The 229,986-nt window shown below is 68.5% G+C and carries 199 protein-coding genes, 4 tRNA genes and 1 pseudogene (2 of these 204 running past the window's edge); 134 read left to right on the top strand and 70 right to left on the bottom strand.

Translation table 11 applies throughout. The features are described 5' to 3' along the window. The 6 genes from ASE10_RS01385 to ASE10_RS01360 form a co-directional block, all read left to right on the top strand. Positions 1-447 carry the end of a bifunctional ADP-dependent NAD(P)H-hydrate dehydratase/NAD(P)H-hydrate epimerase gene (locus ASE10_RS01385; RefSeq protein WP_055899902.1) on the top strand. The gene continues 1,044 nt to the left of window position 1, outside the view, so only the last 447 of its 1,491 coding nucleotides appear in the window; its start codon lies off the left edge, out of view; its stop codon occupies positions 445-447. A gap of 8 nt (positions 448-455) precedes the next feature. Further along, positions 456-992, top strand: a complete 537-nt coding sequence (gene tsaE / locus ASE10_RS01380; protein WP_082559517.1) for a tRNA (adenosine(37)-N6)-threonylcarbamoyltransferase complex ATPase subunit type 1 TsaE — start codon at positions 456-458, stop codon at positions 990-992. 129 nt (positions 993-1,121) lie between these two features. Continuing rightward, entirely contained in the window at positions 1,122-2,714 is a 1,593-nt protein-coding gene (locus ASE10_RS01375; RefSeq protein ID WP_157480977.1) for an N-acetylmuramoyl-L-alanine amidase, read from the top strand. 158 nt (positions 2,715-2,872) lie between these two features. Further along, entirely contained in the window at positions 2,873-4,705 is a 1,833-nt protein-coding gene (mutL, locus tag ASE10_RS01370) for a DNA mismatch repair endonuclease MutL (RefSeq protein WP_055899896.1), read from the top strand. A gap of 2 nt (positions 4,706-4,707) precedes the next feature. Then, positions 4,708-5,721: a DUF1684 domain-containing protein gene (locus ASE10_RS01365; protein WP_235565759.1), complete on the top strand. Its 1,014-nt coding sequence runs from the start codon at positions 4,708-4,710 to the stop codon at positions 5,719-5,721. 22 nt (positions 5,722-5,743) lie between these two features. Further along, positions 5,744-6,781 carry a TraB/GumN family protein gene (locus ASE10_RS01360; protein ID WP_056305597.1) on the top strand — a complete coding sequence of 346 codons (1,038 nt, stop codon included), beginning with the start codon at positions 5,744-5,746 and terminating at the stop codon, positions 6,779-6,781. Positions 6,782-6,917: 136 nt separating this feature from the next. Here ASE10_RS01360 and rnfB read toward each other — a convergent pair whose 3' ends face one another. From rnfB to ASE10_RS01335, 5 genes are all read right to left on the bottom strand, one after another. Beyond that, positions 6,918-7,364, bottom strand: a complete 447-nt coding sequence (gene rnfB / locus ASE10_RS01355; RefSeq protein WP_082559516.1) for an Rnf electron transport complex subunit RnfB — start codon at positions 7,362-7,364, stop codon at positions 6,918-6,920. A gap of 34 nt (positions 7,365-7,398) precedes the next feature. Further along, a complete protein-coding gene (gene metG / locus ASE10_RS01350) occupies positions 7,399-9,489 on the bottom strand; it encodes a methionine--tRNA ligase (protein WP_055899890.1) in 2,091 nt (696 codons plus the stop codon). A gap of 221 nt (positions 9,490-9,710) precedes the next feature. Continuing rightward, the gene (locus ASE10_RS01345; protein WP_055899887.1) at positions 9,711-10,145 is read right to left on the bottom strand and encodes a DUF2147 domain-containing protein; all 435 of its coding nucleotides are present in this window, start codon (positions 10,143-10,145) and stop codon (positions 9,711-9,713) included. Between the two features lie 166 nt (positions 10,146-10,311). Then, on the bottom strand, positions 10,312-13,227 hold the full coding sequence (locus ASE10_RS01340; protein WP_055899884.1) for a TonB-dependent receptor: 2,916 nt from the start codon (positions 13,225-13,227) through the stop codon (positions 10,312-10,314). A 411-nt stretch (positions 13,228-13,638) separates the two neighbouring features. Next, complete coding sequence (locus tag ASE10_RS01335) at positions 13,639-16,473, bottom strand: TonB-dependent receptor (protein WP_162250170.1); 2,835 nt, start codon at positions 16,471-16,473, stop codon at positions 13,639-13,641. Between the two features lie 550 nt (positions 16,474-17,023). Between ASE10_RS01335 and apbC the strand changes: the two genes are divergently transcribed. Further along, entirely contained in the window at positions 17,024-18,091 is a 1,068-nt protein-coding gene (gene apbC / locus ASE10_RS01330) for an iron-sulfur cluster carrier protein ApbC (RefSeq protein ID WP_082575596.1), read from the top strand. Between the two features lie 99 nt (positions 18,092-18,190). Further along, positions 18,191-18,760, top strand: coding sequence for a dCTP deaminase (dcd, locus tag ASE10_RS01325; RefSeq protein WP_055899878.1), 570 nt, complete (start codon positions 18,191-18,193; stop codon positions 18,758-18,760). A 180-nt stretch (positions 18,761-18,940) separates the two neighbouring features. Here dcd and ASE10_RS01320 read toward each other — a convergent pair whose 3' ends face one another. The 11 genes from ASE10_RS01320 to ASE10_RS01270 all read right to left on the bottom strand — a co-directional run bounded on the left by ASE10_RS01320 (position 18,941) and on the right by ASE10_RS01270 (position 27,838). Then, a complete protein-coding gene (locus tag ASE10_RS01320) occupies positions 18,941-19,243 on the bottom strand; it encodes a hypothetical protein (protein ID WP_055899875.1) in 303 nt (100 codons plus the stop codon). Positions 19,244-19,411: 168 nt separating this feature from the next. Beyond that, positions 19,412-20,068: a pyroglutamyl-peptidase I gene (gene pcp, locus ASE10_RS01315; RefSeq protein ID WP_056305593.1), complete on the bottom strand. Its 657-nt coding sequence runs from the start codon at positions 20,066-20,068 to the stop codon at positions 19,412-19,414. Then, the gene (locus ASE10_RS01310) at positions 20,065-21,018 is read right to left on the bottom strand and encodes a DUF979 domain-containing protein (RefSeq protein ID WP_056305591.1); all 954 of its coding nucleotides are present in this window, start codon (positions 21,016-21,018) and stop codon (positions 20,065-20,067) included. Before ASE10_RS01310 ends, pcp begins: the two co-directional genes overlap by 4 nt. Further along, positions 21,015-21,713 carry a DUF969 domain-containing protein gene (locus ASE10_RS01305; protein ID WP_055899866.1) on the bottom strand — a complete coding sequence of 233 codons (699 nt, stop codon included), beginning with the start codon at positions 21,711-21,713 and terminating at the stop codon, positions 21,015-21,017. Before ASE10_RS01305 ends, ASE10_RS01310 begins: the two co-directional genes overlap by 4 nt. A gap of 139 nt (positions 21,714-21,852) precedes the next feature. Further along, the gene (locus ASE10_RS01300; RefSeq protein WP_055899863.1) at positions 21,853-22,620 is read right to left on the bottom strand and encodes a 5-oxoprolinase subunit PxpA; all 768 of its coding nucleotides are present in this window, start codon (positions 22,618-22,620) and stop codon (positions 21,853-21,855) included. A 37-nt stretch (positions 22,621-22,657) separates the two neighbouring features. Next, positions 22,658-22,840, bottom strand: coding sequence for a DUF5668 domain-containing protein (locus tag ASE10_RS01295; RefSeq protein WP_055899860.1), 183 nt, complete (start codon positions 22,838-22,840; stop codon positions 22,658-22,660). A gap of 104 nt (positions 22,841-22,944) precedes the next feature. Next, positions 22,945-24,789 carry a DUF885 domain-containing protein gene (locus tag ASE10_RS01290; protein ID WP_056305589.1) on the bottom strand — a complete coding sequence of 615 codons (1,845 nt, stop codon included), beginning with the start codon at positions 24,787-24,789 and terminating at the stop codon, positions 22,945-22,947. A gap of 298 nt (positions 24,790-25,087) precedes the next feature. Further along, a complete protein-coding gene (locus ASE10_RS01285) occupies positions 25,088-26,062 on the bottom strand; it encodes a biotin-dependent carboxyltransferase family protein (protein WP_055899854.1) in 975 nt (324 codons plus the stop codon). Further along, the gene (pxpB, locus tag ASE10_RS01280; RefSeq protein WP_056305588.1) at positions 26,059-26,772 is read right to left on the bottom strand and encodes a 5-oxoprolinase subunit PxpB; all 714 of its coding nucleotides are present in this window, start codon (positions 26,770-26,772) and stop codon (positions 26,059-26,061) included. Before pxpB ends, ASE10_RS01285 begins: the two co-directional genes overlap by 4 nt. After that, positions 26,769-27,179: an HIT family protein gene (locus ASE10_RS01275; protein ID WP_055899848.1), complete on the bottom strand. Its 411-nt coding sequence runs from the start codon at positions 27,177-27,179 to the stop codon at positions 26,769-26,771. The genes pxpB and ASE10_RS01275 overlap by 4 nt, the downstream gene beginning before the upstream one ends. Next, on the bottom strand, positions 27,176-27,838 hold the full coding sequence (locus ASE10_RS01270) for a dienelactone hydrolase family protein (protein WP_056305585.1): 663 nt from the start codon (positions 27,836-27,838) through the stop codon (positions 27,176-27,178). Before ASE10_RS01270 ends, ASE10_RS01275 begins: the two co-directional genes overlap by 4 nt. Positions 27,839-28,030: 192 nt before the next feature. Here ASE10_RS01270 and rimO point away from each other — a divergent pair, with 192 nt between their 5' ends. Beyond that, positions 28,031-29,404: a 30S ribosomal protein S12 methylthiotransferase RimO gene (gene rimO / locus ASE10_RS01265; protein ID WP_056305583.1), complete on the top strand. Its 1,374-nt coding sequence runs from the start codon at positions 28,031-28,033 to the stop codon at positions 29,402-29,404. A gap of 13 nt (positions 29,405-29,417) precedes the next feature. Here the strand turns inward: rimO and ASE10_RS01260 are convergent, their stop codons facing one another. Beyond that, positions 29,418-30,653 (bottom strand): DUF4010 domain-containing protein, encoded by a 1,236-nt coding sequence (locus ASE10_RS01260; protein ID WP_056305581.1) that lies wholly within the window; start codon positions 30,651-30,653, stop codon positions 29,418-29,420. Between the two features lie 163 nt (positions 30,654-30,816). Between ASE10_RS01260 and ASE10_RS01255 the strand changes: the two genes are divergently transcribed. Further along, entirely contained in the window at positions 30,817-31,485 is a 669-nt protein-coding gene (locus ASE10_RS01255) for a hypothetical protein (RefSeq protein WP_056101663.1), read from the top strand. 15 nt (positions 31,486-31,500) lie between these two features. Here ASE10_RS01255 and greB read toward each other — a convergent pair whose 3' ends face one another. From greB to ASE10_RS01240, 3 genes are all read right to left on the bottom strand, one after another. Then, a complete protein-coding gene (gene greB / locus ASE10_RS01250) occupies positions 31,501-32,004 on the bottom strand; it encodes a transcription elongation factor GreB (protein ID WP_056305579.1) in 504 nt (167 codons plus the stop codon). A gap of 10 nt (positions 32,005-32,014) precedes the next feature. Then, entirely contained in the window at positions 32,015-32,512 is a 498-nt protein-coding gene (locus ASE10_RS01245; protein ID WP_056305578.1) for a copper resistance protein NlpE, read from the bottom strand. Positions 32,513-32,646: 134 nt separating this feature from the next. Beyond that, on the bottom strand, positions 32,647-34,170 hold the full coding sequence (locus ASE10_RS01240) for a helicase HerA-like domain-containing protein (RefSeq protein WP_056305576.1): 1,524 nt from the start codon (positions 34,168-34,170) through the stop codon (positions 32,647-32,649). Between the two features lie 156 nt (positions 34,171-34,326). On the opposite strand from ASE10_RS01240, the gene ASE10_RS01235 reads away from it, so the two are divergent. The 4 genes from ASE10_RS01235 to ASE10_RS01220 all read left to right on the top strand — a co-directional run bounded on the left by ASE10_RS01235 (position 34,327) and on the right by ASE10_RS01220 (position 38,921). Beyond that, positions 34,327-35,886, top strand: a complete 1,560-nt coding sequence (locus ASE10_RS01235) for a transglycosylase SLT domain-containing protein (RefSeq protein ID WP_056305574.1) — start codon at positions 34,327-34,329, stop codon at positions 35,884-35,886. Positions 35,887-35,973: 87 nt separating this feature from the next. Then, the gene (locus ASE10_RS01230; protein ID WP_056305572.1) at positions 35,974-36,663 is read left to right on the top strand and encodes a lysoplasmalogenase; all 690 of its coding nucleotides are present in this window, start codon (positions 35,974-35,976) and stop codon (positions 36,661-36,663) included. Positions 36,664-36,813: 150 nt separating this feature from the next. Next, positions 36,814-37,488 (top strand): hypothetical protein, encoded by a 675-nt coding sequence (locus ASE10_RS01225; RefSeq protein WP_055899818.1) that lies wholly within the window; start codon positions 36,814-36,816, stop codon positions 37,486-37,488. A 236-nt stretch (positions 37,489-37,724) separates the two neighbouring features. Continuing rightward, on the top strand, positions 37,725-38,921 hold the full coding sequence (locus ASE10_RS01220; RefSeq protein ID WP_056305570.1) for a hypothetical protein: 1,197 nt from the start codon (positions 37,725-37,727) through the stop codon (positions 38,919-38,921). 142 nt (positions 38,922-39,063) lie between these two features. Here the strand turns inward: ASE10_RS01220 and asd are convergent, their stop codons facing one another. Together asd and ASE10_RS01210 are read right to left on the bottom strand one after the other, a co-directional pair. Next, positions 39,064-39,927 carry an archaetidylserine decarboxylase gene (gene asd, locus ASE10_RS01215; RefSeq protein WP_056305568.1) on the bottom strand — a complete coding sequence of 288 codons (864 nt, stop codon included), beginning with the start codon at positions 39,925-39,927 and terminating at the stop codon, positions 39,064-39,066. Beyond that, positions 39,924-40,568: an SCO family protein gene (locus ASE10_RS01210; RefSeq protein ID WP_056101648.1), complete on the bottom strand. Its 645-nt coding sequence runs from the start codon at positions 40,566-40,568 to the stop codon at positions 39,924-39,926. Before ASE10_RS01210 ends, asd begins: the two co-directional genes overlap by 4 nt. Before the next feature lie 626 nt (positions 40,569-41,194). Between ASE10_RS01210 and ASE10_RS01205 the strand changes: the two genes are divergently transcribed. The 8 genes from ASE10_RS01205 (at position 41,195) to ASE10_RS01170 (ending at position 49,774) form a co-directional block, all read left to right on the top strand. Continuing rightward, a complete protein-coding gene (locus ASE10_RS01205) occupies positions 41,195-41,743 on the top strand; it encodes a hypothetical protein (RefSeq protein WP_157480958.1) in 549 nt (182 codons plus the stop codon). 93 nt (positions 41,744-41,836) lie between these two features. Further along, positions 41,837-42,766 (top strand): 50S ribosomal protein L3 N(5)-glutamine methyltransferase, encoded by a 930-nt coding sequence (gene prmB / locus ASE10_RS01200; RefSeq protein WP_235567528.1) that lies wholly within the window; start codon positions 41,837-41,839, stop codon positions 42,764-42,766. A gap of 110 nt (positions 42,767-42,876) precedes the next feature. Continuing rightward, positions 42,877-43,983: a chorismate synthase gene (aroC, locus tag ASE10_RS01195; protein ID WP_056305562.1), complete on the top strand. Its 1,107-nt coding sequence runs from the start codon at positions 42,877-42,879 to the stop codon at positions 43,981-43,983. Next, a complete protein-coding gene (locus ASE10_RS01190) occupies positions 43,976-44,989 on the top strand; it encodes a D-glycerate dehydrogenase (protein WP_056101639.1) in 1,014 nt (337 codons plus the stop codon). The genes aroC and ASE10_RS01190 overlap by 8 nt, the downstream gene beginning before the upstream one ends. A gap of 209 nt (positions 44,990-45,198) precedes the next feature. Next, positions 45,199-46,239, top strand: coding sequence for an aspartate-semialdehyde dehydrogenase (locus tag ASE10_RS01185; protein WP_056305561.1), 1,041 nt, complete (start codon positions 45,199-45,201; stop codon positions 46,237-46,239). Positions 46,240-46,395: 156 nt separating this feature from the next. Continuing rightward, on the top strand, positions 46,396-48,228 hold the full coding sequence (locus ASE10_RS01180) for a FimV/HubP family polar landmark protein (protein WP_056305559.1): 1,833 nt from the start codon (positions 46,396-46,398) through the stop codon (positions 48,226-48,228). Positions 48,229-48,231: 3 nt separating this feature from the next. Beyond that, positions 48,232-49,089 (top strand): tRNA pseudouridine(38-40) synthase TruA, encoded by an 858-nt coding sequence (gene truA, locus ASE10_RS01175; RefSeq protein WP_082559507.1) that lies wholly within the window; start codon positions 48,232-48,234, stop codon positions 49,087-49,089. 10 nt (positions 49,090-49,099) lie between these two features. Further along, on the top strand, positions 49,100-49,774 hold the full coding sequence (locus ASE10_RS01170) for a phosphoribosylanthranilate isomerase (RefSeq protein ID WP_056101631.1): 675 nt from the start codon (positions 49,100-49,102) through the stop codon (positions 49,772-49,774). Between the two features lie 304 nt (positions 49,775-50,078). Here ASE10_RS01170 and ASE10_RS01165 read toward each other — a convergent pair whose 3' ends face one another. Beyond that, positions 50,079-50,975, bottom strand: coding sequence for a LysR family transcriptional regulator (locus ASE10_RS01165; protein ID WP_056305557.1), 897 nt, complete (start codon positions 50,973-50,975; stop codon positions 50,079-50,081). Between the two features lie 94 nt (positions 50,976-51,069). Between ASE10_RS01165 and trpB the strand changes: the two genes are divergently transcribed. From trpB to ASE10_RS01140, 5 genes are all read left to right on the top strand, one after another. Beyond that, positions 51,070-52,287 carry a tryptophan synthase subunit beta gene (trpB, locus tag ASE10_RS01160; protein ID WP_056305652.1) on the top strand — a complete coding sequence of 406 codons (1,218 nt, stop codon included), beginning with the start codon at positions 51,070-51,072 and terminating at the stop codon, positions 52,285-52,287. Positions 52,288-52,409: 122 nt separating this feature from the next. Next, positions 52,410-53,234: a tryptophan synthase subunit alpha gene (gene trpA / locus ASE10_RS01155; protein WP_056305554.1), complete on the top strand. Its 825-nt coding sequence runs from the start codon at positions 52,410-52,412 to the stop codon at positions 53,232-53,234. Between the two features lie 130 nt (positions 53,235-53,364). Then, on the top strand, positions 53,365-54,264 hold the full coding sequence (accD, locus tag ASE10_RS01150) for an acetyl-CoA carboxylase, carboxyltransferase subunit beta (RefSeq protein ID WP_055899776.1): 900 nt from the start codon (positions 53,365-53,367) through the stop codon (positions 54,262-54,264). After that, a complete protein-coding gene (glmM, locus tag ASE10_RS01145; RefSeq protein ID WP_055899773.1) occupies positions 54,261-55,604 on the top strand; it encodes a phosphoglucosamine mutase in 1,344 nt (447 codons plus the stop codon). The genes accD and glmM overlap by 4 nt, the downstream gene beginning before the upstream one ends. A gap of 100 nt (positions 55,605-55,704) precedes the next feature. Then, the gene (locus tag ASE10_RS01140) at positions 55,705-56,643 is read left to right on the top strand and encodes a 2-oxoglutarate and iron-dependent oxygenase domain-containing protein (protein WP_055899770.1); all 939 of its coding nucleotides are present in this window, start codon (positions 55,705-55,707) and stop codon (positions 56,641-56,643) included. Positions 56,644-57,040: 397 nt separating this feature from the next. Here ASE10_RS01140 and ASE10_RS01135 read toward each other — a convergent pair whose 3' ends face one another. Next, positions 57,041-57,613, bottom strand: coding sequence for a DNA-deoxyinosine glycosylase (locus tag ASE10_RS01135; RefSeq protein WP_055899767.1), 573 nt, complete (start codon positions 57,611-57,613; stop codon positions 57,041-57,043). Beyond that, positions 57,610-58,416, bottom strand: coding sequence for an SDR family oxidoreductase (locus tag ASE10_RS01130; RefSeq protein ID WP_055899764.1), 807 nt, complete (start codon positions 58,414-58,416; stop codon positions 57,610-57,612). The genes ASE10_RS01135 and ASE10_RS01130 overlap by 4 nt, the downstream gene beginning before the upstream one ends. Before the next feature lie 102 nt (positions 58,417-58,518). On the opposite strand from ASE10_RS01130, the gene tpiA reads away from it, so the two are divergent. The 28 genes from tpiA (at position 58,519) to ASE10_RS00990 (ending at position 89,611) form a co-directional block, all read left to right on the top strand. Continuing rightward, entirely contained in the window at positions 58,519-59,271 is a 753-nt protein-coding gene (gene tpiA, locus ASE10_RS01125; protein WP_055899761.1) for a triose-phosphate isomerase, read from the top strand. Between the two features lie 57 nt (positions 59,272-59,328). After that, positions 59,329-59,826 carry a preprotein translocase subunit SecG gene (gene secG / locus ASE10_RS01120; protein WP_055899758.1) on the top strand — a complete coding sequence of 166 codons (498 nt, stop codon included), beginning with the start codon at positions 59,329-59,331 and terminating at the stop codon, positions 59,824-59,826. A gap of 127 nt (positions 59,827-59,953) precedes the next feature. Then, positions 59,954-60,038: transfer RNA gene (locus tag ASE10_RS01115), tRNA-Leu, on the top strand. Between the two features lie 144 nt (positions 60,039-60,182). Beyond that, a complete protein-coding gene (locus ASE10_RS01110; RefSeq protein WP_055899755.1) occupies positions 60,183-60,539 on the top strand; it encodes an NADH-quinone oxidoreductase subunit A in 357 nt (118 codons plus the stop codon). Next, positions 60,530-61,114: an NADH-quinone oxidoreductase subunit B gene (locus ASE10_RS01105; RefSeq protein ID WP_055899751.1), complete on the top strand. Its 585-nt coding sequence runs from the start codon at positions 60,530-60,532 to the stop codon at positions 61,112-61,114. Before ASE10_RS01110 ends, ASE10_RS01105 begins: the two co-directional genes overlap by 10 nt. Position 61,115: 1 nt before the next feature. Beyond that, the gene (locus ASE10_RS01100) at positions 61,116-61,844 is read left to right on the top strand and encodes an NADH-quinone oxidoreductase subunit C (protein WP_055899748.1); all 729 of its coding nucleotides are present in this window, start codon (positions 61,116-61,118) and stop codon (positions 61,842-61,844) included. Continuing rightward, the gene (locus tag ASE10_RS01095; RefSeq protein ID WP_055899745.1) at positions 61,841-63,142 is read left to right on the top strand and encodes an NADH-quinone oxidoreductase subunit D; all 1,302 of its coding nucleotides are present in this window, start codon (positions 61,841-61,843) and stop codon (positions 63,140-63,142) included. The genes ASE10_RS01100 and ASE10_RS01095 overlap by 4 nt, the downstream gene beginning before the upstream one ends. 40 nt (positions 63,143-63,182) lie before the next feature. Beyond that, entirely contained in the window at positions 63,183-63,710 is a 528-nt protein-coding gene (gene nuoE / locus ASE10_RS01090) for an NADH-quinone oxidoreductase subunit NuoE (RefSeq protein ID WP_055899743.1), read from the top strand. An 11-nt stretch (positions 63,711-63,721) separates the two neighbouring features. Further along, a complete protein-coding gene (nuoF, locus tag ASE10_RS01085) occupies positions 63,722-65,089 on the top strand; it encodes an NADH-quinone oxidoreductase subunit NuoF (protein WP_055899742.1) in 1,368 nt (455 codons plus the stop codon). 103 nt (positions 65,090-65,192) lie between these two features. Beyond that, entirely contained in the window at positions 65,193-67,424 is a 2,232-nt protein-coding gene (nuoG, locus tag ASE10_RS01080; RefSeq protein ID WP_055899740.1) for an NADH-quinone oxidoreductase subunit NuoG, read from the top strand. A 15-nt stretch (positions 67,425-67,439) separates the two neighbouring features. Continuing rightward, positions 67,440-68,504, top strand: coding sequence for an NADH-quinone oxidoreductase subunit NuoH (gene nuoH, locus ASE10_RS01075; RefSeq protein ID WP_156087743.1), 1,065 nt, complete (start codon positions 67,440-67,442; stop codon positions 68,502-68,504). 15 nt (positions 68,505-68,519) lie between these two features. After that, positions 68,520-69,008 carry an NADH-quinone oxidoreductase subunit NuoI gene (gene nuoI / locus ASE10_RS01070; RefSeq protein ID WP_055899736.1) on the top strand — a complete coding sequence of 163 codons (489 nt, stop codon included), beginning with the start codon at positions 68,520-68,522 and terminating at the stop codon, positions 69,006-69,008. Between the two features lie 9 nt (positions 69,009-69,017). After that, complete coding sequence (locus ASE10_RS01065) at positions 69,018-69,653, top strand: NADH-quinone oxidoreductase subunit J (RefSeq protein ID WP_055899734.1); 636 nt, start codon at positions 69,018-69,020, stop codon at positions 69,651-69,653. A gap of 26 nt (positions 69,654-69,679) precedes the next feature. After that, entirely contained in the window at positions 69,680-69,976 is a 297-nt protein-coding gene (gene nuoK / locus ASE10_RS01060) for an NADH-quinone oxidoreductase subunit NuoK (protein ID WP_200944187.1), read from the top strand. 5 nt (positions 69,977-69,981) lie between these two features. Further along, positions 69,982-72,156, top strand: coding sequence for an NADH-quinone oxidoreductase subunit L (gene nuoL / locus ASE10_RS01055; RefSeq protein ID WP_056305552.1), 2,175 nt, complete (start codon positions 69,982-69,984; stop codon positions 72,154-72,156). Positions 72,157-72,222: 66 nt separating this feature from the next. Then, positions 72,223-73,746, top strand: a complete 1,524-nt coding sequence (locus ASE10_RS01050; protein ID WP_055899730.1) for an NADH-quinone oxidoreductase subunit M — start codon at positions 72,223-72,225, stop codon at positions 73,744-73,746. A 3-nt stretch (positions 73,747-73,749) separates the two neighbouring features. Beyond that, positions 73,750-75,195: an NADH-quinone oxidoreductase subunit NuoN gene (nuoN, locus tag ASE10_RS01045; RefSeq protein WP_056305550.1), complete on the top strand. Its 1,446-nt coding sequence runs from the start codon at positions 73,750-73,752 to the stop codon at positions 75,193-75,195. Between the two features lie 144 nt (positions 75,196-75,339). Then, a tRNA-Met gene (locus tag ASE10_RS01040) sits at positions 75,340-75,416 on the top strand. Positions 75,417-75,665: 249 nt separating this feature from the next. Next, positions 75,666-76,235, top strand: coding sequence for a ribosome maturation factor RimP (gene rimP, locus ASE10_RS01035; protein ID WP_055900200.1), 570 nt, complete (start codon positions 75,666-75,668; stop codon positions 76,233-76,235). Positions 76,236-76,326: 91 nt separating this feature from the next. Next, entirely contained in the window at positions 76,327-77,814 is a 1,488-nt protein-coding gene (nusA, locus tag ASE10_RS01030; RefSeq protein ID WP_055899726.1) for a transcription termination factor NusA, read from the top strand. Between the two features lie 220 nt (positions 77,815-78,034). Next, positions 78,035-80,650, top strand: a complete 2,616-nt coding sequence (gene infB / locus ASE10_RS01025; protein WP_055899724.1) for a translation initiation factor IF-2 — start codon at positions 78,035-78,037, stop codon at positions 80,648-80,650. 5 nt (positions 80,651-80,655) lie between these two features. Next, complete coding sequence (rbfA, locus tag ASE10_RS01020; RefSeq protein ID WP_055899722.1) at positions 80,656-81,027, top strand: 30S ribosome-binding factor RbfA; 372 nt, start codon at positions 80,656-80,658, stop codon at positions 81,025-81,027. A 222-nt stretch (positions 81,028-81,249) separates the two neighbouring features. Further along, positions 81,250-82,230 (top strand): tRNA pseudouridine(55) synthase TruB, encoded by a 981-nt coding sequence (truB, locus tag ASE10_RS01015; RefSeq protein WP_157480957.1) that lies wholly within the window; start codon positions 81,250-81,252, stop codon positions 82,228-82,230. A gap of 44 nt (positions 82,231-82,274) precedes the next feature. Continuing rightward, the gene (locus ASE10_RS01010; RefSeq protein WP_157480956.1) at positions 82,275-82,913 is read left to right on the top strand and encodes a hypothetical protein; all 639 of its coding nucleotides are present in this window, start codon (positions 82,275-82,277) and stop codon (positions 82,911-82,913) included. A 407-nt stretch (positions 82,914-83,320) separates the two neighbouring features. After that, positions 83,321-83,581 carry a 30S ribosomal protein S15 gene (gene rpsO, locus ASE10_RS01005; RefSeq protein ID WP_055899718.1) on the top strand — a complete coding sequence of 87 codons (261 nt, stop codon included), beginning with the start codon at positions 83,321-83,323 and terminating at the stop codon, positions 83,579-83,581. A 264-nt stretch (positions 83,582-83,845) separates the two neighbouring features. Further along, positions 83,846-85,954 (top strand): polyribonucleotide nucleotidyltransferase, encoded by a 2,109-nt coding sequence (gene pnp, locus ASE10_RS01000; protein WP_055900197.1) that lies wholly within the window; start codon positions 83,846-83,848, stop codon positions 85,952-85,954. 289 nt (positions 85,955-86,243) lie between these two features. Next, positions 86,244-87,311 (top strand): DUF5671 domain-containing protein, encoded by a 1,068-nt coding sequence (locus ASE10_RS20630; RefSeq protein ID WP_200945807.1) that lies wholly within the window; start codon positions 86,244-86,246, stop codon positions 87,309-87,311. Between the two features lie 227 nt (positions 87,312-87,538). Continuing rightward, positions 87,539-89,611 carry a TonB-dependent receptor gene (locus ASE10_RS00990; protein WP_055899716.1) on the top strand — a complete coding sequence of 691 codons (2,073 nt, stop codon included), beginning with the start codon at positions 87,539-87,541 and terminating at the stop codon, positions 89,609-89,611. A 10-nt stretch (positions 89,612-89,621) separates the two neighbouring features. Here ASE10_RS00990 and ASE10_RS00985 read toward each other — a convergent pair whose 3' ends face one another. After that, entirely contained in the window at positions 89,622-90,854 is a 1,233-nt protein-coding gene (locus ASE10_RS00985) for an alpha/beta hydrolase (RefSeq protein WP_055899714.1), read from the bottom strand. Positions 90,855-90,921: 67 nt separating this feature from the next. Further along, entirely contained in the window at positions 90,922-92,319 is a 1,398-nt protein-coding gene (locus ASE10_RS00980) for a GntP family permease (protein WP_055899712.1), read from the bottom strand. 221 nt (positions 92,320-92,540) lie between these two features. On the opposite strand from ASE10_RS00980, the gene ASE10_RS00975 reads away from it, so the two are divergent. The 3 genes from ASE10_RS00975 (at position 92,541) to ASE10_RS00965 (ending at position 99,028) form a co-directional block, all read left to right on the top strand. After that, positions 92,541-94,742 (top strand): TonB-dependent receptor, encoded by a 2,202-nt coding sequence (locus ASE10_RS00975; RefSeq protein ID WP_055899710.1) that lies wholly within the window; start codon positions 92,541-92,543, stop codon positions 94,740-94,742. A 325-nt stretch (positions 94,743-95,067) separates the two neighbouring features. Further along, the gene (locus ASE10_RS00970) at positions 95,068-98,436 is read left to right on the top strand and encodes a PAS-domain containing protein (RefSeq protein ID WP_055899708.1); all 3,369 of its coding nucleotides are present in this window, start codon (positions 95,068-95,070) and stop codon (positions 98,434-98,436) included. Positions 98,437-98,725: 289 nt separating this feature from the next. Then, entirely contained in the window at positions 98,726-99,028 is a 303-nt protein-coding gene (locus tag ASE10_RS00965; RefSeq protein ID WP_056305548.1) for a hypothetical protein, read from the top strand. 237 nt (positions 99,029-99,265) lie between these two features. Here ASE10_RS00965 and ASE10_RS00960 read toward each other — a convergent pair whose 3' ends face one another. Continuing rightward, entirely contained in the window at positions 99,266-99,931 is a 666-nt protein-coding gene (locus ASE10_RS00960; protein WP_055899702.1) for a response regulator transcription factor, read from the bottom strand. A gap of 91 nt (positions 99,932-100,022) precedes the next feature. Here ASE10_RS00960 and ASE10_RS00955 point away from each other — a divergent pair, with 91 nt between their 5' ends. From ASE10_RS00955 to ASE10_RS00920, 8 genes are all read left to right on the top strand, one after another. Continuing rightward, complete coding sequence (locus ASE10_RS00955) at positions 100,023-101,879, top strand: 3-hydroxybutyrate oligomer hydrolase family protein (protein ID WP_082559504.1); 1,857 nt, start codon at positions 100,023-100,025, stop codon at positions 101,877-101,879. 303 nt (positions 101,880-102,182) lie between these two features. Further along, positions 102,183-102,797, top strand: coding sequence for a CDP-alcohol phosphatidyltransferase family protein (locus ASE10_RS00950; RefSeq protein ID WP_055899699.1), 615 nt, complete (start codon positions 102,183-102,185; stop codon positions 102,795-102,797). A gap of 213 nt (positions 102,798-103,010) precedes the next feature. Then, positions 103,011-104,231, top strand: a complete 1,221-nt coding sequence (gene phaE, locus ASE10_RS00945) for a class III poly(R)-hydroxyalkanoic acid synthase subunit PhaE (RefSeq protein WP_055899696.1) — start codon at positions 103,011-103,013, stop codon at positions 104,229-104,231. 1 nt (position 104,232) lies between these two features. After that, positions 104,233-105,303 carry a class III poly(R)-hydroxyalkanoic acid synthase subunit PhaC gene (locus tag ASE10_RS00940; RefSeq protein ID WP_056305546.1) on the top strand — a complete coding sequence of 357 codons (1,071 nt, stop codon included), beginning with the start codon at positions 104,233-104,235 and terminating at the stop codon, positions 105,301-105,303. Positions 105,304-105,408: 105 nt separating this feature from the next. Beyond that, complete coding sequence (locus tag ASE10_RS00935) at positions 105,409-106,143, top strand: SGNH/GDSL hydrolase family protein (RefSeq protein WP_056305544.1); 735 nt, start codon at positions 105,409-105,411, stop codon at positions 106,141-106,143. 7 nt (positions 106,144-106,150) lie between these two features. Further along, the gene (locus ASE10_RS00930) at positions 106,151-106,555 is read left to right on the top strand and encodes a DUF5329 domain-containing protein (protein WP_055899687.1); all 405 of its coding nucleotides are present in this window, start codon (positions 106,151-106,153) and stop codon (positions 106,553-106,555) included. 38 nt (positions 106,556-106,593) lie between these two features. Continuing rightward, a complete protein-coding gene (locus ASE10_RS00925) occupies positions 106,594-106,800 on the top strand; it encodes a PspC domain-containing protein (protein ID WP_055899684.1) in 207 nt (68 codons plus the stop codon). 53 nt (positions 106,801-106,853) lie between these two features. Then, positions 106,854-107,240: a hypothetical protein gene (locus tag ASE10_RS00920; RefSeq protein WP_327037111.1), complete on the top strand. Its 387-nt coding sequence runs from the start codon at positions 106,854-106,856 to the stop codon at positions 107,238-107,240. Positions 107,241-107,657: 417 nt separating this feature from the next. Here the strand turns inward: ASE10_RS00920 and ASE10_RS00915 are convergent, their stop codons facing one another. The 4 genes from ASE10_RS00915 to ASE10_RS00900 form a co-directional block, all read right to left on the bottom strand. After that, positions 107,658-108,449, bottom strand: a complete 792-nt coding sequence (locus tag ASE10_RS00915; protein WP_055899681.1) for an NRDE family protein — start codon at positions 108,447-108,449, stop codon at positions 107,658-107,660. Positions 108,450-108,496: 47 nt separating this feature from the next. After that, entirely contained in the window at positions 108,497-109,966 is a 1,470-nt protein-coding gene (locus tag ASE10_RS00910; RefSeq protein ID WP_056305541.1) for a DUF1501 domain-containing protein, read from the bottom strand. A gap of 10 nt (positions 109,967-109,976) precedes the next feature. Further along, positions 109,977-111,794 carry a DUF1800 domain-containing protein gene (locus ASE10_RS00905; RefSeq protein WP_055899675.1) on the bottom strand — a complete coding sequence of 606 codons (1,818 nt, stop codon included), beginning with the start codon at positions 111,792-111,794 and terminating at the stop codon, positions 109,977-109,979. Positions 111,795-111,985: 191 nt separating this feature from the next. Continuing rightward, a complete protein-coding gene (locus ASE10_RS00900) occupies positions 111,986-112,816 on the bottom strand; it encodes a LysR family transcriptional regulator (protein WP_235565756.1) in 831 nt (276 codons plus the stop codon). Positions 112,817-112,934: 118 nt separating this feature from the next. Here ASE10_RS00900 and ASE10_RS00895 point away from each other — a divergent pair, with 118 nt between their 5' ends. Together ASE10_RS00895 and ASE10_RS00890 are read left to right on the top strand one after the other, a co-directional pair. Beyond that, positions 112,935-113,429 (top strand): lipocalin-like domain-containing protein, encoded by a 495-nt coding sequence (locus ASE10_RS00895; RefSeq protein ID WP_055899669.1) that lies wholly within the window; start codon positions 112,935-112,937, stop codon positions 113,427-113,429. Positions 113,430-113,485: 56 nt separating this feature from the next. Beyond that, complete coding sequence (locus ASE10_RS00890) at positions 113,486-113,830, top strand: 5-carboxymethyl-2-hydroxymuconate Delta-isomerase (protein WP_055899666.1); 345 nt, start codon at positions 113,486-113,488, stop codon at positions 113,828-113,830. Between the two features lie 197 nt (positions 113,831-114,027). On the opposite strand, the gene ASE10_RS00885 is transcribed toward ASE10_RS00890, so the two are convergent. The 16 genes from ASE10_RS00885 to ASE10_RS00810 form a co-directional block, all read right to left on the bottom strand. After that, positions 114,028-114,855, bottom strand: coding sequence for an SDR family oxidoreductase (locus ASE10_RS00885; RefSeq protein ID WP_055899663.1), 828 nt, complete (start codon positions 114,853-114,855; stop codon positions 114,028-114,030). A gap of 51 nt (positions 114,856-114,906) precedes the next feature. Further along, positions 114,907-115,479, bottom strand: coding sequence for a TetR/AcrR family transcriptional regulator (locus ASE10_RS00880; RefSeq protein ID WP_162250165.1), 573 nt, complete (start codon positions 115,477-115,479; stop codon positions 114,907-114,909). 287 nt (positions 115,480-115,766) lie between these two features. After that, positions 115,767-115,853, bottom strand: a tRNA-Leu gene (locus ASE10_RS00875). Between the two features lie 60 nt (positions 115,854-115,913). Then, positions 115,914-116,366: a DUF2214 family protein gene (locus ASE10_RS00870; RefSeq protein ID WP_055899657.1), complete on the bottom strand. Its 453-nt coding sequence runs from the start codon at positions 116,364-116,366 to the stop codon at positions 115,914-115,916. A 260-nt stretch (positions 116,367-116,626) separates the two neighbouring features. After that, positions 116,627-117,238, bottom strand: coding sequence for a cysteine dioxygenase family protein (locus tag ASE10_RS00865; RefSeq protein WP_055899654.1), 612 nt, complete (start codon positions 117,236-117,238; stop codon positions 116,627-116,629). A gap of 70 nt (positions 117,239-117,308) precedes the next feature. Then, positions 117,309-118,442, bottom strand: coding sequence for a homoserine O-acetyltransferase (locus ASE10_RS00860; RefSeq protein WP_055899651.1), 1,134 nt, complete (start codon positions 118,440-118,442; stop codon positions 117,309-117,311). A 358-nt stretch (positions 118,443-118,800) separates the two neighbouring features. Further along, entirely contained in the window at positions 118,801-119,802 is a 1,002-nt protein-coding gene (locus tag ASE10_RS00855) for a tetratricopeptide repeat protein (RefSeq protein ID WP_055900188.1), read from the bottom strand. Next, positions 119,802-120,251: a cytochrome c-type biogenesis protein gene (locus ASE10_RS00850; RefSeq protein WP_200944179.1), complete on the bottom strand. Its 450-nt coding sequence runs from the start codon at positions 120,249-120,251 to the stop codon at positions 119,802-119,804. The genes ASE10_RS00855 and ASE10_RS00850 overlap by 1 nt, the downstream gene beginning before the upstream one ends. A gap of 134 nt (positions 120,252-120,385) precedes the next feature. Further along, positions 120,386-120,931, bottom strand: coding sequence for a DsbE family thiol:disulfide interchange protein (locus tag ASE10_RS00845; protein ID WP_055899649.1), 546 nt, complete (start codon positions 120,929-120,931; stop codon positions 120,386-120,388). Then, positions 120,928-122,970 carry a heme lyase CcmF/NrfE family subunit gene (locus ASE10_RS00840; protein WP_082586029.1) on the bottom strand — a complete coding sequence of 681 codons (2,043 nt, stop codon included), beginning with the start codon at positions 122,968-122,970 and terminating at the stop codon, positions 120,928-120,930. The genes ASE10_RS00845 and ASE10_RS00840 overlap by 4 nt, the downstream gene beginning before the upstream one ends. Before the next feature lie 145 nt (positions 122,971-123,115). Then, entirely contained in the window at positions 123,116-123,589 is a 474-nt protein-coding gene (gene ccmE, locus ASE10_RS00835; protein ID WP_056305539.1) for a cytochrome c maturation protein CcmE, read from the bottom strand. Further along, positions 123,586-123,759, bottom strand: a complete 174-nt coding sequence (gene ccmD / locus ASE10_RS00830; RefSeq protein WP_055899643.1) for a heme exporter protein CcmD — start codon at positions 123,757-123,759, stop codon at positions 123,586-123,588. Before ccmD ends, ccmE begins: the two co-directional genes overlap by 4 nt. Next, positions 123,756-124,523 carry a heme ABC transporter permease CcmC gene (gene ccmC, locus ASE10_RS00825; protein ID WP_055899640.1) on the bottom strand — a complete coding sequence of 256 codons (768 nt, stop codon included), beginning with the start codon at positions 124,521-124,523 and terminating at the stop codon, positions 123,756-123,758. The genes ccmD and ccmC overlap by 4 nt, the downstream gene beginning before the upstream one ends. Before the next feature lie 120 nt (positions 124,524-124,643). Beyond that, positions 124,644-125,369 carry a heme exporter protein CcmB gene (ccmB, locus tag ASE10_RS00820; RefSeq protein ID WP_055899637.1) on the bottom strand — a complete coding sequence of 242 codons (726 nt, stop codon included), beginning with the start codon at positions 125,367-125,369 and terminating at the stop codon, positions 124,644-124,646. Further along, positions 125,366-126,010 (bottom strand): heme ABC exporter ATP-binding protein CcmA, encoded by a 645-nt coding sequence (gene ccmA, locus ASE10_RS00815; protein WP_056101536.1) that lies wholly within the window; start codon positions 126,008-126,010, stop codon positions 125,366-125,368. Before ccmA ends, ccmB begins: the two co-directional genes overlap by 4 nt. A gap of 232 nt (positions 126,011-126,242) precedes the next feature. Then, entirely contained in the window at positions 126,243-126,719 is a 477-nt protein-coding gene (locus ASE10_RS00810; protein ID WP_055899631.1) for a DUF3293 domain-containing protein, read from the bottom strand. Positions 126,720-126,937: 218 nt separating this feature from the next. On the opposite strand from ASE10_RS00810, the gene ASE10_RS00805 reads away from it, so the two are divergent. From ASE10_RS00805 to ASE10_RS00685, 26 genes are all read left to right on the top strand, one after another. Then, positions 126,938-128,086 carry a pyridoxal phosphate-dependent aminotransferase gene (locus ASE10_RS00805; RefSeq protein WP_056305537.1) on the top strand — a complete coding sequence of 383 codons (1,149 nt, stop codon included), beginning with the start codon at positions 126,938-126,940 and terminating at the stop codon, positions 128,084-128,086. Between the two features lie 402 nt (positions 128,087-128,488). Further along, the gene (locus ASE10_RS00800) at positions 128,489-128,962 is read left to right on the top strand and encodes a hypothetical protein (protein ID WP_082559499.1); all 474 of its coding nucleotides are present in this window, start codon (positions 128,489-128,491) and stop codon (positions 128,960-128,962) included. A 95-nt stretch (positions 128,963-129,057) separates the two neighbouring features. After that, on the top strand, positions 129,058-130,071 hold the full coding sequence (locus tag ASE10_RS20885; RefSeq protein WP_082559498.1) for a type IV secretion system protein: 1,014 nt from the start codon (positions 129,058-129,060) through the stop codon (positions 130,069-130,071). Then, entirely contained in the window at positions 130,068-130,847 is a 780-nt protein-coding gene (locus ASE10_RS00790) for a TrbG/VirB9 family P-type conjugative transfer protein (RefSeq protein WP_055899625.1), read from the top strand. The genes ASE10_RS20885 and ASE10_RS00790 overlap by 4 nt, the downstream gene beginning before the upstream one ends. Next, positions 130,844-132,097, top strand: coding sequence for a TrbI/VirB10 family protein (locus ASE10_RS00785; protein WP_055899622.1), 1,254 nt, complete (start codon positions 130,844-130,846; stop codon positions 132,095-132,097). The genes ASE10_RS00790 and ASE10_RS00785 overlap by 4 nt, the downstream gene beginning before the upstream one ends. Positions 132,098-132,123: 26 nt before the next feature. Continuing rightward, positions 132,124-133,161 (top strand): P-type DNA transfer ATPase VirB11, encoded by a 1,038-nt coding sequence (virB11, locus tag ASE10_RS00780; RefSeq protein ID WP_055899619.1) that lies wholly within the window; start codon positions 132,124-132,126, stop codon positions 133,159-133,161. Between the two features lie 175 nt (positions 133,162-133,336). Beyond that, the gene (locus ASE10_RS21350) at positions 133,337-134,167 is read left to right on the top strand and encodes a lytic transglycosylase domain-containing protein (RefSeq protein ID WP_082559497.1); all 831 of its coding nucleotides are present in this window, start codon (positions 133,337-133,339) and stop codon (positions 134,165-134,167) included. Between the two features lie 74 nt (positions 134,168-134,241). Further along, positions 134,242-134,613, top strand: coding sequence for a TrbC/VirB2 family protein (locus ASE10_RS00770; RefSeq protein WP_055899616.1), 372 nt, complete (start codon positions 134,242-134,244; stop codon positions 134,611-134,613). Further along, on the top strand, positions 134,606-134,920 hold the full coding sequence (locus tag ASE10_RS00765) for a VirB3 family type IV secretion system protein (protein WP_082559496.1): 315 nt from the start codon (positions 134,606-134,608) through the stop codon (positions 134,918-134,920). Before ASE10_RS00770 ends, ASE10_RS00765 begins: the two co-directional genes overlap by 8 nt. A gap of 127 nt (positions 134,921-135,047) precedes the next feature. Beyond that, positions 135,048-137,498, top strand: a complete 2,451-nt coding sequence (locus ASE10_RS00760) for a VirB4 family type IV secretion/conjugal transfer ATPase (RefSeq protein WP_055899609.1) — start codon at positions 135,048-135,050, stop codon at positions 137,496-137,498. 68 nt (positions 137,499-137,566) lie between these two features. Then, positions 137,567-138,364, top strand: coding sequence for a hypothetical protein (locus tag ASE10_RS00755; RefSeq protein WP_055899606.1), 798 nt, complete (start codon positions 137,567-137,569; stop codon positions 138,362-138,364). Between the two features lie 144 nt (positions 138,365-138,508). Next, the gene (locus tag ASE10_RS00750; RefSeq protein WP_056306698.1) at positions 138,509-139,669 is read left to right on the top strand and encodes a type IV secretion system protein; all 1,161 of its coding nucleotides are present in this window, start codon (positions 138,509-138,511) and stop codon (positions 139,667-139,669) included. 120 nt (positions 139,670-139,789) lie between these two features. Then, positions 139,790-140,320 carry a DUF4189 domain-containing protein gene (locus ASE10_RS00745; protein ID WP_082559495.1) on the top strand — a complete coding sequence of 177 codons (531 nt, stop codon included), beginning with the start codon at positions 139,790-139,792 and terminating at the stop codon, positions 140,318-140,320. A gap of 289 nt (positions 140,321-140,609) precedes the next feature. After that, on the top strand, positions 140,610-141,215 hold the full coding sequence (locus tag ASE10_RS00740; protein WP_056306696.1) for a hypothetical protein: 606 nt from the start codon (positions 140,610-140,612) through the stop codon (positions 141,213-141,215). Between the two features lie 49 nt (positions 141,216-141,264). After that, on the top strand, positions 141,265-142,302 hold the full coding sequence (locus ASE10_RS00735; RefSeq protein ID WP_056306694.1) for a peptidoglycan-binding domain-containing protein: 1,038 nt from the start codon (positions 141,265-141,267) through the stop codon (positions 142,300-142,302). A gap of 68 nt (positions 142,303-142,370) precedes the next feature. Then, positions 142,371-142,514, top strand: a complete 144-nt coding sequence (locus tag ASE10_RS19880) for a hypothetical protein (RefSeq protein WP_157488339.1) — start codon at positions 142,371-142,373, stop codon at positions 142,512-142,514. Between the two features lie 245 nt (positions 142,515-142,759). After that, positions 142,760-143,296, top strand: a complete 537-nt coding sequence (locus ASE10_RS00730; RefSeq protein WP_235565755.1) for a hypothetical protein — start codon at positions 142,760-142,762, stop codon at positions 143,294-143,296. An 87-nt stretch (positions 143,297-143,383) separates the two neighbouring features. Next, positions 143,384-144,619 carry an XVIPCD domain-containing protein gene (locus tag ASE10_RS00725; protein WP_082586027.1) on the top strand — a complete coding sequence of 412 codons (1,236 nt, stop codon included), beginning with the start codon at positions 143,384-143,386 and terminating at the stop codon, positions 144,617-144,619. A 159-nt stretch (positions 144,620-144,778) separates the two neighbouring features. Then, positions 144,779-145,441, top strand: a complete 663-nt coding sequence (locus ASE10_RS20490) for a hypothetical protein (protein ID WP_055899588.1) — start codon at positions 144,779-144,781, stop codon at positions 145,439-145,441. Between the two features lie 52 nt (positions 145,442-145,493). After that, complete coding sequence (locus ASE10_RS00715; RefSeq protein ID WP_055899585.1) at positions 145,494-146,834, top strand: XVIPCD domain-containing protein; 1,341 nt, start codon at positions 145,494-145,496, stop codon at positions 146,832-146,834. Between the two features lie 227 nt (positions 146,835-147,061). Further along, on the top strand, positions 147,062-147,571 hold the full coding sequence (locus ASE10_RS00710) for an XVIPCD domain-containing protein (RefSeq protein WP_055899582.1): 510 nt from the start codon (positions 147,062-147,064) through the stop codon (positions 147,569-147,571). Positions 147,572-147,626: 55 nt separating this feature from the next. Continuing rightward, the gene (locus ASE10_RS00705) at positions 147,627-147,905 is read left to right on the top strand and encodes a hypothetical protein (RefSeq protein WP_055899579.1); all 279 of its coding nucleotides are present in this window, start codon (positions 147,627-147,629) and stop codon (positions 147,903-147,905) included. A 54-nt stretch (positions 147,906-147,959) separates the two neighbouring features. Next, positions 147,960-149,624 (top strand): type IV secretory system conjugative DNA transfer family protein, encoded by a 1,665-nt coding sequence (locus ASE10_RS00700; RefSeq protein WP_156087741.1) that lies wholly within the window; start codon positions 147,960-147,962, stop codon positions 149,622-149,624. Positions 149,625-149,821: 197 nt separating this feature from the next. Beyond that, positions 149,822-150,619 (top strand): amidohydrolase, encoded by a 798-nt coding sequence (locus ASE10_RS00695; protein WP_055899576.1) that lies wholly within the window; start codon positions 149,822-149,824, stop codon positions 150,617-150,619. Between the two features lie 398 nt (positions 150,620-151,017). Next, the gene (locus ASE10_RS00690) at positions 151,018-151,482 is read left to right on the top strand and encodes a YbaK/EbsC family protein (RefSeq protein WP_055899573.1); all 465 of its coding nucleotides are present in this window, start codon (positions 151,018-151,020) and stop codon (positions 151,480-151,482) included. A gap of 236 nt (positions 151,483-151,718) precedes the next feature. Continuing rightward, positions 151,719-152,927, top strand: a complete 1,209-nt coding sequence (locus ASE10_RS00685) for a hypothetical protein (protein WP_056305534.1) — start codon at positions 151,719-151,721, stop codon at positions 152,925-152,927. A gap of 108 nt (positions 152,928-153,035) precedes the next feature. Here the strand turns inward: ASE10_RS00685 and ASE10_RS00680 are convergent, their stop codons facing one another. The 5 genes from ASE10_RS00680 to ASE10_RS00660 all read right to left on the bottom strand — a co-directional run bounded on the left by ASE10_RS00680 (position 153,036) and on the right by ASE10_RS00660 (position 160,241). Further along, complete coding sequence (locus tag ASE10_RS00680) at positions 153,036-154,196, bottom strand: NAD(P)/FAD-dependent oxidoreductase (protein WP_056305650.1); 1,161 nt, start codon at positions 154,194-154,196, stop codon at positions 153,036-153,038. A 423-nt stretch (positions 154,197-154,619) separates the two neighbouring features. After that, entirely contained in the window at positions 154,620-156,296 is a 1,677-nt protein-coding gene (locus ASE10_RS00675; protein ID WP_056305532.1) for a pseudouridine synthase, read from the bottom strand. Further along, positions 156,293-157,297, bottom strand: coding sequence for an SMC-Scp complex subunit ScpB (gene scpB, locus ASE10_RS00670; protein WP_056305530.1), 1,005 nt, complete (start codon positions 157,295-157,297; stop codon positions 156,293-156,295). Before scpB ends, ASE10_RS00675 begins: the two co-directional genes overlap by 4 nt. Before the next feature lie 85 nt (positions 157,298-157,382). After that, a complete protein-coding gene (locus ASE10_RS00665) occupies positions 157,383-158,381 on the bottom strand; it encodes a ScpA family protein (protein WP_082575575.1) in 999 nt (332 codons plus the stop codon). Between the two features lie 606 nt (positions 158,382-158,987). Next, on the bottom strand, positions 158,988-160,241 hold the full coding sequence (locus ASE10_RS00660) for a zinc-dependent metalloprotease (protein WP_056305528.1): 1,254 nt from the start codon (positions 160,239-160,241) through the stop codon (positions 158,988-158,990). 178 nt (positions 160,242-160,419) lie between these two features. Here ASE10_RS00660 and ASE10_RS00655 point away from each other — a divergent pair, with 178 nt between their 5' ends. From ASE10_RS00655 to ASE10_RS00615, 9 genes are all read left to right on the top strand, one after another. Continuing rightward, the gene (locus ASE10_RS00655; protein ID WP_055899558.1) at positions 160,420-160,719 is read left to right on the top strand and encodes a YciI family protein; all 300 of its coding nucleotides are present in this window, start codon (positions 160,420-160,422) and stop codon (positions 160,717-160,719) included. Beyond that, positions 160,716-161,009: a BolA family protein gene (locus ASE10_RS00650; protein WP_235565754.1), complete on the top strand. Its 294-nt coding sequence runs from the start codon at positions 160,716-160,718 to the stop codon at positions 161,007-161,009. Before ASE10_RS00655 ends, ASE10_RS00650 begins: the two co-directional genes overlap by 4 nt. A 162-nt stretch (positions 161,010-161,171) precedes the next feature. Then, positions 161,172-162,200, top strand: a complete 1,029-nt coding sequence (locus ASE10_RS00645) for a LacI family DNA-binding transcriptional regulator (RefSeq protein ID WP_055899555.1) — start codon at positions 161,172-161,174, stop codon at positions 162,198-162,200. Between the two features lie 72 nt (positions 162,201-162,272). Continuing rightward, the gene (locus tag ASE10_RS00640; RefSeq protein ID WP_056305526.1) at positions 162,273-165,299 is read left to right on the top strand and encodes a TonB-dependent receptor; all 3,027 of its coding nucleotides are present in this window, start codon (positions 162,273-162,275) and stop codon (positions 165,297-165,299) included. Positions 165,300-165,410: 111 nt separating this feature from the next. After that, entirely contained in the window at positions 165,411-167,057 is a 1,647-nt protein-coding gene (locus ASE10_RS00635; protein WP_055899549.1) for a glucoamylase family protein, read from the top strand. A gap of 136 nt (positions 167,058-167,193) precedes the next feature. Then, positions 167,194-168,444, top strand: coding sequence for a sugar ABC transporter substrate-binding protein (locus ASE10_RS00630; RefSeq protein ID WP_055900164.1), 1,251 nt, complete (start codon positions 167,194-167,196; stop codon positions 168,442-168,444). Next, a complete protein-coding gene (locus ASE10_RS00625) occupies positions 168,441-169,319 on the top strand; it encodes a sugar ABC transporter permease (protein ID WP_055899546.1) in 879 nt (292 codons plus the stop codon). The genes ASE10_RS00630 and ASE10_RS00625 overlap by 4 nt, the downstream gene beginning before the upstream one ends. Beyond that, entirely contained in the window at positions 169,319-170,140 is an 822-nt protein-coding gene (locus ASE10_RS00620) for a carbohydrate ABC transporter permease (RefSeq protein ID WP_055899543.1), read from the top strand. The genes ASE10_RS00625 and ASE10_RS00620 overlap by 1 nt, the downstream gene beginning before the upstream one ends. Before the next feature lie 167 nt (positions 170,141-170,307). Beyond that, complete coding sequence (locus ASE10_RS00615; protein ID WP_056305525.1) at positions 170,308-173,505, top strand: discoidin domain-containing protein; 3,198 nt, start codon at positions 170,308-170,310, stop codon at positions 173,503-173,505. A 701-nt stretch (positions 173,506-174,206) separates the two neighbouring features. On the opposite strand, the gene ASE10_RS00610 is transcribed toward ASE10_RS00615, so the two are convergent. Then, positions 174,207-174,791, bottom strand: coding sequence for an NAD(P)H-dependent oxidoreductase (locus ASE10_RS00610; RefSeq protein WP_055899537.1), 585 nt, complete (start codon positions 174,789-174,791; stop codon positions 174,207-174,209). 118 nt (positions 174,792-174,909) lie between these two features. Here ASE10_RS00610 and ASE10_RS00605 point away from each other — a divergent pair. Together ASE10_RS00605 and ASE10_RS00600 are read left to right on the top strand one after the other, a co-directional pair. Beyond that, positions 174,910-175,788 (top strand): annotated as a pseudogene (locus ASE10_RS00605) (LysR family transcriptional regulator); the annotation flags it as partial. A gap of 172 nt (positions 175,789-175,960) precedes the next feature. Beyond that, a tRNA-Ser gene (locus ASE10_RS00600) sits at positions 175,961-176,050 on the top strand. A 188-nt stretch (positions 176,051-176,238) separates the two neighbouring features. Here the strand turns inward: ASE10_RS00600 and ASE10_RS00595 are convergent. The 4 genes from ASE10_RS00595 to ASE10_RS00580 form a co-directional block, all read right to left on the bottom strand. Next, the gene (locus ASE10_RS00595) at positions 176,239-176,481 is read right to left on the bottom strand and encodes a hypothetical protein (RefSeq protein ID WP_055899531.1); all 243 of its coding nucleotides are present in this window, start codon (positions 176,479-176,481) and stop codon (positions 176,239-176,241) included. A 226-nt stretch (positions 176,482-176,707) separates the two neighbouring features. After that, positions 176,708-178,075, bottom strand: coding sequence for a phospholipase D-like domain-containing protein (locus ASE10_RS00590; protein WP_082559491.1), 1,368 nt, complete (start codon positions 178,073-178,075; stop codon positions 176,708-176,710). A 91-nt stretch (positions 178,076-178,166) separates the two neighbouring features. Beyond that, positions 178,167-178,970: an isocitrate lyase/phosphoenolpyruvate mutase family protein gene (locus ASE10_RS00585; protein WP_055899528.1), complete on the bottom strand. Its 804-nt coding sequence runs from the start codon at positions 178,968-178,970 to the stop codon at positions 178,167-178,169. A gap of 283 nt (positions 178,971-179,253) precedes the next feature. Then, on the bottom strand, positions 179,254-180,159 hold the full coding sequence (locus ASE10_RS00580; protein ID WP_055899525.1) for a M28 family peptidase: 906 nt from the start codon (positions 180,157-180,159) through the stop codon (positions 179,254-179,256). Between the two features lie 143 nt (positions 180,160-180,302). On the opposite strand from ASE10_RS00580, the gene ASE10_RS00575 reads away from it, so the two are divergent. Next, positions 180,303-180,950 (top strand): response regulator, encoded by a 648-nt coding sequence (locus ASE10_RS00575; protein WP_055899522.1) that lies wholly within the window; start codon positions 180,303-180,305, stop codon positions 180,948-180,950. Positions 180,951-181,188: 238 nt separating this feature from the next. Here ASE10_RS00575 and ASE10_RS00570 read toward each other — a convergent pair whose 3' ends face one another. Beyond that, complete coding sequence (locus tag ASE10_RS00570) at positions 181,189-184,656, bottom strand: Rne/Rng family ribonuclease (protein WP_255355448.1); 3,468 nt, start codon at positions 184,654-184,656, stop codon at positions 181,189-181,191. 526 nt (positions 184,657-185,182) lie between these two features. Here ASE10_RS00570 and ASE10_RS00565 point away from each other — a divergent pair. Continuing rightward, the gene (locus ASE10_RS00565) at positions 185,183-186,142 is read left to right on the top strand and encodes an RluA family pseudouridine synthase (RefSeq protein WP_055899516.1); all 960 of its coding nucleotides are present in this window, start codon (positions 185,183-185,185) and stop codon (positions 186,140-186,142) included. A gap of 55 nt (positions 186,143-186,197) precedes the next feature. On the opposite strand, the gene ASE10_RS00560 is transcribed toward ASE10_RS00565, so the two are convergent. From ASE10_RS00560 to ASE10_RS00545, 4 genes are all read right to left on the bottom strand, one after another. After that, on the bottom strand, positions 186,198-186,638 hold the full coding sequence (locus ASE10_RS00560; protein ID WP_055899513.1) for a hypothetical protein: 441 nt from the start codon (positions 186,636-186,638) through the stop codon (positions 186,198-186,200). Positions 186,639-186,663: 25 nt separating this feature from the next. Next, positions 186,664-187,446, bottom strand: a complete 783-nt coding sequence (locus ASE10_RS00555; protein ID WP_055899510.1) for an energy transducer TonB — start codon at positions 187,444-187,446, stop codon at positions 186,664-186,666. Positions 187,447-187,597: 151 nt separating this feature from the next. After that, positions 187,598-188,035 (bottom strand): energy transducer TonB, encoded by a 438-nt coding sequence (locus ASE10_RS00550; protein WP_055900158.1) that lies wholly within the window; start codon positions 188,033-188,035, stop codon positions 187,598-187,600. Positions 188,036-188,043: 8 nt separating this feature from the next. Further along, positions 188,044-188,385: a 4a-hydroxytetrahydrobiopterin dehydratase gene (locus tag ASE10_RS00545; RefSeq protein ID WP_055899507.1), complete on the bottom strand. Its 342-nt coding sequence runs from the start codon at positions 188,383-188,385 to the stop codon at positions 188,044-188,046. Positions 188,386-188,516: 131 nt separating this feature from the next. On the opposite strand from ASE10_RS00545, the gene ASE10_RS00540 reads away from it, so the two are divergent. Beyond that, positions 188,517-189,113: an NfuA family Fe-S biogenesis protein gene (locus ASE10_RS00540; RefSeq protein WP_055899504.1), complete on the top strand. Its 597-nt coding sequence runs from the start codon at positions 188,517-188,519 to the stop codon at positions 189,111-189,113. 19 nt (positions 189,114-189,132) lie between these two features. Further along, the gene (locus ASE10_RS00535; protein ID WP_055899501.1) at positions 189,133-190,836 is read left to right on the top strand and encodes a hypothetical protein; all 1,704 of its coding nucleotides are present in this window, start codon (positions 189,133-189,135) and stop codon (positions 190,834-190,836) included. 206 nt (positions 190,837-191,042) lie between these two features. Here ASE10_RS00535 and ASE10_RS00530 read toward each other — a convergent pair whose 3' ends face one another. Continuing rightward, on the bottom strand, positions 191,043-191,480 hold the full coding sequence (locus tag ASE10_RS00530; protein ID WP_055899498.1) for a cytochrome c: 438 nt from the start codon (positions 191,478-191,480) through the stop codon (positions 191,043-191,045). Between the two features lie 11 nt (positions 191,481-191,491). Then, positions 191,492-191,899: a cytochrome c gene (locus tag ASE10_RS00525; RefSeq protein ID WP_055900155.1), complete on the bottom strand. Its 408-nt coding sequence runs from the start codon at positions 191,897-191,899 to the stop codon at positions 191,492-191,494. 321 nt (positions 191,900-192,220) lie between these two features. Between ASE10_RS00525 and ASE10_RS00520 the strand changes: the two genes are divergently transcribed. From ASE10_RS00520 to ASE10_RS00490, 7 genes are all read left to right on the top strand, one after another. Next, a complete protein-coding gene (locus tag ASE10_RS00520; RefSeq protein WP_055899495.1) occupies positions 192,221-193,351 on the top strand; it encodes an efflux RND transporter periplasmic adaptor subunit in 1,131 nt (376 codons plus the stop codon). Between the two features lie 16 nt (positions 193,352-193,367). After that, the gene (locus ASE10_RS00515) at positions 193,368-196,871 is read left to right on the top strand and encodes an efflux RND transporter permease subunit (protein ID WP_235565752.1); all 3,504 of its coding nucleotides are present in this window, start codon (positions 193,368-193,370) and stop codon (positions 196,869-196,871) included. 10 nt (positions 196,872-196,881) lie between these two features. Continuing rightward, positions 196,882-199,992, top strand: coding sequence for an efflux RND transporter permease subunit (locus ASE10_RS00510; RefSeq protein WP_055899489.1), 3,111 nt, complete (start codon positions 196,882-196,884; stop codon positions 199,990-199,992). Between the two features lie 339 nt (positions 199,993-200,331). After that, positions 200,332-200,760, top strand: coding sequence for a 30S ribosomal protein S6 (gene rpsF / locus ASE10_RS00505; protein ID WP_055899486.1), 429 nt, complete (start codon positions 200,332-200,334; stop codon positions 200,758-200,760). A 26-nt stretch (positions 200,761-200,786) separates the two neighbouring features. Next, positions 200,787-201,017 carry a 30S ribosomal protein S18 gene (gene rpsR, locus ASE10_RS00500; RefSeq protein ID WP_055899483.1) on the top strand — a complete coding sequence of 77 codons (231 nt, stop codon included), beginning with the start codon at positions 200,787-200,789 and terminating at the stop codon, positions 201,015-201,017. A 189-nt stretch (positions 201,018-201,206) separates the two neighbouring features. Beyond that, a complete protein-coding gene (rplI, locus tag ASE10_RS00495) occupies positions 201,207-201,659 on the top strand; it encodes a 50S ribosomal protein L9 (protein ID WP_055899480.1) in 453 nt (150 codons plus the stop codon). Positions 201,660-201,961: 302 nt separating this feature from the next. Next, entirely contained in the window at positions 201,962-203,374 is a 1,413-nt protein-coding gene (locus tag ASE10_RS00490; protein ID WP_055899477.1) for a replicative DNA helicase, read from the top strand. Positions 203,375-203,416: 42 nt separating this feature from the next. Here the strand turns inward: ASE10_RS00490 and ASE10_RS00485 are convergent, their stop codons facing one another. Then, complete coding sequence (locus ASE10_RS00485; protein WP_055899475.1) at positions 203,417-204,241, bottom strand: LytTR family DNA-binding domain-containing protein; 825 nt, start codon at positions 204,239-204,241, stop codon at positions 203,417-203,419. Between the two features lie 10 nt (positions 204,242-204,251). Further along, a complete protein-coding gene (locus ASE10_RS00480) occupies positions 204,252-205,406 on the bottom strand; it encodes a histidine kinase (RefSeq protein ID WP_162250416.1) in 1,155 nt (384 codons plus the stop codon). A 246-nt stretch (positions 205,407-205,652) separates the two neighbouring features. On the opposite strand from ASE10_RS00480, the gene ASE10_RS00475 reads away from it, so the two are divergent. The 12 genes from ASE10_RS00475 (at position 205,653) to ASE10_RS00420 (ending at position 218,217) form a co-directional block, all read left to right on the top strand. After that, positions 205,653-206,525, top strand: coding sequence for an MBL fold metallo-hydrolase (locus ASE10_RS00475; protein ID WP_055899470.1), 873 nt, complete (start codon positions 205,653-205,655; stop codon positions 206,523-206,525). A gap of 152 nt (positions 206,526-206,677) precedes the next feature. Next, a complete protein-coding gene (locus tag ASE10_RS00470) occupies positions 206,678-207,271 on the top strand; it encodes a hypothetical protein (RefSeq protein WP_157480954.1) in 594 nt (197 codons plus the stop codon). Continuing rightward, positions 207,268-207,744 (top strand): GNAT family N-acetyltransferase, encoded by a 477-nt coding sequence (locus ASE10_RS00465; RefSeq protein ID WP_055899468.1) that lies wholly within the window; start codon positions 207,268-207,270, stop codon positions 207,742-207,744. Before ASE10_RS00470 ends, ASE10_RS00465 begins: the two co-directional genes overlap by 4 nt. Before the next feature lie 5 nt (positions 207,745-207,749). Next, positions 207,750-208,301, top strand: a complete 552-nt coding sequence (locus ASE10_RS00460) for a nuclear transport factor 2 family protein (RefSeq protein ID WP_082559488.1) — start codon at positions 207,750-207,752, stop codon at positions 208,299-208,301. 333 nt (positions 208,302-208,634) lie between these two features. Next, positions 208,635-208,982, top strand: a complete 348-nt coding sequence (locus ASE10_RS00455; RefSeq protein WP_056098197.1) for a glycine zipper 2TM domain-containing protein — start codon at positions 208,635-208,637, stop codon at positions 208,980-208,982. A 327-nt stretch (positions 208,983-209,309) separates the two neighbouring features. Beyond that, entirely contained in the window at positions 209,310-209,657 is a 348-nt protein-coding gene (locus ASE10_RS00450) for an NIPSNAP family protein (RefSeq protein WP_055899462.1), read from the top strand. Positions 209,658-209,696: 39 nt separating this feature from the next. After that, a complete protein-coding gene (locus tag ASE10_RS00445; protein ID WP_055899460.1) occupies positions 209,697-210,839 on the top strand; it encodes a M23 family metallopeptidase in 1,143 nt (380 codons plus the stop codon). 199 nt (positions 210,840-211,038) lie between these two features. Further along, entirely contained in the window at positions 211,039-212,115 is a 1,077-nt protein-coding gene (gene alr / locus ASE10_RS00440) for an alanine racemase (protein WP_056305521.1), read from the top strand. A 233-nt stretch (positions 212,116-212,348) separates the two neighbouring features. Continuing rightward, positions 212,349-213,986 carry a S8 family serine peptidase gene (locus ASE10_RS00435; protein WP_056305519.1) on the top strand — a complete coding sequence of 546 codons (1,638 nt, stop codon included), beginning with the start codon at positions 212,349-212,351 and terminating at the stop codon, positions 213,984-213,986. A 96-nt stretch (positions 213,987-214,082) separates the two neighbouring features. Beyond that, positions 214,083-215,513: a deoxyribodipyrimidine photo-lyase gene (locus ASE10_RS00430; protein ID WP_056098189.1), complete on the top strand. Its 1,431-nt coding sequence runs from the start codon at positions 214,083-214,085 to the stop codon at positions 215,511-215,513. 148 nt (positions 215,514-215,661) lie between these two features. Next, positions 215,662-217,119, top strand: coding sequence for a wax ester/triacylglycerol synthase family O-acyltransferase (locus ASE10_RS00425; protein WP_056305517.1), 1,458 nt, complete (start codon positions 215,662-215,664; stop codon positions 217,117-217,119). A 375-nt stretch (positions 217,120-217,494) separates the two neighbouring features. Next, entirely contained in the window at positions 217,495-218,217 is a 723-nt protein-coding gene (locus tag ASE10_RS00420; protein ID WP_082559487.1) for an OmpA family protein, read from the top strand. A gap of 78 nt (positions 218,218-218,295) precedes the next feature. Here ASE10_RS00420 and ASE10_RS00415 read toward each other — a convergent pair whose 3' ends face one another. Then, complete coding sequence (locus ASE10_RS00415) at positions 218,296-219,507, bottom strand: FAD-dependent oxidoreductase (protein ID WP_056305515.1); 1,212 nt, start codon at positions 219,505-219,507, stop codon at positions 218,296-218,298. Between the two features lie 206 nt (positions 219,508-219,713). Between ASE10_RS00415 and ASE10_RS00410 the strand changes: the two genes are divergently transcribed. Together ASE10_RS00410 and ligD are read left to right on the top strand one after the other, a co-directional pair. Continuing rightward, positions 219,714-220,622 (top strand): Ku protein, encoded by a 909-nt coding sequence (locus ASE10_RS00410; protein ID WP_056305513.1) that lies wholly within the window; start codon positions 219,714-219,716, stop codon positions 220,620-220,622. A gap of 36 nt (positions 220,623-220,658) precedes the next feature. Then, on the top strand, positions 220,659-223,109 hold the full coding sequence (gene ligD, locus ASE10_RS00405) for a DNA ligase D (protein WP_055899447.1): 2,451 nt from the start codon (positions 220,659-220,661) through the stop codon (positions 223,107-223,109). A 3-nt stretch (positions 223,110-223,112) separates the two neighbouring features. Here ligD and ASE10_RS00400 read toward each other — a convergent pair whose 3' ends face one another. After that, positions 223,113-223,589, bottom strand: a complete 477-nt coding sequence (locus ASE10_RS00400) for an MgtC/SapB family protein (RefSeq protein WP_055899445.1) — start codon at positions 223,587-223,589, stop codon at positions 223,113-223,115. 241 nt (positions 223,590-223,830) lie between these two features. On the opposite strand from ASE10_RS00400, the gene ASE10_RS00395 reads away from it, so the two are divergent. Further along, positions 223,831-224,013: a hypothetical protein gene (locus tag ASE10_RS00395; protein WP_055899442.1), complete on the top strand. Its 183-nt coding sequence runs from the start codon at positions 223,831-223,833 to the stop codon at positions 224,011-224,013. Between the two features lie 143 nt (positions 224,014-224,156). Beyond that, the gene (locus ASE10_RS00390; RefSeq protein WP_200945806.1) at positions 224,157-224,492 is read left to right on the top strand and encodes a BON domain-containing protein; all 336 of its coding nucleotides are present in this window, start codon (positions 224,157-224,159) and stop codon (positions 224,490-224,492) included. Between the two features lie 111 nt (positions 224,493-224,603). Here ASE10_RS00390 and ASE10_RS00385 read toward each other — a convergent pair whose 3' ends face one another. After that, positions 224,604-224,783, bottom strand: a complete 180-nt coding sequence (locus ASE10_RS00385; protein WP_055899439.1) for a hypothetical protein — start codon at positions 224,781-224,783, stop codon at positions 224,604-224,606. Positions 224,784-225,050: 267 nt separating this feature from the next. Here ASE10_RS00385 and ASE10_RS00380 point away from each other — a divergent pair, with 267 nt between their 5' ends. Next, on the top strand, positions 225,051-225,473 hold the full coding sequence (locus ASE10_RS00380; RefSeq protein WP_162250115.1) for a CBS domain-containing protein: 423 nt from the start codon (positions 225,051-225,053) through the stop codon (positions 225,471-225,473). Positions 225,474-225,680: 207 nt separating this feature from the next. Next, on the top strand, positions 225,681-229,986 hold the 5' portion of the coding sequence (locus ASE10_RS00375) for a DEAD/DEAH box helicase (RefSeq protein WP_055899433.1). It continues 122 nt past the right edge of the window; only the first 4,306 of its 4,428 coding nucleotides appear in the window; it begins with the start codon at positions 225,681-225,683; its stop codon lies beyond the right edge, outside the window.

Here is a 229,986-nt window from a genome sequence, read left to right as displayed (position 1 = left end):
GACGCGCTGAATCTGTTGGCGCAAAAGCCGCGACGCCTGCGCGAAGACAGTGTGCTGACGCCGCATCCTGGCGAAGCGGCGCGCCTGCTCGGTATGGACACCGCGCAGGTGCAGGCCGATCGTTTCGCCGCGGCTTGCGCGTTGCGCGATCGCTACGGCTGCGCGATCGTGTTGAAGGGGGCGGGCACCATCGTGGTCGCGCCCGATCTCGAGCCTTGCGTGATCGCCGCAGGCAATCCCGGCATGGCCGTGGGCGGCATGGGCGACGTGCTCAGCGGTACCATCGCCGCCTTGCGTGCGCAGCGATTGAATGCGTTCGATGCCGCAGTCTGCGGCGCCCTGCTGCATTCCGCCGCCGGCGATGCTGCTGCGCGCGACGGCGGCGAACGCGGTTTGTTGCCCACCGATCTGATGCCGTGGCTGCGGCGTCTGGCCAATCCGGAGTAGCGTCGCCGATGTCGTCGAATACGCCTACGACCGCCACCGCGTACGAACACGATGCGTACGAACACGATGCGTTCGCGCTGACCTTGTCCGATGCCGATGCCACCGATGCCTTGGGCGCCGCGCTCGCGCGCACGCGGCCGGCGCGCGCCGTCGTGCATCTCAGCGGCGATCTCGGCGCCGGAAAATCCACGCTCGCGCGCGCCTTGTTGCGCGCGCTGGGCGTGCAGGGCGCGATCCGCAGTCCGACCTATACCCTGGTCGAGCGTTATCCGCTCGCGGCGGGCGGCGAAGCCTGGCATTTGGACCTGTATCGCATCGGCGATGCCGGCGAACTGGAATTCCTCGGCCTGGACGGCGACGAAGCGGTGCTGTGGCTGATCGAATGGCCCGACCGCGGCCGCGGCGCGCTGCCGCCGGCCGACTTGCGGGTGGAGCTGGCGGTGGCCGGGGCAGGGCGTTCGGCCCGGCTGGTGCCGGGCTCGGCGGCGGGGCGGGACTGGGTCCGGGCCGCGGTCGCCACCCCGGAGCTTGCGGCCGACTCCTGAACGTTTCCACAGGAAGTGGCGGCAGGTGCCGGATTCGTAAGGGAAAAGTGCTTGCTTTTATCGCGCCCTGGTGCTTGACTACCGCCCATGCGCGTAAAAGGGGCCACCGTCCAGAAATTCCTGCTCGGCATGGCGCTGCTTGCGGCGCTGGCCTGGAATCTCGCGCAGGCCAGTGAAATCAAGGGCTTGGAACTCGGCACCGGGGCCACCGGCACCCGCGCCGAGATCGCCCTGGACCGCGGCACCGAATTCAAGCTGATCTCGCTCAAGGGCCCGGACCGCCTCGCGGTCGACCTGCCGGCCTCGTCGCTGGCCAAGGGCCTGCGCCTGCCGGCCGGCACCGGCATCGTCAAATCGGTACGCACCGGCCAGCCTGCGCCGGGCACCGTGCGCATCGTGTTCGATCTCGCCCAGCCGGTCGCGGCGCTCAAGCCGCGCATCGAGCCGGGCGCCAACGGCGCGCGCCTGGTGCTGGAATGGCCGGGCGACGGCGCCGAGCCGCAAGCCGTTGCCGCCGCGCCGACCGCGCCGACGACTTCCGCACCGCCAGCTACTGCGCCTTCGATTCCCGCACAGCGCGCGCCTGCGCCGCCGACGGCCACGCCGCCGACCGCCATCGCCACCGTGTCCGCAACCAGCGGTGTCGACCAGGCCGCCGCGTCCGCGGCCGCGACCACGCGCCTGATTTCCGAACTCGCTGCACGCAACGCGGCCGCTACCTCGGTGCCGGCCGCGGCGCCGCCGGCGGCTGCGCCCGCCATCGCCGCGCCGCCGCTGCAGGTGCCGACCACCGTCGCCACCGGCGTGCCCACCCGTATTGCCACGGGCGTGCCCACCCGCGTCGCGACCGGCGTGCCGACGCCGATGCCCGGCGTCGCCGCGAATAATCCGCCGCCGTCGGCCGTCGAGGCCGTCACGCCCGGCGCGGTCAAGACCATGAGGGACGTGATGCGCGGCCGCGGCATGCGCCCGCTCATCATCGCCATCGATCCCGGCCATGGCGGCCAGGATCCCGGCGCGATCGGCCAGGCCGGCAAGCGCGAAAAGGACGTGACCCTGGCGATCGCGCGCGAACTGGCGCGCCAGATCAACGCCACGCCCGGCCTCAAGGCCTACCTGACCCGCGACAGCGACGTGTTCATCCCGCTGCCGCGTCGCGCCCAGCTGGCGCGCCAGGCCAAGGCCGACATGTTCGTCTCGATCCACGCCGACGCCGCCGAAAATCGCGCCGCCAAGGGTTCCTCGGTCTACGTGCTGTCGCTGAAGGGCGCGTCCTCGCAGCGCGCGCGCTGGCTCGCGGACAAGGAAAACTCGGCCGACCTGGTCGGCGGCGTGCGCCTGCAGGAAGCCGACAACACCCTGACCTCGGTGCTGCTGGACCTGACCCAGAGCGGCCACATGAAGGCCTCGGAAGACGCGGCCGCGCATGTGCTGGACGGCCTCAAGCGCGTCGGCAGCAACCACAAGCCGCAAATCGAGCGCGCCAATTTCGCCGTGCTGCGGACTTCGGACATGCCGGCGATGCTGGTCGAGACCGCCTTCATCTCCAATCCGGACGAAGAGCGCCGCCTGACCGATCCCGCGCACCAGCGCGCGCTCGCCCGCGCCGTGCTCGACGGCGTCAACACCTATTTCACCCGCCAACCGCCGCCGGGCACGATGTACGCCGCGCGCGCCGAGGCCGAGCCGGTGGCGATGGGCGCGGGCGGCGGCAGCCCCTGATCGGCCCATGCGGGCGATACCGGTCGCGACCGGTGTCGGCTTGGCGATCGCGAGTGCGGTCCTGCGTCGCGAAAGCGTAAAACGGATCGCGGAAGCCGCGGCCTAACCGCTATCATCGGCTTCGATCCTTTCCTGGCGCCGCTGCGGCGTCCGCATTCGTGGCCATCCGTCAACTTCCCGACACCCTCATCAACCAGATCGCGGCCGGCGAGGTCGTGGAGCGCCCGGCCTCGGTGGTCAAGGAACTGGTCGAGAACGCGCTCGATGCCGGCGCCATGCGCATCGACATCGACCTGGAAGAGGGCGGCGTACGCCTGATCCGGATTCGCGACGACGGCGCCGGCATCGCCGCCGACGAACTGCCGCTGGCGATCTCGCGCCACGCGACCAGCAAGATCGCCTCCCTAGACGACCTCGAAGGCGTCGCCACCCTGGGATTCCGCGGCGAAGCCCTGCCGTCGATCGCCTCGGTCAGCCGTTTCGCCCTGGTCTCGCGCCGGATCGACACCGAACACGGCGCTAGCCTGGAAGTCGACGGCGGCCGGGTCGGCGCGGTCGCGCCCAAGCCGCATCCGCAGGGCACCACGGTCGAAGTGCGCGACCTGTTCTTCAACGTGCCGGCGCGGCGCAAGTTCCTCAAGGCCGAACGCACCGAACTCGGCCACATCGAGGAATGGCTGCGCCAGCTCGCCCTGGCGCGGCCGGACGTGGAACTGCGCGTCTCCCACAACGGCAAGCCTTCGCGGCGCTGGAAAGGCGAGGGCGACCTGCTTTCGGACGCGCGCATCAACGAAACCCTGGGCGAGGAGTTCGCGCGCAATGCGCTGCGCGTCGACCACAGCGGCGCCGGCCTACGCCTGCACGGCTGGATCGCGCAGCCCGCGTACAACCGCGCCAGCGCCGACCAGCAGTACCTCTACGTCAACGGCCGCGCGGTGCGCGACCGCAGTGTCGCGCATGCGGTCAAGCAGGCCTACGCCGACGTGCTGTTCCATGGCCGTCAGCCGGCCTATGTATTGTTCCTGGAACTCGATCCGCGCCGGGTCGACGTCAACGTGCACCCGGCCAAGCACGAGGTCCGCTTCCGCGATTCGCGCCTGATCCACGACTTCGTCTACCGCACCCTGCACGATGCCCTGGCCGAGACCCGTGCCGGCGCCGCGCCGCTGCCGGCTCACGCCGATACCGGCGCGATGGTGCAGACGACCGATGCGCAGCCCTCGTACAACTGGAGCGCGCCGACCCGGCCGCTGGGCTTCCAGGTCGAGGAAACCCGCGCCGGCTACGCCGCGCTGTACGGCGCGCCCAACGGTACCGTCGCCGCGCCGTCCTATCCCAGCTACGCACCGACGCCGGGGTTCGACAGCGCACCGCGGCCGGCGCTGCCGCACAGCGACGACGCCAGCCTGCCGCCGCTGGGCTATGCGGTCGCCCAGCTGCACGGCATCTACGTGCTGGCCGAAAGCGCCGAAGGCCTGATCGTGGTCGACATGCACGCCGCCCACGAACGCATCGGCTACGAGAAGCTCAAGGCCGCGCACGACGGCGAAGGCCTGCGCACCCAGCCGTTGCTGGTGCCGGCGACGCTGGCGGTGTCCGAACGCGAGGCCGAGGTCGCCGAGCGCGAAACCGACACCCTGGCCGCATTGGGCTTCGACGTGACCCGCAGCGGCCCGCAGTCGCTGACGCTGCGCGCGGTGCCGGCCCTGCTCGCGCACGGCGACGTCGAGGCGCTGCTGCGCGACGTGCTCGCCGACTTGCGCGAACACGGCGAATCGCGCCGGGTCGCCGCCGCGCGCGACGAGCTGCTGTCGACCATGGCCTGTCACGGCGCGGTGCGCGCCAACCGCCGTCTGACCCTGCCCGAAATGAACGCGCTGCTGCGCGAAATGGAAGCGACCGAGCGTTCCGGCCAATGCAATCACGGCCGGCCGACCTGGGCCCGTTTCAGCCTGTCCGAAATCGACCGCTGGTTCCTGCGAGGACGTTAAGAATGCGACTGCCGACTATGCCGCGACTGCTGCCGCTCCTGATGCTGCTGTCCCCGATCGTGCTCTGCCTCGGCCTGACCGCTTGCGGCGGCGGCGAGCGTTCCGAAAGCGACCTCGACGCCGCCGGCGCCGACACCCCCGCGAGCGCGCAAGCCGACGCGCCGCCGAGCAAGCCCACCAGCGCGGCCTTCGTCGGCGAGCAACAGGTCTGGCGCGACGAGCGCAAGGCCAATCTGATCAAGCCCGACGGTTGGACCAGCCTGATCGGCCTGCACTGGCTGGATCCGGGTCCGCATTATTTCGGCAGCGAGGCCGACAACGGCATCCGCGTGGCCATGGGCCCCGGCCACTTCGGCATGATCGACCTGAAGAAGGACGGCACGGTGCGCTTCGTACCCGAGCGCGGCACCACGTTCACGCTCGACGAGCAACCGCTCAAGGGCGCGACCGCGCTGCGCATCGATACCGATCCCGCCGGCCCGAGCAAGCTCGGTTTCGACGAGGGCAAGGGCATCCTGACCGTGATCAAGCGCGGCGACCGTTACGCCTTGCGGGTCAAGCACGCAGACGCGCCCACCCGGAGCGGCTTCAAGGACATTCCGTACTGGCAGGCCGACGCCGGCTGGGTGGTCGACAGCAAGTTCGTCGCGCATCCGCCGGGCAAGACCCTGGCCATCGCCAACATCGTCGGCACCACCGAGCAGGTGCCCAATCCCGGTTATGTGGAATTCGAACGCGACGGCAAGAGCTACCGCATCGAAGCCCTCGACGAAGGCGGCGACGAACTGTTCCTGGTCTTCGCCGACCGCACCAACGGCCACGGCAGCTACGGCGCCGGACGTTTCCTCGATGCGCCCAAGCCGGGCATCGGCGGCCGCGTGATGCTCGATTTCAACAAGGCCTATAACCCGCCGTGCGCGTTCACCGCGTTCGCGACTTGCCCGCTGCCGCCGCAGGAAAACCGCCTCGACCTGGCCGTCACCGCCGGCGAGAAGGCGTACGCCGGCGCGCATTGACCCATTCCAAGGACGACACCTCATGCTCCGATCGAACCCACTCAAGCGCCTGCTGCCCTGCGCCCTGATCCTCGCCGCGCTGAGCCCGGCGATCGCCTCCGCGCAGGACGCAGCGCCGGGCAAGACCGAGGCGCCTGCGACGGCCAAGGCACCGCCGGTGCCCTTGCTATGGAAGGTGTCCGACGCCGACAACGCGGTGTATCTGCTGGGTTCGTTCCACCTGCTCAAGAGCGACGACTATCCGGTGTCGCCGGACGTCGACGCCGCGTTCGCGGCCGCCGACAAGCTGGTGTTCGAAGTGCCGCCGGAGCAGATCAACGACCCCGGCGCAGCGGCCAAATTCATGGCCGCGGTCGGTTACTCCGACGGCCGCAAACTCAGCCAGGTGCTGCCTGCCGACCTGCGCGAAAAGCTCGCCCGCCTGCTGGGCAAGCAGGGCGTGCCGGTCGCCACGTTGGACGGCTACGAGCCCTGGTTCGTGAACCTGTCGCTGATGCTGGGCGTATCGCAGGCGATGGGTTTCAGCCCGAAGCTGGGCCTGGACCAGCACTTGATGGAGCGCGCGGCCGCGGCCAAGAAGCCCACCGGCGGCCTGGAATCGATGGACGAGCAGATCGCGGTGCTGGACTCGTCGCCGATGCCGGAACAGATCGAGGGCCTGCGCGACTTCGTCGACAAGCCCACCGAAATGCCGGGCATGCTCGCCGACATGCACAACGCCTGGCGCGCGGCCGACCTCGGCAAGCTCGACGAACTCACCCGCGTCGAGATGAAGCAGAAGGCGCCGGAGACGTATCGCCTGGTCAACGTCGAGCGCAACAACGCCTGGGTGCCGCAGATCCAGAAGATGCTGGACGAGTCGAAGAAGGACGACACCCTGATCGTGGTCGGCGCCTTGCACCTGCTCGGCCAGGACGGCGTGGTCGAGAAGCTGCGCGCCAAGGGCTACAAGATCGAGCGCGTGTGCTCGGCCTGCAAGGTCGGCACCGCCGATCTGGCGCCGGTCGCGCCGGCAACCGGCGCCCCTGCGCCGGCCAAGGGTCAGCCCAGCAAGCGTTGAGCCCGGCGTAGGGTGCGGTGAGCGCAAGCGAACCGCACCGTGCCGCGCAGGACCAGAGATTCGCCGGATTTGAGCGGAGCGGGCGCGCGATGCGCTTCGCTTGCGCTCCCCGCCCCCTACGAAGCGTGGGTGCGACTTAGGCGGCCGGCCGCGCCGGTTCCAGCACGATGCAGTCCACCGGGCAGGCCGGCACGCACAGCTCGCAGCCGGTGCACAGCGGTTCGATCACGGTGTGCATGTGCTTGGCCGCGCCGATGATGGCGTCGACCGGACAGGCCTGGATGCACTTGGTGCAGCCGATGCAGTCGGCTTCGACGATCACCGCCACCGGCGCCGGTTTGTGGCTGCCGCGGGTGCGGTCGTAAGGGCGCGCGGGCACGCCCAGCAACTGCGCCAATGCGCGCGCGCCGGCGTCGCCGCCGGGCGGGCAATGGTCGACGCCGGCTTGGCCCCGGGCCATCGCCTCGGCGTAGGGACGGCAACCGGCGTAGCCGCATTGGCCGCACTGGGTTTGCGGCAGCAGGCGATCGAGCCGCTCGACCAGGTCGGCGGCTTCGTTCGGAGCGGTGGGCGGCTGGGACATGGCTGCGGCCGGAGCGGGCCGTGGCTGGGCCGGCTTACTTGACCGGCATGCCCGGCTGCGCGCCGCTGTCGGCGTCGAGCAGGTGCAGACCGTCGCCGTCGAAACCGGCCGACAGGATCATGCCCTCGCTGAGGCCGAAGCGCATCTTGCGCGGCGCCAGGTTGGCGATGAACACCACGTTGCGGCCGACCAGCTTGTCCGGCTCGGCGTAGGAGCCGCGGATGCCGGAGAAGATCTGGCGCTTGCCCAGGTCGCCGGCGTCGAGTTCGAAACGCAGCAGCTTGTCGGAACCCTCGACGAACTCGCAGGCCAGCACCTTGCCCACGCGCAGGTCGAGCTTGGCGAAGTCGTCGATGCCGATGGTCGCGGCGGCGTTGCCGGCGGTGGCCGGCGCAGTCGCAGTCGCGGTGGCGGTCTTGGCGACGGGAGCGGCGACGACGCTGTCGCTGTCGGCGGGCTTCGGCGATTCGGGCTTCAAGGACTCGCGGGAGGCTTCGATCATGGTCTCGATGTGTTTGGGGTCGATACGGGTGAACAAGGGCGTGTAGCTGCGGATGCGCTGGGCGAGCAGCGGTGCGTCCAGATCGCTCCAGATCGCGACCGGCGCGGCCAGAAAGGCTTCGGCCTGGGCCGACACGCGCGGCAATACCGGCTTGAGCGCAGCGGCGAGCACGCGGAAGAGGTTCAGGCCCTGCGTGCACACCGACTGCAGTTCGGCGTCGGCGCCATCCTGCTTGGCCAGCACCCACGGCTTGCGTTCGTCGATGTACTTGTTGGCTTCGTCGGCCAGGGCCATGGTCAGGCGCAGCGCGGTCGCGGCTTCGTTGCGCGCGTAGGCCTGCGCGATCGGCTGCAACTGTTCGACGAAACGCGCGTAGGTCGCCGGTTCCGGCAACGCGGCGGCGAGCCGGCCGTCGAAACGCTTCTCGATGAAGCCGGCGCAACGGCTGGCCAGGTTGACGAACTTGCCGACCAGGTCGGCGTTCACGCGGGCGACGAAGTCGGCCAGGTTGAGGTCGACGTCGTCGACGCCGCCGCCGGTCTTGGTCGCGAAGTAATAGCGCAACGCTTCCGGCTCCAGGCCAACGTCGAGGTAGGTGCGGGCCTGGATGAAGGTGCCGCGCGACTTCGACATCTTCTCGCCGTTGACCATCAGATAGCCGTTGACGTGCAGCCGGGTCGGCGCGCGGAAACCGACGCCGTGCAGCACCGCCGGCCAGAACAGGCCGTGGAAGGTGACGATGTCCTTGCCGATGAAATGGTGCAGCTCGGCCTGGCTGTCGTGGGTGAGGTAGGAGAAGAAGTCCAGCCCTTCGCGCTCGCACAGGGCCTGGAAGCTGCTCAGGTAGCCGATCGGCGCGTCCAGCCACACGTACAGGTACTTGCCGGGATGGCCGGGAATCTCGAAGCCGAAGTAGGGCGCATCGCGCGAGATGTCCCAGGCGCGCAGGCCGCCCTCGGCATCCAGCCATTCCAGCAGCTTGGCCTTGACGCCCGGGATGGCGACGTCGCCGCTCAGCCACTCGCGCAGGAAGGCCTCGAAACCGCCGACCTCGAAGAAGAAATGCTCGGACTCGCGCAGCTCCGGCGTCGCGCCGCTGACCACCGAACGCGGCTCCTTGAGCTCGGTCGGGGCGTAGGTCGCGCCGCAGTTCTCGCAGTTGTCGCCGTACTGGTCGGGCGTGCCGCAGTTCGGGCAGATGCCCTTGACGTAGCGGTCGGGCAGGAACATGCCCTTGACCGGGTCGTACAGCTGCGCGACCGAGCGCCGCGAGATATGGCCGTTGTTGTCGAGCTTGGCGTAGAACGCCTCAGTCAGGGCGCGGTTGCCGGCCGAGTTGGTCGAGTCGTAATGGTCGAAGGCGACGCCGAAATCGGCGAAGTCGCGCTCGTGGCTGGCCTGGATGCCGGCGATGAAGGCCTCCGGGCTGACCCCGGCCTTTTCGGCCGCCAGCATGATCGGCGTGCCGTGGGTGTCGTCGGCACAGACGTACCAGGCGCGGTGGCCCGACATGCGCTGCGCGCGGCACCAGATATCGGCCTGGGTGTAGCCGACCAGGTGGCCAAGATGCAGATGCCCGTTGGCATAGGGCAGGGCGCAGGTGACGACGAACTCGCGGGACATGGGCGGCGCATTGCGGTGGGAGGCCGGGAATTATGGCATGCGACCGATGCAGGGCCGCCCCGACCCCTCCCGCTTCCTGTGGGAGCGGCGTGAGCCGCGATCGATCCCCGCAGCGGCCGCGTATCGCGCGGTTGCCGCGTTTTTTCGCCCCTTCCGGCCGCCCCAAACGAAACGACCCGGCCGAGGCCGGGTCGTCGTTATCGCAGCTGCCGCACTGGCGCTTACTGACGAACCCAGGTCTGGGTCCGGCCCAGCAGCGAGAAGCCAATGAAGCCGCGCACGTCCAGCTTCTTGCCGCCGTCGACCGGCGTGACCTTCACCGAGTAGATCTTGCCGGTGGCCGGGTCGAGGATCTTGCCGTCTTCCCAGGTATCGCCGTGCTTGCGCACGCCCCACAGGATGACCATGCCTTCGACCGGCTTGTCCTTGCGGTCGCCCGAGCACTTGTCGCAGACCGGGTGCGGGCCGCGGTCGGACTGCAGGACCTTGGTGACGCGGCCGGCGAGGCGGCCGTCCTTCGCTTCGTAGATTTCGACCACCGACTTGGGCTTCTGGGTCTTGTCGTCGATCGTGACCCAGTTGCCGACCGGCGTGGTCTGCGCGAACGCCGCCATGGGCAGCGCGAGCAGGAGCAGTGCTAACAGTTTGGTACGCATGTTCCCCTCCCAGGGATAGGCATGGTTCGAACCGCGCGGCGTTCCCGCGGCTGACCATCTTTATACCGCATCCGTCGGCGTATGGAACCCGGGATGGGGCGGTTGGGAGGGGGCAAAAAAGAAGCCCGGCTTGCGCCGGGCTTCTCGGGGACAACAATAGAATCGATCAGAACTTGTAGGTCAGGCTCAGGTAAACGCGACGGCCCAGCGGATCGGCGCCGATCGGGTAGTTGAAGAACGGATAACCGGTTTCGCTGTTGTCTTGACGGTACTGGTTATCCAGCACGTTGATCACGCTCAACTGGGCCATGACGCTCTCGCTGAACTTCTTCTGGACCTGCAGGTTGTACAGCATGTAAGGCTGCAGACGACGGCCGTATTCGCCACCGGCGGCGTTCACGCCGGAAGCTTCGGCATTGCTGAAAGCCGAACCGTAGCGGGTGCCGAACACCGTGGTGGACCAATCGCCTTTGGACCAGGTGATCGAACCGCGCACGCGGCTGCGCTCGGGGTAGAAGACCTGCGGCGGCAGATCGCGGTAGTCGATCAGCTCTTCGTCGTCGAACTGCTTGTACTTGTTGGTCAGCACCAGCGAGTAGCCCAGCGAGAGGTCGAAGTCGCCCCAACGGTCGGTGTCGAACTTGTAGCGATAGGTCGCATCGATGCCGCTGGTGTCTTGCAGGGCGGTATTGATGTAGGCGTCGTTGATGCGTTCCAGGCGGCCGTCGAGGCCGGTGCCGGGAGCGACGGTGCGCGTGACCAGGCCCATGATATTGGCGCAGAACGCCGCATTCGGGGCCGGACGACCATCGCTATAGGTGCCCAGGCGGCAAGCCGCTTCGGACTGCAGGATGTAGTCCGAACCCAACTGCGAAGCAGCATCTTCGAGTTCGATACGGTAGTAGTCGACCGAGATGTTCATGCCTTCCATGATGTCCCACACGAAACCGTAGCCGAACGACTTGCCCTTCTCTTCCTCGAGATTGGGATTGCCGGCGATGGTGGTCTGGACCTGATAGATGGTCGGGTCGGCGGTCACGTTGCACTGCGAGCGCGTACGCGGGCCCAGGCCAGCGGCAGGACCGGTACCGGAACGGCAGGAGTATTCGTCCAGTGCGCCAGCGAAGGACGCCGCGCCCTGTGCGTAGACGAGCTGCATGTCCGGTGCGCGGAAGCTGGTGGCATAGGAGCCGCGCAGCAACAGGTTCTCGAACGGACGGAACTCCAGGCCCAGGTTATAGGTAAACGCGCCGTCCACCTGAGTGATGTCGTCGTACTTGTCGTAGCGTCCGGCCAGCTGAGCGGTCAGCATGCTGAAGATCGGCACGCGGAGCTCGGCGCCGATCGCGTAGCGGTCGCGCTCGCCTTCGGTACGGCCCGAACTGACCAGGTTGTAGATCGTCTGGCTGTCGGCCGGGCGCAGCGGATCGGTGCGCGGATCGCTGCGCAGATCGACCGTCTGACGGGACGCTTCCAATGTGGCGGCAAAGCCGAGCGGGCCGGCGGGAAGGTCGAACAGATCGCCGCTCATGTTGAAGTTGAAGGACGCGGAGCTGGTGTCGCCTTCGTTGATCACGCGCGTGGCCACGGCCCGGTACTGCTCGGGCGTGAACGGCGTCGTCCAGCGGTTCAGATCCAGGCGGTAAATCGGATAGATGCCGGCGCCAGTGCCCGTGGAGTTGCTGAAGCCCAGGCGCGGGCCCAGGAAGTAGTCATGCACTGCCTTGGCCAGCAGTCGCGGGCGATCGGCCGTGTACTCGTACTTGGCGTACTGGCCGGACACTTCCCAGTCGAAGCGGTCGGCGAAGGTGCCCATCAAGCCGGCGCTGACATCGTAGGTGCTTTCGTCGAACTTCGTCGTCGCCGCTTCCGGGCCGCCGAGCTCGAACGGATTGAACACGCGCTGCAGCTGGATCAACGAGCCGAACTGCGGATCGTAGTAGAACGCGTTGGTGCCGCCGGTGCTGGTCTGGTTGAAACGATCGCCGGAGGTGCCCCAGAACTCCGTACCCGAGCTGGCCTTGGCCTGCGAATCGTAGTACGTGGCGCTGGCGAACGCCGTCAGGGTGTCGGAGATGTTGAAGGTGCCATAGCCGTAAGCCGAATAGAACTCGTTGGCGTTGGAGATCGAACGCGAAGCCGGCTGGGTGAACGAACCGCAGTAGGTGCCGCGAGTGGCCGTCGTGCGGGTGGTGTAGCCGAAGCGATCGCAGGCGGCCTGGCCCGGGTAATAGGCGTTGCGGTTGGCCGCGCCGTTGACCGTGGTGTTGCCGCGGATGGCGATCAGCGACAGCGCCGGATTGGTGAGGTTCGGACCCAAGGGGCCCTTGCGCGTGTCGGACAGGAAATCGCGCTGGCTAGCGAAGACCGGCTCCATATTGCCGTACTGGAGGGCCCACACCGCGCTCCAACGATCGCCGGTCGCGCCGCCGGTGTATTCGACGTTGATGCTGTCGCCGCCGCCGTTGCTGGTGGTACCAGCGGTCATGCGGACCTGATTGCCTTCGTAATTTTCGCGCAGAACGATGTTGACTACGCCGGCGACCGCGTCGGAACCGTAGATCGCCGATGCGCCGCCGGTCAGCACTTCCACGCGCTCGATGATCGCGGACGGAATGGCGCGGACATTGACCACGTTGTTGTCGCGGTTGTACGGCTGCGGATACTGCGCCGGACGACGGCCATTGATCAGCGTCAGCGTGTAGCCCGGGCCGAGGTTGCGCAGGTTCGCGACCTGGGCGTTCGGGGTGAATCCGCCGGTGGCCAGGTCGCCGGTGAACGAAGCCGTGGTGTTCTGCGTAAGGGTTTGCAGCATATCGCCGACGGTCTGGAAGCCCTCGCGATCGATATCGGCGCGGGTGATCACCGTGACGGGAGCCGGGCCTTCGATTTCAGTGCGCTTAATACGCGAACCGACGACGGTCACGCCGTCGATATCGGTGGCTTTTTCCTTAGCCGGTTCCTGAGCTTGCGTGGTGCTGTCCTGCGCGCTCGCCGTGCCGGCGACCGAAAGGACCAGGGCGCTGATAAGCGCCGCCGTCAGCCTGCTGCGCTGCAGGCCGTTTGCGTTGCGAACTGCCATTAGGTTGTCCCCCAAATGAACTAGATGTTTTCTTGTGTGCCGACCTTGGCGTAAAGCTGTCCCCTTACCGGCGAACTTAACATGCCGTTAACGCTGATGTCATCACACGATCACAAATTTTTGGTTGGTTCACTTGTCTATATAACTACTTGTTTTTATTAGATTTGTTTTGTTATTTGTACTTGAAGTTGGCATTTGCTGCACGTCGTAGTGTGCTTTTTGTGCCGCCCAGCGTATTGACGGCTCGGCCTGCGTTGTGGCTTCAAATCGGGGTGGGCCGGGATGCGCATAGGAATGTCGTGAGGCACGCTTTTGACTCTTCTCGCATGAGTCGGGTCTGCGGATTACGCCGCCCCAAAGAAAAAGGCCCGGCTTGCGCCGGGCCTTTCTTGTGCAGCGAAGTGCAGTGGATCAGAACTTGTACGACAGACGCAGGAAGAACGCGCGGCCGTACGGGTCGGCACCGATGAACGGGTTGAAGAACGGATACGCGGTGTTGCTCGGATCCTTGCGGTGGGTGTTGTCGAGCACGTTGTTGACGACGAACGCCGCCTCCATGTTCTCGCCGAACTTCTTCTCGATCGAGAGGTTGTAGAGCATGTACGGCTGCAGGCGCGCGCCGTAATAGACACCGGTGACGGCGTCCCGGCCAGCTGCTTCGGCCTCGTTCGGCGCCGAGCCCAGGCGCTGACCGAACACGGTCGTCGTCCAGTCGCCCTTTTCCCAGGTCACGCTGCCGCGGACGCGGCTGCGCTGGTTGTCGTTGTCCAGGCGGTCGCGGTAGTCGATCAGATCGTCTTCCTCGAACTGCTTGTACTTCTCGCCCAGGCTCAGGCTGTAGGCCAGGTTAAAATCGAAATTGCCCCAGCGGTCCGTGTCGAAGCGGTAGCGCCAGGTCGCGTCGATGCCGGTGTTCTCGGAGCGCGACGCATTGATGTAGCCCGCGCGGACATTGACGATGCGACCGTTGGGATTGCCCGGGGCAACCTGGCGGGTCACACGCGACAGGATGTCCTGACAGAACGCGGAATTCTGCCCCTGCGGGATCGGTGAGCCATCGGGCAGCGTGCCGATGCGGCAGTTGGCCTCGTTCTGCAGGATGTAGTCCAGGCTCAGTCGCGTGGCCTGATCGTCCAGCGTGATCTTGTAATAGTCGACGGACATCGACATGCCTTCGATCAGGTCGAGCACGAAGCCAGCGGTGAGTGACTTACCCTTTTCTTCCTGCAAATCGGGGTTGCCGACAGTCTGGTTCAGGGTTTGATACTGGCTCGGGTGGTTGTTGCTACGGCATTCGGTGACGGTGTCGCCGTCCGAACGGCAGCCGTAGTAGTCGACGATACCGGCGAACGAAGCCACGCCCTGGGCGAACACCAGCGGCATATCCGGCGCGCGGAAACTCGTGGAGTAGTTCGCACGCAGCAGCAAGCGCTCGATCGGACGGAATTCCAGACCCAGCCCATAGGTGAAGGCGCCGTCCACCTGCGTGATGTCGTCGTACTTGTCGTAACGGCCAGCGAGCTGGGCGCTCAAGGTGTCCAGCAGAGGCACGCGGAACTCGGCGCCGATCGCGTAGCGGTCGCGCTCGCCCTTGATGTTGCCCGAGCTCACCAAGTTGTAAGGCGTGGTCGCGTCCGGGGTACGGCCGGGATCGGTGCGCGGATCGCTCTTGAGGTCGATAGTCTGGCGACCGAATTCGACGGTACCCGCGAAACCGACCGCGCCGGCCGGCATGTCGAACAGGTCGCCGCTGACGACGAAGTTGGCCTGTGCCGAGGAGGTGTGGCCCTTGTTGATAACGCGGGTCGACATCGCACGATACTGTTCCGGGGTCAGCGGCGTGTGCCAGCGGTCCAGGTTCAGGGTGTGGTGCGCGTAGCCGTAGTCGTCGATCGTCTGTGGGCCGAGGAAGTAGTCGTGCACGCTCTGGGCGAGCAGGCGCGGCGAATCCGACTTGTAGTCGTACCGGCCATAAGAGGTCGACAGGTCCCAGTCGAAGCGATCGCCGAAGTCGCCGCGCAGGCCGGTGGCGAAGTCGTAGCTCTTCTCGTGGTACTTGGTGGTCACGGCCGTATTGCCGCCGACTTCCTTCGGCGTCAGCACGCGCTGCAGCTGGACATAGGTGCCCAGGCCTTCATCGAAGTAGAAGCTGGCGGGCAGGAACGGATCGCCGCCGGTGCCCCAGAACTCCGTGCCGCTGCTGGACGTCGAGTCGGAGTTGTTCAGCATCAAGCTGCTCCAAGCCTGCATGCCGTTACTGAAGTCGTACGTGCCGTAGGCATAGCCGGAGGTGGCTTCGCGCTTGTTCGAGAGCGATTGTGAAGCCACGGAATCGTACGACCCGCAGATCTGGCCGCGGGTGGCGGACAGGTAGGGCGTAAAGCCGAAGCGATCGCAAACTTCCTGGCCGGGGTAGTACGCGGCGCGGTTGCGGTTGAGCAGATCGATTGCGACCAGCGACAGGCTCGGGCCGACGCGATTGCCGCGCGGACCGTCGCGCAAATCGTCCATGAAGTCGCGCTGCGAGGCGAAGATCGGCTCGTTGTAGTTGTATTGCAGGGCGTAGGTCACGCTCCAGTTGTCGCCGACGCGGCCGCCCGAGTACTCCAGGTTGACGCTGTCGCCGCCGCCGGCGCCGGTGGTGCCGACGGTGCCGCGCAGCAGGTTGCCGTCGAAGTTGGTGCGGGTGACGATGTTGACCACGCCCGCGACTGCGTCCGAACCGTAAATGGCCGAAGCGCCGCCGGCCAGCACTTCCACGCGCTCGATGATCGAGGACGGGATGGCGCCGACGTTCACCGAGGAACGGTCGCTGTTGTAGGGCTGCGGGTAGTCGGCGATACGACGGCCGTTGACCAGGACCAGGGTGTAGCCCGGGCCGAGGTTGCGCAGGTTGACGACCTGGGCGTTCGGCGTGAACCCGTTGACGGCGAGGTCGCCGGTGAACGAGTTGGTGGTGTTCTGGGTCAGCGACGACAGCATGTCGGAGACCGTCTGGAAGCCCTGCTTGTCGATGTCGTCGCGGCTGATGACGGTGACCGGCGCCGGACCTTCAATCTGGGCGCGCTTGATGCGTGAGCCGACTACGGTGACGCCATCGACGTCGGTCGGCGTATCGCTAGCGGGTTGCGGCTGGGCAGGTGCGGCGTCCTGGGCGAACGCACCGCCGGCGGCGGGCGCGATCAAAGCCGCCAAAAGTGCAGCAGTCAGTCGGCTGCGATGCAGCCGCTTCTCGGTTACTTCCATGAGTTGTCCCCTAACTTTTTGGATGGGGCCTGTCCGTGGCCGTTTCTTCGTCGTCAATCCCCTCGACGCACTGGAACGTAACATGGCCTTAACGCAGTTTGCATGTGCTTATCGAACGGGCAAGTTATGCAAAGTGCTGGTTAACCGGTTCGGCGCAAAAAAGGTAGGGAGGGCTCGCCTGTTTACGTTGCGGTCGGTGCGCAGCACTAGCCGCTGCATGCGCTGGATGTGCTTAAAAGCGTGGTTTCAGGCGGTTTAGTGCCGTGCCCATAGAGCATTTCGATATTCCGGTCCCGCGATCCGCGATTCGATTCAATACCGAATGCGTCGATTCCGCATGGAGTATGTCTGCCGGTATCCGCGCCATCGATTCCATGCGATTTACCCGATGCCGCGGCGATTACGCACTCGCCGAAGTTCTCCGCACCTGGTTCTTTGCTACCGAAAGGCACCGGTTTGGCGCCTTGCGACGGGGCGGGGCTTATCATGTCGGGTCCGCGCCGTATCGGCGTTGAAGGCCTTCCGTAATGACCAAGACCCAGGTGACCCGTTGAGCGACCAGCTGCAAACCCAAATCGCGGCCCTGCCGCTACCCGACACCGCCTTCACCCTCGCCGAAGCCGGCGCCAAAGTGCGGGCGGTGGACGCGGAGGGGCGGGTGGCGGTGTCGCTGACCTGCGGGTTCCCGGTCCAGGGCGTCGAGGCGGTGCTGCGCGAGGGCATCGCCGGGCTGCTCGCGGCGGAGGGCAAGACGCTCGCGACCCTGGAGATCAGCCAGCGCATCACCTCCCACGCCGTGCAGCCGAACCTGGCGCCGCTGGAGAACGTGCGCAATCTGATCGCGATCGGGTCGGGCAAGGGCGGGGTGGGCAAGTCGACCACGGCGGTGAATCTGGCCCTGGCGCTGGCGGCCGACGGGGCGCGGGTGGGCGTGCTCGATGCCGACATCTACGGCCCCAGCGTGCCGACCATGCTCGGGCTGAGCGGCAAGCCGGACAGTCCGGACGGCAAGACCATCGAGCCGATGCAGGCGCACGGGATCGCGGCGATGTCGATCGGGCTGTTGGTCGAGCAGGACACGCCGATGATCTGGCGCGGGCCGATGGCGACCTCGGCACTGACCCAGTTGCTCAACGAAACGCGCTGGGGCGAGCTCGATTATCTGATCGTCGACCTGCCGCCGGGCACCGGCGATATCCAGCTGACTTTGGCGCAGAAGATTCCGGTCGCCGGCGCGGTGATCGTGACCACGCCGCAGGATGTGGCTACGCTGGACGCGCGCAAGGCCTTGAAGATGTTCGAGAAGGTGCAGGTGCCGGTGCTGGGCCTGATCGAGAACATGGCGGTGCATGTGTGCTCGAACTGCGGCCACGCCGAGCATGTGTTCGGCGAGGGCGGCGGGGCGCGCATGGCGGCCCAGTACGGGGTGCCGCTGCTGGGCAGCCTGCCGTTGGAGATCGCGATCCGCGAGCAGGGCGACGCCGGGGTGCCGGTGGTCGTGGCCGCGCCGGACTCGGCTGCGGCCCGGGCCTACCGCGCCGCGGCGCGCAATCTGGCGGTGCGGTTGGCGCTGCGGCCGCGGGTGGCGCCCTCGATTTCGGCCTCGCTGCTGGGCTGACCCAGGCGTAGCGGGCCGGCCCCGGGCCGGCTCGCTTACAATCGCCGGTCACGGCGCTTTCGCCCCAGTACGCCCCCCCTGAGACCCCGAGCCCCCCGCATGAGCATCAAGTCCGACCGTTGGATCCGTCGCATGTCCGAGCAGCACGGCATGATCGAGCCGTTCGAGCCCGGCCAGGTCAAGCACGCCGCCGACGGCCAGCGCATCGTCAGCTACGGCACCTCGAGCTACGGCTACGACGTGCGCTGCTCGCGCGAGTTCAAGGTCTTCACCAACATCAACTCGACCATCGTCGACCCCAAGCATTTCGACCCGGGCAGCTTCGTCGACATCGAGAACGACGTCTGCATCATCCCGCCGAACTCCTTCGCCCTGGCGCGCACGGTCGAGTACTTCCGCATTCCGCGCGACACCCTGGTGGTCTGCCTGGGCAAGAGCACCTACGCGCGCTGCGGCATCATCGTCAACGTGACCCCGCTGGAACCGGAGTGGGAAGGTCACGTGACTCTCGAATTCAGCAACACCACGCCGCTGCCGGCGCGCATCTACGCCAACGAAGGCGTGGCGCAGATGCTGTTCTTCCAGTCCGACGAAGTCTGCGAGACCTCGTACAAGGATCGCGGCGGCAAGTACCAGGGCCAGACCGGCGTGACGCTGCCGCGGACCTGAGCGGCTATCGGTCGCGGCCCGATCCAACGCGGCCCGGCCGCCGGCCGCCGGAGCGGCATGAGTCCGGCTCCGCGAATCGCGAGTGTGGTCGCGACGAGCCTGTCCCGAAGAAGCCTATGCGTTGCGCGCTCCGCGATGGGAGCGCGCACGCCGCTCCTATCCCAAAGCGTGGTGCGCGACTCAGGGCTTCTGGTAGGTCACGAAGAAGCCCTGCAGGTCGCCGTTCTCGATATAGGGCTCCACGCTGACCACGTTGTAGCCGCGCGTGGTGAAGGACTGATGGGCGCGGCTGAGGTTGTTGGCGGCGCCCTGGTTGCGGAAGCCCCAGCTGGCTTCGACCCACAGGGTCACGGCGCGCAGGTTCTTGGCCACGGCTTCCTGCGCGACCTGGTCGGGATTCTTGTCGAACAGGCCGGCGTGCGCGGTGGGCGCGGCGAAGACGGCCAGGGTGCAGAGCAGGGCGGCGGACAGGGTCTGGCGCATGGGGTTCTCCGATGAGCGGGCAAGGGCGACATGATCGCGTTGCTTGGGCGAATGGAAGCGGAACGCAGGGCGGCTGCGGTGAGCGAACGCACTGTTGTTTGCGTTGCATCACACCCGGCCTCCTCCTTTTGCGAAGGGGAAGAAGAGCCGCGATCGATCGAGCGTGGCTCAGTGCTCCGCGCCCGCCGCCAGACGTCGGTCGTCGCGCGTCGACAGCGCAACCCGCAACGCTATCCGCAAGCCTTCGGCCACCGTCTCCACCGGCAGGCTAGGCGCGCCCGCGTGCAGTGCGGCCTGGGCCGGCGAATACGGGATGTGGACGAAACCGCCACGTACGCCGGGGCTGCGGCGCAGCGCGTGCATCAGGCCATAGAAGACGTGGTTGCAGACATAGGTCCCGGCAGTCTGCGAGACCTCGGCCGGGATTCCGGCCTCGCGCAAGGCCGCGAGCATCGCCTTGATCGGCAAATCGCTGAAGTAGGCTGCCGGGCCGCCGGCGACCACCGGTTCGTCGATCGGGCGGGCGCCGTCGTTGTCGGGGATGCGGGCGTCGTCGATGTTGATCGCGATCCGCTCCAGCGACAGTTGCGCGCGGCCGCCGGCCTGGCCGACGCAGAGCACCAGCGCCGGTTCGGTGTCGCGGATCGCCTGGCGCAAGGCCTGCAACGAGCTGCCGAACGCGGTCGGCAGGCAACGCGCGACGACGCGGTGGCCGAGCACCGACTTGCCGGCCAGACGCTGCACCGCTTCCCAGCTGGGGTTGCTGGTTTCGCCGCCGAACGGAGCGAAGCCGGTCAGCAGTACGACGGGCTTGCGCGTGCTCATCGGAACGCGATCCAGTACATCAGCAGCACGTTGCAGGCCAGCAGCAGCGCGCCGGTCGGCCATTGCGCGCGGATCACGCCGTAGGGATCCTTGAGTTCCAGCAGCGCCGCTGGCACCAGGTTGAAGTTGGCGGCCATCGGCGTCATCAGGGTGCCGCAGTAGCCCGAGAGCATGCCGATCGCGGCCAGCGAGGCGGCATCGGCGCCGTGCTGATGCACCAGCAAGGGCAGGGCGATGCCGCCGGTCATGACCGGGAACGCGGCGAAGGCGTTGCCCATGATGATGGTGAACAAGGCCATGCCCAGCGCGTAGGCGACGACCACGACGAAGGCGTTGTCGACCGGGATCACCGAGCGCACCACCGCGGCCGTGGCCTGGCCGACGCCGCCGGCTTCGAACACGCTGCCCAGCGAGGCCAGCAGCAGCGGCAGCAGCGCGGCCCAGCCGATCGAGTCGACCAGGCGGCGCGATTGCTCGACGCTGCTCCACGGCGTCTGCCGGGTCAGCCGGCACGCGGCGGCCAGCGCGACCACGCAGGCGATCGCCAACGAGACCAGGGTGACGTTGGCGCTCTCGATCAAGGGCGTGCCGTTCCAGGACAGGCGCTTGAGCCCCATCGCGCCGATCAGGGTCACGATCGGGATCAGCAGCGCCGGCCAGAACAGGCGGTTGCCCAGGCGCTGGGCTTCGCTGCGTTTTTCTTCGGCGCTGCTCTGCTGGTAGCGGCCCATGCGCAATCCGCCGAAACCGGCGAGCAAGGCCAGCAGCACGACGATCGCGCCGACCAGTTTCGGCGGCAGGTGTTCGGCGGCGAACAGCAGGAACGACAGCAGGCCCCAGAACAGCGCGGTGGTGTGGCGGCGCGGATTGCCGAAGTCGCGCCAGCCGCGCCAGGCCAGGGCGGCGAGATAGGCGCCGAGCAGCCAGTAAACGTAAGTCAGGGTGATCATGGCGACGGCGCCTCGCGGTCCGCCTCGGCCATGCGCCGCGCCAGGCGGCGTTCGAAACGCAGCACGCGCCAGGCGTGGATGAGGAACGCGCAGATCGCGGTGGGAATGCCCCACAACGCGATCTGGATCGGGTCCAGACGGATGCCGTGCTCGACGTAGAAGCTCTGGATCAGCAGCACCGCACCGAAGGCGATGAAGATGTCCTCGCCGAAGAACAGGCCGACGTTGTCGGTGCCGGCGGACATCGCGCGGATGCGCTGGCGTTCGTCCTCGGGCAGATCGCCGTGGCGCGCCTGGGCCGCGCCTTCGGCCATCGGCGCCAGCAGCGGACGCACGGTCTGCGGATGGCCGCCCAGGCTGGTGAGGCCGAGCGCGGAGAAGAACTGGCGCATCAGCAGGTAGGCGATCAGCAGCCGACCCATGGTCGCGCCGCGCAGTTTCGCGATCCAGGCCTGGGCGTGTTCCTTGAGGCCGTGGCGTTCGAGCAGCCCGATCACCGGCAGGGTCAGCAGGAACAGCAGCAGGAAGCGTTTGTCGGTGAAAGCTTTGCCCAGCACTTCGAGCACGTCCAGCGGCGAGAGTTTGGCGGCCAGGCCGGTGACGAAACCGGCGGCCACCACGACCAGGGCGGGATTGAGGCGCAGGGCGAAGCCGAGCACCACGGCGGCGACGCCCAGCAAGGGCCAGTAGTTCATGCGGGAATCCTGCTTGGGGCGGTGCCGCGGATGGGCGGCCGGCTCGGGGCGGGGACGTCCGTGTCGAGTGCGGGTGGCGCGCAAGCGCCGACGAACGACGGCGGTGGAGAACGGCTGAGGATCGGGCTCTGCGCCGCGATCACGCGCGATCGACCGCGAGGATGCGGATGCCGTCGGCCTCGAGCGCGGCGCGCACCGCGCGCGCGAACGCGGGCGCGTCGGCGCGGTCGCCGTGCAGGCACAGGCTGTCGGCGCGCAGCTGCAGGACGCTGCCGTCGGCGGCGACGACTTCGCCGCGCGTGGCCAGGCCGTGCACCTGCGCGATCGCCTGCTCCAGCGTTTCCAGCACGGCGCCGGGCGTGCCGCGCGGCAGCAGGCGGCCGTCGGCGCCGTAGCCGCGTTCGGCGAACACCTCGTGCACGGCCTGCAGGCCGGCGGCTTCGGCGGCGGCGGTGAGTTCGGAACCGGACAGGCCGTACACCGCGAGGCTGGGATCGAAGGCCGCGACCGAGCCGACGATGGCTTCGGCGACGATGCGGTCGTCGGCGGCGAGGTTGTAGAGCGCGCCGTGCGGTTTGACGTGGCTCAGGCGCAGGCCCTCGTCGGCGGCGATCGCGGCCAGGCGCGCGAGCTGGCTGAGGACCAGCATGCCGATCTCGTCGCGGTCCAGCGGCAGCACGCGGCGGCCGAAATGTTCGCGGTCTTCGTAGCCGGGATGGGCGCCGACGGCGACGCCGTGCTCGCGGCACAGGCGCAGGGTCGCGCGCATGGTGGCTTCGTCGCCGGCGTGGCCGCCGCAGGCGACGTTGGCCGAGCTGACGTAGGGCAGGATCGCGGCGTCGTCGCCGCAACCCTCGCCGAGGTCGCAGTTGAAGTCGATACGGGGCGGATGGCTGGCCGGGTTCACACCGCGATTTTGCCTCAATGCGGCGCTGCAGCGGGCCTCAGGTTTCGGGGCGCTGGTGGTTGCGCCTGAACAGCAGGCTGATGCCGACCACGATCAGGATCGCCGGCCACCAGGTGCGGATCAGGTGGCCCAGGCTGATGTCGGCCAGGCCCAGATTGTCGAGCAGGAACACGCTGCCGATCACGATCAGCACTACCGCGCCGACGATATTGGATCTCATGGTTTCGCTCCCCCGAGTGAGCCGACAGTGTGCCATCAAGCGGGCCGTCGAGGCGGCCTCCTCACCGAGCATGCCCGGCCGCCGCAGCGGCCGGGCACATGGGTTCAGCCGCCCGGCGCGGATTGCGGCTTTTCGGCGTCGGCCGATGCTTGTGCCGGTGCCGGTGCCGCGGCCGGCGTGGCGGCGACGGCCGGCGCCTGCCACAGCTTGGCTTCGGCCGGGCCGCCCATCATCTGCGCGCGCACCAGCGGTATCGGCGGGCCGCCGTAGCTCAGGAACTGGTCGTGGAAGGCCTTCCAGGCGCTGCGGCCGCCGCGGCTGGCGGTCCAGTCCTCGCGCAGCTGCATGATCATCAGCTTGCCCAGGGTGTAGTTGAGGTAGCCCGGATCGTAGGTGCCGCGCGCGGCCTGCTGACGTGCATTGCCCGGGTCCTGGAACGCCTTCTCCTTGAACATCTGCTCGGACTGGGCCACGGTCATGCCGCCGGTGTGCAGGCCGATCGCGGAGATGAAGCGCACGTCGCGCAGCAGGGCGTTGCTGAGCTGGCCGATGTGGATCTCCGGCGTGGCGCCGCCGACGCCGGCGTCGTACATCATTTCCTCGGTGTAGTGCGCCCAGCCCTCGGCATAGGCGTAACCGACGAACAACTGGGCGAACTTCCACTGCGAGCGGTTGGCGTGCAGGAACTGCAGGAAGTGGCCCGGCCAGACTTCGTGCGCGGAAGTGAACAGCAGGTCGGCCTTGCCGGGCACGTAGGCGTCCTGCTCGGCCTTGGGCCACTTCGGATCGGGCGGGGCGATGTAGTAGACCGACGGCAGGTTCTTCTCGTACGGGCCCGGGATCTCGATGTAGGCGAAGTTGGTGCGGTTGAACGGCGGGGCTTCTTCGACCCGCGCTTCCTCGGTGCCCGGGATGGTGACCAGGTCCTTCTCGACCAGGAACTTGCGCAGGTCGACCAGCTGGGCGCGCGCGCCCTCGACCGCGCCGCCCTGCGGCTTGTCGGCGTTGACCTTGTCGATGCAGGCGTTGATGGTCTGGCCGGCGGCGTACTGGTCGCAGGCGGCCTTGAGCGCGGCCAGGTTGCGCGCCAGGTCGGCTTCGCCGATGGCCTTGAGCTGGTCCAGCGGGATGTCGACGCGTTCGGTGGCCTTGAGCATCTTGGCGAAGCGTTCGGCGCCGATCGCGTAGTCCTGCGTGGCCTGCGGCTTCTGCGCGCTCAGCCAGTCCGACAGGCCCTGCATGGCCTCGATGGCCTTGGCGTTGGAGGCCTTGAAGCGCGCCTGCAGCGCGGCGTCGGGGACTTCGGCGAAGGCCTTGGGGGCGTCGTTCTTGAAGAACTCGGCCAGGCCGCCGAAGACGATGTTGCCGTACTGGATGTAGCTGGCCGGCAGCGGGCCCTTGAGGTTGGCGCGGATCTGCTCGGCGGCCTTGGGCAGGGCTTCCTGGTAGGTCGCGAACGCGGCCATGCGCTGCGGCAGCGGCGCGTAGGGGCGGGTGAGGTACATGCTCGGCGACAGGTCGCCGGCGTAGAAGGCCGGGTTCTTGTGCGGGAAGCCGGAGTCTTCCAGGTAGAACAGCTGACCGTCGATCACCGACAGCGCGTACTCGCGCTGGAAGCGCTGATTGGGGTCGAGCTTGTCGTCGCCGAACGCGGCCAGTTTGGCGCGTTCCTGTTTGAGCCAGGCGCCGGTGGCGGCCAGGGCATCGGGCGACCAGTCGGGCAGCTTGCCGTCGTACTCGTGCTTGCCGGCGCCGGCGGCGGCGGTCGGGTAGCGAGTGAAATAGCCGGCGATGAAGTCGTCGATGGCGGGCTGCCAGTCGGCGTTGACCGCGACGCTGGCGGCGGGCGCGTTGGCGGCGGTATCGGGTGCGGCGGGCGTCTGCGCTTTGCACGCGACCAGCGCGAGCACGATGCAGGCGGACAGAGACAGCAGACGGACGGGACGCATGCGAACTCTCCGGAACGGGGGTCGAGCGGGCATGCTAAGCACGTCGCGCAAGCAGCGGCCAGTGCCCGAAGTCGTGCGCGATGACAACCTCGTCGCGCGACGGTCCTGTGCTGCAGAGCCGGCCGTGGCCGCAGGGGTCCTGTGGGAGCGGCGTAAGCCGCGATCGCGTCATTTCGGACGACCGCGCCAGTTGAACGCATCGCGGTTATCGAACATCGACGCAAGCGCTTTAGCGAAATCGCGGCTTACGCCGCTCCCACAGTGGCGGGCTCAGCGACGGTGTCGGCTAACGCGCGGCCTACGCCACTCCCGCGGAGGCGGCGAGGAAGCGCGCCAATGGGCGCTCCAGCGCAAGGTACAGACGCTGCAGCCGCACCCGCGTCTCGATCGCGCAGGCTTGCGCTTCTTCGACCGAGCACGCCTGGAAACGCAGGCTCGCGTGCGGCGGCAACTGCGCCAGGCGCGGCAGGTCGGCGGCGATGACATGGCCCAGGCGCGGGTAGCCGCCGACGGTCTGGGCATCGGCTAGCAATACGATCGGCTGGCCGTCGGGCGGCAGTTGCAGGGTGCCCGGTGCGACCGGTTCGGACAGGCCGCCCCTGCGTTCGCCTTTCAGCGCCACGCCGCGCAGGCGCAGTCCCTGGCGGTTGCTGGCCGCGCTGACCTGCCAGGACTGCCTCGCCAATGCGCTGGCCGCGGGATCGGCGCTGGGCAGGTAACGCACCGGTGCATCGCGGTTCTCGTCGAAGCCGGGATCGGCCCACCAGGCTGGAATGCGCGGCGCATCGATCGCAGGCGACGCCGCGGCGCCCAGCGCGAACGTATCGCCCGCACGCAGTGCGCGGCCCTCGTGGCCGCCGAAGCCGCCGCGCAGATCGGTGCTGCGGCTGCCGAGCACCTGCGGCACCGCGATCCCGCCACCGATCGCGAGCCAGGCGCGCGCGCCGTAGCGCACCGCGCCCAAGCTCAGGGTACCGGCGGGCAGCTCGATCGGGCGGCCCATCGGCAGCGCGACGCCATCGAAACGCGCGGCGACGCTGCGGCCGATCAGCGCGATCCGCACCGGCGCGTCGAAGCACAGCGTCGGTCCGTGCAAGGTCAGTTCCAGCACCGCTGCGCCGGCATCGTTGCCGACCAGGCGATTGCCCAGGCGCGCCGCGTCCGGATCGAGCGCGCCGGCGCGGGCCACGCCGAGGTGACGCCAGCCGTCGCGGCCCAGGTCCTGCACCGTGGTCAGCAGCCCGGGCGCCAACACCTGCACTTGCCGGCTCATGCGGGCGCCAGCTGTGAGAGGCGTGCGAACTGCGCGGCGTCGATGGCGACGAAACGCACGCGATCGCCCGGCAGCAGTGCGGTCGGCGGATCGCGCTGGGGGTCGAACAGCGTCAACGGCGTGCGTCCGAGGATGCGCCAACCGCCGGGGCTGGCGCGCGGGTAGATGCCGGTCTGGGCGCCGCCGATGGCGACGCTGCCGGCGGCCACCTGGGTGCGCGGGGTCGCCAGGCGCGGCAGCGCCAGGGCCGGGTCCAGGCCCGACAGATACGGAAAACCCGGAGCGAAACCGATCATCGCCACGGTGTAACGGCCGGCGGCGTGGCGTTCGGCCAGGGTTTGCGGCGTGAGGCCCAGTTCGGCCGCGGCCGAATCCAGGTCGGGGCCGTGCTCGCCGCCGTAGACCACCGGGATTTCGATTTCGCGCGCAGTTGCTACGCGTGCGTCCGTGGCTTCGTCGGCGTCCAGGCAGGCCAGCAGCCAGTCGCGCGCAGGCACGGCATCGATCGCCGCGGTGTCGAAGAACACCGCCAGGCTGGCATAGGCCGGCACCAGGTCGCGCAGCCAGGCCGGCGCGGCCGCGCGCAGGCGCGCGGCGTCGGCGTGGACGCGGGCGTTGAGGGCGTCGTCGATTTCGCTGTCGCCGTCGCCGTAGCGCAGCAGCCAGGCGTCGTCGGCCAGCGCCAGCACGTCCGGCGCGCGCCGGTTCACGTCCGCAGCGCCTCCTGCAGACGCTGGATGCGGCGCACCAGCGCCTCGGGCGAGTACGGCTGCGCGGTGGCCATGCCCCAGACCGGGCGGGGCCAGGCGATGTCCTCGCGGAAGCGCGCGATCACGTGCACGTGCAGCTGCGGCACCAGGTTGCCGAGCGCGGCGACGTTGAGCTTGTGCGGCGAGAACGCCTGCTGCAGCGCGCGGCTGGTGGTGGCGACCTCGCGGGTCAGCTCGACCTGCTGGGCTTCGTCGAGGTCGATCAGTTCGACCGCGTCCTCGACCCGCGGCACCAGGATCAGCCAAGGGTGGTTGGCGTCGTCCATCAAGCGCAATTCGCACAGTTTGAACTGCGCGACCGGGTGGGTGTCGTCCGCCAATTGCGGGTGCAGGTGCCAGGGGTTCATTTCAGCGCATCCGCAAAGAAGTCCAGGGTACGCCTCCAGGCCAGGGCGGCGCTGTCGGCGTGGTAATCCGGGCGCGGTTCGCAATTGAAGCCATGGCCGGCGTTGTAGAGGTAGATCGGCGCGGTCGGCATCGCCGCGCGGTGCCGGTCGATGGCCTCCGGCGGGATGCTGGCGTCGCGCTCGCCGAAGTGGAACTGGATCGGCGCGCGCAGCGGCTCGCCGAGGAAAGGCAGGGTGCGCGCGCCGTAGTAGCTCACCGCCGGCAGGCCGAGGCGGGTGTTGCACAGGAAGGCGAGGCTGCCGCCCCAGCAGTAGCCGACCGCGCCGGTGCGCAGGCCTTCGCTCTGCAAGCGCTGCGCGGCCGCGCCGGCGATGTCGATGGCGCGATCGAAGCCGAGCTCGTTGCGCAACTCGACCCCGCGCGCCTGGTCCTCGCTGCTGTAACCCAGCTCGATGTGCGGCCGGATCGGCGCGAACAGGTCCGGCGCCAGCGCGACGTAGCCGGCCTGGGCGAAACGCTCGGCGACGCTGCGGATGTGCTCGTTGACCCCGAATATCTCCTGCAGCACCACCACGGCCCCGCGCGAGGGGCCGCTGGGTTCGGCGCGCCAGGCCGCGATTGGCCCGTGCGGGGTGTCCAGATCGGTCCACTGGCCCATGGCGGCCTCCGTTCAGCTGCGGGAATCGAGTCCAGTTTAGCGCCGGGGCTATAATTCGCGACCCCGGCGGCATCAGGCGCCGGTTCCGCTTCCGTTGCGCCCGTCCTCGCGGGCCTCCGCACCCACTACTCAGCCCGTACGTCCGGCCTCGCGCGCATGCGCGACCGAGCGTCCCGCCAGGTCCACTCGCGCATGTCTTCAGTCAATCCCAAAGTCGGTTTCGTCAGCCTCGGCTGCCCCAAGGCCCTGGTCGATTCCGAGCGCATCCTGACCCAGCTGCGGGTGGAGGGCTACGACATCGTCCAGAGCTACGACGCCGCCGACGTGGTCGTGGTCAACACCTGCGGCTTCATCGATTCGGCGGTGACCGAGTCGCTGGACGCGATCGGCGAGGCGATCGCCGAGAACGGCAAGGTCATCGTCACCGGCTGCCTGGGCAAGCGCTCGGAGCTGATCCGCGAAACCCACCCCGGCGTGCTCTCGATCAGCGGCCCGCAGGACTACGCCAGCGTGATGACCGCGGTGCACAGCGCATTGTCGCCCAAGCACGATCCCTTCATCGATCTGGTGCCGCGACGCGTGCTGGAGCTCGACGACGGCATCGGCGTCAAGCTCACGCCCAAGCACTACGCCTATCTGAAGATTTCCGAAGGCTGCAATCACCGCTGCAGCTTCTGCATCATTCCCTCGATGCGCGGCGACCTGGTCTCGCGCCCGGTGGACCAAGTGCTGCGCGAAGCCGAGAAGCTGGCGATGGGCGGGGTGCGCGAGCTGCTGGTGATCTCGCAGGACACCTCGGCCTACGGCGTGGATATGAAGTACGCCGAGCGCGAATGGCGCGGCAAGTCCTACCAGACCCGGATGAAGGCGCTGTGCGAAGGCCTGGGCGAGCTCGGCCTGTGGACGCGCCTGCACTACGTCTACCCGTACCCGCACGTGGACGAGATCATCCCGCTGATGGCGCAGACCGGCGCCAACGGCATGCCGATCCTGCTGCCGTACCTGGATATCCCGTTCCAGCACGCCAGCCCGCGCGTGCTCAAGCTGATGAAGCGTCCGGGCGCGGTCGACAAGACCCTGGAGCGGATCCAGCGCTGGCGCGGGATCGCGCCGGACATCACCATCCGCAGCACCTTCATCGTCGGTTTCCCGGGCGAGACCGAGGCCGAGTTCGAGGAACTGCTGGACTTCCTCGACGAAGCCCAGCTCGACCGCGTCGGCGCTTTCGCCTATTCGCCGGTCGACGGCGCCCAGGCCAATGCGCTGCCCGATCCGCTGCCCGGGGAAGTGAAGCAGGAGCGCCTGGCCCGCTTCATGGAGCGTCAGGCCGAGATTTCCGCGGCCAAGCTCGAAGCCAAGGTCGGCAGCGTGCAGCGCTGCATCGTCGATGCGCTCGACGGCGAACTGGCGATCGCGCGCAGCATGGGCGATGCGCCGGATATCGACGGCCTGGTCCAGATCCAGAACGGTTTCGAAGCCGGGCTGCAGCCGGGCGAGTTCGTCGACGTGCAGATCCTGGGCAGCGACGAGCACGACCTCTACGGCGAGGTCGCGTTCGAGGACTGAGCGCGCCGCGCGCCTAGCCGCCGGCCAGGGTCGCCGCGGCGCAGGCCGCGGCCATGCCGAGCAGGCCCGCGCCGACGTGCAGGGCGTAGCGGCGATTGCCGCTGGCGAAGGCGAGCGCGGTCTTGGTCACGGCGCTGGCCGCGAGCAGGCCGACCACGCCCCAACGCGCGTGCTCCAGGCTCAGGTCGCCGGCCTGACTGAGCTGGGCGACGCTGGCCGCGGCCGCGTGCAGTTCGGCCAGCGCGACCAGCACCGCGGTGATCAGCGCCCCGGCGTCGCCGAACAGGTGGCGCATCCATGCCGACAACAACAGCACCGTCGCGATCACCGCCGACAACAGCAAGGCGTGGCTGAGGCGGAAGGCGCGCGCCGGCGGCGCTTTCGGCAGGGCATGGCCGGCGCCGGGCTTGCGCAAGCCCAATGCGGCGGCGATAGCCAGCACCGCCGCGGCCGCCGCCAGCGGCCAGGCGCTGGCGCGCAGCAGGCTCGGCGCCGCGGTGCCGATCACGCCGGCGAACAAGGCCAGCGAGGCCAGATTGGCGAGCAGGGCGGCGGCCGCGGACACGCCGGTCAGCGCGGCCTCTTCGCGGCTGCGTTCGCCGAACCCTGCCACCGCCGCGGTCGAAGAGGCGAAGCCGGAGAAAAAACCCGCCACCGGCAGCCCCCAGCGCGCGCCGACGCTGCGCAGGGCGATGTGGCCGAGCATGCCCACGGCCATTACCAGCACCACCAGCTTCCACAGCGCCGACGGCACCAGCACGTCCCAGGGATCGACCGCGGTGTCGGGCAGCAGCGGCAGCACGATCAACGCCGCCGCGGCCAGCAGCAGCGCGTCCTGCAGTTCGCGCTCGGACACGACCTGGCGGGCGAAGGCCTGCAGTGGCCGCTTGGCGAACAGCAGGCCGGCGACCAGCACGCCCAAGCCCGCGGCCAGGGCCGGCTCGCTCTGGGCATAGGCGGCGAGCAGGGCGGTCGCGCACAGCGCGACCTCGCCGGTCAGGCCGGGGTCGTCGTGGCGCGTGTGCAGGTAGGCGGCCAGGGCCAGCGCCCCGACCACCAGCAGCAGCGCCGCCAATACCGCGGTGCCGACCAGGGCCGCGACCGCGGCCGCGATCGCGACCACCGCATGGGTGCGCACGCCGGCCACCGCGGCGCGTTCGCCGGCATGCGCGCGCTCGCGCACCACGCCGATCAGCAGGCCGATCGCGAGCGCGCTGAGCAGGCCGCGCAATACGCTGTCGAGTTCCAAGCGACGTCTCCGGGCGGGGTAGCGGCGATAAGGCCCATCTTAGGCGGCCGGCGTCGCAGCGGTCATCCCGGCCCTGGCCTGGGCGATGCAGGTTTTGCGTGATCCCTGGGAACGGCGCGGGGCGTAGGATTCGCGCATTGGATCGGTACAGGGGGATTTAGGGATGAAGAGCAGGACCAAGGCCTGGCTGGGAATGGGATGCGCAGCCTTGCTGACCGGCGTGGCCGCGGCGCAGCAACCGCAGCCGGCCCCGATGACCGAACCCATGCTGCTGGACTATCTGCCCGACGATTCGCGGATCGAGGCGCGTCTGAATGGCGACTTCAATGGCGACGGCCTGGTCGATACCGCCTACGTGGGCGGCAACGACGACAAGCGCCTGTTGAAGGTGATGCTCGGCTACAAGGACGAACTCGAGTGGGGCACTACGCCCGCGGGCGAAGCCGAACTCGAGACCACGCCGCTGGGCGCGGCCGCGCTGTCGCTGAAGAAGAACGTGCTGATCGTCGAGGATCTCACCGGCGGCACCACCGCCACCGCGACGACCTACCGCTACCGCTACGACGCCCAGACCCGGCGCATGCGCCTGATCGGCCTGGATGCGGAGCGCTACAGCCGCACCAACAGTCACGACAGCCTGAAGTTCAGCTGGAACCTGCTGACCGGCGCGCGCATCGTCCAGGTCGGCCATGTCAACGACAGCGGCCAGGGCGACGAAGCCTACCGCTACGGTCCGGAACGCAAGCTCGCCGCCAAGTCGTCGCCGGTGTACATGGAAGACGCGCCGAACCCGGACGAGTTGCTGGACGCGGCGCTGGGGACGGGCGGCTGACGCGCCGCGCGAACCTCACTCCCCGTACCGCACCTCGACGATCGCGAATCGCGCGGGACCGCCCGGCAGCGTCGCTTCGAATTCGTCGTCGATGCGCTTCTTGAGCATGGCCCGGGCCAGCGGCGAATCGATGCTGATATGGCCCAGGCGCGCATCGGTTTCGTCGGGGCCGACGATGCGGTAACGCTGCAGTTCGCCGTCGGCGACGTTCTCCACTTCGACCCAGGCGCCGAAATAGACCGCGTCCGGGTCGGTGGGCGCGGTCTCGACCACGCGCAGCGCCGGCAGGCGCTTGCTGAGGTAGCGCACGCGGCGGTCGATCTCGCCCAATTGCTTCTTGCGGTAGGTGTACTCGGCGTTTTCCGAGCGGTCGCCCTCGGCCGCCGCGGCGGCCAGGGCTTTGACCACTTCAGGACGGCGCACGCGCCACAGCTCGTCCAGTTCCAGCTTGAGCCGGGCGTGGCCCTCCCGCGTGATCAGGGCGGTGCTCTGCTCCGCGGGAGGTCGCCATCGGCCCATCGCGCGGCCCTTACTGCGCGGCCGGCTGACGCTTGAGGCTGAGGTTGGCCTGGCTTTCGATCGCCTTGCCGTCCTTGTCCACGACGCGGATTTCGTCGGCCGAAACCACCTGGTACAGGCGGTCGTCCTCGGTCTTGCTGTTCGGGTCCAGGCGCAGGCGCTGGCCGGCTTCCTCGGCGGTCCAGGTGCCGTCGCCCTTGTGGTTGCCGTCCTTGCGCGACTGGTAGGTCTCGTCGATGGCGTAGCTGCCGTCGGCCTTCAGTTCGATCTTGGTGTCGATGCCGGGGCAGTCCGCGCAGGGCAGGGTGCCGCTGAAGGTGCCGGCGAACGCCTTGGCGTCCAGCGCCGGTGCGGCCGGCGGCGGCGCCGCTTCCGGCACCGCCGCGGGGGCGACGGCGGCTTCGGCCTTGGGCGCATCGGCGGCGGGTTCGGCCGGCGGCTTGGGCTTGCAGCCGACGATGGCGACGCTGAGGACGGCGCTGGCGATCACGAGCAGCTTCGGGTTCATGCGGACACGCTCCGTATGTGGGTGAAGGGGGATTCGTAACTCGGAACTCAGAACTCAGAACTCGAAAGCCTTTGGAAATGCGGCCTCGCGGTGCGAACCGCCGTTACCGGCTCCCGGCTCCCGAATTCCGGACTTTAACGCTTACCGCCGAAGATTCCGCCGAGCAGGCCGCGCAGGATCTTCTGGCCGATCTGGTTGCCGACCGTACGCGCGGTCTGCTTGGCCATGGTCTCGACCATGCCCTGGCGGCGCTTGGTGCCGAACACGGCGTCCTTGACCGCCTGGCCGAAGCCGCCTTCCTCGGCTTCGTCCTGTTCGCGGGTCTTGGCCGGCGGCGCCTCGGCCTGGGCGGCGGCGGTTTCGGCGCGCTTGGCCAGCATTTCCGAGGCCGACTCGCGGTCGATCTCGGTGTCGTACTTGTGCCCGACCGGGCTGCCGGCCCGCACCTGCGCGCGTTCGGCTTCGGTGATCGCGCCCATCCGGCTGCGTGGCGGCGCGATCAAAGTGCGCTCGACCGGCATCGGCACGCCCTTGTCCTGCAGGGTCGACACCAGCGCCTCGCCGGTGCCGAGCTTGGAAATCGCCTCGGCGACGTCGAGCGCCGGGTTCGGCACGAAGGTCTCGGCCGCGGTCCTGACCGCTTTCTGGTCGCGCGGGGTGAAGGCGCGCAGTGCGTGCTGCACGCGGTTGCCGAGCTGGCCGAGGATGTCGTCGGGCACGTCGTCGGGGAACTGCGAGCAGAAATACACGCCCACGCCCTTGGAGCGAATGATGCGCACCACCTGTTCCACGCGCTGCTGCAAGGCCGGCGGGGCATCGTCGAACAGCAGGTGGGCCTCGTCGAACACGAACACCAGCTTGGGTTTGTCGAGATCGCCGACTTCCGGCAGGTTCTCGAACAGCTCCGACAGCAGCCACAGCAGGAAGCTCGAATACAGCCGCGGCTTCATGATCAGCTGCTCGGAGGCGAGGATGTTGATCATGCCGCGGCCGTTGGGCGTGGTGCGCATCAGATCGCTCAGTTCCAGCGCCGGCTCGCCGAAGAAGGCGTCGGCGCCTTCCTGTTCCAGGCGCAGCAGCGAGCGCTGGATCGCGCCCACCGACTGAGCGCTGACCAGGCCGTAGGACGTCGAGATGTCCTTGCGCTCCTCGGCCACCAGTCCCAGCAGCGCGCGCAGGTCCTTGAGGTCGAGCAGCAGCAGGCCGCGGTCGTCGGCGAGCTTGAACACGATGTCGAGCACGCCCGACTGGGTGTCGTTGAGCTCCAGGATGCGCGCCAGCAGGGTCGGCCCCATCTCGCTGACGGTGGTGCGCACCGGATGGCCGAGCTTGCCGAACAGGTCCCAGAACACCGTCGGGTTGGCCTCGGGCGCGTAGTCGGGCACGCCCAGCTCGGCCACGCGCGCGAGCAGCTTGTCGTTCGGGGTGCCGGCCACGGCCAGACCGGCGACGTCGCCCTTCACATCGGCCAGGAACACCGGCACGCCCAGGCGCGAGAAGCCCTCCGCGATCGTCATCAGGGTCACGGTCTTGCCGGTACCGGTGGCGCCGGCGACCAGGCCATGGCGATTGCCCAGCCGGGCCTGCAGGTAGACCTGGCCGCTCTCGGGCGTGGTCACGGCTTTGCCCAGGAGGATGGCGTTCTGCGTCGAGTCCATGTCGGCGTCCGTTGGAAGATCGGACGATTCTAGCGGCAGCGTCGCGCTTGCGCGGCGGCGGCGTTCATAAACGCTGCGGCTTCCCGGTCGCGTTTCCTTGCCCCGCATGGACCGCCGACGCTACCCTGCCCGGACCCCTCGCTGCCTTTGTCGTCCATGCCCTCATTTGTCCGTATTTCCGGCGCCTTCGCCGCTGCTGCCTTTTTCGCGCTGGCCGCGCTGCCCTTCGACGCCTCGGCCCTGTCCAAGCGCGACCAGGCTGCGGTCGACGCGCTCAATCAGCGCATGCAGGCCGCCGAGGCCAAGTACCGCGCCGCGCTGGTGCAGATCCGCAACGCCGATCCCGACGGCCAGAAGCTCAGCGACGCCGCGCTGGAGGACATGGAGGACGTGATCACGGCCTGCAACAAGCAGAAGGGCTGCCAGCTGACCACGATGCTGACCAGCTACAAGCGCCTGCTCAAGGCCAATGCCGATGCCGAATCGCGTGCCGACGCCGGCGACGAAGAGGACGAAGCCCCGCTGGACGCCGACGGTTCGTTCGCCGCCGACGTGCCGCAGGCCGCGCGCGCCGCTGCGCTGCTCAACGCCGACGGCCAGCGCTTCGTCAAGATGGTGCAGTACAACCCGGCCGTGCAGGCCGGTATCCGTCGCTGGCTCACCGACATGCGCGGATCGCTGATCCAGAGCCACGAGAACTACCAATACCTGCGCCAGATGATGTGGCCGCAGTACGAGCGCGCCGGCCTGCCCGAGGCGCTGCTGTTCGGGATCATGGCCAAGGAATCCAACGGCCGCGTGCACTCGACCTCGCGCGCCGGCGCAGCCGGGCCGATGCAGTTCATGTACGCGACCGGCAGGCGCTTCGGTCTGGGCGACGACGGCACCGGTTTCGACACCCGTTACGACGCGCGCGCCTCGGCCCAGGCCAGCGCGGAATATCTCAACGAACGCATGGGTGCGCTCAACAACAGCATCGAACTGTCGCTGGCCGCCTACAACGGCGGCGAGGGCCGCGCCCAGCGCGTGTTCAACGCCAGCGGCGGCCGCAACTTCTGGGACGAGTCGGTCTACAACCAGTTCCCGGCCGAAACCCGCGACTACGTGCCGATGGTGATCGCCGCGGCCTGGCTGTTCCTGCACCCCAAGGAATACGGCCTGAGCTTTCCCAAGGTCGATCCCAAGCCGGCCACCCTGCGCCTGAGCCAGCCCAGCTCGATCTACCAACTCACCATCTGCCTGGGCAACGGCGGCAGCCGCGACGGCTATATGCGCGCGCTGCGCAACCTCAATCCGCGCTACCAGGCCGACAGCTACCTGGCCGCCGGCACCAGCCTCAACGCCACCACCCGGATCGTCGGCCTGTACAACCGCTGGTGCGTGCAGGGCGCGCGCGCCGATCTGGCGCGCACCCTGATGCTCAGCGACCCGAACAACGCGATCGTGCGCACCGGCCCGGTGACCATGGTCGATTCGCCCGATTCCAGCGACGGCACGCTGCCCGTCGCGGCCGCCGCGACGCCCGCGCCGAAGCCGGACAAGTCGAAGGCCCCGTCGGCGCCCAGCAGCTACCGCGTGCAGCGCGGCGAAACCCTGACCTCGATCGCGCAGAAGTTCCAGTGCGACACCGGCCGGCTGGCCAAGCGCAACGGCCTCAAGGCGCCGCGTTACGCGATCCGTCCTGGGCAGAAGTTGAAGCTCGACGACTGCAAATAAGGCGCGAATGGGCATGGACGCCTTCGTCGTAACACCGCGCCGCGGGCCTGTCGTCGCAGATGCGCGCCTCGTGCTCGGGGGATGGGCATGAACATCGAAACGAACCCGGCGCCGTCGCGCGCCGGGATCCCGAACCGCGACCGCAGTTGGCTGATCGCGGTGGCGACCGCCGCGGTCCTGGCGATCGTCGGCGCGACGGCGCCGCTGCCCTGGCTGCACTACCTGGGCAAACCCGCCGCGACGTTGCTGGTGTTTGCGATGGTCTGGACGATGCCGGCGACCACGGCACCCGGCTATCGGCGCGCAATTTTGGCTGGCTTGGCATTGTCGACGCTGGGCGATGTGTTTCTGATGCTGCCCGGCGACTGGTTCGTGTTCGGCCTGGGCAGCTTCCTGTGCGCGCACCTGGCCTATCTGGTCGCGTTGACGCGACGCGCGCGGCCGTTCGCGGCGGTGTGGCCGTTCCTGGCTTATGCCGCGCTCGCCGGCGCCGTGCTGTCGGTGCTGTGGCCGCATCTTCCGGGCGAGCTGCGCGTGCCGGTGGTGGTCTATGTGCTGGTGCTGGCGGCGATGGCCGCGCAGGCCGCCGCAGCGTGGTGGCGCCGGCGCACGCGCGCGACCGCCCTGGCGGCGCTGGGCGGCCTGAGTTTCGTGATCTCCGACGCGACCCTGGCGATCGACCGCTTCGCCGCGCCGTTCGCGACGGCGAGCGTGGTCGTGCTGGCGAGCTACTGGGTCGCGCAGAGCCTGATCGGCCTGTCGGTGCGCGACCGCTAAGGGCGGTCTCCCTTATCGCGAGGCATCGTCGCGTGCGCGGCGGCGACCGCCAAACCTCCGTCGGCCGCTTCAGCGACGAATGTTGTAACCGCAGGCCAGCACCGCCCATGTCAAGATGCGGCGAACCGATCACCGACCCGTTCCGGCCCCATGACCGCATTGTCCGCACTGTTCTACCTGCTCGCCCACCACCCGTTCTGGTCCTGGTTGGGCATGATCGTGCTGGCCGTTCTTGTGAGCTTCCTGATGGCGCGCTGGACCGGCAGGGGCTGGTGGCTGGCGCTGGTATTGGTGGCCTTCATCGGCGGCCAGCTCAACTTCTTCACCGGGCATATCCTCAACGCGCTGTTCCTCAACGCCTGCGGCAGCACCGGCACGGCGGTGGTCGTGCATTCCGAGGAGACCAGCTCCACCCTCAACGACCAGTCCATTTACGATTACTGGGCGGTGCTGCGTACCGCGGAGGGGCGCGAGGTCAAGGTCGAGTTCGACACCATGTCGGCGAGCATCTATCCGATCCGCAACACGATCCTGATCCCGCCGCAGGGCCAGCCTTTTGTCGCCAAGTACGTGCCGGGCTTCGAGCGCAACATCGCGATCATGAGCGACGAGTCCGACTACGGCCGCGTCTGGGTGGTCGGAGAGGCGCGCCGGCCGGTGGACAAGGCCGCCGCGCAGCTGGAGGTGAGCCCGACCAATCCCGAGTTCATCCAGGAGTACCGCGATGCGGTGCGCGAGTTTCTCGACGCTCATCGCAAGGACGCGGATCCCGCGCTGGTCGCCGAGCTGGAACGCAAAATCGGCGAGCTGGAGCGTCGCCGCTAGGCGCGAAAACCTTGAAATCGCAGGCTCCGCACACGCTGCGCGCATTGCCGACACGCGCAAACGACAACGAACGCAGGGGCGGATGAAGTCGTCCGAAAACGGCGAGTAATCCCCTATGCGCCGGCGCATAAGAACGCTGCGCCGCTAGCGCGCAACCCTCATCACCGTCGCTACATCCCACGCCGATCGCGTCCGCGCATCGCGACGACCGCGCTCGGCCTCAAGGAGCACCTGCCATGAAGCTCACGCTGCCGATTTCGCTATTGAGTCTGAGCCTGTTCGCCGCCGGCGCCGCGCAGGCCGCGCCGCCGCGTTATCGCATCGACTACCTGCCATCGCTGGGCGGTTCCAGCACCGCCACCAGCATCAACGACCTGGGCTGGGTCGCCGGCCGTTCGACCCTGACCGCACCCGTGCCTTCGCATCGTCACGCGGTGCTATGGCGCAACAACCAGATCACCGACCTGGGCACGCTGGGCAGCCCGGAGCGACAGAGCGCCGTGGTGTGGCCGGTAAAAAACATGCGCGGCATGATCACCGGCATCGCCGAAACCAACACCATCGACGTCGAGAACGAGGGCTGGAGCTGCTCGGCGTTCCTGCTCGGGCGACCGGCCGGCTCGCCGCGCTATCAGTGCCTGGGTTTCGTCTGGGAGAACGGCCGCATGCAGGCCCTGCCGACCTTCGGCGGCACCCACGGCTTCGCCGCCGGCTCCAACAATTTCGGCCAGGTCGTGGGCTGGGCCGAGACCGCGGTGCGCGACCCGGTCGGTTGCGTGCTGCCGCAGAAGTTCCAGTTCCGCGCGGCGTTGTGGGAACCGCGCCGCAACCGCATCAAGGAGCTGCCGCCGGTGATCGGCGCCGGCGATACGGTCAGCTCGGCTACCGCGATCAACGACCGCGGTCAGGTGGTCGGCATCTCGGGCATCTGCGACGACGCGGTCGGCAAGTTCAGCGCGATCCGCGCGGTGATGTGGGAAAACGGCCGGCCGACCGTGCTGGGCGATATCGGCGGCGAAGCCTGGAACACGCCGATGGCGATCAATCCGCAGGGCGACGTGGTCGGTTTCGGCAACCAGTCGGTCACCCAGGACGGTGCGCCGGATTGGGGCGCGTTCCTGTGGACGCGTCGCGACGGCATGAAGGCGCTGCCGAAACTGGCCGGCCATCTCAACGCGCAGGGCAACTCATTGAACCTGTGGCGCCATGCGGTCGGCCGTTCCTGCACGGACGCCAGCATGTCGGTCTGCGATGCGGTGCTGTGGCGCGACGGCGGCGTCCATCGGCTGCGCGATCTGGTGCCGGATTTCCCCGCCGACGGTCCGCGACCGACCACGGCTACCGATATCGACGACTTCGGCCGCATCAGCGGCCAGGCGATCGATCCGCAAACCGGGCTGGGCATCGCCTACGTGGCGACACCGGTGTACTGACGGCGCGAGCGGAAGTCCGTCGCGTCTTCAAGCCCCTCTCCCGGCGGGAGAGGGGTGAGGGTCCGGCGCATGCGGGCACTCGAACTTGAGCTCAAAACCCATGCGACCCTGCCGTTTGCGAGCAGCAGGGTCGCTTCGTCTCTTAAACCGGCGCCGCGCCTCCGTCCACCCGCGTCGCCAGGGGTTGGCCCAGCCGAACCGCGACTTCCGCGGCCAGCGCCGGCGACAGCGCGGCCACGCCCGGAGGCAGCAGCACGATCACGGTCGAGCCGTAGTTGAAGCGCGCCATTTCGTCGAAGCGTTCCAGCGCGATGCCGGCGCCGCGGTAATCCTTGACCGTGACGGTATCGGCGTAGCGCGGAATCTCGACCCCGCTCCAGACCGTTTCCACGCCCGACACCAGCAGCGCGCCGACCATCACCACCGCCATCGGCCCGAAGTCGGTGTCGAAGTGGCAGACCAGGCGCTCGTTGCGCGCGAACAGGCGCGGCACGTTGCGCACCGCGTCCGGCCCGACCGAAAACAGGCGGCCGGGCACGTGCACGGTTTCGCGCAGAGTGCCGGACCAGGGCATGTGCACGCGGTGGTAATCCTTCGGCGACAGGTAGACGGTCGCGTAGACGCCGTCCGCGAACGGCTCGGCAGCCTCTTCGTCGCCCAGCAGCTCGGCGGCGGTGAAGGACTGGCCCTTGGCCTGGAAGATGTCGCCGGCTTTGATCGGTCCGCACTGGCTGATGCGGCCGTCGGCGGGCATCAGCAGCGCGCGCGGGTCGGGATCGGCGACGCGCGCGCCGGGCTTGAGCGCGCGGGTGAAGAAGGCATTGAAGCTCGGGTAGGCGCGCGGGTCCGGCTCGGCGGCCTCGGACAGGTCGACGCCGAACTTGCGCGTCACCGTGTCGATCAGCCACTGCTTCACGCCGGGGCGGGTCGAATAGGCGAGGGAGCGTGCGATCGAGGACAGCGCACGGTGCGGCAGCAGGTAGGTGAGAGTGGTCACCAGGCTCACGGTGCGGCCCCGGTCAGCGCGGCCATGTCGGCGGCGATCGCCTTGGGGTCCAGCGGCGGCTGGATCAAGCCGGCCATGCGGCCCTGCGGGTCCAGCACCGCCATCGAGGCGCTGTGGTCGACCGAGTACTGGTCGGCCGGAATGCCCTCGGGCGGCGGCACCTTGGCGAACACCATGCTCAGCGACTTGGCGAAACGCTCCAGCGCCGGCAGGTCGGCGGTCGCGGCCAGGGTGTCCTTGTGGAAGGCGTGGGCGTATTCGCCGATGCGGTCGGGCGTGTCGCGCTCGGGGTCGACCGACACGAACAGCACCCGCGGCCGCATCGCTTCCGGGATCGACGCCCACTGCTTCTGCGCCTGCGCCATTTCCGCCAGGGTGGTCGGGCAGACGTCGGGGCAATGGGTGAAGCCCAGGAACACCAGGGTCCAGTGGCCCTTGAGTTCGCCCGGCACCAGCGCGGTGCCGTCGGACTGGCGCAGCGAGAAATCCGGCAGTTCGCGCGGCGGCGAGAACAGGCGCACGGCCTGGGTCTGCGGCCACTGCGTGGGCGCGGCGGAGCCGAAGTGGCGTTGCGCGGCCCACAGGCCGAGCGCGGCGGCGAGCGCGGCGATGAGGATGATGACGGTGGTGCGGTTGAACATGGCCGATCCAGCGGAGGTATCCCGATCATGATACCGACGAAGGCGCATGCGGCGTGCCGCGGCCTGGCGCCGCGGAGGCGTGCGGACCGATCGGGCGCTGTTCCGAACCTCGCGAGTAGCGGCGTTTGCCGCTGTGGCGCCGTCGACGTTTACGAACCGATTCGATCCTGAGCCGCGTCGGCGAGAGGTCTGTCTCGCGTCGGAGCGTGCAGCGAGAGCAAGGCCCGCGGTGGCAACGTCGATGGGGCGCTATTGCGCTGGACTTTGGGGCGAGCAATGTTGGTCTCGGGGCCTCGGCGTCGGCGCTCAGCAAGAGTGCCGCAAAGCGTGAGGCATTGGCCGATTGTCGTGCTAAGGGCGGGCAGGACTGCAGAATCAACTTGGTTTATGGCAACCAGTGCGCCGTAGTCATAGCGGCTACCGGTTACTCCCGATCCCATGGAAATGCGACCGTTGAAATTGCGGCTGAGCGCGGGATGAAGTTGTGCGAAGCCGAGGGCTTCGGCAACTGCCAGATCTACTACAAGGCTTGCAGTTTGCCGGTACAAGTAGAGTGAATCTGTTGCGCATGTACGAGAAGTCAGAATTCGATGTTCGTCTCCCAGCAAGACAGGACGGAAAGCGCAATGAATCGTGAGTCGGGCCTGCCGGATCAAGCGCACGCCCAGGTCGACCAAGACTGGCCCTCCGCAGCCCGCACCGTACAAGCCGGCGCCATGGCCGGATTCGTGGTGCTGCTGTTGGCGATCATGCTCGCCGTGCTCGGCATCCGCAGTGTCGATCTGACGCTGGTCGAGCTGTCGAAGTGGGGCGCGGTGACGGCGGGGCTGCTGCAGTTGCGGGCGGCGGTGCTGGCGACTTGCCTGGTGGCGTCGGCGCGGCGACGTCTGGCGCGGGATCGCGATCGTGAGTTGCGGGTCGTCGCGGACGCGGCGAGGCCGCTGCGGACGGCGCGCCTGCTGGCGCGGACGGCTTGGCTGCTGGCCCTGTCCACGGTCTGCTTGCCGCTGATGATGGAGTTGCCGCTGCACGTGCCGGAGGCCGGGGTGGTGTTCGGATTGCTGTTGATGGCCGCTGCCGCGCAGGTGCTGGCTGGGGCGACGAGCTATCGGTCGCTGGCGGCGGCGCTGGCCGGGCAGGGCGCCGGGGACGGGCCTTATGCCGTGAAGCTATAAGCGCCTAGGGTTCAGCGCCGATCCGGGCGGGCCGCGGATCCGGGTCGGCCCGGCCGCTATAATGCCCGGCCCTGCAACGCCCCCGGACCTATCGTGCCCCCCGTTTCCTTCGAGCCGCTGACCGTCATCGACCTGATCCGCTACGGTGCCAGCCGCTTCAATGCGGCCGGGCTGACCTTCGGCCACAGCTACGACAACGCCCTGGACGAGTCGACCCAGCTGGTTCTGCACGCGCTGCACCTGCCGCACGACCTGAGTCCGGTCTATGGCGCGGCCAAGGTCACCACGGACGAGAAAGACGCGGTGCTGGCGCTGTTCGAGCGCCGCATCGGCGAGCGCATCCCGGCGGCGTACCTGACCGGCGAGGCCTGGTTCGCCGGCCTGAGCTTCAAGAGCGACCGCCGCGCCCTGGTGCCGCGGTCGCCGATCGCCGAGCTGATCGAATCCGGCTTCGAGCCCTGGCTGGGCGGCCGTCCGATCGAGCGCGCCCTGGACCTGTGCACCGGTTCGGGCTGCATCGCCATCGCCACCGCGCACTACCACCCCGACTGGGTCGTGCACGGCGCCGACATCAACGACGAGGCGCTGGCGCTGGCCGCCGAGAACAAGACCCGCTTGCACGCCGATAACGTCGAGCTGCGCAAGTCGGACCTGTTCGCCGGGCTGCAGGGCGAGGTCTACGACCTGATCGTGACCAATCCGCCCTATGTCACCAACGACGAGACCGACGCGCTGCCGAAGGAATACTCCTACGAGCCCGAGCTCGGTCTGCGTGCCGGCGACGACGGCCTGGACCTGGCGCTGAAGATCCTGCGCGACGCGCCGGACCATCTCAGCGAGCACGGCCTGCTGATCTGCGAAGTCGGCGAAGCCGAGCGTGCCCTGGTCGAGCTGCTGCCGGAGCTGCCGCTGGCCTGGGTCGAGTTCAAGGTCGGGCAGATGGGCATCTTCGTCGCCGAGCGTCACGACCTGGTCGAGCACCACGCCCGCATCGCCGAGCTCGCGCGCCAACGCGGCGGCTGAGCGCGCCGGGAATGCACAGGAAGGCGCGCAGGCTGTCGGGCGGGTCCGAAACCGAAACGGGCGGCGAGCGTGCTGTGAATCGCGCGCGCCGCGGCTGACGAGAGAGACGCATGTCGAACAACACCTTCGGCCGCCTGTTGCGGGTGACCACCTTCGGCGAAAGCCACGGCCCGGCGATCGGTTGCGTGGTCGACGGCTGTCCGCCGGGGCTGGCGATCGCGCCGGAGGAGTTCCGCCACGACCTCGACCGCCGCGCCACCGGCAAGACCCGCCATACCTCGGCGCGGCGCGAGGCCGACGAGATCGAGATCCTCAGCGGCGTCTACCAGGGCCTGACCACCGGCACCCCGATCGCGCTGCTGATCCGCAACACCGACGCGCGCAGCAAAGACTACGGCTCGATCGCCGAGCAGTTCCGCCCCGGCCACGCCGACTACAGCTACTGGCAGAAATACGGCTTGCGCGACCCGCGCGGCGGCGGGCGCTCGTCCGCGCGCGAGACCACGATGCGGGTGGCCGCCGGGGTGATCGCCAAGAAGTGGCTGGCGCAGCGCCACGGCGTGCGCGTGCGCGGCTTCATGTCGCAGATCGGCGAGATCTTCCCCAACGGCTACGACCTGGGCGTGGTCGAGGACAACCCCTTCTTCTGGCCCGACGCGGCCCAGGTCGCCGAGTTGGAGGCGTTCATGGACGCGCTGCGCAAGTCCGGCGACTCGGTCGGCGCACGCGTGGACGTGATCGCCGACAACGTGCCGCCGGGCTGGGGCGAGCCGATTTACGGCAAGCTCGACGGCGAACTGGCCGCGGCCCTGATGAGCATCAACGCGGTCAAGGGCGTGGAGATCGGCGACGGTTTCGCCGCGGTCGCCGCGCACGGCACCGAGCACCGCGACGAGATGTCGCGCGCCGGTTTCGCCTCCAACCACGCCGGTGGCATCCTCGGCGGCATCAGCACCGGCCAGCAGCTGCATTGCTCGACCGCGTTCAAGCCGACCTCCAGCCTGCGCCTGCCCGGGCGCGGCCTGGACGTGCACGGCAACGAGGTCGAAGTGGTCACCACCGGCCGCCACGACCCCTGCGTCGGCATCCGCGCCACCCCGATCTGCGAGGCCATGGTCGCGCTGGTGCTGATGGACCAGGCCCTGCGCCACCGCGCCCAATGCGGCGACGTCGGCGAAGTGACGCCGCGCATCCCGGCCGGCGACGCGGATGGCTGAGCGTCCGCGGGTCTGGGTCTCGCAGCCGCTGTTCGCCGACATCGTCGGACGGCTGGGCGAACACTTCGAGGTGAGCGCGACCGAAACGGTCGTCCAGCACGCGCCGGACGCGGTCGCCGCGGCCCTGCGCGAGGCCGACGGCGCCCTGGTCACGCTCAACGACGCCATCGGCGCGGCGCAGGTCGCCGGCGCCGGCCGCCTGCGCGCGATCGCCAACGTCGGCGTCGGCTACAACAACCTGGACCTGCCGGCGCTGAGCGCGGCCGGGATCCTGGCCACCAACACGCCCGACGTGCTGACCGAAACCACCGCCGACTTCGGCTTCGCCCTGATGATGGCGACCGCGCGCCGGATCACCGAAGCCGAGCGCTGGCTGCGCGACGGCCATTGGCGGCAGTGGAGCTTCGAGTCGCTGCTCGGCGGCGACATTCACGGCGCGACGCTCGGCATCCTCGGCATGGGCCGGATCGGCCGCGGCATCGCCCGGCGCGCATCCGGCTTCGGCATGCGCGTGCTGTACCACAACCGCAGCCGCCTGCCCGAGGCGGTGGAGCGCGAGCACGCCGCCCAGTACGTCGGTTTCGAGGCGCTGTTCGAGCGCGCCGATCACCTGGTTCTGGTGCTGCCGTACGCGCCCGAGCACCATCATCTGGTCGACGCCGTGGCTCTGGCCCGGCTGCGTCCTCACGCGACCCTCACCAACATCGCCCGCGGCGGCCTGATCGATGAGGACGCGCTGGCCGATGCGCTCGGCGCCGGGCGCCTGGCCGCGGCCGGGCTGGACGTGTTCGAAGGCGAGCCGGCGATCAATCCGCGCCTGCTGGCGCTGCGCAACGTGGTCCTGACCCCGCACATCGCCAGCGGCAGCCTGGCCACGCGCCGGGCCATGGTCGCGCTGGCGGTCGACAATCTGATCGCCGCCCTGGGCTACGGCCCCGACGCCGGCCGCCCGCCGTCGCCGCTGAACGCCGACGCGCTGACCCACGCCCGAAAACGCGGCGCCTGAACCAGCCTCGCGTTCGCGATGCGCACGCCGATCCGCCTTTCTCGCCGCGCTTAGCCGATAATCGGCAGGCCTGGATTGGGATTCGATGCAGCGGCCAGTCGCCCGACCCGCTTCGACGAATCCCCAATCCCGAATTCCGAATCCCCGCCTTCAAGCAACACCCGCCGGAAATGGGTCCGGCGGCCCCCAAGCCAGGTAAATCGAAACTGATGAACGCCAAGACGTCCTGCAATGTCGCCGTGGTCGGTGCTACCGGAGCGGTCGGTGAAACCATGCTGAAGGTCCTTGCCGAGCGGAAATTCCCGATCGGCCGTCTGCATGTGTTGGCGAGCGAACGCTCGGCGGGCGAGAAAATCCAGTTCGAAGGCAAAACCCTGGTGGTCGAGGACCTGGCCACGTTCGACCCGACCGGCGTCGACATCGCCCTGTTCTCGGCCGGCGGTTCGGTGTCGAAGGAATACGCGCCCAAGTTCGCCGCGGCCGGCGCGGTGGTGGTCGACAACTCCTCGGCCTTCCGCTACGACGACGACGTCCCGCTGGTGATCAGCGAGGTCAATCCCGAGCAGATCGCCCACCGCCCGCGCGGCATCATCGCCAACCCGAACTGCTCGACCATGCAGATGCTGGTCGCGCTGGCGCCCATCCACCGCAAGGTCGGGATCGAGCGCATCAACGTGGCGACCTATCAGTCGGTGTCCGGCACCGGCCGGCGCGCGCTGGAGGAACTGGGCCGGCAGACCGCGGGCCTGCTGAACTTCCAGGAGACCAAGGCCGAGGTCTACCCGGTGCAGATCGCGTTCAACGTGATCCCGCACGGCGGCGACTTCACCGACAACGGCTACACCACCGAGGAGATGAAGCTGGTCTGGGAGACCCGCAAGATCCTCGGCGACGACTCGATCGGCGTGAACGCGACCGTGGTCCGGGTGCCGGTGTTCTACGCCCACTCCGAGGCGGTGCACATCGAAACCCGCGAGAAGCTCAGCGCGGCCGATGCGCGCAAGTTGCTGGAAGCCGCGCCGGGCCTGGAAGTGGTGGACGAGGCGGTCGGCGGCGGTTATCCGACCCCGGTCACCCACGCTTCCGGCCACGATCCGGTCTACGTCGGTCGCATCCGCGACGACATCTCGCATCCGCGCGGTCTGGCGATGTGGGTGGTGGCCGACAACATCCGCAAGGGCGCGGCGCTGAACGCCGTACAGCTGGCCGAGCTGGTATGGGCCGAGCAGCGCGCGCAGAACGCGGCCTGAGCGGCGCCTCGGCCGGATGAACAGGCGACGGGCGGCCCGGCTCGGGCCGCCCGAAACCGGGGCTTACGGCGCAATGTGACCGTATTACGTTCGGATTGCGTAATAACCATGGCGACGGCTAGAGTCGCCGCCAGGGGACAGGGAGTGGCATTCAGAGTGAAGCATCGTTTCACGCGCACCGCATTGGCATTGGCGCTGGCTCTGGCCAGCGGCGGCGTCTGCGCGCTCGGCCTGGGCCAGATCGAGGTCAAGTCGCGCTCCGACCAGCCGCTGCTGGCGGAAATCCCGATCGTCTCCAGCGACCCGGCCGAGCTCGAACAGCTGCAGGCGCGCCTGGCCTCGCCCGAAACCTTCACCCGCATCGGCCTGATGCCGCCGCAGGGCATCGTCTCCGACCTGCAGTTCCAGGTCGCCCTGGACGCGCGCGGCAACCCGGTGATCCGGGTGACCAGCCAGCAGCCGGTCAACCAGCCGCTGGTGACCTTCCTGGTCGAAGTCGACTGGGGCCAGGGCCGCCTGGTGCGCGAGTACTCGGCCCTGATCGACACCCCCAAGACCGTGTCGGCGCCGTTGCAGCCGCCGATCGAGGCGCCGGTGACGGCGCCGTCCAATCTGATCGAACGGCCGCTGGACCCGGCGGCGGTGATCGCCAGCGACAGCCCGGCCGATCCGGCCGCGGTGACGCCCGACGCGGTCGACCCGATCCCGGTCGTGCCCGCGCCGGCACCCGGCAACGCCTATCCCGCGCAGCCGACCGCCATCGCGATCGCACCGCCGCCGCCGTCGCCGGCAGCGCCGCTGGACGCCGCGCCGGCGCGCGAGGACGGCTCGATCGCCGTCAAGCGCGGCGATTCGCTGTCGCGCATCGCCAGCGGCCTGGAGCTGGGCGACGGCTATTCGCTGGACCAGACCATGGTCGCGCTGCTGCGCGCCAACCCCGACGCCTTCATCGGCGGCGACGTCAACCGTCTCAAACAGGGCGCGGTGCTGCGGGTGCCGCCCGGCAACGAAGTGGCCAGCATCGACGCCGGCGAAGCCAGCGCGCTGGTGCGCAGCCAGATCCAGCAATGGCGCCAGGCGCGCCGTCCGGCGCCGCAGCCGGCGGTGGAAGCGGTGCCGCTGGCGGTGGCGCCGCGTGCGGCCGGCAACAGCGCCGGCACAGCGACGGACGCGGCGGCTGCGGCCGGCGCGCGTCTGGAAATCGTTCCGCCCGGCGCCAGCCGCGCCGCGCGGGCGGGTACACAATCCGGCATCAACGCCGGCGGCGGGGGCGAGATGCTGCGACAGGAACTGCAAGAATCCAAGGAGTCGCTGGCCGCCCGCGAAGCCGAACTCCAGGACCTCAAGGGCCGGGTCGCCGAGCTGGAGCAGTTGCAGAAGCAGCAGCAACAGCTGATCCAGCTCAAGGACACCGAACTGGCCGCGGCGCAGCAGCGCCTGAGCGAGTCCAATCAGAAACAGGCCGCCGCCCAGGGCGGGGCGATGCTGCCGTGGGCGATTACCGGCACGGTGCTGCTGCTGGCGGTGCTGGGCGCGTGGTTCATGCGCCGGCGTCCGTCCAAGCCGGTGTTCCGCGCACCGCTCGCGGCCGGCGCCGCGCCTTCGATCGCCGACGCCTTCGCAGAATCGGCGGCTGCGCCCGCAGCGGTCGAGCCTGCAATGGCCGAGCCCGAGCGGGCCGAAACCCCGGCCGCAGCGCCTGCCGCTGCCGCCGCGACCCCCGTACCGTTCTGGAGCGCGGCCCAGTCCGCGCCCGCCGAGCGCAAGGTCCCGGCCTGGCACGTCGCCGCGGTCGGCCACGGCGACTCCGCACCGGTGCAGGAACCCTTGCTGGCCGCGCAGCCGGGCCAGGAGCGCCTGGAACTGGCGCGCGCCTACATGGACCTGGGCGATCACGAGGGCGCGCGTCAGCTGCTCGGCGAAGTCGCGGTGACCGGCGATCTGGCCGCGCGCCAGCAGGCCGCGCGGATGCTGCGCGAACTGGAGTAACGAGTGGCGGCTGAGGTTCCGACGCCGCCCGCGGCGGCGGATTCGACGGGAAAGGCCCCGGCCGCGACGCGGCGCTATGCGGCGGGCATCGAATACGACGGCGGCGAATTCTCCGGCTGGCAGCGCCTGAGCCGGCCGGGCGAACCCGACCTGCGCGGCGAACCCACGGTGCAGGGCGCGGTCGAGGAGGCCCTGTCCTTCGTCGCAGGCCGCCAGATCGACGTGACCTGCGCCGGCCGCACCGATGCCGGCGTGCATGCGTCCTGCCAGGTGGTGCATTTCGACGGCCCGGCGACGCGCGAACCGCGCGGCTGGGTGCTGGGCACGACCTCGCGCCTGCCGCCGTCGGTGTGCGTGCGCTGGTGCGTGCCGGTCGCCGACGATTTCCACGCGCGCTTCTCGGCGCGCGCGCGGCGCTATCGCTACCGTATCCTCAACCGGCCGGTGCGGCCGGCGCTGCAGCGCCAATACCTGAGCTGGGAACGCCGTCCGCTCGACGCCGACGCCATGCACCGCGCGGCCCAGGCGCTGCTCGGCGAGAACGATTTCTCCGCGTTCCGCACCGTGCACTGCCAGGCGCCGCACGCGCGCCGCGACCTGCAGTACATCGCGGTGCGCCGCGACGGCGACATCGTCGAGATCGAAGTCCAGGCCAACGCCTTCCTGCACCACATGGTCCGCAACATCGTCGGCAGCCTGCTGCCGGTCGGGCGCGGCGAGCAGCCCGAGGCCTGGATCGCGCAGTTGCTGGCCGGTCGCGACCGTACCGTGGCCGGGCCGACCGCGCCGTCGGCCGGGCTGGTGTTCGTCGGTCCGCGCTACCCTGCGCAGTGGTCATTGCCGGCCGAGGTGAGCTTGTGAAGGTGATCCTGTGAAGCACGCGCCCAAGTCCCTGTTCCGTACCCGCATCAAGTTCTGCGGCTTCACCCGGCCGGGCGACGTGCGCCTGGCCTGCGAACTCGGCGCGGACGCGATCGGCTTCGTGTTCGCCGAGTCCAGCAAGCGCCGGGTCGAAGCCGAGGAAGCGCGGGCGATGCGCCAGGCGCTGGCGCCGCTGGTCGACGCGGTGGCCTTGTTCATGGACAACCCGGCCGAACAGGTGCGCGAGGTCGTGCGCCAGGTCCGGCCAAGCCTGCTGCAGTTCCACGGCGACGAAAACGACGGGTTCTGCCGCTCGTTCGGCGTGCCGTACCTGAAGGCGGTGGCGATGGGCGAGGGCGGCGAGCCGGCCTCGGCCAGCCCGGGCCTGGCCCTGCATGCGCGCTATCCGGCCGCGGCCGGCTTCCTGCTCGACAGCCACGTCGCCGGCGGCAGCGGCGGCAGTGGTAAAACCTTCGACTGGTCGCGGATTCCGCTCGGCATGCACAAGCCGTTCCTGCTCGCCGGCGGGCTGGTGCCCGACAACGTCTACGAAGCGATCCTGGCGACCCGGCCCTGGGGCGTGGACGTGTCCAGCGGCATCGAAAGCGCGCCCGGACTCAAGGACGGCGACCTGATGCGGCGCTTCGTCGAGGAAGTGCGGCGCGCGGATTGCCACAGCGACTGATCGGCGGTTGCGCCGAAGTGCGCAACTCCGCGCCTGCTGCGGAAGCGTGATCGCTCCGCGATATACCCGGCTCGCGTATCGCCGCGTTCGATCGGCAAGGTGCCTATGCCGCCGTTCGGATTGTCGTGGTCGCGGCTTACGCCGCTCCTACCCCAGAGCCTGGCACCGATTTGGGGTAGGAGCGGCGTAAGCCGCGACCGTGCTACATCGCATCCGACGTGCGCACCCCAGCGCCCGAACTTCAGCCGGATCGCCTCAGCTTCCTTATAAAACGCCGCAACGCGAGCGCGCGCATGTTCCGCACTCAATCTTCAGCCCGCGCCAAGGCCTCGCGCAGCCACGTCGCCAAGTCCGCCACGCGCGCGTCCTCGCGTCGCCGCGGCGCGCACAGCGCCCAGCGCGCATCAGTGTCGACGAATCCCCAGGGCGCGAGCAGGCGCCCGGCGGCCAGATCCTCGGCCACCAACGGCTGCGGCGCGATCGCCACGCCCAGCCCGGCGTTGGCCGCTTCCAGCAGGTAATACAGGTGGGCGAAGCCGGTCCCCGGGCGCAGCGACGCCGGGCCCACGCCGACCCGCGCGGCCCAGTCGCTCCAGGCCTGCGGGCGCGAGACGGTGTGCAGCAGTTCCAGCCCGCGCAGTGCGTCCGGCGCGGCCGAGCTCAGCGCCGCGGCGCCCGGCCAGCGCGGGCTCAGCACCGGGCCGATGCGCTCCACCGCCAGCTCGCGTACGTTCCAGTCGGCCGGCCAGGGCGGCGATGCGATCAGCAGCGCCGCGTCCAGGCCGGCCAGGGCGGCGTCGGGCGCGGTGTCGTTGGCGGCCAGATGCAGGCGCAGGGCAGGGCGCTCGCGCGTCAGCCGTTCCAGCCGCGGGATCATCCAGCGCGCCAGTACGCTGCCCGGACAGCCCAGCACCAGCGGCGCCTGCGCCGGCCGCCGCTGCAGTTCGGCCCAGGCCGCGCGCAACGGCGCGAAGCCGTCGGCGGCGGCTTCGTACAGGCGCTGTCCGGCCGGCGTCAGCGCCAGCCCGCGGCCCTCGCGCAGGAACAAGGCCGTGCCGAGCGCCTCTTCGAGCACGCGCAACTGGCGGCTGACCGCGCCATGGGTCACGTGCAATTCGGCCGCGGCCCGGCCGACGCCGTCCAGCCGCGCCACCGCCTCGAAGGCGCGCAGGGCATTGAGGGGGGGCAGGTCGCGGCTCATCTTATCTGTGAGTTTTTCTGACGGGTCGAGCCGATTTTATTCGTTATCGGGCCATCCGTGCTGCGATAAAGTGGCGGAACCTCCCGAGCCCGCCTTGCCCGTGACCGCGATTACCGACTACCACGCCTATCCGGACGCCTCCGGCCATTTCGGCCGCTACGGCGGCCGTTTCGTCGCCGAGACCCTGATCGGCCCGCTCGAGGAACTGGCCGCCGCCTACGACGCCGCCCGCGTCGACCCGGCCTTCATCGAGGCGTTCGACCGCGACCTCGCCCACTACGTCGGCCGGCCCAGCCCGATCTACCACGCCCAGCGCCTGAGCGAGGAAGTCGGCGGCGCGCAGATCCTGCTCAAGCGCGAGGACCTGAACCACACCGGCGCGCACAAGATCAACAACACCATCGGCCAGGCGCTGCTCGCCAGCCGCATGGGCAAGACCCGGATCATCGCCGAGACCGGCGCCGGCCAGCACGGCGTCGCCAGCGCCACCGTGGCCGCGCGCCTGGGCCTGGAATGCGTGGTCTACATGGGCGCGACCGACATCGAGCGCCAGAAGATCAACGTCTACCGCATGAAGCTGTTGGGCGCGACCGTGGTCCCGGTGACCAGCGGCTCGGCCACGCTCAAGGACGCGCTCAACGAGGCCATGCGCGACTGGGTCACCAACGTGCGCGACACCTTCTACATCATCGGCACCGTCGCCGGCCCCGATCCGTACCCGCGCATGGTCCGCGACTTCAACGCCATCGTCGGCCGCGAGGCGAGGGCGCAGATGCTGGCCGAATACGGCCGCCTGCCCGACGCGATCACCGCCTGCGTCGGCGGCGGCAGCAACGCCATCGGCCTGTTCCACGCTTTCCTCAACGACCCGTCGGTGCGCATCGTCGGCGCCGAGGCCGCGGGCGAGGGCATCGCCAGCGGCCACCACGCCGCTTCGCTGGCGGCCGGCCGGCCCGGCGTGCTGCACGGCAACCGCACTTACGTGCTGTGCGACGACGAAGGCCAGATCATCGAGACGCATTCGGTCTCCGCCGGCCTGGACTACCCGGGCGTCGGCCCCGAGCACGCCTTCCTCAAGGACGCCGGCCGCGCCGAATACGTCGGCGTCAGCGACGACGAAGCCCTGGCCGCGTTCCACCAGCTCGCCCGCACCGAGGGCATTCTGGCCGCGCTGGAGTCCAGCCACGCCATCGCCCAGGCGGTGAAGCTGGCGAGGACGATGCCCAGGGATCGGATCGTGCTGTGCAACCTTTCCGGGCGGGGCGACAAGGACGTGCATACGATCGCCGGCCGCGAAGGCATCGTGTTTTAGGGCCGGGAATTTAGTAGGCGAGGAAATAGGAACGAGTGGGTTCCGACTCGTCTTTCAATGGTTTCCGTCGCGTTTTCACTCGTTCTATTTCCTCTCAACCAGTTCCTCTCGCCGCCGCCCCTATGACCCGGATAGACACCCGCTTCGCCGCGCTCAAGGCGCAAAGCCGCAAGGCCCTGGTCCCCTTCGTCACCGCCGGCGATCCGTCGCTGGAAGCGACCGTGCCGGTGATGCACGCATTGGCCGCGGCCGGCGCCGACGTGATCGAGCTCGGGGTGCCGTTCTCCGACCCGATGGCCGACGGCCCGACCATCCAGCGCAGTTCCGAGCGCGCGATCGCGCGCGGCGCCGGCTTGTCGTTCGCGCTGCGTTGCGTGGCCGAGTTCCGCGAGCGCGACGACGCGACCCCGGTGGTGCTGATGGGCTACCTCAACCCGATCGAAATCCGCGGCGCGACCCGTTTCGCGACCGAGGCGGCCGCCGCCGGCGTCGACGGCGTACTGCTGGTCGACCTGCCGCCGGAGGAAGCCGCCGAACTGCGCGCCGCCTTCGCCGCCGCCGGCCTGCAACTGATCCTGCTGGCCTCGCCGACCACCACCGATCAGCGTCTGGCGCTGCTCTGCGACGATGCCCAGGGCTACCTCTATTACGTCAGCTTCGCCGGCGTGACCGGCGCCGACCGCCTCGACGCGGCCGCCGCCAACCAGCGCCTGGCCGAGATCCGCCAGCGCAGCCGGGTGCCGGTGGTGGCCGGTTTCGGCATCAAGGACGCCGCCAGCGCGGCCGCGATGGCGCGCGAGGCCGAGGGCGTGGTGGTGGGCAGCGCCCTGGTCGCGGCGATCGCCGCGACCCATTCCGAGGGTGCGGCCGCCGCCGCTGAGGCCGCGGCTGCGGCCGCCGCTGCATTCCTGAGGCCGCTGCGACAGGCGCTGGACGGCCTGGCCTGAGTCCGGGCGGTTCCGCGAACCGCTCCTGCCTGGCCCAAACCTGGCTGCGCTAAACTGATCCGCTAGGCCGGGTTCCGCCACGGACCGTGGACCGGCACCCTCAGCAGCCTGAACGGGAAAATCGCAACGCATGTCCTGGCTCAAAAAACTCATGCCCGGCAGCCGCACCGGCATCCGCACCGACTCCGCCGGCGCCAAGCGCCGTAGCGTGCCCGAAGGGCTGTGGGAGAAGTGCGACCGCTGCGGCGCCGTGCTCTACCGGCCTGAGCTCGAGGAAAACCTCGAGGTCTGCCCCAAGTGCAGCTTCCACATGCCGATTCGCGGCCGGGTGCGCCTGAACGCCCTGTTCGATCCCGGCAGCACCAGCGAGATCGGCGCCGAGCTGGGCCCGACCGACGTGCTCAAGTTCAAGGACCAGAAGAAGTACTCCGAGCGCATCAAGGCCGCGCAGAAGTCCACCGGCGAGCGCGACGCCCTCATCGCGATGCGCGGCACCCTCAAGCAGCGGCCGCTGGTCGCCGCCTCGTTCGATTTCGCCTTCATGGGCGGTTCGATGGGTTCGGTGGTCGGCGAGCGCTTCGCGCGCGCGGCCGAGACCGCGCTGGAGATCGGCTGCCCGTTCGTGTGCTTCTCCGCCAGCGGCGGCGCGCGCATGCAGGAAAGCCTGTTCTCGCTGATGCAGATGGCCAAGACCTCGGCTGCGCTCGGGCGCCTGCGCGAGGCCGGCCTGCCGTACATCTCGGTGATGACCCATCCGACCACCGGCGGCGTCTCGGCCTCGTTCGCGATGCTGGGCGACATCAACATGGCCGAACCCGAGGCCCTGATCGGCTTCGCCGGCCCGCGCGTGATCGAACAGACCGTGCGCGAGAAGCTGCCGGAAGGGTTCCAGCGCAGCGAGTTTCTGGTCGCCCACGGCGCCATCGACCAGATCTGCGACCGCCGCGAACTGCGCGAGCGCCTGGCTCACCTGCTGGCGATGATGATGAAACAGCCGCAGCCGGAAGACGACGCGGAGGCCGCCGCTTGAGCCGCAAGTACTTCGGCACCGACGGCATCCGCGGCCGGGTCGGCGAGGGCGTGATCTCGGCCGACTTCGTCCTGCGCCTGGGCAACGCCTACGGCCACGCCCTGGCGCGCCGCGACTGGCGCAATCCGGTGGTGATCATCGGCAAGGACACGCGCATCTCCAACTACATGTTCGAAGCCGCGCTCGAGGCCGGGCTGGTCGCGGCCGGCGTCGACGTGCAGCTGATGGGACCGATGCCGACCCCGGCGGTCGCGCACCTGACCCACTCGATGCGCGCCGACGGCGGCATCGTGATCTCGGCCTCGCACAACCCGCATTACGACAACGGCATCAAGTTCTTCTCGGCCGAAGGCGAGAAGCTCGACGACGCCACCGAACTGGCGATCGAGGCCGCGCTGGAACAGCCGTTCCGCACCGTGCCCTCCGAACAACTGGGCAAGGCGGTGCGCACGCGCGACGCGCTGGGCCGCTACATCGAGGCCTGCAAGGGCTCGGTGCCCAAGGGCTTCGACCTGGGCGGCATGCGCATCGCCATGGACTGCGCCAACGGCGCCACCTACCAGCTCGGCCCGCTGGTGCTGCGCGAGCTGGGCGCGCGCGTCGACGCCATCGGCGTCGATCCCAACGGCCTGAACATCAACGACGAGGTCGGCTCGACCCATCCGGAAACCGTGGCCGAGCGGGTCAAGGCCAGCGGCGCCGACCTCGGCATCGCCTTCGACGGCGACGGCGACCGGGTGTTGTTCGTCGACGGCGACGGCGTGGTCCGCGACGGCGACGACCTGATCTACGTCCTGGCCTGCGATTGGCAGGAGAGCGGGCGCCTGCGCGGTCCGGTGGTCGGCACTCTGATGACCAACTACGCCCTGGAGCGCGCGTTCCAGCAGCGCGGCATCGGCTTCGTCCGCGCCAAGGTCGGCGACCGTTACGTCCACCAGCAGCTGATCGCCCACGACGCCGTGCTCGGCGGCGAGGCCTCCGGCCACCTGCTGTGCCTGGACCGGGCCAGCACCGGCGACGGCATCGTCAGCGCCCTGCAGGTGCTGGAAGTGCTGCGCCGCCGCGGCATCAGCCTGGGGCAGGCGCTGCAGGGCTTCGCCAAGGTCCCGCAGAAGACCATCAACGTGCGTTACGAAGGCGGCGCCAAGCCGGCCGAAGCGCCGGAAGTGCAGGCCGCACTGGCGCAGGCGCAGGCCGCCGTGGCCGGCCGCGGCCGCGCGTTCCTGCGTCCCTCCGGTACCGAGCCGGTGGTGCGCGTCACCGTCGAAGCGGATGATCGGCAGCTGATGCTCGATACCCTGCAGCGGCTGTCCGACGCGGTGCGTATCGCCGCGCAATGAAACACGGCGGATCGGTGCGGCGCATCCGATCCGCGAGCGCGCCTTCGCCGGCGCGCGGAGCCCCTGAATGGTCAGCGGTTCCGAACCCATGAGACCGAATATGACTTCGCAAATCCCGACCCTCGATATCCGCCGCTTCGACACTGATCGAGAGGCCTTCGTCGCCGAACTCGGCGCCGCCTACCGCGAATGGGGCTTCGCCGGCATCCGTGGCCACGGCATCCCGGCCGCGCAGATCGACCAGTCCTACGACCTGTTCAAGCGTTTCTTCGCCCTGCCCGAAGAGGTGAAGCGCAAGTATCACGTGGCCGGCAGCGGCGGCGCGCGCGGCTATACCCCGTTCGGCGTGGAGACCGCCAAGGACTCCAAGCACTTCGACCTCAAGGAGTTCTGGCACGTCGGCCGCGAGATTCCGCGCGACTCCAAGTACGCCGCGGAGATGCCCGCCAACCTGTGGCCCGAGGAGATTCCGGAGTTCCGCGAACAGGCCTACGGCCTGTATCAGGCCCTGGACAACCTCGGTTCGCGCGTGCTCAGCGCGCTGGCCCTGCACATCGGCCTGCCGCAGGACTACTTCGCCGACAAGACCGACTCCGGCAATTCGATCCTGCGCCCGATCCACTACCCGCCGATCACCGCCGACAACATTCCCAACGAACGTGCCGGCGCGCATGAGGACATCAACCTCATCACCCTGCTGGTCGGCGCCAGCTCGGAAGGCCTCGAAGTCAAGTCGCGCAAGGGCGAATGGGTGCCGTTCACCGCCGACGCCGACACCATCGTGGTCAACATCGGCGACATGCTGCAGCGCCTGACCAACCACGTGTACCCGTCGACCACCCACCGCGTGGTCAACCCGCCCGGCGAGAAGGCGCGCCAGCCGCGTTACTCGACCCCGTTCTTCCTGCACCCGAACCCGGACTTCCTGATCGACGTGCTGCCCTCGACGATCACCCCGGACAACCCCTCGCGCTATCCGGAACCGATCACCGCGCAGGGCTATCTGGAAGAGCGGTTGCGCGAGATCAAGCTGAAGTAATCCGTGGGCAGCCCCTCTCTCATCTAAGTTGAGGGTAGTGACGCCTCGCTTTCGCTTTAGCCCCTCTCCCGCCCGCGGGAGAGGGGTTGGGGTGAGGGCGCGCACAGTATCAAGCTCGCATCGCCGCTCGTCTTTCGCGCGCCCTCATCCGTCCCTTCGGGCCACCTTCTCCCGCACGCGGGAGAAGGGTAGCTATCCTGAGCTTTCGCTTTAGCCGCTCTCCCGCGAGCGGGAGAAGGGGAGCTACTCCGAAGCCTTCGCTTTTAGCCCCTCTCCCGCTCGCGGGAGAGGGGTTGGGGTGAGGGCGCGCGCAGTATCAAGCTCGCATCACCGCTCATCTTTCGCGCCCTCATCCGGCCCTTCGGGCCACCTTCTCCCGCGAGCGGGAGAAGGGTAGCTACTCCGAGCCTCCGCTTTTGGCTTCTCTCCCGCTTGCGGAGTGAGGGGCAGCGCGCAGTGCTATCCCTGCCTCAAGTAAGCCCTCCCGCCAAGCCGCCAGCTTCGCCTCCGGCCGCTGCCCCGCATTCGCTGGGCTCGTCGAAGGCAAGCGCCTCAATACCGGCGGCGCCGACAAACCCGGCAACACCAGGCGACGAAAACTCGTCTCGGCCTGCGCGCCGTTGAACAGCACCGCGCCCACCCGCGGATGCGCGGCGAAGAAACCGGCGAAATCGTTGGCCAGCGGCGCGCGGATCGCCGCGTCCAGGCTGCCGGCCCGCTCGCAGCTGGCGAGCACGTCCCACAGCGCGATCCCGGCCTCGATCAGCCGTTGCAGACGCTGCTCGTAGGGCAGGGCGGGCGTGGCGCCGACCAGCGCGCCCATGATCGGCCAGAACCGGTTGTGCGGATGCGCGTAATAGCGCACCGCCGTCAGCGAGGCCACGCCGGGCATGCTGCCCAGCACCAGCACGCGCGCATCCGGGCCGGCCACCGGCGCGAAGCTGCTCACCCGCGCATCGGCCGCGTTCATTCGGCGTCGCGGAAATCGCTGGCGCGGCTGGCGACCAGGGCGGTGGCCAAACGCTCGGGCAGGTACTTCGACACGCCGGCGACGACCCGGTTGACTGCGCCGGTGACGCAGCGCGCGTCGCCGCGCTCGACCGCGTCCACGCCCAGGCGCGCGACCGTCGCAGCGTCCAGCCACAGCCAGCGGGGCAGCTTCGAGATCCGCTCGCGCATGCCGTTGACGTCGTGGAACTCGGTGTAGGTGAAGCCCGGACACAGCGCGGTCACGTGCACGCCGCGCGGCCGGCTTTCCAGCGCCAGCGACTCGCTGAAGCGGATCACGAAGCTCTTGGCCGCCCCGTACAGGGTGTGCCCGGCCGAGGCCGGCACCAGGCCCGCCAGCGAGGCGACGTTGAGGATGCGGCCGTGGCCGCGTTGCTCCATCTCGGGCAGGTAGCGATGGGTGAGTTCCGCGACCGCGGTCACCATCACCTGCAGGAAGTCGGCGTGGACCTTCCAGTCGTCGGCGAGGTAGCGGCCGGGCACGCCGTAGCCGGCGTTGTTGACCAGGTGGCCGATCGCGAGCCCGCGCTGCCGGGTTTGCGCATGCAGCTGCGCCGGCGCCGCCGGATCGGCGAGATCGGCGGCGATCACCTCGACCGCGACGCGGTCGCGCAGTTCGGCGGCCAGTGCCTGCAGGCGGTCCTCGCGGCGAGCGGTGAGCACCAGCGGCACGCCGCGGCGCGCGTATTCGCGGGCGAGGGCGGCGCCGATGCCGGCGGAGGCGCCCGTGATCAGGGCGTAGGGCGGGTTTGCGGTTTCGGGCATGTAGGGGCTCGTTGCCGGTCGTGTCGGGATCCCTGACGGCGGCGCTCCGTGCGCGGCGCAGGGCTGCGGTAAACTTGCGCCCTTTCGTACCACGGAGTGGCCATGCGCCGCAGGATCGTCGCCGGAAACTGGAAGCTGCACGGCAGCCGCGAGTTCGCCTTCGGGTTGCTGGATCAGGTCGCCGCCGCGACGGCGCCGGCCGGGGTCGAACGCATCATCCTGCCGCCGTTGCCGTACCTGGGCGAGCTGGTCGAGCACTACATCGGCCAGGGTCTGGATTTCGGCGCCCAGGACGTGAGCACCAACGAGAAGGGCGCCTACACCGGCGAAGTCTCGGCCGCGATGCTCATGGACGTGGGGGCGCGCTACGGCCTGGTCGGCCATTCCGAGCGCCGTCAGTACCACGGCGAAAGCAGCGAACTGGTCGCGCGCAAGTTCGCCGCGGCCAAGGCCGCCGGCCTGGTGCCGATCCTGTGCATCGGCGAAACCCTGGCCGAACGCGAGGACGGCCAGACCGAGTACCGCCTGCAGGAGCAACTGGGCCCGGTCCTGGACCTGCTCGGCGTGGCGGCCCTGGAAGGCGCGATCCTGGCTTACGAGCCGGTCTGGGCGATCGGCACCGGCAAGACCGCCAGCCCGGAGCAGGCACAGGCCGTGCACGCATTCATTCGTAGCGAAATCGCCGTACACGATGCTAGAATTGCTGGCTCGCTACCCATTCTGTACGGCGGTAGCGTGAAGGCCGACAACGCCGGCGCGCTGTTTTCGCAGCCCGACGTCGACGGCGGCCTGGTCGGCGGAGCCTCCCTGGTGGCCTCCGATTTCAACGCCATCGCAGCCGCGGCGGCACCCTGACGAACTTCGGGCCCGCCCGGCGGTCGTCACAACGTAGCCAAAGAAAAGAATTCAACGATGCTGTTGTTCCTCAACGTCATCTATGTACTGATCGCGATCGCCATGGTCGCGCTGATCCTGATGCAGCGCGGCGCGGGTGCGCAGGCGGGCTCGGGCTTCGGCGGCGGCGCTTCGGCGACCGTGTTCGGTGCCCGCGGTTCCTCCAACTTCCTGTCCAAGGCCACCAAGTGGCTGGCGATCGCGTTCTTTGCGATCAGCCTGTTCATGGCCTGGCAGGCCTCGCGCGGCGCGGCCGGTATCGGCAGCGCAGCCCCGGCCGAGCAGGACGCCGGCCTGGCGTCGGAGATCCCGACCACCGTTCCGGCCAAGCCCGCGACCGGCAGCACGGTTCCGGCTGCGCCTGCGCAGACGGTTCCGGCGGCTCCGGCCTCGACCGTGCCTGCCGCTCCGGCTACGACCGCGCCGCAGGCGCCGGCCGCCAGCGGGACCACGGTTCCGGCCGCTCCGGCCCCGCAGCAGACCCCGCCGCAGTCGCAACCGGCTTCGGGCGGCTGACAAAGCGCGGTAACATATAGATTGTGAGTCAAGCGGCCTGGAACGGACGACCGGGGCGCGGTCAGCGATGACCGAACGGCTTCGGGCGGTACCGACGGAGCCAGGGCCAGGATGGCCAGGTTTGATTGCCCAGATGGCGGAATTGGTAGACGCACTACCTTGAGGTGGTAGCGACGCAAGTCGTGGGGGTTCGAGTCCCCCTTTGGGCACCACACCGAATCAGCTATACCACGCACCAACTACCCGAGGTGCGGCACGCAAGACGGGCCGCGCCACTGGCCTGATCGGCATTCCGAACAGCCAGACCGCCGAGCCAAGGCTGCGGAAACGCGGCCAAGTAGCCGAGAGAACACCGAGTGCTGGCCGAATACCTGCCGACCCTGCTGTTCCTGATCGTCGCCAGCGTCATTGGCGTCGCCCTGTTGGTGGTAGGCAACACGCTCGGGCCCAAGCGCCCGACTGTGGAGAAACTGTCTCCGTACGAATGCGGCTTCGAGGCCTTCGAGGCCGCGCGCATGCAATTCGACGTGCGCTACTACCTCATCGCCATCCAGTTCATCATTTTCGATCTGGAAATCATCTTCATCGTGCCCTGGGCCACCGTGTTCCGCGAACTCGGCGTGGTCGGCCTGATCGAGATGGGCATTTTCGCCAGCATGCTCCTGCTCGGCTTCGTCTACGTCTGGAAGAAGGGAGCGCTCGAATGGGAGTGATCCAAACCGTCAGCGACACCGTTTCGGGCCTGATGCACAACCCGATTCCGGAAGGCCGCCTCGACGACATCCTGCGCCCGGAAGGCGAGAACCCGCTGTTGCAGCAGGGTTTCGTCACCACCAATCTGGACACGCTCTGGAACTGGGCGCGCACCGGCTCGATGTGGCCGATGACCTTCGGCCTGGCCTGCTGCGCGGTCGAGATGATGCACGCCGGCGCCTCGCGCCTGGACCTGGACCGCTACGGCGTGGTGTTCCGCCCGTCGCCGCGCCAGTCCGACGTGATGATCGTGGCCGGCACCCTGGTCAACAAGATGGCCCCGGCGCTGCGCAAGGTCTACGACCAGATGCCCGACCCGAAGTGGGTGATCTCGATGGGCAGCTGCGCCAACGGCGGCGGCTACTACCACTATTCCTATGCGGTCGTGCGCGGTTGCGACCGCGTGGTTCCGGTCGACGTCTACGTGCCGGGCTGCCCGCCGACCGCCGAAGCGTTGGTCTACGGCATCCTGCAGCTGCAGCGCAAGATCCGTCGCGGCACCAATTTCGGCGAACACAAGCAGGGCATGCGCTGACATGACCGAGACCGTGAACGCCTTCGCAGAACGTCTGCGCGCCCGCTTCGCCGAGGCCGTCGTCATCGTCGCCCAGCCGCGCGGCGAAGTGACGCTGGAAACCAGCGCCGCCGGCTGGCTGGACGCCGCGCGCGCGCTGCGCGACGAGTTCGGCTTCGAACAGTGCGTCGACGTCAGCGGCGTCGACTACCTCAGCTACGGCAGCGACGAGTGGGACACCGATGTGTCCTCGGAAGGTTTCTCGCGCGGCGTCGAGGGCAAGAGCGCCGGCCGCTTCGTCTGGGGCGAGTCGCCCAACGGCGAGGCCACCGCGCCCGCGCGCCGCTACGCCGCGGTCGCGCACCTGCTGTCCTACCAGCACAACCGCCGCCTGCGCCTGCGCGCGTTCGCCGAGAACGACGACCTGCCGACCGTGCCCTCGCTGACCTCGATCTGGCCGGGCGTGAACTGGTTCGAACGCGAGGCTTTCGACCTGTTCGGCATCGTCTTCGACGGCCATCCGGACCTGCGCCGCATCCTCACCGACTACGGTTTCGTCGGTCACCCGTTCCGCAAGGATTTCCCGCTGATCGGCAACGTCGAAGTGCGTTACGACGCCGAAAAGAAGCGTGTGGTCTACGAACCGGTGTCGATCGAACCGCGCGTCGGCGTGCCGCGCGTGATCCGCGACGACGCCCGCTACCAGACCGCCGTCGGCGAAGCCGCGCAGCGCGCGGAGGTGAAGAAGTGAACGCCCAGGTTCCGAACAAGGCCAGCGGCACTTCCGGCCTCAACAACGCGGAAATCCGCAACTACACCCTGAACTTCGGTCCCCAGCATCCGGCCGCGCACGGCGTGCTGCGCCTGATCCTGGAAATGGACGGCGAAGTCGTGCAGCGCGCCGATCCGCACATCGGCCTGCTCCATCGCGGCACCGAGAAGCTGGTCGAGTCCAAGCCGTTCAACCAGTCGATCGGCTACATGGACCGCCTCGACTACGTGTCGATGATGTGCAACGAGCACGCTTACGTGCTCGCGATCGAGACCCTGCTGGGGATCCAGGCGCCCGAGCGCGCCCAGTACATCCGCACCATGTTCGACGAGATCACCCGCATCCTGAACCACCTGATGTGGGTGGGTTCGAACGCGCTCGACCTGGGCGCGATGGCGGTGTTCCTGTACGCCTTCCGCGAACGCGAAGAGCTGATGGACTGCTACGAAGCGGTCAGCGGCGCGCGCATGCATGCGACTTACTACCGTCCGGGCGGCGTCTACCGTGACCTGCCGGACCGCATGCCCAAGTACCGCGAATCGCCGTGGAAGAAGGGCAGCAGCCTCAAGCGCTTCAACGAATGGCGCGAAGGCTCGCTGTTGGACTACCTCGACGCGTTCACCGACGACTTCCCCAAGCGCGTCGACGAGTACGAGACCCTGCTGACCGACAACCGCATCTGGAAGCAGCGCACCGTCGGTGTGGGCGTGGTCTCGCCGGAACAGGCGCTGGCGCTGGGCATGACCGGGCCGATGGTCCGCGGCTCCGGCATCGCCTGGGACCTGCGCAAGAAGCAGCCCTACGCCAAGTACGCCGAGGTGGATTTCGACATCCCGGTCGGCGTCAACGGCGACTGCTACGACCGCTACCTGGTCCGGATCGCGGAAATGCGCGAGTCCAACCGCATCATCAAGCAGTGCGTGAAGTGGCTGAAGGCCAATCCGGGCCCCGTCATCGTCGACAACTTCAAGGTCGCGCCGCCCAAGCGCGAAGAAATGAAGGACGACATGGAAGCCCTGATCCACCACTTCAAGCTGTTCTCGGAAGGCTACTGCGTGCCGGCCGGCGAGACCTACGCCGCGGTCGAGGCGCCCAAGGGCGAGTTCGGCTGCTACCTGGTCTCCGACGGCGCCAACAAGCCGTTCCGCTGCAAGCTGCGTGCGCCGGGTTTCGCGCACCTGTCTTCGATGGACGAGATCGTGAAGGGCCACATGCTGGCCGACGTGGTGGCCATGATCGGCACCTACGACGTCGTGTTCGGCGAGATCGACCGCTGATCGCCCCGGGGCGAGCGGCGATCATTGAGGAAAAGAACGAATGAAGGCGACAGGCAATTTCGAAACCGCGCAGCATGTCGATCCGATGGCCGCGCTGTCGGACAAGACGCGCGCGCATATCGATCACTGGCTGAGCAAGTTCCCGCCGGATCGCAAGCGCTCGGCCGTGCTGCAGGGTCTGCACGCCGCGCAGGAGCAGAACGGCGGCTGGCTGAGCGACGAGCTGATCGCCGCGGTCGCCAAGTACCTGGACCTGCCGCCGGTGTGGGCCTACGAGGTCGCGAGCTTCTATTCGATGTTCGAGACCGAGAAGGTCGGCCGGCATAACGTCGCCTTCTGCACCAATATCAGCTGCTGGCTCAACGGCGCCGAGGACCTGGTCCGGCACGCCGAGAAGAAGCTGGGCTGCAAGCTCGGCGAATCCACCGCCGACGGCCGGGTCTTCCTCAAGCGCGAGGAAGAGTGCCTGGCCGCGTGCTGCGGCGCGCCGGTGGTCGTCGTCAACGGTCATTACCTCGAGAAGCTCGACACCGCCAAGGTGGACGAGATTCTCGACGGGCTGAAGTGAGGCAGGGCCAGATGGCGCATCACGATCACCACGACTATTCCAAGGGCTACGGTCCGGTCGGCCCGGCTCCGCAGGAGCATCAGGTCGTCTATACGACGCTGCATTTCGACACGCCCTGGTCGTACGAGAACTATCTCAAGACCGGCGGCTACGCGGCGCTGCGCAAGATCCTGAGCGAGAAGATCGATCCGGCCCAGGTGGTCGATATGGTCAAGGGCTCGGGCCTGCGCGGTCGCGGCGGCGCGGGCTTCCCGACCGGCCTGAAGTGGAGCTTCATGCCCAAGGGCAGCGGCACCCAGAAGTACATCCTGTGCAACTCGGACGAATCCGAGCCGGGCACCGCCAAGGACCGCGACATCCTGCGCTACAACCCGCACGCGGTGGTCGAGGGCATGGCGATCGCCTGCTACGCCACCGGTTCGACCGTGGCCTACAACTACCTGCGCGGCGAGTTCCATCACGAGCCGTTCGAGCATTTCGAGCAGGCGCTGAAGGAAGCCTACGAGCACGGCTGGCTGGGTAAGAACGTGCTCGGCAGCGGCGTGGACATCGACATCTACGGCGCGCTCGGCGCCGGCGCCTACATCTGCGGCGAAGAAACCGCGCTGATGGAGTCGCTGGAAGGCAAGAAGGGCCAGCCGCGCTACAAGCCGCCGTTCCCGGCCAACTTCGGCCTGTACGGCAAGCCGACCACGATCAACAACACCGAGACCTACGCCTCGGTGCCGGCGATCATCCGCAACGGCGCCGAGTGGTTCCTCAACCTCGGCAAGCCCAATAACGGCGGCCCCAAGATTTTCTCGGTCTCCGGCCACGTGGCCAATCCGGGCAACTTCGAGGTCCGTCTGGGCACGCCGTTCGCCGACCTGCTGCAGATGGCCGGCGGCATGCGCGGCGGCCGCAAGCTCAAGGCGGTGATCCCGGGCGGTTCTTCGATGCCGGTGCTGCCGGGCGAGACCATGATGGGCCTGACCATGGATTACGACGCGATCCAGAAGGCCGGTTCCGGCCTCGGCTCGGGCGCGGTGATCGTCATGGACGAGACCACCTGCATGGTTCGTGCCTGCCAGCGCATCGCACGCTTCTATTTCAAGGAAAGCTGCGGCCAGTGCACGCCCTGCCGCGAAGGCACCGGCTGGATGTACCGCATGCTCACCCGCATCGTCGAGAAGCAGGCCACGCTGGACGACCTGCAGATGCTGCGCGCCGCCGCCGGCCAGATCGAAGGCCATACCATCTGCGCGTTTGGCGAAGCCGCGGCGTGGCCGGTGCAGGGCTTCCTGCGCCACTACTGGAGCGAGTTCGAGTACGCGATCGTGAACAAGCGTTTCCTGGTCGACGATCAAGCCGCCGGCACGGTCGAAAAGGTGGCCGCATGAGCGCTGCACGCTCCCCGAACCCCCATTGCCCGGGCGCGTCGCGCCCGAACAATGCGCCCCTTGCCTCAAGGGGCTCGTACGCCGCTTCGATGAGGGGCTCGCTGTGAGCGCTCAACCCGTTAATCCGAACCTGCCGCCGGATCACGTCACCGTCTTCATCGACGGCGTCGAGATGGCCGCGCCCAAGGGCTCGATGATCATCCAGGCCGCCGACAAGGCCGGCATTCCGATCCCGCGCTTCTGCTACCACGACAAGCTCAGCATCGCGGCCAACTGCCGCATGTGCCTGGTCGAAGTCGAGAAGATGCCCAAGCCGGCGCCGGCCTGCGCCACGCCGGTGATGGACGGCATGAAGGTCGTCACCCGCAGCGACAAGGCGCTGAAGTCGCAGCGCAACGTCATGGAATTCCTGCTGGTCAACCACCCGCTGGACTGCCCGATCTGCGATCAGGGCGGCGAGTGCGAGCTGCAGGACCTGTCGATGGGCTACGGCCGCTCGGTCAGCCGCTTCGCCGAGCGCAAGCGCGTGGTGCCCGACGAGGACATGGGGCCGCTGGTCGCCACCGAGATGACCCGCTGCATCCAGTGCACGCGCTGCGTCCGCTTCACCGCGGAAGTCGCCGGCACCTACGAACTCGGCGGTATGTACCGCGGCGAGAACCTGCAGATCGGCACCTACGACGGCAAGCCTTTGACCACCGAGCTGTCCGGCAACGTCATCGACGTCTGCCCGGTCGGCGCGCTGACCAACAAGGTGTTCCAGTTCCAGGCCCGTCCCTGGGAACTGACCGCGCGCGAGTCGCTGGGTTACCACGACGCGCTCGGCAGCAACCTGTTCCTGCACGTGCGCCGCGGCGACGTGCTGCGCTCGGTGCCGCGCGACAACGAAGCGGTCAACGAGTGCTGGCTGTCGGACCGCGACCGCTATTCGCACCAGGGCCTGTACGCCGAAGACCGCGCGACCGCGCCGATGGTCAAGGACGGCGGCGAGTGGCGCGAGACCACTTGGGAAGACGCGCTCTCGCGCGCCGCCAAGATCCTGCGCGACAACGGCGCCGACGCCCTCGGCATCCTGGCGCATCCGGCGACCTCGAACGAGGAGGGCGCGCTGCTGGCGCGCCTGGCCCAGGCCCTGGGTACCGGCAACCTCGACCATCGCATCGCTCAGCACGACCTGTCCGACGCCGCCGTCGCCGAAGCCTTCGCGATGCCGGTCGCCGAACTGTCGCAGGCCGACGTGATCGTGATCGTGGGCAGCAATCTGCGCCACGAACTGCCGCTCGCGCATCAGCGCGTGCGCAAGGCCTGGACCCGCGGCGCCAAGGTGCACGTGGTCAATCCGGTCGACTTCGATTTCACTTTCGACATCGCCGGCAAGCACATCGTCGCGCCGTCGCAGCTCGCCGCGGCGCTCGCCGACGCCGCTCTGCGCGACGCCGCCAAGGCCGGTACCCGCGTCGCCATCGTGCTCGGCGCTCTGGCCGAGAACGGCCCGTACGCATCCGCCATCCGCGCCGCTGCGGCCGATTTCGCCGCCGCCACCGGTGCCGCGCTGTGCCGCATCCCGCAGGGCGCCAACGCGCTCGGCCTGAGCCGCCACGGCGTGCTGCCGAGTGCGCGCGACGCCCAGGGCATGCTCGCCGATGCGCGCGGCGCCTACCTGATCTACGGCATCGAGCCTGGCCTGGATTTCGCCGACACCGCCAGCGCGCTTAAGGCGCTCGGCCAGGCCCAGGTCGTGGCCTTCAGCCACTACGCCTGCCGCTCGACCCGTGCCGTCGCCGACGTGATCCTGCCGATCGGTTTGTTGCCCGAAATCGACGCCACCCTGACCAACCTCGACGGTCGCGACCAGGCCGCCAGCGCCGGCGGCAAGCTGCAGGGCCAGGCGCGCGCCGGCTGGCGCGTGCTGCGCGCGCTCGGCGGCGAACTCGGCGCGGCCGGCTTCGACTTCACCGACCTGGCCGGTCTGCGCGCCGGCATCGAGCCGCGCTCGTTCAAGCCGGCCGCCGGCAAGGCCGCCAACGCGGCGGGCGAGGGCTTCGAGGTCGCGGCCAGCATCGCGATCTACCGCAGCGACGCCACCGTGCGCCGCGCCGCCGCCCTGCAATCGCATCCGCTCAACCTCGAACCGCGCGCCGTGCTGCATCCGCTCGACGCCCAGGCCGCCGGCCTGGCCGACGGTGCGGTCGGCAAGTTCAGCGCCGCCGTCGGCACCGCGACCCTGCCGGTCGCGACCAGCGACAAGGTCGCGCGCGGCACCATCTGGATCGAAACCGGCCACGGCGCCACCGCGCCGCTCGGCGCCGGTCGCGTCCAGGCGGGGAGGGCCTAAGCCATGACGGACGGAATGTTCACCACCCAGGTGGTCGACCCGATGCGCGACTGGTTCCTGTCGTTCGGCAACGCCGGCGCGGTCGCCTGGATCGTGCTGAAGATCCTGCTGATCGCGATGCCGGTGATCATCACCGTCGCGTTCTACGTGGTCTGGGAGCGCAAGCTGATCGGCTGGATGCATGTGCGCCGCGGTCCGATGTACGTCGGCATGGGCATCCTTCAGGCCTTCGCGGACGTGTTCAAGCTGCTGTTCAAGGAAGTGATCCAGCCGGCCAAGGCCGAGCCCTTCCTGTACAAGCTGGCGCCGCTGCTGACCCTGGCGCCCGCGTTCGCGGCCTGGGCGGTGGTGCCGTTCGACACCCGCGTGGTCCTGTCCAACGCCAACGCCGGCCTGCTGTACCTGCTGGCGATGACCTCGCTGGGCGTGTACGGCATCATCCTGGCCGGCTGGGCCTCGAACTCGAAGTACGCCTTCCTCGGCGCGATGCGCGCCGCGGCCCAGGTCGTGTCCTACGAGATCGCGATGGGCTTCGCCATGGTCGGCGTGATGGTCGGCGCCGGCAGCCTCAACCTCACCGACATCGTGATGGCGCAGTCCGGCAACGCCGGCGCGCTGGAATGGTTCATGGTGCCGATGCTGCCGCTGTTCGTGGTCTATTTCATCTCCGGCGTGGCCGAGACCAACCGCGCGCCGTTCGACGTGGTCGAAGGCGAGTCGGAAATCGTCGCCGGTCACATGGTCGAGTATTCGGGTTCGGCGTTCGCGCTGTTCTTCCTGGCCGAATACGCGAACATGATCCTGATCAGCTTCCTGACCTCGATCTTCTTCCTCGGCGGCTGGCTGAGCCCGTTCCAGGGCCTGGGCATTCCGTTCCTCTCGGTCGACGGCTGGTGGTGGCTGTTCGCGAAGGTGTTCTTCTTCGCCAGCTGCTTCATCTGGTTCCGCGCTTCGTTCCCGCGCTACCGCTACGACCAGATCATGCGCCTGGGCTGGAAGGTGTTCATTCCGCTGACCATCGCCTGGATCTGCGTGGTCGCCGTCATGGCGTACTACAACGTGTTCCAGCCGGGCGTGTAAGGACAGGCTCAAGACATGAATCGCATCGTTTCCTACTTCAAGAGCCTGCTGCTCATCGAGCTGGCGCAGGGCCTTGGGCTGACGCTCAAGTACCTGTTCAAGCCCAAGTACACGCTGATGTACCCGATGGAGAAGACGCCGCAGTCGCCGCGCTTCCGCGGCGTGCATGCGCTGCGCCGCTATCCCAACGGGGAAGAGCGCTGCATCGCCTGCAAGCTGTGCGAGGCCGTGTGCCCGGCGCTGGCGATCACCATCGACTCGACCAAGCGCGAGGACGGTACCCGCCGCACCACGCGTTACGACATCGACCTGTTCAAGTGCATCTTCTGCGGTTTCTGCGAGGAGTCCTGCCCGGTCGACTCGATCGTCGAGACCCACATCCACGAATATCACTTCGACCAGCGCGGACAGAACATCGTCACCAAGCAGCAGCTGCTGGCGATCGGCGACCGTCTCGAGACCGAGATCGCCGAGCGCCGCGCTGCCGACGCCGCCTTCCGCTGAGTGCCCGATATGGATCTCGCCCAGATCGCTTTCTTCGTCTTCGCCTTCGCGGCCACGGCCGCCGCCGTGGCGGTGATCAGCGTCAAGAACCCGGTGCACGCCGCACTCAGCCTGGTGCTGACCTTCTTCTCTGTCGCCTGCGTCTGGATCATCGCCGGCGCCGAGTTCCTCGGCGTGGCCCTGATCCTGGTCTACGTCGGCGCGGTGATGGTGCTGTTCCTGTTCGTCGTGATGATGCTCGACATCGATGTCGCGCCGCTGCGCGAGGGCTACGTGCGCTACCTGCCGGTCGGCCTGCTGGTCGCGGTGGTGATGCTGGTCGAGATGCTGACCCTGATCGGGGTCAAGGCCAACGTCGCCACGCCGCTGACCGCCGACCCGTCCGGCGGCGAAAACACCGCCTGGCTGGCGCGCGCGCTGTTCACCGAATTCCTGCTGCCGTTCGAGGTCGCTGCGGTGATCCTGACCGTGGCGGTGATCGCCGCGGTCATGCTGACCCTGCGCCGCCGTCCGGGCGCCAAGCACCAGAACCCGTCCGAGCAGGCGCGCGTCCGCGCCAGCGACCGCCTGCGCATGGTCAAGATGGACGCGGTCAAGCCGCTGCCGCCGGAACCCGAAGCGCCCGCCGAGGAGGCCAAGCCGTGAGCGAATTCTTCGGAGCCGGTCTGGCCCTGGGCCACTATCTCGCGCTGGGCGCGGTGCTGTTCTGCATCAGCGTCGCCGGCATCTTCCTCAATCGCAAGAACGTAATCGTGCTGCTGATGTCGATCGAGCTGATGCTGCTCGCGGTCAACATCAACTTCGTCGCGTTCTCGCGCCAGCTGGCCGATCCGGCCGGTCAGGTGTTCGTGTTCTTTATCCTGACCGTCGCCGCCGCCGAGGCCGCCATCGGCCTGGCGATCCTGGTCACGCTGTTCCGCAACCGGCGCACGATCAACGTCGCTGAAATCGACTCGATGAAGGGCTGACCGGCATGCAACCCGTCGTACTCTCCAAGTCCGTCCTGCTCGCCATCGTGCTCGCGCCGCTGCTGGGCGCGATCGTCGCCGGCCTGTTCCGTCGTCAGGTCGGCCGTGCGGGTTCGCACACCGTCACCATCCTCGGCGTCGCGGTCAGCTGCGCGCTGTCGTGCTATGTGCTGTGGCAGCTGCTGGCGCAGGCCGCGATCCCGTTCAACGAGAACATCTACACCTGGTTCCAGGTCGGCGGCATCGAGGCCAATGTCGGCTTCATGGTCGACAAGCTCACCGCGATGATGATGGTGGTGGTCACCTTCGTCTCGCTGCTGGTGCACGTCTACACCATCGGCTACATGGCCGAGGACCCCGGCTACCAGCGCTTCTTCAGCTACATCTCGCTGTTCACCTTCTCGATGCTCATGCTGGTCATGAGCAACAACTTCCTGCAGCTGTTCTTCGGCTGGGAAGCGGTGGGCCTGGTGTCGTACCTGCTGATCGGCTTCTGGTTCAAGCGCCCGAGCGCGGTGTTCGCCAACCTCAAGGCCTTCCTGGTCAACCGCGTCGGCGACTTCGGCTTCCTGCTCGGCATCGCCGGCGTGCTGTGGGCGACCGGTTCGCTGGACTACGGCGTGGTGTTCGCCAAGGCCACCGACATCGCCGGCCGCACCATCGGCATCTGGGGCGGCACGGTCAGCCTGTTCGGCCAGACCTGGTCGGTCACCGCCGAACCGGTGGTCTGGTCGGCCGCGACCGCGATCTGCATCTGCCTGTTCATCGGCGCGATGGGTAAGTCGGCGCAGGTGCCGCTGCACGTCTGGCTGCCGGACTCGATGGAAGGCCCGACCCCGATCTCGGCCCTGATCCACGCCGCGACCATGGTCACCGCGGGCATCTTCATGGTCGCGCGCATGTCGCCGTTGTTCGAGCTGTCGCAGACCGCGCTCAACTTCGTGCTGTTCATCGGCGCCACCACCGCGTTCTGGACCGGCCTGATGGGCATCGTCCAGAACGACATCAAGCGCGTGGTCGCGTACTCGACCCTGTCCCAGCTGGGCTACATGACCGTGGCGCTGGGCGTGTCGGCGTACTCGTCGGCGGTCTACCACCTGATGACCCACGCCTTCTTCAAGGCGCTGCTGTTCCTGGCCGCGGGCTCGGTGATCATCGGCATGCATCACGAGCAGGACATGCGCAAGATGGGCGGCCTGCGCAAGTACATGCCGATCACCTACTGGACCAGCCTGCTGGGCACGCTGGCCCTGGTCGGCACGCCGTTCTTCTCGGGTTTCTATTCGAAGGACACCATCATCGAGGCCGCGCACCACGCCACCACCGACGCGCACGCGACCTGGGTCGCGCAGTACGCCTATTGGGCGGTGCTGCTGGGCGCCTTCGTGACCGCGTTCTACAGCTTCCGTCTGCTCTACATGACCTTCCACGGCAAGGAGCGTTTCCGCGACGCCCACGCCGATCACGGTCACGACGCGCATCACGACGCGCACGCCCACGATGAGCATGCGCACGACGGACATGCCCATGACGAGCATGCCCACGACGACCATGGCCACCACGGCGCGCACGAGCCGCACGAGTCGCCCTGGGTGGTCACGCTGCCGCTGATCCTGCTGGCGATCCCGTCGGTGCTGATCGGCTACTTCACCGCGGGTCCGATGCTGTTCGGCACCGACTGGGCCGGTCACGTCCAGCAGCTGCCGTTCTTCCTGGGCTCGATCGACTTGGCGCCGGCGCGCGACACCGTCGCCCTGGTCGGCGAGGAAGCCTGGCACGGTCCGCTCAAGTTCGCCCTGCACGGCCTCACGGCTCCGGCCTTCTTGCTGGCCTTCTCCGGCTTCGTCCTGGCCACGATCATGTACTGGTGGAAGCCCGAACTGCCCGCCAAGGCGCGCCGGATGTTCGCCTGGCCGGTGCGCGTGCTCGAGAACAAGTACGGCTTCGACAAGCTCTGGATCGACGGCTTCGCCGCCGGTGGCGTGCGCCTGGGCAAGGCCTCGCGCGAAGTCGACAGCCGCGTCATCGACGGCGGCATCGTCGAGGGCAGCGCGCGCGCGGTCGACCTCGTCGCCGGAATCGTGCGCCGCGTGCAATCCGGTTATCTCTATCACTATGCCTTCGCGATGATCCTCGGCCTGATTGCACTGCTGGCCGTGCTGATTCGTTACTGGCGCTAACAGGACAAGGACCGAGACGTGAGCCCCGAGCCCTTGCTGAGCGTGGTTTCCCTGAGCACGCCCCCCTTGCTGAGCACGCACCTGCTGTCGGCGATCATCTGGCTGCCGATCGTCGGCGGCCTGGCCACCCTGGCGTTCGGCAACCAGCGCGCCGGTTCCGCGCGCTGGTTCGCGCTGGCCATCGGCCTGATCACCCTGGCCCTGAGCGTGTTCCTGTTCACCGGCTTCGACGCCGCCAACGCCGGCATGCAGTTCGTCGAGGATCGCGCCTGGATCCCGGCCTACGACATCCGCTACCACCTCGGCGTCGACGGCATCTCGATCGCCCTGATCGCGCTGACCACCCTGACCACGGTGCTGGTGCTGATCAGCGCCTGGGGCTCGGTCGACAAGCGCGTGAGCCAGTACTACGCCGCCTTCCTGGTCCTGGAGGGCCTGATGGTGGGCGTGTTCTCGGCCATGGACGCGATGCTGTTCTACGTGTTCTTCGAGGGCATGCTGATCCCGATGTTCATCATCATCGGCGTCTGGGGCGGCCCGCGCCGCGTCTACGCCGCGGTGAAGTTCTTCCTGTACACCTTCCTCGGCTCGGTGTTCATGCTGGTCGGGCTGATCTACCTGTACCTCAAGAGCGGCAGCTGGCAGCTGGCCGACTGGTACACCCTGCCGCTGACCGCGACCGAGCAGATGTGGTTGTTCTTCGGGTTCCTGATCGCGTTCGCGGTCAAGGTGCCGATGTTCCCGGTCCACACCTGGTTGCCGGACGCGCACGTCGAGGCACCGACCGCCGGTTCGGTGATCCTGGCCGCGATCATGCTGAAGATCGGCGGCTACGGCTTCCTGCGCTTCACCCTGCCGGTGGTGCCGGACGCGGGGCAGGAGTGGGCCTGGCTGGTGATCGCGCTGAGCCTGATCGCGGTGGTCTACGTCGGCCTGGTCGCGCTGGTCCAGGAGGACATGAAGAAGCTGATCGCGTACTCGTCGGTCTCGCACATGGGCTTCGTAACCCTGGGCACCTTCATCTCCTTCGCCCTGGTCCGCGACTACGGCAACGTCGACGCCGCCCGCCTGGGCCTGCAGGGCGCGATGGTGCAGATGATCAGCCACGGCTTCGTGTCGGGCGCGATGTTCACCTGCGTCGGCGTGCTCTACGACCGCATGCACAGCCGCATGATCAAGGACTACGGCGGCGTCGCCAACGTGATGCCCTGGTTCGCCGCGTTCGTGGTCCTGTTCGCCATGGCCAACTCCGGCCTGCCGGGCACCTCGGGCTTCGTCGGCGAGTTCATGGTCATCCTGGCCGCGTTCCAGAAGCACCCGATGATCGCTTTCGCCGCGGCGACCACCCTGATCATCGGCGCCGCCTATACCCTGTGGCTGGTCAAGCGCACCATCTGGGGCGAGGTCGGCAACGCCCACGTCGCCGAACTGGAAGACATCAACCCGCGCGAGGCCCTGGTCCTGGGCGTGTTCGCCGCCGGCGTGCTGATCCTGGGCATCTGGCCCAAGCCGCTGACCGACCTGATGGAACCGGCGATCGCCAACCTGGCGACGCAGATCGCCACCTCCAAGCTGCAGATGGGGCTGTAACGCATGAACATGCCTGTACGAGGACTCGCCGACCTGATGCCGTTGCTGCCCGAGCTGGTGGTGATCCTCGGCGCGTTCGCGCTGCTAATGATCGACCTGTTCGTCCCCGAGCGCCGCCGCATCTTCAGCCACGCCTTCGCGATCGCGGTGCTGGTCGCGGCGACCGCGCTGGTGGCGTTCGGCGTGGGCGGGCAGGGCACTGTGCTCAGCGGCATGTTCGTGCGCGACACCACCGCCGACGTACTCAAGCTGGCGATCGGCGTGGTCAGCGTGCTGTCGATGATCTACACCTGGTCTTACCTGCGCGAGCGCGAGCTGTACAAGGGTGAGGTCGCGGTGCTGATGCTGTTCGCGACCGCCGGCATGATGCTGCTGGTCTCGGCCGGCAGCCTGGTGATGGTCTACCTCGGCCTGGAAATGCTGGCCCTGTGCTCGTACGCGCTGGTCGCGATCGACCGCGACAGCCCGCTGGCCTCGGAAGCGGCGATCAAGTACTTCGTGCTCGGTGCGCTGGCCTCGGGCCTGCTGCTGTACGGCCTGTCATTGATCTACGGCGCCACCGGTTCGCTGGACCTGGGCCAGATCGGCGCCAGCGCCTACGGCAATCCGTCCTCGCTGATGCTGATCACCGGCGTGGTGTTCGTGGTCGCCGGCATCGCCTTCAAGTTCGGCGCCGCGCCGTTCCACATGTGGCTGCCCGACGTCTATCAGGGCGCGCCGACCCCGATCACCCTGTTCATCGGCTCGGCGCCCAAGCTGGCCGCGTTCGGCATGACCTACCGTCTGCTCGAGGTCGGCGCCGGCCCGCTCGACGACCACTGGCGCCTGGCCCTGGCCTGGCTGGCGGTGATGTCGCTGGCGATCGGCAACCTCAGCGCGCTGGTCCAGACCAACCTCAAGCGCCTGCTGGCCTATTCGACGGTCTCGCACGTGGGCTTCCTGTTCCTGGGCATCGCCGGCGGCGGCGAGCAGGGACTGGCGGCGGCGATGTTCTACGCGATCAGCTACTCGCTGATGTCGGCCGCGGCCTTCGGCGCGATCGTGGTGATGTCCAGCCGCGGTTTCGAGGCCGACCGGATCGACGACTACAAGGGCCTCAACGCGCGCAGCCCGTGGATGGCCGGCCTGATCCTGTGCGTGATGGCCTCGCTGGCCGGCCTGCCGCCGTTCCTGGGCTTCTGGGCCAAGCTCGCCGTGCTGCGCGCCGCGCTGCAGGGCGGGATGCTGTGGCTGGCGATCGTGGGCATCGTGTTCGCGGTGGTCGGCGCCTTCTACTACCTGCGCGTGATCAAGGCGATGTACTTCGACGAGCCCGACGGCGAGCTGCCGGCGCTGCGCGAGGACCGTCCCTTGAACGTGGTGTTCGGCGTCAACGCCCTGGCGCTGTTGGCGCTGGGCCTGGCCTGGAACCCGATCATGGCCTGGTGCCAGAAGGCTTTTGCGGGCTGAGATTTTTAATTGCGGCCGGCGCTTGAAAACCGGCCGCTCGCCTACATGTTGTGTGTCGCGGCAAACCCCAATCACTGGATGTTGAAATAAAAGTGAATGCGGGCTTGCAGGAAGGTTAGCCGGCCGTTATGATGGTCGGCCTGATGCGGGGTGGAGCAGTCTGGCAGCTCGTCGGGCTCATAACCCGAAGGTCGCAGGTTCAAATCCTGCCCCCGCTACCAGCTTCGGTTCGAAGCCGCCGGTTCAACGGCGGTTAGCAGAAAGCCTCGTCACTGAGGCTTTCTTTTCGAACCAGGTCGGGCTTTGTGATGGCGCTCTGCTCGCGCCGTCACACCGAAATCCAGTTGTACGGACAAGGGGCCCACCGGGCCCCTTGTTGTTTTTCGCGTTCGGTTTTCGCAAACAACGTTCAACGAAGCGATCGATCCCGCAAGCGCTGTCGGTCGATCGAAGCTGCAGGAGTCATGCGCGTGTCGGATAAAGCAGTCCAAATCGCCGCGATGCTCGCCCCGACGATCCGTTCGCTGGGCGTGGAGCTGCTCGGTGCCGAATACCTGCCGTCGCCCGGCAGCGCGGTGCTGCGCCTGTACATCGACGTGCCCGACGACGCCGGCGGCGCCGACGGCGAGCCGCGTCTGGTCACCATCGAAGATTGCGAAGCGGTGAGCCGCGAAGTGTCGGCCCAGCTCGACGTCGAAGATCCGATCAGCGGCAATTACACCCTCGAAGTGTCTTCGCCGGGCATCGACCGCCCTCTGTTCGCGCTGGAGCACTACGTGCGCTTCGCCGGCGAGACCGCCAAGGTCGGCCTGAAGCTGCCGCACGAGGGCCGGCGCAGGCTGCAGGGCGAGATCGTCGGCGTGGAAGGCGCGCAGGTGGTGTTCGCGATCGACGGCGCGCGTTTCAGCGTGCCGTTCTCGAACATCGACAAGGCGCGCCTGGTTCCGGACTGGGCGGCGCTGGGTCTGGCGCCGACCAAGCCGGGCAAGCCGAAGCCCAAAGACGGCAAGAACAAACCGGCGAAGCCCAAGGCTTCATAAGAACCAGGCTTCGCGACGAATTGGCAGTCTAACGAGCATTAACCAACCCTAGAGCCGGCGGCCCGCGAGCCGACCCGTGCGGAGTGACGAGATGAGCAAGGAACTGTTGCTGGTAGTTGATGCGGTCGCCAACGAAAAGGGCGTGCCGCGCGAGGTCATCTTCGAGGCCATCGAGGCCGCGTTGGCGTCCGCCGCCAAGAAGCGCTACCACGACGAAGACGTGCTGGTGCGCGTCTCCATCGATCAGAAGGACGGCAGCTACGAGACGTTCCGTCGCATGGAAGTCGTGGCCGACGACGTGGTGATGGAATCGCCCGACCGCCAGGTGCGCCTGATGGACGCGATCGACGAAGTCGAAGGCGTCGAAGTCGGCGACTACATCGAAGAGCAGATCGAGAATCCGGACTTCGGCCGCATCGCCGCCCAGGCCGCCAAGCAGGTGATCGTGCAGCGAGTGCGCGAAGCCGAGCGCGCCCAGGTCGTCGACCAGTGGAAGGACCGCGTCGGCGAGTTGGTCACCGGCATCGTCAAGCGCGTGGAGCGCGGCAACATCTACGTCGACCTGGGCGGCAACGCCGAGGCGATCATCCCGAAGGACAAGGGCATCCCGCGCGACGTGCTGCGCGCCGGCGACCGCGTCCGCGGCTACCTGTTCGACGTGCGCACCGAGCCGCGCGGCCCGCAGCTGTTCATCAGCCGCGCCGCCCCGGAATTCATGATGGAGCTGTTCAAGCTCGAAGTGCCGGAAGTCGGCCAGGGCCTGGTGTCGATCAAGGCCTGCGCGCGCGATCCGGGCGATCGCGCCAAGATCGCCGTGCTCGCGCACGACAACCGCACCGATCCGATCGGCGCCTGCATCGGCATGCGCGGTTCGCGCGTGCAGGCGGTGTCGAACGAGCTCAACGGCGAGCGCGTAGACATCGTGCTGTGGTCGGACAACCCGGCCCAGTTCGTCATCAACGCGATGGCGCCCGCGGAAGTGCAGTCGATCATCGTCGACGAAGAAAAGCATTCGATGGACCTGGCCGTGGCCGAGGACCGTCTGGCCCAGGCGATCGGCAAGGGCGGCCAGAACGTGCGCCTGGCCAGCCGCCTGTCGGGCTGGCAGCTCAATGTCATGACCCAGGACCAGGTCACCGCCAAGTCCGAGGCCGAGCAGACCGCCGCGCGCCAGCTGTTCCAGGACAAGCTCGAGGTCGACGAGGAAATCGCCGGCATCCTGGTCTCGGAAGGCTTCAGCACGGTCGAGGAAATCGCCTACGTGCCGGTCGGCGAGCTGCTCGCGGTCGAAGGCTTCGACGAGGACATCGTCGAGGAGCTGCGCGCCCGCGCCCGCGACGCGCTGCTGAACGAAGCTCTGGCCGCCGAGGAAGAGGTGGACGAGCATCAGCCGGCCGAGGATCTGCTGTCGCTGGAAGGCATGGACGACGAGCTCGCCTTCGTGCTGGCCGGCCGTGGCGTGGTCACGCGCGACGACCTGGCCGACCTGGCGACCGACGAACTGACCGATATCGAAGGTGTGGACGAGGCCCGCGCCGCGGCCCTGATCATGGAAGCGCGCAAGCACTGGTTCGAGTGAGGATTTAGCTTCAGGTCGGAAGAGGCCCCTGGCGGGCGTCTTCCGGCACCCCGGATCGAGGCCAACGCCCTGATCCGGCTTCGCTGGACCGGGCATGGGCCCGGTCCGCGGGCAGGCCATCCGGGCCTGTGCGGCGCCGAGGTGTTGGGCGCTGCGCAGGGCTAGAATGGCGCCACCACGCGCGGGACACGTCCCGCGCCACGAAGGAAACGGACACCGAATGTCGCAGCAAACCACCATCCGCAAGCTGGCCGAACTGGTGAACACGCCGGTCGAAAAGTTGCTGGAGCAGCTGGCCGAGGCCGGCATGAGCTTCAGCGGCCCCGACCAGGTCGTGACCAGCATCGAGAAAGTAAAGCTGCTCGGCTTCCTGAAGCGCTCGCACGGCAAGGTCGACAAGCCTGCCGAAGAGAGCGAAGCGGCGAAGAAGATCACGCTTAACCGCAGCCGCAAGCAGGAACTCACCGTCGGTGGCGGCAAGAACCGCACCACCGTCGACGTGGTCGTGCGCAAGAAGGTCACCCTGGTCAAGCCGAACGAGGCCCAGGGCGACCCGAGCGACGAGCGCGCCGAGATCCTGCGCAAGCTCGAAGAGTCCAAGCAGCGCAACCTGGCTGAGCAGCAGAAGCTGGCCGAGGTCGACAAGCGTCGTGCCGATGCCGCCGATGCCGCGCGCCGCGAAGCCGAAGAGGCTGCGCGCGCCAAGGCCGAGGAGGAGCAGAAGGCCAAGCTCGCCGACGCCAGCGCGATCGCCCCGGCCGCGGAAGACGAGGCTCCGGTGCGCAAGCCCCCGGCCACGCACGGCCACGGCCATCCGAAACCGGCGCCCGCGCGTCCGGAACCGGCCCGCGTCGATCACAATGCGCCGCGCCACAAGACCCGCGGCTCGCACGCGATGGTCGCTGGGGTCGAGGACGACGATGCCGCCAACCGTTTCGCCGGTCAGCTGCACCTGAGCGCCACCGACCGCGCGCGCCGCACCAGCAGCACCCGCGGCAAGTCCAAGCCGCGCCGTCAGGCCGAGCAGAGCCGCTCCGGCGGCGGCGCCCACGGCTTCTCGCGTCCGACCGCGCCGATCGTGCGCGAAGTCGCGATCGGCGAGACCATCACGGTCGCCGACCTGGCCCAGAAGCTCGCGCTCAAGGGCGGCGACGTGGTCAAGGCGCTGTTCAAGATGGGCGTCATGGCGACCATCAACCAGGGCATCGACTACGACACCGCGGCCTTGGTGACCGAAGAACTCGGCCACACCGTGGTCCGCACTAACGTCAACGCCGCCGAGGACGCGCTGATCGCGCATGCCGAGGAAGTGCAGGGCGACCGCGTCGCGCGTCCGCCGGTGGTCACGATCATGGGTCACGTCGACCATGGCAAGACCTCGCTGCTGGACTACATCCGCCGAACCAAGGTCGCCTCGGGCGAAGCCGGCGGCATCACCCAGCACATCGGCGCGTACCACGTCGAAACCGCTCGCGGCGTGATCAGCTTCCTCGACACGCCCGGCCACTCGGCCTTCACCTCGATGCGCGCGCGCGGCGCCAAGCTGACCGACATCGTGGTGCTGGTGGTGGCCGCGGACGACGGCGTCATGCCGCAGACCAAGGAAGCCGTGCAGCACGCCAAGGCGGCCGGCGTTCCGCTGATCGTGGCGATCAACAAGATCGACAAGTCCGGCGCCGACCCGCTGCGGGTCAAGAACGAACTGCTGGCCGAAGAAGTGGTCGCCGAGGATTTCGGCGGCGACACCCAGATGGTCGAACTGTCGGCCAAGACCGGCGACGGCGTCGACGATCTGCTCGACGCGATCTCGCTGCAGGCCGAAGTGCTGGAACTGCGTGCGGTGCCGATCGGCCGCGCCACCGGTACGGTGATCGAATCCGCGCTCGACAAGGGCCGCGGCCCGGTCGCGACCGTGCTGGTCCAGCAGGGTCAGCTCAAGAAGGGCGATTACCTCGTCTGCGGCGTGCAGTACGGCCGTGTGCGCGCGCTGTTCGACGAGACCGGCAAGCAGGTGGAATCCGCCGGCCCGTCGATCCCGGTGCAGGTGCTGGGCCTGTCGGGCGTGCCCGATGCCGGCGACGACTTCGTCGTGGTCGAGGACGAGCGCCTGGCCAAGGACGTGGCGCAGCAGCGCGACGCCAAGCGCCGCGAATCGCGCCTGGTCGCCGCCGCCGGCAACCGCATGGAAGACATCATGGCCCAGATGGGCAAGGGCGAGGGCCAGCTGAGCCTCAACCTGGTCATCAAGGCCGACGTGCAGGGTTCGGTGGAAGCGCTGCGTCAGTCGCTGATGGCGCTGTCCAACGACCAGATCCGCATCAACGTGATCAGCTCCGGCGTGGGCGGCATCACCGAGTCCGACGCCAACGCCGCGGCCACCGCCAAGGCCACCGTGATCGGCTTCAACGTCCGTGCCGACGCCTCGGCGCGTCGCATCATCGAAGGCAACGGCGTCGACCTGCGCTACTTCTCGATCATCTATGACGTGATCGACCAGGTGAAGCAGGTGGCGTCGGGCATCCTCGGCGTCGAGATCCGCGAAGAGATCATCGGCATCGCCGAAGTGCGCGACGTGTTCCGCAGCTCCAAGTTCGGCGCGGTCGCCGGCTGCATGGTGGTCGAAGGCGTGGTCAAGCGCTCCAAGCCGATCCGCGTGCTGCGCGACAACGCAGTGGTCTTCGAGGGCGAGCTGGAATCGCTGCGCCGCTTCAAGGAGAACGTCGACGAAGTGCGTAACGGTACCGAGTGCGGCATCGGCGTGAAGGCGTACAACGACGTCAAGCCGGGCGATCAGATCGAGTGCTTCGAGCGTATCGAAGTGCAGCGCACGCTGTAATCGAAATGGCGCAGAAGACGTTCTATCGCAGCGATCGCGTTTCCGCCCAGCTCCGTCGCGAGCTGGGCCGGATCGTGCACGAGGCCGTGCGCGAGCATTCCCTGCCGTCGGTCAGCGTGTCCGATGTCGAGGTCACGCGCGACCTGGCTCATGCCAAGGTGTTCGTGACCGCTCTGCAGACCGAGCGTTCCAAGGAAGCGGTCAAGGCGCTGAAGGAACTCTCGCCGCAGATCCGCTTCCAGCTCGGCAAGGCGATGAAGCTGCGGCACGTGCCGGAACTGCATTTCCACTACGACGACTCGGTCGATCGCGGCGAACGCATCGACAACCTGCTGCGCGATCTGCCGCCGCAGGAACCGGAGTCCGGGCAGGACTGATCGCCTCTCGACCGGCCTCGCGCCGCCTGGCTTCCTGTGGGAGCGGCGTGAGCCGCTATCGGTACTCGAACGGCACTCCAACTGGCGATGCGGTCGCGGATGCGCGATCGCGACTCACGCCGCTCCCACAGCGGGATGGTGGCCTATCCCCCTTCCACCGCGTCGCGCCCCGTACCCGCCTGCCGGGCTGGTGCCGGCCGTCATCGCTCCTACAATGCCCGCATGAGCAAGAAGCCCCGCACCGTGTTCCGGGCCCTGGACGGCCTGTTGCTGCTCGACAAGCCGCCGGGCCTGAGTTCCAACCAGGCCCTGCAGCAGGTGCGGCATATGTTCCGCGCCGAGAAGGGCGGCCACACCGGCAGCCTGGATCCACTCGCGACCGGCTTGCTGCCGCTGTGCTTCGGCGAGGCGACCAAGATCGCCGGCCTGTTGCTGGGTGCGCGCAAGGCCTACGAGACCGTGGCCGTGCTCGGCGCGGTCACCGACACCGACGACGCCGACGGCGCGACCCTGCTGGAACGGCCGGTGCCGGAACTCGACGATGCGGCGATCGAAGCCGCGTTGGTGCCGCTGCGCGGCGAGATCCGCCAGCGCGCGCCGATCTATTCGGCGCTCAAGCAGGGCGGCGAACCGCTGTACGCGAAGGCGCGCCGCGGTGAGGCCATCGAGGCCCCCGAGCGCGACGTCAGCGTGCACGCCTTGGACCTGCTGGAGCGCGACGGCGCGCGCCTGAAGCTACGGGTCGAATGCGGCTCGGGCACCTACGTGCGCAGCCTGGTGCGCGACCTGGGCGAGCGCCTGGGCTGCGGCGCGCACGTGGCCACGCTGCGCCGGCTCTGGGTCGAACCCTTCGTGCAGCCGCGCATGTACACCCTGGACGAGTTGCGCGCGCTGGCAGAGCGCGGCGAGTCCGAACTCGACGCCTGCCTGCTGCCGATCGAGGCCGGCCTGACCGCGTTCCCGCAGGTGCACCTGGACGCCGACGGCCAGCGCCGGCTCGGTTACGGTCAGTCGGTGGCCGGTGTCGAGGGCGAGCCTGGGATGGTGGTGGTGTTCGGCGCCGACGGCCGTTGCCTGGGCCTGGGCCACCGCGACGAGCAGCAGCGCCTGCAACCGCAGCGGCTGTTCCGCTGGACGGTCTTGAGCGGCAGCCCGGGCGCGGCCAGCGTCGCCCGGGAACAGGCGTCCGGCACGGACGCGTAAGGGCCGCCGGCATTCGGCGTGTCCATGGACGGAGTAGGGGATCGATGATGAAGCGCTTGAACCTGATGCTGGCGACGGCACTGACCGCCGCCGCGGCGCCCGCCTGGGCGGTAGCGGCCGCCGTCGATACCCATAGCCCGGAAGCGGTGGTCGAAGCCACCGCGCAGTGCAGTCGCCGCGCGGACTGGCCGTGCCTGGCCCGGCTGATGGACCCGGTCGCGCTCAAGCATATGCGCGGGTTTCTCGGCGAGGCCATCGAAATGTCGCCCGACGATCCGAATATCGCGGCGATGTTCGGCGGCAAGAACCTCGAACAGATCAAACGCCTGGACGATGCGGAGTTTTTCGCCGCCTTCCTGAGCGGCGCCGTCAGCAATATGGCCGGGGCCAAGGTCGAGAGCGTGCAGGTGGTGGGCGGCGTCGCCGAAGGCGAGGACCAGTACCACGCGGTGACCCGCACCAGCGTGCGCATGGGGCCGGCGCAGACCCGCCTGACCACCATGGGCGTGGTCAGCGTGCGCAGGATCGACGGCCAATGGCGGCTGCAGCTCAAGGGCGACATCAGCGCCATGACCGAGGCCATCCGGCAGGCGCGCGCCAAGGCCGGTCCGACCGGGGCTGGTCCGACCGGAGCCGACGGCGGACCGGCCCCCGATCCGACCGAAAGCCAGCCGGTGCGCTAGCGGTTCCAGGCCGGCCGGCAGCGGCGGACCGAGCCCCCGGGAGGTCCCGGCTCCGGCATCGGCCGTCGCAAGCTGCACCGCAGCAACAGCCCGGAGCCGAAGACCGAAGCTGAACGCGGCGCGGCCCAAGGACCGAAGCTCTGAGCGCCATGGCGGCCGGGCCCCGCATCGATGCCGGTCGTTTGCCGCTGCCCCGCGCAGCCCAGGCCGCTTGCGCATCGGGCCGCGATTCAGGTCGCATTCGCCGCCGCGGGCTGGTACAATTCCGCCGCTTTTCAAGCACTTCCCAAGCACTTCGGCTTGAACGGCATCCCTACTCAATAGCAAACGGCGGGCCAGGCGGTGCGTCGGGGCGGCAATGCCGCGACCGATTCGCTTCTGCGGGCCGCGCATCGGAAGAGAAGATCATGTCCATCGACACCAGCAAAGTCATCGAAGATAACAAGCGCGGCGCCAACGACACCGGCTCGCCGGAAGTCCAGGTCGCCCTGCTCACCGCTCGCATCGAACAGCTCACCGGTCACTTCAAGCTGCACAAGCAGGACCACCACAGCCGGCGCGGCCTGCTGCAGATGGTCAACCGCCGCCGCAGCCTGCTCGACTACCTGAAGCGGAAAGACAACGAGCGTTACAAGGCCCTGATCGAGAAGCTCGGTCTGCGCCGCTAAACGATACCGACCGCGGCGCAGCGATGCGCCGCGGTTTCTTTTGCGGGATCGGAATCTCCGGAACCGCGCCCGCGGCGATGCAGGATGCAGCGCCAGCCGTTCGGTCTACAGGACCGCTTCGGCCCGGGTCCGGCGCCGCCGGACCGCGCGACCGGCCAGGGCGGATACCTGGCCAGGATGCACACCAAACCGCAGGCCGTTACGGCGGCCGACCGGGTGGGGCAAGGGCCCCGACCGGAACGTATCGAACCGAAGGAACCCAACGTGGCAAAAATTACCAAGACCTTCCAGTACGGCAACCATCAGGTGACCCTGGAGACCGGCGAAATCGCCCGTCAGGCCGGCGGCGCCGTCATCGTCAAGATGGAGGACACCGTGCTGCTGGTGACCGCCGTCGCCGCCAAGAGCGCGCGCGAGGGCCAGGACTTCTTCCCGCTCACCGTGGATTACCAGGAGAAGTTCTACGCCGGCGGTCGCATCCCGGGCGGCTTCTTCAAGCGCGAAGGCCGTGCGACCGAGAAGGAAACGCTGATCTCGCGTCTGATCGACCGTCCGATCCGTCCTCTGTTCCCGGAGGACTACCGTAACGAAGTCCAGATCATCGCCACGGTCATGTCGATGAATCCGGAAATCGACGGCGACATCCCGGCCCTGATCGGTGCCTCGGCCGCGCTCGCGCTGGCCGGCACCCCGTTCCAGGGGCCGATCGGCGCCGCCAAGGTCGGTTACAAGAACGGTCAGTACCTGCTCAACCCGACCGCCGCCGAGCTGGCCGACTCCGAGCTCGAGCTGGTCGTCGCCGGTACCTCGAACGCGGTGCTGATGGTCGAATCCGAAGCCAAGATGCTGTCCGAGGACGTCATGCTCGGCGCGGTGATGTTCGGCCATCGCGAGATGCAGAAGGTCATCAACATCATCAACGAGCTCGTCGTCGAAGCCGGCACCAAGCCGTCGACGTGGGAAGCTCCGGCGAAGAACGAAGCGCTCATCGCCGCGCTCAAGGAAGCCGTGGGCGACCAGCTCAACGCCGCCTTCCAGGTGCGCGACAAGCTGCAGCGCCGCGACGCCATCGGCGCGATCAAGAAGGACGTGCTGCAGCGCCTGGCCGGCCGCGCCGAAGCCGACGGCTGGAGCACCTCGGAGCTGTCGAAGGAATTCGGCGAGCTCGAATACCAGACCATGCGCAACTCGGTGCTCGACACCAAGGTCCGCATCGACGGCCGCGCCCTCGACACCGTGCGTCCGATCGCCTCGCGCGTCGGCGTGCTGCCGCGTACCCACGGCTCCTCGCTGTTCACCCGCGGCGAGACCCAGGCCATCGTGGTCGCCACCCTCGGCACCGCGCGCGACGGCCAGATCATCGACGCCGTCTCGGGCGAGTACAAGGAACACTTCCTGTTCCATTACAACTTCCCGCCTTACTCGGTCGGTGAAGCCGGCCGCATGATGGGCCCGAAGCGTCGCGAAATCGGCCACGGCCGCCTCGCCAAGCGCGGCGTGCTCGCGGTCATGCCGACCATGGAAGAGTTCCCGTACACGATCCGCATCGTGTCGGAAATCACCGAGTCGAACGGTTCGTCCTCGATGGCTTCGGTCTGCGGCAGCTCGCTGGCGCTGATGGATGCCGGCGTGCCGATCAAGGCGCCGGTCGCGGGCATCGCGATGGGCCTGGTCAAGGAAGGCGACAACTTCGTCGTCCTGTCCGACATCCTGGGCGACGAGGATCACCTCGGCGACATGGACTTCAAGGTGGCCGGTACCAGCGCGGGCATTTCCGCCCTGCAGATGGACATCAAGATCCAGGGCATCACCGAAGAAATCATGAAGGTCGCGCTGGGCCAGGCCAAGGCCGGTCGTCTGCACATCCTCGGCGAAATGGCCAACGCGCTGACCGCGCCGCGTCCGGAACTGAGCGACTTCGCGCCGCGCCTGATCACCATCAAGATCCACCCCGACAAGATCCGCGAAGTGATCGGCAAGGGCGGTTCGGTGATCCAGGCGATCACCAAGGAAACCGGCACCCAGATCGACATCCAGGACGATGGCACCATCACCATCGCGTCCGTGAACGCGCTCGCCGGCCAGGCCGCCAAGTCGCGCATCGAGCAGATCACCTCGGACGTCGAGCCGGGCCGCATCTACGAAGGCAAGGTCGCCAAGATCATGGACTTCGGCGCCTTCGTCACCATCTCGCCCGGAAAGGACGGTCTGGTCCACGTGTCGCAGATCTCCAACGAGCGCGTCGAGAAGGTCAGCGACAAGCTCAAGGAAGGCGACGTGGTCAAGGTCAAGGTGCTGGAAGTCGACAAGCAGGGCCGTATCCGCCTGTCGATGAAGGCCGTCGAGGAAGGCGAGGGCGTCTCGGCCGAGTAAGCCGACGCGCAACGCCGCACTCCGGAAAAGCGGGCTTCGGCCCGCTTTTCTTTTGTGCGTTTGCCGCGAACGACGAATGCCCGGGATGGCGCGCGATCGCGGCTTGGCCTACGTGCGGCTGCGAGTACCGGCCCGCGCACGGTGCGAGCCCGCGCATCCGCCCCCGCACGCGCAGCGGGACGTAGCTCCGCCCGCACCCGCCGGTAGCGTAGGGCTAGACCCTGGCGATCGTCGGGAGCCTTGCTGGCGAAGCTGCTAGATTCGCCTCGTCCAATAGGGAGAACGGGGCATGGCGGCGGGAACCCAGGAACTGGAGCTGTTCGTACGCGAAGCGCTGTTGCGCGGCCAATCCAAGGAGGCGATCGCCCAGGCCCTGGGCCAGGCCGGTTGGACCTCCGAGCAGACGCGCGGCGTGCTCGATGCCTATGCCGACGTGGGCTTCGTGGTGCCGGTGCCGAAACCGCGCGCTTCCTTGTCCGCGCGCGAGGCCTTCCTCTATCTGGTGCTGTTCGCGACGCTGTACTTCGTCGCTTTCAATCTGGGCAGCCTGCTGTTCGACCTGATCGACACCTGGCTGGCGGATCCGGTGGACCCGATCCAGCAACTGCATTTCCGGCTGGGGCCGGAACTCCATTGGTCGGTGGCGGCCGTCATCATCTCCTTCCCGGTGTTCGCGTTCGTGAGCGCCTATCTGGCGGGCGAGGTCGCGCGCTATCCGATCAAACGCCTGTCGCCGGTGCGGCGTTGGCTGACCTATCTGACTCTGTTCGTGGCTGCGTCGGTGCTGATCGGCGACATGACGGCGCTGGTCTACAACCTGCTCGACGGCGAGCTCAGCCTGCGCTTCGCGCTCAAGGTGCTGGTGGTCGCCGCGATCGCCGGCACGGTGTTCGGCTACTACCTGCGCGACCTGCGGCGCGAGGAGACCGAGGGCCCCGGTGGACGCGCGGTGGGGCGCGGGCTGCTGATTCTGACCGGCGCCGTGATGGTGGCGGCGGTGGCGACGGCGCTGTGGATCACCGGCGGGCCGGGTGCGCAGCGGCTGATCCGTCTGGATCAACGTCGCGTGCAGGATTTCGAGCGTATCCGCACCGCGGTGGCCGGCTACGTCATCCAGCACGATCGTCTGCCGCCGGATCTGAAGACGCTGGCCGAGCAGCCTGGTGTGAGCCTGCCGCATGCCGATCCGGTCAGCGGCGCGCCCTATGCCTATGAGCCGGGCGCGGGCCATGCCTATCGTTTGTGCGCCAGCTTCGCCACCGACACCGGCGCCGACGGCAAAGACGGCTGGTACGAGCGGGAGTGGCCGCATCCGGCCGGCAAGCACTGCTTCGATCTGAATGGCGACAAGCGGTAGTCCTGCCGTGGTCGCGGACGGCTTGCACGTGCGCCGACGATGACGTGACGTCGTCGGCGGGTGCGGTCCGAACGGGATGGCATCATGTCCGCACCCGTTTTTCCGCACCCGTTGTCCGCACCTTTTTGGATCGCAATCGCATGCCGTGCCCCGCGTCGGCCCTGGCCTCGTCGTATCGAAACGCGCGACCGCAGCGGCGCTGTCTTGCGGTCGCCTGCGGCCTGTTCTTGAGCGCGCTGCTAGCCGCGCCGGCATCGGCGCAGCAGGCCGTGCCGGACGCGCGCACCCTGGACACGGTCGAGGTGGTCGCGCCGCGACGCCCCCTGGCGAGTTTCCCGGGCGCGGTCACCGCGATCGACGGCGAAACCCTGCGCGCTGGCCAGCGCCAGGTGAATCTGTCCGAGGCGCTCGCGCGGGTGCCCGGAATCAGCGTGCTGGACCGCCAGAACTACGCCCAGGATCTGCAGCTGCAGAGCCGCGGCTTCGGCGCGCGTTCGACCTTCGGCATCCGCGGCATCCGCCTGGTGGTCGACGGCATTCCGGCCTCGGCCGCCGACGGGCAGGGCCAGGCGGCGACCTTTCCGCTGGATGCGCTGGATCGGATCGAGGTGCTGCGCGGTCCGCTGGCGCTGCAGTACGGCAACGCCGCCGGCGGCGCGATCGTCGCCGCGACCGATCTGGAACGCCTGCGCGGCGCCAGCTTGCAGGCCTGGGGCGGCGATCACGGCAGTTTTCGTCTGAGCGCGGTGGCCGACGCGGCCAGCGACGACGGACGCTGGCGCGGCCGGGTCGGCGCCAGCCGCTTCCGCACCGACGGCGAACGTGAGCACTCCGCCGCGCAGCGTTCGCAGTTCGACGCGGTGGCCGAGTGGACGCCGCGCGAGGGCGAGCGCCTGCGTCTGGTGCTGAATTCCCTGTCGCAGCCCGACACCCAGGACCCGCTGGGCCTGGACCGTGCCGGCCTGCGCGCCGATGCGCACGGCACCGACGCGGTCGCGCTGCGTTTCGATACCCGCAAGCGGATCGAGAACCATCAGGCCGGTCTGCGCTGGCAGCGCGACTACGCGCCGGGGCGTGAGTTCTGGATCGGCGGCTACCGCATCGAGCGCGACGCGCTGCAGTACCTGGCCTTGCCGGTGGCGGCGCAGACCGCGCCGGGCAGCGCCGGCGGCGTGATCGATCTGGGCCGGCAGTCGACCGGCATCGACGCCGGGCACCGCTGGCGCGGCGCGCGCGGCGCGTTCGCGCTCGGGGTCGAACTCGCGCGCCTGGACGAGGACCGTCGTGGCTACGAGAACTTCGTCGGCGACCGGCTCGGCGTGCGCGGCCGGTTGCGGCGCGACGAGCGCAACCGCATTTCCGACCGCGAGCTGTACGCCATCGGCGACTACGCCCCGGCGCCGGGCTGGACCGTACTCGGCGCGGCGCGGCATGCGCGGCTGGATTTCCGTTCCGACGACCGCTACTTCGCCCCGGGCAACGGCGACGACGGCGGCGCTGCCGACTACCGCGAAACTTCGGCGGCGGTCGGCGTGGCGCGCGCGTTCGCGCACGGCGAAGCTTTCGCCAGCGTGGGCCGCGGCTTCGAAACGCCGACCGCGACCGAACTGGCCTATCGAGCCGACGGCAGCGCCGGCTTCAACCGCGAACTGCGTCCGGCGCGCTTCGACACCGCCGAACTCGGCTTGCGCTGGCGCTACGGCGGTGGGCGCTTCAGCGTGGCGGCGTACCGGGTCGAAGGCGAGCACGAGATCGTGCCCGCCGACAGCCGCGGCGGCCGCGCCAGTTTCGCCAACGCCGGCCGCACCCGCCGCGACGGTATCGAACTGGGCCTGGACGGCGCCTGGGGCGAGCAGTGGCGCTATGCGGTGGCGGCGAACTGGATCGACGCGCGCTTCGAACAGAGCTTCGCCTACGGCGTGCAGGGCGCGACGCGCACGGTCGCGGCCGGCAACCGCGTGCCCGGTGTGCCGCGCGCCGACGGCTACGCCGAAATCGCCTGGCGTTCGCGCGAGGGCGCCTTGGCTGCGGCGCTGGAAGGGCGTTTCAGCGACCGCATCGCGGTCGACGATCGCAATACCGACGCCGTCGCCGGCAACGCGCGCTACGCGCTGCGCCTGGACTGGCGCCCGCGCAACGCGCGCGGTTGGCGCGGCTTCGCGCGCATCGACAATCTGTTCGACCGCGACTACGTCGGCTCGGTGATCGTCAACGAAGGCAATGCGCGCTACTTCGAGCCCGGCGCCGGCCGCGGCTTCACTCTAGGCCTGGCCTGGGACGCCGTGCCGCGCGCCGACTGAGCCGCGAAGCTCAGGCCAACCAGCGCAGCAGCTGGCGATAGACGCCGGCGTCGCCGAGCAGTTCCAGATGATGCACGCCATAAGCGATGTGCTGGCGGGACTTGGCGATGCGCAGATCGTAGGCGCGATCCGGGTGCCGGCCCAGTGCGCTGGCGACCGGGACCAGACCGTCGCCCTTGGGCAGTTCCCCGTCGCCCGGCATGGCCTGTGCGCTGGCGGTGCTCGCGGCGATCGCATGGCAGCGCACGCCTTTGGGCAGCGGCGAGGGCAGGCGGCCGTCCTCGCGGCCGTCGCCGTCCGCGTCCAGCCAATCTTCTTCGCGCACGTTGCCATGGCGCAGGTCCTGGATGCCGGCGCTGCGGACCTTGCCCAGGCGCGCGAACGGCGCGGTATAGGGGCTCAGGCCGATCAGCCGGTCGACCCAGCTGCCGGCGCGTTCCAGCGGCGCGCCCTGGTGCGGGGTACCGAGGAAGACCAGCCGATCCAGTCGCGCCAGCCAGTCCGACTGCTCTTGCTGCGCGACCAGGCAGGCGCTGCGCGCGACCAGGCCGCCCATGCTGTGGCACAGGATCGCCAGCCGCTCGACCGGCACCGGCCAGTGCTGCAGCAGTTGCTCCATCAGCGCGGCGAACTCGCGCCCGTTGACCGAGATATGCCGGCCGCTGTTGTAGTGCAGGTACAGCGGCGTGTAGCCCAGCTCGCGTGCGAGCGCGGCACCGTGGTCGTGGCCGGCGTACTCCCATTGCAGGTCGTTCATGCACAGGCCGTGGACCAGCACCAGCAGCTTGCCGCCGGCCTCGGGCAAGGCCGCCGCCAGCTCGCGGCGGCGCAGCTTCAGCGTCACGCCTTGGTGGCGCAGGCGCATTTCGATCGCCAGCGGATTGCGGGTCGCGTCGAGGTGGTCGCCGAGCACGCCGTTGACGGCGGCGACCACGGCTTCGCGTTGCGGCGGTGGGCGTACCACGTCGAGCAGCGGCGCGAGCTTGGCGAAGGCCAGATCGAGGCCGTCGCCGACGAAACGGGTGACCCCGCGCACGCTGCGGTAGACCAGGCCGGCGATGCCGGGGGCCGGGCCGGCGGCGGCGTCGCCGAGCACGCCCGGCAGCCGACTGATGTTGGCGTGCATCGCCTCGACCAAGTCGGTGACGCCGGTGATCGCGTCGATGGTCAGGCGGTTGATGCCGCGCAGGTCGTTGCCGTTGCGCGCCCGGCTGCGGCCGGACGCGGATGGGGAGCTCGGCATGAGGGCCTGCGCGCGCTGTGGATACGATTCAGCGTATAGCACGCGGGCGGCGTCGCCCGCAGCGGCTTCAGACCAGTCCGGTGGCGTAGTACAGGCTGATCACCACGAACACCGCCAGGGTCTTGACCAGGGTGATCGCGAAGATGTCCTTGTAGGCCTGGCGATGGCTGAGGCCGGTGACCGCCAGCAGGGTGATCACCGCGCCGTTGTGGGGCAGGGTGTCCATGCCGCCGGAGGCCATGGCCGCGACCCGGTGCAGCACCTCCATCGGGATGCCGGCGGCGTTGGCGTTGGCGATGAAGGTCTCCGACATCGCCGCCAGGGCGATGCTCATGCCGCCGGAGGCCGAGCCTGTGATGCCGGCCAGCGCGGTCACGGTGACGGCTTCGTTGACCAGCGGGTTCGGGATCGAGCTCAGCGCATTGGCGACGATCAGGAAGCCCGGCAGCGCCGCGATCACCGCGCCAAAGCCATATTCGGAGGCGGTGTTCATCGCCGCCAGCAGAGCGCCGCCGATCGCCGACTTGGTGCCTTCGGCGAAACCGGCCATCACCGGCTTCCAGGCGAAGGCGAGCACACTGAGGATGCCGATCAGCAGCGCGCCTTCCACCGCCCAGATCGCCGAGACCTTGGCCACTTCCTGTACCACCGGCGCGGTGTTGCCGATCACCGCCGGGTCGAAGCTGTGGCTGGCGCCGTAATAGCTCGGTATCCACGAGGTCAGCAGCTTGTTGGCGACGCCGACCAGCAGCAGCGGCAGGATCGCCAATGCCGGATTGGCCAGCTTTCCGCCCACGAACGGCGCCGGTTCGTTGAGCAGTTGGTCGCCGTAGCCTTCGCCGGCCTTGAGCGCGCCGCGCCGGCGCCAATTCAGATAGCTCAGGCCGACGATCAGGATGAACACGCCGCCCAGCGTGCCCAGCCACGGCGCGGCCCAGGCGTTGGTGCCGAAGAACGAGGCCGGAATGATGTTCTGGATCTGCGGCGTGCCCGGCAGCGCGTCCATGGTGAAGGTGAACGCGCCCAGCGCGATGGTGCCGGGGATCAGGCGCTTGGGGATGTCGCTCTGGCGGAACAGCTCGGCCGCGAACGGATACACCGCGAACACCACCACGAACAGCGACACGCCGCCGTAGGTCAGCAGCGCGCACACCACCACGATCGACAGCATCGCGCGCTCGCGGCCGAGCAGGCGGATGGTCGCGGCCACGATCGCCTTGGAGAAGCCGGACAGCTCGATCAGCTTGCCGAAGATCGCGCCGAGCAGGAACACCGGGAAGTACAGCTTGAGGAAGCCGACCATCTTGTCCATGAACAGGCCGGTGAACATCGGCGCGACCAGCGACGGATCGGTCAGCAGCACCGCGCCCAGCGCCGCCACCGGCGCGAACAGGATCACGCTGTAGCCGCGGTAGGCCACGAACATCAGGAAGCACAGCGCGGCCAGCACGATCAGAAAATCCATTGAACAGTCCCAGTCCCGTCTGCGGGCGGTTGTCCCCGCGTAGGGGCGCAGTGTCCGCATCGCGGCGGCGCGCGGGCATTGTCCGAAGGTACAGCTGCCGCCGGCCGCGGCCGCCTCCTAGTCTGTGCCGCATGACGGGAATGCCCGTCCGCCGCCTGTGCGGGTCGCACCGCCGCCGGCGTCACCTTGGGGAGGAGAGCATCGTGATCGGACGTACCACCATGAGCCGTCGCAGTCTGAGTCTGGCCATCGCCTGCGCGCTGTTGGCGCCGACGGCCTGGGCGCAGGAGGCCGCGCCCGCCGCCGAAGGCAGCCAGGCCAAGACCCTGGGCTCGGTCACCGTCACCGCGCGCAAGCGCGAGGAGACGCTGCAGGAGGTGCCGGTCGCGGTCACCGCGTTCACCGCCGATTCGCTGGATCGGCTCAACGTCGAGGACCTCAGCGACCTCGATGCCCAGGTGCCCAACCTGACCATCTACGCCGCGCGCGGCTCCAGCAGCACCATCACCGCCTACATCCGCGGCGTCGGCCAGTCCGATCCGCTGTGGGGCGTGGATCCGGGCGTGGGCATCTACATGGACGACGTCTACATCGCGCGGCCGCAGGGCGCGCTGCTGGACGTGTTCGATGTCGACCGCATCGAAGTGCTGCGCGGCCCGCAGGGCACCCTGTACGGCAAGAACACCATCGGCGGCGCGATCAAGTACATCTCGCGCGGCCTGCCGACCTCGTTCGACGGCTTCGCCTCGGTGACGGTGGGCAACTACAACCAGCTCGACGTCAAGGCCGCGATCGGCGGCCCGATCGGCGGCGACGACGCGCTGCGCGGCCGGATCGCGGTGGCCAGCCTCAACCGCGACGGCTTCGGCGAGAACGTGGTCACCCACCAGGACGTCAGCGACAAGGAAATCCTGGCCCTGCGCGGCCAGCTCGGCGCCTACGTCAGCGACGACCTCAACATCCAGTTCGCGTTCGACTGGATGGACGACCAGTCCGGCGTGCGCGGCGCAAAAATGCTCGGTGCGAACCGCTTCGCCCCCGGCACCCAGCCCTTGAACAGCCGCTACGACGTGCGCAACGGCATGCCCAACGTCAACGACACCACGATCAAGGGCGCCTCGGTCGCGGTCAACTGGAACGCCAACGAGGACTGGGGGTTCAAGTACGTGCTGGCCAAGCGCGAGTCCGACACCGAAACCAACATCGACTTCGACACCCTGCAGAACAAGATCGCCGACGTGAAGGCGTTCTACAGCGACCAGCAGGTCAGCCACGAGCTGCAGGCCAACTACGACGGCGGCGGCCGGGCGCGCGGCGTGATGGGCATCTACGCCTTCGACGGCGAGGCCGGCGGCCAGGTCCTCAACAACTTCTTCAACCTGTCCTTCGGCGACACCCAGGGCATCGTCTACACCAAGAGCATCGCCGCCTACGCCGACTGGACCTTCGACCTGACCGAGCAGCTCAAGCTCGACGTCGGCGTGCGCTACACCGACGAGGACAAGCGCGCCAAGGTGCTCAACCGCGGCTATCGCGACGCCAGCTTCACCGTTCCCAACGGCGTGGTCGCGGCCAACTTCGACAAGCGCATCGGCTTCAAGAACACCTCGCCCAAGGTCTCGCTGGACTACCAGATCACCCCGGACATCCTGCTCTACGGCCTGGCCACGCGCGGTTTCAAGTCGGGCGGCTACAACATCCGCGCCCAGGCCACCGCGGTGCCGCGCTCGGCCGAGCCGTTCGACGACGAGGTCGTCGACAGCTACGAGATCGGCAGCAAGATGTCGTTCCTGGACCAGACCATGTTCTTGAACCTGGCCTACTTCCACAACAAGTACAAGGACATCCAGCTGTCGGTGTTCACCGCCTACGACAGCAACGGCGACGGCACCAACGATGCCTTCTTCGGCGACTTCACCAATGCCGGTTCCGGCACGGTCGACGGCCTGGAAGTCGAGTACCAGTGGCTGCCGAACCAGAACTGGCTGATCTCCGGCAACCTGGCCTGGCTGGACGCGAAGTACGACGAGTTCCTGTACGCCGGCGTCAACATCGCCAAGGAGCAGGAGTTCACCAACGCTCCGGAATTCTCCGGCGCGCTCAACGTCGAATACCGCACCGACCTGGCCAGCGGCGGCAACCTGGCCGCGCGCGTGGGCTACAGCTATCAGAGCGACGTGGTCGCGACCACCGAGATCGTGCGCACCGGCGCGGTGCCGATCACCCAGGACGGCTACGGCCTGATCAACGCCGGCGTGACCTGGAAGAGCGGCGGTCCGTGGACGGTGTCGCTGCAGGGCACCAACCTGGCCGACAAGGAATACCGCACCACCGGTTACAGCCTGAACTCGGCCCTGGGCGTGTTCACCGGTTTCTACGGCGCGCCGCGCCAGTACACGCTGTCGGTGCGCTACGACTTCTGATCGGCAGCGGCGGCGGATCGGACACGTCCGATCCGTCGCCGCAGGCCAAGGGGAGGGCGGTGGTTCGCGGTCGAGCGCCCGTCTGGGGAGACCGGGCGCTCGATCGCGGCTCACTTCGCTCCCGTACGGGGATACGCCGTCCGTTTCGACCCGCCGTCAGCGATCCCGCGGCCTTCTGTGGGAGCGGCGTGAGCCGCGATCGCTTTCCCCGCGCCGCGCCATGCAAAGCCGGCATCGCCGCCGCCTCCGCCGCGTCGCCTACATCGCGCCCTGGCCCTGATCGCCGGCTACGTTATTCTCAGCTGATGCCGCCGCAACGCTACCCATGCTGAGCCTCACCGCCGTCGCCCTGGCCAGCATGGCCTGGCTGGCGCTGATGTTCGGCACCGCGCTCTACGCCGAGCGCCGGCCGGCCGTACTGGCGCGACACTGGCGGCATATCTATTCCCTGTCGCTGGCGGTGCACTGCACTTCCTGGACCTTCTACGGCACCGTGACCCAGGCCGCGCGCTACGGCTGGCCGCTGCCGCCGACCTTCCTCGGCTCGATCCTGCTGTACGCGCTCGCGGTCGGTTTCATGATGAAGCTGGTGCGGCTGGCGCGCGAGACCAACGCGACCTCGCTGGCGGACCTGATCGCGACGCGATTGGGCAAGGATGCCTGGCTGGCCGCGACCGTGACCCTGATCGCCGCGCTCGGCCTGATCCCCTACATCGCGCTGCAGCTCAAGGCCGTGGCGATGAGCTTCGCGATGCTGACCACGCGCTCGCCCGATGCGGTCGCGTCGCCGGCCTGGCAGGACAGCGCGCTGTACGTGGCGCTGGCGATGGCGCTGTTCGCGATGCTGTTCGGCACCCGCCGCGCCAGCGCCGCCGAGCACAACCGCGGCCTGGTCCTGGCGATGGCGTTCGAGTCGGTGTTCAAGCTCGCCGCGATGCTGTCGCTGGGCCTGTTCGTATGGTTCGGCCTGGACGTGCCGGCAACGGCGGCCGCGCCGCCGCCGCCCGCCGACCCGGCCGGCGGTTTCGCGCCGCTGGTGCTGCTGGGCGCGCTGGCGATGTTCATCCTGCCGCACCAGTTCCATGTCGGCGTGGTCGAGTGCCGCGACGAGGGCGACGTGCGCACGGCGCGCTGGCAGTTTCCGCTGTACCTGGTGCTGATCGCGCTGCCGGTGCTGCCCTTGGCCAAGGCCGGGCAGGCCTTGCTGGGCGGCAGCGGGGTGCCTTCGGATCTGTACGTGCTGGCGCTGCCCTTGTCGCAGGGGCACGAAGGGCTGGCCCTGTTCGCGTTCCTCGGCGGGCTCAGCGCGGCCACCGGCATGGTCGTGGTCAGCACGCTGACCTTGAGCCTGATGATCGGCAACCACTGGTTCGCGCCGGGTCTGCTGCGCGGGCTGTGGTCGCGCAACGACGGCAGCGATCTGCGCGGCCACGTACTGGCGCTGCGCCGCAGCGGCATCGTCGTGATCATGCTGCTGGCCTGGGCTTACAGCCGCCTGATCGCCGGCAGCGAAGCGCTGGCGGACGTCGGCGCGGTGTCGTTCTCGGCGCTGGCGACGCTGGCGCCGGCGCTGGGCTTCGCGGTGTGGCGGCCGCAGACGCCGCCGCGCGCGGCGGTGATCGGCGTGCTTGCCGGTTTCGCCGCCTGGGCCTGGGTGCTGCTGCTGCCGATGATGCTGTCGGCGCGCGGCGTGGCCCCGGCCTGGCTGGAGAACGGGCCGTACGGCCTGGGCTCGCTGTCGCCGGAAGGGCTGTTCGGGCTCACCGGCTGGAGCCGGCTCGGGCGTGCGGTCGGCGCCAGCCTGTTCGTGGGCACGCTGGCCACGGTGATCGCGGCGGTGTGGCGGCGCGAGGCGCCGCGGCGCGCGCAACGCGGCCTGGACGTGCAGACCCTGCGCGACACCGGCCTGCGTTTCCTGCCGCGCGAGCGCGTCGCGCAACTGCTGCAGGGCGTGCCCAGCGGCGAAGCGGTGGCGGCGCAGATCGAGGCCCGGGTCGAACGCGAACTCGCGGCGGTGCTGGGTTCGGCCTCGGCGCGCGTGCTGCTGGACGCCGCGCGCCGCGACGCCGGACGCGATCTGGACACGGTCGCGGCGATCGTCGGCGAGGCTTCTGCCGACCTGCGCTTCAACCAGCGCGTGCTGGAAGCGGCGCTGCAGAACATGAGCCAGGGCATCAGCGTGGTCGACGCGCAGTTGCGCCTGGTGGCCTGGAACCGGCGCTACGCCGAGCTGTTCGATTTCCCGCCCGAACTGCTGCAGGTCGGGCGTCCGATCGCCGAACTCTCGCGCTGGGCCTTGCAGCGCATGCCGCCCTCGGGCCGGCCCTTGCAGGGCCAGCTCGAACGCGCGCTGGAACGGCGCCTGGCGTTCATGCGCGCCGGCACCCCGCACCTGTCCGAACGCGTGCTGCCCGACGGCAGCATCGTCGAGATCCGCGGCAACCCCATGCCCGGCGGCGGCTTCGTCGCCACTTTCACCGACGTCACCGCGTTCCGCCGCGCCGAGGCCGGGCTGATCCAGGCCAACGAAACCCTGGAACAGCGCGTGATCGAGCGCACGACCGATCTGGAGATCGCCAAGGGCGAAGCCGAACGCGCCAACGACGCCAAGAGCCGCTTCCTGGCCGCGATCGGCCACGACCTGATGCAGCCGCTGCACGCCGCGCAGTTGTTCGCCGACGCGCTGTCGCAGCAGGTGCAGGGCGCGCAGCAGCGCGAAACCGTGGCCCAGATCAGCGGCGCGCTGGATTCCACCGGCGACCTGCTGACCGGCTTGCTCGACATGTCGCGCCTGCAGGCCGGCGGCCTGGTGCCGCAGCCGCGCGAGTTTCCGCTGGCCGAGGTGCTGGAGCCGCTGGCTTCGGAATTCGGCGCGATCGCGGCCGCGCGCGGGCTGCGCTTCCGCTTCATCGCCACCGACGCCTGGATCCACAGCGACCCGCAGCTGCTGCGCCGGGTGCTGCAGAACTTCCTCGCCAACGCGGTGCGCTACGCCCTGCGCGGCAGCGTGCTGCTGGGGGTGCGTCGCGACGGCGGCCACCTGCGCATCGAAGTGCACGACACCGGCCCGGGCATCGCCCTGGAACATCAGGTCGCGATTTTCGAGGAGTTCCGCCGTGGCGAAGACGCGCCTGGGCAGGGCCTGGGCCTTGGTCTGTCGATCGCCGACCGCATCGCCCAGCTGCTGGATGCGCCGCTGAGCCTGCGCAGCCATCTCGGCCGCGGTACCGCATTCGCGGTGCGGGTGCCGCGGGTGCCCGCGCGCGGCGCGCATACCGGCGCCTACGCCGGCGCGCATCGCGCGCGCGGCCGCACCGGCCTGCGCGTGCTCGCGGTCGACAACGATGCGCAGGCGCTGGCGGCGCTGGCCGAACTGCTGCGGCGCTGGGGTTTCGAAGTCGCGACCGCGGCCGACGGCGAGCATGCCCGGCAGCTGATGCACGATGCGCCGGCCTCGCTGTGGCTGTTCGACTACCATCTCGACCGCGGCGATACCGGCGTCGCCCTGGCCGAACGCCTGGCGGCTGAGTTCGGGCCGCGGCCGAGCCTGATCCTCAGCGCCGACAGCGGCGAGAGCGTGCGTCGCGCCGTGCACGAGGCCGGGCTGTCGCTGCTGACCAAGCCGCTCAAACCGCTGGCGCTGAAGTCGGTGCTGGACCGGATGCTGGCGGCGCGCGAGTTGGAGTGTTCGTAGCAGGGGCCGGCTGCGGTTCCGGCGGCGCCGTATCCGAATCGTCGTGTCGGCATTGAGCGCAGGCTCTGGCGATGGCGCGATGCGCAACGACCCGCATCCGCACCGTCGCGCCGTCATCGAACTCAGGTCCTCGCAATGATGCGATGCGCAACGTCCCATCGATGAATGCGGCGATTTTCTTGCGCTGCGTCCAGGAATCGCGCATCGCCGCGGCTTTCCGGCGACCTGCGGCCCGGGCCTGAGATAGGGTCCGCCCGGCAGGGGGTTCGCGTTTCAAAGGAGAGGAACGATGAAGACCAAGTCGATGGTGCTGTCGTATATGTTGGCGGCCGGTATCGGCCTGTTCGCGGCGCTGCCCGCGCAGGCTTCGTGTCAAAGCATCTGCGTGCGTCTGTACAACATCTGCCTGGCCAGCGGCGAGACGCCGGCCGCGTGCGAGGCCGAACGCGCGGCGTGCTTCGCCGATTGCGGGTCCGGGGGTGGGGCCAAGGCCCTGACCCTGCAGCCGCGCAAGCAAACTTGCGAGGCGGCGGCGCATCGGGCGCAGTGCGACTACCGCGCGCCGCAACGGCTGCGGTTGAGCGCGAGCTGATTCGGGTCCGGATCGGTTCCGGATTGGGCCCGCGCCGGGAGCGGCGTCGATCGGCGCCGCTCCCCTTGCGGGTTATCCCTGCTTCCTGTGGGAGCGGCGTAAGCCGCGATCGCGGCATTCGGTAACGACGCAAGCTCGCTCGCCCATGCTCTGCTTTGCATGAGGAGCCGAATCTCGTCGCCGGAGGAGTGTCCTTATCGCGGCTTACGCCGCTCCCACAGGAAGCGGCGGCATCGCTCAGTCGGCGATCCGGCGCGCCGGATCGCTGAGTTCGAGTTCGCGCAGGACCACGCCGGCCTGGGTGCGGTTGCGCACGCCGAGACGGTCGAAGATCGCCGACAGGTGAGCCTTGACCGTGCGTTCCTGCACGTCCAGGCGGTCGGCGATCTGCTTGTTGAGCAGACCGTCGGCGACCAGGGCCAGCACCCGGAACTGCTGCGGCGACAGGCTGGCCAGGCGCGCGGCGAGGTCGGCGTCGGCCGTGGCGCTGTCGGTGCGCGCGACCGCGGCGCGCAGCGAGGCCGGCAACCATTGCTCGCAAGCCAGCACGGCACGGATCGCGTCGCGCAGCTCGTCCAGGCCCGAACTCTTGGGCAGATAGCCGGCGGCGCCGTGGTCGAGCGCGCGCCGGACCACGCGCGGGTCGTCGTTGGCCGAGACCACGACCACCGCCACGCCCGGGTACTGGGCGCGGATCGCCGCCAGTCCGGCCAGGCCATGGTTGCCGGGCATGTGCAGGTCGAGCAGGACCAGGTCGATCCCCGGTTCGGCGTCGAGCGCGGCGAGTACGCCGTCGAGGGTGTCGGTCTCGCGCACCTGGGTGTCGGCGACCGCGTCCGCGGCGGCCTGGCGCAATGCGGCGCGGAACAGCGGGTGGTCGTCGGCGATCAGCAGGGTCGGCATCTTCGCTAGCCTAGCGCACCGGGCCGCCGCGCACGGCGGGCCTGTACGAAAGTACGATGAGGGCGCAGCGGCGGCTTGCTACGCTCGGCGTATGAATCCGCCCAATATCAAGCCGCCCGTCCTGCGTGCCGCCGCGGCCTGCGCCGCGCTGCTCGTTCCCTTCGTGCTCGCCGCCTGCGCCAGCGGCGGCGCGCGCCTCGCCAAGGAGTCCGCGCCGATGTTCACCGCGCAACGCGTCAGCGAGCACCGCGGCGACGACGATCTGCTCACCGCCGGCCTCGGCTTGGCCGGGCTGCGCGCGCTGGCGCCGCCGGCGTTCGCGCAGGCCGACGCGCCCAGCGTGGCGGAGCTGCGCCGGCGCGCGATCTGGGCCAATTGGCGCGGTATCGCTGACCTCGCTCCGGGCGGCGGTTACGGCGAGCTCTACGGCAGCACCGTCGCGGTGCCGGGCCGCGAGTTCAGTGCTCTGGCCACCGTGCCCGGCGCCAGCAAGCCGCACCGCGTGCTGGTGCAGGTGCCGGACGGCTTCGACGCCGGCAAGCGTTGCGTGGTGGTCGCCGCTTCCTCGGGCTCGCGCGGGATCTACGGCGCGATTTCGGTCGCCGCGGCCTGGGGCCTGCCCAAGGGCTGCGCGATCGCCTACACCGACAAGGGCACCGGCACCGATTACTTCGATCTGGACGCGGGCGAGGGCGTGCGCGCCGACGGCACGGTCGGCGCGCGCGACGCGACGCTGGCGTTCCCGCCGGACGCGGCCGTCGGCGTCACCGGCGTCGCCTTCAAGCACGCGCATTCGACCGACAACCCCGAGGCCGACTGGGGCCGGCACGTGAAGCAGGCCGCGCAGTTCGCCTTGCATGCGTTGGACCAGGCGCTGCCGCAATCGGCTCCGTTCACCTTCGCCAACACGCGGGTGATCGCGGTCGGTATTTCCAACGGCGGCGGCGCGGTGCTGCGCGCGGCCGAACTCGAAGGTGACTGGTTGGACGCGGTGGTCGCCGGCGAACCCAGCGTGCTCGCCGAAGGCGGCCGCGCCCTTTACGACTACACCACGCAGGCCGCGCTGCTGATGCCCTGCGCGCTGCTCGATCCCGCCCTGGGCCCGCTGCCGCAGCCGCCGCTGGCGGCCCAGGTCGCGCCGCTGTGGACGCAGCGCTGCGCCTCGCTCAAGGCCGCCGGCCTGGTCGAAGGCGACGACACCGCGGCGCAGGCGCGTTCGGCGCACGAGCAACTCAGGGCCCAAGGCTGGACCGAGCAGGCGCTGCGCTCCGGCGCGCTGTCGGTCGGTTTCGACCTGTGGCGCGCGGTGGCGGTCACCTACGCCTCGGCCTATGGTCGCTATCGCGTCGGCGAGCACCCCTGCGGCTATTCGTTCTCGGCCTTGAATCCGGATTTCAGCCCGCGTGCGGCCACCGCCGCCGAGCGCGCGGCGTGGTGGGCCGATGGCAGCGGCATTCCGCCGGGCGCGGGCGTGGGCATCGTCGATAGCAAGATGCAGCTGCCCGATCCCGGTTTCGCCGGCCTGCAATGCCTGCGCGCACTGTGGCAAGGGCAGGGCGCCGACGCCGATCGCGTGCGCAAGGGCGTGGCCGAAACCCGCGCCGGCCTGCCGCGTGCGGGGCTGCCGGTGCTGGTGATCCACGGCAGCGACGACGGCCTGATTCCGCCCGCGTTCACCAGCGCGCCCTACGTGCGCCAGGCCCAGGCGGCCGGACGCGACGTGCGCTACTGGCAGGTGCGCAACGCCCAGCACTTCGACGCCTTCCTCGGCCTGCCGGACTACGGCGCGCGTTATCTGCCGCTGCTGCCCTACGTGTACGAGGCGCTGGATCGGGTCTCGGCGCACCTGGACAGCGGCGCGCCGCTGCCGGCCGACGCGACCATCGCGACCGTGCCGCGCGGCGTCGGCAAGCCGATATCGGCGGCGAATCTGGCGATGCCGCGCTGAGGCGCTCGCGGCCTCGACCGGGTCGAGGCCGTCCTGTGACGACAGGAACGAGCTCAGTCGCGATCGCCAGCCCGCGTCATCGCGACTCGCCTCGCTCTCAGCAGACGCCGCCATGACGGGCCGTCGCGGCACGCCCTGACACAGGGCTTCCGCGTCAGATTCCTGTCCGCTCAGCGCATCGCCGCGGGCAACCGCGCCCCTCCGCCCATTCGTCAAGCCCTTGCCTGCCTCGCACCGCCTTTGGCAGGCTGTCGGTTTCCACCACCGGTCCTCGTCCGCGATGGCCGGCCCAGGGAGCGCCGCATGAAGCGCCATTTTTCGATGCTCCGCGATTTCCACCTTGCGGACTGGTTCACCCTCGCCAACGCCTTCTGCGGCACCGGCGCGATCTTCGCGGCGATGCGTTTCCTGCAGGAGGGCGGGGTGCGCGATCTGATGATCGGCATGGCCCTGATCCCGCTGGCCTTCATCTTCGATGCGCTGGACGGCCGCGTCGCGCGCTGGCGCAAGTCTTCGTCCACGCTCGGGCGCGAGCTGGATTCGCTGGCCGACGTGATCTCCTTCGGTGTAGCTCCGGCCGCGCTGGCCTACGCCTGCGGCCTGCAGGGCGGCTGGGACTGGGCGGTGCTGAGCTACTTCGTCGGCTGCGGCGTGAGCCGCCTGGCGCGCTACAACGTCACCGCCGAGGCGCTGGCGGGCGAGGACGACAAGGTCAAATACTTCGAGGGCACGCCGATCCCGACCAGCCTGCTGCTGGTGGTGGTGCTGGCGGTCGCGGCCTGGCAGGGCGCGATCGGCCAGGATCTGTGGCTGGGCGTGGTCCGGCTCGGCCCCTGGCAGTTCCACCCGCTGGTGCTGATGTTCGCGCTCTCGGGCTCGCTGATGATCAGCAAGACCTTGCGCATCCCCAAGCCCTGAACGGGTCCCGCGGCGCGTGCGCGCGAGCCACGGCGCGGCGCGAGCGACCTGAGTCGCGATGGGGCCTGCGGCCTTCTATGCCGCCACGACCGTTGCCCGCATCGACCTTAGGGCGATGCGAGGCGGCTGATTCGCCCGATCGCGTGCCGCCCGGCACAGGCTGACGCGACGCAACATCGCGTTGTTATGATCGACCCAAACTTGGAGGGTGCGATGGCCAATCACGGATTCGGCGGTTTCAAGCCAGGCGGCGGCTTCGATGCGGGCAGCTTTGGACAGGGCGGCCTTGGACAAGGCGACTTCGATGCGGTCGCGCGCCAGTACTGGAACGCCTGGGGCGAAATGATGCGCGGCGCGCCCGCGCCGACCCAGACCGCGGCGCCAGGCTGGAACGAGGCCGTGCAGTGGTGGTCGCAGTTGGCCCAGGGCGGCCGCAGCGAGGCCAACGAGGCGCTGGAGCGTTTCAACGCGCAGGCGCGCGGCTGGTTCGGGCAGATGCAGCAGCTGGCGGCGCAGTTCGCCGGCCGCGACGCCTCCGCCGGCGACATCGCCCAGGCCTGGAAGCAAGCGCTGGGCGGCGCCGGCGCCAATCCCTTCGCCGACGTGTTCGGCAGCATGCGCGGCCCGGGCCAGAACGATCTTTCGCAGTGGCTGGAACAGGCCGCGCCGTATCTGCAGCAATGGCAGCGCGACGGCCAGTCCTGGCTGGGCATGCCCGCGTTCGGCTTCGCCCGCGAGCACCAGGAACGCCTGCAGGCGCTGGCCTTGGCGCAGTCGAACTACCAGCAGCAAAGCCAGGCCTACAACGCCCTGATGGCCGAAGCCGGGCAGAACGCGTTCGCGCGCTTCGAGGACAAGCTCGCCGAGCGCAGCGAACCGGGCCGCCAGCTGCAGTCGGCGCGCGCGCTGTTCGATCTGTGGATCGACGCCGCCGAAGACGCCTACGCCGAGATCGCGCTGTCGCCGCGTTTCCGCGACGCCTATGCCGCGCTGGTCAATTCGCAGATGAAGCTGCGCGGCGCGATCCAGACCGAAATCGAGCACGCGACCGGCCAGTTCGGCATTCCCACCCGCACCGAGATCGACGCCGCGCACCGCAAGATCGTGCAGCTGGAACGCGAAGTGCGGCGCCTGCGCGACGCCATCCAGGCGCCGGCGCCCGCGCGCGCGAACCCGCGCACGAGCGAGCCGGCCGCCAACGACGCTGCGCGCGCCAAGCCCGCACCCGCGCCTGCACCGAAACCAGCGGCGACCGCGAAGCAGGCCAGCGCCAGCAAACCGGCCGCGAAGAAAGCCGCCGCGAAGAAATCGGCGATCGCCCGTCCGCAACCGCCGGCGCGGCCGGTCGCGAGCAAGGCCGCCGCCAAGCAGGCCAGTAAGCCGACCAAGGTGAGCAAGCCGGGCAAGGCCGGCAAGACCCAGGGAGCGCGCTGACATGACCGGTCCGATCCAGTTCACTCCCGAATCGCTGGCCCAGGAAGCGATGCGCACCCAGGCCAAGCTGCGCGCCGGCCTGGACACCTTGCGCGAGGTCGACGACGTCGACTACGGCGCGACCCGCAAGGAAGAAGTCTGGCGCGACGGCAAGGTCGTGTTGTACCGCTACCGCGGCGAAACCGCGCCCACGGCCAAGGTGCCGCTGCTGATCGCCTACGCCCTGGTCAACCGGCCGTACATGGTCGATCTGCAGTCGGACAAGTCGATCGTGCGCGGCCTGCTCGAGCGCGGCGAGGACGTCTACATCCTCGACTGGGGCTACCCCGACCGCTCCGACCGCTACCTCGAACTCGAGGACTACATCCAGCGTTTCCTCGGCGGCGCGGTGGACTACCTGCGCGGCGCCCACCGCATGGATGCGGTCAACCTGCTCGGCATCTGCCAGGGCGGCGCGTTCTCGCTGTGCTACAGCGCCCTGAACCCGGGCAAGATCCGCAACTTCATCGCCATGGTCACGCCGGTGGATTTCCACACCGGCGACAACATGCTGTCGAACTGGACCCGCAACCTCGACGTCGATCAGTTCGTCGACACGCTCGGCAACGTGCAGGCCGACCTGATGAACTGGTGCTACCTCACGCTCAAGCCCTGGCGCCTGTTCGTGCAGAAGTACGTCGGCCTGGTCGACATCCTCGACGACAAGCGCGCGCTGGAGGATTTCCTGCGCATGGAAAAGTGGATCTTCGACTCGCCCGACCAGGCCGGCGAAGCCTTCCGCCAATTCATCAAGCAGTTCTACCAGGGCAACGGCTTCGTCAAGGGCGGCATCGACATCGGCGGGCGCGCGGTCGACCTGCGCTATCTGGACATGCCGGTGCTGAATATCTACGCCGAGCAGGACCACCTGGTCCCGCCCGACGCTTCGCGCGCGCTGCGCGGGCTGGTCGGCACCACCGACTACACCGAACTCTCGTTCAAGGGCGGCCACATCGGCATCTACGTGTCCAGCCGCGCCCAGCGCGAAGTGCCCAGCGCGATCCACGAGTGGCTGGAGCAGCGCTCGCGCTGAAGGCCGGAGGGCAGGGCCCGGCTTCAGGGCCCCGACGCCTGCGGCACGACAGTTCGCGCACCGTCGCGCTAGGCTAGGGCCCCCACGCCCGAGACCGCCCCGCGTATGCGCCGTCTGCTCGTACCGCTGCTGCTGATCCTGCTCGCCGCCTGCCGCGGCACCGCTCCGGCGGTCGATACCGCCGCGGCCTCGCCCGTACCGGCGACTGCGCCGGCGCCCGCGCCCGCGCAGCCGAAAGCCCCCAACGACTGGGCCCGGTTCGAGCCCGACATCGCCGCCTTCGAGGCCGAAGACAGCCGCGTGCGCCGCATGCCCGGCGCGGTGGTGTTCGTCGGCAGTTCCTCGTTCCGGCTGTGGACCACGCTGCACGAGGATCTGCCCGGCATCGTCGCGATCAACCGCGGCTACGGCGGCTCGCGCGTGTACGACTCGGTCCACTACGCCGACCGCATCGTCACCCCGTACCAGCCGCGCGCGGTGGTGTTCTACGCCGGCGACAACGACCTCCAGGAAGGGCGCACGCCGCGCGAAGTCGCCCAGAATTTCGCGGCCTTCGTCGAGCGCGTGCGTGCGGCGCAGCCGAAGCTGCCGGTCGCCTTCGTCTCGATCAAGCCCAGCCCGGTGCGCGCGCAGCTGCTGCCGCAGGTGCGCAGCGCCAACCTGCTGATCCGCGAATACGCCGCCAGCCACCAGGTCGCCTATCTGGATGTCTACACGCCGATGCTCGACGCCCGGGGCCAGCCGCGCGAGGAGTTGTTCGTCGCCGACCGCCTGCACATGAACGAAAAGGGCTATGCGATCTGGGCGGGCGTGCTCGGTCCCTGGCTGCGTGGGTTGTAATGCCGGCATGAATACGCGTCTGTCCGCCGTCCTGTTCGCGCTGTTGGCCCTGGTCGCGGCCCAGGCCCAGGCCGCGCCGCCGCCGCAGGCCGAGCGCGAGATCGAACAGCTGATCGCCGCCCTGGCGCGCTCGGGCTGCCAGTTCCAGCGCAACGGCAGCTGGTACGACGCGGGCCAGGCCCAGGCCCACCTGCGCAAGAAGTACGCTTACCTGCGCAAGCGCGACATGGTCGCCAGCGCCGAGCAGTTCATCGAGCGCGCCGGCAGCGAAAGCAGCATGAGCGGACGCGCCTATCAGATCCGTTGCGGTACCGCCGCGGCGATGCCGTCGGCGAACTGGCTGCGCGCGCGCCTGAACGAAATTCGCGGCAAGCCCGCAGCCAAGCCGGCCGCCGCGCCGCCGCCGCGCTGAGGCGTTAGACTGCCGGCGTCGCCGCCAGGAGCGTGTATATGAGCCAAGCATCGCGACCCTTCGTCCGTTCGCGCCACGACCGCATGATCGCCGGCGTGGTCGGCGGCATCGCTCAGCGTTTCGGCTGGAACGCGACCCTGCTGCGCGCGATCTACGTGATCGTGTCGATCGCCTCGGCCGCGTTTCCCGGCATCCTCGTGTACCTGATCCTGTGGCTGCTGATGCCCGAAGAGGGCTCTTCCTGAATCCGCAGCTGCGCGTCGTCGGTCGCGCGCTCGGCGTCGTCTGGGCGTCGCCGGTGAGCGTGCTGGGCCTGCTCGCGGGCGTGGTCGGAATGGCCTTCGGCGCTCATGCCCACCTGCGCCGGCGCGAGTTCGCGCTGGTGTTCCACCGCTGGCCCTGGGGGCCGGGCGGCGCGATCACCCTGGGCAATGTGATCCTGCACACCGGCGACAGCCTGGATTCGCCCTGCGTGACCTATGCCCATCGCGCCGGTCACGGCGACGAGCCGGACATCCAGCTCGCCGACCACGAACGCGCGCACGTCTACCAGTACATGGTGCTGGGGCCGCTGTTCCTGCCGCTGTACCTGCTCTGCGGCGGAGTCAGCGTGCGCAACCGTTTTGAGCGCGCCGCCGACCGTTATGCCCAGACCGGCCGCGGCTGGTGGCCCTGGACGAAGTGACGGGAGCCGTCATTACAGAAATTTGACCGGGACCTAACGCCGCCGCGGATATCCTTCCAGCGTCGGAGAAAAACCAACGGGCGCAAGCCCGATGCAACCGCTCCGACACGGAAGGCCCGGCCACCGAGGTAACACTCGAAGACTGGGCCTTCTCATTTTTGCGGCATCTATCCGCAAAACCTTTCTGGCCCCCTGTGGGAGCGGCGTAAGCCGCGATCGCGCGATCCCACGCGCCCGCGCGGCCATCGGCAAGCTCATCGCGGCTTACGCCGCTCCCACAGAAAGCGGCGAAGGTGCTTGGGGCTGCAGCGTTGGTGCGGGAACGGGAGCCGGATCCCAGCGCTCGCGGATCGTCGCCATCGGCGAGTTCTTCGCGGCTTACGCCGCTCCCACAGAAAGCGATGCCGATGCCGACGCTTAGCGTTGCAGCGGCAACACCGCCGCCGTCTCGCCGCCGGGCGCGGCATCCGGGCCGTAGCGCCTTTCGACGAACACGATCGACTCCGAGCCGACCAGCACGATGGTGCTGCAGCGGGTGCCGTAGCGTTCGCCGCGCACGAACGGCGGCGACAGTACGCGTTCGAGTTCCAGGCCGACGCCGGTATCGGGCAGTTCCGCATCCGGCGCGGGCGTGGTGTCGGCGAGCGCGGCAAACAGCGGTTGCAAGGCCGCGGCATCGGGCCTGGCCTGCTCGGAGGCGGGCGAGTCCAGCCAGGCCGAGAGCGCGCGCGTGGCGTGGCCGCTCTTGGGCCACTGCGCATCGAAGGCGCCGTTGGACATGGCGTGCACGCCGGGCACGATCGGGTATTCGGTGTATGTCGGGTAGTTGCTGGCGAAAGCCAGCGCCTGTCCGTCCCACAGCACCAGGTTGAAGCGGCCGTAGTCGGGCGCCTGTTCGCGTACCGTCGCCAAGGTCTCGTGCGCGGATGCGCTGCCGCGCACGAAGCCGCGCACCAGCGCGCCGCGCGAACGCGGCGCGGCATCGGGCGCGAGACCGGCGCGGACGTTGGTGACTGCGGCCAGGCGCCCGCGCGTGGACACCATCAGCCAGCCGCCGCCCTGGACCAGGTCGCGGCCGCCGTAGACGTCGGGCGATTCGGGGTCGGGACCGGCCGCGGCGGCGGCGCGCGCGTGCGATTCGTCGCGGTTGGCGATCAGGGCGAGTGGGTAGCGCGGATGGCTACGCCAGGACAAAGCGATCAGGCACATGCTGCGATGCTACCGCGGACGCGGCCGATTGCCGCGTCCGCGGGCGCTCAACGATGGCGGACGATGCGCGGGTCGCTGAGCAGACGTGCGAGGTAGCCGCGGCGTCCGCTCGAACGCGGAGATTCGGCTTGCGTGTCCGGCGCCAGCATCGCCGGTTGCGAGGCCATGCCCATGCCGGCGCCCGCGCCCTGCAACGCAAGATCGGTGCCTTGGACGATACCCAGCGGCGCATAACCGCTGTAGCCGGGGAACACCGTGCCGAGCTGGTTGTTGCCCATGCGCCGGACCAGGATTTCCGATAGCACCCGGCGGTGGTCGGTGGTCACCGGCACGTCGCCGTAGTACGCCGACAGCGTTTCCGGATTCAGCCCCGGCCACTGGCCGTAAAAGCGGCGGCCGTTGACCGCGCCGCCCATCACCATCACCGGATTGCCGTAGCCGTGGTCGGTGCCGCGGTTGGCGTTCTCGCGCACGCGGCGGCCGAACTCCGACTGCACCACCGTGGTCACGCGGGACAGGTGGCCGCTGGCCGCCAGTTCGTTGTGGAACGCGGCCAGCGCCGCCGAGAGTTCGGCGATCTTGTTCTGGTAGTAGTGATAACCGCTGCCGGCGCTGCCCTGGCCGTCGTGGGTGTCCCAGCCGCCCAGGTCGAGGGTGGCGTAGCGCAGGCCGAGGTTGAAGCGGATCGACTGCGCGATGGTCCACAGCTGTTCGGCGAAATTGCCGGTCGGCCAGTTCGCCGGCAGCGGCGCATAGGTCTGCTGCGCGATCACCCGCAGCGAACCGTCGGCGCGCAGGCCGCCGATCTCCAGGCCGGTGTTGCCGTTCCACATCGAGGCCAGGGTTTCGTTGACGCCGCGCAGGCCCGCCGGCGAATCCGAGCGGGTCTTCTGCCACTGCCAGGCGCCGGAATCGAGCGCGAAATCCGACGGCCGCCCCATGGTCAGCGCGCGGGTGGTGCCGTTGAGGTTGGCCGGCTGGCGGTTGTTCACCGCCAGCGCCGGCATCGCCTCGGCACCGCTGGTGCCGGGCTGGGTGTTCATCGCCCGCGCCAGCCAACCCACGCCGCCGCCCTGGCCGGGCGTGCCGAGGTCGATCGACAGCTGGGCGTCGAAATGGCTGCGCGTGACCGAGGTCAGCAGGCCGCAGGCGTGCACGATCGCGAGCTGGCCGGTGTTCCAGATGTCGCGCAGCCCGGTCGCCGACGGATGCAGGCCGAAGCCGGTGCCCGCGCCGCCGGCCAGGGTCAGCGGCAGCGCGCCGTAGGTGCCGCTGGTGGCGATCTGCAGCGCCGGCCGCGCTTGTTCGTAGAACGTGCGGTCGCTGCCGTCCACCGGCACCACCAGGTTGAGGCCGTCCATGCCGCCGCGCAGGAACAGGAACACCACGGTGTCGTGCGCGTTGGCCGCCGCTTGCGCGTCGCCGGAGAACAGCAGGGTCGGGCCGACCGCGCCGACCGCGGCGGTGGCGGCGCAGGCCTTGAGGAAGTGACGGCGGCTGAGGGTGATCGAAGGCATGGCGGTTTCCTCAGCGGCTCAGGAATTCGGGCGTCATCAACACCAGCGACACCATGCTGCGCAGGCGTTGCTGGTTGTAGTGGCGCTTGAGGTCGGTGCCGGCCCAGGTGTCGGTGTCGGTGATCACGTAGCTCGCCGGATCGCCGTTCTGGGCCATGAACGCGATCAGCGACTGGCGCCGCGCCGCGTCGGGCAGGTAGCCGAGCAGACGCCGGCACCAGTAGTCGACCAGGTTGGGCGCGGTCCAGCTGGCGACCTCGCTGCGGCTGAGCTGCAGGATCGGCAGCAGCGGCACGCTGGTGTCGCTGGTCTCGGTGAGCCAGTTGAGCATCTTCCACGTGGTCGCGTAGGTGCTCGCGCCCGACCAGGCCAGACCGGTGTCGGGATAACCGTTCGGTGCCGGCCAGTCGTAGGGCGCATGGCCGGTGAAGCCGAAGCGGTACAGAAAGTCGTCCGACTTCGAATGCGCCGGGCGCAGGGTCCAGTCGCTGCCGCTGGCGCGCATCGCCGCGACGATGGCCTCGAACGGGCGCCGGTTCTTCTGCCCCCAGGCATTGCTGAAAGCGCTGGAGTTGAGGATATGGCGCAGCACGTGCTCGATCTGGTTCGGGCTCTGCCACTGCTGGCGGAACACCGCCGCGGCCGAGGCGACCAGGTCCGGCGGCGGCGTGTCGTTGACGAATCGCCGCACCAGCTTGGCGCAGACGAAGCGGGCGACGCCGGGATGGCTGGCGAGGCGGTCGAGCACGTCGCGGCCGTCCTTCATCGCCGGCTGCTCGGGATTGAGCAGGCGGCCGAGCACGAACTTCGGACCCGCGTCGTGCCAAGCCTGGCGATAGACGAAGGTGCCGTCGTTCTCGGTCGGGTACTGCCAGTTCGCGTTCTTCAGGCTCCAGCCGGTGAACGCCGACGCGGTCTCGTACACGTCGATGTCGGTATAGCCGGACGGGTAGGCGGCGTCTTCGGGATCGGGCGGCACCAGGAAGGGATCGGTGAAGCCCAGGTAGCGGCCGGCGCCGAGGGTGTGCAGTTCCAGCAGTTCGCGCGCCCAGTTCTCGTTCGGGCCGGAACGGCTGTTGGAGACGTTGTCGAGGTAGAACAGCATCGACGGGCTGCAAGCCACGTCCTCGAGCATGGTGCGGAAATTGCCGAACGCCGACTTGCGCAGCACGTCGCGGTCGTAATGCACGTACACCGGGCCGGAGGCGAAGTCGTTGGCGGTGACGTTGAAGTGGTCGTGCCAGAAATTGACCATCACCTCGCGCAGCTGGCGCTTGGAATAGGTCGCGCGCACGAAGGCCGCGCGCTGGATCTCCCAGGCCGGGCGCATGCGCACGTCGTAGACCGGATCGGGCACCACATGGTCCGCCCACAGCTGGGTCAGCGACTTGCCCAGCGTGGTGTAGCCGGCCGCGCTCAGGCGCGCCTCGACCGCGCTGTCGTCGATCGCGGTCCAGTCCAGCTGCCAGTCGATGTAGTTCTGCAGGCGCTGGGTGTCGTTCGAGCCCAAACCGTTGAACTCCGCCAGCGCCGTCGGCGTGACGCCGTAGCTCATGTTGTTGAGCGCGCGGATCGCCAGACCGGGGCGGGCGAGGGTGACGAGCTGCGCCTGCGAATCGCGCGACATCGACGGCGCGCCGGCCATCTGCGGCGCATCCTCGCTCCATGCTGTCGCTGCGGGCTGCGCCGCGGCGGCCGCGGCCTCCTGGATTTCCTGCGCGCGCGCAGAGTTCTCGAACCGCTGCGGCCGGATCCAACGACCCTTGCCGTAACGACGGAACAGGTGCGACTGCGCCAACGCCCGTTCGCGCCTGGCTTTGCGATTCATGACCGATTCCCCGGGACTTCCCCTTTGTCCAGCAGTATCCGGGCTGGCAGTGACAGGGGAACGCGAATCTAGTCACATAAATGGTGTCATTCGCCTGTTATGTGACTGCGGCGGGCGGCGCTGCAGGGCCGGCGATCGCTCGCAAGCCTCGGTCGTGGCGGGTGCTGGAAATTAGGAGTCGAACCCGCCCGTCACTGAAAGGCCAGCGTGAGGATGCGCAGCGCCTCCCGCGTTCGCCGGTCGCTGAGGTTGCTGTAGAGCATCACGTCCTGCGAGCGTATCGGCGGCAGCGACAGCAGCGCGCCGACGTCGACGGTGCCCGGCGGCGCCGCACGCCGCGCCAGCACCGCCACCGCGAGGCCGGCGATCGCGGCGGCCCCCAGGATCGCGGCGCCCTTGCCGACGAAGATTTCGCGCCATTCGATGCCGGCCCGATCGAGCGCGCGCACCGCATCGATGCGCACGCGACAGGATTCGCCCTGCGTCGCCAGCGGCAAGGGCTGGCCTGCGCGCGGCTCCCAGCCCGCCGCCGCGAACCACGAAAAGGATTCCGCGAACACCGCCTTGCCCCGCTTGCCGCGATCCTCCGGGCGCAGCACCAGCACGGCATCGAGTTCCCCCTGTTCCAGGCCCTGCATGAGCTCGTTGGTGCCGGCGATGCGTATCTCGACCAGCAGGTTCGGATCGTGGTCGCGCATCTGCCGCAACAGGAACGGCAGTTCGCTGCCGACCAGTTGCTGGTTGATGCCGATCGCCAACCGGCGCTGCTCGGTCTCGAAGGCGGCGGCCGCACGGTCGTGGGACGACACCAGTTCGCTCGCCACGCCCAGAAAGGCCAGTCCCTCGGCCGACAGGCGCACATGCCGCGGCGTGCGCTCCAGCAGGCGGCGGCCAAGCTGCTCTTCCAGGCGCCGCAGCTTGATGCTGACGGCGGACTGGGTGGTGCCCAGTACGTCGGCCGCCCGGGTGAAGCTCTGCAGGTCGGCCACCAGCAGGAAAGCCCTGACCGCGTCCACGTCCATCGCCTTCATCTGGATAGATTCGATTTCTATATGCCAGATATCTTTGTAGATGTATTTTTCATATCCATCAAGCGGCCTAGGATGGAGCGGTCGATCCCAACCCTGAGGATTCACCGCGATGAAACCACTGACCGGCGCACTCGTCGCAATGCTGGCGGGCCTGGCCGCGCGCGACGCGCAAGAGCCGCCCCGCGCGTTCCCTTTGCAAGGCAGCTGGACCCTGGTCGCCGCGGACAAGGTCTTGCCTGATGGCCGGACCGCGCGCGACTACGGCGAGCACCCGAAAGGCAGGCTGGTCGTCGATGCCAAGGGGAGGTACTCGCTGCAGATCTTCAAGTCCGAGCGCCTGCCGTTCGCCCGCGACAGCAAGGCCGATGGCAGCGTCGACGAATTCAGATCCGCGGTCATGGGCAGCAGCACCCACTACGGCACGATGACGATCGACCCAGGGGCAGGGCTGCTGGTGTTCTCGATCGAAGGTTCGTCCTTTCCCAACTGGGAAGGCACCACCCAGAAACGCCAGTACCGGTTCGACGGCACCGAGCTGCGCTACAAGGTGCCGCCGCGGGCGGATGGGAGCGTGCCGATTTCCGTGTGGCGCAGGCTGGACTGAGCCCCGCCTTATCTCGTTCGCAGTCCCCGATTCATGCTTCAACCGATGGAGTCGTCATGCCGCATTTCGTAGTCGACTGTTCTCAGGAAATACTTCAGATCCACAGCGAAGCATCGATCATCGCCCAGCTGCATAGGGTGGTGAGCGCATCGGGGCTGTTCGAGGAATCGGACATCAAGATTCGTGTCCATCCTTTCGCGACCTACGCCGTCGGCGGCGAACGCGAAGATTTCATCCACGTCTTCGCCTGGATCATGCAGGGACGCAGTGTCGAGCAACGCGCGGCCTTGTCGAAGGCCATCGTCGGCGAGCTGGCCCGGATGTTTCCGCTGCTTCCCCGCGTTGCCGCGAATATCGCCGAGTTCGAGCAGGCGACCTATTTCAATCGCGCCATGATGTGACTGCCCGGCTGGTCACAGAATGGTGCCATAGCGCTCTCGCTCTCATTCGAGAGCCAGATAGATTTAGGAACAGATGCCCGCTTTGGCTCGTAAGCGGATTTGCCCAGCGCTCCCGTAGTCCTGTCCGCGATGGCCGCAGTCATTCGACCAACGGTCGCGCTCTTGCTTCGACGTGTGCGGGGAAAGGTCCGACAGGGTCACAGGCCGGAGTATTGCCTGACCATTTCCAATCTTTCCGCCTCCGATGCGCTCCGGTTTCGCGCGTAGGCCTGTTCGGCGTCCGGACCGGCGAGATACAAGACCTGACCGGTTCCATCCGTCGCCGCCGTGAGAATGATTTCGGCAATGGACTCGGGGGTGGAATAGTTGCCGCGCCGCTGACCCATGGCGGCCATGACTTTGGACACGGTGTCGCTATAGGCATGCTCGCCGGTCTCGAAGGTGAGGGTCATCGAACGACCGGCGAAATCGGTGGCCACGCCTCCCGGCGCTATGGTCTTGGCGCGGATGCCAAACGGCGCGAGCTCGTACGACAGCGATTCGGTGAAGCCGATCACCGCGAACTTGGTTGCGTTGTAGAGGGAGAACAAAGGAAGCGAGATCAAGCCGCCGAGTGAGGCCACATTGATGATCGTCCCGCCGCCCTGGCGTCGCATCGCGGGCAGCACCGCGCGGGTTACGGCGAAGACACCGTCCACATTGGTCGCGAACTGGCGGCGGATCTGCTCGTCCGTCGCGGTTTCGAACGGGCCGAACACGCCATAGCCGGCATTGTTGACGACCGCATCGATACGGCCGAACGCTTCCAATGTGGCGGCGATGGCCCTTTCCACCGAAACCGGGTCGGTAACGTCGAGGGGCAGCACCTTCGCCTCCTGATATGGAACGAGGGCGGCACCGTCGGCCGGGTTCCGCATGGTGGCGGCCACACGCCAGCCGCGCTTGGCAAACAGGCGTGCGGTGGCTAGGCCGATGCCGCTGGAAGCGCCGGTGATCAGAACAACAGGGGTGGTTTCGTCAGGCATGACCGCCTCTCCATTAGTGAAAAAATATTCGGTTTTAGGGCAAAAAAATACTCAGGACCGGACCCCGTCCCAGCACAGCTGGAACGCGATCGATCGAGCCTCCTCGGTGTCGGCGATCGACCCCGCACGGATCAGCCGCGCGGTCTCGCGGACCGAACCGATGAACAACGAGGCCAGGAAAGGTGTCGGCACCGCCTTCAGGGCTTCCTGTCGCTGTCCCTCTTCGACAATCTGCAGCAATCCTTCGCCGAGCCGCGCGACATAGACGCGGCTGTCCTCGTTCATCAGGGAAGAACCGACAAACTGTTCCATGAAGCTGACCTGGTCATGCTGGCTCAGCCGATGATCGAGCATCCGGTTCCACACTCCGCGCATCCGCCCTTTGAGCGGCAGGCCGGGGTCGATGTCGGCGCCGTAGAACGCCAGGGCCTCCCGTTTGGCGCGGCGGTACACCTCGTTGAACAGTGCTTCCCTATCGGCGAAGTAGACGTAGAGCGTACTGGTGCCAATGCCGGCGGCCTTGGCGATCTCCGTCAGCGTCAGGCCCAGCAGCCCGCGCTCTGCCGCCAAACGGCAGGTCGCGGCGATTACGGCATCCAGCTTCTTTTCGTCCTTCTGCTTCATGGGCGGCATCATAACCGAATATATTTTCGGTTTCAACCTGGCAAAGGGCGCCCGCTAGAAGCGTTGGACTATGTGTTCAGGCAAAGAGCCGCGGGCTACAGTTTTAGGCCCGCTACGCACACGGACACGTCTGCTTCGGGTCGGAAGCGGACATAGCAGCGTTAGTCCAAGCAAAGGAAAGGTGATCCGCCGGCATTGCGGAACATCTGGCTAAGCACGAAACAAATTGCGGAGCAGCCGCGCAAGCAAAAAGGGCCTGCGATCGCTCGCAAGCCCTTCAAGTTACTTGGTGCCGGAGGTGGGACTCGAACCCACACGCTTTTAAGGGCGGCGGATTTTGAGTCCGCTGCGTCTACCGATTCCGCCACTCCGGCAGCGGGCGCGCAGTATAGCCGAGGTCGGCGGGCGCGGTCTGCCCATCGGCTCGATGTCGCTCAAAAGCCGCCGTAGCGGGCCATCGCGGCGGCCAGGACCAGGATCGCGGCGATCAGGATCAGTTCGAAGCGGACCACGCCGCGCTGGCGGGCGACGTCGGCGGGTTCGGGGAGGAAGGCGGGGTTGGCGCTGAGCGCTTTGCGCCAGCGCAGGAAGCGCAGGGTCGGCAGCAGCGAGAGCAGGCCGATCAGGACGTAGGCGCCGAGCTTGGCGTGGAACCAGGGGTTGTGCAGGTAGAAGTCGCTGCCCTTGGCGCCGTAGAACACGCGCAGCAGGCCGGCGACCAGCAGGAAGCCGGCGGCCATGCCGTAGCCGGCGTCGATGCGGGCCAGGCGTTGCAGGGTGGCGGCGTCGAGCGGGCCGCGCAGCAGGGTGGATTCGGCGACCAGCATCGCGATCAGGGCGAAGACCAGCAGGTGGTGCAGGGCGGCTAGCAACAGGTCGGTCAGCATGGGGCGCTCGGCTGTTGTGGCGGGAGAGGGGATTGTAGATGCGGTGGGCGGACGGCGCGTGTTCGCGGCGATCCGTCTTGGGGCAGGGGCGAGGTGAGTTGCGACTGCGCTGGCGCGTCGGAGGTTCGGGTCGCGACTTACGTCGCTCCTACCCCCAAGGCAGAAGCCGGGCGGTGCGGTGGCTGCGCAGGAATATCGGGGCTTCGGGTCGCGGCTTATGCCGCTCCTACCCAAAGCCGAACCGAAGCGGTAACTGCGGCTCAGGCGGCTTCGTCGGTCTTCAGCGCTTTGTCGACGCGGGTGAACCATTCGCCTTCGCGCGGGACGAACATCGAGCAGGCTTCCATCGGCGCCTTGTAGATGTGCAGCGAGACGGCGACGTTCTCGCCGCTGGCGTTGCGGATGGTGTGGTACTCGTGCGGCGGGATCAGGCTGCCGGCGCTGCCGGGGCCGGCGTGCATGCCGCCGGCGGCACGGAAGCGGAAGTGGTCGCCGTTGCGCTCCAGCAGTTCGTACTGGGTGATCTCCAGCTCGCCGTCCCAGACGCCTTCCACGCACCACAGGCCGCAGTGGTCGTGCATCGGGGTGCCCTGGCCCGGGCCCCAGGTCATGGCGACCACGCTGTAGCCCAGTTCGGGGCTGCGGTAGATCTCGCGGCGGGCGTAGTGGTCGTCGATCGGGTCGAAGACGCAGTCGGGCAGGTGCACGTCGCGGTCGCGGATCAGGCAGCACAAGGTATTGCGCAGCGCCGCGGTCACGGCGTGTTCGTCGCCGGCATGGACCGCCTTGTCGATCGCGGCAATCAGCTTGTCGTGGCCCGGGAAGTCCAGATCCGGCAGCGGGTCGTTCTGATGACGTTGCGTTATGTCCATATAACCATTCTAGCGGCATGGGCGGCCGCCGGCACGTCGTCCGGCTGGCGCGAACGCGGGGCGCGCGATATCACAGCTCGGCGAGAAAGCCCGCCACGGCGGGCCCGAAGCGGCCGATATCGACCAGGAAGGCGTCATGGCCCTGCGGCGACTCCAGCGGCAGGAAGCGGGCGTCGGCGCCGCCGGCACGCAGGCCCTCGGCGATTTCCTCTTGCTGCTGCAGCGGGAACAGGATGTCGGTGCGCACGCCGATCGCCAGGGCTTTCTCGACCTGGATCTTGGCCAGGCCGGCACGGGTGTCGGCCGGGCCGGCGTCGTCGGCGCCGCGCGCGTAGTCGCCCAGGTCGAACCAGTCCATCGAGCGGCTGAGGTAGAGGTAGCAGTTGGGGTCGAAGCGGCGCACGAAGCGGCGGGCGTGGCCTTCGAGGTAGCTCTCGACTTCGAATTCCAGGCCGAAGGGTTCGTCGTCGGCGCGGTCGGAGTCCAGGCGCACGCGGCCGAAGCGGCCGTCCCATTCCAGCGCCGAGCGGTAGGTGATCACGCCGAGCTTGCGCGCCATGCGCATGCCGGCCTCGGGGTAGCTGCGCTCGTCGTAGCGGCCCTGGTACCAGTGCGGGTCGAGCCGGATCGCTTCGCGCTGCAGCGAGCGGATCGCGATCGAGAACGGCAGTGCGCGCGCGGCGCCGGAGATGTTGATGTGGCTGCGGGCGATGCCGGGATGGCGGATCAGCAGGGCCAGCGCGGTCATGCCGCCCATGGAATTGCCGATCACGCAGGCCAGGCGCTCGATGCCCAGGCCGCGCACGACCACGGCGGCGGCGTCGGCGCCGTCTTCGACCGAGAGTTCGGGGAAGTCGAGGCGGTAGGGCTCGCGCGTGGCCGGATGGATCGAAGCCGGGCCGGTCGAGCCTTTGCAGCTGCCCAGCGAGTTCACGCAGATCACGAACCAGCGGTCGCTGTCGATCGGCTTGCCGGGGCCGAGCATGGCCTCCCACCAGCCCGGTTCCGGGTTGCCGGCGTTGGCGGCGGCATGGGCGTCGGGCGAGAGGCCGGTGACGATCAGGATGGCGTTGTCGCGCGCGGCGTTGAGTTCGCCCCAGGTTTCGTAAGCGACGCGGGCGCCGTCGAGGCGGCCGCCGCGCTTCATCGGGAAGCCGTCGGGCAGGGCGAAATAACGGGTGCCGGGCGGGATGAATTCGGTCATGCCGGGTGCTGCCTTCCTGGTTGCGGGCGCGGCGCGCTGGGAGCGGCGTCGGCGCTTGGGGGGATCATTTTGCCTGTGCGGACGGCGTGGGGGTTAGGCGCGGGGGCGATGAAGAGATAACGGGAAGCGATTGGCAGGTTGTGGCAAGGCGGGCGGCGATGCGAGCGTAGTTGCTCGCTTGCGCCGGCCCTCACCCCAACCCCTCTCCCGCTCGCGGGAGAGGGGCTACGGGCTTTAGCGGTTGTTCGTGCGTCGTTGCGCCGAAGGGGGTTGCGTGGCGATGGGGTGCGCTGCGCTTGCGCTGGAGGCCCTCACCCCAACCCCTCTCCCGCTCGCGGGAGAGGGGCTATGGGCAGGCTTATTCGACGATCTGGTCGATGGTGATTTCGACGGTGTCCTTGCGGTCGGTGCGCACGGTCTGCGGCGTCGAGGCGAGGTCGCCGGGCTGGGCGATGGCCTGGCCGGAGGCGGAGACGCGGGCGAGCACCGCGACCTGTTCCAGCTGCGAGAGCTTCATGGTCGGCATCGGACTGTCGCCGTCGTCGAGCACGACTTCGAGCGGGAAGTCGCGGGCCGCGAGTTTCTCCACCGCGACCGGCATCGGCGGGCCATTGGGCTGACGCGCGAGCACGAACAGGCTGGCGTCGGCAGGCAGCTTGGCGGCCAGCGCGGGCGCGAGCGTCACGCGGACCTTGAGGCCGCCGGCGGCTGCGGTCGCGGCCGGCGCGGGCAGCGGCGGCAGGCCGGCGTCCTTGCGTGCGGCGTCGATCTGTTCGCGCAGACTGACAGCGGTGCGCGCGTCGACCAGGGCCAGCAGCGGCTCCCAGGTGCGCGCGGCTTCGGCCGGTTGCTCGGCCTGGCGTTGGGAAATGCCGAGGAACCAGCGCCCGCGCTGGTGCATGGGCTGGATCTCGAGCGCGCGCCGCAGCAGCGCGATCGCTTCGGCGTCGAACTTGCGGCCTGGCGCGGACAGCACGCGGAACTCCGCGCTTTCCACCAGCAGATCGGGTTCGTCGGGGGCGAGCTTGAGCGCGCGCGCCATCGCCTCGCGCGCCTTGGGGAGCCGGCCTGCGTCGAGGTAGGCGCGGGCGAGCAGGCGCCAGCCGTCGACGCGGTTGGGCTCGCGCTGGAGCTGGGCTTCGAGCTGGGCGATCGCGTCTTCGGCGGTCGCGGGCGGATCGCGGCGCGCCGGGTCCAGCGCGTCGGGCGTGCCGATCAGGGCGTAGGTCAGGCCGGCGACCAGGACCAGGCTGGCGAGCACGCCGGCCGCGGCCAGCGGCTTGGCCCGCCACAGCGGGCGCAGCACGTAGCCGAGCGCCAGCAGGGCCAGCGCGACGCTGGCCAGTACGAACACGGTCATCACCATTCCTCGTTGTCGTCGTCGCGCGGATCCGGCGCGCGTTCGGCGGACGCGGCCTTGGCGCGGTTGCGCACGATGCCGGCCACCATCGCGCCGCCGGCCAGCAGCACCAGGGCCGGACCGAACCACAGCAGCCAGGTCTTGGATTCGACCTGCGGACGGTAGAGCACGAACTCGCCGTAGCGCGCGACCAGGAAGTCCTTGATCTCGCGATCGTCCTTGCCTTGGCGCATCAGCTGCAGCACTTCGCGGCGCAGGTCGTGGGCGATCTGGGCGTTGGATTCGGCCAGCGACTGGTTCTGGCACATCACGCAGCGCAGCTCGGCGACCAGGGCGTGGAAGCGGGTTTCTTCGCCGGCGTCGCTGAATCGCAGCGGCGCGGGGTCGCTGGCGGGCTGGGCGGCGAGCGGCGCGGCGGCGGCCAGGCTCAGCAGGAAAGTCAGGGCCAGGGCGCGCAGCGAACGCAGAGCGATTCCCCCTCGATCCTTTTTCTGCAAAAGAGGGAAACCAGCGGCGGCTACCTGAGGTCCACCGGCGCGGCCGTTCCCCCTTTCGCAAAAGGCGGGCCGAGTGGATTCGCGTTTCATCGCGTCTTCTCGACTTCCGCCAGCACCGGCAGCAGTTCGTCGCGGATGGTCGCCTCGCTCATCGGGCCGACGTGCTTCCAGCGCACCACGCCCTTGGCGTCGACCAGGAAAGTTTCCGGTGCGCCGTAGATGCCCCAGTCGATCGCGACCTTGCCGTCGTAGTCGGTCAGGACCATCCAGTAGGGGTTGCCGTATTGCTCCAGCCAGCGCAGCGCGTCGGCGTGCTCGTCCTTCCAGTTGAAACCGATCACGCGCACGCGCTTGGTTTCGGCGAAGCGGGTCAGCACCGGATGTTCGTCGCGGCAGGCCGGGCACCAGCTGCCCCAGACGTTGAGCAGGTAGGGCGAACCGCGCAGCTGGTCGGAACGCATCAGGCGGCCGGCTTCGTGCAGCACCGGCAGCGAAAATTCCGGTGCCGGCTTGCCGATCAGCGGCGAGGGCAGGGCTTCGCGGTTGGGATTGCGGCTCAACCACACGCCGGCGGCGAGCAGCACGGCGAGTACGGCGAACGCGGCCAGCGGCAACCAGCGGCTCTTGTTCATGCGGGGTCGCCTCCTTCGATGGCGTTGTCGCGGCGGCCGTCGGCCAGTGCGCTGCGGCTGTGGGCGAGGATGGGTTCGGGCCCGTTCGTTGCCGGCGCGGCGGCGGTTTCATCGGCCCGCTTGGGCCGGAAGCGCCGATCGGCTGCGGCGACGAAGCCGCCCAGCATCATCATCAACGCGCCGGCCCAGATCCAGCGCACGAACGGCTTGACGTGCACGCGCATCGCCCAGGCGCCGTCGCCCAAAGGTTCGCCCAGGGCGACGTAGAGGTCGCGGCCCAGGCCAGGGTCGATCGCGGCTTCGGTCATGACCTGGCCGCCGCTGGCGTAGGCGCGCTTTTCCGGATGCATCACGGTCAGCAGGCGATCGTTTTCGAACACGGTCACGGTGCCGCGGTCGGCTTCGAAGTTCGGGCCGGCACGATGGGCGACGCCGTCGAAACGGAACGCGTGGCGGCCCAGTTCGACCGTCTGGCCCGGCTTCAGCGCGAGTTCGCGCTGCTGGCTCAGGCCTTCGGTGAGCAGGGCGCCGATCAGGAACACCGCGACGCCGGCGTGGGCCAGGGTCATGCCGAGCATCTCGGCGGTGTAGCGGGTGCCGTCGCCGCGCAGGCGCGTCCACACGAAGCGCAGCGTGCCGGCCGCGATCCAGACCGCGCCGCCGACGCCGGCCGCGACCTTCCATGCGCCCTGCGGGGCCATGAAGTAGGCGCCGATCGCCGCGCCGATGGCCAGGCCGGCCCAGGGCAGCAGCATCGCCGCCGGGCGCGAGAGCTGTTCGCGCTGCCAGCGGAACAGCGGCCCGAACGGCAGCAGCAGCACCATGGGGGTCATCAGCAGCACGAACATCAAGGCGAAGTAGGGCGGGCCGACCGAGAGCTTGCCCAGTTCCAGCGCATCGGCCAGCAGTGGATACAGCGTGCCCAGCAGGACCATCGCGCAGGCGGTCGTCAGCAGCAGGTTGTTGGCCAGCAGCAGGGTTTCGCGCGAGCTGGCCTGGAAGGGCTTGCCGGAATCAGGTTTGCCCGGCTCGTCGGACGGCGCGCGCAATGCGTACAGCAGCAGCGAGCCGCCGATCACGATACCCAGGAAGATCAGCACGAACAGGCCGCGCGAGGGGTCGGCGGCGAAGGCGTGCACGCTGGTGAGCACGCCGGAGCGGACCAGGAAGGTGCCCAGCAGCGACAGCGAGAAGGTCGCGATCGCCAGCAGCAGGGTCCAGCCGCGGAAGCTGCCGCGTTTTTCGGTCACCGCCTGCGAATGCAGCAGCGCCGCGCCGGCCAGCCAGGGCATGAAGCTGGCGTTCTCGACCGGATCCCAGAACCACCAGCCGCCCCAGCCCAGTTCGTAGTACGCCCACCACGATCCCAGCGCGATGCCCAGGGTCAGGAAAGCCCAGGCAATGTTGGTCCACGGCCGCGTCCAGCGCAGCCAGCGCGCGTCGACCTTGCCGTCGAGCAGGGCCGCGATCGCGAACGCGAACGGCACCGCGAAACCGACGTAACCGATGTAGAGCATCGGCGGATGGATGATCAGGCCCGGGTCCTGCAGCAAGGGGTTGAGGTCGCGGCCTTCGGCCACCGCCGGCAGCAGGCGCGCGAACGGGTTGCTGGTGAAGATCAGGAACGACAGGAAGCCGACGCTGACCACGCCCATCACGCCGAGCACGCGCGCGATCACCTGCGCGGGCAGCGCGCGCGAGAAGCGCGCGACCGCGCCGGTCCACAGCGCCAGCACCAGCGCCCACAGCAGCAGCGAGCCTTCGTGCGCGCCCCACACCGCCGAATAGCGGTAGCCCTCCGGCAGCAGCGAATTGCTGTTCTCGGCGACGTACTTCAGCGAGAAGTCCTGGACCACGAAGGCGTGGGTCAGGATCGCGAACGCGCCGGCGACCAGGGCCAGCTGCGCGTAGGCGGCCGGACGCGCCAGCGCCATCCACGCATCGATGCCGCGCTGCGCGCCCAGCATCGGCAGCAGCGCCTGCAGGGCGGAGATCAGCAGCGCCAGGATCAGGGCGATCTGGCCGAGTTCAGGCAGCATGCGGGGATTCCTGCTCGATGCGTGCGCGCCCGTGGCGGCGCTCGGTGTGGCGACGGTTCGCGCGCGCCTGCGCGGCCGCGCCGCGTGCGGCGACGACGAAAGCGGAGCGGGCGACGACTACGGCGCGGTTGCGGGATGCCGCCACTCAGCGCGCTTCCGCCGCCGCGGGCGCGCCCGGCGCCGGCACGTCGTGCTTCTTGTGCGCCGTGCCCATCTTGTCGGCGACTTCCTTGGGCATGTAGGTCTCGTCGTGCTTGGCCAGGATTTCCTCGGCCACGAAGCGGCCGTCCTGCATGCGTCCGGTGGCGACCACGGCCTGCTTCTCGCGGAATAGGTCGGGCAGGATGCCGGTGTAGACCACCGGCATCTCGGCATCGCCGTCGGTGACGCGGAACTGCGCTTCCAGCGAACCGGAATCGCGTTTGAAGGAATTGGCCGCGACCATGCCGCCGAGGCGGAAGCGCGCGTGCTCGCCGGCTTCGCCGCGCAGCACTTCGCTGGGCGTGTACAGATAGGCGACGTTGCGCTGCAGCGCCATGGCCACCAGGGTCATGGCGATGCCGGAGGCGGCGACCAGGGCCAGCACCCACAGCAGACGGCGGCGACGGATCGGATTCATCGGCTCAATTCACTCGTTTGGCTGCGCGCGGTCTGGACCGCCTGGCGCGCCGCGCGGGCGCGCGCATTGCGCAGCTCGCGGCGGATCTGCAGGCGGCTGGCGACGAAGTCCCAGACCAGCACGATGGCGAACACCGCATAGGCGGCGATGACGTAGTTGAGATAGTTCACCGGCGCGGGCCCTCGCCGGCCGGCGCGCCGGCCAGTTGCGCGACCCAGGCCTTGCCCGATTCGCGGCGCAGGTTGTCGGCGCGCGCGCGGGTCAGCAGCGCGCCGATGAACCACAGCTTGGTGCCGACGATCATCCAGATCAGCGGCGCGATCATGCTCGCGTCCATGCTCGATTCGCCCATCAGGCGGATGGTCTGGCCCTGGTGCAGCGAGTTCCACCATTCCACCGAGTAGCGGATCACCGGCAGCAGCACCACGCCGACGATCGCCAGCAGGCCGGCCGCGCGCGCGGCGGCGCGACGGTCGTCGATGGCGTTGTACAGGCCGATCACGCCCAGGTAGAGGAACAGCAGGATCAGCTCGCTGGTCAGGCGCGGGTCCCAGTCCCACCAGGTGCCCCACATCGGCTTGCCCCAGATCGAACCGGTGACCAGGGTGATCAGGGTGAAGCCGGCGCCGATCGGGGCGCAGGCCATGGCCAGGATCTCGCACAGTTTGATCCGCCAGATCAGCGCGATCGCGGCGTAGACCGCCATCAGCGCGAACACCGCCATGCTCATCCAGGCGCTGGGCACGTGGATGTAGAGGATGCGGAAGCTGTCGCCCTGCTGGTAGTCGGCCGGGACCACGAACAGCGCCCCGTACAGGCCCCAGGCCATGACCAGCAGACCGGCGAGGTAGCCCCACGGCGCCCAACGCGCGGCGAAGCGGTCGAAGGTGGGCGGCGAGCCGAGTTGGTGGAACCAGCGGACGAGTGGATTCATGCAGCTATTCGGTCCGTCCCGGCGACGGGCGTGTTGGGAGCGCGGCGGTTGGACCGCGCGGGCGGTGATCGGTTCGTCGCGACCGGGTTCGGGTTCCGGACCGGCCGCGCGGGTAGGCGGTCAGTTCAGGGCGATCCGGATCGCGGCGGCGGCGGCCAGCGGTGCCAGCACCAGCGCCACCACCAGGCCGGCGCCGAGCATCAGCAGCCCGCCGGTGGCATCCAGTCCCTGGGCCGAGGCGGCCACGCTGCCGGCGCCGAACACCAGCACGGGCACGTACAGCGGCAGCGCCAACAAGGCCACAAGGATACCAGAGCGCCGCATCCCGACCGTCAGCGCGGCGACCACCGCACCGAGCAGACTCAGCAAAGGCGTGCCCAGCGCCAGCGAGGCCAGCAGCACCGGCAACTGCGCGCGCGGCAGGTGCAGCAGTTCGGCCAGGAACGGGGTCGCGATCAGCAGCGGCAGCGCGGTGGTGGCCCAGTGCATGAAAGTGCGCACCGCGACCAGCCAGCCCAGCGGCACCGGCGCCAGCATCCACTGTTCGAGCGAGCCGTCTTCGGCGTCGCCGCGGAACAGGGTGTCCAGGGCCAGCAGGCCGGCCAGCAGCACCGCCAGCCACAGCACCGCGCCGGCCACCTTGGACAGTTCGCGGGCTTCGCCGCCCAGGGCCAGGGCGAACAGCACCACCACCAGCAGGGCGAACATCGCCGGCTGCAGGGCGTCGCCGCGGCGGCGCCAGAGCAGACGCAGGTCGCGGGCGAGCAGGGCGCGGGCGGCGCCGGCCAGGCCGGGCAGGGCGGCGCTGCCGGGGCGCTGCGCGCGGACGGTCGGGTTCGGGGTCATTCCGGCTTCTCGAGTACGAGCATGCGGGTGCGCACCGGCGGCGCCGCGTAGGCGCCGTGGGTGGTGACCAGGGCCGCGCCGCCGTCGCGCAGGTGCGCCTGGACCATGCGGTTGACCAGCTCGATGCCGTCCAGGTCGAGGTTGGCGTAGGGCTCGTCCAACAGCCACAGCGGCGCCGGCGACATCCACAGCCGCGCCAGCGACAGGCGCTTCTTCTGTCCGGCCGAAAGCTGGCGCGCCAGCGCGTCCTCGTAGCCGGCCAGGCCGACGATGGCGAGCGCGTTCTCCGGCAGCTGGGCGCGGCGCCGGCCCTGCAGGCCGCTGAGGAAGTTGAGGTTTTCCAGCGCGCTGAGGTCGGCCTTGAGCCCGGGCAGGTGGCCCAGGTAGGCGATCGCGCGGGCCCGGCGCGCGGCGCGCGCGCGTTCGCCGTCGATGTCGATCTCGCCGCCGTCGGCGCGCAGCAGGCCGGCCAGCACCCGCAACAGGGTGGTCTTGCCGGCGCCGTTGCCGCCCTGGACCAGCAGCGCTTCGCCGGCGTCCACGGAAAAATCCAAGGGCCCGAACACGGCTTCGTCGTTGCGCGCGAAACGCAGGCCGCGGGCTTCCAGCAGCGCAGGGGCGGGGCGGTCGAGTGGGGTCATCGGTCGGGCGAGGGCGGCGGTGGGCCGCGTAGCCGGCTAGTTTAAGGAACCCGCGAACAAAGTTCAGAGGTTTGCGGCCCCGGAGGGTTTGCCCGCGTGCTGAGCATTGGAGTGTTCGGCGCGTGGGAGCGAGTCCGAATCTGCGCCGGGCCCGCGGCAGCCGAACGAACCCATGGCCGGACCGGTTCGCGCGTATCCATGGCAATCGCCAGCCAGACCCGCACTCGGGCGGCTACAGGGCGCCGGCCCATTCGGTATGCGGCGCGGTCGCGGCGCCGTTCGGGTGGGGCAGCAGCATGCGCAGCCGTACCGGCTGGCCGCGGCCCCAGGCCAGCACCGCGGCCTGGCCGAAATCGGCGGCCAGGCGGTCGGCGGTGGCCTGGTCGATCCCGGTCAGCAACCAGCCCGGCTCGCGCCACTGCCCGTCCGGGGCGCTGGCCCAGGCCGACTGGCGAGCGATGCCGGCGGCGTCCAGGCGCGCCACCAGGGCCGCGTCGGCGGCCTCGTTGGCCGCATCCGAGCGCGGTTCGGAGGCCGGGTTCCAGGCGCTGACCAGGACATAGCCCTCGGCCGGCAGATATGCCTCCAGGTCCGGCGCGGGAGCGCCCACGCGCAGGCCGATCGCGTCGCCGTCGATCACCACGGCATACGCGGCCGCGGCGTACAGGGCGGCCAGCTCGGCGGCATCGACGATCTGGATTTCGCGCATAGCCCCAGTCTGGTGCGGCCGGCGCGGGCGCGCAAACGAGCGCCGACGGACGGCGGCGGGGCCGGGCCGGCATCCCTCGTGCAGTCGGGGCGGTGCGCGCTCGATCGGCGCCATGGCGCGGCCGCATGAGCCGGTTCCGCATCGTCATGGCCGCCGTCCTTATATGGTGACGCGGCGATTCCGTACACTCGGCGTCCCCCATGCCACGCCTCAGATCGATGACTCCAGACACCAAGCTGCCCAAGGTCGGCACGACCATCTTCACCGTGATGTCGCAGCTCGCCGCCGAGCACGGCGCGGTCAACCTGGGCCAGGGCTTCCCCGATTTCGAGGTGCCCGCGCGCCTGGTCGATTCGCTGGCGCGGGCGATGCGCGAAGGCAAGAACCAGTACGCGCCGATGACCGGCATCCCGGCCTTGCGCCAGGCGATCGCGGCCAAGACCGAGCGCTGCTACGGCCACCTTCCCGATGCCGACAGCGAAGTCACCGTGGTCTCCGGCGCCAGCGAGGCGATCTTCGACGCGGTCCACGCCGTGGTCCGGCCGGGCGAGGAAGTGATCGTGCTCGATCCCTGCTACGACAGCTACGAACCGGCGATCGATCTGGCCGGCGGCCGTGCCGTGCATGTGCCGCTGGACCCGCGCACGTTCGCGGTGGATTGGGATCGGGTCCGCGCCGCGGTCACGCCCAGGACCCGGATGCTGATGATCAACTCGCCGCACAACCCGTCCGGCGCGATGTTCACGCCCGACGACATCGCCCAGCTGAGCGCGCTGCTGCGCGGGACCGGCATCTATCTGCTGTCGGACGAGGTCTACGAGCACATCGTCTTCGACGGCGTGCGCCACGAGTCCGTGCTGCGTTATCCCGAGCTGCGCGAACGCGCGTTCGTGGTCTCCAGCTTCGGCAAGACCTATCACTGCACCGGCTGGAAGATCGGCTACTGCATCGCGCCGCCGGCGCTCTCGGCCGAATTCCGCAAGGTCCACCAATACAACAGCTTCTGCAGCTTCGCTCCGGCGCAGTGGGCGTTCGCGGAGATGATCGAGGCCGAGCCCGAACATTACGAACAGCTCGGCGCCTTCTACGAGGCCAAGCGCGATCGGTTTCGCGCGCAACTATCCCAAACGCGCCTGCAGCCGCTGCCGGTGGCCGGCGGCTACTTCCAACTGGTCGACTATTCGGCGATCAGCGATCTCGACGATGTCGCCTTCAGTCGCTGGCTGACGACCGAGAAAGGTGTGACGACGATCCCATTGTCGCCGTTCTACGAGTCCGCACCGGGACAGCAACGCCTGGTCCGGCTTTGTTTCGCCAAGAACGAAACGACTTTGGATGCCGCCATCGAGCGACTTCGCACGCTGTAAACGCAATTTTCAAGTGCACCATACGTTCCCCCCTTGCTCATCGCTTGCACTTCGGGCTAACCTTCAGTGACGAGCGTCGCAACAGGCTCGTCAGACATTGTGATCGCGCTGTAAGGGGGGAGTTCATGGACAGAACGATTTTCTCTTGTCGTTCATCGGGTGCGGCATCGCCGCCGTCCGATGGGGCAGGAGCACGCGCGGTCCGCGCCGTCGGGGAGACGGCGCCCGGTACCGCCTACCGACCGAGCCTCGTCCGGTCATCTCAATTTCACTGATCTAGACCATGGTGGCGCGAGCGCACCGGCGAGCCCGGCAGCGTCCGCCTCCGTCTCAGATCGGTGCGCGCGTCAATTCAAGACTATTGGGGAAAGCGTGAGTATCTCTACTGCAACCAGTCATCGTTTGTGGGTCGCGGCGTTGTTGGCCGTCGCATTGGCCGGGTGCGCATCGCGTCCGGCACCGGATTTCGGCGGTCGCTGGAAGCCGGTCAACCACTTCGCCGAAGTTCCGAACGAAATCCCGCTGCAAAAGACCTACGTCTACTATCCGTCGCCGATGGACGGCACGTTGAAGACGATGCTCGAGCGCTGGTCGTCGGACTCGCAGATGCCGCTGTCCTACCTGCATCCATCCGATTTCACCCTGCACCAGGGCGTGGCCGAGATCCACACCACCAGCGTCCAGGACGCGGTCGCCCAGCTGAGTTCGGCTTACGCCGCTCAGGGCGTCTCGGTGACCGTCGAAAACGGCCAGATCGTGGTTCGCGCCGCGACGCCGGCGTCGAGCTCGGCGCCCGTGTCGATGTCGGGCGAAACCGCGCCGTCGTCCCAGGCCGCCCAGGCCGAGGCGACGCACGTGGCCGGGGTCGCGCCGTAAACACGCGCACGTCGTCGCGCCGCGCTGCCGAGGCCTTCGGGTCCCGACGCGCGGCACGCGGCGCACTTTCCATGCTCGTACTGGATGCAGCCTAGATGTTCGGAAAGAAAGCAGTCACTCCCCAAGTGGAGAACGCGGTCGGCAAGGCCGTGAACTACGAAGTCACCATCGCCGACATCGCACGCCGCAGCGAAAAGCGCGCGTGGATGGTGGCCTGGGCGGCGATCCTGATGGCCCTGATCCTGGCCGGCGGCTATTTCTATTTCCTGCCGCTGAAGGAGAAGGTGCCGTACCTGGTGATGGCCGACGCCTACACCGGTACCGCCACCATCGCCCGCCTGCGCAACGACTTCGAGAACCCGAGCATCGTCGCCAGCGAGGCGCTCAACAAGAGCAACATCTCGCACTTCATCATGGCGCGCGAGTCCTACGACTTCTCGCAGATCGGCGAGCGCGACTGGTCGACGGTGTTCGCGATGGCCACCCCGCAGGTCACCAGCGGCTACAAGGCCCTGTACGACAGCACCAATCGCAACAACCCGATCACGCTGTTCGGCAAGACCAAGACCGTGCGCGTGAAGATCCTCAGCATCCAGCTGCACGGTCCGTCCAACACCGACGAAAAGACCAAGACCGCGACCGTTCGCTTCCAGCGCAGTCTGTTCAACAAGGAAAGCGGTTCCTCGGATCCGCTGGACAGCAAGATCGCCACGATCGAGTTCCTGTACAAGTCGAACCTGAAGATGGACGAGAACAACCGCGTCCTGAATCCGCTCGGCTTCCAGGTCATCGGTTATCGCGTCGACAACGACTACGCCGCCGCGCCGCCCATCAGCAGCGAATACCCGACCGGCCCGACCACCGGACCTGCACCGGGCACGCCCGGCCAGCCGGTCGATCCGAACTTGATCCAGGGTCAGCCCGGCGTGCCGCCGCAACCCGGTTTCCCGGGTCAGCCCGGTCAGCCCGGAGTGGCGCCGCAACCCGGCGTCGCCCCGCAGCCCGGCGTTCCCGGCCAGCCCGGCGCCGCCCCCAACACCGTCAATCCGGCGACGCCGCCGGCCGCACCCGCACCGACCGGTAATGCGAATGGAGTCAGCACCCGATGAATTGCCTGCGTAAACATCGCCTCGCCGCCGCCCTGTTGTTTCTGGCGCTCGCCGGCTCGGCGTTACCCGCTGCGGCCCAAGTGGTCCAGGAATACGAATACGAACCCACCCGCATCTACCAGGTGCGCACCGGTCTGGGCATCACCACGCAGATCGAACTGGATCCGAACGAGGTCATCCTCGATTACAGCACCGGCTTCAGTGCCGGCTGGGATCTGAGCCGGCGCGACAACGTCTTCTATCTGAAGCCGAAGAACGTCGACGTCGACACCAACATGATGATCCGCACCGCGACCCACTCCTACATCCTGGAGCTGAAGGTTGTGGCCACCGACTGGCGCGTGCTGGAGCAGGCCAAGCAGGCCGGCGTGCAGTACAAGATCAAGTTCGTGTACCCGAAGGACACCGAGTTCGCGGCGGCCAAGGGCAAGGAAGTCGCCGAGCCGGTCCCGGAGATCAGCACCGCGCTGGACAAGAGCCGGGTCTATCACTTCGATTACCAGTTCTCGTCCCGTAGCGCCAAGAAGAAGGCGTGGCTGATCCCGGTCAACGTCTACGACGACGGCCAGTTCACCTACATCAAGATGAGCGGCCTCAAGGATCTGCCGACCGGCAACTTCCCGGCGGTGTTCGCGCGCGAACGCGAGGGCGGCGAGGACTTCGTGGTCAACACCACGGTCGAGGACAACACCATCGTTGTGCACGGCACCTATCCCTACTTGATCATCCGTCACGGCAAGAACGTCGTCGGTCTGCGCAGGAACAAGCAGAAATGAGCCATAACATGCCGCCCAACCAGCCGGGCCATCCCGACGACAACACTGGCGCTCAGCAGGATCAGCAGAGCTACGGTGCCAATCCCTATTACGGCCAGCAGTCGAACGCCCAGCAGGCGCCCGACCTGGACGCCGGCGCGCCGCTGCTGAAATCCAGCGACGTGCAGAAGCTCAATCGCAAGGCGCTGCTGTTCCTGGGCGGCATCGTGCTGCTGCTGGTCTTCGCCGCGGTCTGGATGTTCAGCCACGCGACCTCCGGCGACGACGAGAAGCCCAAGGTCGAGGAAGAGGTGGTCAACATCCCCGAGCTGCCCAAGGCCGCCGCCGATGTCGCGCCGCCGCTGCCGCCGGAACCCGTCGCCGATCTGCCGCCGGTGCCGTTGGCGCCGGAGATGCCGCCTTCCCAGCAGGGCGATGCCCCGCAGATGGTGGTCGAAGACACCGGTCCGCGCGGTCCGACGCTGATGGAGCGCCGGATGATGAATAGCGCCGACGGCACCCAGGGCTCGATGAACGCGGGCCAGGCTGCAACCGCGGGCATGACGCCGCCGGACGAGTACGCCAAGCAGATGATGGGCATGATGCCGGGCCCGAACGGGCAGATGCCGGCGCAGGGCCAGCAGCGCGAAGGGCCGGCGGTCGCCAGCGCCAAGCCGATCTACAACCCCGACACCTTGCTGGTGCGCGGTACGTACATCCGCTGCGTGATGGAAACCCGCATCGTCACCGACGTTTCGGGCTTCACCTCCTGCATCGTCACCGAGCCGACCTACTCGATCAACGGCCGTCGCCTGCTGCTGCCGAAGGGTTCGAAGATCTCCGGCCGCTACCAGAGCGAGAGCATCAACGGCCCGCGCGTGTCGGTGATCTGGGACCGCATCACCACCCCGACCGGCATCGACGTGAACATGGCCAGCCCTGGCGTCGACAACCTCGGCGGCGCCGGTCACCCGGGCAGCTACAACGCGCATTGGGGCAGCCGCATCGCCTCGGCGCTGATGATCAGCCTGATCGCCGACGCGTTTAAGTACGCCGCGGCCGAGAATGGCCCGGAGACGACCACGGTCGGCGCCGGCGGTGTGGTCGTGCAGAGCCCCTACGAGAGCGTCACCGCGCGTTCGGTCGAGCGTCTGGCCAACCAGGCCCTGGACAAGAGCGTCAACCGTCCGCCGACGGTGACCATCAACCAGGGTACGGTTGTGAACGTTTACGTGGCCAAGGACGTCGATTTCTCGTCCATCATCCGCTGATGATGATGGACGGGGAGACGGTCTGAATGGGTATGGACGATTCGCCTATCGCGGCGGTGTCGAGCGGGTTCCTGGATTACCAGTACGAAGTGCTGGGCATCCAGGACTTCATGAGCTCGCCCGACGTCACCGAAATTTGCATCAACAAGCCGGGCGAGCTGTACCTGGAAACCCGTGAGGGCTGGAAGCGGATCGACGTGCCGACGCTCACCTTCGAGCGGGCGCGGCAGTTCTGTACGGCGGTGGTCAACGAGAGCAACACCGGTCAGCGCATCACCGATGCCGACCCGGTGGTCTCGTTGACCTTTCCGACCGGCCAGCGCGCCCAGTTCGTGATCCCGCCGGCCTGCGACGCGGGCAAGGTCTCGATCACGATCCGTCTGCCGTCCAAGCACAACAAGACCCTGCAGCAGTACCAGGACGACGGCTTCTTCGCCCAGATCCTGGAGAGCACCCACGTCCTGAGCGATCACGATCGCGAACTGCTGGAGCTGCGCGCCTCGCGCAACTACTCCGAGTTCTTCAAGAAGGCCGTGCAGTACAAGAAGAACATCGTCGTCGCCGGCGCCACCGGCAGCGGCAAAACCACCTTCATGAAGTCGCTGGTGGGACACATTCCCGACGTGGAACGTCTGGTGACGATCGAGGACGCCCGCGAGCTCTTCATCGCCCAACCGAACGTAGTGCACTTGCTCTACTCGAAAGGTGGACAAAGCACCAGCAACGTAACTGCAAAGAGTTGCATGGAAGCTTGTCTGCGCATGAAGCCGGACCGAATCATCCTGGCGGAGTTGCGCGGCGACGAATCGTTTTACTTCATCCGAAATTGCGCCTCCGGCCACCCCGGGTCGATCACCAGCTGCCACGCCGGCAGCACGACCCAGACCTGGGACCAGTTGGCGCTGATGGTGAAGGCTTCGGCGGAAGGCTCGGGTCTCGAGTTCGCGGTCATCAAGCGCTTGCTGATGATGACCATCGATATCGTGGTCCATATCAAGGCCCACGCCGGGCAGCGCCACATTACGGGTATCGATTTCAACCCGGAACGGGCGCAGAGCGAGTGACACGAGGTCTGTCTCAGTATTATGGGGCGCGGCCTCACCGGGGCAGGGTGGGGCGGCGCTTATTGACATCATTCGTCGCTGGATGAATGATTGAGGCGTCGACTAGGCGCATAACAGGCTGTTCTCGAACGGTTTTGTTAGGTCGACGCCAAGGTCGGCACAGGGGGAAATACGGATGTTGCCCGGTATCGAATTGATGAGCTGCCCGAGCCTGGCGGTTCCGCACGAAGTAATGCACCACGTCGTGCGCGTGGAGTCTTCCTACAATCCGTACGCCATCGGCGTCGTCGGCGGCCGCCTCGTGCGCCAGCCGCGCAGCCTGCCCGAAGCGCTCGCCACCGTGCGCATGCTCGAGGGCAAGGGCTACAACTTCTCGCTCGGCCTGGCCCAGGTCAATCGCTACAACCTGGCCAAATACGGCCTGGATTCCTACGAAAAAGCCTTCGAAGCCTGCCCGAACCTGCAGGCCGGCTCGCGCATCCTGGCCGAGTGCTACGGCCGCTCCAGCGGCGACTGGGGCAAGTCCTTCAGTTGCTACTACTCCGGCAACTTCGTTACCGGCTACCGCCACGGCTACGTGCAGAAGGTCTACGCCTCGATGGGCGCCAAGGCCGCGCCCGCGTCCGACGGCCAGGCGATCGCGGTGATCAGCAAGCCGTCGCGCCGCTCGGTGCCGGTCAGCCGCATGCCGCTGTACGCCACCAGCCGTCAGTCCGGGCCGCAGCGCGTGCCGGCCGCCGGCGCGGTGCCTGCCCCTGTTCAGGTCACCAGCCGCATCTCGATGCCGGTGGCCGCGCCGCCGGCGATGCCGATGGCACCCAATCCGGTCCAGGTCGCGGCCATGCCCGCGCCGGCCTTTGCAGCCCAAGCCGGCGGCGCCACGCCCGTCGCGGCGATGGGCGCGGTGGTCGCGCAGGCGCCGCAACCGGTAAAAGTTCAACCGATGTCGGCTGCCCCCGCGGCCGCAACGGAGCAATCCCAGGGGGACCAGGCATTCGTTTTCTAGCTTGCCGCTCGTAGTCTGAAACAGCAGGTCGTTTCGCCATTCAATCGTCGTCAAATCGAAAGAGGGATCTATCCATGAACTCCAACGCGCATCTCAAGACCATCTTCACGTCCTTCCTCATGGCGACCCTGTTCGTCGGCCTGCTCGCGGTGCCGGACATCGCATTCGCCCAGGCGGGCGGCGGCGCCGACGCTTCCGGTCGCGTGAAGGGCTTCATCAATAACCTGAACACGCTGCTCAACATCGCTTCGGTCGCGGTCGTGACCATCGCCTTCATCATCGCCGGCTACCAGATCGCCTTCGCCCACAAGCGCATCTCCGACGTTGCTCCGATCCTGGTCGGCGGCTTCGTGATCGGCGCTGCCGCCCAGCTGGCCAAGATGATCATTCCGGAAGACGTGGGTTCGGGCGTGATGCTGACGGTGCTGTCGTCCGCTTATGCATAAGAACGTGCTGTTTCGGGGTTGCACCCGGCCGCCGATGTTCATGGGGGTGCCTTACATCCCCTTCGCCATCGGCGCGGGCGGCGTCATCATGCTCACGTTCTACTTCAACATGTTCTTCCTCGTGCTGCTGCCGGTGGTGGTTTTCATCATGCGGCAGATGGCGAGACGTGACGAGATGATCTTCCGCCTGCTCGGACTGCGTTGGAAGTTGCGCATGAAGATGCGCAACCTCCAGCTGCACCAGGGTATGTGGGTGTTTTCCTCGAACCTGTACCGCGGTCCCGCCGACGCGAGACTGAAAAAGTGACCTCTGCGCCATCGCGGCCCGGCCGCGATGGCGCATGGGTTTGTCGGCTCCGGCCGCTGTCGTCGCCCGCAAGGCGGCGCAGCGGTTCAGGGCCTTTCCGTAAACCGGTTGCCGAATCCGTACCCACATGCTGAATCCCGACACGCCCATCAGCGAATTCATCCCGCTGTCCACCCATGTCTCCCCGACCGTGATCAAGACCACGGGCGGCGATTTCATGATGGTGTGGCACCTGGGCGGACTGCCCTTCGTCGGACGCGAGGAGTGGGAGCTCGAGCACCGCCACAACACCTTCAACCGCATGCTGCAGACGCTGCGTGCGCCGGATTTCACCAACGTCGCCTTCTGGGTCCACGACGTGCGCCGCAAGCGCCGCGTCAAGGGCGGCAGCAAGTTCGACCAGGTGTTCAATCAGGAAATGTCCGACGGCTATTTCGCCACGCTGTCGGGCGCCAAGCTTATGCAGAACGAGCTGTACATGACGATGATCTACCGGCCGATCGTGTCCGGTAAGCGCTTCGTCGAGAAGTCCACCAGCACCGCCCAGCTGCAGGAGCAGCAGGACCAGGCGGTCGCCAAGGTGCTCGAGCTGGCCGGCAACGTCGAGGCCGTGCTCAAGGACTACGCGCCCATGCGCCTGGGCATGTACGAGGCCAAGAACGGCGTCGTGTTCTCCGAGGCCCTGGAATTCTTCGGCTACCTGCTCAACCGCATCGACGAACCGGTGCCGGTGCTGCCGGCGCCGATTCCGAACTATCTGCCGGTCAGCCGGCTGATGTTCTCCAACAAGACCGGCGATTTCGTCGTCAACACTCCGACCGGCGTCAACCACTTCGGTGCGATGCTCAACGTCAAGGAGTACACCGACGCGACCTATCCCGGCATCCTCAACGGCATGAAGTACCTCGACTTCGAGTACGTGATCACGCACTCGTTCAGTCCGATGGGCCGCCAGGACGCGCTCAAGGTGCTCGACCGCACCAAGGGCATGATGATTTCGTCGGGCGACAAGGCGGTCAGCCAGATCATCGAGCTCGACATGGCGATGGACCAGCTCGCCTCGGGCAACTTCGTGCTCGGCGAATACCACTTCACCATCTGCCTGTACGCCGAGAGCCAGGAAAAGCTGGCCCAGAACATCGCCATGGCGCGCGCCGAGCTGTCCAACGCCGGCTTCGTCTCGGCCAAGGAAGACCTCGCCGTCACGGCCTCGTTCTATGCGCAGTTCCCCGGCAACTGGCAGTACCGCACCCGTCTGGCCAACGTCAGCTCGCTGAACTTCCTCGGCCTGTCGCCGCTGCACAATTTCGCAACCGGCAAGAAGGAGAACAACCCCTGGGGCGAATGCGTCACCACGCTGCAGACCACCAACGGCCAGCCGTACTTCTTCAATTTCCACGCCACCCATCCGGCCGAGAATTCGCTGGGCGAGAAGGCGATCGCCAACACCATGGTGATCGGCAAGTCCGGTACCGGTAAGACCGCGCTGATCAACTTCCTGTTGAGCCAGGTGCAGAAGCTCAAGCCGACGCCGACGATCTTCTTCTTCGACAAGGACCGTGGCGCCGAAATCTTCGTGCGCGCCTGCGGCGGCAACTACCTGGCGCTGGAGAACGGTCAGCCGACCGGCTTCAATCCGTTCCAGTGCGAGCGCAACGAAGCCAACACCCAGTTCCTGGCCGACCTGATCAAGGTGCTGGCGAACAAGAGCCAGTACTCGGCGCGCGAGGACGAAGACATCTTCCGCGCGGTCGAGAACATGCTCGACACGCCGATGCACCTGCGCAGCATGACCAACTTCCAGAAGAGCCTGCCGAACATGGGCGACGACGGCCTGTTCGCGCGTCTGCGCAAGTGGACCGCGGGCAATTCGCTGGGCTGGGTGTTCGACAACCCGGTCGACACGATCAACCTCGAGAAGGCCAACATCATCGGCTTCGACTACACCGATGTGATCGACAACCCCGAAGTGCGCGTGCCGGTGATCAACTACCTGCTGCACCGCCTCGAGGAGCTGATCGACGGCCGTCCGCTGATCTACGTGATGGACGAGTTCTGGAAGATCCTCGACGGTTCCGGCGGCCTCAAGGAATTCGCCAAGAACAAGCAGAAGACCATCCGTAAGCAGAACGGCATGGGCATCTTCGCGACCCAGAGCCCGGAAGACGCGCTGGCCAGCGACATCTCGGCGTCGCTGATCGAACAGACCGCGACCCTGATCCTGCTGCCCAACCCGAACGCCAGCCGCGAGGACTACATCGAAGGCCTCAAGCTGACCGACTCCGAGTACCAGGTGGTCAAGGGGCTGGACGAGCGTTCGCGTTGCTTCCTGGTCAAGCAGGGCCATGCGGCCACGGTCTGCCAGCTCAACCTGCGCGGCCTGGACGATTCGCTGGCGGTGATCTCGGCGTCCACCGACAACATCGAAATCATGCACAACGTGCTTCACGAGGAAGCCAAGCGTGCGGGCGTGCCGGTCGACGAGCTGCGCCCGGACCAGTGGCTGCCTACGTTCTACGCCAAACGCAAGGGCTCGGGCAAAGCCAAGCCGAACAACCCCGAACGGGCTACGGCCTGAACATCATCACGGATACACGCAGCACGCGTACGACGTACCGCTAACTGCCACAGAAGAGGAACTTCGCCATGATCATCAAGCGCAACAACCAGGCCAACGGCCGCAAGTCCAAGAAGCTGGCGCTGGCCAGCGTACTACTGGCCTGCTCGCTGGCCGCCGGCAACGGCAGCGCCATGGGCCCGGTGGTCGAGGTCGGCCCGAATCTGTTCCAGAGCATCCTCAACCAGATCAACACCTACTCGCAGAAGTTCGCCGACACGGCCGAATACGCGCAGAACGCGCAGCGCTGGATGCAGCAGCTGAACTACGTGCGTCAGCAGCTGATCAACATGCAGAGCCTGCTCAGCACGGTGTCCATGCCCAACGGCACGACCTGGACCAAGGTCAACGCCAACACCTACCTGGTCGAAGAGTCCTGCAACCGCGGCGGCGGCGGCCTCAGCGTCAGCGGCCTGCTGAGCATGATCGGCCTGGATCCGGCCGGCGATTGGGTCGCCAAGCAGAAGGAAATCTGCGTCAACATCCGTCGCGCGCGCAACGAGAAGTACAACTACACGGTCGAGTTCGTCATGAACGTCGCGCCGCAGATGCAGAACATGCTCAAGACGGTCAATACGCGGCGCAACTCCAGCAACGACCAGGGCAATGTGCAGGCGGTGGACAGCTCGTCCAACGAAATCTCCAACGACCTGGCGCTGAAGTTCCAGATCTGGCAGGGCCAGATGCAGACCTACGACGTCTATATCGCGACCATGGAAGAGAATCAGCGCACGCTCGCCTACAAGGCCATGAAGGGCCAGCAGACGATCCTGGGTTCGCTGGTCAAGACCGCGGCGCTTGCGGGTGCGCTGAAGGTCGGCAATTGATTTAGGCGAACGGCTGGAGCGGGCGGGCCCTGAGCGGCCCGCTGCCTCCATGGCCGGTACAGAGTCTGCGCCGATGGGTTCGGTGCGGTGGGTGAACAGGGGCAGGCCGGCGGCAATGACCCGACAGGCAGATAGGCGGCGCAGATGAGCAGGGGAATCGAAATCGTGGGTGATTGGCTGAAGGGCAGCATCGGTAACTGGCTGGACTGGCTGCAACCGCAGGTCCAGTCGGTGGGGGATTTCGTCTTCTTCCGCCTGATCCTGGCCTACCTGCGCGAGGAAATCCAAAAGTTCGGCGTCGGCATGATGACCAACGCCATGCAGTGGGTGGGCGGTATCGCGCTGACCCTGATGACGCTGTGGATCCTGATCCAGGGGTATCGCATCGCCACCGGTCTGTCGCGCGAGCCGATGATGGCGCTGGTGACCAACTCGTTGCGCGCGGCGTTCATCGTCGGCGTGGCGACCTCGATGGCGGCCTTCGGCACCAATCTGCATACCTTCTTCACCGAAGACATCAACAAGGAAATCCATTGGGTCGTCACGGGTAAGGACACCAAGATCGAGGACCAGATCGACAACAGTCTGGCCTGGATGCAGGTGGCCTTGACCAGTATCGACATGATCGACGTGGTCAAGGACCCGACCCTGGACGACGACAAGAACCGCGCGATGTGGTTCGTCGGCATGGGCACCGGCGGCCCGGCGATCGTCAGCGGCACCATGTTGTTGCTCTACGAGATTGCGATGGCGATGTTCGTCGGCTTCGGGCCGATATTCATATTGTGTTTGCTGTTCGAGCAAACCAAGCAGTTGTTCACCAAATGGCTGTATTACGGCATAGGAACGCTGTTCTCGATGGCGGTCCTCAGCGCGATGGTTTCGATATCGCTGGAGATGGTCACGCGCGTCTCGGCCGCGTTCTGGACGACGGCCTTGGCAGGCAAGTTGCTGGGCAGCAACTTCAGCGACGGTTTGACCAGCCAGGCCATGCAGCAGGGCGGCATGGGCCTGATCCTGACCACCCTGATCATCAGCGCGCCGCCGATGGCCGCGATGTTCTTCCAGGGCCTGCTCGGTACGCCTAGCGCCTACAACGCCATGGGCGGCGCAGGCGCGGCCCAGCCCGGCGCGGGCATGCCTCCGGGGTACGCGGGTAGCGCGGGTTACCGCCCGACGACGCCGACGTACGGCAACCAGTCGCAGGCGCCGCAGGTACCGGCTCCGAACATGACCGAAAACGCGGGCACGCGAGTGACCGGGCAGTCGACGCCCGCATTGAAGGATGAGATTACGAAACGTTGACGAGGGTTCAGCCAATAGGTCGGATCGATTCCAGATTGCCGTGGATTTCGCTTCTATTCATTGCGTCTTGACTGCGGTGGTATAGGGTTCGCCCAAGCCACCCAACTCGAAGGACCGACGATGATCATGCGTAACCTCATAGCGTGCAGCCTGCTACTGGCAGGCTTATCGGGGGCAGGGGCGGCCCGCGCCGAGCAGGGTTGCCCGGCCGGCCTGGCTCCCATCGGCCAGGCGCCCGGTCCGATCTGCGTGCCGCAGCCCGGTTACGGGATCGGTGGGCCGAGTCCGGTGCAGCAGCAGGGGCCTAGCGCGCCGCAGCCTCGTTGGCTCGATCGCTGGGGCGCCGTCGCCATCGACGCGGTCGCCAGCAAGATGGGCACGGCGACGGACCGCAAGAGCAGTCGCGATGCGGAACGCACGGCGCTCAAGGACTGCAAGAGCCGCGGCGGCACCGAGCAACAGTGCAAGAAGACGTTGCTGGTCTACGGTAACGGTTGCGGCGCGGTGGCCGTGGGCAGCGACTTCATCGTGGCTCGCGGCGGCGGCAGCATCGAGGAAGCGTCCGCCCGGGCTCAGAAAGAGTGCGGGATGAACTCGACCGAATGCGAAGTCCTGTACACGCGTTGCAGCTACCCGGTGCTGGTCAACTGATCGGCCCGGCGCAGCGGTAAGGCAGATAAAGTTTGGTACCAACCCGGGGGCGAAGGATTCGGCGCCGGGTTTGATGTAAAGTACGGCCTGAGCTTGGCCCAAGGGCGGATCGCCCGGGGGACTTGCGGAGGTATCAAGGGGTGCGATCGCACAGCCGTAACTAGGATGTCACGGCGGTATTGCAATCGTTCTCCGAGGAGTTACACCGCCGGCATCCGCCGTCGGGCAATAGGCGATGCGACGTTACCGCGATTGCGGTGGCGCAGTCGCCGCATGAGTAGGGGTTGCCATGAAGTTACAGCTCGTTCCGTTGGCGCTATTGCTAGCCCTCGCCAGCGCTTGCGACCGCACGCCCGATGCGCCCGCCGCATCCGCGCCCGTCGCCTCCGTCCCCGATTCCAAGCCCACACCCACGCCTGCCGCCGATCCGGCGGCGCCGTCCGTCGCGTCCGTCGCGTCCGTCGCGGCCACGCCTGCGGTCGCACCGCAGACCTTGCCCGCGACGACCTGCGCACCCGAGGCCTACGCCGACTTCTTCAACGAGTACGTCGGTTCGCCCGGCGTGCGCGCCGCCTACACCGCCGATACGGTGCGCGTGGGTTCGTTGGACAAGCCGGCCGACGCGCATCCGGTCGCCAAGGCCGACTACCGCGACTTCAAGATCGGCATCGTCGACAGCCGCTGGGCCTACCTCGACCCCGCGGTCAAGGACCCCGGCAGCTACCCGCTGCTGGACCTGGAGTTCAAGCCCGAAGGCGGCAAGTCCTTCCGGGTCGAGTACGTCCAGGCCGAGTTCGACGCCGACGACAACGTGGTCAAGACCATAGGCAAGCCAGGCGCCTATGTGTTCGAGCGCGGAAACGACTGCTGGGTCCTGAGCCAGGACCTGCATTGATCGCCGCGGCCGTGCGCCGCGGTAACAACGGGACACAAGGAGATCTCCCATGGGCAAGATCCGCATCGTAGAGAGCGTGGGCGGCAGTACCGAGCACGTCCACAGCTACGACGACATCGAAATTCATCACCCCAGCAAGAAGGGCAAGGAAGCTGGGCGGCACTACCAGGTCATCGACGGCCACAACGAGGAAATCCTGTCCTCGGGCGGCAAGGTCGCGCATTCGCGCGACGGCCACGTGTTCGTGTCCAAGGACTTCGTCCTGCTCGACGACAAGGGCCGTTCCAGCCCGGTGCACGTGCCGGCGCCGGCCGACGGCTTCGTCAAGATCGACAAGAACAGCGGCCTGGTGAAGATCTACGACAAGCTGCCCGACGGCGAGATGATCGCCCAGGTGCGGCACATGGACCTGCGCCAGTTCCCGCTGAAGGACGGCGATCCGATCCAGTACGGCCAGCCGATGGGCCTGCAGGCCGGCATGGGCGGTGGCAAGCTCAACAAGTACCCCACCCACACCCATATCGACTTCAACGCCAACCATCTGGACAAGTTCAAGCAGTACGTCCACGACATCGACACCGGCGTGATCAGCACCGATCGCTATCCGGCCAAGGGCCAGGCCACGCCTGTGACCGCGCCGGTGCAGCACGACAAGCCCGCCGATGTCGCCAAGCCCGCGCCCGCGCGCGCTGCGGCCGACGGTGTGCTGCGTTCGGGCGAGCATGGCGGCGATGTCCGCGCGCTGCAGGAATCGCTGAACAAGCTCGGCTATCACGACGGCAAGGGCCGCGCGCTGAACCCGGACGCCGACTTCGGCGCCAGCACCAAGGAAGCGGTGCAGGCGTTCCAGCGTGCGCATGGCCTGAAGGACGACGGCGTCGCCGGTCCCAAGACCCTGGACGCGCTGAAAAAGGCCGAACAGACCCCACTGCTGTCCAACCCCGCGCACCCGGACCACGCCATGTTCAAGCAGGCAGTCGGTGGGCTGGAGAAGCTGGGCCCGAACGCCGGTTTCAAGAACCACGCCGAACTCGAACGGGCCGCGGCGACGCTGACCTTCGAAGCCAGATCGACCACGTCGCGCTGAGCACCAACGGCACCGGCCTGTTCGCGGTCCAGGGCGGGCTGACCGACCCCGGTCACCACCGTGCGCACGTGGACAAGTTGCAGGCCGGCGCGCAGCCGCTGGAGCAGTCCACGTTCCAGCTGCAGCAGGATGCGCAGCAGCGCCAGAAGATCGAGGCGCAGGCGCCGGCGGTCGCGCAACAGCAACAGCGCGAACCGCGGATGATGGCTTGACGATGCAAACGCCGATCGACGTCCATCGTCGATCGGCGCGAGGCCGGTTGCGGACGCAACAGCCGCCGCAGCCGGCAAAGCCGAACGGAGTATCGAGCGAGACCATGCGCAAGTCGTTGACCTTGTTAGTGCTGATGACGTCGCTGGCGGCATGCCAGGCGGCGGCGCCCGGCGATGCGGAACCGCAGGCTGCTGCGTCCGCGCCCGCCGCGCAGACGCAGCCAAACCCGCAACAGGAAGTGCCCGTGAACAATCTGTCCGTGACCCCGCAGCAAGACGATCTGACCCAGTTTCTCCCCGCCGGCGGCAAGCAGCTGGCGGTGCAGCGCGCCGATCTCGACGGCGATGGCCGCGAGGACGCGGTGCTGGTGATCGATCCGCCGGTGCAGGCCGACGTCAAGCTGGGCGAGGGCGCGCCGCGCACCGTGCTGGTGCTGATCCGCGACGCCGACGGCAAGCTGCAGGTCGCCAAGCGCAGCGAGCGCTTGGTGCCCTGCGCCCGTTGCGGCGGTATCGCCGGCGATCCGTTCGGCTACGTGCGCGCCTATGCGGGCGGGTTCACCGTGCTGATCGAAGGCGGTTCGCGCGAGCGCTGGTCGGATGAGTTCGGCTTCGCTTATTCGGCCGAGCAGAAAGATTGGCTGTTGGAAAAGGCGGTACGCAGCGTGGTCGACACCGACACCGGCGAGGACAAGCGGCTGGATTTGCAACGCAAGGATTTCGGCGCGATCCGGCTCGAGGAATTCGACCGCGACAAGCTGCCGTCCGTGGAAGAGGCCTGAGTACGCAGGAGCGTCACCGAACCGGGCAGGGAACGTCCGGGCAGGGCTTGGGTTTTGGCGATATAGGCATTCAACCAGGAGCTACACATGACGACGGATAGGGAAACGCAACTGTTGCAGGCCGCGACGGCGTCGGGGATCACCTCGCGTCGCGAACTGGCGAACTTCATGGCCCAGGTCGGTCACGAGTCGCACGGCCTGACCAAGCTCGAAGAGGGCTTTCGCTACACCAAGGGCATCTCGCAGATCCCGGTGAAGTCGGCGATGCGCGAAGGCGCGCCGGCGCTGGAATCGGCGCGTCTGGAAGCCCTGCGCGGGCGTCCGGAGGCGCTGGCCGACCTGATGTACGGCGGTCGCATGGGCAACGACGAGCCCGGCGACGGCTACAAATACCGCGGTCGCGGCTACATGCAGCTGACCGGCAAGGACAATTACCGCTCCGCCGGCGAAGCGCTGGGCCTGGACCTGGTGCACCACCCCGATCTCGCGTCCAAGCCCGAGAACGCGGCCCGCATCGCGACCTGGTACTGGCAGAACAATGTGCCGCAGAACGCCCGCGAGGACGTGACCAAGGCCACCCGCGCGGTCAACGGCGGCACCAACGGCCTGGCCGATCGCGAAACCCGCAACGAGCGCTGGCTGCAGACGCTGACCCCGGAACTGATGGAGCAGCTGGCCGCCGGCCGTATCGGTCGTGCGGTGGAGCCGAACACCCCGGCCAAGCCTGCACCCACGCACGCGACGCCGAATGCGGCCGCCGACGGCGTGCTGAAGTCGGGCGAGAAGGGCGCGGCGATCGAAGCGATGCAGAAATCGCTGCAGGCGCTGGGCTATACCGACGGCAAGGATCGCGCGCTGAACCCGGACGGCAACTTCGGCGCCAGCACCAAGGAAGCGCTGCAGGCGTTCCAGCGTGCGCACGGTCTGAAGGACGACGGCGTCGCCGGTCCCAAGACCCTGGACGCACTGAAAAAGTCCGAACAGACCCCGCTGCTGTCCAATCCCGCGCATCCGGACCACGCCATGTTCAAGCAGGCGGTCGGCGGCCTGGAGAAGCTGGGTCCGAACGCCGGTTTCAAAAACCATGCCGAACTCGAACAGATCGACCACGTCGCGCTGAGCACCAACGGCACCGGCCTGTTCGCGGTCCAGGGCGGGCTGACCGACCCCGGTCACCACCGTGCGCACGTGGACAAGCTGCAGGCCGGCGCGCAGCCGCTGGAGCAGTCCACGTTCCAGCTGCAGCAGGACACGCAGCAGCGCCAGAAGCTCGAGGCGCAGGCCAACCCGACCCAGACGCCGCCGACGCGCGCGATGGGTTGAGTCGACCCGCCGCGCGCGAGCGCGGCGCAGGTACGGCTGCATCCGCGAGGGGGCGAGATGCAGTCGTCGGCCCGGTCCGGTGCGACCCCGTAGCAGGGCGCACCGGACCGGGTCGGTCGAGCTCGACCCGATCACCATCGAAACGCTTCAGGAATTCCCATGAAATCTGCAAACCTTCTGTGCATCGCACTGCTGACGGTCCTGGCCGGCTGCAATTCGTCGAAGGCACCGTTCGACGCGGCCACGACCGCACCGGCCGATGCGGTGGCGGCGACGCCGCCGGCGCCGGCCATGGCCACGACCGCCGAAGCCGCCGCAACGCCCGCTCCCGCTGCGACGGCGCCCGCCGGCGACGGCCGCTCGCTGTGCGCGGCCAGCGAGGACATCGTGCTGTCGTGCAAGCTCGCCGGCGGCCAGCTGGCTTCGTTGTGCGCGTCCAAGGGCGTCAGCGACCAGGCCGGCTACGTCTACTTCGCCCAGGGCGCGGCGGGCCGTCCCGACTACCTGTTCCCGGCCGACAAGGGCGTGCACGGCAAGCGCTTCAAGCGCACCCAGCTCGGCTTCGCCGGCAACAGCGGCGGCTACGCCTATTCGTTCGAGGACGGCGGCCGCAAGCGCATCTTCTATTCGATCTCCGGCGAGAAGGGCGTGCAGGAGCAGGGCCTGCTGACCGCCAGCGGCGATGCGGTCAAAGCCGAGGCTTTCGTGGCCTGCGAGCCGGGCAGCCTCGTCGACGATATCGACGACACCTTGTTCAAATTCACCCGCGGCTGGGACCGCGACGCTGCGATCGACCGCGGCGGGCTACCGGCCAAGCCCTGAGCTACGGCCGCAGCCTCAACTACGCATAACGATCGCATCAAGGAGGAAACCAATGTCTACACCGAGCAACCGCGATTTTCTGCTGCAGCGCGCCTACGAGTCCGGCATCCGTGAACCGCGTGAACTGGCCGCGTTCATGGGCCAGATGCAGATCGAATCCCGATCCTTCGCCAGCATGCACGAGAACCTGGGCTACAGCGCCGAACGCCTGCACGAGGTGTTCCCCGACCGCAACGGCATGAACACCCTGGCCGAAGCGCGCGACGTCGTGCGCGGCGGCCGCGAGCAGATCGCCGAGACCATCTACGGCGGCCGTTGGGGCCGCGACAACCTCGGCAACACCGAGCCGGGCGACGGCTGGCGTTTCCACGGCCGCGGTTACGTGCAGCTGACCGGCCGCGACAACTACGAGCGCGCCGGCCGCGAGCTCGGCCTGGATCTGGCCGCCAATCCCGACCTGGCCGCGGATCGCGGCAACGCCGCCAACATCGCCGTGCACTACTGGCAGAGCCGGGTCGTCCCGCACGGCAATCAGTTGAACGTGCGCGAGGCCACCCACGACATCAACGGCGGCTACAACCATCTGCCCGAGCGCCGCGCTGCGGTGGCCGAGTGGGAGCGCATGCTCACCCCCGAAGTGATGCAGGGCCTGGCCCGCGGCGAAGTGGTGCTGCCCGCGCCGGGCCGCGGCGGCCGCGATCCCATGGCCGACGGCGTGCTCAAGCTCAACGAGCGCGGCCAGGCCGTCGAGGACATGCAGGAAACGCTCAAGCGCCTGGGCTATCGCGACGCCCAGGGCAACGAGCTCAACCCCGACGGTCATTTCGGTCGCCGCAGCCAGGAAGCCCTGAAGGCGTTCCAGCGCGATCACGGCCTGGAAGACGACGGCATCGCAGGACGCGATACCTTGAATGCGCTGCGCAATGCGCAGCCCAACCAGCCGCAGACCGAACGCGGCCGCGATCAGCCGGCGCAGCCGACCCCGGCCGAACCGGCACGCAGCAGCTCGCTGCAGGATCCGGCCAATCGCGACAATCCGGTCTACCGCCAGGCGGTCGCCGGGCTGGAACGCCTGGGCCCGAATGGCGGCTTCGACAATCGCGAGCAGCTCGAGCGCGCGGCCGCGACCCTGACCTACGAGGCCCGGGTCAGCGGCCTGACCCAGATCGACCACGTCGTGCGCAGCACCAACGGCACCGGTCTGTTCGCGGTGCAGGGCGGCCTGAACGACCCGGCCCACCACCGCGCGTTCGCCGATCGCGGCCAGGCGGTCGGGCAGAGCGTCGAACAGACCAGCCAGCGCCTGCAGCAGGACGTGCCGCAGACGCAGCAGACCCCGTTCATGGCGCAGCCGCAGCCCGAGCGCCAGCAGCAGACCAGCCAGCGGGTGTGATCGTGGCGGTCGCGTTTCGCCCCTAGCGGGCGGCGCGCGGCCGTTTCCCCTCATGCGGGCGCGCCCGGTCGCGCGCCCGCCACCGGACCTCAGCCGTGCAGCCCCCCCGGGACGCGGCTGTGGCGGCAGTCGGATGCGGGACCGCATGCGGTCCCGCATCCGCCTAGCCTTGAAGCACTCTCGCGATTGCGCGAGCATACGGGTCAGGCTGCAGCAGCGGAGGCGCCATGAACGGACTCCCCCAGGGACAGGAACGCAGGGTCGACAGCGACGCGTCGGTGAAGACCCTGGACGACCTGCGACAGGCCGAACAACGCGCGCTGCTGAGCAGTCCCAGCCATCCCAACCACGACCTGTTCAAGCAGGTGCGGGTGTGTCTGGATCGCCAGGACACGGTTTCCTCGCGCACGCCGGAACAGAACGACAACCTCGCGGCCGCACTCGCGGTCGAAGCCAGGCGCAACGAAATGCGCGTCAACCACGTCGTCCTGAGCAAGGACGGCGAGCGCGCGTTCGCGGTCGAAGGCGACCTCAATTCGCCGGCGCGCCGGGTCAGCTACGTCGAAACGGCGCAGGCCGCGTCGCAGCCGATCGAGCGCAGCGGCGAGCAACTGGCGCAACTGTCGCGCGAGCAGGATCAGCGCGACCGCCGCCAGACGCAGGAGCAGGATCGCCAGCGCCAGCCCGAGGCGCAGCGCGAAGCGCCGCTGCTCGGCCTGGGGCCGCGTTCGCTGTGACGGCGACGCAGACGGTTCGGGCCCGCGAGGCAATGCAGGCATTGGAGGCCAGGCAGTGAGCGAATACCAACATCACCTACTTACGCGCGGCAAGTACCAGATCGTCGCGTTGACGCCGGATGCACAATTCGAGGACGACGACATCTATGCTTACGCGGTGATGTCGTCTTCGGGCGTCAAGCTGCGCCAGGAGCTGACGCTGAGCGACGCCAGGAATTGGCTGGACGACCGGATGGAGCGGGAGCGGGGCAACCCCTCCGCGCCGATGCCGGATCCGGTGGAAGCGGCTCCCGTACGATCCACGTTGCTCCGGCCCGGCCGGAAGCGTCGCTGATCGCATGGCGGGCCTTGGGGAACTTCAAGCAGGGAACAACACGTGAAAGGGAAGCTGATCTTCGCCCTGGTCCTGGGCATCGCCGCCTTGGCCGCCGGGCTGTATCTGTCGGGCTATTTGTCGCTGCTGTTCCTCAAAGTCGATACCGGTCTGCTGAAGTGGAGCACCTTCACGGACTACGTGCGGGTGCTCGATCTGCCGCAGTACAAGCTGCACGCGGGCAAGATCAAGGCCTCGGGCTACATCGGCTTCGGCCTGCCGGGCCTGGCCTACCTCGCGCTGCTGGTGCTGATCCTCAAGCCCAAGCCGCGCTCGATGCACGGCGATGCGCGCTTCGCCAACGGCATGGACCTGCAAAGCAAGGGCATGTTCAAGGCGTCCCACAACGGCATCGTGGTCGGCAAGTACAACGGCAAGCTGGTGCGCCTGGCCGGCCAGCAGTTCGTGATCCTGGCCGCGCCGACCCGCTCGGGCAAGGGCGTCGGCATCGTGATCCCGAACCTGCTCGAGTACCAGGAATCGATGGTGGTGCTCGACATCAAGCAGGAAAACTTCGACCTGACCAGCGGCTGGCGCGCCCAGCAGGGGCAGGAGATCTACCTGTTCAATCCCTTCGCCGAGGACCGGCGCACGCACCGCTGGAACCCGCTGACCTACGTCGCCACCGACCCGGCGTTCCGGGTCTCGGACCTGATGAGCATCGCGGCGATGCTGTATCCGGACGGTTCCGACGACCAGAAGTTCTGGGTCAGCCAGGCGCGCAACGCCTTCATGGCGTTCACCCTGTACCTGTTCGAGGCCTTCGAGGAAGAGAACAAGATCGGTTTCCCGTTCGCCAACCCGCCGACCCTGGGCGCGGTTTACCGGCTGTCCTCGGGCGACGGCAAAAGCGAGCTCAAGCCCTACCTGCAGGGGCTGTCGCAGCGCCCGTTCCTCAGCGACAACGCGCGCTCGGCCTTCGCCAACATGCTGTCCCAGGCCGACGAGACCTTCGCCTCGATCCTGGGCACGTTCAAGGAACCGCTCAACCCCTGGATCAACCCGGTCCTGGACGCGGCCACCAGCGCCGACGATTTCCTGCTCACCGACCTGCGCAAGAAGCGCATGACGATCTACGTCGGCATCCAGCCCAACAAGCTGGCCGAGAGCCGTTTGATCGTGAACCTGTTCTTCAGCCAGATCATCAACCTCAACACCCGCGAACTGCCGCAGAACAACAAGGCGCTCAAGCACCAATGCCTGCTGCTGATGGACGAGTTCACCTCGATCGGCAAGGTCGATATCATCGCCTCGGCGGTCTCGTACATGGCCGGCTACAACATCCGCCTGCTGCCGATCATCCAGAGCATGTCGCAGCTGGACGCGACCTACGGCAAGGACATCTCGCGCACCATCATCACCAACCACGCGCTGCAGATCATCTACGCGCCGCGCGAGCAGCAGGATGCCAACGACTATTCCGACATGCTCGGCTACACCACGGTGCGCAAGCAGAACGTGACCCGCGGCCGCGACTACTCGCGCAGCGAATCCGAGGAACGGCGCGCGCTGATGCTGCCGCAGGAGCTCAAGGCGATGGGCTTCGACACCGAGGTGTTCCTGTACGAAGGCATCCCGCACCCGGTGAAGTGCGACAAGATCAAGTACTACCAGGACAAGCACTTCACCTCGCGCCTGCTGCCCAAGGTCGAAGTGCCGACCCTGAACCTGCGCGCCTGAGCATGCCGTCTTGGGCATGCCGTCTTGGGCGCGGCGTCCTGAGCGTGCCGTTTTGAGCATGCTGTTCTCAGCATGCCGTTTTGAGCATGCGCTCACACCGCCGTCGCCGGATTCCGGCGCGGCGGCTGCACGAACGCGGCCGCGGCGATACGATGCGCTCATCGGTCGACCCCGCGACCCCATGCCCTGACATCCCCATGCAGAACCTGCGCATCTCCCTGGTCCAAGGCGCCACCCGCTGGCACGATCCCGCCGGCAATCGCGATTACTACGGCCGCCTGATTTCCGCGCTGCACGGCACCACCGACCTGGTGCTGCTGCCGGAAACCTTCACCAGCGGCTTCAGCAATGAGGCGATCGGCAACGCCGAGACCATGGACGGCCCGACCGTGGCCTGGATCCGCGAACAGGCGGCCAAGCTGGGTGCGGCGGTCACCGGCAGCGTGCAGCTGCGCACCGACGAGGGCGTGTTCAACCGCCTGCTGTTCGCCACGCCCGACGGCGCGCTGCAGACCTACGACAAGCGTCATCTGTTCCGCTACGCCAACGAACACGAGCGTTACGCGGCCGGCCGCGAACGCCTGACGGTGGAGTGGAAGGGTTGGCGGATCTGCCCGCAGGTCTGCTACGACCTGCGCTTCCCGGTGTATTCGCGCAACCGCTACGATGTCGAACGGCCGGGCGCGCTGGACTACGACTTGCTGCTGTACGTGGCCAACTGGCCGTCGGCGCGCGCCTATCCCTGGAAAACCCTGCTGCGCGCACGCGCGATCGAGAACCTGTGCTACGTCGCCGGCCTCAACCGGGTAGGCGACGACGGCAACGGCCTGCAGTATTCCGGCGACAGCGCGGTGATCGATTTCCTCGGCCATGCGGTCAGCGAATGCACCGACGAGGAAGTGGTCGCGACCACGACCCTGCTGGCGGACGAGTTGGCCGCGCATCGTGCGCGTTTCCCGGCGATGCTGGACGGCGACGCGTTCGAGTTGAAGTGAGCGGGGCAGGGCGCTTCCGGGTAGGAGCGGCGTAAGCCGCGACCGCGAACCGCCGGCCGCCTGCTCCGACTTCGCTGCCTCCGTATCTCGCAACGCTCCGATTTACACCGCATCGTGACTCATCACGGTCGCGGCTTACGCCGCTCCTACCCCAAAGCTGGCTCACCGGCTTTGGGGTAGGAGCGGCGTGAGCCGCGATACGCGAATCCGGGCGGGCGGCGCCGCCACCACCGCCCATTCATCGCCACCTCACGCCGCGCCCACATCCGCCTGCGCTGTCGGGACTACACTGGCGTAACCGCGCAAGCCGCACGGTAACCGCATCCAACGGATGCCGGCGCCCAGCGTCCGGCCGGACCGGACCGCGGCGCCGGCTCCCCACACCGGAGGAGCCCGCCATGGCATCGCAACGACTAGAGGACTACCTGCATTCGCATCAGGTGGCCTACGACATGCTCGCCCATCCCTACGCACCCACCGCGCACGCGGCTGCGGTCAGCGCCGACATCGACGACCACGAAATGGCCAAGACCGTGATGGTCAAACTCGACGGCCGCCTGGCGATGGCGTTGGTCCCCGCCGACGAATGGCTGCGGCTCACGCGCCTGCGCGAGGCCAGCGGCGCGCAGTACGTGGCCCTGGCCAGCGAGGCCGAGTTCAAGGAGCGCTTCCCCGAATGCGAGGTCGGCGCGATGCCGCCGTTCGGCAATCTCTACGGCCTGGAGGTCTACGCGGCCGACAGCCTGGCGGTAGAGGAGCGGATCGCGTTCAACGCCGGCAACCACCGCGAGCTGATGCGCATGGCCTGGTCGGACTTCGAGCAACTGGTGCATCCGCACGTGGCGACGCTCACGCGTCACTGAATCCCGGTATCGGGACGGGGGGGCGATGCCACCTCCGCGCCGTCGATCAAGGCGTGTCCGGAGCGAACACGAAGCGAACACGAAGCGAACACGCCAGTGCGCTGCCGGTCGCGCGGCCCCGGCCGGCGTTGCGCGCGTGACCGATGGCACTGTGCCCCATTGCCGCTTTGCCGAAACGTAGCCGGGCCCCGGTCGCGCCGACCGGGGCCCGGCTGCGGGAATCACGGATGCCACATTTGAAAACGATCCTCGGCCTGATCGCGGCCGGCGCGATAGCGCTCGCAGGCTGCAGCGCGCATCGGCCCGCCGCCGCCGCCCGCGAAGAAGCGGCGCAAGGGCAGGGCCGCGGCGACCTCATCGCCGTGGAACCTCTGGGATCGTTCGACCAAGCGCACCTGCAACAGATCGCCTCCGAGTTCCCAGGCGGCATCGCCGTCGCCGGTGGCGCCAAGCTCTACCGCATCGTGTACTGGACCCGGTCGCAGGGGCGTCCGACCCGGGCCTCAGGGCTGTGGTCGGTGCCCGAACGCGGCGCGGCGCCGAAGGGCACCGTGATGTACTTGCATGGCACCCAGATGACCCGAGCGTCGTCGCCCTCGCTGCCCGACCGCGTCGACGGCAACGAGGAGACCGCGGTGTTCGCCGGCAACGGCTTCGAAGTCGTGCTGCCCGATTACATCGGCTTGGGCGTCTCGACCTGTCCGCAGGCTTACGTCATCGTTGCCGCGCAGGTCGACGCCTCGATCGACTTGCTGCGCGCGCTACGTAGCGCGCGTGCGCGCCTGCGGCGCAGCGGGTCGCCGTCCTTGTACCTGATGGGATTCTCGCAGGGCGGCCAGAGCGTCGCCGGCCTGCATCGCGCGCTCGAGCGCGAACCGCTGCCCGGCTATCGGCTGCACGGCTCGGTCGGCATCGCCGGACCTTACGACCTGCACGCGCTGATGCTGCGCAAGATTTCGCCCGCGCATGCCTCGGCGGCGAACAACGCCGGTTATTTCGCCTTCATCGCCAACGCCTATTCGATCTACTACGGCCATCCCTTGGACGAGATGCTGACTCGCGAGTACGCCGACGCCGTGCCCGCGCTGTTCGACGGCACCAAGGCGCCGGAGCAGGTCGTGCCCGCACTGCCGACGGACGCGCGTCGCTTGTTCCAGCCACAGTTCCTGCGCGCGTTCGAAGCCGGGGACGACACCGGGTTCGCCCGCGCGCTGGACGAAAACCAGACTTACGCCTGGACACCGGCGGCGCCGTTCCGGATCTACTACGGCGAGGCCGACACCGACGTGCTGCCGGAGTCGGCGCGGGCCTTCTACGATTATGCGAAGCCGCGCGGCGGCAACTTGTCACTGCATCCCTTGGGAGCGGTCGATCATTGGAACAGTGCCGCGCTGAGCTATGCGCCGACGCTGGCATGGTTCGAGGAACTCAGCGCAGCGAAATAAGGCTCGTCGCGCGGGGCCGTGGGAATAGCCGTCGCACGCTCGCGACGATCCGCATGAAACTCGCCCCGGCGCCGCGTATCCGCAGGCCCGGCCGGGCTTGCGGGCGCTTCAGTCCACCCGCCGCATCGACCGCGCCTGCGCCTGACTCTCGCCGCGCTTGTGGAAATACACCTGCTCGGCCGCCCAACGCAGCGGCGCCGAATGCAGCAGCAGGTCGAACGGCCAGTCGAACTGGAAGCGGTCGAAGGCCCAGCGCAACGCACGCTTGGTGCGGAAGCGCGGCGCGCTGTCGATCGCGACCTGCTCAGGCGCCGGGCCGCCGCCGCGTACATGCGCGGCCAAGGCCTGGCCCAGGGTCCAGCCGTGCGCCCAGGCCGAATGGATGCCGCCGGCGGTCACCGGCGAGACGATGCCGGCGGCATCGCCGGTCAGCAGCGCGCCGTCGCGTGCCAGCGGGAACACCGGGCCGCCGCAGGGAATCAGCCCGGCACGGGTCGAGTCCGGCACGGTATCGGCGGGCAGGCCGACCAGGGCGCCGACCCGGGCCAGGAAACCGTCGATGTCGGGCACGCGCGCGCGTTCGGGATCGTGGCGCAGGGCCAGACCGGCTTGCACGCCGGTCGGATTCTGCGCGACCCAGCCGATGTAGCCCGGCGCGTAACGCTTGCTAACGAAGCAGTGCAGGGCGTCGGGCTCGGGCAGGCTGGCGCCGGCGAACTCGTATTCGATGCCGTACAGGAACTCGCTGACCCGGCCCAGCCCGGCGCGCTCGGCCACGCGCGACTTGGCGCCGTCCGCGCCGACCAGGCAACGCGCGCGGCAGGCGATCGGCAGCAGGCCCTGCGACATGCCTTCGACCTGCCAGCCGTCGCCGTCGCGACGGGCCTGGGTGAAGGACGCGCCCAGACGCAGGTCGACGCCGTTGCGGCGCAGTTCGTCGGCCAACCAGCGCATCAACCGCGGCGTGTCGGTGGTGAGGAAGTAGTAGCCCGGCGCATTCAGGGCCAGGCTGCGCAGGCGCGGCGAGTACAGCCGCACGCGCTCGACCCGGTGCAGGCAGTCGCTGGGCGCGCGGTTGAGCCAGGTCTGCTCGGCGGCCTCTTTGACCACGATGCCGGTGGTGTGCAGGCGTTCGCCAGGATCGGTCTTGCGTTCCAGCACGGTCACGCGCAGGCCGGCGCGCGCGGCCGCGAGCGCGCAGGCCGCACCGGCGAAGCTGGCGCCGACCACGAGCACGTCGCAGTCGTAGGAGGGGTCGTGGCGGGACATGGCGTGCATCCGAATCAGGGGACGCCGCCACTGTCGCGCGAGGCGATGAAGCGTGGATGGGGCGAATGTGAAGTCGACGGGGCAGGCGGGATGCTCAAGCTTGGGCACACGGCTCCAGGGAGCGAAGCCTTATCCGAACGGCGACTCGCGAGCCAAGCCGCAAGCCCTGGCTGCGTTCTGTTCCCGCGGGCGGGAAAGATGCCTGCGGGGCGGATGAGGGCGAACGGTGCCGTCGCAAGAACAGAGGTGCGGCAGCGCTGCCGCAAAAACTAAAGCGCGCCGTGCCGCCGCAAAAACAAAGGACGCGATAGCGCCGCCACAAAAACCAAAGGGCGCCGCAGCGCCCTTTGGTCGAACCGGAATCCGACGCGATTTGCCCTGAAAGCGAACCGCGAAAGATCGGCGTCAATCGTCTGTCAGACCTCAGCCACGCGGACCGCGACCGCCGCCGGGACGGCCGCCGCCGCGCGGGCCGCCGGGACGCGGGCCGTTCGGGTTCGGGCGCGCGCCGCCGGGGCGCGGCGCGCCGCCGGGACGACCGCCGGGCTTGCCGCCCGGGCCGCCGGCCGGACGCGGGCTGCGCGGACGATCGCCGTAGGGGTTGAAGCCGCCCGCGCCCGGGTTGGCGTGATCGGACGGGAAGCTGGGTGCGTTGCCCGGATGGCCGTACGGACGCGAGCGCTGGCCCTGACCTTGTCCCTGACCGCCACCGCCGCCGCCACGACGTTCGCCGTAGGGGCTGTTTCCACCGCCGCTGCGTTCGCCGCCGAAGCCGCCGCCACCGCCCGGACCGCGCTCGGAGCGGCCCTGGCCGCCGTAGCCGCCGCCGCTGCGGGCGCCGCCGCCGGCACCGGGACGACCGCCGCCGCCGGGTTTGCCGCCGTAGGGCTTCTTGGGGCCGCGGCTGTCGGGATTACGATGACCGCTGGGGCCGGTGTCGACGCCATCGGGCACGTACCAGGTGCGGAACGCCGCCGGATTGCCGTCCGGCAGCGGCTTGGGACCCTTGTCCTTGCGCTGCTTGAACGGCTTCTGCGACTGGTTGGCCGCGGCTTCGCCGCTGACCGTGAGGCCGCCGTGCTTGCGCGGACCGCCGCGGCCGCGACCGCCGCGATCTTCGCGGACGTTGTCGAAGCGGCGCAGTTCGCGGCCTTCGTCGGCGGTGTTGTGGCCGCTGACGTAGCCCGGCGAGCGCTCGCCGCCGGACAGGTGCACGGTGGACTTGGTGGCCTTGCGCTGGCCGATCACCGGCTGCAGCGTCAGCGCCGACGGGGTGCCGTCTTCCAGGCCCAGTTCGGTACGCAGGCTCTCGACCTTGTCGGACGCGAGCTCCTGCGACTGGCTGCGCAGCAGTTCGCGCGGCAGCGAGACGGTGCCGTAGCGGATGCGCTTGAGGCGGCTGACCTGGCAGCCTTGCGACTCCCACAGGCGGCGCACTTCGCGGTTGCGGCCTTCCTTCACCACGACCCGGAACCAGTCGTGCGAGTCGCTGCCGCCGATGCGCTCGATCTCGTCGAACTTGGCCGGGCCGTCGTCCAGCGAGACGCCGCGGGCGAGGCGGTCGACGATGTTGTCGGCGACCTTGTCCTGGCCTTCCGGTGCGCGCACGCGGCAGACGTATTCGCGTTCGACTTCGAACGACGGGTGCATCAGCGCGTTGGCGAGCTCGCCGTCGGTGGTCAGCAGCAGCAGACCGGTGGTGTTGATGTCGAGGCGGCCGATCGCGATCCAGCGCGCGCCCTTGAGGGCGGGCAGGGATTCGAAGATGGTCGGACGGCCTTCGGGATCGTCGCGGGTGGTGACTTCGCCTTCGGGCTTGTTGTACATCAGCACCCGGGCCGGCTCGGTCAGCGCGCTGGCGACGAAACTGCGGCCGTCGAGTTCGATCTTGTCGCCGCCCTTGATGCTCATGCCGATCTGCGCGGTTTCGCCGTTGACCTTGACCAGGCCGTCGGCGATGCGCTGTTCGAGCGCGCGGCGCGAGCCCAGTCCGGCCTGCGCCAGCACTTTGTGCAGGCGCTCTTCCAGACGCGGCGCCTCGGTGGAGGCGGCGTCACCGCTGCGCTTCAGGGAAAGCTTGCGGGGTTTGTGTTCGCTCATTTCTGTTGCTCCGGCCGGTCGTCTTCGGACTCGGCCTCTGGTTCCGGAACGGTCGTCGTCTCGACGGCGTGAGGGTCTTGCTCGTGATCGTTCGCGTCTGCCGCGCGCTCGCCCGGCGCGGCATCGGGGTCGTCCATGGGGACGGATTCGGGTGTGTCGTCTTGCCCGGCGCCGGCGGAATCGCCTGCGTCGGTGTCGTCGGCGCCGGTTTCGGTGCTGGAATCGGCGACGGCGGTGGGTTCGGGTGCTTCGGAATCGGTGTCGGCGTCGGCGTCCGCGTCGTCCGCGCTTTCGACGTTCGCGTCGTCGGCTTCGGCTTCAGTGCCGCCGAGTTCGTCGTCGCCGATGTCCTCGTTGCCGGCCTCATCGTTGTCGGCCTGCGCGTCCTCGGCGTTGCCGCCGTTGCCGATGCCGCCGGCTTCGATCTGGCTGGGCGCCGGCGGGCCGTCGAACTGCAGTTGCGGCTCCAGGTCGCCGATGTCCTTGAGTTCCGACAGCGGCGGCAGCTCGTCCAGGCGCTTGAGGCCGAAATAGTCCAGGAAGGTCTTGGTGGTGCCGAACAGCGCCGGCTTGCCGGGCACGTCGCGGTGGCCGACCACGCGGATCCACTCGCGTTCTTCCAGGGCCTTGATGATGTTGCTGTTGACCGCGACGCCGCGGACCTGCTCGATCTCGCCGCGCGTGATCGGCTGGCGGTAGGCGATCAGGGCCAGGGTTTCCAGGGTGGCGCGGGTGTAGCGGGTCTGACGTTCCGTCCACAGGCGCGCCACCCAGGGGTGGACGTCGGCCTGGACCTGATAGCGGAAGCCGGAGGCCAGCTCGACCAGTTCCACGCCGCGCTCCTTGCAGCCCTCGCGCAGCGCTTCCAGCGCCTGCTCGACACTGTCGGCGGGCGCCGGCTGGTCTTCCGGGAACAGGCTGTGCAGCTGCGCCAGGGTCAGCGGCTGGTTGGCCGCGAGCAGGGCGGCCTCGACGATGCGGGTGACGAAGTGTTGGTCCATGGGGCGTGCGTTTCGTACCGTGGTATGCGGGGCTTGCGGCCGTCGCGCCCGCAGGGCGGACGCGCGGCCCGGAAGGTGCGGGCGGTCAGCCCGCCGGGTCGTCGTTGGCGGCGTGGTCGAACTCGCTGCTGAGCTCGATCTCGTCGGGGTCCTTCATCAGCGCCAGCGACTTGACGTAGATGGGTTCCAGCGGGCCTTCCTGGACGATCTCGATCAGTTGCTCCTTGGCCAGCGTGAGCAGACCCAGGAACGTCACCACCACGCCCAAGCGGCCTTCTTCGACCGTGAACAGCGACTCGAAGCGGTGGAACACGCCGTCGGCCATGCGCGTGAGCAGCTCGCCCATGCGCTGGCGCACGCTCAGCGCGTCGCGCTTGATCGCATGCTGGGTGTACAGCTCGGCGCGCTTGAACACGTCGTGCAGGGCCAGCAGCATTTCCTTCAGGTCCACCGGCGGCGGCAGGCGGATCGACGCGCGGTCCGGGACGAAGGCCTGCACCGGGACCGTGTCGCGGTCCTGGCGGGGCAGGGAGTCGATGTCCTCGGCCGCCTTCTTGAAGCGCTCGTACTCCTGCAGGCGCCGGACCAGGTCGGCGCGCGGGTCTTCCTCGATGCCTTCCTCGTTGGGCGCGCGCGGCAGCAGCATGCGCGACTTGATCTCGGCCAGCATCGCGGCCATGACCAGGTAATCGGCGGCCAGCTCGAAACGCATCTCGTGCATGGCCTGGATGTACTCGACGTACTGGCGGGTGATGTCCGCCACCGGGATGTCGAGGATGTCCAGGTTCTGGCGCCGGATCAGGTACAGCAGCAGGTCCAGCGGGCCTTCGAACGCGTCCAGGATGACTTCCAGCGCGTCCGGCGGGATGTACAGGTCCTGCGGGATCTGCAGCACCGGCTGGCCGTGGATCGTCGCCAGCGGCATTTCCTGTTGCTGCGGACGGCTCGCGGCGGCCGCAGCGGGCGCGGTGTCTTCGGGCGCCGCCGGCGCGGGCTCGACGCCGGCGGCGGGAGCGTCCGCCGCGGAATCGTCGGGCGCGGGCTCGTCGGGCAGCGCTTCGTCGGACACGTTTTCGTTGGTCATTCGGGGCCGGCCCCTCCGGGCCGTGGGCACTGCTGGTGGCGACGTTGCGGTGGGCGGTCTGGCCCCAGGAGCAACGGCGCCGGTGACGACGGGTTTCGGCAACCACGGATCCGCGCGCTGCGACCGGCACCCGGAGGTACCTGCACGAACCGGCGGCTGACGCGGACCGGTTGGGTCGAAGGCGAGGCGAAGCTAAAAGGTCGTGCTTGGCCCGAACGGCTCGACCCGTGCACCGCGCGGCAGGGCGTGGCGACGAAGAACGAGAGGGTTGCGGGCGCGGGCCGGTGGTCTGCAGCACTGCACCGGCGCATTCATGAGATGCGGGTGCTGGACGTGGCGACGGTGTGGGAGACCTGTCGCGACGGGCCGCTGCGTCCGGCCTCGGGCAATTGACACTTAGGGTAAGGGCTTGCGCCCGCAGTGTCCAGCACCGGCCGGGGGGCCGGCGCTGGACGTGCCACGCCGGGTGCGCCGGCGTTCAGCGGGGCGGTGCGGAGTGTGCCGGGCGGCATGCGCCCGGCGTGTCCCATGCCAGTGCGGCGATTGCGGTTCAGCCGGGCTGGTTCTGCCAGGCCGGTTCAACCAGGCTGGTTCAACCAGGCCCGCTCAGCGGAACCCGGCCACGGTGGCCTTGGTGTTGACCAGCACGCGCTGGTTGTCGCTCTGGGTCGCGGTGCCCATCGGCACGCCGCCGTAGCTGATGCTGGGGTTGGACCAGTAGTTCAGCCGCGTGCAGCTGGGGCTGCAGCTGTAGGCCATGATCGTGCGCCAGCGCGTGCCGGTGGCCGGCTGGTAGCGATAGCCGTGACCGTAGGCGTAGGGGCTGGTGGACGGATCGGTGGCCGGGTCGTGGCGCGCGCTCTGCAGGTGCCCGATCTCATGGGCGAAGCTGTAGTAGCCGGTCGCGCAGTCCCAGTACACCGACGCGAACGCGGTCGCCGCGGTCGAGCCGATGCCCGACGCCAGCCCGCAGTACGAGCTGTTGTTGAGGATGATCACGCCCACGTCGGCGGCGCTGCTGTTGCGGGTGGTATGGATGCTGTCCATGTAGCCGTCGCTGGTGCCGCGGAAGCGGGCCAGGTCGGTGCTGAAGTTGCCCGATTCGGTGTAACTGGTGGTGCTGTAGCTGGCCAGGACCAGGTTGATGCCGACGTTGGAATTCACGTAGCCCTGGTTGGACTCGGCCACCGCCAGCTGGATCAGCGACTGCATGTTGCCGCCGTAGGCCGCCACCGCCTGGTTGGTCGCCACCACCATCACCCGGATGGTCGCGGTCGGGCCCGGCGGAATGCCGAGCGCACCGACCCGGCCGTCGTCGGTAGGAGCGGGCGCGGTCATGCGGATGGTCGGCAGGCGGTTGTAGTCGTGGGGGTGTTCGGCCGGCAGGCGGCTTTCGTCGACTTCGACGATCGCGTGTTCGCCGCCGGGCAGCGGGCGCACGCGGTAGAGCTTGCCGTTGCTGCGCAGGGTGCCGGTGACGGTGTCGCCGCTGCGGACCAGGATCGCCGAATTCAGCGGATCCACGCCCGACAGCGTCTTGGCGCTGATGCGCGGGCCGAAGTTGCCGTACCAGACGGTGTCGCCGGTCTCGGTGCGTTCGACCTTGTTGCGGTTGGCGGTGAATACGCGGCCGTCGAGCTCGATCTCGATCTGCGGCTCGTCCACGGCGGTCGCGTCGACCTTGACCAGGCGCACGTTGCCGGTCGAGGCGCTGGACAGCAGATTCTCCAGCGCGGCTTCGTTGCTCGCCTTGGCCAGCGTGGCGGTGCTGCTCACCAGCGGCTTGCCGGCGGCGACCGCGGAACCTGCGAGTATCATGCTCACGATCGCGGCCGTGGCTTTCACGGAATTCGACTTCATGTCACTCCTCCTGAGTTGATGGCGGCGCAGCCGCCGAATGAAGATGTCCCGGTTGTCACGTTCCCCTGTGCGGGACCCGCGATTAGGACGCGATCGACCTGCGTTCATGCAATCGGGATTTCCCTCAATTTGCTGAACCCAGAACCCCGCATCACGCTTGGAGGTTGACCGGAATCACATGTGGTATCTCATCGAAGGTTATGACGGCAGCGACGTGCTGCCCCAACGGCTGGCGGCACGCCCGGACCACATCGCGCGCCTGCACGCGCTGCGCGACGAAGGCCGGCTGATGCTGGCTGGCCCGTGTCCCGCGATCGACGCCGAAGATCCCGGTCCGGCCGGCTTCAGCGGCAGCCTGATCGTGGCCGAGTTCGAATCCCTGGACGCCGCACGCGCCTGGGCCGACGCCGACCCTTACGTCGCCGCCGGCGTCTACACCCGCGTCGACGTGCGCCCGTTCAAGCGGGTGCTGCCGTGAGCGCCGGCCCGCTGCCGCGCGAACAGCGCGTCGCCGCGATCCGCGCCGCGCTCGAAGCCGCGCTGGCCCCGCAATCGCTGACCGTCGAAGACGACAGCCACCGCCACGCCGGCCACGCCGGCGCCCAGGACGGCCGCGGCCATTACAACGTCGACGTGGTCAGCGCCGCCTTCGTCGGCCTGAACCCGATCGCCCGCCATCGCGCGGTGTACGCCGCGCTGGGGGAAATGATGACGACGGATATCCATGCGCTGGCGATCAAGGCCAGGGCGCCGGGCGAGGGCGGTTGAGCGCCGCGTGATGCCGCAGTGCAGCATGCGGCGCGAGCGAAATCCCCTGCGTAAGCAAGGATTTGCAGCGCGACCCGGTTTCGATAACGCGAACTTTACACTTGCGTTTGAAAACGTTTACAGTCGGCCCCGCATCCCAACCGCGGAGGGGCGGTCTAGGGCGTGACCAGCGTAACCATCAAAGATGTAGCGAGAGTGGCCCAGGTATCGGTGGCCACCGTATCGCGGGCTCTGAACGGACACGGCAACGTGGCCGAGGAAGTGCGTCGCCGCGTGCTCGCCGCCGCCAACGAACTGCGCTACACCCCGCACGCCGCCGCCCGCAGCCTCAGCAGCCGCCGCACCCAGACTCTGGGCGTGGTGCTGCCGGACCTGCACGGCGAATTCTTCTCCGAACTGGTGCGCGGCATCGATCAGGTCGCGCGCGAGCACCGTCTGCACCTGCTGGTCTCCAGCTACCACGGCCATCCGGAAGAGCAGGGCGCCGCGCTGCGCGCCATGCGCGGCCGCGTCGACGGTCTGCTGGTGATGTCGCCGTTCGTGGCCACGCCCGGCCCCTTGGCCGAGGAACTCGCACCGACCCTGCCGACGGTGCTGATCAACACCCAACACGCGACCGCCGGCGTGCTGTCGCTGGGCGTGGACAACTACGGCGGCGCGGTCGCGATGGTCGAGCACCTTGTCGCCGCCGGGCATCGCCGCATCGCCTTCATCGCCGGCCCCAGCGACAACTTCGACGCCCACGAGCGCCTGCGCGGCTATCGCGACGCGCTGCATCGCCTGCTGCCCGACGCCGAAGAATGGGTGCTGCCGGGCGATTTCGACGAAGCCTCCGGGCATCAGGCCGGGCTGACGTTGCTGGCGTCCAAGCAACGCCCGGACGCGGTGTTCGCCGCCAACGACATGATGGCTCTGGGTTGCCTGTTCGTGTTCGCCCAGGGCGGCGTGGAGGTGCCGCGCGATATCGCCCTGGCCGGCTTCGACGACATCCCGCTGGCCCGGTACGTGCACCCGACCTTGACCACCATGCGGGTCAACATCGCCGAACTGGGCGCGCGCGCCGCGCGCCTGCTGTTGACCCAGGTCGCCGGCGAAGCCTTACCCGGCGAGGGCCGCGAAGCCCTCAGTCCGGAACTGATCGTGCGCGCCTCCAGCGTGCCCGCGGAAGCCAAGCGCAGCGGAAGCGCGTGATCGCCTTTTTTTGCCCATCGATGTAACCGTTTACAACTCAGCTCGAATGCTTCTTGGAGAGAGGGAAAGCATATGAAGCCGTATTACCGATCCACCCGTCGGCCCACGCCGAGATTGTTAGCCTGCGCCCTGGCCAGTTGCCTGGCGATGGCCGCCCCCGCCGCCTTCGCCCAATCCACCGCCGCCACCATTCGTGGTCAGGTGACCGTGGATTCGGCGCCGGCGACGGATGCCCAGGTGACCGCGACCAATGTGGCCACCGGACTCAAACGTTCCGTGAGTTCGACCGCCAACGGTGGTTACGCGGTGGCGGGCTTGCCACCCGGCACCTACCGTCTGGACGTCACTGCGGGCGGCCAGACCAGCTCCAAGACCATCACCGTGCAGGTGGGTCAGACCGCAACGCTCAACCTGTCCACGGGCGGCGTCGCCGAGTCCGCACCGGCACCGGACGCGACGAATATCGATACGGTCACCGTGACGGCCGCGCCGGTGTTCGAAACCAAGACCTCGGAAGTCGCCACTTACATCACTCAGCGTCAGATCGAAGCGCTGCCGCAGACCTCGCGAAACTTCCTGGCGTTCGCGGACATCGTGCCGGGCATGATCTTCGAGACCAAGTCCGACGGCACTAGCCAACTGCGTAGCGGCGCTCAGAGCGCAAATGGCATCAACGTCTTCATCGACGGCGTCGGCCAGAAGAACTACGTGCTCAAAGGCGGCATCGGCGGGCAGGACGGCAGTCAAGGCAACCCGTTCCCGCAATTGGCTATCGGCGAATACAAGGTCATCACGTCCAACTACAAGGCCGAGTACGACCAGATCAGCAGCGCGGCGATCACGGCCGTCACCAAGTCGGGCACCAACGAGTTCCATGGCGACTTTTTCTGGGACCGTTACAACACGCCGAGCTGGCGCGCGCCGACTCCGGCGGAAGAGCGTCCGGGCCAAAGCAAATCGCCGTCGGGCTATACGCAGTACGGTGCGGCGTTCGGCGGCCCTCTCATCCAGGATCGCCTGTTCTTCTTCGCCACGTACGAGGCTAAAGAGTTCGAAGTGCCACGCACGATCAGCGCAGGTTCGCTTAATCCGGGTTATTCGTTGACGCCGGATCTGGCGGGGCTTGTCGGCCCGACCTCGATTCCCTTCGATGAGGATCTGTGGTTCGGAAAGCTGACCTGGCAGCCGGGCGATGCGCACTTGATCGAGCTCTCGGTCAAGAAGCGCGATGAGAGCGAAATCAAGGACATTGGCGACCGCAATACCGAGACTTACGGCAAGACCAACAACAACGAAAGCACGCGCTACGACCTGCGCTATCAGTGGAGCAGCACCAACTGGCTCAACGATGCGCATCTCACGTACGAGGACGAAGCGTTCAATCCGCGTGCGATCACGCTTGCCCCAGGCTTCATCATTCAGAACACCAATCGCGGAACCGTCCTGAATGTGGGCGGTGGCCAGGATTATCAGGATAAAGGCCAGAAAGGCTGGGGCTTCCAGGACGATCTCACCTTCAGTGGCATCGAAGGCCACACGATGAAGATGGGCTTCAAGTACAAGTCCATCGAGATCAACTCCTTCGAGCAGCAGCCGTACAACCCGCAGTACTCGATCAATCTTCCGGCCAACATCGACGCCGGACGCAACTCTCTGGCGGCGTTTCAGCCCTACCAGGTGCGCTTCGGCGCGCCGCTGCCGGGTATAAGCGATCGTAATATCGAATCGACCAACAAGCAGTACGGCATCTATTTCCAGGACGACTGGGAGGTCAACGAGAAGCTGGCCCTGAACCTGGGTCTGCGCTACGACTACGAAGTCACGCCAGGCTACGAGGACTATGTGACTCCGGCCAACCTAGTAACCGCACTGCGTTCGTGGTCGAACATCCATAACGCCAACGTCGACTACGATATCGAGGACTACATCAGCAATGGGCGCAATCGCAAGGCATTCAAGGATGCCTGGCAGCCGCGCCTGGGCTTCTCCTACGATCTTTTCGCCGATCAGCGACATGTGATCTTCGGTGGTGCCGGCCGCGCCTACGACCGCAATCTGTTCGACTACATCGCTCTGGAGCAGTCCAAGAGCACGTTCCCGTCGTACACGATCCTGTTCAATACGCCGGGCAACCCCTGTGCGGTCAACAACACCACTTGTTTCGCCTGGGACCCGAAGTTCTATAACCCGCAGGAGCTGTACGCACTGGTGGCGGCCAATCCGAACCTTGGTTCTGAGATCAATCTGATCAACAACGACATCAAGGTGCCGTACTCCGATCAGTTCAGCCTCGGCATGCGCAATACGATCGCCGTATTCAATCAGGACTGGAATACCTCGGTTTCGGTGGTTCACATCCGTAGCCACGACGGCATCATATTCTCGCTGGGCAATCGTTATCCCGACGGCACTTTCTACGGTCCCGGCAGAACTTTCGGTGGTGCGCCGTTCGGGCAGCCGATCCCGGGCTTCGGTTCGCTGATCAAGGCGGATAACGGCGTCGAGACGCGTTTGAACCAGTTGCTGCTGTCGGCCGAGAAGCCGTACACGGCCGAGTCGCCTTGGGGTGTCACGCTTGCATACACCTATACGGACTCGGAAGAGAACCGGAGCAACGCGGCCAATTCGGATGAGCACTACGTATTCGACTATCCGAACCTCAACGATGCGCCTTGGGTGCCTTCGATCGGCATTGCCAAGCATCGCTTCGTCGGTACCGGTATCTACGGGCGCTGGGGCATGACGTTCTCGACGAAGGTCGTCGTTACCAGCGCGGTGGCCAAGGACGTGCTGAACTGCCTGGCGCCGACCAATCCGGGGCAGGACGGTTGCGCCCACGGCACTTTCGATGCCGGGTATTTCGACGACGCCAAGTTCTTCCAATGGGACTTGGCCGTTCAGAAGGAGTGGGACACCGGTACCGATCTGAAAATGCGCGTGCGTGGCGACATCATCAACGTCACGAATCATCGCAACTGGAATACCTTCGAGACCTTCCGTGGTGTCAATGGCGTAGAGAATCCGAACTACGGCAACCACAACGACGACATCATTCTGCCCACACGTACCTTCAAGCTCTCCTTCGGCATCAGCTGGTAACACCCGCCCGCCTGCCGCCCCTCACCGGGCGGCAGGCGAAGCGTAGCTCGACCCCCACACCCCCATTCGCGGCCGCGTTTCGGTCGCCCCGTCAACACAGGCCATCGTTTCATGCCGTCAGCCGCTTCCGCTCCGCGTTTCCTGATCACGATGCTGCTGGTGGCGTCGCTGACCTTTTTCGCGGGTTGCCAGCGCAACCAACCTTCGTCGCAAACCTATCCGGTCGCGTCCACCGGCGATATCGAGGTCGAGCCGCTCAAGGCGACCAAGATGGAACTGCCGCCGCTGTTCCGCGACATCGAAAAGCGCACCTTCCAGTTCTTCTGGGATACCACCAACGAGCGCAACGGGCTCACTCCCGATCGCTATCCCTCGCGTCCGTTCGCCAGCATCGCCTCGGTGGGCTATGCGCTGACCTCGTATCCGATCGGGGTCGAGAACGGCTGGGTCAGCCGCAGCCAGGCGGTCGACCGCACGCTGCTGACGCTGAAGTTCTTCCGCGACATGCCCGCGGGGCCGCAGCGCACCGGCAAGGGCACCTACAACGGCTTCTACTATCACTTCCTCGACATGCAGAAGGGCGAGCGCTATGACAGCTGGGTCGAGCTGTCGAGCGTGGACACCGCGCTGCTGATGATGGGCGTGCTGTTCGCGCAGTCCTACTACGACCGCGACGAGCCGCGCGAGAAGGAGATCCGCGAGATCGCCGACACGCTCTACCGCCGCGTCGATTGGACCTGGCTGCAGAAGAACAAGCCGCTGGTGTCGATGGGCTGGTTCCCCGAAAGCGGCTTCATCAAGCACGACTGGACCGGCTACAACGAGGCCATGCTGCTGTACGTGCTGGCGCTGGGTTCGCCCAGTCATCCGGTCAGCCCGGATGCGTGGACCGTGTGGTCGCGCACCTACAACGACGTCTGGGGCGTCTATCAGGGCGAAGAGTTCCTCGCTTTCGGCCCGCTGTTCGGCCACCAGTACAGCCACGTCTGGATCGATTTCCGCGGCATCCAGGACGAGTACATGCGCGAGCGCGGCATCGATTATTTCGAGAATAGCCGCCGCGCCGCCTACGCCCAGCGCGCCTACGCCATCGCCAACCCGATGAAGTGGGAGGATTACGGCCCGGAGGTCTGGGGCCTGACCGCCAGCGACGGACCGCAGCAGACCTTGCAGGAATACCGCGGCGAGCAGCGCCAGTTCCGCCACTACTCGGCGCGCGGCGCCGGCCTGCGCGAGAACTTCGACGACGGCACCATCGCCCCGACCGCGGCGATCGCCTCGCTGCCGTTCGCGCCGGAGATCGTGATCCCCAGCACCGTGGCCATGCACGAGCGCTACGGCGAGTACCTGTACTCCAGCTACGGTTTCCTGGACTCGTTCAATCCCAGCTTCAAGTACGACATCCCGCTCAAGACCGGGCGCGTGGTGCCGAACGAGGGCTGGGTGGCCAGCGATTACATCGGCATCGATCAGGGTCCGATCCTGGCGATGATCGCCAACTACCGCAACGACTTCGTCTGGAACGTGATGAAGCGCAATCCCTACATCCGCTCCGGCCTGGAACGCGCGGGCTTCAAGGGCGGATGGCTGGAGCCGCCGAAGGCGCAGGCCGACGGCAAGGAAGCGCTGCCCGCGACCGCGGCCAAGCCGCAGACCCAGGCCGAGAAGGCCGCCGCGACCGCGCGTGCGCTGGGCGAGGCGGAATCGCGCGCGGGCCGCGCCAACGAGGCCCAGGCGCCCAAGCAGCAGCCGGACTAAGCTGGCGATGATGCGCCCGTCCCCCACATCGCCGGATCGCAGCACATGCGCGCGTGCGAAACCCCCGCACGCGAGACCCGCGCGCGCGCGACGCCTGCGAGCGGGCATCGCCTGGCTGTGCGTGCTGCTGGCCTGCATGCTCGCCGCCGCATGCACGCGCCAGGGCGACGGGCGCGAGGTGGTGCGCTTCTGGGCGATGGGCTACGAAGGCGAAGTCGTCGCCCAGCTGATCCCGGAGTTCGAACGCCTCAACCCCGGCATCCGCGTCGAAATCCAGCAGCTGCCGATCATCTCCGCGCACGAGAAGCTGCTGACCGCGTTCGCCGGCGACTCGCTGCCCGACGTCTGCGCGATCGGCAACACCTGGATTCCCGAGTTCGCGCTGCTCAACGCCCTGCAGCCCTTGGACGCGCGGATCGCGGCGACGCCGTCGCTGTCCGTGCAGGACTACTTCCCCGGCGCCTGGGACAGCGGCGTGATCGGCGCCAAAACCTACGCGGTTCCCTGGTACGTGGAGACGCGGATCCCGTTCTATCGGCGCGACATCGCCGAGCGCGCCGGAATCAAGACCCCGCCGCAAACCTGGGACCAGTGGCGCCAGGCGATGGCCGCGATCAAGCAGGAAGTCGGGCCGGAGCGCTACGCGATCCTGCTGCCGCTCAACGAGCCCGAGCCGCTGCTCAACCTGGGCATCCAGTCGCCCGATCCGCTGCTGCGCGAGGACGGCCGCTACGGCAATTTCCGCAGCCCGGGCTTCAAGCGCGCGCTGGGCTTCTATCGCGAAATGTTCGATAAGCGCTGGGCGCCGCTGCTGAGCAACACCCAGGTCGCCAACGTCTGGAACGAGTTCGGACGCGGCTACTTCAGCTACTACGTCAACGGCCCCTGGAACATCGCCGAGTTCCGCAAGCGCCTGCCGGCCGACGTCCAGGGCGACTGGATGACCATGCCGCTGCCCGGCGAGCACGGCCCCGGCGCCTCGGTCGCCGGCGGCGCCAGCTTCGTGGTGTTCCGCGGCTCCAAGCGCCAGGACGCGGCCTGGAAGCTGGTCGAATACCTGTCGCGGACCGACACCCAGATCCGCTTCCACGGCCTGACCGGCAACCTGCCGCCGCGCCGCAGCGCCTGGAACGCGCCGGCCCTGACCGACGATCCCTATGCGCGCGCCTACCGCGACCAGCTCGAACGCGCGCGGCCGACGCCGAAGGTGCCGGAATGGGAGCGCATCGCCATGGAGATCAAGCTGGTCGGCGAGCTGCTCGCGAACCGTCGCCTCAGCGTGGACGAGGCCGCGGCCGAACTCGACCGCCGCACCGACCTGATCCTCGAAAAGCGGCGCTGGATGCTCGATCACCAGGCCGCGGCGCAGGCGGGGGCAGGGCGATGAAGGCCTCGACCGCCGGCTGGGTGTTCGCCGGCCCCGCGCTGACCGTGATCGGCCTGTTCTTCGGCCTGCCGGTGCTGGCCGCGCTCGCGCTCAGCCTGACCGATTTCGACATCTATGCGCTGGCCGACATCGGCAATCTGCGCTTCGTCGGTCTCGACAACTATCTGAACCTGCTGCAGAACCCGCTGTTCTGGCGCGCGCTCGGCAACACCTTGTATTTCGTCGTGGTCGGCGTGCCCTTGTCGATCGCGGTGTCGCTGGGCGCGGCGCTGCTGCTGCATTCCAAACTCGGCTACCTCAAGCCGTTCTTCCGCACCGCGTACTTCGCGCCGGTGGTGACCACGGTGGTCGCGGTGGCGGTGATCTGGCGCTATCTGTTCCATACCCGCTACGGCCTGGTGAACTGGGCACTGTCGGGGTTGGGCATCGATCCGGTCGACTGGCTGGGCGATCCGACCTGGGCGATGCCGACCATCATCCTGTTCGCGGTGTGGAAGAATTTCGGCTACAACATGATCATCTTCCTCGCCGGTCTGCAGGCCATTCCCGAGGACTTGTACGAAGCCGCGCGCATCGACGGCGCATCGCCCTGGCGCCAGTTCCGCCACGTGACCTTGCCGATGCTGGGGCCGGTGCTGGTGCTGGTCGGCATCCTGACCCTGGCCGGTTATTTCCAGCTGTTCGCCGAACCCTATGTGATCACCCAGGGCGGGCCGCTGCAGAGCACGGTCAGCGTGCTGTACCTGATGTACGAAGAAGGCTTCAAATGGTGGAACCTGGGTAACGCCTCGGCGGTCGCGTTCCTGCTGTTCGTGCTGATGACCGCGGTCACCAGCGGCCTGCTCTGGTTCGCGCGCCGCAAGGGGGTGGAGTGATGAGCCCGCGTCTGGCCCGCGCCATCATCAACGGCCTCCTGCTCGGCCTGGCGGTGCTGAGCCTGGCGCCGCTGCTGTGGATGCTGTCGGTGTCGCTGATGCAACCCGGCGAGGCGGCGAGCTTTCCGCCGCCGCTGCTGCCCTCGCATCCGACCCTGGGCAACTACCACGAGCTGTTCGAACGCATCGGCATGGGCGGCTACCTGCTCAACAGTTTCCTGATCGCGGCCATGACCACGCTGATCGCGCTGCTGCTCAACACCATGGCCGGCTACGCCTTCGCCAAGCTGCGTTTCGCCGGCCGCGAACGCGTGTTCCGCGCGCTGCTGGCGGCCCTGGTGATCCCGGCCCAGGTCACGATGATGCCGCTGTTCCTGATGCTCAAGCAGATCGGCCTGATCAACACCTACGCCGGCGCCGTGGTGCCGGGCATGGCCGGGATCTTCGGGATCTTCCTAGTGCGGCAGTACGCGCGCTCGATTCCCGACGAACTGCTGGAGGCCGCGCGCATCGACGGCGCCGGCGAGTTCCGGATCTTCTTCCAGATCGTGCTGCCGGCCTTGAAGCCGATCCTGGTGACGCTGGCGATCTTCAGTTTCCTGGGCGCCTGGAACGACTTCATGTGGCCGCTGATCGTGCTCAGCGACAACAGCCTGCAGACGCTGCCGGTCGCGCTGGCGTCGCTGTCGCGCGAACACGTGCAGGACAACGAGCTGATGATGGCCGGCTCGGTGGTCACGGTGCTGCCGGTGCTGCTGCTGTTCCTGGTGCTGCAGCGCTACTACCTGCAGGGCCTGTTGGTCGGCAGCGTCAAGGGTTGAGGCACGCACGCAGAGGGAGCGGGATGTTGGCGAGTTTGGCGCGGTGGTCGAAGAGTGCATGCCCCTTGGTCTCTCTGTGGCAAAGGGGGAAGACCGGCGTGGCTCCACAGCAAGCACCGGCATCCGGCGCCGTGGTTTCTTCCTTTGCAAAACGAGGGCTGGGCGGGATGTGTTTCGCCGCCGCGCTGCTCGCCAGTCAATCCGCCGCCGCGCAAGCCCGCGTCCTCGACGACTTCGAATCCACCAGCCCCTGGACCGTCGTCGCCTCCAACCAGGTCAGCGGCCGATTGCGCATCGCCGACGGCGCGCAGGGCAAGGCGGTCTGCCTGGACTACGACTTCAACGGCGTGTCCGGCTACGTCGGCCTGCAGCGCGCCTTGCCGATGCAGTATCCGGACAACTATGCGTTCTCGTTCCGCCTGCGCGGCGACTCGCCGGTCAACGATCTGCAGTTCAAGCAGGTCGACGACAGCGGCGACAACGTCTGGTGGGTCAACCGGCCCCGCTACGAGTTTCCGCAGCGGTGGACGCCGGTGGTCTACAAGCAGCGCCACATCAGCCGAGCCTGGGGCCCGGCACCGGACCCGACCCTGCGGCGCAGCGCCAAGCTCGAATTCACGATCTACAACAGCAGCGGCGGCAAGGGTTCGGTCTGCTTCGATCAGCTCGCGTTCGAGCCGTTGCCCAAGGACGACGGCTCGCCGCTGACCGGCCGCGTCGTCGCGACGACCGCAGCTCAGGGCCGCCGCGCCGAATTCGCCGTCGATGGCGATCCCAGGACCGCATGGCGCGCCGGCTTCGCCACCGACCCGGCCCTGACCCTCGACCTGGGCCGCAAGCGCGAGTTTGGCGGTGTGGTGTTGCGTTGGGCGGAAGACGAGTACGCCTCCGACTATCGTCTGCAGCTGTCCGACGACGGCCGGCTGTGGCGCGAGGCGCGCAGCGTGCACGGCGGCGACGGCGGCAGCGATTACCTGGCGCTGCCCGAATCGGAAGCGCGCTACCTGCGCCTGCTGCCGGAGAACGGCATGGGACCGGGCTTCGGACTGGCCGAATTCAGCGTGCGGCCGCTGTCGTTCGCGGCCACCATCAACGACTTCGTCGCCGCCGTCGCCCAGGACCAGCCGCGCGGCCGCTATCCGCGCGGGTTCAGCGGCGAGCAGCCGTACTGGACCATCGTCGGCGTCGACGGCGGCGAGGATCAGGGCCTGATCGGCGAGGACGGCGCGATCGAACTGGGCAAGGGCGCTTTCAGCATCGAGCCGTTCGTGATCAGCGACGGAAAGCTGACGACCTGGGCCGATGCGAAGGTCAGCCAGTCGCTGCAGGACGGTTACCTGCCGATTCCTTCGGTGCGCTGGGCCCATCCGGATTTCGGCCTGACCGTGACGTCCTTCGCCCAGGGCACGCGCGAACGCTCGCGGCTGTACGGGCGTTATCGGCTCAGCAACACCAGCGCGTCGAAGCGGCGCTACGTGTTCGTGCTGGCGGCGCGGCCGTTCCAGGTCAATCCGCCCAGCCAGTTCCTCAACACCGTCGGCGGCGTGAGCGCGATCCGCAGCCTGCGCGCCGATGCGCATGGCTTCAGCGTCGAAGGCCCGGCCGAGGCCGCGTCGGCGCGGCGCGTTCAAGCCACCGCCGCGGACGCCGCGGCGGTCGGCGCTTTCGACGGCGGCGAGATCGTCGCCAGGCTCGCCCGCATGCCGTGGAACGAGGTCTGTGCGAACTGCACCGCCCAGGGCGAGATCCTCAAACGCCTGGGCGGCAGCACCGCGACCGAGTTCCAGAACGACCCCACCGGCCTGGCCTCGGGCGCCTTGTTCTACAGCGTCGAACTGGCGCCCGGCGAGACCCGCGAGTTCGGCTGGAGCAGCGCGCTGTCGGGCCAGGACAGCGGCGCATTCGCGGGCCTGGAGGAACTGGTCGCGACCCAGGCGCTGGTCGCCGGACAGTGGCGCGACAAACTCGACCGCGTGCGTATTTCCGTACCGAAGCAGGGCCAGCACATCGTCGACACCCTGCGCACCGGTCTGGCGCACATGCTGATCAGCCGCGTCGGCCCGCGCCTGCAGCCGGGTACGCGTTCGTACTCGCGCGCCTGGATCCGCGACGGCGCGATGATCGGCGAAGGCCTGCTGCGCATGGGCCGCGAGGACGTGGCCGAGGAATTCCTGCGCTGGTACGCGCCATACCAGTTCGACAACGGCAAAGTGCCGTGCTGCGTCGACGACCGCGGCAGCGATCCGGTGCCGGAGAACGACAGCCACGGCGAGCTGATCTTCACCGTCGCCGAGGTCTACCGCTACCGCCGCGACCGCGCCCTGCTCGAAGCGATGTGGCCGCACGTGGCCGGCGCGGTGAAATACATGGACGAGCTGCGCCTGAGCGAGCGCACCGAGGCCAACCGCGCGAAGAACCCCGCCTTCTACGGGATGATGCCGGCCTCGATCAGCCACGAGGGCTATTCAGCCAAGCCGATGCACTCGTACTGGGACAACTTCTGGGCGCTGCGCGGCTACAAGGATGCGGTCGAGATCGCGCAATGGCTGGGCAAGGACGAGGAAGCCCGGCGTTTCGCGGCCTCGCGCGACCAGTTCCGCGACGACCTCTACGCCTCGATCGCCGCGGCCACCCGCGACCGCGGCATCGACTTCATCCCCGGCGCGGCCGAGTTGGGCGACTTCGACGCCACCTCGACCACGATCGCGCTGGCGCCCGGCGGCGAGCAGGGCCGCCTGCCCGAGCCGCTGCTGCGCAATACCTTCGAGCGCTACTGGAAGGAGTTCGTCGACCGCCGCGACGGCCGCCGCGAATGGAAGGACTACACGCCCTACGAACTGCGCACCATCGGCAGCTTCGTGCGTCTGGGCTGGCGCGGGCGCGCGCACGAGGCGCTGGACTTCTTCTTCAAGGACCAGCAGCCGCGGGCGTGGAACCAGTGGGCCGAAGTGGTCTCGCGCACGCCACGCAAAACCTTCTTCGTCGGCGATCTGCCGCACGCCTGGGTCGAGTCCGACTACGTGCGTTCGGCGCTGGACCTGTTCGCCTACACCCGCGACCTGGACGATGCGCTGGTGATCGGCGCCGGCCTGCCCGCGGATTGGCTGGACGGCGAGGGCGTGTCGGTCCAGGGCCTGCGTACGCCCTACGGTGCGCTGGGCTATGCCCTGCGGCGCGAGGGCAAGCGCGTGCAGCTGAGCCTCAAGCCCGGCCTGACCCCGCCGCCGGGCGGGGTGGTGCTGAGTTGGCCGTATCCGCAGGCGCCGGGCGCTACCCGGATCGACGGCAAGCCCGCGCAATGGCGCAACGGCGAGCTGCGCATCGAGCGTGTGCCCGCTCAGGTGACGGTCGAGCTGGCGCCGTAGTCGGAGGCGACATTGCGCCCCGACTTGCATCGCTATCCCTGTGGGAGCGACGTGAGTCGCGATTTGCACGAGCTAGCGGGGATGCGCGATCGCGACTCACGTCGCTCCCTCAGAAAGCGCGTGCCTGCGCAGGTGACGGTCGAGCTGGCGCCGTAGTCGGAGGCGACATTGCGCCCGGCCTTGCGTAGCGATCCCTGTGGGAGCGACGTGAGTCGCGATTTGCACGAGCTAGCGAGGATGCGCGATCGCGACTCACGTCGCTCCCACAGAAAGCGCGTGCCCGCCCAGGTGACGGTCGAGCTGGCGCCGTAGTCGGAGGCGACATTGCGCCCGGCCTTGCGTAGCGATCCCTGTAGGAGCGACGTAAGTCGCTATTTGCACGAGCTAGCGGGATGCGCGATCGCGACTCACGTCGCTCCCACAGAAGGCGCGTGCCTGCGCAGGTGACGGTCGAGCTGGCGCAGTAGTCGGAGGCGACGTTGTCCCCCCGACTTGCGTAGCGATCCCTGTGGGAGCGATGTAAGTCGCGATTTGCACGAGCTAGCGGGATGCGCGATCGCGACTCACGTCGCTCCTACCCCAAAGCCGCGGGTCGTCCGTCGCGCATCACCTGCACCCACAACAAAAACGCCGGGCCTGCGTACAGGCCCGGCGCGGTGCCGGCGAGGGGAGGGCGCCGGCGAGGGGACGGGTTACCGGGCTCAGGCGGCCAGGCGCAGCGGCGTCGGCGTCCGGATCGACGCGTGCGCGCCGGCGAGCGCATCGCTGCGATGCTGCGGCGAATACGCCACGCCCTCGGCGCGCACGAATTCCACCTCGTCGATGCCGAGGAAACCGAGCACCTGGCGCAGGTAGGGCTCCTGGAAGTCGCTGGGCGCGTCGGTGTGGATGCCGCCGCGGCCGCTGGCGACGATCACGCGCTTGCCCTTGGCTAGCCCTTCCGGGCCGGTTTCGGTGTAGCGGAAGCTGCGGCCGGCGACGGCGACGCGGTCGATCCAGGCCTTCAGGGTCGAACTGATGCCGAAGTTGTACATGGGCGAGCCGATCACGATCACGTCGGCGTCCAGGAACTGCTGGATCGTGCGCTCTGCGTCGGCCGCTTCGGCCGGGTCCGCCTTGGCCAGCGAGCGGCCGGTAAGATGCGGGATCGGCTCGGCGTCGAGGTCGCGGTACTCCACCGCAAGCCCCGGAACCGCGTCCTGCCAGCGCGCCACGACGGCCGCGCTAAGCTCACGGGTCACGGAATTGGCGCCCAGGGCGCTGGAATCGATGTGCAGGAGTTTCATGGTGTGCCTCGGTGGGCAGGGAGCGGCGACGCCGCGTTGAGGCACACTTTAGGTTGTTGCAAATTTGGGATAAAGATAGTTTAATGTCACTTACTGTTCTGAATACGGAACTACCGCCATGCACGATCTCAACGACCTCTACTACTTCGCGATGGTCGTCGACCACGCCGGTTTCGCCGCCGCCGAGCGCGCGCTGGGCATCCCCAAGTCGCGTCTGAGCCGCCGCATCAGCCAGCTCGAAACCGACCTGGGCGTGCGCCTGCTGCAGCGTTCCACGCGCCGTTTCGCCGTGACCGACGTCGGCAACAGCGTCTACCGCCATGCCCAGTCGATGCTGGCCGAGGCCCAGGCCGCACGCGAAGTGGTGGACCGCCTCAGCGCCGAACCGCGCGGCGTGATCCGCGTCAGCGTGCCGGTCGGCCTGGCCCAGCAGCAGTTGCCCAAGCTGCTGCCCGAATTCCTCGCCAAATACCCGCAGGTGCGCGTGCAGCTGCACGTCAGCAACCGCCGCGTCGACATCATCAACGAAGGCATCGACGTCGCCCTGCGCGTGCGCTCCAAGCTCGACGATGACGGCAGCCTGGTGATGCGCAGCTTCGGCCAGATCCAGGAACTGCTGGTCGCCAGCCCCAAATACCTGACCCGCATGGGCCGGCCGCAGAACCCCGACGAGCTGTCCGACCACGTCACTCTCAGCATCAGCGAGGACGATGCCCGCCAGCGCTGGGAACTGCACGGCCCCGACGGCGAAGTGCGCCGGGTCGAACTCAAGCCGCGCGTGATGGGCTTCGATTTCCCGATGCTGATGGCGCTGGCCGAGCAGGGCGTGGGCATCACCCTGCTGCCGGAAACCGTCTGCGCCGAAGCCGTGCGCCGCGGCGAACTGGAAGTAGTGCTGCCGAATTGGCGCCTGCCGCAGGGCATCTTCCACGCCGTGTTCGCCTCGCGCCGCGGCCTGCTGCCGGCGGTGCGCGTGTTCATCGACTTCCTGGCCGAGAAAGCCCCGTCGCTGGTCGAATCCGCACGCTTGCAGTGCAGCGACATCAAGGGCGCCCCGTGCCCCGACGGCGTCGCCAAGAACGACGCCCACGCCCAGGCGCGCAGCAAGACCCCGGCGTGAGAGAATCCCGCGGCGCCGCCGGCCAGGCCCGGCGCCGCGACCCCGCTACGGAGAGATGGCCGAGTGGTTTAAGGCAGCGGTCTTGAAAACCGCCGAAGGGTTAAACCTTCCGTGGGTTCGAATCCCACTCTCTCCGCCAAACATCCATGATCGAGCGCATCGAAAGACTCCGCTCGTTTTGTAGTCCACCCAGTATCCTGCTTCGCCTGTCCCGCTGGGCGAAATGAAAAGGCCACCAGTAGCGGTGGCCTTTTTCTTTTCGGTTCGTCGCAGCGTATGCCGTCTTGCGTTACGGCGGGCCGTGTGGCCGCAGCATCGCTCGTGCTTTCACTTACGAATATCGAAGCCGGGATTTTCGTTGACCGACCCATCCGGTTCCAGCACGGCGTAACGACCGTCGGCGTGGAACACCACCGGTATCGGGTCGCGGAACATCGGGCGGCGCACGAAGCGCAGGTGCCAGCGGAAGTGCTCCAGCGTCACCAGGGCGGCGAGTTGTTCGTGGGTGAGGCCGGCGCGCAGTTCGGCGTCGGATTCGGTGTTGGGCTGACGGCGTTCCTGATTCGTCATGTCGTACGTGCTTCCGATTCTTGGTGCCTGAGGCCAGTGCCCAGCATCGTCCACAGGCAAGGGATAGAACGTGAAAGCTTCGACGGGGTATCGGCGATGGCGGCTGCAAGGCGAGTGCGGAGACTCGACCAGCATCCGTCGGATTCCATGTAAAAAATGTGATTCATATCGTTAATTGAGTGCCGGAAAGGGCCTCAAGGTAGGCGCGGGAATGCCGTCGCCGCGCTCAGAGCTGAAACGCGACCGCGCGCACCGCGCCTTCGAGCAGGTCCATGCCGATGCCGGCGGGCCCGGGTTCGTGGCGCTGGGCTTCGCCGCGGCGGGCCTCGATCCAGGCCGCGAGCCAGTCGATCTCGGCGCGGCCGTAGAACAGCACCGAGGCCTCGTGGTTGAGGAACAGGCTGCGCAGGTCGAGGTTGATCGAGCCGCACATGGCCAGGTCGTCGTCGAACACCACGGCCTTGGCGTGGAGCATGTGCGGGTGCAGCCAGAAGCGCGCGCCGGCGGCGGCGAGTTCGCGCATCGAGCGGCGACGGGCGAGGTCGGCGAGGCGGTGGTTGGAGCGCGCCGGCAGGACGATGTCGACTTCGATACCGCGCAACGCGGCCAGTTTCAGCGCCAGCTGCAGGCCGTCGTCGGGCACGAAGTAGGGCGTGATCGCGAGCAGGCGGCGGCGCACGCGGAAGCCGCCGGCGATCAGCAGGGCCTGGGCGCTGTCTTCGGGCAGTTCCGGGCCGCTGGGCAGGAATTGCGCGGCCGCGGCGGGGCCGGGCGGTTCGGCGGGCGCGGGCAGGGCCGGCGGCGGTTGCGGTTGGTGCAGCGCCTTGCGCCAGTCGCGCTCGAAACGGTCGGCGGCATCGGCGGCGACCGCGCCTTCGACGGTGAACGACAGGTCCAGCCAGGCCGGTCGTCCGGGGCGGTCGTGGAAGTATTCGGCGGCGAGATTGCGGCCGCCGCTCCACAGGCGCCGGCTGTCGGCGATCGCGAGTTTGCGGTGATCGCGCAGGTTGCGCGGCGCGCCGTCGGGGCGTTCGAACAGGCTGCGGAAGAACGCGACCTGGGCGCCGCTGCGGCGCAGGGCATGCAATGCGGAGCGGTCGGCGCGCAGCGAGCCGACGCCGTCCAGCAGCAGCCGCACCCGCACGCCGCGTTGCTGCGCTTGCGCCATCGCCTGCAGCACGCGCGCGCCGACGGCGTCGCGGCCGAGGATGAAGCTGCAGACGTCCAGGCTGCGTTGCGCGCTTTCGATCAGGGCGAGCACGGCGGCGAGCGCGGCCGCGCCGTCGGCGTCGAAGCGGGTGGTGGCGGGGGCAGGCGCGGGCAGGCCGAACGACACCAGCAGTTCCGCCGCCCAGTGCGATTGCGAGGGCAGGTGCGCGCGTATATGGATGCGTTCGCGGGTGAGCTTGCGGCGCCCGAACGCGAGATACAGCGGCAGCGCCAGATAGGGCAGCAGGACCAGCCCGATCACCCAGGCGATCGCCGCCGCGGGCGCGCGCCGCTCCTGCGCGACGCGCGTGGTCAGGACGTAGATCAGCACCGCCAATGCGGCGGCGGCCAGGTGCGCGAAGGTGCCCGTCAGCAAGTGGAACATGCGTCTGCCTCAGCGCGCCGCGCCGGCGTGGGCCGGCGCATGCGCGTTGCGGGCAATGTACACCGGCGCGGCGTGAGCGCCGCGCGTGGTCTCAGCGCTCGCCGAACAGGGCGTTGATCTTGCCGTAGGGCATCGCGCCGGCGGACAGCGGAGCAGAATCGCCGTCGCGGAAGAAGCCGGCGGCGAGTTCGGCGGTGCGGCCGAACATGGTTTCGGCCAGGTCGGAGCCGGCGCTGAGGCGGCGCACGCCCAGGGTCTGCAGTTCCTCGGCGGCGGGCAGGCCGACGCGGGCGAGCAGGTTCAAGGGCAGCGGGGTGCCGGCGACGACGTCGCCGATCTGGCCGCGGTCCTTGAGCCCGGGCACGAACAGACCGTCGGCGCCGGCATCGCGGTAGCGGCGCGCGCGCTCCAGGGTCATGGCCACGCGCTCGCCTTCGGGCGCGAGTCCGCGCAGATAGACGTCGGTGCGCGCGTTGACGAACAGCTCGACGCCGGCCTGGGCGCAGGCGCGCTTGATCTGTTCGATCTTGGCGCACAGCGCGTCGGGTTCGCCGGCGCCGTCCTCGATGTTGATGCCGACCGCGCCGAGCGCCCCCAGGCGCGCGACGGTGGCGCCGACCGCGACCGGATCGTCGGAATAGCCGCCCTCGGCATCCACGCTCAGCGGCACGCGGATCGCGCGGGCGATGCTGGCGACGGTCGCGTACAGGCGTTCGACCGGCAGTTGGTCGCCGTCGGCATAGCCCTGCGCCCAGGCCACGCCGGCGCTGGTGGTGGCGACCGCGCGTGCGCCCAGGCTTTCGATCAGGCGTGCGCTGCCTGCGTCCCAGGCATTGGCGAGCAGGAGCAGGCCGTCCTGGTGCAGTCGGCGGAAGGTCTCGGCGTGATCGGTCATGGCGTGCTCCGGGGAAGGATGTGCGGAAAGAGGGCAATGCTGACAGATCGCTGCGTCGCGGACTCGCCGGATTCGGACAGCGCCATGGCGAGGCTTGCGCGGCGCGATCGCTGTCGCGGTACGCGCCGTATGCCGGGATTCGGTCGCGCCGAAGGCCGTGCGTCTTCGAGAGGAACGATAGCCCGTACCGCAATCTCCGGGTGTGCGCGCATCGCGATTCCGCGTGCTCGCCGTGCCGGCGGTTCGCGCTCGCGACGGGCATCGCCGCGAGCGTGTGCGGCGCTTATTGCGACTGCGCGTCCCAGCGTCGCAATGCATGTTCGACCGCAGCGACGCCGCGTGCGGCGGCGACCGGCTCGATCTGACCGACGGTGTCGGCGTCGCTGTGGATCACCTGCATGACCTTGGCCTGGGTCTTGTTCTTCTTGCCGGCGTAGGCGTCCAGGATCAGCTGGATTTCGCCGGCGCCGATCAGGGAATACGACACCGCCGGCCAGCCGGCCTTGACGAAGGCGAGGTGGTCGGACGGCGGGTACTTGTCGCCGGCGGACAGGCCCAGCGCGGCGGCGTCGCTGGCCTCGCGCGTGGCCGCGACCAGCGGCTGGTTCGGATCGGGCGTCATCATCCACAAGGTGTCGCCCCAGCCGAACACGTCGAAATTGACGTACAGGGCGGGCTTGACCGCGCCGTCGGCGACGTAGGCCTTGGCGCCGAGCAGGCCGCGCTCCTCCAGATCCCAGAATGCGACCGCGACGCGATGGTGCTGCAAGGGTTCGCGCTTGAAGCGTTCGGCCAGGGCCAGCACGACCGCGCTGCCGGAGGCGTTGTCGGTGGCGCCGTGGCCGGCGTCGACTTTGTCCGAATGCGCGCCCAGCAAGAGCAGCGGCGCATCGGCGGCACCGGATACGTCGGCGAGCAGGTTTTCGCCGCGATGTTCGCCGGCAGCGAACGGCACGCCGCGCCATTGCACGCCCATGCCGTGCAGGCGGCGCTGGATCGCGCTGCGGCGGTCGCCGGCGACGCTGCCGTCCGAGATCGCGCTCACGTCGGCTAGCCAGCTCGCTGCGGCCGGTTGGGCGGCAGCGTCCACACTGGGCGGCGGCGCGAGCTGCGACGTTTGCCGGGTCTGCGCGCAGGCGGCGATCGCGAGGCTGAGGGTGAGCGCGACGAGGCGGGTTTTGTGTGGCATGTGGATTCCTTTGCCCAACGGTTTGACTGCAGTTTGCACAGCGTGCGAATTGATCGAATGTGCCATAGGTTCGCGCCGGCTTGCGTGCCCCGCGGGTGCCGCGTAGCCTCGCTCGCAATGGGCCGACTGCGGCCGGGGACAGCATGACGATACGCGTCTATCTCGTCGACGATCACGCGCTGGTGCGGGCCGGCCTGCGCATGATTCTGTCGGCCGAAACCGACATCGAGGTCGTCGGCGACGCCGAGAGCGGCGAGATCGCGCTGCCCGAAATCCGCAAGCTGTGCCCCGATGTGGTGCTGTGCGATCTGCATCTGCCCGGCTACAGCGGGCTGGAAGTGACCGAGCGCGTGATCAAGGGCGACCACGGCACGCGCGTGATCATCGTGTCGGTGCTCGAAGACGGGCCGATGCCGCAGCGCCTGCTCGCCGCCGGCGCGTCGGGTTACGTCAACAAGGGCGGCGACGCGGCCGAACTGCTGCGCGCGGTGCGCGATGTCGCGCGCGGCAAGCGCTATCTGTCGAGCACGATCGCGCAGAACATCGCTCTGGCGAAATCCGACGGTGGCGCGTCGCCGTTCGACGAACTGTCGCCGCGCGAGATCGAGATCGCCTTGCTGTTGGTGCAGGGCCTGCGCCAGGAAGAGATCGCCAAGAAGCTCAGCCTCAGCGCCAAGACCGTCAACACCCACAAGACCCGGCTGTTCAACAAGCTGGCGGTGGAGGACACGATCGCGTTGGCGCGGTTGGCGGGCCAGTACGGGCTGGCGGATCCGGCGCACGCGTTGTAGCAGGCCACGCGGCCGCGATCGCGCGGCGCAAGGTTTCTTTGCTATTCGGCGCGATCCGCCCAGCGCGGCTTCGTGTCGCGTGGGCGATGCGTGGGGATGCCTCGACGGTCGGACCGGGTCGGACGATGCAGAGAATGCGTCCGACGCAAAGAAGCCTGGCATTCAAAAGAAATCGGACGATGCAAAAGAAACGGGCCGCATTGCGCGGCCCGTTTGCGTTACTGCGATGTCGCGCGGATCAGGCGCGGTGCGCGTCGTCGTCCGGCTTGTCTTCGGCAGCGGCCTGGCCTTCGACCGCGGCATCCGGCGCGGCCGGGGCCGGGGTCGTCGGACGCGGCGCCTGCGGGACCGGGTCGAACAGGCTGGCGGTGTGCGGCAGCGACGGTGCGGCTTCGCTGCGCGGCTCGGCGACCTTGTCGACTTCGGCCTGGGCCGGGGTCGGCGTGGCGGCTTCGATCGGCTGAGTGGCGGCCGGGACGACCTTCTCGACCACGGTCTCCTCGACCGCGACCGGAGCCGGTACGACTTCGGGTTCGACCACGGCCGGTTCCACGATCTCGGCTTCGACCACGACGGTCGATTCGGGCGTCGTCACCGGGGCGTCGGCCTTGGGCGCGGTGGGCTGCAGGAACTTCGGCACGATCGGGCCGTCGTCCAGGGCTTCCGCGACCGGCTTGGGCGCCTCGAAGGGCTTCGGTGCCTCGTACGCCTTCGGAGCTTCATAGGCCTTCGGGGTTTCGACCTTCGGGGCCTCGTAAGCCTTCGGCGCCTCGTAGGGCTTCGGTGCTTCGTAGGCCTTGGGCGCGACGGTTTCGGCGGCGGCCGGAGCGGTCGCCGGCGCCGGTGCGATGGCCTCGGCGGCGACGACGGCCGGTGCCGGCTCGACGGCGGCCGGCGTGGCGGCGACCGGGCTGGCGGTCACCGGCTCGGCAACCGCGGGCTCGGCTGCGGCCGAAGCGGCTGCGACCGGAGTAGCTGCAACCGGAGCGGCGGCCGGAGCCTGCGCCGACGGTGCAGCGAAGCTCGGCTGGGCCGGTTCGATGCGTTCGGCGGCGGCCGGTTCGAAGCGCGCGGGTTCGCGGGTTTCGACGGCGGGCTTGCTCTCGGCGGCGAACGACGGCGCAGCGACGGCGGCGCCGGCTGCGGCGACGCTCGCCGCGGCCGGAGTCGCGCTGGCGCTGGCGGCTGGGGCGGCCGGCTTGGCCGGTGCCGAATGGTCGTCGTCGAAGTCGAACTCGGGTTGCGAGCGGTTCGCGGCGGCGGCCGGGGTCGCGCCGGCTTCGTCGCCGGCGTCGTCCTCGTCGTCGCTCAGGACGTCGTCGTGCAACTGCGCTTCACCGGCGGCGCCGGCTTCGCCCGCACCGCGGCGGCGGCGGCGTCCGCCGCGACGGCCGCGACGGCGGCGTCCGCTGCCTTCGCCGGTAGCGTCGTCGGCTGCGGCGCCGTTCTCGTTGCTGGTGTTGACCGCGGCTTCGCGCTGGATCGTCTCCGCGGCGGCCACGGCTTCGCCGGTCGCGACAGCGACGGCGGGCAGGGCGGCGGCGGTTGCGATCGCAGAGGCGTTCACGGCATCGACTTCGGCCGGCTTGGGCGGCTGGGCCTGGGCCGGCTTGGGCTCGCGCGGCGGACGCGGGGCGTTGTTGGCCTGCGCCTGCTGCTGCGGCTGGGCGTTGGCGGCGCGCTCTTCGTTCTGCTGCGGCTTGGGCTGCTTCGGCTGCTGCTGTTGCTGCTGCTTCGGTTGTTGCGGCTGCTGCTGCGGCTTGGCCGGCTGCTCCTGCTTGGCGCGGTTGGGCTGCGGCTGGCCGCCCTGGGCCTGGGCTTGCTGCGGCTTGTCGCGGCGCTGCTCGTCGCGGCGGGCGCCATCGCGGCCGCCCTTGCCGTTGCGGCCTTCGTTGCGGCCGTCGCGGCGCTGGCCGCCACGGTCGTTGCGATCGTTACGGCCGCGGCCGTCCTGCGTGCGTGCGGCCGGGGCCGGCGCGGCAGGAGCAGCGGCCTGGCCGCCGCGGAAGAGGTTCATGAGGCGGCCGAACAGGCCGACCTGCGGCGCTGCCACGACCACCGGCGCGGCGACGGCCGCCACGACCGGCTCCTCGCGCGGCTCGCGCGTCGGAGCGGGCTGGGCCGGCTTGACGTTGGTCACCATCGGCGCATCCGGGATGTTCAGATGGGCCTTGGTCAGGGCGTGGGTCGGCAGTTTGCGCGGGGTGCCGCGCTGGTAGCTGGGCTTGCTCGACTCTTCGCCGATCTCGTTCTCGCGGATCCGGGTGACCTCGTAGTGCGGGGTCTCCAGCTGATCGTCGGCGACGATCACGATCGGCGAATCGTGGCGCTGCTCGATCTCGCTGAGGGCGCGGCGCTTCTCGTTGAGCAGGTAGTTGGCGATCTCGGTCGGGGCCTGCACCAGCACCTGGCCGGTGTTCTCCTTCATGGCGTGCTCTTCGGCCACGCGCAGGATCGACAGCGACAGCGACTCGACGCTGCGCATGCGGCCATGGCCGTCGCAACGCGGGCAGACCAGCTGGCTGGATTCGCCCAGCGACGGGCGCAGGCGCTGGCGGCTGAGTTCGAGCAGGCCGAAGCGCGAGATGCGGCCGATCTGGACGCGCGCGCGGTCCTGCTTGAGCGCGTTCTGCAGCTTGTTCTCGACTTCGCGCTGGTGGCGGTTGGACGACATGTCGATGAAGTCGATGACCACCAGGCCGCCGAGGTCGCGCAGGCGCATCTGGCGCGCGACTTCCTCGGCCGCTTCCAGATTGGTGTTGAACGCGGTTTCCTCGATGTCGCCGCCCTTGGTGGCGCGCGCCGAGTTCACGTCGACCGCGGTCAGGGCCTCGGTCTGGTCGATCACCAGGGCGCCGCCGGAGGGCAGGCGCACGGTGCGCTCGTAGGCGTTTTCGATCTGCGATTCGATCTGGAAGCGGTTGAACAGCGGGGTGTCGTCGCCGTACTTCTTCAGCTTGCGCAGGTTGTGCGGCATGACCTGTTCGACGAAATCGCGCGCTTCGGCGTACATCTCGTCGGTGTCGACCAGGATTTCGCCGATGTCCGGGCGCATGTAGTCGCGCAAGGCGCGGATGATCAGGCGCGATTCCTGGTAGATCAGGAACGGCGAGGGCTTGCTCAGGGCGCCTTCGGCGATCGACTTCCAGACCTGCAGCAGGTAATCCAGGTCCCACTGCAGCTCTTCGGCGTCGCGGCCGACGCCGGCGGTGCGGATGATCACGCCCATATCGTCGGGAATGGCGAGCTTGTCCATCGCCTCCTTGAGGGCGGCGCGGTCGTCGCCCTCGATCCGGCGCGAAACGCCGCCGGCGGTGGGCGAGTTCGGCATCAGCACCATGTAGCGGCCGGCCAGGGAGATGAACGTGGTCAGGGCGGCGCCCTTGTTGCCGCGCTCTTCCTTGTCGACCTGGACCACCACTTCCTGGCCTTCGCGCAGGAGTTCGCGCAGGCCGGCCTTGTTATGGTCGACGCCGGCCTGGAAGTAGTCGCGGGAGATTTCCTTCAGCGGCAGGAAGCCGTGGCGCTCGGCGCCGTATTCCACGAACGCCGCTTCGAGCGAGGGCTCGAGGCGGGTGATGCGGCCCTTGTAGATGTTGGACTTCTTTTGTTCCTTGGCCGGTTGTTCGATGTCGATGTCGTACAGGTTCTGGCCGTCGACGATCGCGACGCGCAGTTCTTCCGCCTGCGTCGCATTGATCAGCATGCGCTTCATTGTTGCGTTCCTCGCGCGCTCTACCGCGCGGAACGCCATGGCGTTTCGCTATCTGGGAACCGAAGCTCCGCCGTCGCGGCCTGTACGCAGCAGGGCGGCGAACCGCTCTGCGCCCGGCGCGCGCCGGCGAAACTCCCACTACCAGCGCTTCTACACCACGGCACGCCGCGGGAGCGCTTATTTCTTTGTTGCCTGACTTTCGGACCGGCGACGCGAACGTCGCTCGGGGCGGGGGCCCGGCGGCAGCCTTCGGTTTGAACCGGGGCGCCGCACGGGTCGTGTTCATCGCGATGGCGTCGCCCCTGCGGGAGAACCACCGGGCGAGGGCGGGTTCCGCCGGACCGTCGCTGCTAACATGGCTACCCCGTGGGCAGTGGTTAGACGCGGACCGGAATCGCGAAGAGGGGCTTTCGGCCCAATCCTGCGGTCATGCCCTTCTGGCGCGACCTGCGGGACAACTCCCAGCGAAATCAAAACCTTATCTCGCGTCGCGAGTGTAACAGATAACGCTTTCCGGATGACCTCTCCAGCCAACACCGCCACGGGCCCCGGCGCCCGCACCATTCGTGTGCCAGATGATCGTGAAGGTCAGCGGCTCGACAACTTCCTGCTCGGCCAACTCAAAGGGGCGCCGCGTTCATTAATTTATAAGTTGGTCCGTTCCGGCCAGGTCCGCGTGAACGGCGGCCGCGCCAAGGCAGAGCGCAAGCTCGAGGCCGGCGACGAGGTACGCATTCCGCCGGTCCGTCTCAGTGAAGTCGGAGAAAAGGCCGCGCCGCCCAAGGGCTTCATGGACGCCCTGGACGCGGCCATCGTCTATGAGGACGCGCGCCTGCTGGCCCTGAACAAGCCCTCCGGCGTCGCCAGCCACGGCGGCAGCGGGATCAGCTTCGGCGCCATCGAAACCCTGCGCGCGCTGCGCCCGGGCCAGACCCTGGAACTGGTCCACCGCCTGGACCGCGACACCTCGGGGCTGCTGATCGTGGCCAAGAAGCGTTCGGCGCTGACCGAGATGCAGGCCCTGATGCGCGAGGACGGCGGTATCGCCAAACGCTACCTGGCCCTGCTGACCGGGCGCCTGCCCGACGGGGTGATGAGCGTGGACGCGCCGCTGCACATCGGCCTGCGCCAGGGCGGCGAGCGCCACGTTCAGGTCCACCGCGACGGCAAGGCCTCGCTCAGTCACTTCAAGGTGCTGGAGCGGCGCGGCGGGCAGTCCTATTGCGAGGTCCGGATCGAGACCGGACGCACCCATCAGATCCGCGTCCACGCCCAGCACATCGGCCATGCCGTGGCCGGCGACGACAAGTACGGCGATCCGGAGGCCAACAAGCGCCTGCGCGACCAGGCCGGGCTGCGGCGCTTGTTCCTGCACGCCTCGACGCTGGAGTTCGCCCTCGACGGCGGGCGCGAGCCGTATTTGTTGAATGCGCCGTTGGCGCCGGAGCTGATCGACGTGCTGGATCGCTTGGGGTGAGGGGAGAGAGATCTCCCAGGGGCAGGTTCGTCGAACGGCGCCGGTGTTCAGCAGCCTAGATCGGGCAGCTCATGTCGGACACGTAGATGCGGGCGACGTCGCCCGATGCCGCCATCCACAGGATGATGTTCTGGCCGCAGGCGCCGTGCATGTTGGTCGTCGCTTCGTCCAGATAAGAGAACTCGACCCGACGATAGGGGACGCGGTCGACCAGGATCAGGCTCGGCGGCATCTGGGTCAGCGAGGCGCGCTCGGACTTCAGTGCCGGGTATTGCCGCTTCAGCAACCCGACAAGATCGGTGGTGTTCCAGCGCACTTTCATCTTTTCGCCGGGCGGCAGTTGCGCCGGAGCGATGGTTTCGAAGCTGGGCTCGGGGTCGGGCGGAAGTGCGACGGCGTCTGGTGCGTAGCGGGACCGGGTGGTGACGCTGCAGGATGCGATCAGCACGACGCCGATCGCGATCGTCACGACGAACCAATGTTGCTGCTCGCGCATGTTCGACTCCGTTGCTGGGCGCGGCTCAGCGTACCTCGATCAGCGTACTGCTGCGCAGTTCGCCATCGACGCGGACCTCCAGTAGGTAGCGCCCGGCGCTCAGCGGCTGTGGGGTGGCGTAGTCGAAACTGCTGAACTCGGCGCGCGAGGGGCGTTCCAGGGCGCGACGCTCTTCGTGCACGACGGGATACAGGCTGGGATCGGTGCCGGCGTTGGGGTCGGCGCGGCGCAGCATCAGCTCGAGTTGCAGCGGCTTGGGCACGTACAGGCCGATCTTGGCGCGCAGCGGCTGGCCGGCCGGCGGCGGGGTCAGCTGCGCGGCGCCTTCGGCGTCGATCAGGGCCACGCTCACGCGCTGGCAGCTTTCGGACGAAACCGGCGGCAGCACGAAGTCGACCGGGATGCGCACGCGCGACGGCGCGGCCTTGCCGTTGAAGATATCCGGTGACCAGCGCGTCTCGCGCGCGGCGTTCATGGCGGCGCGGTCCAGCATGCGGTCGCGCGTACTGCGCTCGATGTAGACGTCCTGCACCTGGCCTTTCTCGTCTATGGCGACGATCACGATGGCGGTGCCGGAGATGCGCAAGCAGGCCTGGGCGTCGGGGTAGCTCACCCGCATCGGGCGCTTGATCTCGGGGTCGCGCTGACGCAAACGCGGATCGGCCACGCGCGGGGCCGGCAGAGGCGTGACACCGTCCCAGTCCGGCGGAGGGGGCGGCGGCGGGGTTTGCGCATGCAGGCCGGCGAACGGCGACAGCAGGGCGAGCGCGAGCACAGCGGTAACGCCGCGGGCATGGCTGCGGGACATTTGAATCGAGGCCTCCCCAGGTCTCGTTGCGTTGCGGGCTGACGCGGCGGAGCGGCCGATGATCGCTGATACGCGGCCGCTTGCGGCGCGCCTGCGCCGGTTTTGCGACAGACCGTGCGCGACACGCGATGGCGCTCGCGCACGGTTCGGCTCAGAGCTTGTTCTTCTTCTCTTCGTCGTAGGCGAAGCAAGATTCCGGACGCACCTGCGGCGGGGTGAAGGTCACCGGCACCTGGATCGGCACCGGCACCGGCTTGCCGTCGCGGGTGGCGGCGCGGAAGGTCCAGCCGCGCACCGCCGCGACCGCGGCGTCGTCGAGCTGCTGGACCTTGCTGCTGCGGACCATGCGGATCACGGTCGGCTTGCCTTCGACGCCGATGGTGACCGACAGCACCACCTGGCCGCCGACGTCCTCGCAACCCAGTTCCATCGGATACGCGGGTGGCGGGGTGTCCAGCGCGACCGGTTCGGTCGAACGGATGACCGGTTCCCCGGCCTGCTTCTGGCAGGCGGCGAGCGACGCGGTCAGGGCCAGTGCGGCGGCGAGCGCGAGCAGTGGGCGGGAATGAAGCGGATAGAGTTTGGGCATGGCGGCGATCAACCGATGAGCGCGTCGGCTTTGGCGGCGCAGATGAAGTCGTTCTCGCTGAGGCCACCGACATCATGGGTGGAGTAACGCACCACGCAGCGGTCGTAGTGCACGCCCAGGTCGGGGTGGTGGTCCTCACGATGGGCCATGAACGCGAGCGCGTTCACGAACGCCATCGTGCGGTAGTAATCGTCGAAGCGGTAGGTGCGCACCAGGGCGTGACCGTCCTCGGCCAGTTCCCAGCCCGGCACTTCCGGCAGCAGTTCGCGCACGCGCGCTTCGCTGAGGCGGTGTTCGCTGCCGCGGCGGGCCAGGCAGTGCGCCTGGGCTAGGGGAATCAGGTCGTTCATGGGCTTGCGCTCCTTAAGCGGCGCCGGGGCTGCACGGGCGATCGGGCTTGCCTGAATGGAACTCGCAAGCCGGGCGGCCGCGGCCGTCGGGGTGTGTCTTCACGCGACACGGACCCCGTTAGAATAGCCCCATGATCAACATTTCCGAATCCGCGCAGACCCATTTCCGCAAGCTGCTCGAGCGCGAGGCGCTGCCGGGCCTGGGCGTGCGCCTGTCGGCGGTCCACGCCGGCACGCCGCGCGCGGACGTGCGCCTGGAATTCGCCGAGCCCGGCGATCTGTCCGGCGACGAGTGGGCGGTGGACTGCGAAGGCTTCACCGTGTGGCTGGATGCGGCCAGCGTCCCGTACCTGGACGGCGCGCAGATCGACTACGAAACCATGGCCACCGGCGGCCAGTTGCAGATCCGCGCGCCCAAGATCAAGGGCGAGGCGCCGGCCGAGTCGGCCTCGCTGGTCGAGCGCGTGCATTGGCTGGTCGAGCACGAGATCAATCCGCAGCTGGCCCAGCACCGCGGCCACGTCTCGGTGCAGGAAGTGACCGCCGACGGCGTGGTCATGCTGCGTTTCGGCGGCGGCTGCCACGGTTGCGGCATGGCCGACGTCACCCTCAAGCAGGGCATCGAGAAGACCCTGATGAGCAAGGTGCCCGGGGTGACCGCGGTACGCGACGCCACCGACCACGAAACCGGCGACGCTCCCTACATCCGCCGCGATTCGGCGGCCTGAGCTCGGCTCGGCGCCGTAGATGTACTCCGCCGCCGAACTCATCGAAGCCCTGCAGCGCAGGCTGCGTTTGAGCGTACGTCGGGATTCGGTCCGGCCCGGCGAGTTCCCGCCCGGCTGGGCGATCTGGTTCGCGGCCATGGGCGAGCGCATCGGCCGGGTCACCGGCGCGACCGCCGATTCCCTGGTCGAGCAACTGCTGCAACGGCCGCTGGCGCAACCGCCGCGCCGGGTCGGCGACCTCAATCGCTGGCAGGCCTTCGCGACCCTGTGGCGCCAGCAATGGCAGCCGCCGGAGCGCGAGAACCGCGGCACGCATTGGTTCGCGGTCTGCGCCACCGTGCTCTGGCACATCTTCTTCGGCGGCATGCTGCTGTGGCTGATGTATCTGCAGTTCCTCGGCCGGCCGGCGCCGCCGCCCGAGGGCGAGACTGTGGTCCAGGTCGAATACATCGGTGTGGGCACGCCGCAGGAACCCGGCGGCGGCCCCGACCAGCCCAGCGAGCAGCCGCAGGAATCCGCCACCCAGGCCGCGCCGGCACCCGCCGATGCGGCATCGGCCGTGGCCGCCAGCGCCGAATCGCCGCCCCTGCCGAGCCCGACCCTGGACGCGGCCGTGCCCGACATCCCGCAGCGCGACGTACCCGAACCGCAGCTGCCGCCGCCGACAGTGGAGCAGCCGGTCGCGGTCAGCGAGCCGGTGCCGAACACCGAAACCACGGTGTTCACCCTGCCGCCGACCAAGCGCCGCACCGAGGCCGCGATCGCCGCGCCGCAACTGTCGGCGCCGACCCAGGAACTGCGCCAGGCCGAGGTGTCCGAACCGGTGCAGCCGATCCGGCGCGAACTGCCGCAACGCGAACTCGCTGCGCCTGCGTTGAACTCGCGCCTGCCCGAGGTGGCCGCACGCGAGGTGCCGGCACCGCTGCAGCGCGCGCCGGTGCGCGAATTGCCGGCCCAGGCCACCACTGCGCGCGAATTGCGCACGGCCACGCCCAACGTGCGGACGCGCGACATTCCCGCGCCGCCGGCCGCGACCGCCGCGCCGGCTGCCACCGCGCCGGCCAGCGCTTCGGCCTCTTCTTCGACTGCGCCTTCAACGGCGGCGCCGACAACTGCCGCACCCGCAACGGCGACGCCCAGCAGCGCCGGCACGCCGAGGCCCAGCGGCACGCGTCCGGACGCCACCGCTGGCGGCGCCGGTCCCAAGGCCACGCCGGCGCCGGGCAGCTTCCCGACGCCCAGGCGCGGCGACGACTGGGGCCAGTCGACCCGCAACGCGCCGGGCGGCCAGCGCGGCGAGAAGCCGGGCCTGTTCAACAGCGACGGCAGCGTGCGCCTGGCCGAACAGCCGGGTTCGGCGTCGCCGGGTTTCCCGCCGGGCACGATCACCCAGGAAATCAAGAACATCGACCGCGCCGGCACCTGGCTGCGGCGCAAGCCCACCGACTACGAGCCGACCGCGTTCGACAAGTACTGGCGCCCCAACGAAACCCTGTTGCAGGAGTGGGTGCGCAAGGGCTTCAAGGAAGTCGCGATCCCGATCCCGGGCACCAGCAAGAGCATCGTCTGCGGCGTGTCGTTGCTGGCCCTGGGCGGCGCCTGCAGCATCAACGACCCCAATCTCAACGAGCAGCCGGCGATCGCGCGCCCGCCGCCGGACATCCCGTTCAAGCCCGGCCTGCAGGAAGACAACGGCAGCGTGAAGCCGCCGCCGGGCGGGTAGGGGCTTCGCGCCCATCGCTGTCGCGCAGGTGGCGGCGAACTTCGGGCGAAGTTGCGTTGCCGCGTGTGCTGGCGACGGACTCCGGGCGCAGCTTCGCCGCAGCGGCGTCGCGATTTGAGGGAGGGCGACGGCCGAGCTGGTCCTACCCCGCGCCAACAAAAAGGCCCGCATGCGCGGGCCTTTTCGATGCCACCTGAGCGCCGGGCTCAGTGCACGTTGTGCAGATCGTGCAGGTCGCTCTTGGTGCGCGAACCGAAGTAGGCGGCGAGGTCGGCGATCTGCTGGTCGTTCAGGCCCTTGGCCTGGTTCGACATCAGCGCGTGCTCGCGGTCGCCGTCGCGGTACATCTGCAGCGAGTGGGCGATGTAGTCGTGGTACTGGCCGGCGAGTTTCGGGTAGGTCGCGTCGATCGGGGCATTGCCCTCGGCGCCGTGACAGTCCACGCAGGACTGGCCGCTGGCCGCGCCCTTGGTGCCGGCCAGCTTTTCGCCTTCGGCGATGCGGCCGGCGGGCAGGCCGGACGAGGAAGAGGTGTGGCCTTCGGCGCGGTCGGCGGAGGAATGTTCGGCCGGGGTGTCGCCCTGCGAGCAGGCGGACACGGCGAATGCGGCGAACAGGGCGATGGCGAGGTGCTTGGTCGTCATGGGGCGTCTGCTCACTGCTTCGCGGTCGAAAGGAAGGCGGCGATATCGGCGATGTCCTGGTCCGAGAAGCTCTCGGACTGGGCCTGCATCGTCGGATGCTTGCGGGCGCCCTTCTTGTATTCGTTCAGCGCGTTCGCCAGATACTCCGGCGACTGGCCGACGATCTTCGGCACGTGATAGTTCGGGTAGGCGTTCTTGTAGCCGGTGACGCCGTGGCAACCCTGGCAGGTGTAGGTCAGCTGGCGACCCGTGTCGGCATTGCCCTGGATGGTCGGCGCCTTGGCGGCGGGAGCCGGAGCGGCGGTGGCCGCTGCCGGAGCGGCGGGAGTGGCGGCCGGGGCGGCCTTGTCCTCGGCGTTCGCCGCGAGTGCGGCGGCGATGGTGAGGGCAAAGCAGGCGGCGATCGTCAGCGGTCGCATCATGTCGTAATCCGCAATCTCGAATGGCTAGCGAAAGAGTTGTAGCTGGCTGTGCACGGTCATGACCGCGCATAAGTCCGCAAGTATAGCCCGCGATGCGGATGCAACGAAGTCGTCCCTGGACGCATCGCATATGTGAGGTGTGCCGATCGTTAGCGCGCCGCACGTTGACCGGAGGTGTGGCCGGCGGTGCGGAGAGCATGGCGGCAGTCACCATGACCTTCGGCGGATGCGTTTTCGGAGGTGGGTGATATACCTATATACAACACCGGCACAAGCGCCGGTTCCAGCTAGCAAGTTCAGCCATCGGGGTCGTCTGAAATGCGTCAAAACACCACATTCCGTAAGGCCGGGGTCGCCCGTGTCGCTCTCCTCGCGCTGTCCTGCGCCCTGGCCCTGACGGCCTGCAAGGGCGGTGGCGGGGCCGGCGAGGCGCAGGCCAAGGCCGGCGAGAAGGCGCCGGACGCCGTCCCGGTCGAGGTCGCCCAGGCCTCGCGGCGGGCGATTTCCGCCAGCTACACCGGCACCGCGCCCCTGGAACCCCGGGGCGAGTCCCAGGTGGTCGCCAAAACCTCGGGCGTGGCCCTGAACGTGATGGCCGAGGAAGGCCAGGTCGTGCGCGCCGGCCAGACCCTGGTGCGCCTGGATTCGGCGCGCTCGGAGCTGCAGGTGGCTCAGACCTCGGCCCAGATGCGCAAGCTCGAGGCCAACTTCGCCCGTTCCAAGCAGCTGGCCGAACAGCGGCTGCTCAGCGCCAACGACAACGACCAGCTGCGCTACGACCTCGAGAACGCGCGCGCCGCCAACCGCCTGGCCAACCTGGAACTCTCCTACGCCAACGTGCAGGCGCCAATTTCCGGCGTGATCGCCTCGCGTTCGATCAAGACCGGCAACTTCGTCCAGATCAACACCCCGATCTTCCGCATCGTCGACACCTCGCGCCTGGAAGCCACGCTCAACGTGCCCGAGCGCGAGCTGGCCACGCTCAAGGCCGGCCTGCCGGTGCAGCTGGCGGTCGACGCGCTGCCGGGCAAGGTGTTCCAGGGCACGGTCGATCGCGTCGCGCCGGTGGTGGATTCCGGCAGCGGCACCTTCCGCGTGGTCTGCGCCTTCGCCGGCGGCGAGACGCTGCAGCCGGGCATGTTCGGCCGCATCCGCATCGACTACGACAACCGCGCCGACGCGCTGGTGGTGCCGCGCATCGCCTTGCTCGAAGGCGAGGGCGACCCGGCGGTGTTCGTGATCCGCAACGCCAAGGCCGCCCGTGTGCCGGTCAAGCTGGGTTACCTCGACGGCGAATGGGCCGAGGTCCGCGCCGGCATCAAGCAGGGCGACCAGGTCGTGATCGCGGGCAAGACCGCGCTGCGCGACGGCACCGTGGTGCAGCTGATCGGCAAGAACGCGCCCAAGCAGGTCGCGGCCGCCGAAAAGTCCGACAAGCCGAAGCAGTAAGGGCGGAGACCCCATCGTGACCCCGCCTCCCAAGACCCACGCCCACGAGGGCGGTTCTTTCAATCTGGTCGAATTCTCCACGCGCCGCCGGGTCACGGTGGCGATGGTGACCATCACCTTCATCCTGTTCGGCTTCATCGCGCTGCGCGACCTCAAGGTCAACCTGCTGCCCGACCTGAGCTATCCCACCCTGACCGTGCGCACCGAGTACACCGGTGCGGCGCCGTCGGAAATCGAGACCCTGATCTCCGAGCCGGTCGAAGAGGCCGTCGGCGTGGTCAAGGGCCTGCGCAAGCTGAAGTCGGTCTCGCGCACCGGCCAGAGCGACGTCGTGCTCGAGTTCGCCTGGGGCACCGACATGGACCAGGCCAGCCTGGAGGTGCGCGACAAGATGGAAGTGCTGCAACTGCCGCTGGAGGCCAAGGCCCCGGTGCTGCTGCGCTTCAATCCCTCGACCGAGCCGATTCTGCGCCTGGCCCTGTCGGCCAAGACCGACGGCGATTCGGTGCGCCAGCTCACCACGCTGCGCCGCTATGCCGACGACGACCTCAAGAAGAAGCTGGAGCCGGTCGAAGGCGTCGCCGCGGTCAAGGTCGGCGGCGGTCTGGAAGACGAGATCCAGGTCGACATCGACCAGCAGAAGCTCGCCCAGCTGAACCTGCCGATCGACACCGTGATCCAGCGCCTGCAGCAGGAGAACATCAACATCTCCGGCGGCCGCCTGGAAGAAGGTTCGCAGCGCTACCTGGTGCGCACGGTCAACCAGTTCGCCAGCGTGCCCGAAATCCGCGAAATGCTGGTCACCACCCAGAGCGGCGGCGACAACGCGGCCGCCAACGCGGCGGCGCAGATGGCGGCGATCGCGGCCTCCAGCGGCGACGCGGCGGCGATGGCCGCGGCGGCCTCGGTGCAGAGCGCCAACTCCGGCGGCGGCAGCACGGTCGCCGGCGGCATGCCGGTGCGCCTGAAGGACATCGCCGACGTGCGCCAGGGCTTCAAAGAGCGCGAGGCGATCATCCGCATGGCCGGCAAGGAAGCGGTCGAACTGGCCATCTATAAGGAAGGCGACGCCAACACCGTCGCCACCGCCGATGCGATCCAGGCCCGCCTGGAGCAGATCAAGGCGCAGATTCCGCCGGACGTCGAACTGACCACCATCGACGACCAATCGCAGTTCATCCGCCACTCCATCTCCGAAGTGAAGAAGGACGGCGTGATCGGCGCGTTCCTGGCGATCCTGATCATCTTCCTGTTCCTGCGCGACGGCTGGAGCACCTTCGTGGTCGGCCTGTCGCTGCCGGTCTCGATCATCACCACCTTCTTCTTCATGGACCGCCTGGGGCTGAGCCTCAACGTGATGTCGCTGGGCGGCCTGGCGCTGGCCACCGGCCTGGTGGTGGACGACTCGATCGTGGTGCTGGAAAGCATCGCCAAGGCCCGCGAACGCGGGCTGGGCATACTCCAGGCGGCGGTCGCCGGCACCCGCGAAGTCAGCATGGCCGTGGTCGCCTCGACCCTGACCACCATCGCGGTGTTCCTGCCGCTGGTGTTCGTCGAAGGCATCGCCGGACAGCTGTTCCGCGATCAGGCCCTGACCGTGGCCTTGGCGATCGGCATCTCGCTGCTCGTGTCGATGACCCTGATCCCGATGCTGAGCGCGCTCAAGGACCGTACGCCGATGGCGTTCCCGGAAGAGCCGCCGCATCCGCGCTGGCAGCCGGACTCCAAGCTGCAGAAGCCGCTGGCCGCCACCAGCCACGGCATCGGCGTGGCCGGCCGCGGTGCGTTCTTCGGCATCGCCTGGTTCTTCGTGCGGCTGTGGCGCGGCCTGGTCGCCGTGGTCGGCCCGATCATGCGCAAGGCCAGCGACATCGCGATGTGGCCCTACAGCCGCGCCGAGGCCGGCTACCTGCGCCTGCTGCCCAGCGCGATGCGCCGGCCGTGGCTGGTGCTGGGTTCGGCCGCGGCGGCGTTCGCGCTGACCCTGCTGGCGGTGCCGATGCTCGGCGCCGACCTGATCCCGCAACTGGCCCAGGACCGCTTCGAAATGACGGTCAAGCTGCCCCCGGGCACGCCGCTGCGCGAGACCGACGCCCTGGTGCGCGAACTGCAGCAAAAGCACGCCAAGGACCCGGGCGTCGGCGCCCTGTTCGGCGTCAGCGGCAGCGGCACGCGCCTGGATGCCAATCCGACCGAGAGCGGCGAGAACATCGGCAAGCTCAGCATCGTCATGGCCGACGGCGGCAGCAAGGAGATCGAAGCCGCCGAGACCGAGCGCCTGCGCCAGACCATGCGCGCCCATCCCAGCGCCCAGGTCGACTTCAGCCGTCCGGAACTGTTCTCGTTCTCGACCCCGCTGGAAATCGAGCTGCGCGGGCAGGACGTGGAGACCATCCAGCACGCCGGCCAGCGTGTGGCGGCGATGCTGCGCGCCAATTCGCACTACGCCGACGTCAAGTCGACGGTGGAGCAGGGCTTCCCGGAGATCCAGATCCGTTTCGACCAGGAACGCGCCGGTGCGCTCGGCCTGACCACGCGCCAGATCGCCGACGTGGTGGTCAAGAAGGTGCGCGGCGACGTCGCCACCCGCTACAGCTTCCGCGATCGCAAGATCGACGTGCTGGTGCGGGCGCGCGAATCCGATCGCGCCTCGGTCGAGAGCATCCGCCGCCTGATCGTCAACCCGGGCAGCAACCGCCCGGTGACCCTGGACTCGGTCGCCGACGTGATCTCCACCACCGGTCCCAGCGAAATCCACCGCGCCGACCAGGTGCGGGTGGCGATCGTCTCGGCCAACCTGCGCGACATCGACCTCGGCGGCGCCGTGGCCGAGGTGCAGAAGATGGTCGCCGACAATCCGCTGCCGGACGTGCGCATGCACATCGGCGGCCAGGGCGAGGAACTGCAGCAATCGATCAACTCGCTGCTGTTCGCGTTCGGCCTGGCGATCTTCCTGGTCTATCTGGTGATGGCCTCGCAGTTCGAGTCGCTGCTGCACCCGTTCGTGATCCTGTTCACCATCCCGCTGGCCCTGGTCGGCGCGGTGCTGGCGCTGCTGCTCACCAACTCGCCGGTGTCGGTGGTGGTGTTCATCGGATTGATCCTGCTGGTCGGCCTGGTGGTGAAGAACGCCATCATCCTGATCGACAAGGTCAACCAGCTGCGCGAGCAGGGCGTGTCCAAGCGCGAGGCGCTGATCGAAGGCGCGCGTTCGCGCCTGCGTCCGATCATCATGACCACGCTGTGCACCCTGTTCGGCTTCCTGCCGCTGGCGGTGGCGGTGGGTCAGGGCGCCGAAGTGCGCTCGCCGATGGCGATCACGGTGATCGGCGGCCTGCTGGTGTCGACGCTGCTGACCCTGGTGGTGATCCCGGTGGTGTACGACCTGCTCGACCGCCGCTCCGACGAGTACTACCGCGAACGCGCGCGCCGTACCCGCCGCGAGGAACGCGCCGCGGCCGAGCTGATCGAGGACGAGCAGGCCCCGCTGGTCGATCCGCCCGCTCCGGGCCAGGCTTGAGGAGCGCCCGATGAGCATCGCCGAGCTCAGCATCAAGCGACCCGTCACTGCGGTGATGCTGTTCGTGTCGCTGTTCGTGGTCGGCCTGATCGCTGCGATCAGGCTGCCCTTGGAAGCGTTCCCCGAGGTCTCGCCGCCCTTCATCTTCGTGCAGATGCCGTACACCGGCTCGACCCCGGAAGAGGTCGAGCGCACCGTGCTGCGTCCGGTCGAAGAGTCCTTGTCGACCATGACCGGCATCAAGCGCATGGATGCCAGTGCGCGCGCGGACGGCGCCAACCTCTTCATCCAGTTCTCGAACTGGGACCGCGATGTGGCGATCGCCGCGTCCGAGGCGCGCGAGCGCATCGACGCGATCCGCGCCGATCTGCCCGAGGACCTGCAGCGCTACTTCGTGCTCAAGTTCTCGACCACCGATCAGCCGGTGCTGAAGGTGCGCCTGGCCGGCGAAACCGACCTCACCGGCGCCTACGACCTGATCGACCGCGAGTTCAAGCGCCGCATCGAGCGTCTGCCCGGCGTGGCCCGGGTCGAGGTCTCCGGCGCGCCGCCGAACGAAGTCGAGATCGCGATCCAGCCCGACCGCCTGACCGCCCACAACCTCAGCCTCAACGATCTGACCACGCGCCTGCAGGCGGTGAACTTCTCGGTCTCGGCCGGGCAGATCGACGACGGCGGCCAGCGCCTGCGCGTGCAGCCGGTGGGCGAGGTGACCGACCTGCAGCAGCTGCGCGATCTGGTGATCGGCGGCAACGGCACCCGTCTGGGCGATATCGCCGATGTGCGCATGAAGCCGGCGCGCATGGACTACGGCCGCCGCCTCGACGGCCGTCCCGCGGTCGGCCTGGACATCTTCAAGGAGCGCAACGCCAACCTGGTCGAGGTCTCGCGGCTGGCGCTGCAGGAGGTCGAGGAGATCCGCAAGGAGCCCTCGCTGCGCGGCGTGCAGGTCAAGATCATCGAGAACCAGGGCGAGAACGTCACCAGCTCGCTGCTCGACCTGGCCGAGGCCGGCGGCATCGGCCTGCTGCTGTCGATCGCGGTGCTGTTCTTCTTCCTGCGCCACTGGCCCTCGACGCTGATGGTGACCCTGGCGATTCCGATCTGCTTCGTGATGACCCTGGGTTTCATGTACTTCGCCGGGGTCACCCTCAACATCCTGTCGATGATGGGGCTGCTGCTGGCGGTCGGCATGCTGGTCGACAACGCCGTGGTGGTGGTGGAGAGCATCTATCAGGAACGCGAGAAGATGCCCGAGCAGCCGCGCCTGGCCTCGATCCTGGGCACCCGCCACGTCGCCATCGCGCTGTCGGCGGGCACCCTGTGCCACTGCATCGTGTTCCTGCCCAACCTGTTCGGCGATCGCAACTTCCTCAGCATCTACATGGCCCAGATCGCGATCACGATCTCGGTCTCGCTGCTGGCCTCATGGCTGGTCGCGGTCAGCCTGATCCCGATGATCTCGGCGCGCCTGAAGACCCCGCCCACGGTCAATAACACGCGCGGCCTGATCCCGCGCCTGCAGACGCGCTACGCCCGTTTTCTGCGCTGGACCCTGGCCCACCGCGGCTGGAGCGTGCTGGGCATCGTGCTGATCATCGCGGTCAGCGTGTTCCCGGCGACCCACACCAAGTTCGACATGTTCGGCGGCGACGAAGGCGGCGAAGTCAACGTCTTCTATCAATGGAAGGGCAGCTACACCAAGGAGCAGATGTCGGACGAAGTGCTGCGGATCGAGAACTTCCTGGACGCCAACCGCAAGAAATTCCACATCACCCAGGTCTACTCGTATTACAGCGAGAGCGGCGGCGCCGGCACCCGCGTCACCTTCGACACCAAGGAAATCAGCCAGACCAAACCGCTGGTCGACGCGCTCAGCAAGGCGCTGCCGAAATCGGCCCGTGCCGACATCGGCATCGGCGACCAGGGCGGGCCGGGCGGCGGTGGCGGCCAGCCGGGCAAGAACGTGCAGGTGCAACTGGTCGGCGACTCGACCCAGACGCTGGCCGAGGTCGCCAAGGACATCGTTCCGATCCTGGCCAAGCGCAAGGAACTGCGCGACGTGCGCGTCGACGCCGGCGACCAGAACAGCGAGCTGGCGGTGCGGGTCGACCGCGAGCGCGCGGCGTCGTTCGGGTTCAGCGCACAGGAAGTCTCGCGCTTCGTCGGCCTGGCCCTGCGCGGCGCACCGCTGCGCGAGTTCCGCCGCGGCGAGACCGAAGTGCCGGTGTGGGTGCGTTTCGCCGGCGCCGAGAACTACGGCGTCGAGGACATCGCCTCGTTCACCGTGCGCGCCCCCGACGGCCGTACCGTGCCGCTGCTGAGCATGGTCGACGTCAGCGTGCGTCCGGCCGCGACCGAGATCCGCCGCGCCAACCGCCAGACCACGCTGACGATCCAGGCCAACCTGGCCGACAAGGCCACCGTGCCGGAAGCGCGCAAGGCGATGGAGGACACCCTGAAGGCGGTCTCGTTCCCGGCCGGCTACAGCTACTCCTTCGAAGGCGGCGCGTTCGAGGACGAGGACGACGCGATGGGCCAGATGCTGTTCAATCTGGCCCTGGCCCTGATCATGATCTACGTGGTGATGGCGGCGGTGTTCGAGTCGCTGCTGTTCCCGGCGGCGATCATGAGCGGCGTGCTGTTCTCGGTGTTCGGCGTGTTCTGGCTGTTCTGGATCACCGGGACCACGTTCGGGATCATGTCCTTCATCGGCATCCTGGTGCTGATGGGCGTGGTGGTGAACAACGGCATCGTCATGATCGAGCACATCAACAACCTGCGCCGGCGCGGCTTGTCGCGCACCGAAGCGCTGGTCGAGGGTAGCCGCGAACGCCTGCGTCCGATCCTGATGACCATGGGCACGGCGATCCTGGCGATGGTGCCGATCGCGCTGTCGACCAGCGGCGGCAACGACATGCCGGCCTACTACCCGATGGCGCGCGCCATCGCCGGCGGCCTGGCGTTCTCGACCCTGGTCAGCCTGCTGTTCCTGCCGACGATCTACGCGATCCTCGACGACCTGCGCAACGGCAGCGCCCGGACCCTGCGCCGGGCCCGCGGCAAATCGGTCGAGCCGGCGCTGCCGGGCGCAGCCGTCGCGGCCCTGCACGTCGAATGAGCCCCGTGTCCCGGGGCCGCCTGAACGGGCGGTCCCGGGGCAGGGTGCCCGGCTCCGATCGCCGGGCCGTGGGGTAGGAGCGGCGTAAGCCGCGACCACGCCAGCCGGGGAACCCACGCAGGTCGCGGCCCGCACCGCCCCAGCCCCGAAGCACCCCCCGGGTCCGGTCCTCCAGCCCCGATTTGCACCTAAGCCCTTGACCCTGCCATAATTTCCGGCTCCCGCGCGGCCCCGTGCCGTCGCAGGACCCTTGCCCTACCGCGCCCGGCGACCTACTCGCCACGGTGGCGGGGGGCTGAACCGGCCCGATGACGGGCCGACACCCACAAGGAAACAACGATGCGTCATTACGAAGTCGTATTCCTGGTCCACCCGGACCAGAGCGAGCAGGTCCCGGCCATGATCGAGCGCTACAAGTCGCTGATCGAAGCCGGCGAGGGCAAGATCCACCGTCTCGAAGATTGGGGCCGCCGTCAGCTGGCTTACCCGATCGAGAACCTGGTCAAGGCCCACTACGTCCTGCTCAACATCGAAGTCACCCAGACCGTGCTCAACGAGCTGGTCGACGGCTTCCGTTTCAACGACGCGGTGCTGCGTCACCTGGTCATGAAGCGCGACGAGGCCGATACCGAACAGTCCCTGATCATGAAGTTCAAGGACGAGAAGGGCGACAAGCCCGAGCGCGGCGAGCGCCGTCGTCGTGACGACGACAGCGACAGCGCAGTCGGCACCGCCGACAGCGCCGAAGACAACGCCGAAGCCGCCTGATCGCACCCTCTTAGGAGCAACGCACCATGTCCAAGTTCTTCCGCCGCCGTAAGTTCTGCAAGTTCACCGCCGAAGGCGTGAAAGAGATCGACTACAAGGATCTCAACACCCTGCGCCAGTACCTCACCGAGACCGGCAAGATCGTGCCGAGCCGCGTGACCGGTACCAAGTCGAAGTACCAGCGCCAGCTGTCGACGGCCGTCAAGCGCGCCCGTTTCCTCGCGCTGATCCCGTACACCGACAACCACAACGCCTAAGTAAGGATGTTCGCCCGCTCGCGGGCGAACCCTTTGTCCCCCTCTCCCGCTGGCGGCGCCCGTAAGGCGTCCGAAGGCGAGAGGGCAGGGGTGAGGGTCGCGACAGCGGCCCGCACCCGCACAAAGCCTTTTCGGACAGCGCACCTCGCTGCGGACCTACAGGCCCGCTAACGAATACGGAGCACACCCATGCAATTGATCCTCCTGCAGAAAGTCACCAACCTCGGCAACCTCGGCGACAAGGTCAACGTGAAGCCGGGCTACGGCCGCAACTTCCTGGTCCCGCAGGGCAAGGCCGTGCCGGCCACCGCCGCCAACCTGGCCGAGTTCGAAGCCAAGCGCGCCGAGTACGAGGCCAAGGCCAAGTCGCAGCTCGACGGCGCCGAAGGCCGCAAGGCCAAGCTCGAGGACGTGTCGGTCACGATCCACGCCAACGCTTCCACCGAAGGCAAGCTGTACGGTTCGGTCACCCCGCGCGATATCGCCGAGGCCCTGACCAAGCACGGCCACCCGGTCGAGAAGTCGGAAGTGATCATGGGCGAAGGCCCGCTGCGCCGCACCGGCGAATACGACATCCTGCTGCACCTGCACGCGGACGTCGAAGTCACCGTCAAGGTCGTGATCGAAGGCGAAGTCGCCTGATCCGAGCCGACGTGGCGTAGGACGAAGGGCGCCCGCGAGGCGCCCTTTGTTTTTGCGGCGGTCGCGCGCCTGAGCGCCTGCCGTCGCGGCGGCGGCTATCGTCGCAGCCGATGAGACCGAAGCGTGCGATAGAGGGAAAGTTGCCCACCTCTTATCCACAGCTTCGCCACAGGCTTGTCTGCAACGCCGGCAGGGCATTCGCCCCTACGATGTGCGACCGGCCGGGGCCCATGAGGGCCGACGTACCGCCCCCGATACCAACGGCCGCACCAGACGGCCGCTCAGCGAGGACCGCGACACAGATGAGCGCACGAAGCGGATTCCGCGGCGAAAAGCGGTTCGAAACTCGCGCCGAGCAGCGCATCGACCAGTTGCGCGTGCCGCCGCAGTCGGTCGAGGCCGAGCAGGCCGTGCTCGGTGGCCTGATGCTGGCGCCCGACGCCTACGATCGCGTCGCCGATCAGCTGGTCGAGGAAGACTTCTACCGCCGCGACCACCAGCTGATCTACCGCGCGATCCGCGAGCTGGCCGAGAAGAACCGTCCCTTCGACGCCGTGACCCTGGGCGAGTGGTTCGATTCGATGGGCCTGTCCGAGCAGGTCGCCGGCGGCGCCTATCTGATCGAGCTGGCCAGCACCACGCCCTCGGCCGCCAACATCGCCGCCTATGCCGAGATCGTGCGCGACAAGGCGGTGCTGCGGCAGCTGATCGAGGTCGGCACCGGCATCGTCAATGACGGCTTCCAGCCCGACGGCCGCGACAGCGGCGAGATCCTGGCCAAGGCCGAGCAGGAAGTGTTCGCGATCGCCGAAGCCGGCGCGCGCGGCCGCACCGACTTCACCCCGGTCAACAAGGCGCTGTCGGAAGCCTTCGACGTGCTGCAGACGCGCTACGCCAACGGCGGCAGCGTCACCGGCCTGCCGACCGGCTACACCGAATTCGACGAGATGACCGCGGGCCTGCAGAACACCGACCTGCTGATCCTGGCCGCGCGTCCGGCCATGGGCAAGACCACGCTGGCCCTGAACATGGCCGAGTACGCCGCGTTTCGCAGCAAGAAGGCGGTGGCGATATTTTCGATGGAAATGTCGGCCAGCCAGCTGGCGCTGCGCCTGATTTCCTCGGTCGGCCGCGTCAACGCCCAGCGCCTGCGTTCGGGCCAGCTCGAGGACGAGGACTGGAGCCGCGTCACCAGCGCGATCCGCCAGCTGCGCGAGGCCAAGATCTTCATCGACGACACCCCGGGCCTGTCGCCGGACGTGCTGCGGGCCAAGTCGCGCCGCCTCAAGCGCGAGCACGACCTGGGCCTGATCGTGATCGACTACCTGCAGCTGATGTCGGTGCCCGGCAACAGCGAGAACCGCGCCACCGAAATTTCCGAGATTTCGCGCTCGCTCAAGCACCTGGCCAAGGAACTCAACCTGCCGGTGATCGCGCTGTCGCAGCTCAACCGCTCGCTGGAAACCCGCGCCGACAAGCGCCCGGTGATGGCCGACTTGCGCGAATCCGGCGCCATCGAGCAGGACGCCGACGTGATCGTGTTCATCTACCGCGACGATTACTACAACAAGGAAACCTCGCCGGACAAAGGCCTGGCCGAGGTCATCATCGGCAAGCAGCGTTCCGGCCCGACCGGCTCGTTGAAGCTGAAGTTCTTCGGCGAATACACCCGCTTCGACAACCTGAGCCACGATTCGGTGGGCGCTTTCGAGTAAGCCGCGCCGCTGGACCCGGCCCTCGCGCTACCCGCAGCGGCGTCAGCCCTCCAAGCCGATCCGCATGCGGTTCAGATACTCGCGCAGCGGCTCGCGATAGCTTTCGCTGCTGGTCACCGTCCGCCCGCCCGCGAGCACCAGGATCAGGTCGCCACGCGGGGTCCGGTCGACCTGGCGTACATGATTCATGTTGACCAGGCACGAGCGGCTGATCCGCATGAACGGTTGCGAACGCAAGGACGACTCGGCCTGCTGCAGCGTGCCGCGCGTGGTGCAGGCCTCGCGGCCGACGGTCAGCACGACGTAATTGCGGTCGGCCTCGACGACTTCGACGTCGCAGGTGTCGATCACCCGCATCTGTCCGCGAAACTCGACGATGATTCGGGCCCGGTCCGGTGCGGGCGCATGCTCGACCGCCTGCAGGCGTTCCAGCAGCGCGGCGAGCGCGCGGCGGTGCTGCGCGACGTCCTGCTGCGCATGCCTGCGTCGCACGCGCGCCAGCGATGCCCGGAACCGGTCGTCGTCGAACGGCTTGAGCAGGTAGTCCGCCGCGCTGACCTCGAAGGCATCCAGCGCATAGTGGTCGTAGGCGGTGACGAAAACGATCTGCGGCAGCGTGGCCGGATCGAGCGCGCGCGCCAGGTCGATGCCGCTCATGGCGTCGATTTCGACATCCAGGAACAGCAGGTCGGGCGGTCGCGCCTGCAAGGCTTCCAATGCGCTGCGGCTATCGCCGTATTCCCCGGCCACGCGCAGGTCGGTTTCTCGTTCGCAGCATTCGCGCAGGGCCCGCCGCGCCGCCGGTTCGTCGTCGACGATCACCACGTCCATGGTCGAGAGCGCGCGATCCGGGTCGGCGGTTTGCATCGCGGCGGCTTCAGCTCTCGACCCGCAGCATCGGCATGCGGACCTGCGCCAGCCATTGGCCGCTAGCCCCGACGCCGGTGCGCAGGCTCGCGCGCTCGCCGAACTGGATCGCGAGGCGTTCGGCGACGTTCTTCAGGCCGATACCGCTCGTACCGTCCGTGCCGGCCGCTGCGGGCGCTGCGTTGGCGGCGACCGTGTTGAAGACCCGAAGCACCAGTTCATCGCGCTCGCTCTCGACCTCGATCCGTATCGACACCGGCGCGGTATGGTGCGCCATGCCGTGCACGACCGCGTTTTCGACCAGCGGGTGCAGGATCAGGCTCGGCACCCAGGCGCTGGGCAGCGACGCGCGCTCCGGCATTGCGAAGCGCAGCCGGTCCGAGAATCGGTGCTGCTGCAAATCCAGATACAGGCGCGCGCATTCGAGTTCATCCTGGAGGCGCGAGAGTTCCTGTTCGCCCTGGCGCAGCAGGCGCCGCAGGAGGTCGCCGAGTTGCACCACCATGGTCTGCGCGGCGGCCGGATCCCAGCTGATGTTGCCGCGGATGGTGTGCAGCAGGTTGAACAGCGTATGCGGCGACAGCTGCATGCGCAGCGCGGCGAGGTGCGCGCTGGATAAGGCCCGTTCGAGCGCCTCGGTACGCAGGCGGGAGTCGCGGTAACGACGGTAGAGGTCGAAGCCGGTCAGCAGCGCCAGGCAGAACGCATAGCTGAGCAGCAGGCTGGTCGATGCGGCGATGAACAGGAGCTGCTGCTTGTCCAGCGGGCCCTCGATCGGAGCGATCGTCGGCGGCATCAAGGACTGCGGGACGCCGGCGAGGTGGTCGCCGAGTTGCAGGCTGGGGTCGGCGAGCATGGCGAACCCCAGGCCGAGCAGCAGTTGCAAAGGCCAGGCCCCCCATCCGGGCTGCCAGCCGATCCGCCGCGACAACCAGGCGCAGCCGACGAGGGCCGGAAACAACAGCAGGTGCTGCAGCAGGCGCGCATCCCAGGGCGAGAACACGTGGGTGACGCCGATCGTGGCCAGACTGGTGGCCATGCTCAGGCCGAACAGCAGATTCGAGAGAGTGACGTAGGCCCAGATCGCCGCGAGCAAGGCGAGGTCGCGGGCTTTCAGGCCCGGGCGATTCCCCGCGTCGATGGTCCAGTCCGACAGCGGTCGCATGCGGGCCGTGATAGCCGGAGTCGGGATGTCGCCCATGGCCGCATGATCGCACTGTTGGCCGGCGATGGAAGCCTTGCGCAGCCTGGAGCGAGGCTGCGGGGACGAACGCGTCGAGGGCAGGGACGAACGCGTGCGGCGAGGCTTCCCGCGGCACGGCCCGATGCCGCCTCATAGGACGTGAGCGCAGCGGGGCCGCGAAGTCGGAGCCGATGCGCTATGCAGCCCAGAAAAACGAGGTCGCGAAGCATGTCCACCCATCGTCTGTTCGGAAAATTGCTGGTCATGGCTGCGTTCGCCTTGGGCCTCGGCGCCTTCAGCGGCGCCGTCGCGGCGCGTCCCCCGTACACGACGACCGAGGTCGCGCCGGGGCTCTACAGTTTCGGCGCCGGCATGGCCTTCAACGCCTTCATGATCACCGACGACGGCGTGATCGTCATGGACAGCTTCGACAAGGATTTCGCCGCGGCATCGCTCCAGGCGATCCGCAAGCTCACGGCGAAGCCCATCCGGTATTTGATCTATTCGCACAACCACTACGATCACATCAGCGGGGGCGAAGTGTTCAAGGCGGAGGGTGCGGCGATCATCAGCCACGAAGCCACCGCCCGCTGGCTCGAGGAACACCCCAGCCCGGATGTGGTCATGCCCGACAGAACCTGGTCCGGATCCAGCTCGGAACTGCGGCTGGGGGAAAGTCGGGTCGAGCTTCTGTACTTCGGTCCGAACCACGGCGAAGGCATGACCGTGTTCCGGTTTCCGCGCGAGAAAGCGATCTACACGGTCGATCTGGTGGTGCCGGAGCGGGTGGCGTTCACCTATATGCCGGACTTCTCTCCCAAGGAATGGGAGCGCACGCTCGCCGAGATCGACAAGCTCGATTTCGATCGGGTGATGTACGCCCACAACGCGCCGGTAGGGCCGAGGTCCAGCGTCGCGGATCAACTGAAGTATCTCCAGGACCTAAGGGCGGCGATTCTTGCCGAGTTGAAGAAGGGCACGCCGTTCATGCAGGTTCCGAACGCCGTCGCGCTGCCGCAGTACCAGACTTGGGACGGATACAAGGAGTGGCTGCCGATGAACGCCTGGCGCGTTCTGCTGGAAATCGCGATGGGTGTGTAGCGGCCGGCATGCGGGCACGGGCGCGGAGGGCGCGCTCTTCGCAGCGTCGTGCGACAGCACGCGCAGGCGGTACGCGCGACATCGACCGCAGCGCCGCGCCAAAGCGCAACCTAAGGCTTCGATGCAACACAGAACCGGACAGGAACCTCACGATGAAAATGCATGCCCCGATCCGTTCCATGCTGACCGCTTGCGCGCTGACGGCCGGCCTTTTGCCTTTTGGCGTCGTCGCGAAGACGCCACCAGCGACCGAGCGGGCCGCCGCCGTTCCGGCGCCACGGGATGGGCAACGGGACTTCGACTGGGAAATCGGCCTGTGGAAGACCGAACTTAGGCGACGCCTGCGGCCCCTGACCGGATCCGACGAGTGGGTCGAGTACTCCGGCACGACGACGGTCAGCAAAGTCTGGGGCGGGCGCGCGAACTGGGTGGAACTCGACGTCAAGGGCAGCGCGGGCGAGATCCTCGCCGGGTCGCTGCGGCTCTACAACCCGCAGTCGCGGCAATGGAGCCTCAACTTCGCCAACTCGGCGGCGGGGACGATGACGATCCCGACCGTCGGCGAATTCCGCGACGGACGCGGCGAGTTCTATTCGTCGGAGACCTTGAACGGGCGCGCCATCCTGGTGCGCTTCGTGATCTTCGATATCGGCCCCGACTCCGCGAAGTTCGAACAAGCCTTTTCCGCCGACGGCGGCAGGACCTGGGAAGTGAACTGGATCGCCACGGATACGCGCGCGAAATGAACCTTCCAACGAATGCCGCCCAGGTTCGCTGCGTCCGCGACGACGATTTCGCCGCCTGGCTGCCGCTGTGGACCGCCTACAACGCCTTCTACGGCCGCGCCGGCGAAAGCGCGCTGCCGATGCCGATTACCCGGGCCGTGTGGCGACGTTTCCTCGATCCGGACGAACCGGTTTTCGCGCTGGTCGCCGAGGCGCAGGGGCGCCTGCTGGGGCTGAGCCACTACCTGTTCCATCGCAGCACCACGCAGCTCGAGCCGGTTTGCTATCTGCGCGATCTGTACGTGGTCGAGTCCGAGCGCGGCCGGGGCATCGGCAAGGCCCTGATTCGAAGCGTGCGCAGGGAATCGGAGGCGGCAGGCGCCAAGGGCGTTTATTGGCAAACCCACGCGACCAACGTCGCCGGCCGTCGTCTGTACGACAAAGTGGCCGTCAACGAGGGATTCATCGTGTACGACTACGCGGACAGGGAGTGAACCCGATGGCTGCCATCTCAGCGAAGCCGATGTTCCAGAAGCTCGCTCAGTCTTGGCAGGCGGGTCTTGCGATGAGACATGGCCGCGGGGTCGTCTTGAAGATCGCCGTCATGCTGCTCGCCGCGAGCGCCGCATCGGCATCCGCGGCGCCGCTGCCGCCGGAGCTGGAAAAGGCGGTTTCGGCTTACCACCGCTCGACCATAGGCGGCGATATTCCGGCGCTCTCCCGTCTGTTCGCCGACGACTACGTGCTGGTGAATTCGGACGCCAGCGTGGAGAACAAACAGCAGGCGCTCGCCGATTTCCGTATGCCCGGATTCAAAATCGATCCCTATGCGATGGAGCAGCCGGTCGAAATCGTCTGGACGGACGCCGCGGTGATCGGCGGGGTCGTGAATTTGAGCTGGACGCAAGACGGTAAACACCAGACTCGCCTGATCCGCATCGTCCATGTCTGGGCGAAACGGGACGGCGGTTGGCGGATGGTGTACACGCAGGTGACCCGCGTGCCGCAAGCGCTGGCGGGCGAGGGAGCGGTCGCGCGCCCGCAGCCCTGAGCCATCGTGCTGCTGGGGGCGCGGGAGCGTCCGACGCTTGGTGGGGTCTGCGCCGGCCTCGGTCATCGCTGGCCTGACGCGATCGAAAACGGTTTGTCGCCACGATGCCCAGCGCAGGCCGATCGCGTGCGGAATGAGCGGAGCAGGGCGCACTGCCGGGTCAGGACGCCGCTGCCCGTTTGCGCGAATGTGATCGCGATTGCGGTGCGCAGGCATGCGACGGTTCAGACTGCACGCGCCAGACTGTCGCCCAGGCACGTCGCCGCTTAACGCGATCGTGACAAGCCCCGGCGCATGTTGCTGTGACCATTCTCTCCACTCCGGTGAATCCCCATGAACGCTAAGCTCAAATCCACGATCGCCGTCGCCCTGATGTCCTGCGTCATGGCGACCGGCGCGGCCACCGCGCAGACCAAGTCCAAGGCCAAGCCGGCGCCAAGGCAGCCGCATTGCTACGACGTCGAGGTGCAGCGTCCGAAGCAGATCAAGGACGAGCACAAGATCGCCGGTACCGCCCTGGGCGCGGTCGCGGGCGGCCTGCTCGGCAACCAGGTCGGCGGCGGCAAGGGCAAGAAGGTCGCGACCGCGGCCGGCGCCGTCGGCGGTGCCCTGGTCGGGCGCAAGATCCAGGAAAACCAGCAGAACAAGACCGAGACCGTGATCGAGCGCCGCTGCGACTGAGCGCACGATCCGTCTGCAGCGAACGGGCCGGCCATGCCGGCCCGTTTCGTTTTGGGGCGTCGGCGTTCGGCGTTCGGCTGCGGCAGCGAGGCAGTGGCAGCAAGCTGAAACCAGGCCGCGGCAGGGAGGCCACGCCTGATCGCAGAACGTCGGACTTCCCCTGTAGGAGCGGCGTGAGCCGCGATAACGCAGCTGCATCCCACGCCGAATCGCGGCTCACGCCGCTCCCACAGGAAGCCGGACCGCCCGTCCACCATGACCGTGGCGACTTGCGCACCGCAGCGCCCTCGATCAGCATCCGCAGCCGATCACCTCGGGAACGCGGCCATGAAGCGACTGATCGAAATCCGCAGCTACCGGCTCAGGCCGGACACGGCGGCGCGGTTCCAGGACGCGATGCGCATGCGCGCGCTGCCGATGTTGCGCGAGCACGGCATGGACGTGGTCGCGTTCGGGCGCAGCGAGCACGAACACGAAAGCTGGTTCCTGATCCGCGCCTACCGCGACCACGCCGATCTGATCGCGCAGCAGGACGCCTTCTACGGCTCGCCGGCGTGGCGCGAGGGCCCGCGTGCCGGGATCGTGGCCTGCATCGAGGACTACCTCAATACCTTGCTGTGGCTGTCGGACGCCGCTATCGAAGAACTGCGCGAGCCCGATCCCAGCGCCGCCTGACGCGGCCTGCGCCCCTCCTATTCCCGGAACCCCCGCCCCATGCGCAACCTCGCGTTCGCCGTCTTGCTGATGTTCGCCAGCGGCGCCGCCGCGACCGATCGCGCGGCGCCTTTGCGCCAATCCTTCGACCTGCAGGTGCCGACGGTGCCGGCACCGGTGCGGATCGAGGGTGCATCGGTGCTGGTCTACGAACTGCACCTGAGCAATTTCAGCAGCGAACCCCTGCAACTGTTGGGCGTGGAGGCGCGCGACGCCGAACGCGGCGCGTCCCTGGCCGACTACGCGGGCGACGCGCTCGTGCGCCGTTTCGATCGTCTGGCGGCGGTGCAGGGCAGCGATGCGCGCACGCTCGCGCCGGGCCAGCGCGGCGTGCTGTATCTGGAACTCGCGCTGCCCGCCGGCGCGCCGCTGCCGCGCCGGCTCGATCACCGCATCCGCTACGCGCCTACCGGCAGCGGGGCGGCGGCCGAAGTCGTCGGCGGCGATACGCCGGTGGCCCAGGCCGCGACGCTGATGCTGGGACCGCCGGTGAGCGGCGGCCCCTGGATCGCGATCCACCATCCGGACTGGCCGCGCGGCCATCGTCGGGTGATCTACACCGTCGACGGTCGCGCCCGCATTCCGGGCCGCTACGCGATCGACTGGGTCAAGCTCGACGCGCAGGGCCGCAGCGCCGGCGGCGACCCCGACCTGGTCGCCAACGCCTACGGCTATGGCGCGCAGGTCCTGGCCGTCGCCGACGCGACCGTCGTCGCGGTGCGCGACGACGTGACCGAAACCGCGCGCGTGTCCGAACATGGCAAGCAGGCGCTGGGCGACGCCACCGGCAACTACCTGGCGCTGGACCTGGGCGACGGCCGCTACGCGTTCTACGAACACCTCAAGCCCGGCAGCGTACGGGTCGCGCCGGGCCAGCGCGTGCGCCGCGGCGAGGTCGTCGCCGCGCTCGGTTTCACCGGCGATTCGACCGGCCCGCACCTGCATTTCCACGTCGCCGACCGCGCCTCGCCGCTGGGTGCGGAAGGGGTCGCGTACGAGTTCCAGCGCTTCCGCGTGCTGGGCAGCTACCCGGACCTGTCCAAGCTGGGCAAAGCCCCCTGGACCCCGCCGCAAGCCGGGCAGCGCCTCAGTCGCGAGCACGAGCGTCCGGCCCCGAACACGATCGTCGAATTCAACGACTAAGCGAACCCAGACCTCTCTCCGCCGGGAGAGGGGCGCCCACGGCATCTAGGCCGGACCTCGCGCCGAACCGGCGACTGCCTTGCCCAGACCGGTCGCCGATATGGGGCAGGCTGCCGCAATGCATCCCGCCTGCCTGCCGGAACCCGCGCCCACCCCAGCCCGACAGCCCGCGCAACGCGCCAGCCGATAAACTAGCGCGATGGCACGACCCACCTCCGCAAGCATCCACACCGACGCCCTGCGTCATAACCTCGCCCAGGCGCGCGCGCGCGCGCCGCACAGCCGCGTGATGGCGGTGGTCAAGGCCGACGGCTACGGCCACGGCCTGGAACGGGTCGCGCGCGCGCTCGAAGGCGCCGACGCCTTCGGCGTGGCGGCCCTGTCCGACGCCGACCGCCTGCGCGCGGCAGGCCTGTCGCAACCGATCGTGCTGCTGTCGGGTTTCGACGAAGCCGACGACCTGCCGCAGCTGCGCCGGCTCGGCGTCGAGACCGTGGTCCACCACGCCAGCCAGATCGAAATGCTGGAGCAGGCCGCCGACGGCGAGCCGATCCGCTGCTGGCTCAAGATCGACACCGGCATGCACCGGCTCGGCTTCGCGCCCGAGGACGTGCGGCAAGCGCATGCGCGCCTGTCGGCCTTGCCCGGCGTGGCCGAGGGCATCGTGCTGATGAACCATTTCGCCAGCTCCGACGAATTCGACAAGCCGCAAACGCGCGCGCAGCTGCGCGCCTTCGCCGAGGCCACCGCCGGCCTCGACGGCGCGCGCTCGCTGGCCAACTCCGCCGCCGTGCTGGGCTGGCCCGATGCCCACGCCGACTGGATCCGTCCCGGCGGAGCGCTGTACGGCATGTCGGTGGTCGAGGGCACCACCGGCGCCGACTTCGGCCTGCGTCCGGCGATGACCCTGTCGACGCGCCTGATCGCGGTCAACCGGGTGCGGCGCGGCGAACGCATCGGCTACGCCGCGACCTGGGAATGCCCCGAAGACATGCACGTCGGCGTGGCCGCGATCGGCTACGGCGACGGCTACCCGCGTGCCGCACCCTCCGGCACGCCGGTGCTGGTCGGCGGCCACGCGGCGCAGGTGATCGGCCGCGTCTCGATGGACCTGATGACCATCGACCTGCGCGGCATCCCCGAGGCCCGCGTCGGCGATCCGGTGACGCTGTGGGGGCCGGAGCTGCCGGTGGAACGCATCGCCGAAGTCTCCGGCACCATCGGCTACGAGCTGACCTGCTCGATCACGCGCCGGGTGCGTTTCGTCGAGAGCTGAGGCGCCCGTGCGCCGGCCTCGGCTCCGGCATGTGGATTCTTGGTGCGCCGCGGCCGCCGAGGCATTCTCTAAAACGAGAATCCGGTCATAGATCCTGAGGGATATCCCCCGGCAGGTAGGGGGGGCGCGATATTTTCCCGTTTGGATAAAGGTCGGTTGATCGGGCGCTACGACGCGCCCGAGCAGCAAGCCGCTCCGCCCGGAGTGCGACCGGCATTCCACGTGGGGTATCGATGAAGCAGAGCAAGCTGATGTACGCGCTGGGCCTGGGCCTGGCCACGATGGTCGCTGCCACCGCCGCCGCGGCGCAGGAGCAACCCAACCCGAACCGCGTCTGGGTCAAGTTCAAGGCCGGCACCGCCAGCGCCGCCGCCGGCAAGAGCGCCGGTGCCTCGACCCAGAGCCTGGGCCAGCGCATCCAGGCGCTGCGCGGCAAACTGAGCGCAGCGCGCGGCGGCGACGCGGTGCTGAACTACCAGTTCGACCGCCTCAACAGCGCGGTGATGACCCTGTCCTCGCCGGAAGACATCAAGGCCCTGCGCGGCAACCCCGATGTGGAATCGGTCGAGATCGACCAGCCGCGCTATCTGCAGGCGCAGAGCGTGCCCTACGGCATCGACCAGGTGCAGGCGCGCAATGTGTGGGACGCCAACCAGGACGGCGTGCTCGACGCGGGCGCGGCCACCGGCGCCGGCATCAAGGTCTGCGTGATCGACTCGGGTCTCAACAAGAACCACGAAGATTTCGCAGGCATGACCATCACTGGTTACCCCGCCGGCTGGGACACCGACACCTGCGGCCACGGCACCCACGTCGCCGGCACCATCGCCGCGGCCAACAACAATACCGGCGTGGTCGGCGTGAGCCCGGGCAAGGTCTCGCTGCACATCGTCAAGATCTTCGGCAGCAACGGCACCAACGGCGGCCAACACGGCCAGTGCAGCTGGACCTACTCCTCGACTCTGGTCGATGCGGCCAACCGCTGCGACGCCGCCGGCGCCAAGATCATCAGCATGAGCCTGGGCGGCGCGAGCAGCTCGGTCACCGAGCAGAACGCGTTCCAGACCCTGGCCAACAACGGCGTGCTCAGCATCGCCGCGGCCGGCAACGCCGGCGATGCCAGCCTCAGCTACCCGGCGTCCTACCCCAGCGTGGTGTCGGTGGCGGCGGTGGACTCGGCCAACGTCAAGGCCGCCTTCTCGCAGTTCAACGCCGCGGTCGACGTGGCCGCGCCGGGCGTGGACACGCTCAGCACCTACCCGATGAAGAACGATCCGCTGGTGGTCGGCGCGTCCAGCTTCGCCGCGATTCCGGTCGCCGGTTCCAAGCAGACCACCGCCAGCGCCGGCTGGGTCAACGGCGGCCTGTGCCAGGCCTCTTCCAGCACCTGGCGCAACAAGATCGTGGTCTGCCAGCGCGGCACCAACACCTTCGTCGACAAGATCACCAAGGCCAAGACCGGCCGCGCCCTGGGCGTGGTGATCTACAACAACGTCGCCGGCGATCTGCGCATCGGCATGTACGACGCCAACAGCAACCCGGTCACCACCACGCTGCCCGCGGTGGGCATCAGCAAGGCCGACGGCGAGACCATCGTCGCCAACCTGGCCGGACAGACCGCGACCGTCGACGCTACGCCGTCGGTATCGAACACCGCCTACGAGACCATGAGCGGCACGTCGATGGCGACGCCGCACGTCTCCGGCGTGGCCGCGGTGGTGTGGAGCTCCAAGCCGACCGCGACCGCGGCGCAGGTGCGCGATGCCCTGTACACGACCGCTAAGGACATCGACGCCGCCGGCTTCGACAACAACACCGGCTGGGGCTTGGTCCAGACCCAGGCCGCGATCACCGAGCTGCAGTCGCAATAAGCGTCACGCAATGGGGACGGGGCCCAGCCGGGCCCCGTCCGTCGCGGGCACGGCGGAACGGCATACTGGCCGTCCCTCGACTGCCCCGGTCCAGCGATGCCCGACGCCGACGCCACCGCGCTGGTCTGGTTCCGCAACGACCTGCGGCTGGCCGACAACCCGGCGCTGCGGGCCGCGCTGGACGACGGCTACACGCCGATCCCGATCTACATCCACGCCCCCGACGAACACGGCGACTGGCGCCCGGGCGCGGCGTCGGATGCCTGGCGCCACCATTCGCTGGCCGCGCTGGATCGCGAACTGCGCGCGCGCGGCTCGCACCTGCGCCGCTTCGTCGGCCCCAGCCTGCCGACCCTGCAGTCGTTGCTGCTGGCGACCGACGCCGAGGCGGTGTACTGGAACCGCCGCTACGAGCCGGCGATCGAGCAGCGCGACACCCGCATCAAGCAGACCCTGCGCCGCCAGGGCGTGCGCGCGGAAAGCCACAACGGCGCATTGCTGTTCGAGCCCTGGCAACTGGCGACCAAGCAGGGCGAGCCCTACCGCGTGTTCACTCCGTTCTGGCGCGCGGCGCTGGCTGCGTGGCGGTTGCAGCCGACCTGGGAACCGCCGGCGGCCTTGCCCGCCAGCGCGCAGGGGCCGGAAGGCGTGCCGCTGGCGGCGCTGAAGCTGCTGCCGTCGCCGGACTGGGACCGCGGGTTCTGGGAGCACTGGACGCCCGGCGAGGCCGGCGCGCGCGAGGCGCTGGAGACCTTCCTCGATGGTGCGCTGGAAGGCTACGCCCAACAGCGCGACCGCCCCGATCGGGTCGGCACCTCGCGCCTGTCGCCGCATCTGCACTTCGGCGAAATCGCGCCCTGGCGCGTGGTCGCGGCGCTGGAGGCGCAACGCAGCGCCACGCGCGCCGGCGATATCGACGCGGCCATCCGCGAACTGGGCTGGCGCGAATTCGCCCATCACCTGCTGCATCACTTCCCGCACACTCCGGAGCGCAACTTCAACCCGCGTTTCGACGACTTCGACTGGGCCCGGCTGGCGCAGCCGCGCCTGCAGGACTGGCAACACGGGCGCACCGGCGTGCCCATCGTCGACGCCGGCATGCGCGAGCTCTGGCACACCGGCTGGATGCACAACCGCGTGCGCATGATCGTCGCCAGCTACCTGAGCAAACACCTGCGCTATCACTGGCGCCACGGCGCGCGCTGGTTCTGGGACACCCTGGTCGACGCCGACCTGGCCAACAACACCCTGGGCTGGCAGTGGGTGGCCGGCACCGGCGCCGATGCCGCGCCGTACTTCCGCGTGTTCAATCCGGTGACCCAGGCTGAGAAGTTCGACCCCGAGGGCCGCTACATCGCGCGCTGGCTGCCGGAGCTGGCGGCCTTGCCGGTGCCGCTGCGCTTCGCGCCCTGGCGCGAGCCGGCGACGCTGCGCCGCCTGGCTCCGGACTATCCGGCCCGGCCGCTGGTCGACCTGGCCGCCGGCCGCGACGCGGCCTTGGCCGCCTACCGAAAGCAGCGAGAGTAGGGCGCGGCGATTCGGCAGCGCGGTAGCGGCCCGGCGATTCGACCCGCGCCGCCGCGCGATCTCCACGTCCCGATCTCGAATCGGGCACACCCGCGTTGACGCCGCTCGCGGCTGCGTGATTCACTCGGCGCAGACGCTTGGAGGGCGCATGGCCACAGCAGAACCGCGCAAGCGAGCGCGTCGCGAACCGATGTCGCGAGTGGATACGGCCTGGTTGCGCATGGAGCGACCGACCAATCCGATGATGATCACCGGCGTGCTGATGTTCGCCGAACCGATGTCGATCGACGCCTTGCGGCGCGTGGTCAAACAGCGCTTCCTGGCCTATACGCGCTTCCGCCAGAAGGCGGTCGACACGCCGGCAGGCGCGTCCTGGCAGACCGACGAGGATTTCGATCTCGACTGGCACGTGCAGCTGACCGCGCTGCCCGGGCGCGCCGGCAAGCGCGGCCTGGAACGCTTCGTCAGCCAGCTCGCGTCCAGCCCGCTCGATCACAGCCGGCCGCTGTGGCAGTTCCACCTGATCGAACGCTACGACGGCGGCTCGGCGCTGGTCGCGCGCATCCACCACAGCTATGCCGACGGCATTGCCCTGGTCCAGGTGCTGCTGTCGCTGACCGACACCACCCGCGAACCGGCCAAGGGCAGCGATCTGGCGAATGCCTGGCTCAAGACCGACGGCGCCGAAGTCGCGCGCCGGGTCGGCGCGGTCGACCGCTACATGAAGCTGGGCTCGCGCGCGCTCGAGAAGGGCATGGAGATGTACCGCGACCCGACCCTGGCCGGCATGCTGGCCAAGGAGGGCGGCGAGATCGCGCGCGAACTGCTCAACGCCCTGGCGCTGTCCGACGACCCGCCCTCGCTGCTGCGCGGCAAGCTCGGCGTGAGCAAGCGCGTGGCCTGGGCCGAACCGCTGGACCTGGAAGAAGTGAAGGCGGTCGGCCGCGCTTGCGACTGCACCGTCAACGACGTGCTGATGGCGACCGCGGCCGGCGCGCTGCGCAACTACATGATCGAACGCGGCGACAACGTCGACGGCGTGACCCTGCGCGCGACCGTGCCGGTGAACCTGCGCCCGCTCGAACACGCCAAGAAACTCGGCAATCATTTCGGCTTGGTGTTCCTGGAGCTGCCGGTCGGCGAGGGCAACCCGATCCGCCGGATCGAGCGCGTCGCCGAATGCATGAATAACCTTAAGAATTCACGCCAAGCCATTGTCGCATTTGGACTTTTGGCTGCGCTCGGCATGGCGCCGTCGCAGGTCCAGGGGCTGGCGCTGGAGTTGTTCAGCCGCAAGGCGACCGCGGTCGCGACCAACGTGCCCGGGCCGCAGCAGCCGCTGTACCTGGCCGGCTGCACCCTGCGCGAGATGATGTTCTGGGTGCCGCAGACCGGTTCGATCGGGGTCGGCATTTCCATCCTCAGCTACAACGGCCGCGTCCACTTCGGCCTGATCGCCGACGCCAAGCTGATCCCCGATCCCGACGCCGTGATCAGCCGTTTCGGCGCCGAGTTCGACAAGCTGCTGTACCTGGCGCTGATGGGCAATTGGGACCGCACCCTCGACGCCGCCGGCGCCGATGCGCTGGTGCCGCTCGACGCTTGAGCGCCTGAGCCGGCGTATCCCGACGGGCGGGTGCGATGCGAATCGCACCCGCCCGTCGCGGTCGATTCGCGCGGCCGCAGCTCACGCCCTCGTCACGCATTCGCCGCGCCCCGGGGTAGGAGCGGCGTGAGCCGCGACCAGCCCCACACTCGCGACACCACCGCTTCCTGTGGGAGCGACGTAAGTCGCGATGCGAATCGCCACCGAACCTGCGCAATCGCAATTCATTCCGGGCCCACAGACGTCCCGCGACCCGCGCCACGTACTGGGCCGACAGCCGAACTGACAGCTGAACTGGCGATCGCGCCCGTCACCCGTCCGCGACGCCGGCGTGATTAGCTTGTGCCCTGCCGAGTTCAGCTGAGGAAAACCCCCATGAAAACCCAGATCAAGATCGTGCTGGCCGCCGCTGCGATGACCGCAGCGCTCGCCGGTTGCGCCACCGGTGGCGGTGGCTACTACGGCGGCCAGCCGCAGCAGTACCCGCCGGGCCAGTACCCGCCCCCGCAGCAGCAGGGCGGCATGAACAAGACCCAGAAGGGCGCCATCATCGGTGCGCTCGCCGGCGTCGCGGCCGGTCTGCTCAGCGGCGACGACGCCACCGAACGCCGCCAGCGCGCCCTGGTCGGCGCGGGCGTGGGCGGCCTGGCCGGCGCGGCGATCGGCAACTACCAGGATCGCCAGGAGCGCGCCTTGCGCGACCGCATGGCCGGCACCGGCGTCGACGTGGTCCGCCAGGGCGACAACATCACCCTCAACATGCCCAGCAACATCACCTTCGCCTTCAACAGCGCCCAGCTCGACTCGCAGTTCTATCCGGTGCTCGACAACGTCGCCTCGACCCTGCAGGAATACAACCAGACCATCGTCGAGGTCGCAGGCCACACCGACAGCATCGGCAGCGACGCGGTCAACCAGCGCCTGTCCGAACAACGCGCCGCTTCGGTCGGCAACTACCTGATGTCGCGCGGCCTGGTCCGCGACCGCTTCATCCTCACCGGCGCCGGCAAGACCCGCCCGATCGCCAGCAACGATACCGAGCAAGGCCGCGCTCAGAACCGCCGCGTCGAGATCACCCTGGTGCCGTTGCGCTCCTGAACCACGCGTCGTTAGCCTCGAAGCTGCACCGGACGGGCCGCGAAAGCGGCCCGTTCGCATTGCCGCGCAACGTCGGTCTCAGCCTATCCGCCGGAACGAGAACAGCTCCGCCAGCGGGTGCGGCCGGCGTTCGATCAGGGCGCGCAGCAGCCCGGCGCCGATCTCGGCATAGGTGATGCCGTTGCCGCCGTAGGCCATCGCGAAATGCACGCGCGGCCCGTACTGCTGGTGCGGACCGAAGAAGGGCAGGCCGTCCTCGGTTTCGGCGAAGGTGCCGGCCCAGGCGAAGCTGGGCGCCAGCTCCAGGCCCGGAAAGCGCCGCGCGACTTGCCGCACCAAGCGTTGCGTCTTCTTGTGCAGACGCGCGTCGCGCTTGGCCGGCACGTCGATTGCATCGTCCTCGCCGCCGACGATGATGCGGTCGTCGCCGGTGCCGCGCAGGTAGAGATAGGGCCGCGCCGATTCCCAGACCATAGTCCGGTCCAGCCCGCGCAGCTCGGCCGCGGGTATCGGATCGGTGACGAAGGCGTAGCTGCTGTGATTGCGGGCGAGCCGCTGGCGCAGCCAGCGCTGCCCTGCGTAGCCGGTCGCCATCACCACCTGCGCCGCGCGCACTACGTGGCCCTGCGGCGTGCGCAGCAGCACCGTGCGGGCGCCGGGTTCGATGGCCGCGATCTCGCTGCGGTCGTACACGCGTACGCCTTGCCGGGCCAGGCGCATCAGCAGGCGGTAGGTCATGCGGTAGGGATCGACGCGTGCGCCCAGGCTGCTGAGGATCGCGCCGGGCGCATGCAGGCCGTAACGCTCGTGCAGATCGGCGGCATTGAGCCAGCGCACGTCGAAACCGTGGCGGCGGCGCAGCGCGAGTTCGTGCTTGAGCACGTAGACATGGCGCTGCTTGCTCGCGCAATAGACGCTGTCCACGCGCGCGAAGTCGACCCCGCCCAGGCCGCGCGCACGTTCGCGCAGCGCCACCACCGCGTCGCCGCAGGCGCGGTAGGCGAGGGCGGCGGCGTCCTCGCAGTAGCGTTCGCTCAGGTCGATCAGGTGGGTGTCGATCTCGTACTGCAGCAGCGCCGTGCTGGCCGCGGTGCTGCCCCAGCCGACGTCGCGCTGCTCGATCACGATCACCTCGTGACCGTGGCGCGCCAGTTCGTCGGCGATCAGCGCGCCGCTGATGCCGCCGCCGATCACCGCCACGTCGCAGCGCGCATCGCCGTCCAGGGCCGGAAACGCATGCATCAGGCCGTTGCGCACGGCCCAATAGGGGTAGCCGCTCTTCAGGTCCATGGCGATGCGCGGAACTGGGTCATGCGCGGGTCCGTCGACGGAAAGCAGAGCACAGCACACCCGATCGGCCGTCGTGGCAGGGTGAGCGCAGGTTCGCCGGCGTTCATCCGCTTCACCCGGGTTCGACGGCGAGGGAGGCACAGTAGGCCGCCTCGGCCGCCGGCTCGCTCGACGCGCGCGGCGGTCCCCTTCGCGGAGGACGCCTCATGGCTCGCCCGATCTGGACCGGCACGCTCTCGTTCGGTCTGCTCAATATCCCGGTAAAGCTGATGACCGGCGAACGCCGCGTCGACCTGCATTTCCGCATGCTCGACAGTCGCGACAAGGTGCCCATCCGTTACGAGCGCGTCAACGCCGAAACCGGCGAGGAGGTGCCGTGGAAGGAGATCGTCAAGGCCTTCGAGTACGACAAGGGCAGTTACGTGGTGATCGAGGAGGCCGACATCGCCGCGGCCGCGCCGGATCACAAGGAAACCGTGGATATCGACGGCTTCGTCGATGCCAGCGCGATCGGGCCGGAGTTCTACGAAAAGCCCTACGTGCTGGAACCGGGCAAGAAAGCCGAGAAGGGCTACGTGCTGCTGCGCGAAGTGCTGCGCCGCACCGGCAAGATCGGGATCGGCCGGGTGGTGATTCGCACCCGCGAATACCTGGCAGCGGTGATGCCCAAGGGCGACGCGCTGCTGCTGATGATCCTGCGCTTCTCGCAGGAGCTGGTGGACCCGGAAGACTACAAGCTGCCGCAGGGCAAGCTGGAGAAGTGGAAGATCTCCAGCCGCGAGGTCGCCATGGCCGAAGAGCTGATCAAGTCGATGAGCTCGGACTGGAAGCCGGAAAGCTACAAGGACGACTTCCGCCAGCGCCTGCACAAGGTCATCGAGCAACGGGTCAAGGCCAAGAAGGTCGTGCGTCGCAAGGGCGAGCCCGAAGAATCGCTGCCCGAGAACGCCGCCACCAACGTCATCGACTTCGCCGAGCTGCTCAAGCGCAGCCTGGAGAAGAAGGGCGGCAAGGCGCCGGCCAAGACCGCCAAGGCGACTAAGGCCGCGCCGGCGAAGAAGGCCGCGGCCAAGAAGCGCGCGACCCGGCGTCCGGTGCGCAAGAAGACGGCCTGACGTGGCCGCGGCGGGCGCCGGCGCCACGGGGGCCGCGTGAGCCTGCGCGACTACGCGCGCAAGCGCCGCTTCGGCCAGACTCCGGAGCCCGAAGCGCAGGCGCAGGCGCGCCGGGGCCGCGCGCCGATCTTCGTGGTGCAGCTGCATCATGCGCGCGCCCGTCACTACGACTTCCGCCTCGAAGTCGACGGCGTGCTCAAGAGCTGGGCCGTGCCCAAGGGGCCTTCGCTGCGCGCCGGCGAGCGCCGGCTCGCGGTCGAGGTCGAAGACCATCCGCTGGCCTACGCCAGCTTCGAGGGCGACATCCCGCAAGGCCACTACGGCGCCGGCCACGTCGATCTGTTCGATCGCGGCACCTGGTCGGCCGAGGGCGATCCCCTGGAACGGATCGGCGCCGGCAAGCTCGAGTTCGAACTAGACGGCGAGCGCCTGCACGGCCGCTACACCCTGGTGCGTACGCGGCCCTCCGGCCGGCAGCCGCAGTGGTTGCTGATCAAGCGCTCCGACCGTTACGCGCGCGACATCGATGCCGACGGATTGCTCGAGGGATCGGCGAAACCGGTGCGCACGCGCGTCCAAGCCAAGCCGAAGCCGCCCGCGGCTAAGAAAAAGGCTGCCGCCAAGGCCGCTGCGCGTACCGCCGGCAAACGCTGGAAGACCCGCGCCGTAGCCTGCGCCGGCGCCCGCGTCGCCACGATGCCGGACAGGGTCGAATTGCAGCTGGCGACCCTGCGCATGACCGCGCCCGTGGGCGAGGACTGGCTGCACGAGGTCAAATGGGACGGCTACCGCATGCTCGGATACGGCCGGCGCGGTGCGGTCCGGCTGGAATCGCGCAACGCCCTCGACTGGACCGAACGCCTGCCGCGCCTGATCGCGGCCCTGGGCGAACTCCCGGCCGCGCAGTTCATCGTCGACGGCGAACTGGTCGCGCTGGACGCGGACGGTCGCAGCGATTTCGCCCGCCTGCAGCGCGAGCTCGAACGTGGCGACAACGACGATCTGCGCCTGGTCCTGTTCGATCTGCTCTACCTGGACGGCGTCGACCTGCGCGCCTGCGCCCTGCGCGACCGGCGCGCGCTGCTGCGCGACCTGCTGGCGGCCGACCCCACGCCGCTGCTGGCCTTCAGCGAACATATCGACGGCGCCGGCGCGCAGGTATTCCAGGCCGCCCTGGATGCGGGCCTGGAGGGCATCGTCAGCAAGCGCGCCGATGCGCCGTACCGCGGCGGCCGCAGCGGCGACTGGATCAAGCTCAAGCATGCCGCCGACGAGAGCTTCGTCGTGGTCGGCTACACCCCGCCCAAGAGCAGCCGCAAAGGCTTCGGCTCGCTGCTGCTGGCGACCTCCGAGCGCGGCGGGCTGCGCTACGTCGGGCGCGTCGGCAGCGGTTTCAGCGACGAACAACTGCGCACGCTGACCCAACGCCTGCAGGCCCTGCGCCGCCAGTCGCCGACCGTGAAGCTGCCCGGGCACGTGCCGTTCTCCGCCGCCAGCGTGACCTGGGTCGCGCCGCGCCTGACCGTCGACATCCACTCGCGCGGCCGCGGCAAGGAGGGCCTGGTGCGTCAGGCCAGCTTCCTGCGCGTGCGCGACGATCTAACACCGCCTTCGGACTCCACCGCCATGCCTGCCACCAAGCTCACTCATCCCGAACGCATCGTCTTTCCCGAGGACGGCATCAGCAAGGCTCAGGTCGCGGCCTATTACGAAGCCGTCGCGCCCTGGCTGCTGCCGGAGCTGGCGCAGCGACCGATCTCGCTGCTGCGCTGCCCGGATGGCGTCGGCGCCAGCTGCTTCTTCCAGAAGCATCACGCCGACAGCCTCGGCGCGGGCGTGCATGCGATCGCGTTGAAGGAGTCGTCGGGCCGGGCCGACTACGTCTACGTCGACGACGTGGACGGCGTGCTGGCGCTGGTGCAGATGAACACCCTGGAGTTCCACCCCTGGGGCGCCAAGGTCGACGACGTCGAGCGCCCGGACCGGCTGGTGTTCGATCTGGATCCGGCCGAGGACGTGCCCTGGAGCGAACTCAAGCGCGCCGCGCGCGACGTGCGCGACCGCCTCGAAGAACTGGGCCTGCGCAGCTGGCCGCGGCTGTCGGGCGGCAAGGGCATGCATGTAGTGGTGCCGATCCAGCGCGGCCCGGACTGGGCCGCGGTCAAGCACTTCTGCGAGGCCTTCGCCGACGCGATGGTCGAGCGCACGCCGCTGCGCTACGTCGCCACCGCGTCCAAGGCCAAGCGCCAGGGCCGGATCTTCATCGACTGGCTGCGCAACGCGCGCGGAGCCACCAGCGTGGCCAGCTGGTCGCTGCGCGCGCGCGCCGGCGCGCCGGTGGCGATGCCGTTGCGCTGGGACGAACTCGCGCGCGTCGGCGCTCCCAACGCCTTCGATCTGGCCAAGGCCCAGCGCCGCGCCGCGCGCCTGCGCGCCGATCCCTGGGAAGGTTTCGCGAGTGCGCGCCAGCGCCTGCCGAAACTGTGAAGCTCAGGCGTCGTCCTTGCGCGGCGCGCGCGCGGCCATGCGGCGTTCGAACGCATTCAACAGGCTCAGCACCGCCAGGGTCAGCAGGGTGGCGGCCAGCGCCAGCAAGCGATAGTCGAAGCCCGCGGCGATGCCGATCACCGCGACCATCAGCAGCGAGGCGGCGGTGGTAATGCCGGCGACCGTGTTGCCGCCGCGGCGCGAGAAGATGGTGCCGGCGCCGATGAATGCCACGCCCGCGACCACGGCTTCGACCAGGCGCAGGGGATCGACGGCGATCCGATCGTTGGCGAGGTGGCGCGGATCGGTCAGGCCGAGCTGGCCGATGCCGATCAGCAGCGCCGCCGCACCGGCGACCAGCATGTGGGTGCGGAAGCCCGCCGGGCGATTCTTCATCTCGCGCTCGAGCCCGATCAGCCCGCCCAGGCCCATCGCGTAGGCGGTGTCGACCAGGACGCGGAACTGTTCAGCGATGTCCATGGCCGGCGATGCGCGCGCGTTCATCCGCGCCGGCGCATTCATGATCGTGGCGATGATGCGAAACACGGTGCACGCGCATGCTCCCTGACTGCGATAAAGAAGTGATAGCGCCGCATTCGTGAGCGCATCGTGACCGCTTTGCGGTGTCAACGGACTCGCTAACACAATCGTGGCGTCGCCTTTACCGCACGCGGATTAGGGTCGCACTCACGCCGGGATGGTTCCGGCGGGAGGAGCCCCCATGCCCCGTGGAGAAAAATCCGCGTACACCGACAAACAAAAGCGTCAGGCCCAACATATCGAAGAGGGCTATCGCAAAGAAGGCGTGTCCGAGAAAACCGCCGAGGAACGCGCCTGGGCGACCGTCAACAAGCAGGACGGCGGCGGCAAGAAGTCCGGCTCCGGTCGCAAGAGCCACCACTGAGTCATCGCCGCCGAGTCATCGCGGTATCGCGCCTCGATGCCGTGCCTCCGTCCGCGGCGCCCGCCTCCTGGCAATCGCCGTAATCGTCCGCCGCGTACCGAATGCATCGTTCGCGCCGGCATCCCTTCCTCAGGAGCACGCACATGATTCGCAAACTCAATGTTTCCCTTCTGGCCGCCGCGCTGATCGCGATCGCGCCGGTGCTGGCACTTGCCCAGGAACACCCGCAACCCGCGCCGACCGGCGAATCCAGTCAGCCGGTAAGCGACACTTGGATAACCACCAAGGTCAAAACCGAACTGCTGGCGGCCAAGGACGTGTCGGGCCTCAAGATCGACGTCCATACCATGAACGGCGTGGTCTCGCTGTCGGGCAAGGTCGACAGCCAGACCCAGATCAACAAGGCGAAAGCGGTGGCCAAGAACGTGCAGGGCGTGCGCAACGTCGACGCCAAGGGCCTGATGGTCGCCAAGAAATGACGTCGACGCGCCGACGGCAGGCGTCGGCATCGTAATGCATGGCATCGCGGGATTCGGTCGCGATGCGCAAGGCCGCGACGGCGGGAACCGTCGCCGTCGCGGCCAGGGCGATCAGTCGCTCGGAGACGAAGCGTTCTTGTCGTCGCCGATGATGTCGTTCCAGCTGTGTTCGATGCCCTTGCGGTGTCCTTTCTCGGTGAGCTTGAGGCCGTGGCCGTCGATCGTCAGGGTGTAGAGCTTGTCGCCGATTTCCAGTTCGCGTCGCAGCGGCTTGTCCAGCTTGGTCGTCATGGCGTTCTCTCCGTTGATGTCGCATCGCAGGGCGTATCGCGTCAAGGACGCATACCGGGCCGAGGATACAACGGCCGGCGCGGACGCGCCGTACACACGGCCAGGCGCAGCATGGCCGTTGATCGGGCCGGCTTGCGTTACGCACCGCGTCCGCACCGGGCTGCCGGCCGGCGGCCCGGATCCACTGCGGTGTTCGATTGCAGAGCATCTCGATTGCTGAATTTCCGTGCCGGCAGTGCGGCACACCAGAACCGAAGGAGAGTCCGCATGGCCACTGTGAGCGCTTACATGACCCCCAACCCGGCTTCGTGCTACGTGACCACGCCGTTGCGCGAGGTCGCGCAGATGATGGCCGACTACGACTGCGGCGAAATCCCCGTGCTCGATGCGCGCGGGTTCCCGATGGGCGTGATCACCGATCGCGACATCACCGTGCGCGTGGTCGCGGCCGGCGGCGACGGCAGCGCCACCGCCGGCGACGCCATGACCGCGCCGGCGCGCACCGTCGGCGTCGACGCCGACCTGCGCGACTGCATCGACCTGATGGAACGCGCGCGGATCCGGCGCGTGCCGGTGGTCGACTCCGAGGGCTGTCTGGCCGGCATCGTTTCGCTGGCCGACATCGCCCTGGCCGGCAAGAGCCGGGCGACCGCCGAGGTGGTGCGCGAGGTCTCGATGCCGCCCGGCTGAGCGGGCGGCGCAGTCGCAGTCGCTGAGACGGGGGCAGGGCAGACTCGGGACATCGTCGGACAGGGCGCGCGGCGCTGAACGCTGCCCCGGCAGCCGCTCCGGCGTTCCGCCGCCGCCACGGCGCTATCCTTCCGAAACGTCCCGGCCGCCCCCATACCGGAACCGGCCCCCACCGGATTCCCGCAGCAGCGACCGCGCCCGCGCGCCATGCCACTGACCGCCTTCCATCCCGCCGTCGCCGCCTGGTTCGCGGCGACCTTCCCGGCGCCGACCCAGGCCCAGGTTCTGGCCTGGCCGGCGATTCGTGCCGGCCGCCATACCTTGGTCGCGGCGCCGACCGGCTCGGGCAAGACCCTGACCGCGTTCCTGGCCGCGATCGACGCCCTGGTGCGCCAGGCCGAGGAGCAGGGCGGGCTGCCCGACGAGACCGTGGTGGTCTACGTCTCGCCGTTGAAGGCGCTGTCCAACGACATCCACCTCAACCTCGACGCGCCGCTGGCCGGTATCCGCGAGCAGCTCGCGCGCATGGGCCGGCCCGACCCCGGTATCCGCAGCGCGGTGCGCACCGGCGACACCCCCGCCGGCGAGCGCACGCGCATGCGCAAGCAACCGCCGCACCTGCTGGTGACCACACCCGAGTCGCTGTACGTGCTGATGGGCTCCGAATCCGGCCGCGCCATGCTGTCGACCGTGCGCACGGTGATCGTCGACGAAATCCACGCCGTCGCCGCGAGCAAGCGCGGCAGCCACCTGGCCCTGACCCTGGAACGCCTGCAGGCCCTGTGCGAGCGCCCGATCGCGCGCATCGGCCTGTCGGCGACGCAGAAGCCGATCGAGGAGGTCGCGCGCTTCCTGGTCGGCGCCGGCGCGATCGCCGCCGACGGCAGGCCCGACTGCGAGATCGTCGACATCGGCTACGACAAGCGCCGCGACCTGGCCCTGGAACTGCCGCCGTCGCCGCTCAGCGCGGTGATGTCGAACGAGCAGTGGGACCAGGTCTATGTACGCCTGGCCGAGCTGGTCGCCGAACACCGCACCACCCTGGTCTTCGTCAACACCCGGCGCATGGCCGAACGCGCCGCCCGTCATCTCGGCGAGCTTCTGGGCAAGGACGCGGTCGCCGCGCACCACGGCAGCCTCTCGCGCGAACTGCGCCTGGATGCCGAGCAACGGCTCAAGCGCGGCGAGTTGCGGGTGCTGGTCGCGACCGCGTCGCTGGAGCTGGGCATCGACATCGGCGACGTCGACCTGGTCTGCCAGCTCGGCTCGCCGCGCGCGATCGCCGCCTTCCTGCAGCGCGTCGGCCGCGCCGGCCACCATGTCGGCGGCGTGCCCAAGGGCCGGCTGTTCCCGCAGTCGCGCGACGATCTGGTCGAATGCGCGGCCCTGCTGGACTGCGTGCGCCGCGGCGAACTCGACGCGCTGGAAGTGCCGGTCGCGCCGCTGGACGTGCTGGCGCAGCAGATCGTCGCCGAGGTCGCTTCGCGCGAGTGGGACGAGGACGCGCTGTACGCGCGCCTGACCCAGGCCTGGCCGTATGCGCGGCTGGCGCGCGCGGATTTCGACGCAGTCGTGCGCATGCTCGCCGAGGGCTTCACCACCCGGCGCGGCCCACGCGCAGGCTACGTCCATCGCGACGCCGTGCACCGGCGCCTGCGTGCGCGCCGCGGCGGCGCGCTGACCGCGGTGACCTCCGGCGGCACCATCCCCGACACCGGCGACTACGCCGTGCTGCTGGAGCCGCAATCGACCACCATCGGCAACGTCAACGAAGACTTCGCGGTCGAAAGCCTGGCCGGCGACGTGTTCCAGCTCGGCAACGCCAGCTACCGCATCCTGCGCGTCGAGCCGGGCCGGGTCCGGGTCGAGGACGCCCAGGGCGCGCCGCCGAACATCCCGTTCTGGCTGGGCGAAGCGCCGGGCCGCAGCGACGAACTGTCGCTGGGCGTGTCGCGGCTGCGCGGCATGGTGGACGCGCACCTGGCCGCGCACGGCGAACCCGACCCGGCCACGCTGGCGCAGGTGCACGCCCAGGTCGCCGCCGCGATCGTGCGCGAGCTGGGCCTGGGCGAGGACGCCGCGACCCAGTTGGTCGACTATCTGGCGCGCACGCGCTACGCCCTGGGCGCGGTGCCGACCCAGGACACGGTGGTACTGGAACGTTTCTTCGACGAGTCCGGTGGCACCCAGTTGGTCATCCATACGCCCTACGGCAGCCGCATCAATCGCGCCTGGGGCCTGGCCCTGCGCAAGCGCTTCTGCCGCAAGTTCAATTTCGAACTGCAGGCGGCCGCGACCGAGGACGCGATCGTGCTGTCGCTGTCGACCAGCCACAGCTTTCCGTTGCTCGAAGTCGCCCGTTACCTGCACAGCGCCAGCGCCCAGGACGTGCTGATCCAGGCCCTGCTGGACGCGCCGCTGTTCGGCGTGCGCTGGCGCTGGAACGCGACCACCTCGCTGGCGCTGCCGCGCTTCGTCGGCGGGCGCAAGGTGGCGCCGCAGCTGCAGCGCATGAAGAGCGAAGACCTGCTCGCGACCGTGTTCCCCGACCAGGTCGCCTGCGCCGAGAACCTGGCCGGCGAGCGCGAGGTGCCCGACCATCCGCTGGTCGCGCAGACCTTGCACGACTGCCTGTACGAGGCCATGGACGCCGCCGGCTGGCTGCGGCTGCTGGGCCGGCTCGAACGCGGCGAGGTCGGCGTGATCGCGCGCGACGTCACCGGCCCGTCGCCGATCGCGGCCGAGGCGATCAACGCGCGCCCTTACGCCTTCCTCGACGACGCGCCGCTGGAAGAACGCCGCACCCAGGCGGTGATGAGCCGCCGCTATACCGATCCGGACAGCGCCGACGACCTCGGCCGCCTCGATCCGGAAGCCATCGCCGCGGTCCGCGCCGAGGCCTGGCCGGAAGCGCGCAACGCCGACGAGATGCACGAAGCCTTGATCGGCTTGAGCTACGTGGAAGACGGCGAGGCGCGCGCGCACGGCTGGCTGGCGTGGCTGCAGGCCCTGGCCGGGGCCGGCCGCGCGACCCGGCTGCAGGCCGCCCTCGACGCCGGCGACGAAGCTGCGCTGTGGATCGCGACCGAGACCCTGCCGCAGGCGCGCGCCTTGTTCCCCGAGGCGCACTGGGCGCCGCAAGTCGACGTGCCTGCCGAATACGCCGCCGTCGCCTGGGAGGCCGAGGCCGTGCTCGCCGAATGGCTGCGCTCGCGCCTGACCGGCCTGGGCCCGGCCACGGTGCCGGCCTTGGCGGCATCGTTGCGGCAGCCGAGCGTGGCGGTGGAGATCGCCCTGGCGCGGCTGGAGAGCGAGGGCTACGTGATGCGCGGCCGCTTCAGCCGCCAGAGCAGCGAAGGCGGCGACGAGGAGTGGTGCGAGCGCCACCTGCTCGCGCGCATCCACCGTTACACCGTCGGCCGCCTGCGCCGCGAGATCGAACCGGTGTCGCCGCGCGACTTCGTGCGCTTCCTGTTCGACTGGCAGCGCGTGTCCGCCGCCACCCGCATGAGCGGCCGCGACGCGGTCGAGGCGGTGCTGACTCAATTGCAGGGCTACGAGGCTCCGGCCGCGGCCTGGGAAAGCGAGCTGCTGAGCGCGCGCATCGCCGATTACGCCAGCGGCTGGCTCGACGACCTGTGCGGCGCCGGCCGCGTGACCTGGGCGCGGCTGCGCCCGGCGCGTAGCGACGCCGCCAGCAACGCCGCCGCGCCCTCGGTGCGGCAGACCCCGATCGTGCTGTTGCCGCGCCGCGACCTGGCGGTGTGGTCGTCGCTGACCGCCGGCCGCGCCGACGAGGCGCCGCTGTCCTCGCGCGCGGCCAAGGTGGTCGACTGCCTGCGCGTGCGCGGCGCCTCCTTCTTCGACGAACTCGAACGCGGCGCGCACCTGCTCAAGACCGAACTGGAAGAAGCGCTCGGCGAACTGGTCGCGCGCGGGCGCGTGACTTGCGACAGCTACGCCGGCCTGCGCGCGCTGCTGGTGCCGCCGTCCAAGCGCGAAGGCACGCGCGGCGGCCGCAGCCGTCGCACGCCGATGTTCGGCATCCAGGACGCCGGCCGCTGGTCGCTGACCCCGCGTTCGGTCGACGACGGCTTGCCCGCGCCGGCTATCGACGCCGAGACCGTCGAACATGCCGCGCGTAGCCTGTTGAACCGCTACGGCGTGGTGTTCTGGCGCCTAATCGAGCGCGAAGCCAACTGGCTGCCGCCGTGGCGCGACCTGCTGCGCGTGTACCGGCGTTGGGAAGCGCGCGGCGAAATCCGCGGCGGCCGCTTCGTCGACGGCATGTCGGGCGAACAGTTCGCGCTGCCCGACGCGATCGGCGCGCTGCGCAAGGTACGCCAGCGCCCCGACAGCGGCGAACTGATCTGCGTCTCGGCGATGGACCCGCTCAACCTGGCCGGCACCGTACTGGCCGGCGACCGCGTCGCCCGCCTGCCGGGCGCGCGCCTGCTGTTCCGCGACGGCCTGCCGATCGCCAGCCTGAGCGCGGGCAAGGTCGAAATGATCG

The sequence above is a fragment of the Lysobacter sp. Root76 genome, from assembly GCF_001428685.1.
Taxonomy (GTDB): Bacteria; Pseudomonadota; Gammaproteobacteria; order Xanthomonadales; family Xanthomonadaceae; genus Lysobacter.
The sequence above is the reverse complement of the archived record's forward strand: the minus strand, read 5'-3'. Positions and strand labels throughout refer to the sequence as shown.

What these genes read in the sequence shown, in the direction of transcription:
- ASE10_RS00890 (WP_055899666.1), top strand. Translation starts at nt 113,486, where the DNA reads ATGCCGCATTTCGTAGTCGACTGTTCTCAGGAAATACTTCAGATCCAC.
- ASE10_RS00390 (WP_200945806.1), top strand. Translation starts at nt 224,157, where the DNA reads ATGATTCGCAAACTCAATGTTTCCCTTCTGGCCGCCGCGCTGATCGCG.
- ASE10_RS00810 (WP_055899631.1), bottom strand. Translation starts at nt 126,719, where the DNA reads ATGCGCGAAATCCAGATCGTCGATGCCGCCGAGCTGGCCGCCCTGTAC.
- ASE10_RS00550 (WP_055900158.1), bottom strand. Translation starts at nt 188,035, where the DNA reads ATGCCCAAACTCTATCCGCTTCATTCCCGCCCACTGCTCGCGCTCGCC.
- tsaE (WP_082559517.1), top strand. Translation starts at nt 456, where the DNA reads ATGTCGTCGAATACGCCTACGACCGCCACCGCGTACGAACACGATGCG.
- rpsO (WP_055899718.1), top strand. Translation starts at nt 83,321, where the DNA reads ATGTCCATCGACACCAGCAAAGTCATCGAAGATAACAAGCGCGGCGCC.
- ASE10_RS00770 (WP_055899616.1), top strand. Translation starts at nt 134,242, where the DNA reads ATGAACTCCAACGCGCATCTCAAGACCATCTTCACGTCCTTCCTCATG.
- ASE10_RS00965 (WP_056305548.1), top strand. Translation starts at nt 98,726, where the DNA reads ATGAAGACCAAGTCGATGGTGCTGTCGTATATGTTGGCGGCCGGTATC.
- ASE10_RS00880 (WP_162250165.1), bottom strand. Translation starts at nt 115,479, where the DNA reads ATGAAGCAGAAGGACGAAAAGAAGCTGGATGCCGTAATCGCCGCGACC.
- ASE10_RS00980 (WP_055899712.1), bottom strand. Translation starts at nt 92,319, where the DNA reads ATGGATTTTCTGATCGTGCTGGCCGCGCTGTGCTTCCTGATGTTCGTG.
- ASE10_RS00595 (WP_055899531.1), bottom strand. Translation starts at nt 176,481, where the DNA reads ATGACGAATCAGGAACGCCGTCAGCCCAACACCGAATCCGACGCCGAA.
- ASE10_RS00755 (WP_055899606.1), top strand. Translation starts at nt 137,567, where the DNA reads ATGATCATCAAGCGCAACAACCAGGCCAACGGCCGCAAGTCCAAGAAG.
- metG (WP_055899890.1), bottom strand. Translation starts at nt 9,489, where the DNA reads ATGTCCCGCGAGTTCGTCGTCACCTGCGCCCTGCCCTATGCCAACGGG.
- ASE10_RS00950 (WP_055899699.1), top strand. Translation starts at nt 102,183, where the DNA reads ATGAAGCGCCATTTTTCGATGCTCCGCGATTTCCACCTTGCGGACTGG.
- ASE10_RS00745 (WP_082559495.1), top strand. Translation starts at nt 139,790, where the DNA reads ATGATCATGCGTAACCTCATAGCGTGCAGCCTGCTACTGGCAGGCTTA.
- nuoI (WP_055899736.1), top strand. Translation starts at nt 68,520, where the DNA reads ATGAATCGCATCGTTTCCTACTTCAAGAGCCTGCTGCTCATCGAGCTG.
- ASE10_RS01375 (WP_157480977.1), top strand. Translation starts at nt 1,122, where the DNA reads ATGGCGCTGCTTGCGGCGCTGGCCTGGAATCTCGCGCAGGCCAGTGAA.
- ASE10_RS00940 (WP_056305546.1), top strand. Translation starts at nt 104,233, where the DNA reads ATGACCGGTCCGATCCAGTTCACTCCCGAATCGCTGGCCCAGGAAGCG.
- ASE10_RS00585 (WP_055899528.1), bottom strand. Translation starts at nt 178,970, where the DNA reads ATGACCGATCACGCCGAGACCTTCCGCCGACTGCACCAGGACGGCCTG.
- truB (WP_157480957.1), top strand. Translation starts at nt 81,250, where the DNA reads ATGAGCAAGAAGCCCCGCACCGTGTTCCGGGCCCTGGACGGCCTGTTG.
- rpsF (WP_055899486.1), top strand. Translation starts at nt 200,332, where the DNA reads ATGCGTCATTACGAAGTCGTATTCCTGGTCCACCCGGACCAGAGCGAG.
- ASE10_RS00660 (WP_056305528.1), bottom strand. Translation starts at nt 160,241, where the DNA reads ATGAAGTCGAATTCCGTGAAAGCCACGGCCGCGATCGTGAGCATGATA.
- ASE10_RS00445 (WP_055899460.1), top strand. Translation starts at nt 209,697, where the DNA reads ATGCGCAACCTCGCGTTCGCCGTCTTGCTGATGTTCGCCAGCGGCGCC.
- ASE10_RS00930 (WP_055899687.1), top strand. Translation starts at nt 106,151, where the DNA reads ATGAATACGCGTCTGTCCGCCGTCCTGTTCGCGCTGTTGGCCCTGGTC.
- ccmB (WP_055899637.1), bottom strand. Translation starts at nt 125,369, where the DNA reads ATGACCCCGAACCCGACCGTCCGCGCGCAGCGCCCCGGCAGCGCCGCC.
- ASE10_RS00635 (WP_055899549.1), top strand. Translation starts at nt 165,411, where the DNA reads ATGCCGTCAGCCGCTTCCGCTCCGCGTTTCCTGATCACGATGCTGCTG.
- ASE10_RS00420 (WP_082559487.1), top strand. Translation starts at nt 217,495, where the DNA reads ATGAAAACCCAGATCAAGATCGTGCTGGCCGCCGCTGCGATGACCGCA.
- alr (WP_056305521.1), top strand. Translation starts at nt 211,039, where the DNA reads ATGGCACGACCCACCTCCGCAAGCATCCACACCGACGCCCTGCGTCAT.
- ASE10_RS00580 (WP_055899525.1), bottom strand. Translation starts at nt 180,159, where the DNA reads ATGCCACACAAAACCCGCCTCGTCGCGCTCACCCTCAGCCTCGCGATC.
- ASE10_RS00385 (WP_055899439.1), bottom strand. Translation starts at nt 224,783, where the DNA reads ATGACGACCAAGCTGGACAAGCCGCTGCGACGCGAACTGGAAATCGGC.
- ASE10_RS00905 (WP_055899675.1), bottom strand. Translation starts at nt 111,794, where the DNA reads ATGAATCGCAAAGCCAGGCGCGAACGGGCGTTGGCGCAGTCGCACCTG.
- ASE10_RS00925 (WP_055899684.1), top strand. Translation starts at nt 106,594, where the DNA reads ATGAGCCAAGCATCGCGACCCTTCGTCCGTTCGCGCCACGACCGCATG.
- ASE10_RS00625 (WP_055899546.1), top strand. Translation starts at nt 168,441, where the DNA reads ATGAAGGCCTCGACCGCCGGCTGGGTGTTCGCCGGCCCCGCGCTGACC.
- ASE10_RS01245 (WP_056305578.1), bottom strand. Translation starts at nt 32,512, where the DNA reads ATGAACCCGAAGCTGCTCGTGATCGCCAGCGCCGTCCTCAGCGTCGCC.
- ASE10_RS00540 (WP_055899504.1), top strand. Translation starts at nt 188,517, where the DNA reads ATGATCAACATTTCCGAATCCGCGCAGACCCATTTCCGCAAGCTGCTC.
- ASE10_RS00480 (WP_162250416.1), bottom strand. Translation starts at nt 205,406, where the DNA reads ATGCGACCGCTGTCGGACTGGACCATCGACGCGGGGAATCGCCCGGGC.
- greB (WP_056305579.1), bottom strand. Translation starts at nt 32,004, where the DNA reads ATGGGCCGATGGCGACCTCCCGCGGAGCAGAGCACCGCCCTGATCACG.
- ASE10_RS01140 (WP_055899770.1), top strand. Translation starts at nt 55,705, where the DNA reads ATGACTTCGCAAATCCCGACCCTCGATATCCGCCGCTTCGACACTGAT.
- ASE10_RS00970 (WP_055899708.1), top strand. Translation starts at nt 95,068, where the DNA reads ATGCTGAGCCTCACCGCCGTCGCCCTGGCCAGCATGGCCTGGCTGGCG.
- ASE10_RS00425 (WP_056305517.1), top strand. Translation starts at nt 215,662, where the DNA reads ATGGCCACAGCAGAACCGCGCAAGCGAGCGCGTCGCGAACCGATGTCG.
- ASE10_RS01105 (WP_055899751.1), top strand. Translation starts at nt 60,530, where the DNA reads ATGGGAGTGATCCAAACCGTCAGCGACACCGTTTCGGGCCTGATGCAC.
- ASE10_RS00840 (WP_082586029.1), bottom strand. Translation starts at nt 122,970, where the DNA reads ATGCTGCCTGAACTCGGCCAGATCGCCCTGATCCTGGCGCTGCTGATC.
- rnfB (WP_082559516.1), bottom strand. Translation starts at nt 7,364, where the DNA reads ATGTCCCAGCCGCCCACCGCTCCGAACGAAGCCGCCGACCTGGTCGAG.
- ASE10_RS01345 (WP_055899887.1), bottom strand. Translation starts at nt 10,145, where the DNA reads ATGCGTACCAAACTGTTAGCACTGCTCCTGCTCGCGCTGCCCATGGCG.
- ASE10_RS00845 (WP_055899649.1), bottom strand. Translation starts at nt 120,931, where the DNA reads ATGAACAAGAGCCGCTGGTTGCCGCTGGCCGCGTTCGCCGTACTCGCC.
- ASE10_RS01340 (WP_055899884.1), bottom strand. Translation starts at nt 13,227, where the DNA reads ATGGCAGTTCGCAACGCAAACGGCCTGCAGCGCAGCAGGCTGACGGCG.
- ASE10_RS01295 (WP_055899860.1), bottom strand. Translation starts at nt 22,840, where the DNA reads ATGAGATCCAATATCGTCGGCGCGGTAGTGCTGATCGTGATCGGCAGC.
- ASE10_RS00620 (WP_055899543.1), top strand. Translation starts at nt 169,319, where the DNA reads ATGAGCCCGCGTCTGGCCCGCGCCATCATCAACGGCCTCCTGCTCGGC.
- secG (WP_055899758.1), top strand. Translation starts at nt 59,329, where the DNA reads ATGCTGTTGTTCCTCAACGTCATCTATGTACTGATCGCGATCGCCATG.
- ASE10_RS00615 (WP_056305525.1), top strand. Translation starts at nt 170,308, where the DNA reads ATGTGTTTCGCCGCCGCGCTGCTCGCCAGTCAATCCGCCGCCGCGCAA.
- ASE10_RS00555 (WP_055899510.1), bottom strand. Translation starts at nt 187,446, where the DNA reads ATGTCCCGCAGCCATGCCCGCGGCGTTACCGCTGTGCTCGCGCTCGCC.
- ASE10_RS00610 (WP_055899537.1), bottom strand. Translation starts at nt 174,791, where the DNA reads ATGAAACTCCTGCACATCGATTCCAGCGCCCTGGGCGCCAATTCCGTG.
- ASE10_RS01305 (WP_055899866.1), bottom strand. Translation starts at nt 21,713, where the DNA reads ATGAACTACTGGCCCTTGCTGGGCGTCGCCGCCGTGGTGCTCGGCTTC.
- virB11 (WP_055899619.1), top strand. Translation starts at nt 132,124, where the DNA reads ATGGGTATGGACGATTCGCCTATCGCGGCGGTGTCGAGCGGGTTCCTG.
- dcd (WP_055899878.1), top strand. Translation starts at nt 18,191, where the DNA reads ATGAGCATCAAGTCCGACCGTTGGATCCGTCGCATGTCCGAGCAGCAC.
- ASE10_RS20885 (WP_082559498.1), top strand. Translation starts at nt 129,058, where the DNA reads ATGTTCGGAAAGAAAGCAGTCACTCCCCAAGTGGAGAACGCGGTCGGC.
- aroC (WP_056305562.1), top strand. Translation starts at nt 42,877, where the DNA reads ATGTCGAACAACACCTTCGGCCGCCTGTTGCGGGTGACCACCTTCGGC.
- ASE10_RS00750 (WP_056306698.1), top strand. Translation starts at nt 138,509, where the DNA reads ATGAGCAGGGGAATCGAAATCGTGGGTGATTGGCTGAAGGGCAGCATC.
- ASE10_RS00470 (WP_157480954.1), top strand. Translation starts at nt 206,678, where the DNA reads ATGAAAATGCATGCCCCGATCCGTTCCATGCTGACCGCTTGCGCGCTG.
- ASE10_RS00725 (WP_082586027.1), top strand. Translation starts at nt 143,384, where the DNA reads ATGACGACGGATAGGGAAACGCAACTGTTGCAGGCCGCGACGGCGTCG.
- ccmA (WP_056101536.1), bottom strand. Translation starts at nt 126,010, where the DNA reads ATGACCCCACTCGACCGCCCCGCCCCTGCGCTGCTGGAAGCCCGCGGC.
- ASE10_RS00655 (WP_055899558.1), top strand. Translation starts at nt 160,420, where the DNA reads ATGTGGTATCTCATCGAAGGTTATGACGGCAGCGACGTGCTGCCCCAA.
- ASE10_RS01255 (WP_056101663.1), top strand. Translation starts at nt 30,817, where the DNA reads ATGAAGAGCAGGACCAAGGCCTGGCTGGGAATGGGATGCGCAGCCTTG.
- ASE10_RS00975 (WP_055899710.1), top strand. Translation starts at nt 92,541, where the DNA reads ATGAGCCGTCGCAGTCTGAGTCTGGCCATCGCCTGCGCGCTGTTGGCG.
- scpB (WP_056305530.1), bottom strand. Translation starts at nt 157,297, where the DNA reads ATGGACCAACACTTCGTCACCCGCATCGTCGAGGCCGCCCTGCTCGCG.
- ASE10_RS00915 (WP_055899681.1), bottom strand. Translation starts at nt 108,449, where the DNA reads ATGTGCCTGATCGCTTTGTCCTGGCGTAGCCATCCGCGCTACCCACTC.
- ASE10_RS01225 (WP_055899818.1), top strand. Translation starts at nt 36,814, where the DNA reads ATGACCGCATTGTCCGCACTGTTCTACCTGCTCGCCCACCACCCGTTC.
- ASE10_RS00455 (WP_056098197.1), top strand. Translation starts at nt 208,635, where the DNA reads ATGAACGCTAAGCTCAAATCCACGATCGCCGTCGCCCTGATGTCCTGC.
- ASE10_RS01285 (WP_055899854.1), bottom strand. Translation starts at nt 26,062, where the DNA reads ATGAGCCGGCAAGTGCAGGTGTTGGCGCCCGGGCTGCTGACCACGGTG.
- tpiA (WP_055899761.1), top strand. Translation starts at nt 58,519, where the DNA reads ATGCGCCGCAGGATCGTCGCCGGAAACTGGAAGCTGCACGGCAGCCGC.
- ccmC (WP_055899640.1), bottom strand. Translation starts at nt 124,523, where the DNA reads ATGAATCCACTCGTCCGCTGGTTCCACCAACTCGGCTCGCCGCCCACC.
- ASE10_RS01210 (WP_056101648.1), bottom strand. Translation starts at nt 40,568, where the DNA reads ATGTTCAACCGCACCACCGTCATCATCCTCATCGCCGCGCTCGCCGCC.
- ASE10_RS00485 (WP_055899475.1), bottom strand. Translation starts at nt 204,241, where the DNA reads ATGCAAACCGCCGACCCGGATCGCGCGCTCTCGACCATGGACGTGGTG.
- ASE10_RS00395 (WP_055899442.1), top strand. Translation starts at nt 223,831, where the DNA reads ATGCCCCGTGGAGAAAAATCCGCGTACACCGACAAACAAAAGCGTCAG.
- ASE10_RS00870 (WP_055899657.1), bottom strand. Translation starts at nt 116,366, where the DNA reads ATGCTGACCGACCTGTTGCTAGCCGCCCTGCACCACCTGCTGGTCTTC.
- ASE10_RS00435 (WP_056305519.1), top strand. Translation starts at nt 212,349, where the DNA reads ATGAAGCAGAGCAAGCTGATGTACGCGCTGGGCCTGGGCCTGGCCACG.
- nuoF (WP_055899742.1), top strand. Translation starts at nt 63,722, where the DNA reads ATGGCGCATCACGATCACCACGACTATTCCAAGGGCTACGGTCCGGTC.
- nuoL (WP_056305552.1), top strand. Translation starts at nt 69,982, where the DNA reads ATGCAACCCGTCGTACTCTCCAAGTCCGTCCTGCTCGCCATCGTGCTC.
- trpA (WP_056305554.1), top strand. Translation starts at nt 52,410, where the DNA reads ATGACCCGGATAGACACCCGCTTCGCCGCGCTCAAGGCGCAAAGCCGC.
- ASE10_RS01275 (WP_055899848.1), bottom strand. Translation starts at nt 27,179, where the DNA reads ATGAACCCCTGGCACCTGCACCCGCAATTGGCGGACGACACCCACCCG.
- ASE10_RS00450 (WP_055899462.1), top strand. Translation starts at nt 209,310, where the DNA reads ATGAAGCGACTGATCGAAATCCGCAGCTACCGGCTCAGGCCGGACACG.
- rpsR (WP_055899483.1), top strand. Translation starts at nt 200,787, where the DNA reads ATGTCCAAGTTCTTCCGCCGCCGTAAGTTCTGCAAGTTCACCGCCGAA.
- ASE10_RS00715 (WP_055899585.1), top strand. Translation starts at nt 145,494, where the DNA reads ATGTCTACACCGAGCAACCGCGATTTTCTGCTGCAGCGCGCCTACGAG.
- ASE10_RS01190 (WP_056101639.1), top strand. Translation starts at nt 43,976, where the DNA reads ATGGCTGAGCGTCCGCGGGTCTGGGTCTCGCAGCCGCTGTTCGCCGAC.
- ASE10_RS01365 (WP_235565759.1), top strand. Translation starts at nt 4,708, where the DNA reads ATGCGACTGCCGACTATGCCGCGACTGCTGCCGCTCCTGATGCTGCTG.
- ASE10_RS01270 (WP_056305585.1), bottom strand. Translation starts at nt 27,838, where the DNA reads ATGGGCCAGTGGACCGATCTGGACACCCCGCACGGGCCAATCGCGGCC.
- ASE10_RS01230 (WP_056305572.1), top strand. Translation starts at nt 35,974, where the DNA reads ATGAACATCGAAACGAACCCGGCGCCGTCGCGCGCCGGGATCCCGAAC.
- ASE10_RS00710 (WP_055899582.1), top strand. Translation starts at nt 147,062, where the DNA reads ATGAACGGACTCCCCCAGGGACAGGAACGCAGGGTCGACAGCGACGCG.
- ASE10_RS00430 (WP_056098189.1), top strand. Translation starts at nt 214,083, where the DNA reads ATGCCCGACGCCGACGCCACCGCGCTGGTCTGGTTCCGCAACGACCTG.
- ASE10_RS00955 (WP_082559504.1), top strand. Translation starts at nt 100,023, where the DNA reads ATGAATCCGCCCAATATCAAGCCGCCCGTCCTGCGTGCCGCCGCGGCC.
- rplI (WP_055899480.1), top strand. Translation starts at nt 201,207, where the DNA reads ATGCAATTGATCCTCCTGCAGAAAGTCACCAACCTCGGCAACCTCGGC.
- ASE10_RS00400 (WP_055899445.1), bottom strand. Translation starts at nt 223,589, where the DNA reads ATGGACATCGCTGAACAGTTCCGCGTCCTGGTCGACACCGCCTACGCG.
- ASE10_RS00565 (WP_055899516.1), top strand. Translation starts at nt 185,183, where the DNA reads ATGACCTCTCCAGCCAACACCGCCACGGGCCCCGGCGCCCGCACCATT.
- ASE10_RS01135 (WP_055899767.1), bottom strand. Translation starts at nt 57,613, where the DNA reads ATGAACGCGGCCGATGCGCGGGTGAGCAGCTTCGCGCCGGTGGCCGGC.
- ASE10_RS00960 (WP_055899702.1), bottom strand. Translation starts at nt 99,931, where the DNA reads ATGCCGACCCTGCTGATCGCCGACGACCACCCGCTGTTCCGCGCCGCA.
- ASE10_RS00465 (WP_055899468.1), top strand. Translation starts at nt 207,268, where the DNA reads ATGAACCTTCCAACGAATGCCGCCCAGGTTCGCTGCGTCCGCGACGAC.
- ASE10_RS00410 (WP_056305513.1), top strand. Translation starts at nt 219,714, where the DNA reads ATGGCTCGCCCGATCTGGACCGGCACGCTCTCGTTCGGTCTGCTCAAT.
- nusA (WP_055899726.1), top strand. Translation starts at nt 76,327, where the DNA reads ATGAGCAAGGAACTGTTGCTGGTAGTTGATGCGGTCGCCAACGAAAAG.
- ASE10_RS00490 (WP_055899477.1), top strand. Translation starts at nt 201,962, where the DNA reads ATGAGCGCACGAAGCGGATTCCGCGGCGAAAAGCGGTTCGAAACTCGC.
- ASE10_RS00665 (WP_082575575.1), bottom strand. Translation starts at nt 158,381, where the DNA reads ATGACCAACGAAAACGTGTCCGACGAAGCGCTGCCCGACGAGCCCGCG.
- ASE10_RS00590 (WP_082559491.1), bottom strand. Translation starts at nt 178,075, where the DNA reads ATGTTCCACTTGCTGACGGGCACCTTCGCGCACCTGGCCGCCGCCGCA.
- ASE10_RS00855 (WP_055900188.1), bottom strand. Translation starts at nt 119,802, where the DNA reads ATGACCGTGTTCGTACTGGCCAGCGTCGCGCTGGCCCTGCTGGCGCTC.
- ASE10_RS00885 (WP_055899663.1), bottom strand. Translation starts at nt 114,855, where the DNA reads ATGCCTGACGAAACCACCCCTGTTGTTCTGATCACCGGCGCTTCCAGC.
- ASE10_RS00380 (WP_162250115.1), top strand. Translation starts at nt 225,051, where the DNA reads ATGGCCACTGTGAGCGCTTACATGACCCCCAACCCGGCTTCGTGCTAC.
- ASE10_RS00510 (WP_055899489.1), top strand. Translation starts at nt 196,882, where the DNA reads ATGAGCATCGCCGAGCTCAGCATCAAGCGACCCGTCACTGCGGTGATG.
- ASE10_RS00865 (WP_055899654.1), bottom strand. Translation starts at nt 117,238, where the DNA reads ATGGACATAACGCAACGTCATCAGAACGACCCGCTGCCGGATCTGGAC.
- ASE10_RS00640 (WP_056305526.1), top strand. Translation starts at nt 162,273, where the DNA reads ATGAAGCCGTATTACCGATCCACCCGTCGGCCCACGCCGAGATTGTTA.
- ASE10_RS00765 (WP_082559496.1), top strand. Translation starts at nt 134,606, where the DNA reads ATGCATAAGAACGTGCTGTTTCGGGGTTGCACCCGGCCGCCGATGTTC.
- ASE10_RS00695 (WP_055899576.1), top strand. Translation starts at nt 149,822, where the DNA reads ATGCAGAACCTGCGCATCTCCCTGGTCCAAGGCGCCACCCGCTGGCAC.
- ASE10_RS00570 (WP_255355448.1), bottom strand. Translation starts at nt 184,656, where the DNA reads ATGCTGATCAATGCGACGCAGGCGGAAGAACTGCGCGTCGCGATCGTC.
- ASE10_RS01335 (WP_162250170.1), bottom strand. Translation starts at nt 16,473, where the DNA reads ATGGAAGTAACCGAGAAGCGGCTGCATCGCAGCCGACTGACTGCTGCA.
- ASE10_RS01185 (WP_056305561.1), top strand. Translation starts at nt 45,199, where the DNA reads ATGAACGCCAAGACGTCCTGCAATGTCGCCGTGGTCGGTGCTACCGGA.
- ASE10_RS00790 (WP_055899625.1), top strand. Translation starts at nt 130,068, where the DNA reads ATGAATTGCCTGCGTAAACATCGCCTCGCCGCCGCCCTGTTGTTTCTG.
- ASE10_RS20630 (WP_200945807.1), top strand. Translation starts at nt 86,244, where the DNA reads ATGGCGGCGGGAACCCAGGAACTGGAGCTGTTCGTACGCGAAGCGCTG.
- ASE10_RS01290 (WP_056305589.1), bottom strand. Translation starts at nt 24,789, where the DNA reads ATGCGTCCCGTCCGTCTGCTGTCTCTGTCCGCCTGCATCGTGCTCGCG.
- ASE10_RS00560 (WP_055899513.1), bottom strand. Translation starts at nt 186,638, where the DNA reads ATGCGCGAGCAGCAACATTGGTTCGTCGTGACGATCGCGATCGGCGTC.
- accD (WP_055899776.1), top strand. Translation starts at nt 53,365, where the DNA reads ATGTCCTGGCTCAAAAAACTCATGCCCGGCAGCCGCACCGGCATCCGC.
- ASE10_RS01010 (WP_157480956.1), top strand. Translation starts at nt 82,275, where the DNA reads ATGATGAAGCGCTTGAACCTGATGCTGGCGACGGCACTGACCGCCGCC.
- ASE10_RS00630 (WP_055900164.1), top strand. Translation starts at nt 167,194, where the DNA reads ATGCTCGCCGCCGCATGCACGCGCCAGGGCGACGGGCGCGAGGTGGTG.
- ASE10_RS00985 (WP_055899714.1), bottom strand. Translation starts at nt 90,854, where the DNA reads ATGCCGAGCTCCCCATCCGCGTCCGGCCGCAGCCGGGCGCGCAACGGC.
- ASE10_RS20490 (WP_055899588.1), top strand. Translation starts at nt 144,779, where the DNA reads ATGAAATCTGCAAACCTTCTGTGCATCGCACTGCTGACGGTCCTGGCC.
- ASE10_RS00690 (WP_055899573.1), top strand. Translation starts at nt 151,018, where the DNA reads ATGGCATCGCAACGACTAGAGGACTACCTGCATTCGCATCAGGTGGCC.
- ASE10_RS00520 (WP_055899495.1), top strand. Translation starts at nt 192,221, where the DNA reads ATGCGTCAAAACACCACATTCCGTAAGGCCGGGGTCGCCCGTGTCGCT.
- ASE10_RS00760 (WP_055899609.1), top strand. Translation starts at nt 135,048, where the DNA reads ATGCTGAATCCCGACACGCCCATCAGCGAATTCATCCCGCTGTCCACC.
- rbfA (WP_055899722.1), top strand. Translation starts at nt 80,656, where the DNA reads ATGGCGCAGAAGACGTTCTATCGCAGCGATCGCGTTTCCGCCCAGCTC.
- ASE10_RS21350 (WP_082559497.1), top strand. Translation starts at nt 133,337, where the DNA reads ATGTTGCCCGGTATCGAATTGATGAGCTGCCCGAGCCTGGCGGTTCCG.
- ASE10_RS01100 (WP_055899748.1), top strand. Translation starts at nt 61,116, where the DNA reads ATGACCGAGACCGTGAACGCCTTCGCAGAACGTCTGCGCGCCCGCTTC.
- ASE10_RS00860 (WP_055899651.1), bottom strand. Translation starts at nt 118,442, where the DNA reads ATGACCGAATTCATCCCGCCCGGCACCCGTTATTTCGCCCTGCCCGAC.
- ASE10_RS01360 (WP_056305597.1), top strand. Translation starts at nt 5,744, where the DNA reads ATGCTCCGATCGAACCCACTCAAGCGCCTGCTGCCCTGCGCCCTGATC.
- ASE10_RS01220 (WP_056305570.1), top strand. Translation starts at nt 37,725, where the DNA reads ATGAAGCTCACGCTGCCGATTTCGCTATTGAGTCTGAGCCTGTTCGCC.
- ASE10_RS01240 (WP_056305576.1), bottom strand. Translation starts at nt 34,170, where the DNA reads ATGGACTCGACGCAGAACGCCATCCTCCTGGGCAAAGCCGTGACCACG.
- ASE10_RS00675 (WP_056305532.1), bottom strand. Translation starts at nt 156,296, where the DNA reads ATGAGCGAACACAAACCCCGCAAGCTTTCCCTGAAGCGCAGCGGTGAC.
- ASE10_RS00535 (WP_055899501.1), top strand. Translation starts at nt 189,133, where the DNA reads ATGTACTCCGCCGCCGAACTCATCGAAGCCCTGCAGCGCAGGCTGCGT.
- ASE10_RS00735 (WP_056306694.1), top strand. Translation starts at nt 141,265, where the DNA reads ATGGGCAAGATCCGCATCGTAGAGAGCGTGGGCGGCAGTACCGAGCAC.
- ASE10_RS00680 (WP_056305650.1), bottom strand. Translation starts at nt 154,196, where the DNA reads ATGTCCCGCCACGACCCCTCCTACGACTGCGACGTGCTCGTGGTCGGC.
- ASE10_RS01065 (WP_055899734.1), top strand. Translation starts at nt 69,018, where the DNA reads ATGGATCTCGCCCAGATCGCTTTCTTCGTCTTCGCCTTCGCGGCCACG.
- infB (WP_055899724.1), top strand. Translation starts at nt 78,035, where the DNA reads ATGTCGCAGCAAACCACCATCCGCAAGCTGGCCGAACTGGTGAACACG.
- nuoE (WP_055899743.1), top strand. Translation starts at nt 63,183, where the DNA reads ATGAAGGCGACAGGCAATTTCGAAACCGCGCAGCATGTCGATCCGATG.
- ASE10_RS00575 (WP_055899522.1), top strand. Translation starts at nt 180,303, where the DNA reads ATGACGATACGCGTCTATCTCGTCGACGATCACGCGCTGGTGCGGGCC.
- ASE10_RS00785 (WP_055899622.1), top strand. Translation starts at nt 130,844, where the DNA reads ATGAGCCATAACATGCCGCCCAACCAGCCGGGCCATCCCGACGACAAC.
- ASE10_RS01235 (WP_056305574.1), top strand. Translation starts at nt 34,327, where the DNA reads ATGCCCTCATTTGTCCGTATTTCCGGCGCCTTCGCCGCTGCTGCCTTT.
- phaE (WP_055899696.1), top strand. Translation starts at nt 103,011, where the DNA reads ATGGCCAATCACGGATTCGGCGGTTTCAAGCCAGGCGGCGGCTTCGAT.
- ccmE (WP_056305539.1), bottom strand. Translation starts at nt 123,589, where the DNA reads ATGAATCCGATCCGTCGCCGCCGTCTGCTGTGGGTGCTGGCCCTGGTC.
- ASE10_RS00525 (WP_055900155.1), bottom strand. Translation starts at nt 191,899, where the DNA reads ATGCGACCGCTGACGATCGCCGCCTGCTTTGCCCTCACCATCGCCGCC.
- ASE10_RS00805 (WP_056305537.1), top strand. Translation starts at nt 126,938, where the DNA reads ATGACTCCAGACACCAAGCTGCCCAAGGTCGGCACGACCATCTTCACC.
- ASE10_RS01310 (WP_056305591.1), bottom strand. Translation starts at nt 21,018, where the DNA reads ATGATCACCCTGACTTACGTTTACTGGCTGCTCGGCGCCTATCTCGCC.
- ASE10_RS01165 (WP_056305557.1), bottom strand. Translation starts at nt 50,975, where the DNA reads ATGAGCCGCGACCTGCCCCCCCTCAATGCCCTGCGCGCCTTCGAGGCG.
- ASE10_RS00910 (WP_056305541.1), bottom strand. Translation starts at nt 109,966, where the DNA reads ATGCCTTCGATCACCCTCAGCCGCCGTCACTTCCTCAAGGCCTGCGCC.
- ASE10_RS01205 (WP_157480958.1), top strand. Translation starts at nt 41,195, where the DNA reads ATGAATCGTGAGTCGGGCCTGCCGGATCAAGCGCACGCCCAGGTCGAC.
- ASE10_RS00475 (WP_055899470.1), top strand. Translation starts at nt 205,653, where the DNA reads ATGTCCACCCATCGTCTGTTCGGAAAATTGCTGGTCATGGCTGCGTTC.
- ASE10_RS00545 (WP_055899507.1), bottom strand. Translation starts at nt 188,385, where the DNA reads ATGAACGACCTGATTCCCCTAGCCCAGGCGCACTGCCTGGCCCGCCGC.
- ASE10_RS00530 (WP_055899498.1), bottom strand. Translation starts at nt 191,480, where the DNA reads ATGACGACCAAGCACCTCGCCATCGCCCTGTTCGCCGCATTCGCCGTG.
- nuoN (WP_056305550.1), top strand. Translation starts at nt 73,750, where the DNA reads ATGAACATGCCTGTACGAGGACTCGCCGACCTGATGCCGTTGCTGCCC.
- nuoH (WP_156087743.1), top strand. Translation starts at nt 67,440, where the DNA reads ATGTTCACCACCCAGGTGGTCGACCCGATGCGCGACTGGTTCCTGTCG.
- ASE10_RS00415 (WP_056305515.1), bottom strand. Translation starts at nt 219,507, where the DNA reads ATGGACCTGAAGAGCGGCTACCCCTATTGGGCCGTGCGCAACGGCCTG.
- ASE10_RS00740 (WP_056306696.1), top strand. Translation starts at nt 140,610, where the DNA reads ATGAAGTTACAGCTCGTTCCGTTGGCGCTATTGCTAGCCCTCGCCAGC.
- rimO (WP_056305583.1), top strand. Translation starts at nt 28,031, where the DNA reads ATGTCTTCAGTCAATCCCAAAGTCGGTTTCGTCAGCCTCGGCTGCCCC.
- ASE10_RS00460 (WP_082559488.1), top strand. Translation starts at nt 207,750, where the DNA reads ATGGCTGCCATCTCAGCGAAGCCGATGTTCCAGAAGCTCGCTCAGTCT.
- ASE10_RS01130 (WP_055899764.1), bottom strand. Translation starts at nt 58,416, where the DNA reads ATGCCCGAAACCGCAAACCCGCCCTACGCCCTGATCACGGGCGCCTCC.
- ASE10_RS00935 (WP_056305544.1), top strand. Translation starts at nt 105,409, where the DNA reads ATGCGCCGTCTGCTCGTACCGCTGCTGCTGATCCTGCTCGCCGCCTGC.
- ASE10_RS00900 (WP_235565756.1), bottom strand. Translation starts at nt 112,816, where the DNA reads ATGGACGTGGACGCGGTCAGGGCTTTCCTGCTGGTGGCCGACCTGCAG.
- ASE10_RS00895 (WP_055899669.1), top strand. Translation starts at nt 112,935, where the DNA reads ATGAAACCACTGACCGGCGCACTCGTCGCAATGCTGGCGGGCCTGGCC.
- pcp (WP_056305593.1), bottom strand. Translation starts at nt 20,068, where the DNA reads ATGAGCACGCGCAAGCCCGTCGTACTGCTGACCGGCTTCGCTCCGTTC.
- ASE10_RS01320 (WP_055899875.1), bottom strand. Translation starts at nt 19,243, where the DNA reads ATGCGCCAGACCCTGTCCGCCGCCCTGCTCTGCACCCTGGCCGTCTTC.